The sequence below is a fragment of the Amycolatopsis sp. lyj-84 genome, assembly GCF_046549075.1.
In the GTDB taxonomy this organism is placed as follows: Bacteria; Actinomycetota; Actinomycetes; order Mycobacteriales; family Pseudonocardiaceae; genus Amycolatopsis.
In genome coordinates, this window is sequence record NZ_JAJPWO010000019.1 from 1 (window position 1) to 172,471 (window position 172,471).

The window sequence follows — 172,471 nt, forward strand, 5'->3', positions numbered from 1 at the left end:
CGAAAGCCACTTTCGGGACGCCTGATGCCGAAAGTGGCTTTCGCGACGTCCCGGGAGGCTGGCGTGGCCTTCACGGTGGCGTTGTGGCTGAACCCAAGGTGAGCGAAGGCGTGACTCGCGTGATCCGTCTCTGATCACACGGCCGGCACTTCACCCCACGACCGACGCCGAAAACGGCACGAGCACGCCACGTTTGCCCTTCTCCTCGAATAGAAAGACTTTTACCACTCACGACCTCCCCGCAAACCATCCAAATCGGACAAAGATGCGCCGAAGGCGTCCTCTGTGGACATTCGGCGAGCGTGTCAGGCCACGGGTGACGAGCCCACGTGCGTCGCTACGCGTGGCGTGACCCCGCGCGACGTCGGCCCACCTCTACACTCGCGCACTCTCCCGGCTCCGCGACAACAGCACGGCCGCGATCCCGGCCGGGAAGAACATGAGCACGCCGTAGATCCCGGCGGGCACGGCCATCGCCTTGTCCCCGAGCACCGAGATCGCCACGGCGATGGCGAGGGTGGCGTTGTGCACGCCGATCTCCATCGCGGACGCGATCGACTGCCCGCGGTCCACCCGGAACAGTCGCGGCACGTAGTACCCGATCGCGAGACTGAGCACGGAAAGCGCCAGCGCCACCGGCCCGAGCGTCCCGATGTTGTCGATCAGGGTCCGGAACTCCTGCGCGATCGCGGCCCCGATCACCAGCACGAGCACCACGGCGGAGCCGATCTTGACCGGTTTGCGCATCCGCTCGGCCCAGTCGGTGAACCGGCTCCGCACCGCCATCCCGATGACGACCGGGATCAGCACGATCGCGAACACCTGCACGAACTTCGCTGGCTGGAGCCCGACCGTGGCACCGCCGTCGAGGAACGCGGCCATCGACAGGCCGACCACCAGCGGCAGGGTGAACACGGCCAGCACGGAGTTGATCGCCGTGAGCGTGACGTTGAGGGCGACGTCGCCGCCGGCGAGGTGACTGAACAGGTTCGCCGAAGTCCCGCCGGGTGAGGCGACCAGCAGCATCATCCCGACGGCGAGCACGCCCCCGAGGCCGAACAGCAGGATGAGGCCGACGCAGATGGCGGGCAGCACGATCATCTGGCACACCAGCGCGATGACGGCGGCCTTCGGGTACTTCAGCACCCGCGTGAAGTCGCCGACGGTCAGGGTCAGCCCCAACCCGAACATGACCAGTGCCAGCGCTACCGGCAGGAGAACCGAGAACATCGCCGAACCCATCGAAGGGCCTCCGTCCGATATGCCGTTTTCAGATCGGCAATCGTGTCAACTGGCGAGAACCCGGTCAAGGCACCGAAACCCAGACGTGACCCCGCTTGACATTTCCGAGAGCAGTGCTCACTATGGTTACAAGCTCTAACGGACACGACAGGCAATCAGGGAGATCGAGATGAACACGCTGACCGAGGTGGTACTGCCGGGCAAGGTCGAGCCGGAAGGCCTGGAGCTGCGGGAACGCCCGCTCCCCGCACCCGGCCCCGGCCAGGTCGTGGTCGCGATGGAGGCGACCGGGGTCTCGTTCGCCGAACAGCAGATGCGCCGCGGCAAGTACTACGACCAGCCGCCGTTCCCCTTCGTCCCCGGGTACGACCTGGTCGGCACGGTGCTGACCACCGGCGCCGGGGTCGACGGCGCGCTCGCCGGCCGCCGGATCGCCGCGCTGACGAAGGTCGGGAGCTGGGCCAGCCACGTGGTCCTCGACGCCGCCGACGTCGTGCCCGTCCCGGACGGCCTCGGCGCGGAAGAGGCCGAGACCGCGGTGGTCAACGGCATCACCGCCTGGCAGATGCTGCACCGCAAGGCCAAGGTGCGTGCCGGGCAGACGATCCTCGTCCACGGCGCGAACGGCGGCGTCGGCTCGCTGCTGGTCCAGCTCGCCGCGAAGGCGGGGGTGCAGGTGATCGGCACGGCGTCGAAGCGGCACCACGAAGCGTTGCGGCGCCTGGGAGTCATGCCGATCGACTACCGGACCGAGGACATCTCCGCCCGCGTCCGCGAGCTCGCACCCGAGGGTGTCGACGCCGTTTTCGACCACGTCGGCGGCGCCAGCGTGCCCGCGTCGTGGAAGCTGCTCGCCCGCGGCGGCACGCTCGTCTCCTACGGCAGCGCCGCGACCCGCGACGACGAAGGCTCCAAGCAGTTGCCCGTCCTCAAGATCCTCGCCCGCGTGATGCTGTGGAACAGCTTGCCCAACGGCCGGAACGCGTACTTCTTCAACGTCTGGGCGGGACGGTCCTTCGCCAAGAACCGGTTCCGCGCCCGCCTTCGCGCCGACCTCACCCAGGTCTTCGCCGCGCTGAAGGACGGCGCGATCACGGCACAGGTCGCGGCACGGCTGCCGCTGAGCAGGGTCGCGGAAGCGATGCGGCTGGCCGAATCCGGGACGGTCGCGGGCAAGGTGGTGCTCACCCCGTAAGAGTTCGGTAACCGCGCCAACCCGGCATTCCGGACTCCGCACACGGTTGAATGGCGACATGAAACGCAAGCGGGTGCTCACCGTCGTGGCGGCCGGACTGGTGGTGGCGGTGGCCGCGGGGCTCTACTGGTTCCAGCCGTGGAAGCTCTGGGTGAACGAAACCGTGCAGGAAGCCCTGCCCGTCGCCCAGACCTCGGCTCCCCTCTCCGCAAGTGCCGCCCCCGCACCGGAAGAGCCCGCGATCGTGGCGACCGGCGAACTGATCAGCCACGAGCACGCGACCAGCGGCGGCGTCCGGATCCTGCGCGCCCCCGACGGATCCTTGGTGCTGCGCCTGGAGAATCTCGACACGAGCAACGGCCCCGATCTGCGGGTCCTGCTCACCGACGCGCCGGTCCTGCCGGGCAAGGACGGCTGGTTCGTGTTCGACGACGGCGCACACGTGAGTGCCGGGAAACTCAAGGGCAACAAGGGAAGCCAGAACTACACCCTGCCCGAGGGGACCGATCTGGCACGCTATTCGAGCGTGACGATCTGGTGCGACCGGTTCAACGTCTCGTTCGGGGCGGCCGAGCTGACCAAAACCGTTTAGGCGAGCCTGCCCACGGCGTATTCCATCTCCGCTCGGACGGCTCGCAGATCGATTCCGCCGGGATCGATGATGGCCGCCACCGCGATCCCCCGCAGTTGCCCGACCAGCGCCGCCGCGTACGCGTCGGGGTCACGGACACCCGAGATGGAGCCGTCCGCGATCCCGGCGGCGACGGTCTGGGCGATGGCGAACCGGTACCGGCGATCGGCCTCGGTCATCGCCGACCGCACCGCCGGATCGCCGACGGTCGCGTCCGTCCACAGCACCACGAACGCCCGGTTCAGCGGCGGCATGTCGGTGAGCAGTTCGAAGAAGATGTCCAGCAGCGCGCGCAGCATGTCCATCGGACCGGGCGTCAGCCCGCCGGTCCGGGTGGCGACGGCGGCGCTGAAGACGTCGGCGAACTTCTCCGCCGCGAACTCGACGAGCCGCTGCACCAACGTCTCCTTCGAGCCGAACAGCTGGTGGACGACGGCGCTGTGATAGCCGGTCCTGGCGCAGATCATCCCGATCTTGAGCCGGGCGAATCCGGTCTCGCCGATGATGCGGGCGGCGGTTTCGAGAATCCGTGTCCTTGCGATCTCCTGGTCGCGCTCGAGCTGATGACGCTCCTCCGCAGACGAGTCCACGACGGGATCCTCCCACGACTTCCGGTTCGCCACCTGTCGACGCGGCGTTACGATCGGGAGATGAAGATCGCCTTCGCGGCCGATGACCGGAACGCCACCACGGACGCCGTCCAGGCCTTCCTCGCCGAGGCCGGTCACGAGGTGATCCGCCCCGCGACGTCGGAACTCTGGCCGGAACTCGGCGCGGCGGTCGGCAAGGCCGTCGCCGACGGCGAGGCCGACTTCGGCGTCGTCATGTGCTGGACCGGGACGGGCACGGCCATCGCGGCCAACAAGGTCCCCGGGGTGCGCGCGGCACTGGCCTGGGACACCTGGATCGCCGCGGGCGCGCGCAGGTGGAACGACGCCAACGTCCTGGCACTGAGCCTCAAACGGCTCTCCCCCGACGTCGCCGTCGAAATCGCCGAGGTGTTCCTTTCCGGCATAGCGCCGGACGAGGACGAATCGGCGAATATCTCCCGGCTGGGCGAAATGGACGAACCTCGCCGTTAAGGCACCGAACCAGTGAACGAATAACGCTGTCGAACGTATTAGGCCGTTCGCGGGAAAATCACCACTCTGCGTAGTGACGCTTCCCATATTGGTCCAGACCACGTACCGTCTCCCGCAACAAAGCGTTCCGCATGGAGGTGGTCGATGAAGACGCATCCCCGCCTGCCCGGCTTCGGCCGCGGCAACGCGATGTCGCAGATTTCCCATTGACGAAATCTTCTCCAAGATCATTTCCTGCACCGGGTTTGTAAGGAGTGAAATGTCGAGAAAAAGATGGCATCTGATCGGCCTGTTCACGGCCGTCGCGGCGTTGGCGGTCGGTCTGGTGACCGTTCCGGCGAACGCGGCGGGCGGGGTCGGAGCCACGCTCACCAAGGGGTCTGACTGGGGCGCCGGCTGGGAAGGCAAGTACACGATCACCAACAAGTCCGGCGCCGGCCTGACCTCGTGGACGCTCGAGTTCGACCTCGCGGCCGGACACTCGATCGCTTCGCTGTGGGACGGCAGTTACACGGCCTCCGGCCAGCACGTGACGGTCAAGAACACCTGGAACGGCAACGTTCCCAACGGTGGTTCCGTCAGCTTCGGCTTCAACGTCAAGTACTCCGGTACTTACACCGCGCCCGCCAACTGCAAGATCAACGGCGGTTCCTGCGACCCGGGCGGCGGCACCCCGACGTCCAGCAACCCGCCGACGAGCACGACGACCACCGGGACGAGCACGTCGAATCCCCCGACGACCACCACCACGAGCAACCCGCCGACCACCACGACCACGAACCCGAACCCGGGCGCCAAGAAGAACCTCGGCTACTTCGTGCAGTGGGGCGTCTACGGACGTAACTACCACGTGAAGAACATTCACACTTCCGGGTCCGCGGCGAAGCTGACGCACATCAACTACGCGTTCGGCAACGTCACCAACGGTTCCTGCACGGCGAACGACGACACCTACGCCGACTACGACAAGTTCTACGACGCCGGGTCCAGTGTGGACGGTGTCGCGGACTCGTGGGACGCGGGCGCCATTCGCGGTAACTTCAACCAGCTGCGCAAGCTGAAGAAGATGTACCCGGGCCTGAAGGTGCTGTGGTCGTTCGGTGGCTGGACCTGGTCCGGCGGCTTCGGCCAGGCTTCGAAGAACCCGACCGCGTTCGCCGAGTCCTGCTACAAGCTGATCAAGGACCCGCGGTGGGCCGACGTCTTCGACGGCATCGACATCGACTGGGAGTACCCGAACGCCTGCGGTCTCACCTGTGACACCAGCGGCCCCGCCGCGATCAAGAACGTGGCACAGGCGCTGCGCACCAAGTTCGGTTCCTCGTTCCTGGTCACCGCCGCGATCACCGCGGACGCCAGCAGCGGCGGCAAGCTCGACGTCGCCGACTACGGTCCCGCGTCGGCGTACTTCGACTGGTACAACGTCATGACGTACGACTTCTTCGGCGCCTGGGCGGCGCAGGGCCCGACGGCCCCGCACTCGCCTCTGACGGCGTACCCGGGCATCCCACAGCAGGGCTTCAACTCCGACGAAGCCATCCAGAAGCTCAAGGCCAAGGGTGTCCCGGCGAACAAGCTGTTGCTGGGTATCGGTTTCTACGGCCGAGGCTGGACCGGCGTCACGCAGGACGCCCCGGGCGGCACCGCGACCGGCGCGGCACCGGGCACCTACGAGGCGGGCATCGAGGACTACAAGATCCTCAAGAACAGCTGCCCGTCGACCGGCACGATCGCGGGCACCGCGTACGCGAAGTGCGGCAACAACTGGTGGAGCTACGACACTCCCGCGACCATCAACGGAAAGATGGGCTGGACCAAGAACCAGGGTCTCGGCGGCGCGTTCTTCTGGGAGCTCAGTGGTGACACCGGAAACGGTGAACTCGTCACGGCCATGCGCAACGGCCTGAACTGAGAGGTTTGACAGTGGCTAAGCGGAATTGGATCCAGGCCGTCGGCCTGGCCGCCGCTGCCGCAACGGCCGGCGCGGTCCTCGTGATCGCGCCGGCCTCCGCGGCCGGCGGCGTCGGCGCCGCCTTCAGCAAGGGCTCCGATTGGGGCTCCGGCTGGGAAGGCAAGTACACGATCAGCAACAAGTCGGGATCGAGCCTTCCCACGTGGACGGTCGAATTCGACCTCCCCGCAGGACATTCGATCGCTTCGTTGTGGGACGGCAGCTACACGGCTTCCGGCCAGCACGTGACGGTGAAGAACACCTGGAACGGCAACCTCGGCAACGGGGGCAGCACCAGTTTCGGGTTCAACGTCAAGTACTCCGGCGGCTACGTCGCCCCGGCGAACTGCAAGATCAACGGTGGCTCGTGTGATCCGGGCGGCGGTACTCCGACCACGACGCCGACCACCCCCACCACACCGACCACCACCACGCCTACGACGACGACGTCGACCCCGCCCACGACCACCACGAGCAACCCGCCGCTGCCCGGCGGCCGTGGCGCGCCGTATCTGTACATGGGCTGGGGCAGCCCGCCGAACCCGCAGACGGTCATGAACGCGACCGGGATCAAGTGGTTCACGATGGCGTTCATCCTGTCGTCCGGCGGATGCAATCCCGCCTGGGACGGCAGCCGACCGCTGCAGGGCAGCGCCGACGCGAACGCGATCGCGCAGATCAAGGCCGCGGGCGGGCAGATCGTGCCGTCCTTCGGCGGGTGGAGCGGCAACAAGCTCGGCCCGAACTGCTCGACGCCGGAATTGCTCGCCGGTGCCTACCAGAAGGTGATCGACGCCTACGGTCTCAAGGCGATCGACATCGACATCGAGAACACCGACGAGTTCGAGAACGCGACTGTGCAGGACCGTGTCCTGAACGCGCTGAAGATCGTGAAGGCGAACAACCCCGGTATCCAGACCATTCTCACCTTCGGCACGACGACCACCGGCCCGAACTCCTGGGGCCAGCGGCTCATCGACCAGTCGAAGGCGCTGAACGCCGGGATCGACGTCTACACGATCATGCCGTTCGACTTCGGCGGCGGCGCGGACATGTACGGGAACACCATCAACGCCGCGAACGGCCTGCGGGACAAGCTGAAGTCGACGTTCGGGTGGAACGACGCCACGGCGTACGGCCACCTCGGCATCAGCGGGATGAACGGCCTTTCGGACCAGCGGGAACTGACGAGTCTCGACACCTGGACCCGTATCACCGACTGGTCCAAGACCAACAAGATCGCCAGGCTCGCGTTCTGGTCGACCAACCGTGACCGGGGCTGCCCCAATGGCGGGGTCGCCGAGAACTGCAGTGGCATCGCGCAGAACGACTGGGACTTCACGCGGATCACCGCGGGCTTCTGACGTCCCTTTCCCCTGAAACTGCGGGCCCGCACCGAAGCTGCACGGTGCGGGCCCGCTCCATGCCAGCTCCCGCTGCCCGCTCCGCCTGCCCGCCTCCCCCTGCACAAGTAGTCCTCTAGTTGCGCCGATCCTTCGGGCTGCGTGCCCACCCCCGGGTGCCATGAAAGGCCCGTTACTTGCAAATTTTGCAAGTAACGGGCCTTTCATAGCACCCCGCGAGGCACGAGCGGGCCGGTCGCACCCCCACCTACCTCAAGCGCGTGGCACGCCTGCCGGCGCAAGTCGTCCTCTGGTTGCGGTCCTTGCGCACGCAAGGACCGCGACCAGAGGACGAAACGCGGATCAGGGAAGGGCGTTCAGGAAGGGTTCGTGGGCGTTCTGGAATTCCCAGCCGTAGTACCGGTCCCAGTTGATCGACCACGTCATCAGCCCGCGCAGCGCGGGCGATGCACCGCCGCGCAACGTGTACGACCCGCAGCCGGAGTTCTTCACCAGGCAGTTCAGCGCCGAATGCACCGCCGCCGGAGCGGTGTGCCCGTTGCCCGCGCTCACCGCGGCCGGGAGGCCGAACGCGATCTGGTCCTCACGCAGCCCCGGGAACCGGAACCCGGTCGAGGACACCGTGAAGCCCGCCTTGATCATGTCGGTCATCGCGATGTGGAAGTCCGCGCCGCCCATGAAGTGGTACTGGTTGTCCAGCCCCATCACCGGTCCGGAGTTGTAGTCCTGGACGTGCAGCACGGTCAGCGCGTCCCGCATCGCGTGGATCACCGGCAGGTACGACCCCGTCCGGTTGTCCGCGCCGCCGAGCCCGCCGTAGTACTGGTAGCCGGTCTGCACGAAGAACGTCTCCGGCGCCATCGTGAGCACGAATCCCGCGCCGTACTTGGCTTTCAGCGTCTTCAGCGCCGAGATGAGGTTGACGATCACCGGCGTGGTCGGGTTGCGGAAGTCGTTGTCACCGGAGTTGAGGTACAGCGAGTGTCCCTCGAAGTCGATGTCGAGTCCGTTCAACCCGTAGCGGTCGATGATCGCGGAGACCGAACTGACGAAGGCGTCGCGCGCCGCGGTGGTGGTCAGCTGGACCTGGCCGTTCTGACCGCCGATGGAGATCAGCACCTTCTTGCCCTGCGCCTGCTTCGCCTTGATCGCGGCGATGAAGTCCGCGTCGCTTTCCACGGTCGGGCATTCCGCCACCGGGCACCGCGTGAAGCGGATGTCGCCCGACGTCACCGAAGTCGGCTCACCGAAGGCGAGGTTGACGATGTCCCAGGCCGCCGGGACGTCGGCCATCCGCGTGTAGCCGGAGCCGTTGGCGAAACTCGCGTGCAGGTAGCCGATCAGCGCGTGCTTCGGCAGGCCGGTGTCGACGCAGCCGCCGGTCGTGGCGCCCGCCTCCGCGCTCTTGGGCGATTCACCCGCGCTGTTGTACGCGGCCACCGAGTAGCTGTGCGAAGAACAGGCCGTCAGCCCCGAAACGGTGGCGGAGGTCCCGGTCACCGTCGCGACCACGGTCCCGCCTTCGTACACGCGGTACCCCGTCACCGTGCCGGCCGAGGCTCCCCACGAGAGCGCGATCGACGAGTTCGTCACCGTGCCCACGGCCGGATTCCCGGCTGCCGGAGGCGCTCCCGGGGTGCCGCCGCCAGGCCCGTCGAGGCTGATGTCGTCCGCGTAGAAGGTGCCCGACCCGTACCAGCCGTGGACGTACACCTCCGCCGTCGTCTGTGTCGCCGACGTCGTGAACGAAAGCGAAAGCTGCGTGTAGCCGGTCGCGGCGGTCCAGGTCGACGGCCCGCCCGTGACCCCTAGGTACACCGGGTTCCCGTTCACCCAGGCGGAAACCGCGTAGGTCGTGCTCGGCTTGACGGACACCGTCTGTGCGCATTTCCCGGTCGTCGAGCCCGGCGTGACCGAAACGGCGTAACCGCCCGAACGGACCGGCGTGCTCACGGCCGCGCCCGCCGCGCAGGACCAGCCGGACGTCGAGCCCGCCTCGAAGCCGGGATTGAGGAGCAGGTTGGCCGCGCTCGCGGTGCCGCCGCCGGTGATCAAACCGGCGAAGGTGAGCACCATAACGGCCAGAAAAGCCAGGGATCTGGAACGCCTCATCGCGATTCCTCCGGATCAAGGGCGGCTTGCCGCCGCGCTGGGCTAATTGTCTAGACCAATCTGGCGAAAGTCCATAGCCAGGGCCCACCAGGGTCTAAAGACCCGACTACTCCGGGCTGCTGTACCGGTGCGACCCGCGAACGCGCTCCGTAACGTCGGAAGAGTCAACCAGAGCTGGGGGCTTTCGGGAGGTGGGGACGATGGGAACGCACAGGTACACACCGAGAACGGCCCATCCGGCGTGATGACCGTGTCCGAGAGTGCGACAGTCGTGCGCCGCGCCTACCAGCCCCGGCCGGGCGAGCCGGACGGCGAAATGATCCGCGCGGCGATCAGTGGTGACCGGCGGGCCATCGGGAGCTTGCTGACGCTGCTCCGGCCGATCGTGTTCCGGTACTGCCTCGGCAGGCTGGGCGGTCCGACGCGCGGCATCTCCAACGCCGAGGATTGCGCACAGGAGGTCCTGATGGCCGTCCTTGTCGCGTTGCCGCGCTACAGCTACCAGAACAACAGCTTCCTGCCGTACGTCTTCGGGATCGCCTCGCACAAGGTCGCCGACGTCCGCCGGAACCTCGCCCGCGATCCCTCCGCACCGGTGGCGGATCCGGAGCCCGAACAGGACGGGCCATGGAACCCGACGTTCGAAGAGGTCGAGAAGGCCGAGCGCGGACGCCAGCTGTCACTGTTGTTCAAGGTGCTTTCGCCGAAGCAGCGGGATGTGCTGGTGCTCCGGGTGATCCTCGGATTCAGTGCCGAAGAGACCGCGAGCACGCTGGGCATGGCGAGCGCGGGCGCGGTGCGCGTCACGCAGCACCGGGCGCTCAACGAACTGCGGCGGGTGCTGCGCGAGGATCCCGGTTTCGCCGACGGGATCACGCTCTTCTAAGACCTGGTCTCGAAACTCGGCGTGTCGCTAGGTGAACCAACGGCCCGCCCCTGGCTCCGCACCGCCCGCCTGGTGGGCCCGGCCCGACGGACCGGAGGTCCGTCAGGGAGACTGGGGGCCAGTGCCCGCCCTCTCGACCTGGAGCCTTTTATGCCGCAAGGGACCGTCCGCTGGTTCGACGCCGAACGGGGTTTCGGCTTCCTCGCGCCCGAGGACGGCTCGCCGGACGTGTTCGTGCACGCCTCCGAGATCGTCGGGGACGGCGGCGCGAAAGTGCTCCGCGAGGGTCAGGTCGTCGTGTTCGAGGTCGGCGAGAACGACCACGGGCCCCAGGCGCTGCGCGTTCGCGTCACCGCCGATGCGGCCACCGGCAGCGCCGTGGGCCTGCTCGGCACCGTTAACTGGTACGAGCCGGGCAAGGGGTACGGCTTCGCGTCGCCGGACGGCGGCGGCGCCGACATCTTCGTGCACAGCTCCGCCATCGTGACCGGCGGCGTGGTCACCGAGGGGCAGCGGGTGGCCTTCCTGATCGTCGAAGGCGAGCGCGGCCCGCAGGCCGGGCACGTGATCCCGCTGGGAGCAGGGGCCGGCTCACCCGCTGCGGCTGGTATCGCCGACGGTGCCGACGGCACGGTGGCCTGGTACGACGAGGACAAGGGCTTCGGTTTCATCAATCCCGACTCCGGCGCCGGGGACGTCTTCGTTCACGCCCGGGCCCTGGCCGAGGGGCTGACGTGGCTCGCGGAGGGCGACCGCGTCGCCTACGAGGTGGCTAGTGGAGACAAGGGCCCGCAGGCCCGCGACGTGCACCTGGTCCGGGGCACCGAGCCCCAGACGGCGCCGCAGCGGTCGGCGCCGCAGCGGTCGGCACCTGCCGCGGCCTCAGGGCCGGCGGCGCGGGACGTGCCCGCAAGAGGCGGCGAGGGCGTCGTCGCGCGCTACGACGGCGAACGCGGCTTCGGCTTCATCACCCCGGACGCAGGCGGCGACGATCTCTTCGCCCACGTGTCCGTGATCATGGGGTCGGAGCCGCTGCAGAAGGGTGACCGGGTCCGGTACGCGGTGCGTCAGAGCGACCGGGGCCCGCAGGCCGACCGCATCGAACGCCTCTGAAGAGGCGGCCCCACCGATGGCTGATCACTTCTTTATGAGCCGGCGGACGTTGATCACGGTGCAGGGCCCGGACCCGCATCCGAGCTGCTCGGGTAGGTCTCGCCAGCGGCAGCCGGTGTCGAGCACGGACAAGATCCCCTCCAGCGCGGCACGGTCATCGATCCGGGACCGCGCGGCGCTGGTCGGGACGGGATCAGGGGTTCGATCAGCTCCCAGAGCCGGTCTTCGACCCGCCGCTGCACGCCCTTAAGTTTTGAGACCAGGTCTACGAGGACGGCTTGCGGCGTTGGGTGGCGTAGACGGCGGCGGCGGTGCGGCGTTCGAAGCCGAGCTTGTGCAGCAACGAGGACACGTAGTTCTTGACCGTCTTCTCCGCCAGGAACAGCTTTCCGGCGATCTGGCGGTTGGTCAGCCCGTCGGCGATGTGGTCGAGCACGCGCCGTTCCTGCGGGCTCAGCTGTTCGTACCGCGGGTCCGGATGATCGTCGGTCTCGCCGCGCAAGCGGTTCATCACCGACGCCGTCAGCGTGCTGTCGAGGAGCGATCCGCCCGCCGCGACCGTGCGGACGGCCTTGACGAGCGCACCGCCGGACACCTGCTTGAGCATGTACCCGGCCGCGCCCGCCATGATCGCGCCGAACAACGCGTCGTCGTCCGAGTACGACGTCAGCATCAGGCAGGCGGGCGGCGGTTCGACGGACGCCCGGATCTCGCGGCAGACACTGATCCCGCCGCCGTCCGGCAGCCGGACGTCGAGCACCGCGACCTGCGGTTTGACGACGGGGATCCGCACGAGTGCTTCGGCGGCCGTGGACGCCTCTCCCACCACGGTGAGATCGTCTTCCGCTTCGAAGACGGTCTTCAGCCCGGTGCGGACGAGTTCGTGATCGTCCAGCAGGAACACCGAAATCGTCATCCCACACTCCCCTGTCGGGCCGGCAGCCGCACCGACCAGTCGAGCCTCGTCCCGCCTTCCGTCCTCGCTTCGACGCTGAACGACCCGTTCCAGCGGGCCGCGCGTTCGGCGAGGTTCGCCACGCCACTGCGATGGCCGGGTTCGGCGGGCATGCCGACACCGTCGTCCACCACCGAAAGCTTCAGCCATCGCCCGTCACGGTCGACCGAGACGTCGACCGACACCGCCGTCGCCTCCGCGTGCCTGACCACATTGGACAGTGCCTCGCGCAGGGTCGCGATGAGATCCGAGCGGACCGTGTCCGGCACCGTCGAATCGAGTGGCCCGTCGAACCCGACCCGGGGTTCGGACGCACAGCCCGCGTCGAGCGCGACGCGCAGCAGTTCCGATCGGAGGCTGCCCTGCGCCTCCGCCGGTTCCTGCAACGAAAAGATGCTGTTGCGGATCTCGCGGATCGTGCGGTCGATCTCGTGCGCGAAAGTGCTCACGCGTTCGGCGACGGAGGGTTCGGCCGCGAGCCTGCCGAGCCCCTCCAGGCCGAGGCCGATCGCGAACAGCCGCTGGATCACCAGATCGTGCAGGTCGCGGGCGATCCGGTCACGGTCCTCGAAGACGGCGAGCCGCTGCCTGTCCTGTTGCGCACGGGCGAATTCGACCGCGAGCGCGGCGTGCGCGGCGAAGGTCTCGGCGAGCTGGACGTCGTAGGCGGAGAACGGTGTCTTGTCACGGAACTTCGCCACGAGCAGGACGCCGAGCTTCTCCTCGCCGACGATCAGCGGGACGGCGACCGTGGAATCGAGATCCTTGATCACCGCGGGCATCACGGCACCGCGTTCGCCCTGGTACTCGACCACCTTTTCGCCGTAGTCCCGGACCACGACGGGTTTGCCGGTGGTGAACGCCATCCCGGTCGCGGTGCCCTCCGTCGGCACGACGATCCCGGCGAGCCGGTCCGCGTCCGGCCCCGGCGGCTCGACGATCTCGAAGACCAGCTGCCCGTCGCCTCGCGGACGGGCCACCGCGCCCGCCGTGCCACCGGCGACGACGCGGGCGCGATCGGCGATCAGGTGCAGGGTCGCGGTCAGGTCCTGGTCGGTCAGGAGCGCGCCGGTGACGTGATAGGACGCCTCGAGCCAGCGTTCGCGCCGCTGCACCTGGTCGAACAGCGCGGCGTTCTCGATCACCACACCGGCCGCCGCGGTGAGCGCGACGAGCAGGTCCTCCTCGGCTTCGGTGAACTCTTCACCGTCCGGTTTGCGGGCGAGGTACAGCATCCCGAAGATGCGGCCGCGCATGCGGATGGGCATCACTCGGGACTCGTCTTCGGACGGCGGGGTCTCCCACGCATCACCGAAGCGGATGAATTCGTCCGAATCGAGCACGCTCAGCGCGCCGAACGGCGCACCGGTCAGCTCGCAGGCCGATTCGACCATGCGCCGCAGGACGTCGGGCAGGCTGAGATCCTGGGCGATCCCGGCCACCGCGTCCAGAATTCTCGGCGCCTTGGCGTCACCCGCCGCACTCACCCGCCGCACTGGCGTCACCGTCCCGGAGTAACTCCCCGGGCAGTGGGGTCAGGAATGACAAACGCGCCCGGATCGCTCACCTGGTGCGTCGATCACGGACAGTGCTTCGTTACTGCACACGCCGAGGATCCTTCGTCCGGTTACGGACTCCACCGGGATCCGGAGGTACCGGGAGTCCGTTCGCCCAGTCCAGCAGCCCAGCGGCAAGGTCGCGAGCTCGGCGGTCACGATCGGGTCACGCACCTCGGAGGCACGGCCGAGGACGGTGACGTACCAACCGGTCCCCAGGTCCGTGGCGAACCCGTCGACGGCGAACGCCACCACACTGTCGAGCACTCCGGCGAACAACGCGCTCTGTGACGGCGTCCGGATCACGATCGCACCGTGGTAGAGCGCGAACCGCGCGGGCTGGATCGCCGGCAGTGCCCGGGAGGTGAACACCACCCGGCCGAGCCCGGAACCCGCGAGCAGTGACAGGCACTGCTCGCGGTCGAGCGTCTCGAGACCCAAGGAGTCGTACATCGGCATCCTCGCGTTCTCAATCGTGTAATTCGTCGAGAACAACGGTCCCTCGCTTACCGACTCGCCGGTAGGGCCGATGGACCCGGCCCCTCGCGGGGGATGCCGGGCGTTACGCCTTGGGTGCCAGCAGGACCACGGGGATCTCGCGCTCGGTCTTGGTCTGGTACTGCGCGTAGTTCTTGTAGTCCGCCGTGATCTTCGGCCACAGACGGGCGCGCAGCTCGCTGTCGGCGACGCTCGCGACCATCGGCTGCGCGGTCTCACCCTTCAAGGTGACCTGGACGTCGGGGTTGTCGCGGAGGTTGAGGAACCACGCCGGGTGCTGGTCGTCGCCACCGCGGGAGGCGACGATGACGTACGCGTCGCCCTCGCGCAGCGGCGAGGTCAGCAGGACGGTGCGCGGCTGACCGGACTTGCGGCCGATGGTGGTCAGCTCCAGGACGGTCATCCCGGCGACCTGCCAGCCGGCGCGGCCGCCGCTGGCCTTCTGGATGACGCGATGGACGGCGTTCATGGTCTTCAAGGCGAAATCACTGGGCATGCGGAGAAGGCTACTCCGCTTTCATCGCGACTTCGATCCCGTCCAGGAGAACGGTCAGCGACAGCTCGAAGGCCTCCCTCGCCTCCTGCTCCAGATAGGACACCGTCTCGTCCTCCATGCGGAACGCGTGCTCGCCCTCCAGCCAGGTCAGCGTCGGAAAACGCTCGGCGAAATCCGGCGAGACCTCATTCAGGTGCGCAGACCGCTCGTACCACCACTCGTCGTCGGACTGGCCCGTCGCCTTCTCGGCCAGCCGCGACTCCGAAGCCGTCCTCGCCGGCTCGCGCACGCATGAGTACAACGCGCTGATCAGCCGTCGCAGCACCACCGGGGACAGCCCGGTGCGGCGCAGGATCTTCACGAGCGCCTCCAGTACTACGTACTCGTTCGGCCCCAGCACCGGCCGCGCCTGCGAGACCTGCAGGACCCAGGGGTGCCGCAGGTAGAAGCCCCAGAGGTCCTCGGCCCAGCGCGTGGCGTCGGCTCGCCAGCCTTCGCCGTCGTAGGAGACCGAAAGCTCGGCGAGCGCCTTGTCGTACATGAGATCGAGCAGTTCGCTCTTGCTCGGGACATAGGTGTAGAGCGCCATGGCCGTACGGCCGAGCTTGTCCCCGACGGCACGCATCGAAAGGCCGGTCATACCCTCGGCGTCCGCGATCGCGACGGCGGTCTCGACGATCAGCTCCACCGAAAGTCCCGGCTTGGGGCCGGGACGCTCGACGTCCGGCGACTCCGTCCGCCACAGCAGGGCCATCGACCGTCGAGGATCCCCCTGAGCCGCGTAGACGACCACTTGCCCACTCCTTACAGCATAAAGTAACCTCTGCTACCCTCACTTTACAGGCTAAAGAGTTCTAACCAGGGGAGAGCCATGCCTTCGGCCGCCGACAGCCACGACATGATCCAGGTGCGCGGAGCCAGAGAGAACAACCTCGCCGACGTCTCGGTCGACATCCCCAAACGCCGCCTCACCGTCTTCACCGGTGTTTCCGGCTCGGGGAAGTCGTCCTTGGTGTTCGGCACCATCGCCGCGGAATCGCAACGGCTGATCAACGAGACCTACACCGCGTTCATCCAGTCCTTCATGGCCCCGGTCGGACGGCCGGACGTGGACACGCTGCGGAACCTGAGCGCCGCGATCGTCGTCGACCAGGAGCGGATGGGGGCCAACTCCCGCTCCACGGTCGGCACCGCAACCGACGCGCACACGATGCTGCGGATCGTCTTCAGCAGGCTGGGCCGGCCGCACGTCGGGACGTCGGGCGCCTTCAGCTTCAACCTTCCCGAGGGGATGTGCCCCGACTGCGAGGGGCTGGGGAAGGTCTCCACCATCGACGTCGACCAGCTCGTCGACAAAGAGCTTTCACTCGACGAAGGGGCGATCACCGTCCCGAACTTCGCGCCGGGGTCCTGGTACTGGAAGGGACTGGCTGAGGCGGGGTTCGTCGATCCGGCGGTCAAGCTGAAGGACTACACGCCCCAGCAGTGGGAAGACTTCATGCACAAACCCGCCACCAAGATGAAGCTCGGCGGGATGAACACCACCTACGAAGGCCTGCTGGTGAAGGTCCAGCGGCTGTTCCTGGCGAAGGACAAGGAGGCGACGCAGCCGCACATCCGGGCTTTCGTGGATCGCGCGATCACCTTCCAGCGGTGCCCGGCGTGCGAAGGCGCCCGGCTCAACCAGGCGGCACTGTCGTCGAAGATCGACGGCCTGAACATCGCCGACTGCTCGTCGATGCAGATCAACGACCTGGCCGATTTCGTCCGCAAACTCGACGATCCGTCGGTCGGCCCGTTGATGGAGACCCTGCGCGGCACCCTCGACTCGCTCGTGGAGATCGGCCTCGGCTATCTGAGCCTCGACCGGGAATCCGGGACGCTGTCGGGCGGCGAGGCGCAGCGCGTGAAAATGGTGCGGCACCTGGGTTCGAGCCTCACCGACGTCACCTACGTCTTCGACGAGCCGACCGTCGGGCTGCACCCGCACGACATCCAGCGCATGAACGGCCTGCTGCTCCTGTTGAAGGACAAGGGGAACACGGTGCTCGTCGTCGAGCACAAACCGGAGACGATCGAGATCGCCGACCACGTCGTCGACCTCGGACCGGGCGCCGGGCCGAACGGCGGGCAGATCTGCTTCACCGGCGACGTCGCCGGACTCCGCGCGTCCGGCACGCTCACCGGACGGCACCTCGACCACCGGGCACGGCTGCGGGACGAGGTCCGCGTGCCCACCGGGCAGCTCGAGATCCGGAACGCGACGCGGCACAACCTGCGCGGTGTCGACGTCGACATCCCGCTGGGGGTGCTGACCGTGGTCACCGGGGTCGCCGGTTCGGGCAAGAGCTCGCTCATCCACGGCTCACTGTCCACAAGGGACGACGTGGTGGTGCTCGACCAGTCGGCCATCCGCGGCTCGCGGCGGAGCAACCCGGCGACCTACACCGGTCTGCTCGACCCGATCCGCACCGCGTTCGCCAAGGCCAACGGCGTCAAGGCGGCCCTGTTCAGCGCGAACTCCGAGGGCGCTTGCCCGAAGTGCAAGGGCATCGGGCTGATCTACACCGATCTGGCGATGATGGCCGGGGTCGCGACGGTCTGCGAAGAGTGCGAGGGCAAGCGGTTCACCGCCGAGGTGCTGACCTACAAGCTGCGGGGCAAGGACATCAGCGAGGTCCTCGCGATGCCGGTCGCCGAGGCGCGCGAGTTCTTCACCTCGGGGCAGGCGCGGACGATCCTGGACCGGCTCTCCGACGTCGGCCTGGGTTACCTCGGGCTCGGGCAGCCGCTCACCACGCTCTCCGGCGGGGAGCGTCAGCGGATCAAACTGGCCATCCGGATGGCGGAGAAGTCGGCGACCTACGTCCTCGACGAGCCGACCACCGGGCTGCACCTCGCCGACGTCGACCAGTTGCTGGGGCTGCTCGACCGGCTCGTCGACGACGGGAACACGGTGGTGGTCATCGAGCATCACCAGGCCGTGATGGCGCACGCCGACTGGATCGTCGACCTCGGACCGGGCGCGGGGGTGGACGGGGGCGAGGTCGTCTTCACCGGGACTCCTTCGGAGCTGGTCACCTCCGGTGACACGCTCACGGCACAGCACTTGCGCGCTTACGTGGGGCGCTAGCGCGCTATGAAAGTCCCCTTCATTGCAAATTTTGCAATGAAGGGGACTTTCATAGCATCCGGGACCCACAACGAACCGCTTCACGAAGGGCGACTGCACCGCTCACAGCCAGCACCCCCAGCGCGAGTCCCGAAGTCACCGTCTCGACAGGCGAAGCCGCCAGCGGCGAAACCCCGGCGACGGATTCGACCCCCACCACCGCGGTCAGCACGGCGTAAGCACCGATCGCCACCCACACCAGCCGCACGCGCCGCCGTTCCGTCCAGTCCGCGAACCGCAGCAGCCAGGCGAGCCCTGGCAGGATGAGGATCGCGTGCATCGCCACCGCGTGCAGCGGCTTCAGCGCGCCCGCGGTGGTGTACGCGGCCTGCGGGTTCCCGCCCCGCGCCTCGACGACGCCGCTCGCGATCATCGCGGCGCCCGCGCCGAGCGCGACCAGCAGCGCGACGAGTCCGGATCGCACCGCGAGCCGCATGCTCGGCGTGGTCTCCCCTTCGCCGCGCATCGCGGCCGCGGTGAACGAGACCGCCGTCAGGATGATGACGCCGCCGCCCGCCGCGAGCGTCGTCGACACCGCGTTGTCGAAACCGGTCTCGAAGTTGAAGTGCGACGGCACCCCGCGCCAGGCCTGCATGCTCACCAGCGCCGTCTCGACGACGCTCGCCCCGGTGAAGACGCCGAGCAGCACGTTCCGCACGCGCGGCCGTACCGCGACGTACGACGTCGCCCAGGCGACCGTGACCAGCGTCAGCCCGAACGCCCACCCGAACGTGACCGCCTTCCGCATCGACAGCGGCCCGGTCCACGAATCACCGGACGCGATCAGCACGACCGCGTGCACGACACCGCTGAGGAAAAGGAGCGCCCCGGTCACGTAAGCGACGCGCTCGATCCGCCGTAATTCCTTCATACGAAAGAGTGTCTTGCGGTCCGGCTCGCGAATCGTCGCCCGTGAAGCGACACCTCGCGTACGTCCACCGACGTAGCTGAGAGGCCCTCAGCGAGGACCGCGGTAGAGACCAATGGTCTGTTAGTCTGGCCGCATCATGCCCCGCATCCTTGTCCGCGTCGCCGCGCTGATCGCCGTTCTAGCCCTCCTGTTCGGAGTGCCGTGGTGGACGATCGTCGGATCCCCCGAACTGCCGGCCGCGCTCGAAGTCCTCGGAACGATCGTGTTCGCCGTCGCCGCACTGGCCGTGCCCGCGTGCATGATCCTCGGCCACGGCCCGTGGCAACGCGACGTCGCGGCGAAGGTCGGCGACCTCTCCCTCGGGCTGATCTGGCTGCTGTTCTCCTTGTCGGTACTCGGAAACGTGCTGCGACTCGTGCTGTCGGTGTCCGGAGTGGACAGTGCGGCGGGAATCGTGTCCGGCGTCGTCCTGCTGGCCTTCGCGGCACTGGCGGCGTACGGGATGGTCGAAGCCCGGCGCGTGCCGCGGCTCAAGGAGCTCGACGTCGTCCTCCCCAGGCTCGGCGCCGGGCTCGACGGTCTCCGCTTCGCGATCATCACCGACACCCACTTCGGCCCGCTGAACCGGACGAAGTGGTCGGAGAAGGTCGTCGAGGTGGTGAACGAACTCGACGCCGACGTCGTGGCCCACGCGGGCGACCTCGCCGACGGTTCCGTCGCCAAGCGCGCCCAGCAGGTCGCGCCGCTCGGCAAGGTGCGCGCGAAGCTCGGCAAGTTCTACATCACCGGCAACCACGAGTACTTCGGCGAGGCACAGGCCTGGCTCGACCACATGCGCGACCTCGGCTGGGAACCGCTGCACAACCGGCACCTGCCCGTCTCGCAGGGCGGGGACACGCTCGTCTTCGCCGGGATCGACGACCCGACCGGCGCCGCCTCGGGCCTCCCGGGCCACGGCCCCGACCTCCCCGCCGCGCTCGACGGCGTCGCCGCGAGCACCCCGGTCGTCCTGCTCGCGCACCAGCCGAAGCAGGTCAAGCAGGCCGCCGAGGCGGGGATCGATCTCCAGATCTCCGGGCACACCCACGGCGGCCAGATCTGGCCGTTCCACCTCCTGGTCCGGCTCGACCAGCCCGTCCTTGCCGGGCTTTCGCGCCACGGCGAGCGCACGCAGCTCTACACGAGCCGCGGCACCGGCTTCTGGGGACCGCCGTTGCGCGTCTTCGCGCCGAGCGAGATCACCCTCCTGACCTTGCGAAACAGCAAGTAGTCCTTTGGTCGCGACGCCTTCGGGCGACGCACGGGCATCACCGACAAATTTTTTTGTCTTGACAACTTGATAGTTCGGAGCGAGAGTTGTGCGCAACGCACCCCGCTCCGAAAGGCCGAGACGATGACCATCGCCGCCACCCGCACCCACCTCGCCGTTCCGGCCCGCGCCCTGCTCGCCTGCGGCGCGGTCTCGGGCCCGCTGTACTTCCTGACCTCGCTCGTCCAGGCCGCGGTCCGCGACGGCTTCGACCTGACGAAGCATCCGGCGAGCATGCTGAGCAACGGCGACGCCGGCTGGATCCAGGTGACGAACTTCCTGGTCACCGGCGTCCTGGTGATCGCCGGAGCGATCGGGCTCAGCCGGACGCTGGAACCCGGCAGAGGCAGCGTCTGGGGTCCACGACTGCTGGGCGTCTTCGGTGTCAGCCTGCTGTTCGCCGCGGTCTTCAAGGCCGACGCGGGCAATGGCTTCCCCGCCGGCACCGGCCCGGCCACCCTCAGCACCGCGGGCGTCCTGCACATGGCCGCGGGCTCGGTCGGCTTCCTCTCGCTGATCGTCGCGACCTTCGTGTTCGCGAGCCGTTTCTCCCGTGAGGGCCACCGAGGTTGGGCCGTCTACTCCCGTGCCACCGGCATCGCGTTCTTCGCCTCGTTCGCCGGGATCAGCTCCGGCAACGCGAACGCCGTCGTGATGCTCGCCTTCTGGGCCACCGTGATGCTGGCCTGGGGCTGGGTCACCGCCGTCACCATCCGCACCGCCCGCTAGACAACCGAGGAGAATCCCCCGTCATGAGCACCGTGACCTCGCAAGACGGCACCACCATCGCCTACACCCGCACCGGCTCCGGCCCGGCCGTCATCCTGGTCGACGGCGCGATGTGCCACCGCGAATTCGGTCCGGCCAAACCGCTGGCCGCCGAACTGGCCCCGCACTTCACCGTCTACACCTACGACCGCCGCGGTCGCGGCGAGAGCGGCGACACCGAGCCGTTCTCCGTCGCCCGCGAAGTCGAGGACATCGCGGCGCTGATCGAGGAAGCGGGCGGGAGCGCCCACGTCTACGGGATCTCGTCCGGAGCCGCGCTCGCCCTCGAAGCCGCGAAAACCGGGCTCCCGATCACGAAACTGGCGGTCTACGAATTCCCGCTGGTCGTCGACGACACGCGCCCGCCGGTCCCGGCCGACTACACCGAACGGCTGGAGACGGCCATCGCCACCGGACGGCCCGGCACCGCGATCAAGACCTTCATGCGCGAAGGTGTCCGCGTCCCGGCTCCGGTCGTGTTCATGATGCAGTTCATGCCCGCCTGGCCGAAGCTGAAGAAGGTCGCGCCGACCCTGCGCTACGACGCCGCGCTGTTCGACGGCCTGCACGACGGCACCCCGCTGCCCGAGGGCCGCTGGGCGAGCGTCTCCGTGCCGACGCTGGTCATGGACGGCGGCAAAAGCCCCGCGTGGATCCGCAACGGTGTCGCCGCGCTGGCGAAGGCGGTCCCCGGTGCCGAACACCGCACGATCGAGGGCCAGACGCATATGCTCAAGCCGAAGGCGGTGGCCCCGGTGCTGATCGGGTACTTCAACGGCTGACGGAGCGGTCATGAGGATCGAACTGGTCGAAGGCGACATCACCGAACAGCAGGTCGACGTCGTGGTGAACGCCGCGAACTCGTCCCTGCTCGGCGGAGGCGGGGTGGACGGCGCGATCCACCGCCGCGGCGGACCGGAGATCCTCGCCGAATGCCGGGCCCTGCGCGCGGGGCACTACGGCAAGGGACTGAAGACCGGAGAGGCGGTCGCCACCACGGCGGGCCGCCTTCCGGCGCGCTGGGTGGTGCACACCGTCGGACCGGTGTGGTCCGACTCCGAAGACCGCTCGCCGCTGCTGGCGGCCTGCCACCGCAACTCGCTGCACGTGGCCGCGGACCTCGGCGCGCACACTGTCGCGTTCCCCGCGATCTCGACCGGGATCTACCGGTGGCCGGTGGAATCCGCCGCGGAGATCGCCCTGGAGACCGTGCTGAGCACGCTCGCGGCCGGGACCGGTTCCGTCGAGGTGGTGCGGTTCGTGCTGTTCGGGAAGGCGAGCTACGACGTGTTCCGGGAGCAGGCGGACGCGCTGGGGGTGGCGGACTCGTGAATGATCGCGAACGCCGACTGAAACTCATGGCCGACTACGACTGCCAGCCACTCTGGGACGTTTCGGCCCCGGGAGACATCGACCCCGCGTCATTGCCGCTCGGCGGCGAAACCCGCGAGCGGATCGCGGCCTGGGCGGGGCGTTACGACGACACTCTCGACCGCGATGTCCCGCAGAGGTCGGGATTCCGCACCGAGGAGGCCGCGCGCCGGTGGCTCGAGGACGGCCGCCTGCTCGCGGAACGGATCCGGCGCGAACTCCCCGGCTCGTGGTCGCTCGCCTACTTCCACGAGCACGACAGGGCCGCTGATCTCATGTCGGGCCGCTGACGCTCCCCCTCCATGCTATGAAAGGCCCGTTACTTGCAAAATTTGCAAGTAACGGGCCTTTCATAGCGCGCGCCGCCTACACCCCCGCAGGCGAGGCACCCCGCGCGACCAGCTCCCGGGCCGCTCCGCTCCCGTCCGCCGGTACCGCCCAGATCCCCGACTCCAGCCCGTAAGCCACGGTCCGGTCGTCGAGCCACGCCGCCTGGTCGTCCACGCTCCGCGTCTCGGCCAGCAAGGTCTCCTGACCGGAGGCCAGATCGAGCACGGCCAGCCGCCACGGTGCCGCGAGATCGGCGGAAACCCGCTTCTTGAAGGCGATCCGCTTCCCGTCCGGCGAAAGCGACGGGCACTCGACGTTCTCCCGGATCATGTTCGCGCTGAACCGCTCGTAGTCCGCCTCGACGAGGTAGGTCTTCCCCTTCGTCCCCACGGTCGCGTAGAACTTCTTGCCGTCGGCGGCGAAGGTGATCCCCCAGTAGTTCACGTCGGACGAGTAGTACTGCTTGCCATCGAGGAACAACGCCATTTCCTCGACGCTCTTCAGCAACTGCCCGCTCGTCAGGTCGAGGATCCCCGCCCTGGTCGAAAACCCTGTCTCCGCATAGGAATCCCCGTTGACGAACAGCGTCCAGTAGGCGAGTTTGCCGTCCGGGGAGACCCGGCCGCGGCTGGGGGTGCCGGGCAGTTCGACCCGGCGGATCTCGTTGAGGTCCTTGTCCAGCACGATGACGTCGGTCATCGGCGGCAGCACGCCGGGTTGCGCGGCCAGGCAGAGTGCCGTCCCCGCCGAAGCGGCGAACCGGTCGCAGCTGAGTCCGGCCACCTTCCGCGGTTCGCCGGGCGAATCCGCCGGAACGGTGGCGAGGTGGCCGAAGTCGGGACCTTCGGCGGTGTTGCGGAACAACAGCTGCCCCTTGGCCTGCACCGAGACCGGCTGGCCCGAAACCACGGCCACGGCGTTGACGCCCGGGCCGCGGTCCCGCGAGTAGAGGCCGTAGCCGACGGCCGCCGTGATCAGGACGGCGACCGCCGCCACCACACCCAGGATCCGCGTCTTCATGCGTATGTCCTCAGTGGACGGAGTACGGCGGCCGCGACGACCACGACCACCAGTGCGCCGGCGGCGACCAGGACCGCGACGTGCAGGTCCCAAGCCGTCCACGCGAGTCCGAAAAGGACGGACGCGAACATCCTCGTCGTCGCCTGACCGGTCTGCACCAGCGCCAGTCCGCTCGCCCGCTGGTGCTCGGGGAGCAGCGGGCCGGCGGCGGCCATCAGGACACCGTCGGTGGCGGCGTAGAAGACACCGTGCAGCACGAGCGCCAGTACCGCCAGCACACCGCCGTCCACCGGACCGAGCAGCGCCAGCAGTGCGACGACCAGCGCGACGTGCCCGCCGAGGAACACCTTCCAGCGGCCGATCTTGTCCGAAAGCCTGCCGAGGGGGACGGCGAGCAGGAGATACACACCGGCGGTTCCCAGCGGCAGCAAGGGAAAGAAGACCGCGCCGAGATCCCATCGGCGCTGCAGTACGAGGTAGAGGAACGAATCGCTGAGGGTGACCAGGCCCAGCAACGCCGCCCAGACACAGATCCGGCGGAACGACGCCTGCCGGATCAGGCCCGCGGTCTCCCGCAAGGAGACCTTGTGCCGTTCGGCCCTCGGCTTGGGCTGGTGGTCCTTGACCAGCACCACCAGGATGATCACGCCGATCGCGGCGATGCAGAAACTCGTGAAGAACACCGAGTCGTAGCTGCCGAGGCTGAGCCACAGCACGGCCATCGCGACCAGCGGCCCGAGGAACGCGCCGAAGGTGTCCATCGCGCGGTGCACGCCGAACGCGCGGCCGAGGTGCTCGGGGTCGCTGCTCAACGTGATCAGCGCGTCCCGCGGCGCGGTCCGGACACCCTTGCCGGTGCGGTCGGCCGCGAGCACCGCCCCGATCGCGACGGTGGACGAACCCGCCAGCATCAGGCCGATCTTGCCCAGCGCGGAGAGCCCGTAGCCGAAACAGGCCACCGCCTTGAGCCGTTGCCACCGGTCCGCGAGATGCCCGCCGACGAGCCGGACGAGCGCGGTGACACCGGAATAGAGGCCGTCGAGCACGCCGAACTGCAGCGGGCTCAGGCCGAGACCGAGGACGAGATAGAGCGGGAGGACCGCGGTCACCATCTCCGACGAGATGTCGGTGACCAGGCTGACCAGGCCGAGCGCGACGACGTTCCCGGTGACGGCCCGCTTCATGCCGCTCTTCGGTACTTCCGCCGCGGTGTCCGCTCCCCTGGCGGTGGCGATGTACATGGGAGACCTCCTACGCCGGATCGGGTGCCGGGCCGCGACCCGGCACCCGATCGCGTGGATCAGTGGCAGGTGTAGGTGGGTGAGGAGTCGATGGTCTTGCCGTCGAGGCCGATCAACTGCGTCGAGAACGCGTTGTCCGACATGTTCAGCTTGAGCACGCCGTAGGTCGAGATCGCCTTCGCCGTCGCCGGATGCTCCGTCTTGACGGGGTACAGGGACGCCCCGCCGCCACCGCCGATGATCTGCACCGGCCCGTTCGGATCCTTGGCCCCGCCGGCGTTCTGCGGGAAGAACCGCTCGTAGTGGTGGTCGTGCCCGTTGAGCACCAGGTCGACCTTGCTCTTGACCATGGTCTCCCAGAGCGTGGCCATCTTCGGGTTGTCGCCGTGGTCACCCGAGGTGTAGCGCGGGTGGTGGTAGTACGCGGCGACGCAGGGCTTGGTGTTGCTCGCCAGGTCCTGCTTGATCCAGTTCAGCTGCTCGTCGCTGACGGCGTTCGCGGCCAGCCCGGGAGAGAACTCCGTGCTGTCGATGGCCACGAAGTGCCAGTTGCCCATTTCCCAGCTGTAGTAGGTCTTCCCGTTCGGCGTCGCGATCTTGCCGAAGTACTTCTTGTAGGCGCCCAGCGGGGTGTGGTCGTAGGTCTCGTGGTTGCCGGGGACCGGGTGCATGATGTTCTTGTACTTGCCCCAGGTCTTGTCGAAGTAGTTCGTGAAGTCCTCGATGTGGGCGTCGTCGTACTGGTTGTCGCCCATGGTGATCACCGCGGCCGGGTTCATCTGCCCGACCAGCGCGGCGGTCTTCGGGTGGACGCACGACGACGAAGACGCGGTGCACTGTTCGGCGATGTCGCCCGAAGCGGCCAGCACGAACGACGAACCGCCGCCCGCTTGCGTGGTCGCCTGGATCTGGCCACTGGCGGCCGAAGTGTTCCCGGCGGCGTCCTTCGCGCGGACGGTGTACGTGTACGCGGTCGCCGCCGTCAGCCCGCTGTCGGTGTAGGAAGCCGTCTCCGACGTTCCCACGACCTGGCCGTTGCGGAGCACTTCGTACGCGCTGACACCGACGTTGTCCGTCGACGCCGTCCACGTGAGGTCCACAGTGGACGAAGTGATCGCGCCCGCCTTGAGGTTCGTGGGCGCGGTCGGCGCCTGGGTGTCGCCGGTGGAGTCCGACGTCCCGTAAACCTGCATCTCCCACAGGGAGTAGCCGTAACTGGTGGCGCGCTTGGTCGCGACGAGGCGGAGGTACCGGCCGCGGGCGGCGAGACCGGTGAGGTCGTCGGTGCCGCCGTTGCCGTTGGTGACGGACTTGACGGAGGTCCACGCCGAGCCGTCGTTGGAGACTTCCAGCTTGTACGCGGTGGCGTATGCCGCTTCCCAGTTCAGCTTGACCCGGTTGACGGCGGAAGGACCGCCGAGGTCGACACGGATGAACTGCGGGTCCGCGCCTTCGGCGCTGGCCCAGCGGGTGTTGGTCTTCCCGTCGACGGCGAGCGGGCCGCCGTACTCAGCGGCCTCGACCGAGGAGACGATAACGGGTTTTCCTTGGGACAAAAGGACATCAGCGGCCTGTGCGCTTCCGCTGAGCAGCGTCGGCAACAGGATGGCGGCCGCGCCTAAGGGCAGTAGTCGGGTTCGGGCCTTCACATCGATCTCCCCGGGAATCCGTGGCGGCGGGTTGAGAGGGACGGGTGCGCGGCGTTGTTCTTTTGTTCACTGTTCGTTTGGTAAGTTTCCTAACGAATGCGTACGGTAATCCGTGCCACTCAGCGAGTCAAGACGTAGACTCGTCCCATGACCGGCGCCTTGATCTTCGACTTCGACGGAACGCTGGTCGACACCGAAGCGGCCGTCCTCGTGGCCTGGCAGGAGACCTTTCGCGAACGCGGCGGCGAGCTCCCCCTCGACGTCTGGCACACCGTGATCGGCACGCAGAACACCGCCATCGCGATGTTCGAGCTGCTGGCGAAGGACGACGAGAACCTGGACAGGATCGCGGTCCGCACCGGCGTGCGCGCCCGGGTCACCGAGCTGCTGGAATCCGTGGGCCCGCGCCCCGGTGTCCAGGAGTACCTCGACGACGCGAAAGAACAGGGCCTTCGGCTCGCCATCGCGTCGAGCTCGACCGGAGACTGGGTCTCCACGCATTTGAACCGGCTCGGCCTGACGGACGCTTTCGAGGCCGTCCTCACCGGCGACCTTCACGAGGCGAAGCCGAGCCCGGACCTCTACCTGGCCGCGCTCGCCGCGCTGGACCTGCCGCCGTCCGAGGCGATCGCGATCGAGGACTCGCCGCACGGCGTCACCGCGGCGAAGGCCGCCGGGCTGAGGTGTGTCGCGGTACCGAACCCGATCACCGCGGTACTGAACTTCGACCACGCCGATCTCGTCCTCGGATCGCTGGCCGACAAACCGCTCAGTGAGTTACTCAGCCGTTGAGCAACTCACCCAGCCGGGTGAGGAACGGGCGCTGGCCCTTGAGTAGCTTCTCCTCCGCTTCGGCGAGCCCGAACCAGGCGACCCTGTCGACCTCCGGGAACTCCTGCGTCTTGCCCGACCGCGGCGGCCACTCCATCTCGAAGGTGCCGGGAACGACCTGAGCCGGGTCGAGGTCACCCTCCACCGCCCAGACCGTCACGACCTTGCCGCCGGACTGCTTCACCTCACCGAGCGGGCGGTACTCCCCCTCCGGCGCCGGCAGCCCCAGTTCCTCCTGGAACTCGCGCCGCGCCGCGGCCTCCGGCGTCTCGTCCGCCTCGTACTCACCCTTGGGCACCGACCAGCCGCCCGCGTCCTTTTTCGCCCAGAACGGCCCGCCCATATGCCCGAGCAGCACCTCGGTCACCTCGCCCGACCTGCGGAAGAGCAGGATCCCGGCACTCGTCTTACCCGCCATGGCCTCCAGTATGACCTTGCTCCGATCGGGTGATGAGGCCGCGCGGGCGAAAAAGTTTCCGTCCGGATGTCGATTCGCGTCGAGTCCGTCCGACGCATGGGCAGAAGCAGCCCGACAGCCTCTCCCGGAAGGACCCGGAACCATGACGCAGACCATCACCCCCGCCAAGACCACCTCCACCGTCACCCCGCGCACCGCCAAGGCACAGGGCGCGATCCAGTCGGCCGTCCGGATCGTCGTCTCGTTCCTCTTCCTCTGCCACGGCCTGCAGGGATTCGGCTTCTTCGGTGGCGTCGACGGCGCGGGCGGCTCCGTGGAACTCGGCTCCTGGCCCGGCTGGTACGGCAGCGTGATCGAGGTCGTCGGCGCCGCGCTGGTGCTGGTTGGCCTGTTCACCCGGCCGGTCGCGGTACTCCTCTCCGGCGTCATGGCCTACGCCTACTTCACCGTCCACGCGCCGGAAGGCCTGCTGCCGCTGCAGAACATGGGCGAGCTGTCGACCCTTTACTGCTGGATCTTCCTGCTGATCGCGGTGGTCGGCCCGGGCACCTTCGCCCTCGACACGCTGCGCCGCCGTCGCTGATACCGGAATCGCGAGGCCCCTTTCCTGGAATCATTCCAGGAAAGGGGCCTTTATCGCGTTCCGGCCCATTGCGGCGTTGTTAAATTCGGACATACCATGGAATTACCCCCCGAAAGAAAGTTCCCTACAGATGGGGGTATCCGGCATCCTCTATCGCATCAATGGTTTAGACCACCTTGAGCCGGAAGGATGCGTCATGACCCAGACAGCCACCGCCACGACCACCGAGATCGGCCCGACCCCCGCCAAGTGGCAGGGCCTCGGCCTCTCCGTCGTCCGCGTAGTGGTCTCGTTCCTCTTCCTCTGCCACGGTCTGCAGAAGATGGGACTGTTCGACAAGCCCGCCGTCTCGTTCGGCACCTGGCCCGGCTGGTACGCCGGGGTGATCGAGCTGGTCGGCTCGCTGCTGATCCTGGTGGGCCTGTTCACCCGCCCGGTCGCGGTGCTGCTCTCGGGCACGATGGCCTACGCGTACTTCGTCGTCCACCAGCCCGACGCGCTGCTGCCGTTGCAGAACAAGGGTGAGATGGCCGCCCTGTACTCGTGGGTCTTCCTGCTGTTCGCGGTGGTCGGGCCGGGCACCTACGCGCTCGACACCTTGCGCCGCCGCCGCAAGTCCTGATCTCCCACCCTGTGCAAGGAAAGGCCCGTTACTTGCGAAATTTGCAAGTAACGGGCCTTTCATTGCGTCAGTGAGGCGTCAGCGGCCCTGTGGCAGCCCGGCGGCCAGGTCGGACAACGCGAGCACGTGCTCCATCAGCACGGTCAGCACCTGCTTCGTCGAATCGCGTTCCCGCGCGTCGCACAGCAGCAGCGGGACGTCCATGCTGACGTCGAGCGCCTGCCGGACCTCCTCGGTGCCGTAGCGGTACGCGTTGTCGAAGCAGTTGACGGCGACGACGAACGGCAGCCCGCGGCGCTCGAAGAAATCGACGGCCGCGAAGCAACTGTCGAGACGCCGGGTGTCGGCCAGCACGACGGCGCCGAGCGCGCCTTCGGCCAGCTCGTCCCACATGAACCAGAACCGGTCCTGCCCCGGCGTGCCGAACAGGTAAAGGATCAGCTCGGGGTTGATGGTGATCCGGCCGAAGTCGAGGGCGACCGTGGTGGTCGTCTTCTTTTCGACACCGGTGAGGTCGTCGACGCCCTCGGACGCCGCGGTGATGACCTCCTCGGTGCGCAGCGGGGGAACCTCGCTGACCGAACCGACCATCGTGGTCTTACCGACCCCGAACCCGCCGGCGATGAGGACCTTGACCGCGTTCGCGGTCAGGGATCGCCGGGGCTCAGAGTTTCCGGATGCCATCAAGAACCGCCTGGAGTACGTGTTTGTTGGGAGTGTCGGTGACCGGTGTCGCGGTACGGAACAGCACGAGGTTCTGTTCGATGAGGTCGCTCAGCAGCACCTTCACCACCGGCAACGGCAGATCGATGCGCGCCGCGACCTCCGCGACTGAGGTCGGTCTCTGGCACAGGTTGAGGATCCGCCCGTACTCCGGTTCGAAGCCGGCGACCTCGTGCGCCGTGCGCATGGCGACCACCAGGGTGATCAGGTCGAGGCCGAGCGTGTCCGAGCGGGTGCGCCCGCCCGTGACGGCGTACGACCGGACCAGCGGACCGGCCTCGTCCTCGAACCACGACTCGTGCCGCCCGCTCATGGCGAACTGGGAGTCGCGGCGCGGGGCGCCGAAGTGAGCACCGCGCCGACCCGTTTGACCATCATGTTCATCTCGTAGGCCACGAGACCCATGTCCGCGTCTTCCTTGGCCAGCAGCGCGAGGCACGCGCCGCGGCCCGCCGCGGTGACGAACAGGAAGGCGTGGTCCATCTCCACCATGGTCTGGCGGACGTTGCCGCCGCCGAAGTGCCGTCCCGTGCCCCTGGCGAGGCTCTGGAACGCCGACGCCACCGCGGACAGGTGCTCGCCGTCCTGCTCCGACAGGTTGCCGGATCGTCCGATGAGCAGACCGTCCGCCGAAAGGACTACCGCCCTGTCCGCACCGCTGACCCGCTTGACCAGGTCATCCAGCAACCAGTCGAGTTCACTGACTCCCGCGTTGGCCATCTAGTCACGATCTCCGTACATGTCGTGGTCGGTGTAGTCGTCGGTGGGCTCGGTGTCCCGGCCGCGGCGCGTCCCCTGCTGGAACGCGGCGAGGCGGTTCCTGGCCAGCTCGGGGGTGTCCTCGCGGACCTCCTCGCGCTGGGCGGCAGGCCGGTCCTCCATCAGCTGGGGGACCAGGTTCGTCTGACGGCGGCGCTGCGGCAGCGGTGGCCTGCCCGGCGCCTCGGGGCCGGGTCGCCGGGTCTGCGGCGGACGGCCGTCCTGCGGTCGGGTGTCGGCGGGCGGCCACGCCGGCGGCTGCACCGGCTGCGGCCGGGCCTCGGCACGCGCGGGCTCCGGGCGGATCGGCTCGGGGCGGGGCGTTTCGGGCCGGGGCACCCGCGGCTGGCGCGAGGGCAGCGGCGGCAACGAGGCGCCGGGCGAATCGGGACCGGGCTGGTGCATGACCGGGGCCTGAGGGGCCACCGGCATCGGCACGGGGAGCTCGGGCCGTTCCGCGGGGAACTCGGTGCGGTGCCGGGCACGACGGCCCGGGAGCAGCGGTGCGGCGTCCGGCACCTCGGTGCTCTCGGGGTCCACCTCGTCCTCCGGCTGATCAGACGGGACCGGCGCGAGCAGGTCGGTGCGGACGAGCACGATGGCCCTGGTGCCGCCGTACGCGGACTCGCGCAGGTGCACGGAGATCCCGTGCCGCGCGGCGAGCCGCGCGACCACGAACAGGCCCAGCCGTGGCTCGGCTGACAACGCCATGATGCCGAAGTCCGGCGGATCGGCCAACATCCCGTTCAGCTCGGCGGCCTGCTCGGGCTCGATGCCGAGGCCCTGGTCCTCGACCTCGATCACGACGCCCTTGCCGACCACGTTGCCCCGGAGCTCGACGCGCGACTGCGGCGGCGAGAACGAGGTCGCGTTGTCGATCAGCTCCGCGAGCAGGTGCACGAGGTCGCCGACGACCGGGCCCTGCACCGCGATCGCGGGCATCTTCGCCGTCTTCACCCTGGCGAAGTCCTCGGTCTCGGCCGAGGCGCCACGGGTCAGCTCGGCCAGCGTGACCGGCTTGCGCCACTGGCGGCCGGGCTGGCCGCCACCGAGGATGATCAGGTTCTCCGCGTTGCGGCGGGCGCGGGTGGAGAGGTGGTCCAGCTGGAAGAGCGTCTCCAGCTGCTCCGGGTCCTCCTGCTTGCGCTCGGCCTGGTCGAGCACCTTGAGCTGGCGGTGCACGATCACCTGGCTGCGGTGCGCGATGTTGAGGAACACCGTCTTGGTGCCTTCACGGGTCCTCGCCTCTTCGACGGCGGCCGCGATGGCGGTCTGCTGCGCCTTGTTGAAGGCCTCGGCGACCTGGCCGATCTCGTCGTCGCCGTGATCGAGGAAGTGCCCCTTGTCGTCGAGGTCGACGGGCTCGCCCGCCCGCACCCGGTCCACCAGTTCGGGCAGCCGGATCTCGGCGACGTCGAGGGTGTCCTCACGCAGCCGGGCCAGCCTGCCGATGAGCCGGTTGGACAACCGCAGGGCGACGACGAACACGCCGATCGCCACGAGCAGCGCGATGACCGCCGCGATGGCCGAGGTGATCAGCGTCCGGTCGGCGTCGTCGATGGCCTGCGTGGTGGCGGCACCACTCTGCTCGACGAAGCCGCGCATCATCGCGTCGCCGACGCCGCGGGCCGACTGCAGCCAGAGCTGCTCGGGAACCGGGAGCGTGGCCTTGCTGTTCTGCAGGAAGGTGTTCTCGACCGTGTTGACGGCCTTCCACGGGTCACTCGCGACGAGCTGGTCGAACTTCGCCTTGACGCCCGGGGACATCCGCGTCACGGAAGACTCGAGCAGCGACCGGTACGAACCGACCTGGGTGACGTACGCACGGTAGGTCTCGTCGGTGAAGCCGCCGCCCGCCACGGCCGCGGCGGCGAGGGAGTTCGACCGCTGCAACTGGTCGATCGCGGTGAACAGCGGCACCGCGGTGATCCGCTGATAAGCGTTCTCCGCGTTCGGCGCGTCCTGGGCGAAACCGGTGAGACCTTCGACGAACTGGTCGACGATCTGGTTGTAGTAGGTGAAGGCGTCGAGTAGCGGCAACTGACCGGAGTCGGCCGACTGCCGGATCTGCGGCATCTTCTGGAAGAGCCCGCTCACCGTGGCGATGTTGCGCTGCACGCTGTCGGGCGAGTTGCCGACCAAGGTCTGGAGATAGCTGACGACGCCTTGGGTGGCGGCGTCGGTCTTGGCGCGCTGCTCCACGAGCGCGGCGTGCTGCGAACGGTCGCCCGCGAGCTCGCGCAGCGTCAGCCGGCGCTCCTCCTGGATCTGACCGAAGAAGGGGACGGTGGGCGCTTCCGAGCCCCGGATCCGTTGCGCGTAGTCGCGACCGTTGACCGCGTCGAAGATCAAGTACCCGCCGATCGCGAGACCGACGAGCATCAGCGCGATGCTCGGAATGAGCGCGATCGTCAGAACGCGCGAACGAATCGAAGAGCCGCGGCCTCGTCGAAGGGAAATCTGCTTCACCGTGGTCCGTTTTCCTTCCGGCAGTTATTGGTGTCGGGTCGCCGGGGATCTCATACCCGCGGGATCCGATAGCCGGATCAACACAGCGTGGTCCGCTCCGCCCGCGAAGACGCTAGGAGACCCAAACGGGTGAGTCAAGCCCGGACGCGAAGGGTAGTCGCGTATCGCCGTGACCAGGTGACAAGAGGCCGTCGGACCTCGAAAGTCCACCACGTGGACAGGGGTGGCCCGCGAAGTGACTCACCAGTAGATCACCTGGCGGTTTACCGCAGGCAGCGGCTTGATCGACGCTCATCGGACTCGATCAAGTAACAGCCCGTCGTACTCGTGTCCGTACGAAAAAGTCCACGAAAACTACTCGCCGTGACCTCGCTCACGCTTTCGGACCGGGGCTCCACATACCGTTCGGTTTGCGAACGACTTCACCCCGCAGGAAGGCGGCCGTAAGACCGTTCGATCCGCGGAATCGAGAATTGACGGCGCTTATTACGGGCGAATCGGCGAAATGATCTTCGGCGGCGCGGCCGAGCTCCTCCTCGAGGAGTGTGTCGACCCTCCTGGACGCGTCGCGGAGCATCCGGACGCCCGCCCAGCACAAGGTCACCACCCCGGCGGCCAGAATCACGACGAGCGCCGTCTCGACCGGGTAACGCGAGCCGAATTCGTTGAGCAGGAAACCGGAAGCGACACCGAACACGGCGACGGCGGTATAGGTGATCGACACAATCCCCTCCTTCTCCAGGCGCCGTGGCCCGCGCCTCGCCGCTGAGACGAGCGACGCGGGTTTTCCTTACGCCACAGGGGAAGGATCTACGTCACACTCGCGGCGAGAGCGAATGTCGAGACTAACAGCGGATTCACCAAAGATCGCCTCGTCTCCCCCGAGGGGGCGAGGTGATCACCTTTTTGCCACCGATTTCCGAATGAACTTCACCATTTGCGCGGCCGTTACGAAGCCTTCCTATAAGGCGAATTCGCACGTCGGCAGCAGCAAGACAGAACGTTCTATATGCTGGAGGCATGGCAGCCACGACCACCCGCCGCTCCGTGGCCAGGGACCGCCTCTTGGAGACGGCGTCGAAGATCTTCTACACGCAGGGGATCCACTCCGTCCCCGTGGACGACGTCATCGTCGCGGCCGAGGTCAGCCGGGCGACCTTCTACCGGCACTTCCCCGGCAAGGAAGACCTGGTCCGCGCCTACCTCGAAGCCGAGCACGACCGGATCCGCGGGCTCGTCGCCGCCGCGACGGAGCAGAAGCCGGAGCCTTCGAAAATGCTCGAAATCCTCGTCCTCGGCATCGGCGAGGAGATCTGCGCGCCGGGCTTCCGCGGCTGCCCGTTCATCAACGCGGCCGCCGAGTACCCGGATCCGGAGCACCCCGTGCGGCGGGTCGTGCGCGAACACCGGACGTGGTTCCGCGACTCGATCGCGGAGATCGTCGGCGCGACGGGGCACCCCGACCCCGCGGCCGCCGCGCGGGAGCTGACCTTCCTGCGCGACGGGGCCATGGTCGGCGGCTATCTCGAAGACGCGGACGAGGTGCGCGAAAGCCTCGCGCACGCCGCCCGCGCCGTACTCAGCGCCGGAGTTCCCCAACTGGAGTCGTGAGTGACAAAGAGGGCTGGAGCGGACCGGTAGTCGCTTACCTACGCGTGGCCAGGGCGAGGGTGAGGTGCGGTAGTCGAGAAGTCGCTCCGGGTCTCGGAGCTTGATCAACGGAGGATCGGGGACACTCAACGTCCTCAATCTTAGTTCCCCCGGTGTAGTTCACCCAGTGTCGTGACGGCGCGGAGCACCTCGCCGTAGGTGGTGTAGAGCGGCGCCAGGCCGAACCTCAGCACGTTGGGCGGGCGGAAGTCCCCGATCACCCCGCGCTCGATCAAGGCCGCCATCGTCTTGGCCGCGTCGTCGTCGACGACCGAGATCTGGTGCCCGCGGTCGTGTCCGCGCGGGGTCGGGATCGTCGCGCCGTCGAGGAGTTCGTCCGCGCACCGGAAGAAGAAGTCACCGAGCGCGAGCCCCTTTCGGCGCAGCAGCCCGCGATCCACGCCGTCCCAGACGTCGAGGGCCGCGTCCAAGGCCAGCAGCGAAAGCATGTCGGGAGTACCCGCGCGGCCACGCGAGATCCCGGCGTGCGCCTCGTAGGCGCCGCGCATCCCGAACGGATCGCGATCACCGGCCCAGCCGGCCAGCGGCTGGTCGAACCGGTCCAGCCATTTCGTTGCCACGTAAAGGAAAGCGGGCGATCCCGGACCGCCGTTGAGGAATTTGTAGGTGCAGCCGACGGCGAGGTCCACTCCCGAGGCGTCCAGTTCCACCGGGAGCGCGCCGACGCTGTGGCAGAGGTCCCAGAGCGCGAGCGCCCCGGCCCGGTGCAGCGCGCCGGTCAGCGCGGCCATGTCGTGGACGCGTCCGGTGACGTAGTCGACGTGGTTGATCAGCGCGACGGCCGTCCGTTCGCTCACCTCGTCCGGCAGGTCCTCGGCGACGACCCGCCGCACCGTGCGCCCGGTCAGCCGGGCGGCCTCGTCCGCGAGGTAGCCGTCGGTCGGGAACGTGTCCGCGTCGACGAGGATCTCGTCGCGGCCCGGCCTGAGCCGGGTCGCGGCGACCAGCGCCTTGAACAGGTTCACACTGGTCGAGTCCGCCACGACGACCTGCCCCGGCGCGGCCCCCACGAGCGGCGCGATCCGTTCGCCGACCCGCTCCGGCGCCTCCCACCAGCCTTCCGACCAGGATCGGATGAGCCGTCCGCCCCATTCCTCGCGGATGACCGCGGCGACACGTCCGGCGACGTGCTTCGGCGGCGCGCCCAGCGAGTTGCCGTCGAAGTAGGCGACGCCCGCGTCGAGGTCGAATTCGTTTCGCTTGTGCGCCAAGGGATCAGCCGCGTCCAGTGCCGCGGCCTCGGCTACGAGGTCAGTCACGTGGTCATCGTCGGTGACGGGATTCCGGAAGTCCACGACTGACGCGATGAAAACGGAAAAGGTGGACATTTCGCGTAGCGCAACCGTGGCCGCGATTCTCTATCCACCACTGACCGGAGCCCTTACAGTGTGCCTGATCAGGCAGCATCGAGGAGGCCAGCGTTGACCAACCAGCCGACCGTCGCCGAGCAGATCGAAGGCCAGACCATCCCCGCCCTGCTTCACCGCAACGCCCAGGAGTTCGGTGAGCTGCCGGCGGTCACGTCCCTCGACATCGAGGGCAAGCCGACCCTGAACTGGCGTGAATTCCGCACCGCCATCGCGGAGGTGTCGCGCGGGCTCGCCGGGCTCGGTCTCGGCTCCCGCGACCGGATGCTGATCATGGCGCCGAGCAGTCCCGATCACCTGATCGCCGACCTCGCCGCGGCCCATCTCGGCGCGATCCCGTGCACCGCGTACGCGACGCTCAGCCCGGAGCAGATCGGGTACGTCGCCCGGCACAGCGCCGCCGGCGTCGTCGTACTCGCCGGTGCCGACGAACTCGGCCGCTGGTCCCAGATCCTCGACGACCTGCCCGCGCTGCGCCACATCGTCCTGCTCGACGCGTCCGTGGTCCCCGCGGACGACAAACGGTTCCTCTCGTTCGCGGAGCTGCGCGCGGCGGGCGCCGAGGCCCACGCGGCCGACCCGTCGGCGTTCGAGACCGCGTGGTCCGCGATCGGCCAGGACGACCCGCTGTCGATGATCTACACCTCCGGCACCACCGGCGAACCCAAGGGTGTCGTGCTGTCGCACCGGAACGCGATCTACGAGGCGATCGCGGTCCAGAAACTGCACGAGTCGCCGATGCACGCCACGAACATCGCGTACCTTCCGCTCGCGCACATCGCCGAACGCGAAATCTCGATCTACATGCCGATCGTGTGGGCCGGGCACGTGCACACCGTCGGCGACCCGACCACCGTCGTCGGCGCGCTGGGCCAGGTGCACCCGAAGAGCTTCTTCGGTGTCCCGCGGGTGTGGGAAAAGATGGTCGCGGGCCTGAAGAACCTGCTCGGTTCGCTGCCGGAGGACAAGCGGAACGGGCTGCTCGGCGCCAACGAACTGCTGCAACAGGGCTACAAACTGCGCAGTGACGGCAAAGAGGTCCCGCCGGAGCTTGCGGAGAAGATCGCGCAGACCGACGCGGCCGCGCTCGCGCCGGTGCGGGCGATGCTGGGCCTGGACCAGATCGAGGTCGCCACCAGCGGTGCCGCCGCGCTGCCGGTGGAGATCCTGTACTTCATCGCCGGGCTCGGCATCGAGATCCAGGAGGTCTGGGGACTGTCCGAGACCACCGGCGCGGTCACGTCGAACACGCCGTCCGCGTTCAAGGCGGGCTCGGTCGGGAAGCCGCTGGAAGGCGTCGAGGTGAAGGTCGCCGAGGACGGCGAACTGCTGGTCCGCGGCCCGATCGTGTTCCTCGGCTACCTGCAGGAGGACGGCTCGATCAAACCGGACATCGACGCCGACGGGTGGCTCGCCACCGGCGACATCGGGACCATCGACGAACGCGGCTTCGTCACGATCACCGACCGCAAGAAGGAACTGATCATCACCTCGAGCGGCAAGAACATCGCGCCGACGAAGGTCGAGGGCCTGCTCAAGGAGCACCCGCTGATCGGGCAGGCCGTCGCGATCGGCGAGAAGCGGCCGTACGTGACGGCGCTGATCGTCATCGACGACGAGATCGCGCCGGGCTGGGCGACCGCGAACGGCATCCAGCTCACCGAAGGCGAATCGCTGGCCGACAACGCGCAGGTGCGCGTGGAGATCGAGAAGGCCGTCGAGGCGGCGAACGCGCGGCTGGCGCGGATCGAGCAGATCAAGCGGTACCACGTGATCCCGAAGGCGTGGACGCCCGAAAGCGGCGAGGTGACCCCGACGCTGAAGCTGAAGCGGCGGATCATCAACGACCGGTACGCGCCGGCGATCGCGGATCTCTACGAGGCCTCCGCTCCGGCACCCGCCGCGGGTTCCTGACCCGGGGTACGCGCGCTGCCAGGAAAGGCCCGTTACTGGCAAAATTTGCCAGTAACGGGCCTTTCATTGCACGCGCGCCACGCCACACCCCCGGCACAAAGCGGTCGCCGTCAGGGTGCCGCCGCTGCTAACTTGCCGCCGTGGATCTCTTCTCCCGCTCGTGGGCGGCGCTCCTCGCCGCCGTCGCCGCAACCCCCGACGAAGACTTCACCAAGCCGTCCGGCTGCGCGGGCTGGCTGGTCCAGGACCTGGTGTGTCACCTGGTGATCGACGCCCAGGACGTCCTGATCACCCTCGCCACCCCCGCCGAAACGGCACCGACGCGCGACGCGGTCACCTACTGGGAGGTCACCGACCAGCCGCCCACCGGCGAAGACGACCTCGACGCGCTGATCGTGCGGCTCGCCGCCGCGTACCAGGAGCCCCGGCTCCTCAAGTTCCACCTGGACGACGTCGGTTCGGCCGCGGGCCGGGCCGCCGGCCTCGCCGACCCGGGGACGCGGGTCGCCACCCGCGACATCGTCCTGTCCGCGGGCGACTACCTGGCCGCGTACGTCCTGGAGTGGACGTTGCACCACCTCGACCTCGTCGCGCACCTGCCGCACCTCCCGGGCCCGGCCGCCGACAGTCTCGCGAAGACGCGGCAGATCCTGGAGCAGCGCACCGGGGAGAAGTTCCCGGCGTCGTTCTCCGACACGGACGCGCTGCTGGTCGGCACCGGACGCCGCGAGCCGACCGGCGCGGAGAAGGCCGAGCTAGGCGATCTCGCCGCGAAACTGCCGTTCGTCGTCGGCTAAGTGGTCGGTCAAGCGGTCCGGGTCGACTCCGTCCACTTGCGCAGCCGGGGCGGGACGCGCTTTTCGAGGCCGTAGTTCTCCAGGTGCGCGCTGAACACCTCGTCGAAGGCGCGCTGCACGGTCTCGGTGTCCCACACCGGCCGCTCGAGGATGGGCTGCTTCAGGTACGGCTGCCCCATGACGTGCAGTTGCGGCCCGTTGCAGCGGATCATCTGCCCGGTGATCCCGTGGGACCCGGCGCCGAGCAGGAACAGCACGACCGGCGCGATCCGCGACGGCGTCCGGTCCGGCGGGCAGGAGCGCAGTGACCGTTCGGACTTCCACACCATCCGGGTGTGCGCGAGCGGGCAGACCGCGTTCACCCGGATCCCGCTCTCCTCCAGGTCGAGCGCCCAGGAGTAGGTCAGCGAAGCGACGGCGCCCTTGCTGGCGGCGTACACGCCGAGCTTGCGCTGCCCGAGCGAGGCCCCGGACGAGATGTTGACGATCGAGCCCTGTTTTCCCCGCGCGACCATCGCCTTGATGGCGGCGAGGCCGGTGTACATGACGCCGAGGACGTTCACCTCGACCAGTTCGCGGGCCTGCTCGACGTCGTCCTCCCACGGCAACGCCTCGTAGTTCAGGCCCGCGTTGTTGACCAGCCCGTCGATCGCGCCGAACTCGGCCAGGCAGAGGTCGACGATCTCCTGTGCCTGCTTCGGATCCGCGACGCTGTGCCCGCTGGCGACCGCCTTGCCACCGAAGCGGCGGATGTTCTCCGCCGTCCGCTCGGCCAGCGCGACGTCGATGTCGTTGACCACGACGGCCCCACCCGCCCTGGCCACGTGCACCGCGAACGCCTCGCCGAGGCCCCGTCCCGCCCCGGTCACGACGACGGCTTTGTCGTCGAGCAAACCGTTCATCGCCTTCACCCCTTTGGCCCGGCCGGCCTCCACCTCCAGGCCGGTCTCTACTCAGTGTTGGCCCATTCGGCCCAACCTGAACTCAGGCGGCGGCGAACGGCGGGCGGGCTGCGCCGAGCGAGTGCGGGGCGACAGGCGCGCAGATACCCGCGGACGAGTCAGAGCGACGTCACTCACCGGTCAGACGGCGTAGCTCGATCGGCCTAACGGGCGAAGGATTCGCTGGTCTTCTGTTCGTCTCCCTGTAGCCGGAGGCATACTGAACGTTGTTCGGCGGGACATTAACTGTGACTCCCTCGTCGGCCACGTAACAGGCAGGCAAGAATGCGAGGGAGCTGAGTTCACCCGATCGGGGGGAGGTGGTCACGGAGTGAAGACGAACGCGGCGCCGCGGATGACCGCCGCCCTGGCGAACCGCGAGTTCCGCGCACTCTGGCTCGCCGAGGTGCAGTCCCTCATCGGGGACCAGCTGACCATCGTCGCGCTGGCCATCCTCGTCTACGACCGCACCGGCTCCGCGCTGCTCTCGGCGGTGGTCTACTCCCTGACCTTCCTGCCCGCGCTGGCCGGCGGCCTCGGCCTTTCCCAGCTGGCCGACCGCTACCCGAGGCGCACCGTCCTCGTCTACTCGTCCCTGCTCCAAGCGGTGCTGATCGGGATCATGGCGATCCCCGGCACCCCGCTCGCCCTGCTGTGCGGGCTGGTGGTGCTGGCCCGGCTCGCGAACGCGCCCGGCAACGCCGCGCAGAACGCGCTGACCCGCGAGGTGTTCACCGACGACGACCTCTACCTCAAGAGCCAGGACATCCGGGGCATCTCGACCAACACCGCCATGCTGCTCGGCCTGGCGGGCGGCGGTCTGCTGGTGTCACAGGTCGGGGCGAGCTGGGCACTGGGGCTGGACGCCGCGACGTTCCTGTTGAGCGCGGCCGTGGTCCGCTTCTCCGTCTCGCGGCGGGCGGCGGCCTCCGACGGCACCGGCAGCTGGTTCGGCGCGGTGAAGCAGGTGTTCGGCAATCGCCACCTGCGGGTGCTGGTCTGGTTCTCGTGGCTGGTCGGCCTGGCCGTCATCCCCGAAGGGCTCGCCGCGCCGCTGGCCGCCGAGATGGGCGTGGGGAAACAAGCCGTCGGCTGGTTGCTGGCCGCCGATCCGCTGGGCTTCGTCATCGGGGCGTTCTTGCTGTCCAAATTCGTCTCCGCGGAACAACGGCGGAAGCTGCTGGGTGTGCTGGCGGCACTGCCGATGGTCGCCCTGATCGCCTTCGCGCTCAAGCCGGGACTGGTTCCGGCCTTGCTCCTGCTCGCGGCGGCGGGCGCCGCGGGGGCGTACCTGATCACGGTGAGCGCCACGTTCATCACCTGGGTCCCGAACGAACTCAGGGGCGGTGCGGGCGGGGTGTACCGCACCGGGTTGCGGGTGGCTCAAGGAATAGGGGCGGGACTCGGCGGGCTCGCCGCCGATCGGCTCGGGGCGGCGACCTCGGCCATCGCACTGGCAGGCGTCGTCGGCCTGCTGCTGGCCGTCATGGTCGCGCTCAGTTGGGGGCACATCAACGGATCCAGCCCGGAACCGTTGCTGTCATGAGAAATCCACACTGGACGACCCCTGGGGCGGCACGGCCGCCCGGCGGGTTCGTACCCGGAAATCTCGACGGGACACTGCTTCGGCACCTGGGCCTTCGACAGACGGGCGAAAAGAAACGGCTCTCGATCAGAAGTCACGGCTCGACACGGTCACACACCTCCCGGCCACCTCGTTGCTGCGAACTAATACTCTGTCCGGGCTCAGAAGTCACGACTGGACACTATCGGTCACCCCTTCCACGACGCGTCTCGAAAAACATTCAGCTGTCAAGATCAGAAATCACGGGACACGATTGCCACCTCCGGTCGGTGTTCGCGGGCACCCTCGCCGGTGTCGAACAACTGATGCGATGGGATGATACCGGCCGTGGAATACGAACGGTGTATCAGTCGGTACCGGTGAGATTACTCAGCCGTGCCATCCGCGCGGAAAAGAGGTAGCAATTGCCAGCCGAGACCGGCGACCGCCGCCAGCACGGCGACGGCACCGGCGACCTTGACGATCAGGCGGGGACGGCCGCCACGGCGAGCGGTGCACCGGTGACCGAACGCGGGCAGGCAAGCCCGGAAGGTGACCAGGCCGAACCGCCGCCGCGCCATCCCTATGATCCCAGGGCGTGGGCGCTGTGGCAGCGGCCGAAGCGGTTCATCGCGTTCCTTTTCGCCATGGAGGCGATCGGAATGGCGATCATGGTCGTCGCCACGATGAATTCCACGAATCCGGGAAGAACGGACTGGGTTCGTTTCGCAATTCTTGCCATCGGCGCCACGGCGCATATTCAGCTCACCCAGCGACAGGAAGAAAGGCGTCGTGATCGAAGCCGCACCGTTCTCATCGATCTCACCGCCGTATGGACATTTCCGGCCGCGGTCATCCTGCCGCTTTCGCTGACCCTTTCCATCATCGCGCTCGTCCGGATCCAGCATTGGTTCATCGCCCGGCGGCCCGCGCACAACTTCGTGTTCTCGTCGGTCACCCACGGCGTTTCGGTGACCCTGGCGTCACTCACCTTCGCCGCGTTCGGCCCGCATGAATGGGGACGGATTTCCGGCTGGGACACCCTGGGCGAATTCGGCGTCCTGATCGTCACCGGGATGGTCTTCGAGGCGGTGCAGATCGCCTACATCGGCGGCATCCTCGCGATCGGCTCGTCGAAGCGGCCGTCGCTCTCGACCGTGCTCGGCAACGCGGCGGACAACCTGCTGGAGGCCATCACGATCGGCCTCGGCGCGGTCACCGCGGTGCTGCTGTTGATCATGCCACCGATGGTGATCGTGATGGCCGTGGTGACGGTGGTGTTCAATCGCCTCGCCGAGATCGACCAACTGCAAAACGACGCGCGGACGGACCCGAAAACCGGTGTTCTCAACATGCGCGGATGGTCGGAGTCGGCCGATCGGGCGCTCGCAAGGACCGCCCGATCGGACGACAACCTTGCGCTTCTGATGATTGATCTCGACCACTTCAAGTGGATTAACGACACATATGGACATCCCGCGGGCGACGACGTCCTCCGCGATGTGGCGCAGAAATTGGACGAGGTCACCCGGCCCGCCGACGTCATCGGCCGGTTCGGCGGCGAGGAATTCCTCGTGCTTCTTCCGGATATCGACGAAACGGCCGCGAAACTCGCCGCCGAGCGAGTGCGCAGCGCTATCGCCGAACTGCATATAGTGACCACCGACAAACGGGGCAGCCGCGTCACCATCGCAGGCCGTACTACCTCGATCGGGGCGGCACTGTTCCCTCGTCACGGTGATTCGCTGGAGGAACTCCTGCACGCCGCCGACGCCGCCGTCTACGTGGCCAAGGAGAACGGCCGGAACCAGGTGCGGTTCGCCCAGGATCTGGACCGGCCCGCTCCTCCGTCGCCCACCGCCGAGACCTGACGCAAGCGCCTCCAGAGGGCCAGGACACGGCCAAAACGCGCCACACCATCAGGGCACCCGGTGGGTGATCCCGGGGGTTATCCGGATGTCGGCCCCGATCGGCGGATGGCACCCTTGACGCCATGCCAGCGACAGCCGACGCCGACCGGAAGCCCGTCAGGATCCGGCGGCCGTGGTCGACTTCGGGTTGGCTGCTGCTGGTCACCGTGCTGGTCTTCGGGTTCGGCCTGATCGCGTCGCGGCCGGCCTCGCCGCCGGATCAGGGACCACCGACGGGTGACCTCCTCGCCGCCCAGAACGCGGTCGACGCGCTGGTGCGGCCGGGCCGGGTCGAGAACGTCATCGCCGAACTGCCCGCGGACTTCACCGCGGTCAGCGGGATCACCCCCGGCGTGATGACGGCACGCGACGGCACCGTGCGCGCCGTCCACACCGACGGCGGCTGCTCCGCGCCCTGGGGTGACGACAACACCAAGTGGGATTACGCCGTCCCCTGCAAAGCCCACGACCTGGGCTACGACATCCTCCGCTACGCCGAACGCAAGGGGCACCCGCTCGGCCAGGACGCCAGATCCACGCTCGACGACCGGCTCTCCGCCGACATGCACCACGCCTGCGCCCTCAACCCGATGGACTCGCGCGGCACCTGCGAGGTCGTCGCCTCCCTCTACACCGCCGGTCTCGTGCTCAACTCCTGGCACCAGCGCTGGGGGCCGCCGGTCGGTGACCCGCTCGGCCCGATGATCGTCGGGGTGCTGGTGGTCGGCGCGCTGCTGGTGTTCCGCCTCCGCGGCTGGGTCCGCACCCGCCGGACCGCCGTCACCCTGCCCCGCGAGCCGCGTCCGGTGCTCCCGGTCGGCCGATGGGCCCTGCTCGGGGTCGCCGGGGTCGTGCTGATGCTGCTCGGCGAATCCGCCGTCGCGCTCGCGCACTGGGCAGGCGCGCCGGAGCGGTCGCTGTGGCCGTTCACCTGGCTCGCGCAGCTCTGCCCGCTGATCTTCTTCGCGGTGGGCCGGATCAACGAGGCGGGCTGGAGATCGATCCGCGCGACCGGCGGCCGCTATCCGCAGTACCTCGCCGATCGCGCCAGCCCGCTCCTGCGCCCCGCGCTGATCTTCGCCGTCGTCGCGCTGGTCGTGCCGCTCGCCCTGGAGGTGCTGGGGATCCCGACGGGCACGAACGCCACCGTCATGCGGATCGCGCTGCACCCGCTGTGGCTGCTCGGCGTCTTCCTGCTGACCGTCGTCCTCGCGCCGGCGCTGCTGGCGCTGTATCGCCGGACGCGCACCGTCTCCGTCGCCGGCCTGCTGGCCTTGACCTTGGCGAGCGAGGCCGCGGCGCAGTGGTCCGGCTCGGCGATCCCGCGCTACGCGGAGACGTTGTTCCTCGCCCTGTTCGTCCAGCAGCTGGCGTTCGCCCACGCCGACGGAGTCCGCCCGCCGCGTGCCGCGCTCCTGGCGACGGCGGTCACCGGCGCCGCCGGGCTGGGGCTCGCGGTCACCGTCCTCGGCGAAGGGCCGATGCTGCTCGGCGGCCCCGGCGCCCCGGCCGCGTTGTCGGGCCCGCCGTGGGGTGTCCTCCTGCTCGGGCTGGTCCAGCTCGGGCTCCTCGGACTGCTCGCGCGACCGCTGGCCCGGCTCGGCCAGAGTCCCGTGGTCGCCGCCACCGCCCGCCTCGTCCTCCGCGCCCCGATGAGCCTCTACCTCGGCTTCCTGTCCGCGATGCTGCTGCTCGTGGCGGTCGTTTACCTGCCAGGCCCGGTCGTGGACGGCCTCAGCTGGCTCGCCAGGCCGAGGGTCCTGCTCGCGCTCGCCCTGCTGGCCGTCCCCGCCGCGCTCGTCTTCTGGTGGTTCGAACGTCATTCGGGCCCGCAGCAGCGGGCCGTCGACGAACCGGGCCTGCGCGCCGCGGTGTTCTGCCGCGCCGCGGCGACGGTCGGGATGGCGTACGCGATGCTCGGCGTGTTCGGTTTCGCGCTGACCCGCTTCGGCGGCGCGTCGGCCGACGCCGACCTCCTCGGGTTGCGGCTCGGGCCGGTCCAGAGCCTGGTCAACCTGTTACTCGGGGTGTACCTGCTGCACACCGTCCGGAACGGCACCAGCCGGATGACCGGGACCTGGCTGGTCTGTGCGGTCGCGTGCGCTCCGCCGCTGATGGGGGCCCTCGACGGCAAACAGGTGAGCGCCGCGTCCGTCGCGCTGCCGGTCGCGACGATCGTCGTCGCGATGTTCGCTGCGGCAGCCACGCTGGTCCCGACGAGAGCCGCACAGCGCTGACCTGGCCTTCTCCGTACCATTGAGGGCAAACCGGTGGTGCGTGCCACATCTTCGGGGGGATGTGTAATCCTGCGACAACCCGCAACAGGCACCATGCGTCCCTTGAGAAGACCGTAGAACCGGTACCGGAGAGAAGGAGCAGACCGCGTGGAGTACCCGCCTCGGAATGGGCATGGGGATCGACGTCCCGCCCGGCCTAGGCAGGACGCGCCCGGACGCGTTCCTTCCCGCCCGGCCCCGCCCCGTGGAGCCCGCCCGGCACCCGCCCGCCAGGCCGCGGCGCCGCCGCCCCGGCGCCCGGAACCGCGTCGCGCCCCGCGGCGGCCGTTCCGCGGGCCCAAGATCGCACTGGGCCTCGTGTCCCTCCTGGTGATGGGCCTGACCGGCTACGCGTGGGCCGCGATGGACGGCCTGACCTTCGCGAACGTCGGCATCGGCGCCGACAAGGGCGACAAGCCCGCCGACGGCGCCCGCGACATCCTGCTCGTCGGCCTCGACAGCCGCACGGACGCGCAGGGCAACCCGCTGTCCAAGGAGGTCCTCGCCCAGCTGCGCGCCGGGCAGGCCGACGGCGAGCTGAACACCGACTCGCTGATCTTCGTGCACATCCCGAACGACGGCTCGAAGGCCGTCGCGATCTCGCTGCCGCGCGACTCCTACGTCGACATTCCCGGCGGTTTCGGCAAGCACAAGATCAACTCGGCGTATGCCCGCGCGATGCTCGACGAGCGCAAGAAGCAGCAGGAGAACGGCGTCTCCGACCCGAAGGAACTCGACCAGAAGGCCAACGAGGCCGGGGCGAAGACCCTGATCAAGACGGTCGAGCAGCTGACCGGCTCGACCATCGACAACTACGCCGCCATCAACCTGCTGGGCTTCAGCGAGATCACCCAGGCCATCGGCGGGGTGGACGTCTGCCTCAACGACGACGTCAACGACCAGTTCTCCGGCGCGAAGTTCACCAAGGGCCCGCACACCATCTCCGGTGTCGAGGCGCTCGGTTTCGTCCGGCAGCGCCACGGGCTGCCGCGCGGCGACCTCGACCGGGTCGTCCGGCAGCAGGTGTTCATGGCCGGGATGGCGCGCAAGGTGCTCTCGGCGGGCACGCTCGCGAACCCCGGCAAACTGAACGACCTGATCACGGCCATCAAGAAGTCCGTCGTGCTCAACCAGAACTGGGACGTCTTCGGCTTCGCCCAGCAGATGAAGAGCCTCACCGGCGGCCAGCTCGAGTTCCGGACGATCCCGATCGTCAACATCGAGTACAAGACCCCGAACGACGGCGTCGCCATCCAGGTCGACCCGAAACAGGTGAAGGACTTCGTCCAGGGGCTCGCGGGCCCGCAGCCCGGCGAGCAGGCACCGGCGCCCACCGAGTCGGCCAACAAGGCGACCACGGTCGACGTCCGCAACTCCACGAACCGGGACGGCCTCGCCTCGACGGTGCTGAAGCAGCTCGTCGACAAGGGCTTCACCGCGGGCGACACGGCCACCGCCAGCGCGCGCAAGAAGACGGTGATCTGGGTCGCCAAGGGCGAGAAGGCGGCGGGCCAGGCCGTCGCCGCCGAACTCGGGGGCGACCCGACCGTCCAAGAGGACAAGAGCGTCGAGGCCGGGCACGTGATGGTCTTCCTCGGCTCGGACTTCAAGCAGGCGAGCGGCGCACAGGGCTCCGGTTCCTCGCAGAACGCCGCCGGTTCGTCGGCCGCGGCCCCGCCGCCCGAGCAGTCCGACGAGAAGCCGATCACCGCCGAAGGCGTGCCCTGCGTCAACTGACGCCCTCGCCGCGCGGGCATTATTCACCCATTCGGCCCAGCAGGCCAAAATTGGCATGAAAAGCACCCTCGAAACCGCGTAAGAGCGGACCACCTGCCGACTTTCATTCACGTGAGTGCGCTCGTCCCGGGTTTTGTCACATGGGGTGAGCGATGGGAGCAGGGTTGGCAAGGCAGGGGTCGGGGAGTGCTGATCGACGCTGAGAGCTATCAGCGGATACTCGGAGACGAGCTCCGCAAGCTCCGCCGTAAACGTGGCTGGACACGCAAGGAACTGAACCAGCATCTGCAGAGCGAGATCTCGCTCCAGACGCTGGCCACCTACGAGCTGGGCACCCGGCATTGTTCCGTGGTGCGGCTGGTCGAACTGTGCGTCGCGATGGACGAGCTGCCACAGGATCTGCTGGCCAAGGTGCATCGCCGGGTGTTCGTGGACGAACCGGGCCGGGTCCGGATCGATCTGCGCCTGGTGATCAAGGACGACCAGGAAGAACTGCTCCCCCTGCGACGGTGGGCGGACGATCGGCTCAAGCGGTCGGCCGACAGCGGATCCGCCGAAGTCCATCTCGACTTCGCGGCGCTGGAACGGATGGCCGAACTCTGCCGTATCCCCACCGTCGATCTCATCGGAAGGCTTCGCCGGCTCAACCCCTCATGAGCGCGGCGTTCCCCGGTCCGTGAAGGCCTTGCCCCCCATCTGGGCTTTCACGGACCCTCCCTCTTTCCCTCCTCAGCCGTGGAGGTCGTAGTCCTCGCGGCGCACCTTGCGGGTGTCCAGCCAGTACCGCCAGGTGAAGCCGGGCCAGATCGTCCGGTTGACACCCTTCGCGTCCAGGTACCAGCTCTTGCAGCCGCCCTGCGTCCAGATCCCCTTGGCGAGTTTGCGCTGGATCTCTCCGTTGAACCGCTCCTGCGCCTCCGGCCGCGGGTCGAGCGCCTTGCCCCGCCCGAGCCGCAGCGCCTGCGCGACGTAGGAGATCTGCGCTTCGATCATGAACACCACGGAGTTGTGCCCCAGCCCGGTGTTCGGGCCGAGCAGGAAGAACAGGTTCGGGAAGCCGGACACGGTGATGCCCTGGTACGTCCGCATCCCCTCGGCCGACCACTCCTTGCCGAGATTGCGCCCGTCGCGGCCGATGATCTCCAGATCGTCGAAGGCGTCCGTGACGTGGAATCCGGTGCCGTAGATGATCGCGTCGACCTCGTGCTCGACGCCGGCGCCGTCGACGACGCTGTGCTCGCGGACCTCCTTCACGCCTTCGGTGACGACGTCGACGTTCTCCCGCGCGAGCGCCGGGTAGTAGTCGTTGGAGACCAGGACCCGCTTGCAGCCCATGGTGTAGTCCGGCGTCAGCTTCCGGCGCAGTTCCGGATCCTTGACGCCCTTGAAGATGTTGCGCTTCGCGATGCGCTGGCCGATCTTCATCACCCACGGCTGCCCGTTGAAGCCGATCGCACGGGCTTCGAGGCCCCAGTAGAGGACGTTGCGGAAGGCCCGCTGCAGCAACGGCACCGAGGCGAACGCCTTCTGCAGCGCTTCCGGCATTTCACGGTCGGGCTTCGGCATGATCCACGGCGGGGTGCGCTGGAAGAGCGTCAGTTCGGCGACGTCCTCCGCGATCCGCGGCACGAACTGGATCGCGCTCGCGCCGGTGCCGACGACGGCGACCCGCTTGCCCTCGAGGTCGTAGTCGTGTTCCCACTGCGCGGAGTGGAACGCGCGGCCCTTGAAACGCTCGATGCCGGGCAGCTCCGGGATCTGTGGCAGGTGCAGCGCGCCGACCCCGGCGACCAGCGCGGGCGCGACGAACTCTTCGCCGGACTTCGACGCGACGTGCCAGCGGTTCTCGTCGGCGTCCCAGCGGGCGCCGGTCATCTCCTGGCCGAAGCGGATGAAGCGGTGGAGGTCGTACTTCGCGGCGACGTCGCGCATGTAGCGCCAGATCTCCGGCTGCGGCGAGTACGCCCGGGACCAGCCGGGGTTCTGCTCGAACGAGAACGAGTACATGTGCGAAGGGATGTCGCAGGCGCAGCCGGGGTAGGTGTTGTCCCGCCACGTGCCGCCCACGTCGTCGGCCTTCTCCAGGATGACGAAGTCCTCGCGGCCCTCTTTCCGCAGCTGGATGGCCATGCCGAGACCGGAGAAGCCGGTCCCGACGATGACGACACCGGTCTCGGTGCGGTTGCCCATGACCCGACCTCTCGCTCACATTACCTGTTACCGGGAGTTCACCTTACTTGAAGTAGGTTACCTTCGGTAGAGTGTTGTGGTGACGACGGCGAAGCGCAAACGCATGCCACGAGCAGAGCGCGAACGGCAGATGATCGAGATCGCCGAGCAAGTCTTCGCCGAACGCGGCTACAGCGCGGCGTCGATGGACGACATCGCGGAGCGCGTCGGGGTCTCCAAGCCGATGCTCTACGAGTACTTCAACTCGAAAGAGGGACTGCTGCTGGCCTGCATCCAGCAGTCGCGGGCGGCGCTGCGCGAGGTCACCGAACGGTCGATCGCCGGCGCGACATCCGCCGAGGACGCGCTGAGGCGCGGACTGCTCGCCTTCTTCGTCTTCATCCGGGAACGACGGCAGGCCTGGTCACTGCTCCGCCACGAGATGGCGCTGATCGGCACCGGCGCCGCCGACGAAATCGAGCAGACCCGGCGCCAGCAGACCGACCTGATCGCCGCGCTGATGAGCGGCTACTTCGACTCGGGTGACGACCTGCGCGCCGAGGCGTCCGCGGAGTTCGTCGTCGGCGCGTGCGAACGGCTCGCGATCTGGTGCGAGCGACACGAGGACGTCAGCCCCGAAATGGCCACCGGATACGCGATGGACGTGCTCTGGTCGGGCCTGTCCGCGAGGGCCCGCTGAAGCGACCGTGAAGATGCGCGTGCATTAGGCCATTCGGTCGTCACTCAGAGCACATTGCCGCCAGTGTCTTGTGACACAGAGTTGTCCTACTGTATCGATGACACTGTAGAAACTCTGATGGACCTTCGCGACCTCCGTCAGGAGGGGGCGCCACCACCCGAAAGTGGCGTCATGACGGTGACGTGGCGAGGTCCACAGAGTGACGCATGCTCGCGAGGAGAGGGGTGAGGCGGATGACCGAACCGATCACCGCGTCGTACGTCCAAGAGGACGACGACTGGAAGGTCACGGTCAGCGGCTCCGGCAAGGAACTGACCGGTCGCGCACCGGGCATCATCGCGGCGCGGGACCGGGCGGACCAGCTGGTCGAGAAACTGTCCCCGCCGGAGCGGTCGACGGTGGTGCACCTGCTCAACGGCAGTGCGCTCGACTTCACCGCCGCCTACATGACGGCGAGGCTGACGCTCCCGGAGATCGAACCGCTCGAGGTTCCTCCCCCGGCGAACGGCAAGGCCAAGGAGAAGATCGAGGCCAAGCCCCCGGTGCCCCAGGGCAAGGAACTCCCGAAGGTCGTCGACGAGGCGAAACCCGCGGAGAAGCCCGAGCCCGCCAAGACACCCGCCAAGGCGGCCCAGACCTCCTGAGAGCTACTTCAGGAGCTTGCGGATCAGCAGGACGCCGATCAGCACCGCCCCGCCGATGAGCGGGTACTTCACCTTGGGCTCGTCCAGCTTCGCGCGCAGACCGGTCTTCGCGGAATCCACGAGCTTCGCGGGGTTCGCCTTCGTGCCCAGCTGGTCGAGCGTGGCGACCAGCGCGTTCCTGGCCTGCTCGATCTCACGCTCGATGGTCTCGGGATCGCGAGCCACGTGTCCTCCTCGCCGCGACGTACTTGCTGGAAGCCCACGTTAGAGGACGCCGCCCTCCGAGGTGGCATCGGCCACGCCGAGAAACGCCGAACGTGTCGCACGCTACGATTTCAGGGCGGTACTGGGGCCCGTAGCCCAATTGGCAGAGGCACACGGTTTAGGTCCGTGCCAGTGAGAGTTCGAGTCTCTCCGGGCCCACCCCCAGGTCTTCGGCCTGCAGTAGTCCCTTCCCTCCGGATACACCCCGGGGTGGCTGTACAGCAGAAATACAGCAGGACACGAACGAGCCCCCGGCAGCGATCGGCTCCGCCGGGGGCCTCTTCGTAGATCACCGCGTCCACGCCACGTCCTTTGACGGTCGGGCTCGCCGGGTCGTTCATGTTCACTTCGACGCGAGTCGAACGAGTACGCCGACTCCCGACTCCCGACTCCCGCGCGAGCGGGACGGCGCCCGCGCCGACCTCCGGGAAGCCGGTCCGAATCTGCGGATACCGCCGAACCCCGGGCGGCTTTCTCCCGACGGAGAGCCGGCGATTCGGCACCGCCGAATGAATTCGTAAGGCCACTCCGGACTAAAGCGATCTTGTGTGCGCCCCATTGGGGGAACTCGTCGCGCGCTCTCGGACGATTCGGTTGAGTCGGACGCCGATCTGCGTATACTCGGCCTCAAGCGCCGGTAGAGCCACAACGGGGGCAGCCTGCGGCGCCATGGGGTTTTTGGGGAGTACCACAACATTCCGGGGGGAATACGTGTACCCGCTCGACGCTTGACGCGTCGGCGATCGATCCATTGTGGACGTAGGGCGCCGCTTCGGCCGCACCTCTCCGCATGAGTTCATCGTGCCCGCCAAAGGCACGCGCGGAATTCTATTCAGCTCGCTTTTCGCTGCCCGTCAGCGCTTTTCTAGGAGAGCCATGCCCAGAATTCGCCTTACCTATTGGTGGAACGGCCACGCTCCCGGCGACGTGGTCGACGTCGACGATCAGGTCGCGGTCACGCTGGTCGGCCGGATCGCGGTGCACGCCGAGGAAACCGACGGCGAACCCGCGGCCGAGCGTCCTGAGAAGAGCAAGGCGTGACCGGACCGATCGTCTTCCCCGACGTCGAGCGGCTGGTCGTCGACTCGATCAAGAACCGCACGGAACTCGCCGGGATCGTCGTGGACAACAAGCCACCGCCCGGATTCAACGGCACCCAGAAGGTCGTGCTGGTCTCGCGCGCCGGTGGCGCGTGGATCGACGACCAGTATCTCGACCAGCCGTTGATCGACCTGGAGTGCTACGGCCCCGACAAGACGGCCGCGCACGGGGTGTCGCTGCTCGCGAGGGCAGCTGTCCTCACGTTGCGCGAAATCGGCTACGGCGGCGCGCGGGTGGTCGACGTCGCCGAGATGGACGGGCCGCGCTGGCTGCCCGATTACCACCACGCGGCGGCCAGCCGCTACCTGGCCACGATGCGGCTGCTCGTCCGGCCGGCATGACCTTTCCCGATTCCCAAACCAAGGAGTAGCGCAGATGGCTGGTTCCAACGCCAAGGAAATCCGGGTCGCCGGCAGCGGCCGCATCCTCGTCGCCCCGCTGGGTACCGCGGCACCCGCGGACACCGCCGCGGCGTGGGGCGCCGACTGGAAGGACCTCGGTTACACCACGACCGACGGTGTCAAGGTGGCCAAGAAGGACAAGATCGACCCGATCGACACGTGGCAGAGCGTCAGCCCGGCCCGGTTCGTCTACTCCGACCGCGACCTCACCTTCAAGTTCCAGATGCTGCAGCTCAACGAGGACACGATGCCGTTCTTCTTCGGCGGCGGCGCGGTCGCGCAGGTCGGGACTTCCGGTGTCTACAAGTACGAAATGGCCGCCGAGCCGAAGTTCGACGAGCGCATGCTCGGCGTGGAGTTCACCGACGGCGGCGACGTGAAGTACCGCCTCGTCGTCGCGCGTGGACAGGTCACCGAGACCGAAGAGATGGCGCTGGTGCGCACCGCTCCGCTGAAGCTCGGCGTCACGTACACGGCGCTGGCCGTCGACGAGAAGGCCCCGCTGGTCACCTTCCTGATGAAGGACCCGGCGTACGCCGCCGTCTGACGACCCCATCGGGGGCGCGGACCCGCCCGGCCGCGCCCCCGCCCTGTACCGAAAGGACACCGCCATGACCCGTTTCAGCATCAACGCCGCCCGAGCCCAGCGCCTCGAAGCGGACGGCGCGGACTGGGAGTTCGAACTGGACGACGAGGTCTTCCGGCTGCCCCGCGAGTTCCCGCGGGCCATGGCCAAGCAGCTGAGCCAGATCGACGACAACGACATCGACGGCCTGCTCGAAGTGCTGCTCGGTGAGGAGCAGTACCAACGCTTCAACACGCACACGGTGACCGTGCAGGACGTCGCCGCGCTGCTGGAGGCCTACGGCAAGGAGACGGGTCTGCCGCTGGGGGAAGGCTGAGCCTCGGCACGCTCGTCGAAGAGCATGCCGAGGCCCTCGAGGCCGACCTGCTGCGGTACTACCACGTGGATTTGCTCGACTGGTACCGGGAGAAACTGTCGTCCCGGCGGTTGAAGGTGCTCATCGAGCACCTGCCGCGGGATTCGTCGTTCGCGAAATCGTTGCACGGCGAGGAAGCGGAGTGGCACCTGAGCGACCACCTGCTGGCCGCGGTGGTGGATCACCTGGCGGTGTCGAACTGGATGTTCGCCACGGTCAACCGGGACGAGGACGCCGAGGAAATCCCTTACCCGCAAGCCATTCCACGTCCGGGCCCCGATGCGGCCGACGAGGAAGCACCGAAGGCGGAACCCGAAAACACGGACGCGAGCGAGATCCTCGCTTTCTTTCGCAGCACTGGTTAGGAGACGGACGTGACCATGCCGCCCATCGGGGGCTACCACCCGACCGGCCCCGGCCCTGGCCCGATGACGCCTGAGCAGAGCGAGGCGCTGGTCAAGCAGGCCGTCGCGGCGTTCAAGGTCGCGTTCCCCGACCCTGCCGTGCTCCACAAGGGCGAGATCACGGCCATCAAGAACGAGGTCAACGCTCTCAACCTCGCGGTCAACGGCATCAAGGGCGAGTTCAACATCGTCAGTGCCCAGTCCGACCTGGTGAGATTGGAGACCAAGCCACTCTTCGATCTCCAGGAATACGTCGCGAGCAAGAAAGGCGAGCGGCCCGACCAGATCAAGGCAGAGGCCGCTGCCGCTCAGAAGAAAGCCGATGACGCCCATCAGCTCGCCCAGAACTCCCTCCGCAGAGCCAACCAGATCGATTCCGCACTTCAGCGAGTCGTCATCAATCAGGTCAGACCGCTCGACCAGCGCGTGGGGACCGTCACCCGGGACACCGCCGCCGCGACCAGGCTCGCCCGTAGTGCCGATCAGAGCGCCGGGAACGCCCTACGAAGGGCCAACCAGGTCGACGCCGGAGTACAGCAGGGCATCGCCGCGCGGCTCAATCCGATCTCACAGAGCATCTCGACGTTGCGGGGCCAGGTCGCCCAGCTCGGACGGCGCACGGCGGCCCTCGGGCAGGACGTGACGGCGGCTCTGCGAGGAGTCCGGCGAGTCGGCTCTGATCAGAACCAGCTCATCCGGCGCATCACCAAGCTGGAAAACCAGAAGAGCGGCCAGGGCAAGGGTCCAGCGGGCGTCGACACGAAGAAGCTGCGCGAAGAGGCCGACCGAACCCGCAAGGCCGCGAGTGCCCTCGAGTCCGCCGTCCGCGGCACGAGCGCGCCCATGAGGAAGTTCGCGGCGGAGAGCAAACAAGTCACGCAGTCGCTCCGCTGATCTTCACCACCCGCTGACCATCACCACGCAGACGAAGGAAGCCAGCCAGCATGAGAAATGCCTTGGTACAGGCCACGGGCGCGGTCGGCCGGTTCCGCGCGGCGCTGGCGCAGGCCAGTGGGTCGGGCGGCCAGTTCCGGACGGCCACGAGTCAAAGCACCACCCAGGTCCGCCAGCTCAAGACCGCGGCCGATCAGGCGGCCAGGTCCGTGCAGCAGGCCGGGCGGCAGGCGGCGTCCGGCGGCGGGTTCTTCTCCCGGTTCAGCCAGGGGCTGCGCACCGCGACCACCGCCCAAAGAGGACTCAACACGGCGATGAAGGCCAACGTCCTCGGCTTCCTGCTCAGTCTGTTGCTGCCGCTGATCTCCAAGATCGTCGACATGGCCATGCAGTCGCAACGCGTGCGACAAGTCGTGTCCGCGGCCTTCCGGATCATCGGGCAGGTCGTCGGCGCGGTGATGGACTTCGTCCGCAAGATCATCAGCGCGGTCTGGCCGTGGATCGAGACCTATGTCCGGACGTACATCACCATCGTCATGACGGTGATCCGGACCGTCATGAACGTCATCCAGACGGTCATCTCCACCGTGTGGAACGTGATCTCCACGATCTTCCGCACGGCCATGAACGTGATCAGCACGGTCGTTTCCGGTGCCTGGAACGGCATCAAGAACGTGATCATGCCGGTCATCACCTGGATCGGCGAGGCCATCCCGGCCGTGTGGAACCGGGTGACCGGCGCGTTGCGCGCGGCGTGGGACGGGCTCGCGGGCTTCGCGCGCGCCGCGTTCGAAGCGGTGCTCGGCGCGGTCAAGGCCCCGATCAACGCGATCATCGGCCTGGTCAACATGGCGATCCGCGGCCTCAACAGCATCAGCGTCACCATCCCGGACTGGGTGCCGTTCGTCGGAGGGAAGACGTTCGGTCTCAACCTTCCGCAGATCCCGCAGCTGGCCGCGGGCGGTATCGCCACGCCGGTGCCGGGCGGGCGGCTGGTGAATGTCGCCGAGGCGGGGCACGCCGAGGCGATCATCCCGCTGTCGAAGCTGCCGCAACTGCTCGACCTGACGAACAAACGCCGCGACGAGAAGCCGGTCACGGTGAACATCCATCCGAGGGCACGGCAGTCCGAGTACGAGATCGGCCGGATCGCCGCGCGCGAGCTGGCCTGGGCGGGGAAGAGATGACCGCGATGGGGGCTCCGGGATCCGTTCTGCAGCAACCGGTTTTCTCGGTCGACGGCTGGGCGGGCAACACCGTCGACGCCGAGGGCGTGGAGTGGTGGGTGACCAAGGAGGAAGGCTGGGCCTCCTCCCCCGCCGTCCGGCTCACGTTGACCGACCGGCCGGAGCGGGACGGCGCGTTCGACGCGCCGTCCTACCGCTCGCCCCGGGTGATCACGTTGGAGGGCACCGCGGTCGCGCCGGACCGGATCAGCAAGGAGCGCGCGAAAGACCGGTTGGCCGCCGTGCTCAACGACGGCTCACGGCTGTCCCCGCTCGTGGTGACCGAGCCGCACGCGGTGCGCCGGGCGATGGTGCGGCTGTCCAGCGAGTCGAAGATCCTGGACAAGAAGGCGGGCGTGTTCGAGTTCTCGGTGCAGGTCACCGCGCCGGACCCGCTGCGCTACTCCGCCGAGCTGCGTGTCGCGACCTGTCCGCTGCCCAGTTCCGCGGGCGGGTTGACGTTCCCGCTGACCTTCCCGCTGGACTTCGGGACCGGCGCCACCGGCGGCAGGCTGTCGCTGGAGAACAACGGCACGGTGGCGGCCTGGCCGACGTGGAAGATCAGCGGCCCGTGCGCCGACCCGGTGATCGTCAACACCCAGACCGGCGAGGAGCTGGCCTTCCAGATCCAGCTGGCCGCGGGTGAAGTGCTCGTCGTGGACACCGACGCGCGAACCGTGCTGCTGCAAGGCCTCGCGTCGCGGCGCTCGGTGATGCTGCCCCATTCACGCTGGTTCCCGCTCGTCCGCGGCGGGATCGACGTCGCGTTCCGGGCCGCCGCCTACAACCCGGCCACGCGGCTGACCGCGGAATGGCGTGACGCATGGAGCTGACCATTTCGAGACTAGGAGCCCGCTGATGCCCGAGCGCGATTCCGCCTGGTTGTCCGGTGGCGTCGTCGACGCCGAGGACGCCCGGCTCGCCACCGGTTCCCTTGTGGCCGCCGGGAATTCCCCGGCGCAGAGCCGGACCGGGCTGCGGCCTGCGGCGAACGCGGGCCGGGTCGCCCCGACCAGCCCGCCGTCCGGCAAGGTTCAGGTCAACCCGTTCCAGGCGGTCATCCAGGGCACCCGTTCGCCCAGCGCGGGCTCGTACCTGGTGACCCTCGACCAGGCCAAGACCATCGACGTGCTCGGCGCCGTGCCCGCCCACGCGACCTACGCCCGCTACGACCTGATCGTGGTGCGCCAGACCGACGTCCAGTACGGCGACACCGCGTCGGCGATGACGGTGAGCCTGGTCGCGGGGACACCCGCGCAAACGCCGGTGGAGCCCGTGGTCGCCGGTGACGTCATCGTGCTGGCCCGGATCACGGTGCCCGCCAACGCGACCACGATCGGCTTGACGCAGCTCCAGGACAGGCGTGTGTTCACCAGTGCCGTCGGCGGTGTCGTGCCGGTCAACGGCGAAGTGCACCGGCCGGCCGTGCCGTACGCCGGTCAGCTGGTGTACCGCCAGGACATCCGGGTGCTCGAGGCCTATGAAGGCACGGTGTGGAAGCCCGCGGTGACCAACTCGATGGCCATCTACGGGCCCAACGACCCGGGCTGGCCACTGGGCGGGGTCACCGTCGGCGGCGAACGCCGGGTGTTCAACCGGCTGACCGTGCCCGCCGTGTACTTCACCCGCAGGCTGTTGATCACCGCGATCGCCTTCTACGACACGTCCGGGGCGGCCGACCGGTACGACATCACCCTTCAGGCCAACGGCACCACGGTCGGCCTGACCGTGGTCAGCACCCAGATCGGCTCCGGGATGGCCACGGGTTCGGTGACCGCGATCGCCAATCAGCCCGCCGACACGGTGGTCACCGTCGAGCTGGGCATCCAGCGGTTCGACGGCGACGGGGTGGCCAATGTCGGGTGGGGCCACCCCTACGACTCCATCAACGTTCTCGCGATCCCTAGCTAGGAGACGAAACCATGCCAGAACGCGACTCCGGCTGGGTCGGTGGCGCCGTCGTCGACGCCGAGGACGCCCGGCTAGCCACCGCGGCCCTCGCCGCGCCCGGCAAGACCCCGGCCCAGTCCCGCACCGGCCTGCGGCCCGCACCCGGTGACCCCGGTTTGATCCGCGCGACCGCCACGCCGTCGGGAAACGTGACCGTGCAACCGTTCCAGGCCGTCATCCAGGGCACACGGCACGCCGCCGCGGGCGCCTACCTGGCGACCTTGGACGAGCAGAAGACGCTCGATGTGCTGAAGGTGCCCGCGCACGGCTCGTACAGCAGGCACGATCTCGTCGTCGCCCGGCAGACCGACGCGCAGTACGGCGACTCGACTTCGAAGTTCACCGTCGAGGTCGTCCCCGGCACCCCCGCGTCGCAGCCCGCCGACCCGGTGGTGACCGGCGACGTACTCAGGCTCGCCCGGATCACGGTGCGCGCCGCCACTTCGGCCGTGACCGGGGGCGACATCACCGACCTGCGCCCGTACACCTGCGCGGTGGGCGGGATCCTGCCTGTGCGCAACGCGAGCGAGCGTCCTGTCGACGCCTACCCCGGCCTGTACGTGCATCGTGCCGACACCGGCAGGCTCGAGTTCTGGAGCGGCAGCGGCGGCGGGTGGAAGTCGCTGGTGGTGGACGACGACACGGGCTGGCAGGCCGTGCCCGTGGCCGCCAACTGGACGGCGGGAAGACCGAATGACGACGAGGAAGCCACGGTGGTGCACATCCGCAGGATCGGCCCCATGGTCTACGTGCGGGGCGCGGTCACCCGCCAGAACATCCCGGCGGGCCACGGCACGGTGATCCTGACGATGCCACAGGCCTACTGGCCGCAGTACGGGCACCACTGGGCCGGGAACACTTGGGGTGGCCAGGCCATCGGCTCGCATCAATTCCTCGACCTCGGCATCCAGCGAAACGGCGCACTGGCCATGTGGACCGACAGCGACGTCTCCGTGCCCGTCAAGGAGACCATCCTGCTGAACACGTCCTATCTGCTGGGCTGACCGGACGATGGCGAACCAGAACACCGCCCGCTATCGGTACATCGTGGCCGATCTGCGGACCGGGCAGGTGCACGCGGAACTGCCGCTGCGCGACGTCTCGTTCAGCTCGGTGCTCAACGACGCGGGCGAATTCCAGGGCCAGCTCGTGCTCGGCGATCCGCGCATCGCCGTACGCGAGCCCGAGTTCCTGACGAGGCCCGCGCACACGGCGCTGTACGTCGAACGCGACGGCGTGCTCGTGTGGGGCGGGATCGTCTGGACGAGCAAGTACTCGTCGGCGGGCCGCGCGATCGAGATCGGCGCGGCCGGATTCCTGTCCTACTTCGACCACCGCAGGGTACTGCCGAAGGACTTCGACCCGGCGACCGGCAATCTCGCGAGTATCGCGGTCACGTACACGAACGTCGACCAGACCGAGATCGCCCGCAACCTGGTCGCGACCGCGCAGGGACATCCGCGCGGCGACATCCGGGTCCAGTCCGATCCGTCGGTGACGTCCGGGATCCCGCGGACGATCGGCTATCCGGGGCGTGAGCTCAAATCCGTCGGCGACGCGCTGCGCGAACTGTCCAGTTTGGAGAACGGGCCGGATTTCGCATTCGACGTCGGCTACGGCGAGGGCGGCCACGCGGTCCGCAGGTTGCGGGTCGGCACACCGGAACTGGGCCAGCGGGGCACGCCGCATGTGTGGGAGTTCGGCGGCAACCTCATCGAGTACGCGTGGCCACGCGACGGGTCTTCGATGGCGACCCGGGTGTTCGCCCTCGGCGACGAGAACGAAGAAGGCCAGCAGGTCGGCATCGCGCAGGACGGCTCGCCCGCCCGGCTGTTGCTGGAGACCGAGGTGTCGCTCGTGAACCTGAGCGACCCGGAGCTGCTTCGTTCGCAGGCTCGTTCGGCGCTGGCCGCCGCGGTCGATCCGGTGGTGCTGCCCGAACTGGTCGTCCGGGGCGACCTGGATCCGGTGCTCGGCTCGTACTCCGTCGGCGACCAGGCGCTCATCGTGGTGCGCGACGACTTCTTCCCGCTCGGAACCCAGTTCCGGGTCCGGATCGTCGCGCTCGAAGTGACACCCGGCGACGACGCGGGTGAGGAAAAAGTGCAGCTCACCGTGTCACCGATCAGCGGAGGACCGTCATGACCCGCGTGAACCAGCCCGACTCGCTGCTCACCGAGCTGCGCGACATCAAGCGGCGGCTTCGGGCGCTGGAGACCAGGAGTGCCGCGCTCGCCCCGGCGCCCGCCGCCTCTGCGGCCGAGGCCGCTGTCGTGGCGGAACCCGGGGAGCCACGCGCCGACGACGCCGACTAGCTCGTGAGTGGTAAGGACGGTTATTGAGGGGTAAGTCAAATGTGGCATGACCGAGCCTCTGCGGCGAAGGACTCCTTCGCTGGCTTCAAGGTTAAGAGGTGGCTTTCGTGGCGTGGTTCTGGACCGGCCTGCGGGCGCCAGTCGCTCCCGAATGTCCACAAGGGACACTTCCTGGCGACTGAGTGTCCGATTGATGATTATATGTGCGGTTTTCGAGGGGGTCGTGAGTGGCAAAGAGGGTTAGAACCCTCTTTGCCACTCACGACCCCCACCCCGAACCACGCAAAGCGCCTAAACCAGACATCGATATCTTGGAACCTGTCCCTTAAGGACAGTCGAGGGAGCGTCAGGTCATCCTCGCGACCCTGCTCCCGCCCGTCGACCCTGCTGCGCGACCTTTGGCTTACGCGTTTGGTCCTCTAGTTGCGGTAGTTGGCTTCACGAACTACCGCAACTAGAGGACTAAACATGGGGGCTACCAGGAGAGTTCCCGGCACCGTTGCGCGCACTGGGGCACTTCTATCTGCAGCGTCGCGTGCTCGATCGAGTAGCGGTCGGCCAGGAGGTTCTGGGCCTCGGTCAGGACCGCGGCCTGCTCGACGGTCGGCGCGATGGTGAGGTGCGCCGAAGCGACCTCCATCCCCGAAGTCAGCGTCCAGACGTGCAGGTCGTGGACGTCCTCGACGCCCTTCAGCCCACCGAGTTCGGCCTGGATCCCGGCGACGTCGACCCCCTTCGGCGCGTGCTGGAACAGGATCCGCAGCGCGCGGCGGGCGAGGGCGTAGGTGCGGGGCAGGACGAACAGGCCGATCGCGACACCGATGATCGGGTCGGCGTAGCGCCAGCCGGTCAGCAGCGTGATCGCGCCGCTCAGCAGCACCCCGACGGAGCCGATGAGGTCGGCGAGGACTTCGAGGTACGCGCCCCGGACGTTGATGCTCTCCTCTGCGCCCTTGCGCAGGATCAAGAACGAGACGATGTTCGCGACCAGGCCCGCGGCCGCGGCCAGCAGCACCGGCAGGCCGGGGACGACGGGCGGGTCGCTGATCCGGCCGAAGGCCTCGACCAGGACGTAGCCCGCGACGCCGAACAACAGGATGGCGTTGCCCAGCGCCGCGAGCACTTCGGCCCGGTAGAAACCGAACGTGCGGGTGAGCGTCGGGCCACTGCGCCGGGCGAGCATGATCGCCGCCAGCGCCATGCCGACCCCGAGGACGTCGGTGAACATGTGCGCGGCGTCGGAGATCAGCGCGAGCGAGCCCGTGGCGAACCCGACGATGAACTCCATGACCATGAAGCCGGCGCCGATGACCAGGGCGATCGTCAGGCTCTTGAGGTAGCGGCCTGACGCGCTCGACGGCGATGCCGTCCCATGCCCGTGCCCGTGACCCATTGCTCCGCCTCTCGTGAAGTCGACAGGCCGAATATATTGTCACATGCGCATATGTGCAATACAGGTGAGCCTAAGTTCACCATGTCTTAAGCCACACAAGGAAGCCATCCCCCAGGAGGGCCTTCCCGAAACTTGAAACCGACACGGACCGCTACCGAAGCGACCGGAAGAACCCCCGTAACTGGCCGACGAAGGCCTCGGGCTGCTCGAACGCGGCGAAGTGGCCGCCCTTGGGCAGCACCTCGTACCAGCGAAGATCGGTGTAGCGCAGCTCCGCCCAGCGCCGCGAGGGACGGATGATCTCGCGCGGGAAGATCGAGATACCCGAAGGAACCTCAATCGCCGAGAGGTCCCGCTCCTTGCTCTCCCAGTAGATCCGCGCCGACGAAGCGGCCGTCCCGGTGAACCAGTAGACGGAGATCGCGTCGAGCATCTGCCGCCAGGACAGCGCGGTCTCCGGCGAACCGTCGTTGTCGGTCCACTCCCGGAACTTCTCGGCGATCCAGGCCGCCTGCGCCACCGGCGAGTCGGTGAGCCCGTAGCCGACCGTCTGCGGGCGCGTGGCCTGCTGCTGCGAGTACGCGGACTCGACCTTCTGGAACCGGATCAGGTCACCGATCGCGGCCTTCTCCTCGGCCGTCGGTTCACCCAGCCTTGCCTCGTCGTACGGGACGCCCGCCATGTTGACGTGGACGCCGATCAACCGCTCCGGCGCGACCTTGGCGAGCATGTTCGTGACCCCGGCACCCCAGTCGCCGCCCTGCGCGGCATAGCGCTCGTAGCCGAGCTCGCCCATCAGCTCGTCCCACGCCCGCGCGATGCGCTCGACGTTCCAGCCCGTCCCGGACGGCTTGTCACTCCAGCCGAACCCGGGCAGCGACGGCGCCACGACGTGGAACGCGTCCGCGGGGTCGCCCCCGTGCGCGGCGGGGTCGGTCAGCGGGCCGAGCACGTCCAGGAACTCGACCACCGAGCCCGGCCAGCCGTGCGTGAGAACGAGCGGCGTCGCGTCCGGCTCCGGCGACCGGACGTGCAGGAAGTGGATACCGAGACCGTCCACGTCGGTTTTGAAACCCGGGAAGGCGTTGACGCGGCCGGCCAGGCCGAAGTCGTAGTCCTCCGCCCAGTAGCGGCACAGCTCCCGCGCGAACTCCAGCGGGACACCCTGGCTCCAGTCGTCCACAGTGGCCGGCTCGGGCCAGCGCGTGGCGCGCAGCCTGGTCCGCAGATCGGCGATGGCGGATTCGGGGATCCCCACCTCGAACGGTTCGATCACGACAGCCTCCCAGTTCGTTGGTGACACCAACGCTACGCTGTCCCGATGAGCACCGCCCCCGTCCGGCTCCGCACCAAGGCCAGCTGGCTGGTCAACCAGGCCGCCACCGTGGCCCACCGGCTCGCCCTGGACGAGTTCGCCCGCAGCGGCGCCCGCCGGTACCACTACGGGATCCTCGCGGCCATCGACGAGAACGGCCCGTCGAGCCAGGCCACCCTGAGCCGCGCCACCGGAATCGACCGCAGCGACGTCGTCGCCGTCATCAACGAACTCGCCGGCGCGGACTACGTCGAACGCTCCCCCGACCCGGCCGACGGCAGGCGCAACCTGATCACCCTCACCGGCGCGGGCACGAGGCGGCTCGACCACCTGGAAGAGCTGGTCAGAGAGACTCAGGACGCCTTCCTCGCACCACTGGAACCCGCCGAACGGGAGCAGCTGACCCGGCTCCTGGCCCGTGTCGTGGACCACCACCACGGTTAACGACCACCGCGCGCGAGGCCCCCGGACCGGATGCGCTAAGCTTTCGGAGTCGCCCAGGCGGCAACGCCCTCGTAGCTCAGGGGATAGAGCACTGCCCTCCGGAGGCAGGTGTCGCAGGTTCGAATCCTGCCGAGGGCACACAGTCGGTTCACCGGTCGCCCGGTACAAACCGGATCGGACACTCACCAAGCGTGCTGTGAAAGGCCCGTTACTTGCAAATTCTGCAAGTAACGGGCCTTTCACAGCATCGGTGGCCTCACCAGAGAATGGGCGCATAAACGAACTTCCGGTTCGTCCGCGCAATACGAAAGCTTCACGCTCAGTGTCCCGAATGACTCTCAGGAATACTGAGCGTCCCGAATCAGCCCCCAGCCTGCGATCTCCTGTGTACGGCCCATCTTCGACCCAGGCTGCCCGCAAGGCGCACTCCCGTCAAGCGACCCCCTTGGACAGCGTCGTCACCACCGCACAAAGGCCGACATGCCAGGTAAACCGGCAGCGGCCCGGTTGCGACTCACGGCCCTTGACAAGTTCACACACCGGCTCGAATGATGGAAAAGGTTTGACATGATCCAAGTTCTCTGGGGGCTAGAAGATGTTGAACTGGCACAAGGAAAAACAGGCAGACAGTCCACAGATCCCCGTGGCCAGGCGGGAAAGTGACTGGACAGCGGCCTCGGATCCAGCGCTCGGCGACGTCGTCGAAGTGCCGCTGGACGCGTTGTCGGCGGAAAGCTCACCACGGGCGGCGGGAGTGGATCTCGCCTACGCACGAATACTCGCGGAGACGGACAACCCGCTCCCCCCGATTCTCGTGCACCGTCCCACGATGCGGGTGATCGACGGAACGCATCGGTTGCAGGCGGCCAAGATCAAGAACGCCACCGCGATCACCGTGCAGTTCTTCGACGGGGACGAGCAAGCCGCCTTCATCCTCGCCGTGAAGTCGAACATCGCACACGGATTGCCGCTTTCCCTCGCCGATCGCAAGACCGCCGCGAGCCGGATTCTCGGACTGCGCCCCCAGTGGTCCGACCGCGCCATCGCGGCGGTCACGGGCCTGTCCCACAAGACGGTCGGCCGGTTACGCCGTTCGACTGGGGAAGTTCCCCAGTCGAACGCCCACGTCGGCCGGGACGGACGCGTCCGCGCGCTGGATCCGACGCAGGGCCGCCGTCGCGCGCACGAGCTGCTCGCGAGCAACCCGTCCGCCTCCATCCGGGAAATCGCGCGCAGCGCGGGGGTTTCCCTCGCGACGGCGCACGACGTGCGGCATCGGCACCGCCACACCGAAACGTCCTCCCCCGCGACGCCGCGGGAAGTGGGCCCGGCACGGCCCCCGGCGAGACCACGCTCCGCCGACCCCCACCCCCAGACCACCGCCGATCAAGCGGCGGTGGAGCGGCTCCGGTCGGATCCCACCATTCGCTACACCGAGGCCGGGCGCACCCTGGTGCGCTTGCTGGACGGCCATCTCAACGACCGGGACGAGTGGGATCAGGTCGCCAGGAACATACCCGAACACCGGCTCGAATTGATCTCCGAGCTCGCCAAGACCCGCGCCGAAGACTGGCGCCAATTCGCGGCGCTGATTCAGAAACGCCAGCGCTGAAATAGCTTCATACAGTATTCGGAAAACTCCTGGACGGAGCGACGTCGAGACGTCGCCCACCAGGAGTTTTTCTTGTCATATGGCACTTTTCGGCCATCCGCGCGAAAGTCGGCGACACCGCACGGTGTTGCAAACCGTGGCCTATTCGGGACACAATAGTGTCAACCCGCCCGCATGCACGGACGCCACGCTGGGGTGACTTTCGCTGCCGTGAATCACGGGGCAAGGGATCAACTTAAACCACCGGTTTACTTTTCGCCGTACTCACCCGCGGCAGAACCGGAATTCCGAACTCGTCTACCCGCGCCCATCGGCGCGGATCAGCATAAGGGGACACATGAGCGCAGAAGAGGCACGGTCGGAACTACGTCAGCAGATCTTTTCCCTGCTGTCCGAGGTCGCGGGCGGTGTTCTGGAAAACCAGACCATCGAGGCGGACACCGAGTTTCCCGAGACGGGTATGAGCTCCATCGAATACCTGGCGCTCATCGAGAAGATCGAGACGAAGCTCGACGTGTTCATCGACCTCGAAGAGAACGAGGATCTGACCACCGTGGACAAGTTCTGCGACTACCTGCTGGAGCAGGTGCCCGCCGGCTGAGAAACGACCGTCGCCCGCCGATCACGATCGCCCCGGACAAAGAATCAAGAGGTTTTCGGATCATGAATTCCAAGGCGTTCGGCTGCTTCCTGCCGCCCTTTCACGACCCTTCGGTCAGCCCGCACGCGTCGCTGCACCGTGACATCGAACTGAGCGTATTGGCCGACGACCTGGGTTTCGACGAGATCTGGCTCGGCGAGCACCACTCCAGCGGCTGGAGCACGCTCAGCTCGCCGGAAATGCTGATGGCGGCACTGGCCAGGGAAACCCGCCGCATCCGCTTCGCCACCGGCGTGATCCCGCTGCCCTATCACCACCCCCTGCACGTCGCGGAACGGATCGCGCTGCTCGACCACCTCACCGCGGGCCGGGCGATCCTGGGCGTCGGGACCGGGACCTACGTGCACGACATGGAAATGATCGGGGTGGACCCGGCCACGGTCCGCGATCATTTCCGGGCGGCGCTGGAGACGGTTCAGGCGCTCCTGAACGGCGAGACGGTCAACACCACGACACCGTGGTTCACCGTCAAGAAGGCCGTCCTGCAGCTCCAGCCGTTGCGGGGCCCCGGAGCCATCGAGACCGTCGTCGCGTCTTCGCTGAGCCCCGCCGGCATCGAGCTCCTGACGGACACCGCCACGACCCCGACCGTCCACGTGGCACCGCCGTGGGGCTCCATCCGGCCGGGCATGGATCCGGATCCGGTCGGCGCGCTGATCGAGCGGATCGACTCCTACCGGAACAAGTCCGCGGGCGGGACCCGGATCCGGTGCAACGTCTTCGTGCACATCGCCGACTCCCCCGCCGAGGGCGTCGAGGAACTCCTGGAAGGGTTTTCCGCGCTGCGGCGCGGTCTGTACCGGAACACCCTCGGCATGCCGATCCCGGATTCCCCGGTGGCCCATCGCAAGACGCTGCAGAACCTCGTCGACACGGGCGGGTTCATCGTCGGCGACACCGCGACCTGCGTCAGCCGGATCCGCGATCTGCTGGACCGCGTCGGCGACCCGGTCTCGTTGAACTTCTTCGTTCCCCGGTGGGTCTCGCACAAGGCGACTCTCGAGCAGCTGACGGGTCTCGCGCACGAGGTCGTGCCCGCGCTGGCGGGCGGATACGCCGGGACCACGGAGTCCATCAGGCTCACCTCGGAAGAGGCTGGCCGCCAGCTGAAGTCCCGGACCGAGCTGGTCGGCAACGGAGGCGACAAATGAGCACCACGAAGGTGAGTCTGGACTTCGGTTCGGACGAATTCCTCGCCGATCCGTGGCAGATCTACAAGGAACTCCGGCGGTCGGAACCCGTTCACTGGTCGTCGGCCTTCAACGCCTTCCTGATCACCCGGTTCGACGACGTCCAGGAATTGCTGTCGGACCGCCAGGTCGGCAGCGGGTTCCCGATGCGCAGCAGCCGCCGGTTGTTCGGCCGGACACTGCTGGACACCGACGGGCCGCGTCACCGCGATCTGCGCAAGCTGTTCATGCCGCTGTTCGCCGGTGGATCGGTGAAACGGCTGCGCACCGAGATCCTCGTTCCCGCGGTGGACCAGGTCCTCGACTCGATCGAGGCCGAAATGGGCTCCCGGGACGAGATCGACGTCGAGTTCATGGAGCGGGTCGCGGTCGGGGTGCCCTACGCGATGGTCACCCGGCTGTTCGGCCTGCCGCCGGAGGACGCGGCCTGGCTGCGCCCCCGGGTCCTTCCGCTGGCGGGCGCGATCGAGTTCCCGGCGACCTCGCTGGACTCGGCGCTCACGGCCAAGGCGGAGCTGATCGAGTACCTGAAGGACAAGATCGCCGCTCGCGAGGACGGCGCCCGGATGCCGTTCCTCGACCTGGTCTTCCCGCCGGGTGAACCGGTCGACGAGTCCATGCTGGGCACGGCGACGCTGTTCCTGCTGGCCGGGACCGAGACGAGCGTCGCCACCATCGGCAAGATCATGTACGCCGTCCTGGCGCACGACGTCGAGCTTTCGGCGCTGGCGGATCAGGAATACCGGACCCAGGTGGTGCGCGAGACGCTGCGGTGGGAGCCGCCGAGTCACACCATCCTCCGGTACGCGACCACCGACCTGACGCTGCACGGGGTGGACATTCCGCGCCGGTCCGCGCTCCTGCTCTCACTGGGCAGCGCCAGCCGCGACGAGAACACCTTCGAGGATCCCGACACCTGGCGCCCGGAACGCACCGACCAACGGCTGCTGGCGTTCTCGGCCGGTCCGCACACGTGCCTGGGCATCCAGCTGGCCCTGGCGGAGTTCGACACGCTGTTCGAGCGGTTGTCGCTCCGGTTCGGCGGCGTCCGGCTCGGCGGCTCGCTCGACGGCATCCGGAAGGGTTTCTGGCGGCTCCGCGAGCGGGGTCACATCTTCCGGCGGCCCGACCACCTCCACGTCCGGTTGGAGCGCCTGAACGCGGGGAGCAGCAAGGCCGATGCCTGAGGCGCGCCCCGTTCCCTACGAGCTGACGGCCGGGCTCGCGGCCGGATCCGCCGCAGACGACCGCGCGGCACTGGTGGTGGCCGCGTTCGCGGTCACCCTGTGCCGGTGGACGGCCGCGAGCGAGGCCGCGATCTCGGTCGCCGGGAAGGTGATCCGGCTCCGGATCGACGACGACGCGCTCGTCGGTGACTTCCTGCGCTCGGTCCGGACGGCCGGAGACGGCGGAGACGGCTCCGCGGACCTCGAAATCGTGTCCGCGGACGCCGACCTGCGTTCCGGGGAGATCCGCTTCGTCACCGAGGTGCCGGACGCCGCGCACGGCTTCGCGGCCGACGTCGCCACCGCGGTGACCGAGCTGGCCTCGCTCGACGGCCGTCTTCAGGACGTGCGCTGCATCGCGCCGGAACGCCGCCGGATCCTCGACGCGCTGGCCGGCGCCGACAGCCCGCCGTCCGGTATCGAATCCCTGTTCCTGGAACAGGTCCGGCTCCGGCCACGGGAGATCGCGGTCCGGGACGCGAACGTCGAGCTGACCTACGAACAGCTCGCGCTCGCCGCCGGGCGGTACGCCGAGGTCCTGGAGGACGCGGGGGTCCGGGCCGGTGACACGGTGCTCATCGCGGCCCGGCGGTCGGCGGGCGAGATCGTGGCGTTGCTCGCGATCATCCGTCTCGGCGCCGCGTACGCGGGATTCGACGACGACGCGCCGGACGCCCGGTTGGCGAGGATCGTCGGCAAGCTGGCACCCGCGGTCGCGGTGGTCGACACCGCCACCGCGGATCATCCCGTCCTGCGCGGGCTCGTCCGCGTCGATTCCTGGGTTCCCGGGCAGCATCCGGATCCAGGGTCACCGAGCCGGGCACCCGGCTCCGAGGACCCGGGCCGCACGGCGTACATCGCGTTCACGTCCGGTTCCACCGGCGAACCGAAGGGCGTCGTCGTCCCGCATCGCGCGGTCGCGCGGCTCGCGCGGACACCGGAACTCCGAACGCGCCCCGGCGACCGTGTGCTGCGCATGGCGCCGCTGGCCTTCGACGCGTCGACGTACGAGATCTGGGTGACCTTGCTCAACGGCGCGACGCTGGAGGTCTTCCCCGGGAGGCTTCCGGCGGTCCGGAAGCTCGAAAAGTTCTTCATCGAACGGGAAGTCTCGGTCGCCTGGCTGACCGCCAGCCTGTTCCGGCTGGTGGTCAAGTCCCGGCCGCAGGCACTCGCCGGGCTCCGCTGGCTCTTGAGCGGCGGCGAGGTCGTCCCGCACGACGCCGTGACACAGCTGCTCGAGTCCTATCCCGGGCTGGTGATCACGAACGGCTACGGCCCCACCGAGAACACCACGTTCACGACCACGCACACCGTGCGGTCCGGCGCGGAGGTCACCGGGCCGCTTCCCATCGGCAGGCCGATCGCCGGCACCAAGGTCTTCGTCCTCGACCGGAACGCCCGTCTCGTCCCGCCCGGCGGGATCGGCGAACTGTACGCGGCCGGAGCGGGAATGGCCGACGGCTATCTCGGCGACGAGACCGAAACGGGAAAGCGGTTCGGCCACTTCTCGCCGGACGCCGGCGATCGCCTGTACCGCACGGGGGATCTGGTCCGGCTCGATCCGGACGGCAACGTGCTCTTCCTCGGCCGCGCGGACAAGCAGATCAAACTCGACGGGCATCGCATCGAAACCGAGGAGATCGGCACCGTCCTCGCCGGTCACCCCGGGATCCGCGACGCCGTGATCGTCGTCTCGCGGCAACCGAACCAAAGTCTCCAGCTCGTGGCGGCCATCGTCGTGCACCCCGGTGCCGAGGCGGATCCGCGATCGTTGCGCGAGTTCCTGTCGCGTCAGCTGCCGAGCTACGCGTTACCCGCCCGCTGGGTCCAGGTCGACGAGATTCCCTTGACCCGCAACGGGAAAGTCGACGAAAAAGTGCTGATCGAAGCCGCGGCCCCGCCGGTACCCGCGAGCGTCGGATGAAGGAGAAGTCGATGAGGTTGTCGCTCGGGCAGGAGCGTCTGTGGCTGGTGCAGCAGCTCGATCGGACCAGCGCCGCGTACAACATCCCGATCGTCCTGCGGTTCCACGACGGCGTCGATTTCGAGGCACTCGAACGGGCGCTCGGCGCGCTCGTCGAACGGCATCCGGTGCTCCGCTGGAAGTTCGTCGTGGACGGATCGGGGACGCCCGTCGCGGTCTCCGTACCGGACTTCCGCATCCCGGTGACGCGGCGGACCGCCGGTTCCGGTGAGAACGCCTGGCAGCAGCACACCGCCGAACTGGTCAGCGAACCGTTCGATCTCGCGGCGGCGCCGCCCGTGCGCGCGATGGTCGTCGAGTGCGCCGACGGATCGGCCGTGCTGTGCGTGGTGAACCACCACATGATCACCGACGGCCGGTCCATCCAGATCGTGACCGAGGATCTCGTCACGCTCTACCGTTCGGAGACCCCCGCGCCGCTCGACGTGACCTACGAAGAGTTCGTCGCGGCGCAGCGTTCCGGCCGCGACAACGAATCCGCGGCGGAACACCTCGGCTACTGGTGCCGGGAACTCGCCGGATTCGAACCGCTGCGACTGCCGACGGACCGCCCGCGAACGGGCAATCCCGGCTTCGCGGGCGACCACGTCGATTTCGAACTGCCCGCCGAGCTCACGAAGACCTTCAGCGCCTTCGCCCTGCGGAACCGGTGCGCGCTCTCCAGCGCCGTGGCCGCGGTGTTCCAAGCCCTGCTGTCCCTCCATTCAGGACAGCAGGACGTCACGATCGGAACGGTGCTGGCCGGCCGCGACGACCGCCGGTTCGCCGACGTCCTCGGCTTCTTCGTGAACACCGTGGTGCTCCGTGCCCACATCACCCCGTCGATGTCGTTCCGTGAACTGCTCAAGGTGACGCGCACCAAGATGGTCGAGGCGTACGCCCATCAGCAGGCGCCGTTCGACCAGGTCGTCGCGGAGGTCCGGCCCGAACGCGACGCGGGCCGCAACGCGATCTTCGACGTCGTGGTCGTGCACAACGGGGAGCTCCCCACGCCCGGCGAGGGCGAGATCTCCCCCGTGCCGTGGGCGGGCGTGGCGACCCGGTTCGACCTGGAACTGGTCACCCACGTGCAGGACGGCAAGCTGCACGGCTCACTGGTGTTCCGCACCAGTCTTTTCGACCGCTCCACCGCCACGCGGATCGTCGGCAGGCTCGTCCGGCTCGTCGAACACGCGATGCGGAATCCCGACGAGCCGATCTTCGAGGCCCTGCAGGGGCAGCTCGACTACTGGCGGGACGAACTCGCCGACGTGCCCGAGGCGCTGGAACTGCCGACGGATCGCACGCGGCCGCCGGTGGCGTCCTACCGCAGTGACTCGGTCTCCTTCGACGTGGATTCCATTGTCGCCGAACAGCTTCGCGAGCTGAGCGGCCGCCACGACGCCACCCTGTTCATGACGCTGCTGGCGACCTTCAAGGTCGTGCTGTCCCGCTACGCACGCACCAATGACGTGACGGTCGGCGTGCCCGCGTCCGGCGAGACCGGCCTCGGGTACGACGCCAAGACGCTGGTGCTGCGCACCGATCTTTCCGGCGACCCCACGTTCCCGGAGCTGCTCGGGCGCGTCCGGGAGACCACGCTCGGCGCCTACGCGAACCCGGACATTCCCTTCGAACGCCTCGTCGAGGAGCTGGCACCCCGGCGGGACTTCAGCCGCAACCCCCTCACGCAGGTCGCGCTCCGGCTGGTGGACGTGCCGTTGCCGGAGGTCGCGCCCGCCGGCACGGAAGCGGATCCGTTCGACCTCGAACTCCAGGTGTCGGACCGGAACGGTGTGCTGGAGGCGCGGGTCGACTACAACTCCCGCCTGTTCGACCGGGTCACGATCGAGCGGTTCATCGGGCACTTCCGGCGGCTGCTCGCGTCCGTCGGGGAAGGGCGGGAGCGGCCGCTGTCCGCCCTGCCGATGATGGACGACGCCGAACTCCGGCGGCTGGCGGAAGACTGGAACGACACCGCCACGGCGTTGCCGGATCCGGCGACGGTGCCCGCGGTGTTCTCCGCACAGGTCCGCCGTCGTCCTGACGCGACAGCCCTCGTCTGCGGCGAAGACTCGCTGACCTACGCCGAACTCGACGTCCGGTCCAACCGGCTCGCGCACCGGTTGTGCGCCTTGGGCGCCGGGCCGGGAACCCTCGTCGGGGTGTGCCTGCCGCGTTCCATCGGGCAGATCAGCGCGTTGCTCGCGGTGCTCAAAATTGGTGCCGCGTACCTGCCGATCGATCCGGAGTACCCCGAGGAACGCCGGCGGCTCCTGCTCACCGACGGTGGGGCCGAACTGGTGATCACCACCGATCTGACCGGTGATCCCACCCTGGAGGACGAATCACCGGCCGCGGTCGAGTCCGGTGTGGAGCCCCGGGATCTGGCGTACGTCATCTACACCTCCGGCTCGACAGGACGTCCCAAGGGCGTCGAAATCGAGCACCGGGCGATCATCCGGCTCGTCACCGGGCTCCCGGAAGGCATCCTCGGCCAGGACGAAGTGGTGCTGCACGCGTCGGCGATCTCGTTCGACGCGGCGACCTTCGAGATCTGGGGCGCCCTCCTCAGCGGCGCCACCTGCGTGATCGCAGGCGAGCGGGTGCTCACCGCCCGGCCGCTCGCCGAAGCGATCACCCGGCACCGGATCAGCACGGCCTGGCTGACCTCGTCGTTGTTCAACCACATCGTCGACGAGGACACCTCGGCGCTGACCGGGCTCCGGCAGCTGCTCGTCGGCGGCGAAGCGCTGTCCGTCACCCATGTCCGCCGCGCCGTCGCCGCACTGCCGGGCACGCGGTTCTTCAACGGCTACGGGCCCACCGAATGCACCACGTTCACCACGTGTCACCCGATCCCGGCCCCGGTTCCCGCCGACCTCACCGGCATCCCCATCGGCCGCCCGCTCGGCAACACCCGCGTGTACGTCCTCGACGAGCAGGGCAGGCTCGTTCCGACGGGGGTGCCGGGGGAACTCCACGTGGCGGGACCCGGCGTCGCACGAGGCTATCGAGGACAACCGGAACTCACCGACGAGCAGTTCCTCCCCAACGGCCACGACACCACCAGCGAGCGGCTGTACCGGACCGGGGACATCGTCCGCCACAACGCCGACGGCGACATCGAGTACCTCGGGCGCGTCGACGACCAGGTCAAGATCCGCGGCTTCCGTATCGAGCCACGAGAGATCGAAGCGGCCCTTCTGTCCAATGAGGACATCTCACAGGCCGCCGTCGTCGCGCGCGAAGACACGTCCGGGCAGATGAGGCTCGTCGCGTATCTCAAGGTCTCGGGCGTTCTCGACGACAACGCACTGCGCACCCGGCTGCGCACTGTGCTGCCGGAGTACATGGTGCCCGCGGCGTTCGTGTCCATGCCCGAGCTCCCGTTGACCCTCAACGGAAAGCTCGACGCGAAGGCACTCCCGGAACCCGACGACGGCCCTCGATCGGCCACGCCGTTCGCCCCGCCACGGAACCCGACCGAGGAGACCCTGGCGGCGATCTGGGCCCAGGTCCTCGATCGCGAAGCCGTCGGCAGGGACGAAAGCTTCTTCGACGTCGGCGGGCACTCCCTGAAGGCCGCGCAACTCGCCGTCAAGATCGGGGAGACGCTCCAGATCGACCTGCCGCTGCGGACGTTGTTCGAGCGGCCCACGATCGCGAAACTGGCCGAAGGGATCACCGGCGAGGGGCTGACGACCGGCGCCCGCTCGTTCGATCCGCTGCCGATCCTGCGCGGCATCCTCCCCGACCCGCTGCCGCCCCGCGCGCCCGGCGAGGTTTCGGACATCCTGCTGACCGGGGCCACCGGCTTCGTCGGGGCCTACCTGGTCCGCGAGTTGCTGAAACGGGACGGCGTGCGCGTCCACTGCCTCGTCCGGGCCGCGGACGAGAACGCGGGAAGGCGACGGCTGCGCGAAAATCTCGACCGCTACGGCCTGTCGCACGAGGTCGACCACGAACGGATCAAAGTCGTCCCCGGTGATCTCGCGGCGCCCGGGCTCGGGCTCACCGACGCGACCTTCGAGCGGCTCGCGGGCGAAATCGACCTGATCTGCCACAACGGCGCCTGGGTCGACGCGCTCTCCAGCTACGAACAGCTCGAAGGAGCCAACGTCGGCGGCACCCGCGAGCTGATCCGGCTGGCGGCCACCACGCGGCTCAAGCAGGTGCAGTTCGTGTCGACCATTTCCGCCGGCGCCGAAACCGGTGCCCGCAGCGGGTACGCGGAGACCAAGTCGCACGCCGAACAGCTGATCTCCGCCGCGTACGAACGCGGGATCCCGGCGGCGACCTACCGGCTGCCCCGGATCGTCGGGGATTCGCGGACCGGGCAGGGAAACTCCCGGGACATCATGCTGCGGGTGCTGCGGGTCATCCTCGAACTCGGCGCCGCGCCGGACACCGAGCTGGAGGAACCCTGGATCGCGGTGGACGAGACGGCCGGGCAGCTCGCCCGGCTCGGCGCGGAGCGATCACGGGACGGCAGCCGATTCGTGCTCGACAGCCGCCGTCCGATGCGTCTCACGCACCTGCTGGATCTCTTGCGCGGCGACGGCACGGCGATCGACACCCTGCCGTTGTCCGATTGGCTCGCCAAGCTCGAGGCGCATTCCTCGGAGGAGCACGCCATTCTGAGGCTGATCTTCGAGTCCTCTTTTGACTCCACAAAGGACAGTCGCCCGAACGACGAATTCACCCCGATCGTCGTACCGAACCCCGACGACGGCGCGCTGCTTCGTTACGTCGACAAGATGCTCGTCCGGCCCCGTCACACCGTCGACCACGAAGGGCTGTTGCAAAAATGACCCGTGAACACCAGATGGCCCTGTACCGGTCCATGAAACTGATCCGAGAGTTCGAAGAACGCTGCCTGGCGATGGCGATCGACGGCGAGATCGACGGCGGTATCCACCCGTACATCGGGCAGGAAGCCGTCGCCGTGGGCGTCTGTTCGAACCTGACGGACGAGGACTACATCACCAGCACCCACCGGGGACACGGGCACGTGCTGGCGAAGGGCGCGGACCCCCGCCGCCTGCTCGCCGAGCTCCTCGGCACTCTCGAAGGCTTCAACAAGGGCCGCGGTGGATCGATGCACGCCGCGGACATGAAGCTGGGCATCCTGGGCGCCAACGGAATCGTCGGCGCCGGCGGAGCGATCGCCTCCGGCGCGGCGTGGGCGGCCAAGGCACGCGGGAACTCGCAGGTCGTCGTCAGCTTCTTCGGCGATGGCGCGATGAGCCAGGGTGTCCTGCTGGAAGCGTTCAACCTCGCCTCGATCTGGTCTCTGCCGGTGTTGTTCGTCTGCGAGAACAACATGTACGCGACGAGCCTGAAACTCGAATCGGGGCTCGCGGGCAACGCGGCCCGCCGCGCCGAAGGATTCGGGATGGTCGCGCGCACCGTCGACGGCATGGACGTCGAGGCGGTGGCTACCGCGACCGAGGAACTGATCGAGCACTGCCGCACCGGTCAAGGGCCCGCTTTCCTGGAATGCGCGACCTACCGGTTCTTCGGACATCACTCCGTACTCGAACTGCTGGGTGTCGAGTTCCGCGATCGCGACGAAGTGGCCCAGTGGCGCGAGCGGGATCCGATTCCCTTACTGGGCGGGAAACTGGGCGACGACGTCGTCGCCGAAATCGACGAAGCCATCAAGATCCAGATCGACGACGCGGTCGAGTTCGCGAAGAACGCGCCGTCGCCCGACCCGAAGGACGCGCTGATGTACCTGTACGCGGGATCCACCGCCGTCCGGCCGGGGGTGATCCTGTGAGCGAGCTGCCCTCACCGGAGAACTTCGGTTACATGCACGCGATGAATCTCGCCCTGCACGCCGAAATGGCGGCGGACGAGGACGTCTTCCTGCTCGGGGAAGACGTGGGCGTCGGCGCGAGCGGGGTCACTTCGGGGCTGCTGCCCAGGTTCGGCCCGGAACGAGTGCTGGACACCCCGTTGTCGGAACAGGCTTTCACCAGCTTCGGGACCGGCGCGGCGATGCTCGGGAAGAAGCCGGTGATCGAGTTCCAGATCTCCTCGCTGATCTACCTGGTCTTCGAGCAGATCGTGAACCAGGCGCACAAGTTCTCGCTGATGACCGGCGGGCAGGTGCAGATCCCGGTCACCTATCTCGTGTCGGGATCGGGTTCGAGGTTCGGCTGGGCGGGCCAGCATTCGGACAACCCGTACAGCCTGCTCGCGCACGCGGGGATCAAGACGGTGGTCCCCGGACTGCCGTCGGACGCCTACGGGCTGCTGCGGTCGGCGATCCAGGACCCCGACCCGGTGGCGGTGTTCGCTCCTTCTCCGCTGCTGGGGGCGACGGATCCGGCCTACGGGGGCGAAGACGAGATCGTGCCGCTGGGCGAGGCGAACGTCGTCCGCGAGGGCGGCGACCTGACGATCGTCGCGGTGGGACAGCACGTCGGCACGGCGATCGAGGTCGCCGAGAGCCTCAGCCACCGGGTGGACATCGAGATCGTCGACCCGCGGACGGTGTACCCCTTCGACTGGGACTGCCTGCGCAAATCGGTCAACAAGACCGGGCGCCTCGTCGTGATCGACGATTCGAACCGGATGTGCGGACTGGGCGCGGAGATCGTCGCGACGGCGGCCGAAGAATTCGACCTGGTGGCGCCGCCGAGGCGGGTCTGCAGGCCGGACGGCACGGTCATCCCGTACGCCCTCGCGCTCGACAAGGCCTTGATACCGGGTGCCGAACAGCTGACGGACGCCGTCAACGCGACGTTGAAGTAAGGAACCCATGGAAACCGACGAGACCTTGGACCGCTACCGGCGGACACAAGACGCCTTCGAGGCCGTGCTCGCCGCCGTGTCACCGGAGCGATGGAACTCGGCGTCGGCGTGCGAACACTGGACGGTCCGTGACGTGGTGGGCCACGTCATCTGGGGCCTGGAAGTCCTGCGCCACCACCTGGCGGGCGAGGAGTACGCGCCCCACAACGGCCCGGCGGGCTCCGAGAAACCTGGCGAACTGGCGGGGGAAGACCCGCTGGCCGGGTGGCGCGAGACCCGCGAGGCAACGGCCGCCCTCCTCACCGGCGACGTCCTCACCCGGCCCGCCCCGGCGTGGTACGTGGCCAACCGTCCCGGCGTGACGGTCACGGACTACCTGGCGTTGCTGACCTTCGACACCCTGGTCCACACCTGGGACGTCGGCTCGGCGCTCGGCGTCAAGGTGACCATGGAGGCCGACATCGTCGCACCGTCGTTCTCCCTCGCCCGGTTGATCATCAGCCGCACGCCGGACACCTTCGGCCCCAAGGTGAAACCGGCGCCGGGTGCCGACCAGCAGACCCGGTTCCTGGCCTTCCTCGGTCGATCGGCCTGAGGGGACCTTCGGTACAGGTGGTCGTGAGTGGCGTTTCGGGTTAGAACCCGAAACGCCACTCACGACCAACCCGACCAGGCACGCCCCTTTACTCTTCCCCCTCAATACCTGACGTCGACTCGCCCGACCGCGTCGGAGCCGCCGGTCAATTCGGCGGACGCCTCCCGCCAAGCGGAATCGCCGGGGTAGAGCTCACTGCGAAGGTAAGCCCACGTGAGCCTTTGCACCGCGGCCACCCGTTCCGGATTCTCGTCGGTCGTCTCGGCGACGTCGTAGCCGGAGATCCCGCCGAGCCCGTGTTCCGCGCCGAACACGGTGAGCAAGGTCTTGCGCCCCGGCGAAAGGAAGTACGGATCGGCGTGCCATTCCGGACCGCGCACCGTCAGATGGGCGGACGCGTCCTTGTCACCGGCGACCACGAGCGCGGGCGTCGTCATCGCGGAGAAGTCCGTACTCAGGAAGAAGGAGTAGTTCTCCGCCACGAACCCGGTGACGGCGTCGCCACCGCGTCCGGGCGCGGCGAGCAGAGCTCCGGCGGAGACACGGGGATCGGCCAGGTTCACCTCCGTTCCGTCGCGAGGCTCGGTGTATCGCGCGCCGAGCAGCAGGCTCGCGGTGTGGCCGCCCATCGAGTGCCCGGCCACGGCGATCTTGCCCCGGTCCAGGCGTCCGCGAAGGTGCGGCACGGCCGCCTCGATCTCGTCGAGCCGGTCGAGGATGCGGATCATGTCCTCGACGCGCGACCGGTAGTACAGCGGCGCTTCGGGGTCTCCGGAGTCCAGGTTCAGCGTCCTGGAGCTGAGATGAGTGGGCTGCAGGACCGCGAACCCGCGTGCCGCCCAGAAATTCACGAGCGGGGCATAGCCGTTCAGTGACGACAGATGGTTCGAAGGCCCCTGGCCGTGCGACAACAGGATGATCGGCAGTTCGCCTCCTGTCACCGGCACGGAGACCTTGACCTGCAGATCCACGGCGCGATCCGGCGTGGGCAGCACCACCGGGCTGACCGACAGGACGGATGCGGTGGTCGAAAAGCTCATGACTGGTCCTTAACCGAAGACTAAGCGGAACGATGTTCCACAAACATACGGAGCACCGTTCCGCTTTGTCAAACGCCCCTCGCCCGGCCCGCGAGAAGGTGTGCGAGCGAGGCCGCCTCCGTCCTCAGCCCGGCCCAGTCGTCCTGGACGAGACCCAGGTAGCCCGCTCGCGCGAGCTCCAGCAACTCGCGATCCACGCCGTCGAGCGTCGGCGCGACAGCGGCCGCCGCGGCGTCTTTGGTCACGACCTCACCAGTTTCCAGGGTCACGAGGACCCGGGCGAGGGTGAGCAGGACGTTGCGTTCGTCGCCGTCGATCTCCTCGATCAGGCCGGGGACGACGACACGGACCGACTGTCGCAGCTCGTCGCCCGCAACGGGTTCGAGCACTTCGGCGAGTGCCGGACCTCGCAGGACCCGATGTGCCGCATGAGCGGTGGCAACGAGGATCACGACGTCGGGATCCTCGGCGGGCTCGGGAAGGCGACCGGCCACGAAGTCTTCGCGAAGCCACTCGCCGTACTGGAAATCGCGACGAAACCGGTCGCCCGCCACCAGAACGGTCAGCTCGATCGGACGGCGATCCGCGACTTCGGGAAAGCGTGTGGCGTGACCACGCCAGCCCGAGACACCCAACAGCAGCGAGACCAGACTCGCCCGTTCCGGACCGGTGAGCGACCTGCGAGTGACCAGCAGCAGATCGACGTCGCTGTCCGGCCGGAGTCCGCCGGCCACGGCGGAACCGTAGAGATAGGACCCGATGACGTCGCCGGGATTCTCGCGGTCGAGGTGATCCAGAAGAGGCTCGATGGACATGCCCCGACGATCACACAGGTCAGGCCCCGGGACGCAGGTATTTCCGCGCCCACTCGTCGAAGCCGGTGAGCGGAAGCCCCAGTTCCTTCGCGTATTCCGGGCGCCCCGGCTGCCCGACGACGTTCAGCCACTCGTGCGAAGCGCCCATCGACGGCATTCCGGCGGCGAGCGCCTGCTCCACCGTCATGTCCGGCGCGGACAGTCGCGTACCGGAAGTCCGGGAGAGGATCTCGGCGATTTCCCGCATCGACAGGAAGTCGCTCGCCAGCTCCAGTTCGACGCCGTCGAAACGCTCCGGCTCGGCGATCGCCGCCGCGGCCGCGGTGCCGATGTCGTCCACCGCAGCCAGCGAGAGGCGGGTCTCCGGCTTGATGACACTCACCAGACCACCGTCGATGCCTCGCGGGAACAGGAACTTCATGGACGGCAGGAAGTTCTCCATGAAGAACCCCGGTTTGAGCAAGGTCCACCGCGCGAAGCCCGCCGTCCGGACCCGGTCCTGGATCGCGGCCTTGGCACCGAGCGTGGGCTCCATCGACGCCCAGTGCCCCTCGGCCCAGCCGGCAGCTTCGATGTGCTGCCCCGCACCGGAAACGGACGCATGCACGAACTGCGGCACTCCGGCGGCTTTCGCGGCCTCGACGAGGTTGGCTCCCTGGGTCACTTCCCCGGCGAAGTCGAAGCCTTCCGCATTCATGCCGGGCATCTGCACGGAGAACACGGCGCGAGCGCCCTTGGCGGCCCGGACCAGGGAATCGATGTCGTGGAGATCGCCGACAACGAGCTCGGCGCCGAGCGCTTCGATGGATCCGGCCCTGGCCGGGTCGCGCACCAGGGCACGAACGGGGACGCCCGCCGCGAGCAAGGCACGGGCGGTCGCGCCACCCTGCCTGCCGGTGGCGCCGGTGACCAGAACGGGTTCTGCGGACATGGTCGCTCCTTCGCGAACGTAAGTGGCGGGGTCCGCCACTTATCGTCCGCTACGATATGGCGGGCCCCGCCACTTACGCAACCAACGAGGTGAAGGCATGTCCGACGGACAGCGCGCCGACGCGCGGCGCAACTACGCGCGCATCCTCGCGGTCGCCGAGGAGGAGGTCGCCGCGCACGGCGCCGGGGCCTCACTGGAACAGATCGCCCGCACCGCGAACGTCGGTTCGGCGACGGTCCGCCGCCACTTCCCCACTCGCCGCGCCCTGCTGGAGGCGGTGTCCGCGCACCGGATCGAGGCACTGTGCGCCCGCGCCGCCGAACTGACCGGCAAGGGCGACAGCAGGGCCTCGCTCATGGAGTGGCTCGACGAGGTCGTCGCCTACTGCGTCTCCGCCCGGGGGTTGGCGGCCGCGCTCGCCTATGACGGCCCGGTGCACGAAAATTCCTGCTCGTCGGCGCTGGAAAACGCGGGCGAACCGCTTCTGCGCCGGGCCGCAGGAGACGGCGTGGTGGCACCGGAGGTCACCGTCGGAGACCTGATCGCCGTCATCGTCGGCATCGTCCTGGCCACCGAGCACCATCCCGATCCGGCCGCGCGGGCGGACCGGCTGTTCCGGCTGACGGTGGCGGGGTTGAGCCCGCGGAACTGAACGGGGCCGGAGTGGTCGCCCACCCCGGCCCCGTCCCGCGTCCGTGGGTTACCGCGTGCCGCGACGGCCCGACGAGACCACCGCGGGCACCGGCCCGCCGTTGATCACGAACTGCGAACCAGGCTCGCGGACGACGTCGCCCGTCGCCGAATTCGTGATCGTCACGTTCGTCAGCGTCGCGCTGCCGCGGGCGCCGCTCATCGCGAGGATGCCGGCCCCGTTGTTCGACTTGTCGATCTTGACGCCTGTGACAGCCGCCGTCACGACACCGCCGCCGGTCTTGAACTGGACACCGTCGTAGGTCGAGTCGTGGATCTCGGTGTCCCGCAGGACCACGCCGGGAATGTCCTTGCCCTGCGCGAAGAACGTGATCGCCCCGAACTCCTGCTGCTCGCCCCAGAACACCCCGCCGCAGCGGTACAGGGCGTTGTTCGCGATGAGGGTCTGCCCGGAGAACGGCAGCGGATCGTGATCCGTCGCCAGCATGATGCCCGGATAGTTCATCGTGTCGAGGACGATGTTGTTCTCGATCTTGTTGCCGTAGCCGCCGTAGACCGCGATCCCGTTGGCACGCCACGGAAGCTGGATCGTGTTGTTGGCGAACACGTTGTCGTGCGCGATGTCCTGCGACGTGTCCTTCACGTACTGGTTCGCCCACACCGCCAGCGAGTCGTCACCGGTGGTGCGGAACGACGAGTTGAACACCTTCGAGTTCCGGGTGCCGTTGGTGAAGTTGATCCCGTCGGCGTAGGTGTTCCGGACGCGCATGCCGCTGAACTCCAGGCCGTCGCCCGGACCCCAGAGTGACGGCAGGTTGCTGTAGTCCCGGCCGACCCACACCCCGACGTTCGCGTGCTCGATCCAGACGTTCGAGATCTTCGTGCCGGTGCCGAACCGGCCGTTGAGACCGACTCCACCCTCGGCGTTGCCGTCCCCGCCGCGGATCCGGCCGGAACCGAAGATGGCGATGTCGGAGATCTGGGTGTTCTTGTCGATGTCGAAGCCGAAGTTGCCTTCGTGCGGGTGGTTGATGCCGCCCGCGTTCTGCGGCTCGATCAGCGAGTACAGCTGCGAATGCCACATCCCGGCGCCGCGGATCGTCACGTTGGAGATGCCGATCTGGTTGTACTGGCCGCCGCCGTTGGGCACGTTCGGGTCGTCGGTCAGGATCTTCTTCTCCTGCCTCCACTGCCCCGCCGGGATCCAGACGCAGCCGATCACGCCGTTCTGGTCGTCGGTGACCGCGCGCTGGATCGCCGCCGAGTCGTCGTTCCCGTCGTTCGGCACCGCGCCGTACTCCGTGATCGACGTGCAGTTCCCCGGCTTCTCCGACGCGGGCGCGACCTGCTCGAGGTCGATGAGGTCGACGATGTAGAACGCCGCGTTGTCCCCGCTGTCGCGCTGCAGCTTGAACTTCGTGCCCGGCGGGTACGACTGCGACAGCAGCGCGTGCGACTCGTCGAACAACCGTCGAGCGTTGGCCTGCGGGGTGTTCGTCAGGCCCTCGGGATCGTCGGTGCTGCCGTAGAGCCAGCTGTGCTTCGACGACAGGGTCAGCTTCTGCGCGAAGGTACCGTTGACGTACAGGCTGATCGTCGCGTCCTGTCCGCCGCCGCCCGGGGCGTCGGGGATGGAGTTGCGCACGACGATCGAGTTCGCCTGGTTCGCCGACGTGAACTCCACGTACTGGCCCTGGTTCGCCAGCCGCACGGACTTGCGGCCGGAGGACTCGGTCGCGAAGTTCGTGTGCCCGAACGTCCGCAACGCGTCGGCCTCCAGCAATTGTCCTTGGTACTGACCGGATTCCGCCTCGTACTCGGTGTACGGCACCGCCGCGCCGCGGCCCACCACGATCGGCCGCGACAGCCCGTTGTTGGACTCGTTGGTCTCCGTGACCGTGCCGGTCGCGTCGGCGGTCGCGGTGAGGGTCGCCCCGCCGTTGGCCGCGGTCCACGTCCCCGAGATCGCGACGTTCGCGGTGGCGCCCGCCGCGATCACGCCGGTGGCGCCGGTCAGCGTGGTACCGCCGACGACCAGCCGGGTCACCGAGGCGCCCGCGTCACTCGTGCCGCGGTTGTGCACCGCGACGGTGAACGACACGGCCGCGCCGGCCGCCGGGTTGGGCGGGTTCGACGTGATGCCGGTGACCTCCAGGTCCGGCCCCGGCGACTGCCCGATCACCAGCGGCGTCGGGAGGTGTGGGTGTTGTTGGTTTCGTTCTGCTCGGGCACCGTCCCCGCGGGATCGACCGTGGCGGCCACGGTGTACGTGCCCTGCGGCCGTGTTCCCGCGTTCACGGTCACCGTGGTGGACGCTCCGGCGGCGAGCGCCCCGACAGTCGCGTTACCGACGACGGTGCCGCCGAGGCTGACGTCGACGCTGGTCGCGGCCGCGTTCGCGGTACCCGCGTTCTTCACCGTCGCCGAGACGGCGAGCTGGCTGGTCTCCGTCGGGTTCGACGGCGTCCAGGTCGCGCCGGTGACGACGAGATCCGGGTTCGGCGCCGGGGTGCCGATCACCTGGAACTCCGCGGCCTGACCACCGGGAGCACCGGAGTTGGCGAAGAACTGCAGGCGCACGTCCGACGCGCGGCCGCTGACCGGAATGGTCACGGTGTTCTGGTTGGCCGCCGGATCGAAGCGATGATCCGCCCGCGCCGACAGCGACGTGAACGCCGTGGCCCCTTGCTCACGGCCGAGGATCTCGAAGTTCTGCGTCCGCGCGCCCCAGATCGCGTCCGGGTTCAGCTTCACCACGACCGAGTCGACGTCCGCGTCGGTCCCGAGTTTCACCGTCAGGGAATTCGGGTGGCCGGCGGCGGATTCCCAGTAGGTGGCGGTGTTGTTGTCGTTGGCGTTGGCGGCGACGAACGAGTGTGCCACCGAAGTGGCCTCGATCGGCTTGCCCGCCGCCAGGTTCGCGCCCGCGCTCGTCCCGGAGCGCACGACGTGGTTGCTGTCGCCGGACTCGTTGCCCGCGGCGTCCTTGGCCCGCACGAAGTACTCGGCCCGCGTCCCTGCGGGCCGGGCCTCGGTGAACGTGGTGCCGGTGATCGCGGTGACCGGTGTGCCGTCGCGGTAGACGGTGTAGCCGGTGACCCCGACGTTGTCGGCCGAGGCCGACCAGGTCAGCCGGACCTGGCCGGAGGCGGGTTCGGTCAGCGCGAGGTTCGCTGGCGCGCTCGGTGCCTGGGTGTCACCGGTGTCCGGCCCGTACAGCTCGAACTCCGAAAGCTGCGCGGCGGGCCAGCGCGTGTTGGCCGTGACCTGCAACCGCACGTAGCGGGCCGACGTCGTCAGCGGGATGGTGACCGTGTTCGCGCCGGGGGTGAACACGTAGCCGGTGGGCGCGGCGAGGTCGGTGAACGCCGTGCCGTCGGCGCTTCCGCGCACGGTCAGCGTCTGGGTGCGGGCCTCCCAGCCCGACGGCAGTTTCAGTGCGATCCGCGAGAGGGTTTTGGCCGCCCCGAGGTCGGCCTGAATCCACTGCGGGAACGCGTTGTTGGCCGATTCCCAGTAGCTGTCCTGGTTTCCGTCGACGGCGTTCGCGACGGGATAGCCGGGCAGCGCGCTGCTCGCCGACACCGTCCGGGTCAACGGCACCTCGGCGAGCGCGGCCGGTCCGGGTGGGGCGGCGGGGTCCGGGGGTGGCCCGCTCGCGGCGGAAGCGAGGGAGAGTCCGGCGACGGAAAGCCCCGTGACCAGGCAACCGGCGATGAGCCGGGACAGGCGCATACGTGTCATGGCGTCTTCTCTTCTTTGAGACAGCGGGGAGGGAGCCAGAGCGTTACGAGCATGCAACAACCCGGGGACAAAATGCAAGAAGTTGACACGTTTCAGAAATTTTGCGACTGCTTGCGTAGGCGGAGACGCCAGGCGCACCTCTCGGCCATACTGTGGTCGATCACCGGGCGAGATCGTGCCCCAGTCAGCTCATACCTGTGCACTGAATTTTCTTGGTTTCCTTTGACACAAGGGAACTCAGAACCTCGTATTCCATAAATCGGGAGTACGGGCGTACACTCAAACGCAGGCAAGCCGCGTGGAGGTCGATTCCTGATGGACGTGACAAAAACCCTGAGGTCCGCACTCACCGGGACGACAGTCGAGTCGAGGTCCGCGGTCCGGGAGCTGCGACGGGAGACCGAAGACCTGGTGGCCCGCCGGGCGGGCAGGACGGCGAACCGGCTGACGGAACTGGGCGAGCGGCTCGCCGATCTGGTCCTGGTCTCCGGGAGCAGGCTCGCGGGTCTCGCCGATCGGCACAGCGCGCCCATGGGCGACGGCGTGCGCCGGGAAGCAGGCCGGATCGGCGATTCGGTGGAGCGATTGTCCGTCACGCTGTCGGAACGGGCGATCCTCATCGCCGAAGAGCTGCTCGACCCCGCGCCGCCGAGGAAGCGCCGCTTTTAGCCTCCTGGTCGCGGCTCCCCTCGGGAGTGTCATGAAAGGGGCTTTCCTGACGAATCTCGTCAGGAAAGCCCCTTTCATGACGTCCGGGGCCGTCGGCCCGTGACCCATCGGTGCCATCGGCACTCTCGTGCCGACAGACCGGGATCGACGCCGCCCACCGCGGCCTTCTCCCGTCTTTAGTCGCTATCAACGGTCGTATCCGCCTGCCTAGCATGGGAAAACCGGCATCGGATCCGGCCGGGTGACCCCTGGCGATCCCGCCACGGCCGGCAATGGGCGCCCTGTCGATTTCCCCATTCCTTTCTGTAGTTCCCTGTAGTGGAAGGCACCCATGCGCATCCGAGTTCTCCTCACCGCACTGCTGTGCGCGGCCGGGCTCACAACGGTCACGCCCGCCGCCGGCGCGGCCCCCATCATCGATGGCGGCTACGCCCAGTCCGGCCCTTGGGCGGCCATGATCGAGCAGAACGGCGAGCAGTGGTGCTCCGGTTCGATCATCAGCGCCCGCTGGGTACTCACCGCCCAGCACTGCATCGACGAACCCGGTGCCGAGTACTCGGTCCGTGTGGGCGACGTCGATCACCGGGCCGGGACCTATGCCGTCGTGACCGCCATCCACACGCCCTCCAGTGGTGCCGACATCGCCCTGCTCAAGCTCGACCGCTCGGTCAGCACGACGTACTCGTCCCTCGGCACTTCCGTCGCCACCGGTGACACCGAGTACGTTTATGGTTGGGGCTACAACGAAGACGGCGATCTTCAGCGCTACCTCAAGGTCGCTCAGATGAAGGTGACCAGTGTCGGGAATGGACTGATCAAGGCCCGCCGGGGCAACGGGCTGACCAACGGCGGCGACTCGGGCGGACCGGTCTTCGTCGGCGGCAAGCAGGTCGGCGTGCACATCGCGGGCAACAAGGTGGACAGCTCGACGCACACCAGCATCGCGTCGAACCGCACCTGGATCCGCGACACGTCGGGCGTCTAGCTCGGGTGAACCGGTCCGGGAGCGGTGGCGCCACCGCTCCCGGACCGCTGAGAGGCAGGTGCAGAGTGGCATCGGTGACTCCCCCGGACGGGTTCGGCGCGCAGCTGACCAGGCTGGGCCTCGGCGAGCCCGCCGCCCGGATCTACCGCCGGATGCTCGAAAGCGCGCCGGTGACCGCCGAGGAACTGTCCTGGCGGGACGGCGACGCGGAGACCGTCCATCTGGCACTGAAAGAACTGGCCGACGCCGGCCTCGCGGTATCGTCCGGAGTGGACGGGACCGAGTTCCTCCCCGCCAACCCCGGTGAAGCACTGGCCGCGCTGACCACGCGACGGCAGGCAGAGCTGCACGACGCGCGGCTCGCGGTCCAGACCGCGTACCGGGCCTTCCGGCGGGCGCATACGGGGATGCCGCACGCACAGGACCTGCTCGAAGTGGTCACCGGCGACGCCATCGTTCCCCGCTTGCAGCACCTCGCGACCATGGTGCGGCAGCAGGTGCGCCGTCTCGATTCCCCGCCCTATTTCACCGGCGGCCGCCGGAATCTCCTCGAAGAAGACCAGCTGCGGCGCGGGATCTCCTACCGTTGTGTCTACAGTGGAGCGTCCTTGGGCGACCCCGGCTATCTCACCGGGAACATCCTTCCGTGCCTGCGAGCCGGTGAGCAGGCACGGCTGTTGCCCGAACTCCCGGTGAAACTCACGCTGTTCGACGACCGGGCGGCCACCATCGCGCTGACCATCCGCGAGGCCGACCGCAACCAGTCGATCGTCATCGTGCGGCCCTGTAGTCTTTTCTCCGCGTTGGAGGGGCTGTTCGAAACCTCCTGGGCCGCGGCGCTCCCCCTCGATCAGAGCGGCGAGGCGACCGAGCAGCCGATCCGGCCGATCGAACGGGAGCTGCTGATCCTGCTCGCCGCAGGGCGCAAGGACGACGAGATCGCCGCCGAACTCGGCGTCAGCAGGCGCACGCTGTTCCGCTATCTCGAAACCCTGATGGACCGCGCCGGTGTCTCCAGCCGGTTCCAACTGGGGGTCTTCGCCGCCCACAACCGCTGGCTCTGATCCCCGCGTTCAGTCCTCTAGTTGCGGTAGTTCGTGTCGCCAACCACCGCAACAAGAGGACTAGACGCGGGTCGCCCTCACCCGGATGGGGTCACCCGGGTACACCGCTCCCGCTGCGGCGAGCGCCGGGAAAGCGGAAGGTGATCTTGAAAGGAGGGCGGCATCATGGGGAACCACCGACAGCACAACGGCACGGCGTCGCTCCGGATCGCCGCCGCGGGCCTGCGGGTTTTCGCGGTCGTCGTCGCGGTCGCGGCCTGCGCCTGGCTGGCGCTCTGGCTCGCGTTCAGCCTCTGAGCCCGGCCGTTCCCGGCTGAGGTGCAGGCCCCGGTTCGGGCAGCGGCTCGGGGACCCCGGGGTCCGGGAGCGGTTCGGGCTTGCCCGGGTCCGGCACCGGCTCGGGAATACCGGGATCGGGCACTCCAGGGTCCGGCGGCATCGGGTTCGGCGGCGCCGGCGGCGCGGTCATTCGAGCACTCGTCATCGCAGTACCTCCTGATCACGCGGCTACCCGTTCCGCCGGCGGCCGAAACGATCCGCTACGCCGTATGGGTGGCGATCCAGTCCGCGATGACGTCCGCGCGGGAGGTCGTCTCGATCCCGGCGTGCGGGCAGTTCGGTCCGGTGGCTTCCATCGAGACCAAAGAACCGCTCTTGCCTCCCGGGACGAAGTACGGGGCGCCGGAGTCGTACGTGCAGGCACTGGTCGTGATCGCCGGGGCCGCGCCGCGGACGCCCACCGTCGTCGGGGCGACCGTCGCCACCTGAACGGTTCCTTGCTGCATGCGCGTCGCCGGAGCGGGGTTGGTGGCGGTCAGGCTCCCCCAGCCCGCCAGCGTCAACTGCTGGCCGACCTTCGGGAGCACGCGGTTCACCGTCAGCGGGACCACCGTGCTCACCGGGGTGTCCAGTTTGACGAGGGCGACGTCGTTCTCCTTCGCCTGCAGCACCTCGGTCGCCTTGCGGGCCACGCCTGATTCGGTCGCTTCGTCGACCAGGCCCAACGTCACCGTCGTCGGATACGGCACCTTGCCCGAGACACGTTTGCGGTTCGCGTCGTGAAAGCAGTGCCCGGTGGTGATGATCCAGCCGGGCGCGATCAGCGCGCCCGTGCAGTAGCTGCTGTAGGTCGAACCGTCCGGGCGGGGGATCTTCGTCATCGCGATCTTCGCGACGAACCCGAATTGTCCTGGTGGGACGTCCGTGCCGTGGGCGACGTCCGGCGCGGCGAGCGCGGCCGGAGCGGTGGTGATGGTCAGGACAGCAGCGGCCAGCAGGGCGCGCAGACGCAATTTCTTACCCTTCGTCGGTGAGGTTCCGAGGCTAGGACCCACTGCCCGACAAGGGGAATTCCCCGACCAGGTGTCACCCGATGGCACGCCGTCCGGTGACGGGTTCGCCGCGGCGGGCGAGCCAGTGCCGGTAGGTGTGGCTGCTGTCGGTGTCGGAGAGGTAGGCGGCCTCGGCCGCGGCGATCAAGACGTCGCTGGTCCCGCCGAAGGCTCCCGCGGTGTTCCAGGCGATCAGGTACCGCATCCACAGCGGATCCCCCGCGAGCGAGCGGATCGCGATCCCGGGGGTGGCGGGGAAGGTGACCTGGCACGGGGAAATCGCCCGGCCCGCCGCGATCAACCGCTGCAGCGGCCGGAGTTCCGTGCTCCGGTGCGCGACCTGCGGCCGGAATCCCACCAGTGCACAGGCTTCCTCGAAGCATTCCGGCCAGCCCGCGCCGTCGGACGGCCCGAGCACCCAGCGTTCCCCGGCGAGGTCCGCGAGATCGATCTCGGCGCCGCGGGCGGCCGGATGGTCCGCGGCGATCGCCACGAACACCGGTTGCGCGGCGAGCGGCCGCAGCGCCACCCCCGGTGCCGCGGGCAGGGTGTGACCGGGGTAGTCGGCGACGACCGCGGCATCGAGCTGCCCGCCGGCCACGAGATCCAGCAGCCTCAAGGGCGAGAACTCGGTGGTCACCGAAACCGCTTGCGCCCGGCCGGGATCACCGAGCCGGTCCGCCAGCTCGACGACCATCGAACCGCCGATCCCACCCAGCGCGACAGGACGTTCCTCCCCGTCCACTAGCCAGCGCGCCGCGTCCTGGTGCATCGTGTCCGCCGCGGCGAGGACGGCCCGCGCGCGCCCGAGGACGCATTCGCCGAACGCCGTGGGGAAGACGCCGTCCCGGCTGCGGACGAACAACGTTCCGCCGAACGCGCGCTCGATCCGTTGCAGGGCGGCGGTCAGCGCGGGCTGACTGCTCCCGATGCCGATCGCCGCGCGCGTGATGCTGCCGGCGTCCGCGACGGCGCACACCACCCGCAGATGACGTAACTCGACATCCATCACGCGGACCTTATGGCCACTTGGGATGTGCCGGAAGCCGTCGAAAGTCGGGATCGTTTTCCTACTCCCCTCCCTCCCCGCAAGGAGTACGCATGCGACGCGCATGTCTCATGTTCGCGCTGACCACCACCCTCGTCACCGGCCTCGTTCCCGCGACGGCGTCGGCGGCTCCCCGATTCACGACTTCGATGGAGGCCTTCGAACCCGGTGGAACCATCACCAGGGTCGACGTCAGCCGGCCGGCTTCGGACAGAACCGCCGCGCCGCAGCGCATCGCGAACGCCGCGGCGGTGACGCCGATCGAAACCAACGGCCCCAGCGAGACCACCTTCGACCTGGTCTTCGTCGGTGACGGCTACACCTCGACGCAGCTGGGCACGTACTCGCAGCACGTCCGCTCCAGCATTTCGGCGCTGTTCGCCATCGAGCCGTACAAGAGCTACCGCAAACAGTTCAACCTCTGGCAGGTCGACGTCGTGTCCGCCCAGTCCGGGGTCACCAACGACCCGACCCAAGGAGTGCGGAAGAACACCGCGCTGGGCTCCTACTTCTGGTGCGGCGGCATCGAACGGCTGTTGTGCGTCAACGAAACCAAGGCGAACCAGTACGCCGCGGCCGCGCCGGACGTCGATCAGGTCATCATGCTGGCGAACACCACCAAATACGGTGGCGCGGGCGGCGGCGTCGCGACTTCCTCGGGCGGCAACCTCCAGGCCAGCCAGATCGTCGCCCACGAACTCGGGCACTCCATCGGCGGGCTGGCCGACGAATACGACTACGGCACCTGCGAAACCCGCGAACCCCGGGAGCCCAACGCGTCCGCGCTGACCGCGACGCAGATGCGGGACCGCCGCGCCAAGTGGCACACCTGGCTCGGCAAGCCCTCCCCCGACGGCGGCACGGTCGGCGCTTTCGAAGGCTCCCGATACTGCAAGACCGGAATGTACCGACCCAGCGTGAACTCACTCATGCGCACGCTCGGGCAGCCCTTCAACCCGCCGAGCACCGAAGCGATGATCGCCGGCTTCCACCGTGAAGCCGCCGAGCTGACGCACCACCACTAGGGCGAGCCGGCGGCGAGCCCCGCCGCCATGTCCCGCATGAAGCGGCGGAGATACCGCTCGAAGAACCACGCGCTCCCCGGCGTGCGCGATACGTTCCGTGCCAACGGATCCGTGTCCGCCGCCGGGGGCTTCGAGGTCAGCCGAGCAACTGCTTCACCCGGGGAACGACCTGCTCGCCGTAAAGGCGGATCGAGTCCATCCGGTGCTCGTGCGGAAGCGCGCCCGCCCCGTACTTGAGCTGGAATCGCGACAGCCCGAGGGTCCGCACGGCCCAGGCGATCTTCTGCGCGACGGTCTCCACGGATCCGACGAACAACGCGCCGTGCGGTCCGGCCATCGCGTCGTAGTCGGCACGGGACATCGGGCCCCAGCCCCGTTCGGCGCCGATCTTGGCGTAGGCGGCCTGGTGATGCGGGAAGTGCTGCGCCACCGCGAGTTCGTCGGTCTCGGCGACGTGGCCCGGGCTGTGCATGGAGATCGGCAGTTCCTGGTGGCCCGCCTCCTTCAAGGCGCGCCGGTACAGGTCGGCCAGCGGCGTGAACCGCTCGGGCGAGCCGCCGATCACCGCCATCACCAGCGGCAGGCCGTACGCGGCCGCGCGGACCACCGACTGCGGCGTGCCACCGACTCCGACCCAGGCGGGCAGACTGCCCGATTCGGTGACCGGGAAGGCCTGCGCGCCCTCCAGCGCGGGACGGACCGTCCCGGTCCAGTCGACCGGCTTCTCGCCTTGCAGATGGGTGAACAGGTCGAGCTTCTCGGCGAACAGCGCTTCGTAGTCTTCCAGCGAATAACCGAACAGGGGGAACGACTCGGTGAAGGAGCCCCGGCCGAGCGTGACCTCGGCGCGTCCCCGGGAAACGGCGTCCAGCGTGGCGAACCGCTCGTACACCCGCACCGGGTCGTCCGAGCTGAGCACCGTGACCGCGGTGCCGAGCCGGATCCGTTCGGTCCGGCCCGCGATCGCGGCCAGCACGACGTCCGGCGAGGACACCGCCATCTCCGCGCGGTGGTGTTCGCCGACGCCGAAGTAGTCCACCCCCACCTGGTCGGCGAGCACGCCCTCGGCCACGACCTGGCGGATGGCCTCGGCCTGGCTCACCGGCTGGCCGTCCGGGCCGTTCTCGACGTCTCCGAAGGTGTCCAGGCCGAAGGACGGCGCCTGCCGGGTGCCCAGGATCTCGTAACCCATTGTCCAACTCCTCAAAGTAGTTGAACGCTCAAACGTCGGTCTCGCCGATCGTATTCCGGGCGGTCGCCGGGGTCAGCCGCCGGCGATGTCGCGCGCCAGCTCCCGGGCCTCGGGCAGGGTGAACTTCCCGGAGATCTGCGTTTCCCCGCCGGTGATGGCGGACTGGATCGTCGGCGCGGTCAGAACGCGGCTCTTGAGCACCATCGCGACCTGTTTGCCGACGTTCGCGGCGGTCCAATCGGCCCACGTCTTCGCGCCCGCGGTGGTGAAGCTGAGCTCGATGATCGAGCCCGCCGATCGGGGATCGACTTGCGCGTTCGTCCGGCTGAGGTCGGCTCCGGTGAGGAACGCCGGACCGAGCAGGTACTTCGTGCCCTGAACGCGGTCGCAGCTGACCAGGGGAAGCGCCGGATCGTCGCGGCCGTCCAAGGGGTCCGGCCCCTTCGCACAGTCCAGCGCCGCCGCGGCGGCCTGCTGCTCGGCGGGATCCGTGCTCTGCCGGTTGGTCGCCGAGCCGGTCGCCGGGCCCGGCGGGAGCTCGGCCACGACCGGCCGGAACCGCAACCGGGATCCGTCTTTGATCACGAATCCGTCACCATTGGGCTCGGGACGGCCGGAAACGTCGGCCTGACACCCGGTGAGACCGAGCAGGACAAGGGCAGCCGCAACGCAAAGGGTTCGCACGGACGACATTCTGTCGCGTTCAGCGTCCTCGCGTGGGGGAAATCAGCTTCGTCGCCGGACAGTCCGCTCGAGAATCCCGAGGGTGGCCTTGAGCGCGGACTCGGGGACGACGGGGAAGGTGAGGCGCTCCTTCCACTCCTCGTCGACTTCCGACCAGTCGTAGTACGACGTCACGAGAGTGCCGCCCTCGACGGGCTCCAGCCGGTAGCCGTAGATGTGGCGGGCGTGCGGGCGGATCCGGCCTTCCACTGTCCAAGCGATCTCCTCGTCCGGGTCGAGCTTGGTGATGACGACCTCGACGTCGTACTTGCCGAGCGGCACGTCCCCGAGCGCTTCCCGGTCCATGTGGACCCGGAACCGGTCGCCCGCCTTCTCGACGCGCTCCCCTTCCGCGTCGAGAAGCATTCCCGAGGCGTCGATGTCCACGTGGCCCTTCGGGTCGCTCAGGACCGCGAAGATCGCGTCCGCGGATGCGGGGATCAGCCGGGAAACCTCGACGCGCTCGGCACCCGGCGTTTCCGCCGTGGCGATCAGGACCGCGCGGCCGAGAACGTGCGAGGCCATCGTGAAGCCGAGGAAGGCGGGCGTGGCGTCGGCCGGGACGCCGAGCGTTTCGACATCGAGGGCGTGCACCACGACGAAGTAGCGGTGCACGCCGTGCCCGGCAGGCGGAGCGGCGCCGAGGAAGCGGGCGACACGGGCGTCGTTGAGCACCTGGAAGGCACCTTCGGGCAGCCCCGATCCGCTGTCGTCGCCGGCGCCTTCGGGCAACTCGGTGACGGTGGCGGGGATGTCGGCGACCGCCCAGTGCCAGAAACCGGAGCCGGTGGGAGCGTCGGGGTCGTAGACGGTGACGGCGTAACTCTTGGTGCCCAGCGGGGCACCGCTCCAGCTCAGCTGCGGTGAAACGTCTTTCCCGGCCCACTGATCGGGCGACCAGGAAGCACCGTCGGCGACAGAGGTACTGGTGACGACGAAGGAAGCCGCCTCGGGCAGGCGGGCGAAGGGGTCGTTGACGGTGGTCATGAATCGACCATAACACAGATAATCGATTATCTACCGGTTCGTCTATACTTCGGCGATGCCCCCAGCTTCGCCGTCGCCGGACAAGCAGATGCTCTCCGAGCAGATGTACACCCGCCTGCGGGACGCGATCATGCGCGGCGACCACGCCCCCGGCGCCGCGCTGAAACCGCAGGACCTCGCCAAGGAACAGGGCGTGAGCCTCGCCGTCGTCCGTGAGGCCCTCGTGCGCGTGGTCGGCGACGGCCTCGCCGACAGGCTGCCCAACCGGGGCTTCGCCGTCCCGGCCTTCTCCGATCGCCGCTGGCAGGAGATCACCGAGGCCCGCCGGACCATCGAACCGCTCGTGCTGCGCCTCTCCATCGAACGGGGCGACCTCGATTGGGAGGCCCGCGTCCGGGCCGCTCATCACCGGTTGAGCCGTACGCCGCCGTTCGTGCCGGAAGAGGGCGAGTACATCAGCGGGGCGTGGTCCGAAGCGCACCGCGTCTTTCACCGCACGCTGCTGGAGGGCTGCGGAAACCCCGTCCTGCTGGAGACCTTCGACCGGATGTGGACCGCGAGCGAACTGGCTCGCCGCTGGGCGGCGCACCGCGCGCCCGGCCGGGACCATCACGCCGAACACCGCCTGCTGGAGGAACTGACGCTGGCCCGCGACGCCGACGCGGCGGAAGACGCGTTGACCCGGCATCTCACGCAGACCGCGGCCGCGCTGGCCGACGGGACGTAGCGAACCGCTCGTGTGCGCTAAGGACAGTTGGAGCCAAAGGGTTTAGGTACCTGCTGCTTGTGACTGGAGCCGGGCGCAGGTCCGTGAAGGCCTCCTTGCCTACCCTGAAGGTAGTGAAGGAGGCCTTCACGGACTACGTGATCGCCTTCTGCAGCCTCGGGCGGCGGCGCCAGCCCAGCCCCACCACGCGCGCCAGCTGTCGGAAAATCACCCATATCGCTCTACCCAGGTAATCACATCGGGTGTTTGCTGTCTCACAGAACGTCGTCAACCGACGCTTTGGGGGCAAGCCGATGTCCTTCCGTTGGGTAATCCGACTCATTCCGGTGACGCTGCTCGCGACCGCGGTGGCGGTCGCCGTCCCCGCACCGGCGACAGCGGCGGCCGACTCCCCGCCTCTCGCGAAGGTGTGGCCGACACCCCAGCAGACGACGCCGCGGCCAGGACAGGTGACCATCCCGCGCACCGTCGTCGAGGTCGTCGGCCGGGACACCGATCCGTCCGCGCTCGCCGTCGTGGATCAGGTGCTCCGCGCCGCGGGTGCGAGCACCATCGTCAAGCTCACCGACGGCGACCGGGCCGCCGTCGACCGGGAGCGCGGCAACGGCGGGCTCGTCGTCTTCGTCGGTGGCCCCACCGAAAGCCGGGCGACCGCCCTCGCGCTCGCCGCGCTCCGCGTCCAGGGGCCGGACGGCCTGCCTCGCGGGGGTTACGTCCTCGCCGCCGACCGTGGCGTGATCGCGCTGTCCGGTGTGGACACTTCGGGCACGTTCTACGCCGCGCAGTCGTTCCGGCAGCTTTTCGCGTCCGGCAAGAGCCGCGCCTTCAGCATGCGCGACTGGCCCGCGGCGCCGCTGCGCGGGGTGATCGAAGGCTTCTACGGGGCACCGTGGTCACACGCCGACAGGCTGGCGCAACTGGACTTCTACGGCCGCACCAAGCAGAACATCTACGTCTACTCCCCCAAGGACGACCCGTTCCTGCGAGCCCGCTGGCGCGACCAGTACCCGCCCGAGCAGCTCGCGGTGCTCTCGCAGCTGGTGGCCCGCGCCACCGCGAACCACGTCGAATTCACCTATGCCCTCTCCCCCGGTCTTTCGGTGTGCTACTCCTCGGACACCGACGAGGCCGCGCTGGTCACGAAGTTCCAATCCCTGTGGGACATCGGGGTGCGGTCGTTCGCGATCCCGCTCGACGACATCTCCTACACCCGCTGGAACTGCGACGCCGACGCCGCGAAGTTCGGCACCGGCGGCGCGGCGGCGGGTGCCGCGCAGTCGTTCCTGCTCAATCGGGTGCAGCAGGACTTCATCGCCACCCATCCCGATGTCGAGCGGTTGCAGACCGTCCCGACCGAGTACTACGACCTCGCCGACTCGCCGTACAAGACCGCGCTGCGCACCCAGCTCGACAAGGCGGTGATCGTCGAATGGACCGGCGTCGGCGTGATCGCCGGGCAGATCACCGAGAAGCAGGCCCGGGAGGCGAAAGAGGTCTTCGGACACGACATCCTCATCTGGGACAACTACCCGGTCAACGACTACATCACCGAACGGCTGCTGCTCGGCCCGTACATCGGCCGCGAGCCCGGGGTCGCGAAGTTCCTCTCGGGGATCACCGCGAATCCGATGGTGCAGGCCGAGGCGTCCAAGATCGCCGAATTCACCTCGGGTGACTTCCTGTGGAACCCGGAGGCGTACGACCCCGACAAGTCGTGGCTCGCCGCCATCGCCGATCTCGCCGGTCCGTCCGCGCCGGCGTTGAAGGTGTTCGCGGAGAACAACTATTCGAGTCTGCTCGTCCGGCTCGGCACCGGGAAGCCGGACCTCGATTCCCCGGTACTGCGCCCGTTGCTCGCCGCGTTCTGGGCCGCGCTGGAGAAGAAGGATCCTTGGGACGCCGCCGCGAAACTGGATCGCTATCTCACCGCGATGGCCGCCGATCCCGACGACCTGCGCCGCGGCATGGCGTCGAATCCGAAGTTCCTCGCCGAAGTCGGACCGTGGCTCGACCAGGTCGGTCTCTACGGTCAAGCAGGCGGGCACGCGGTGAAAATGCTGCTGGCACAGTACGACGGTGACGGCGCGAAGGCGTGGGCGGAACGCCGGGAGCTCGTCGCCGCGCTCGAGAAGGCGCAGGACATCCGCGTCCAAACCGCCCGGGGGCCGCGCAACCCGAGCACCTGCACGGACGTCTGCGTGCCGTTCCTCAACAGCGCGCTCGCCACGGCCGACCGCTGGTTCGGCCTGCCGGGAATCCGGCCGCAGCCGACGACGTCACTGGGGACCTACACCGACAACGTGCCCGCCCGGATGGTCGACGGCGACCCCGAGACCTACTACTGGAGCGACTGGGCTCCCCGCGTCGGCGACACCATCGGCGTCGACCTCGGCACCGCGCAACGGGTGTCCCATGTCGACATCACGATGGGCAAACCGACCAGCCCGGACGACTTCGTCCACAACGGTGTCCTCGAATACTCCGCCGACGGCAAGCAGTGGACGGCGGTGAAGACGGTCACCGAGCCCGTGCTCTCGGCGGACCTACCCGAGGGCGCGCAGGCTCGGTTCGTGCGCGTGCGGATAGCCGGCACGCAGCCCTTCTGGGTCGTTGTCCGTGAGTTCACGGTGTCCACACCGGACAGTCCGAAGTACACCGTGACCGGGACCCCGGTGGGATCGAACCTCGCCGCCGCCGCGGACAACAACGCGGATTCGGTGTACACGGCGGCATCGGCGCCGGTATCCGGTGACGCGCTCGTCGTCGCGGCCGCCACGCCTGTGCCGGTGGGCGAGGTCGTCATCCTGGCCGCGGAAGCCGGGGCGGGTGCCGACGTCCAGGTCGCGGACGCGGCGGGTGGCTGGCGGACGATCGGCAGAATGACGGGCGGCTACACGGAACTGCCCGCTCAGGACGTCGTGACCGATCGAGTCCGGCTCCTCTGGACGCCGGGAGGCGCGCCGCCGAAACTCGCCGAGGTGGTCATCCGCGGCTCAGTTCCCGCACCGACGTCGTGACCGCGTCCAGCACGTCCGGGATCGGCGCGACCCCGAGACCGGGCCCCGCCGGGACTGGCAGGTTCCCGTCCCGCAGGACGAACGGTTCGGTGATGTCGGTTTCGTAGTACCGGTCCGAGGCGGAGACGTCGCCGGGAAGGGTGAAGTTCGGCAGCGCGGCGAGCGCGAGGTTGCCCGCCCGGCCCAGCCCGGTTTCGAGCATTCCGCCGCACCACACCGGGACACCGGCCGCGGCGCAGACGTCGTGGATGCGGCGTGCCTCGAGGTAGCCGCCGACGCGGCCGGGTTTCACGTTGACGATCCGGCAGGCACCCAGCGCGATGGCGTCGGCGGCGGACCGGGCCGACACCACGGATTCGTCGAGGCAGATCGGGGTGCGGAGGCCCCGTGCGAGGGCCGCGTGGCCGAGCAGGTCCTCCTCGTCGAGCGGTTGCTCGATCAACAGCAGCTCGAAGTCGTCGAGGCGGGCGAGGTGGCGGACGTCGGCGCGGGTGTAGGCGGCGTTCGCGTCGACCTGCAGAAGCAACTCGTCACCGAACCGCTCGCGGACCGCCCGCACCGGTGCGACGTCCCAGCCGGGTTCGATCTTGAGTTTGATCCGCCGGTACCCCTGCGCCAGGTAACCCGCGACGGCGTCGGTCAGTTCCGGCACCGAGTCCATGATCCCCACCGAAACGCCGCTCGGGACACTGGTGGCGGTGGCGCCCAGACCGGCCGCGAAAGACAGGCCATGGCCGCGGAGTTCGGCGTCCAGGACCGCCATCTCCAGCGCGGCCTTCGCCATCCGATGGCCTTTGACCCCGGCGAGGAGCGGCGCGACGGTCTGCGCGGTCACGTTTCCGGCGGCCAGCAAGGGCGGCACCAGATGTCGCATAAGGACGTCTTCGGCCCCCTCGACGTACTCCGAGGAGTAGCTGGCGTCGGCTCCGGCGACGCATTCTCCCCAGCCGTCGCCGTCCGGTGTGGTCACCTGCACCAGAAGCGCGACACGTTCGTACTCGATGCCCAGGGAAGTGCGGAACGGACTGACCAGCGGCAGGGCGATGCGCCGGAGTGCGACGCGTTCGATCCTCATCGTCCCTCGCTTCGGTTGAGAACGTAGCCGCACGCGCCCCGGTCGAAGCCGGTCAGCCGGGCACCGTCCGCCAGCAGCGCGCCCAGGGTGTCGCGGACCGCCAGCCGCCAGTCCCGCGCGATCGACGGCTTCCGGGTGCGGAGAAGCTCGATGTCCGGCGGGATGGCGATCAGGACCGTTCCCCCTCTCGTCGACCGGGGAACCGGCCGATCGTCCTCGATGTCCAGCAATACCCGCGGAACCGGTCCGCCGGAATCAGGCAGGGCGTCCTCGTCGCAAGCGGCTCTGGCCCGTTCCTCGCGCAGGTCCCAGCGCAGCATGAGGCGGTCCGACTCGTCGTCGTTGTTCAGCCCGTCGGACAGCGGTCCGTAGTAGTCGGGCAGGTACTCCTCCGCCGTGCCACCGAGTTTGCGCAGGTTGAAGTGTGCGTTGCGGGCGACGAGCGGATCGAAGGTCCAGCTGATCCGGTCGGCGCCGTTCTCGAGGACGTGCGCCCGCTGATCCAGTTTGAGGGCGAAGCCGATGTCGCGGCCGCGGGCCTCGGAGTGGACGCCCGCGATGTGGCTGTGCATCCCGGGCCGCCCGGGCGGGCCCCACAAGCCGATACAGGCGCCGAGAAGCCGATCTTCGTCGAACGCGCCCGCCACGTAACTCCCGGCGTCGGCCATCGCCTTGACGACGTCCGCGGCGATCGGCGGATGGTCCGGACCGGTCCGCCACACCTCGCAGAGGAACCGTTCGCAAGCGAAAGCGCTCGCCATCGATTCCAAGGCCACTATCCGGACACCGGACTTCTCGGCGGCCTTCGCCGCGCTCGTCCGCGCGCTGAGATCCACAAGTTTGCATCTTCGACCAACGAATGGGTGACCTTACAGGCATCGCGATCATCGTTCAGGTCGAGTTCGGACAAGCGTTGTCTCCTGTCCGCGTAACGGATTCCTAAGATCACTTGGTTGAGTGACATGACCCTCGGATGGGGCAGTCACCGCCGTCACGCTCCGCTCAGACCCGGGGTCCCGTTGACGGACGCGGCCGCCAAGGCACTGACCGAAGTGGCCCGTCGGCTGGACCGGGACCTCACCCTGTCTTCCACGACCTTCGGCCGCACGGGCGTCGCCGTCCACGCCTACAACGTCTCCGACGGCTCCGCCGGACCCGTCGCGCACGCGTGGATCGGCTCCCCCGGCCTCCTGTCCGTCGAGCTGCGCTGCCCGCCGGGCGACCTCTGGGAGCGCGCCGCTCCAGCCGTCGCGGAGATGCACGCCGAACTGCTGGGCACGATGCTGACCGATCCGGCGGTGGATCTCAGCCAAGCGGACGGGCTCTCCGCGGCCACGAAAGCGGCGGTGCTCGGCCGGCTCGCCGGGACCGAGGTCGACCATGGTCCTTATCTCAGTGTCCCGGAGCGGATCCGCTCGGTCGCCCGGGCCACGCCGGACACCGTGGCGGTGTACGCCGCCGATGGAACGCTGACCTACGAACGATTCCTCAGTCACGCCGACGCGCTGGCCGCCCGGATCCGTTCGGTGACAAGGGAAACCGGGGCTTTGATCCCCGTGCTCGTCGCGGACGGCCTGGCGCTGCCGGTGTCCTGGGCGGCGGCGATGATCGCCGGGATCGGGTACGTGCCCGTCGACCCCCACTGGCCCGCGGACCGGATCGCGCAGGTCCTCGACCTGCTCGACGCTCCCGTGGTGCTGTGCGCCGACGTGGCGGCGGTACCCGCAGCCCACCGCGATCGAGCGATCCCCGTCGATCTCGCCGAAGCCGAAGGGGTCGCTGACCTGCCCGGCCCAGGACCGGACGACGTCGTCTACGGCGTGTACACCTCCGGCACCACCGGGACACCCCTGTGCGCGGTGAACCTGCACCGGGGCCTGACGAACCGGCTGGCGTTCATGGACCGCTGGTTCGGCCCGCCCGCCGTCCGCGAAGTGGTCCTGCAGAACACCCGGCACACGTTCGATTCCGCGTTCTGGCAGCTCTTCTGGCCGCTGACCACCGGCGGCGCGACGGTGGTGCCCGCCGCCGGTGACCACCACGACCTGCAGCACACGATCGACCTCATCGAAGCCCACGAAGTGACCGTCACGGACTTCGTGCCCGCGGTTCTGAGCGCGCTGCTGACCCTGCTGCGACAACGGCCGTCCACCGTCGGCAGGCTGCGTTCGCTGCGCCACCTCGTGGTCGGTGGCGAACAGATCAACCCACTCGACGTCCACCGCCTGCGGGAACTCCTGCCGGGGCTGCGGATCAGCAACGCCTACGGCCCGTCCGAAGCCTCCATCGGCATGATCTTCCACGAGGTCGACGCCTGCGACGGAGATGTCGTGCCGTTGGGGCGGCCGATCGACAACTGCGTCGCGATCGTCGTCGACGTCGACGGGCGGCCGCTGCCTCCCGGCGCCACCGGCGAGATCGTCATCGGCGGCGCGTGCGTCGGCATCGGCTACCACGGCGAACCCGGCCGCACCGCCGAACGCTTCTTCAGTTCCCCGACGTCCGGCCGCATGTACCGCACCGGCGACCTCGGACACGTCGACGCCGCGGGCAGGTTCCACTTCGGTGGGCGCATCGACCACCAGCTCAAGATCGACGGAATGCGGGTCGAGCCCGGCGAGATCGAGACGGCCGCTTTGGCCTGCGACGGAGTGCTGCAAGCGGCGGCGCTCGTCGTGGACCGTGAACTCGTGCTCGTGACCACCGGGACGGCGAGCTCCCGGGCGGTCCTCTCCCACCTGCGGGGCAAGCTGCCCCGAGGCAGCCTGCCGCGGCGCGGAGTGGTCGTCGACGAGATGCCCTTGACCGCGGCGGGCAAGATCGATCGTCGCCGCCTGGCGAACTTGGCGGAGCGGCCCGCGGATCCGGCTTCCGACACCGGCGCCGATCCCGTGCTCGCCGTCCTGCGCACCGTGTTGCGGTACCCCGGTTTCACCGCCGATGACGACTTCTTCGCCGCCGGAGGCAACTCGCTGCAGGCCGTCGCGGCTGTGGTCGAGCTGAGCGACCGGTTCGGAGTGGACGTCGGGGTGCGCGATCTCGCCGGCCATCCCACGGCGGCCGGTCTGCGTGACCTGATCGCCCGGCGCGACCGTGTTCCAGCCTCGTCGGATCTGGTCGCCGCCGACCTAGCCAGCCTCAGCACGGCGCGGACACCGTTGCGCGACAAGCGGGACCGGCCGCCGCGCACGGTCCTGCTGACCGGCGCGACGGGGTTCGTGGGTGCCCGGCTGCTGCACGAACTGCTCGCGAGCACCGATCTGACGGTGCGCTGCCTGATCCGCGGCCGCGACGATTCCCACGCACGGCAACGTCTTCTGACTGCGCTCGCCGCACAACAGCTGGAGCACGACGGCCACGCCACGCGGATCGCCGTCGTCGCCGGTGACCTCGCCAGACCCGGTTTCGGGCTGACGGCTCCCCGGTGGCGATCCCTCGCCGAAGAGTGCGACCTGGTCGTCCACGCCGGTGCCCTGGTCAACCTGCTCTACGACTACCGCATGCACCGCGAGCCGAACGTGCTCGGCACGGCGGAGGTGATCCGCTTCGCCCGCGCCGCGGGCGGCATCCCGCTGCACTACGTCTCGACGCTCGGCGTGCTGTACGACCACGCCCTGCGCACCGGCCGTCCGGTACCCGAAGACGTCGACATCACCGCCGTGACCCCGCCGTCGAGCGGGTACAGCCTGTCCAAATGGGCGGGTGAGCGGCTCGTCGACGCCGCCGTCGACCTTCCGGTGACGGTGCTGCGCCTCGGCGAGGTCATGCCCGCGACGGACGTCGCCGTCCCCAATCCGGCGGCGCTGACCCACCTGCTGCTCACCGCCTTCGAGCGGCTCGGAACGGTGCCCGCGGCGGCGATCCGGTCGGACTACAGCCCGGTCGACACGGTGGCGCGGATCGTCGTCGAGGCCGTCCAGGACCCGACGGTGCTGGGGCGCGCCTTGCACGTCTATCGCGAGGGCAGCGTGCGGTTCGACGAGCTGCCCGTGGGCGCGGATCGGGTGTCCTGCCTGCGCTTTCTCGCCGGTCTGCGATCCGCGGCGGCGACCGGTGACGTCGAGCTGGGTCTGCTGCTGGCGATCGTCGAACACCGCGCCGACGGGCGTGCCACCGAGGAGGACGCCGTCCGCGAGGTGCTCGAGAACCTGTTGCAGGACAACCCGGCACTGTTCACCACTTCCGCCACCCGGCCGAAGGAACCCGCCAGTGCTTGAGAGGAATGAGACGCGGATGCGGCAGCGCACCATGGGACGGCTCGGCTGGAAGGTCGGCGAAGTCGGCTACGGCATGTGGGGAATCGGCGGTGGTCCCGGCGGGTTCACCGGCTGGAACTACGACATCGCGCCGGACGCCCTCGACCTCGCCGTCGAACTGGGCTGCACCTTCTTCGACACCGCCTGGGTCTACGGGCGCGGCAAGTCCGAGAGCCTGCTCGGCGAACTGCGCCGCCGCCGTCCCGGCGCCGAGATGCGGCTGGCCACCAAGGTCCCGCCGCTGAATCGCGAATGGCCGCCGCGCCCGCAGGACACCCTCGAAGACGTCTTCCCCGTCGATCACGTCCTCGACTACACCCGTCGCAGCCTGGACAACCTCGGTGTCGACAAGATCGATCTCCTGCAGTTCCACGTCTGGGAAGACCGCTGGGCCGCCGAACCCGGCTGGCAGCGGGTCGTCACGCGGCTCAAGGACGAGGGCCTGATCGACGGTTTCGGCATCAGCGTCAACCGGTGGGAGCCGTCGAACTGTTTCGCCGCCCTCGACACCGGCCTGGTCGACGCGATCCAGGTCATCTACAACATCTTCGACCAGGCCCCCGAGGACGAACTCTTCCCCCGCGCGCTCGAAGAGGACATCGCGATCATCGCGCGGGTGCCGTTCGACGAAGGATCGCTGACCGGGAACCTGAACGCCAGCACCGCTTTCCCGCCCGAAGACTGGCGGGCCGTCTACTTCGGACCGGAGAACCTGCCGCCCACGATCGACCGGGTCGACGCGCTCCGGGAGCTGGTCCCCGACGGCATGACCATGCCGGAACTGGCGCTGCGGTTCATCCTGCACCACCCCGCCGTCTCCGCGGTGATCCCGGGGATGCGCCGTCCCGGGCACGTGCGGTCGAACCTGGCGGTCTCCGGAGCCGCGCCGCTGCCGCCGGAGCTGATCGACGCACTGCGCGCCCATCGCTGGGACCGGAAACCCACGCACTGGTCGATGTGAATACCGAGGAGAACCGGTGACCCGAACCCACGAGCCGCCACTGTCCACAGTGGAAGGCGACGTCTGGTCGTCCGTGGCGGCGCAGGCCGTCCGGACGCCGCATGCCGTGGCGCTCGCCGACACCGACGGCGAGCTGGACTACGAAACCCTTGTCGGCATGGCCGCCGGGACGGCGGACAGGCTGGCCGAAGCCGGGGTGCGGCCGGGCGACCTGGTCGGGATCCGGCTGCCGCGCGGCAGGGACGCGATCGTGGCGATCCTCGCGGTGCTGCGGGCCGGAGCGGGCTATGTTCCGCTGGACCCGGCCTATCCCGAAGCCCGGCTGGCCATGATGGTCGAGGAGACCCGGCCCAGCGCGCTGATCACGGCCGACGGGGTGTTCCCTCTCGAGGGCGGCGTACCGCGGCAGGATCCCGCGTACGTCATCTTCACCTCGGGTTCGACGGGCCGTCCGAAGGGCGTTCTGATCGGCCGCCGGTCGCTGCGTGACTTCACCGGCGCTTTCGCGGACAGGTTCGCCTTCGCCGCGGGTGACCGGATCCTGCAGTTCGCGTCGCTGAGCTTCGACACCAGCGTCGAGGAGATCTTCTGCCCGCTGATCCGCGGGGCCACCCTCGTCCTGCGCGACGACGACATGATCAGCAGGCCGGACCTGTTCTTCGAGCGCTGCGACGCGCTCGGCATCACGGTGCTGGACCTGCCGACGGCGTATTGGCACGAGCTGGTCGCCGCGCTCGACCGCGGCGAGACCTCCGTTCCGGCGGGCGTGCGCTGCGTGATCATCGGCGGGGAGACGGCGCGACCCGACGCGGTGCGCCGGTGGCAGGCCGCGGTCGGCGGCGCGACCCGGCTGTTCAACAGCTACGGGCCGACCGAGACCACGGTGGGCGCCACGGCGACGGACGTGACCGAATGGTCGGGCGATGTGGTCCCGATCGGCGTCCCGCACCCCGGCGTGACCTGCCGGATCGGTGACGACGGCGAGCTGCTGATCGGCGGCATCGGCGTGGCCGGGGGCTATCTGAACCGGCCGGAGCTGACCGCCGAACGTTTCGTGACGACACCCGGCCACGGCCGCGAGTACCGCACGGGCGACCGGGTCCGCTGGTCCGATGACGGACAGCTGGAGTTCCTCGGACGGCTCGACGACCAGGTCAAGATCCGGGGCCACCGGGTGGAACCGGCCGAGGTGGAGGCGGCCCTCCGGCAGCTCGACGGCATCACCGACGCCGTCGTCCTCGTCGACGACAAGACCGGCCGGGCCCGGCTGATCGGCCACCTGGTCACCGGCACGACCGACCTCGCGGCCGTCCGGAACGCGCTCGGCGACGTCCTGCCCGCCCATCTCATCCCGGCCGTCCTGCTCCGGCATCCCCGGTTTCCGCTGACACCGCAAGGAAAGATCGACAAGACCGCGCTGGCGGCGGAGGTTCCGTCCGAACACGGCCACGACAGCGCGCTCACCGCGGACGAAAGATCCGCGGCCACGCTGTTCGAAGAGATCCTCGGCGGCGCCGTCACCGGCACGGCCGACGATTTCCTTTCCCTCGGCGGTGATTCGCTGGACGCTGTCCGGCTCATCGCCGCCCTGCGCGTGCGGCACGGCGCTGAGCTGACCCTCACCCGGTGGTACGCGGATCCGACCGTCGCCGCGCTGGCCGAAGTCATCGCCGGAGCGACAGGGGCGACCGAAACCACCGTCGCCGGACTGGCCGAGGGGGTCCCGCACCCGCTGAGCCCGATGCAACGCGACTACTGGATCGCCGAACAGCTGTGCGCCGAACTTCCCGTCTACACCTTGGGAATCCGGTACCGCTGGGCCGAAGCGGTCGACGTCGCCGCGCTGACCGCCGCCCTCGCCGAACTGTCGCGGCGGCATCCGCTGCTGAGAGCGCGTTTCCCCGACGACGGCACCGAACCGAGCATGGTCATCGAGCCCGCGGCCACGATTCCGCTGACCCTCGGCGAGCCGGATCGCGACGGCATCGACTACCGGCACGGCCCGGTCGCGCACGCGTTCCTCGACGAGGACGAACTCGTCCTGATCGTGCACCACCTCGCCTTCGACGGCTGGTCCGCGGGCGTGCTCGGCCAGGAACTCGCCGCGCTGTATTCGGGCGCCGATCCGGCACCGGCCGTCCCCGTGCCCGATCTCGCCGCGCGTGCCGCCCGGGCGAAGGCCGACCGGCCGCTCGTCTCGTACTGGCGGGACCGGTTCGACGGCGCCGATCTCGACCTCGAACTCCCCGCCGACCGGCCTCGTCCGGTGGCCCGCACCTACGCCGCCGAGCGGGTCACCCGGCGGATCGACCCCGCTCTGCTGGACCGGCTGCGGTCGTACGCCGGTGAACAGCGGGCGAGTCTGTTCATGGTGGTCCTGGCCGGTCTGCAAACCGTTCTGCGGCGGTACACCGGCCACACCGACGTCACCGTGCTGTCCCCGGTGGCGGGGCGGTCGGCGGGCGAACTGGCGTCGCTGATCGGCCCGGCGTTGAACGTCCTGCCGCTGCGCGGCGACGTGACGGGTGAGCCGTCTTTCGCCGAGCTCGTCGCGCGAGTGCGGGACGCCGTCCTGGGCGACCTGGACCACCAAGAGCTGGCATTACCCGATCTGGTGACCGCGCTGGCCGGAGCCAAGCGGTTGAGTCCGGTGATGCTGACGGTGCACAACACCCCGGCGCCCGGTGATCCGCTCCTGCGCTACGCGGGCGAGTTGCCGCCGTCCGCCGCGATGGTCGATCTGGCGATCGGGCTCGATTTCCCCGCCGATGGCGCGGTCCTGAACGCCGACTACGCCACCGAACTCTTCGAGGGCGCGCGAATCGAGGCGATCCTCGACCACCTGCTGACCCTGCTGGACGCGGCGACCTCCGGCACGAGCACGCCGATCACCCGGCTCCCGATGCTCACCGACGTCGAGCGCGGTCGCATCGTGGACGACTGGAACGACATCGTCGCTCCGATACCGGACGCGATCGCCGTGCACCAGCTGTTCGAGCGGCACGCCCTCACGACACCCGACGCGCCCGCGCTCACCGTCGGCCGCGACACCGTCAGCTATGCCGAGCTCAACCACCGGGCCAACCGGCTGGCCAGGCGACTGCGCGACGAGGGTGTGCGGCCCGGCCATCGGGTGGCGATCACCCTGGACCGCGGCACCGCGCTCTTCACCGCGATGTGGGCGGTACTCAAGGCGGGCGGCGCGTACGTACCGCTGGATCCGGCCTATCCCGCCGATCGCCTCGAGTACATGCTGACCGACAGCGGACCGACGGTCGTCATCGACACGGATTACCTCTCCGGTGAGCTCCCCGCCGACGGTACCGATCTGCCGCCGGTCACCACCGCGGACGATCCGGCGTACGTCATCTACACCTCGGGATCCACCGGCAGGCCCAAGGGAGTCGTGGTCACGCACGGAAACCTGGTGCACGCGGCGGGGATGTGGCAGCAGGCCTACCGGCTCCGTCCTGAATGGACATACCTGCAAGCGGCCAGTTTCTCCTTCGACATGTTCGTGGGCGAGACCCTGCGTGCGCACCTCAGCGGCGGCCGTCTGGTCATCGCACCCCGCGAAACACTGCTCGATCCCGCCGATCTCCTCGCGCTGATGAAGACCGAGCGGGTGAACTGCACCGAACTCGTGCCCGCGGTACTGCGGGCGCTGCTCGACCACACCGAACGCGGCGGGCAGGATCTCGGGTTCGTCGACCTGCTGATCGGTGGCGGCGAGAAGTGGCACGTCAAGGAATTCCGGCTCGCGAGGCAGCTCGTCGGGCCGGGCAACCGCGTCGTCAACTCCTACGGCGTCACCGAAGTCACCGTCGACAACGTCTGCTTCGAAGGCTCTGTCGACCATCTCGCCGACGACGCGCCACTGCCCATCGGACGCCCTTTCCCGAACAACCGGGTCTACGTCCTGGACGCCCACCGCCAGCCGGTGCCCGCGGGCGTCGTCGGCGAGCTGTACCTCGGCGGTCTCGGCGTCGTCCCCGGCTATCACGAACGGCCCGGGCTGACCGCGGACCGGTTCGTGCCGGACCCGTTCGCGCCCGGCGCCAGGATGTACCGCACCGGTGACTCGGCCCGGTTCCACCTCGACGGTACGGTCGATTTCCTCGGCAGGCTCGACGATCAGGTCAAGGTCAACGGCCACCGGATCGAACTCGGCGAGGTCGAAGCCGCCCTGGGCGCGCTGCCCGGGGTCGTGGCGTGCGCCGCCGCTCCTCATGGCTCGCAGCTCGTCGGCTACGTCGTGACCCGCGACGGGTCCGACGCCGACGAAGCCGTCTACCGCGAGACGCTCGCGGCGGGCCTGCCCCCGCAGATGGTCCCCGCCCGCATCCTGACCCTGCCCGCTCTTCCGCTGTCCCCCAACGGGAAACTCGACCGGCGCGCGCTGCCCGCGCCGTCCGGTGGCGGACCGCGATCCACCGGGACGGTGGCGAGGACCGACACCGAGAAGCGGATCGCCGCGGCGTGGTCGGACGTCCTCGGGGTCACCGATCCCGGCATCGACGACAGCTTTTTCGCCCTCGGCGGGGATTCCTTCGCCGCGCTCGAGGTCGTCCGGCGGATCGAGCCCTCCCCCAGCCTGGTCGAGCTGTATCAGCACGCCACCATCCGGCGGCTGGCCGCACATCTCGACGCGCGTTCGGGAGCAGAGCCCACCGAACGACGGCTGCTGCACCGGCTGACCCTGACCGGCGCCGACCCGGCCCGCGGTGGGCACACGGTCGTGGCGGTGCCCTACTCCGGCGGCAGCGCGGTCGCCTACCAGCCGCTCGCCGACGCTCTCCCGGCGGGCTGGGCACTCCACGCGGCGGAACTCCCCGGCCACGACCGCTCCAGATCCGATGAGGAGCTGGAGCCGATCGACGTCGTTTCCGGCCGCATCGTGGAGGAACTGCGGTCGATCGACGGTCCGATCCTCCTTTATGGACACTGTCTCGGGGTCGCCCTCACCGTGGAGGTGGCACGACGTGCCGAAGCCGCCGGCCTGCCCGTGGCCGGAGTCGCCCTCGGCGCGGGATTCCCCACCGCGCGGCTGCCGGGGCGGTTCTTCGACTGGATCTACCGGCACGTCCCGGTGGACCGCTTCACCTCGGACCGCGAATACCTCGCGTATCTCCGTGCTCGCGGCGGCTTCACCGATCTCGACGACGACGGGCAGAAGGCCTTCGTGCTCCGCAACGTGCGCCACGACGCGCGCGACGCGGAGGAGTACTTCACCGCCGCGTATCGAGGGAGCTTCGAGCCGCTGAAGGCGCCGGTGCTCACCGTCGTCGGCGCGCGCGACCGGGTCACCGAGCACTACCAGGAACGTCGTCAGGAATGGCGGCATTTCACCGAAGGCGACGTCGGCCTCGCCGTCCTGCCGCACGCGGGACACTTCTTTCTCAAGAGCCACGCGGAACCGCTCGCCGAAGCGCTGGTCGAGTTCGTCTCCGAACGGCCCGCCGCCGAGGAACCCGCCCCGGTCGTGAGCGCGGAGCCCGACCTGCGCAAGTTCGCGGTGGTCGCCTTCGGCCAGCTCCTGTCGATGGTCGGCAGCGGGCTGAGCACCCTGGTGCTGAGCATCTGGGTGTTCCAGCAGACCGGCTCGATCACGTCGTTCGCCCTGGTCAGCGCGATCGGCCTGCTACCCGGCATCGTGGCCGGACCGCTCGCCGGCGCCGTCGCCGACCGGTGGGACCGGCGCAAGGTCATGCTGGTGAGCGACAGTATGGCAGGGCTGTCGATGGCGGCACTGGCCTTCCTGATGCTGTCGGACGGCCTGCATCTCTGGCACGTCTATCTGGCCGTGACGGTGACTTCGGTGGCCGGCGCGTTCCAGCGGCCCGCCTATCTCGCGGCCGTCGCCCAGCTGGTCCCGAAGCGCTATCTCGGTCACGCCGGCGGAATCGGGCAACTCGGTGTCGGCGTCGGGCTGGTGTTCTCCCCCATGCTCGGGGCCGCGCTGATCGGCCCGATCGGGATCAGCGGCGTGCTGCTCGTCGACATGGGCACCTTCGCCGCCGGTGCGCTCACCCTGCTGTTCGTCCGCTTCCCGAACCTCTTGTTCCGGCGGCGCGAGGAGAACTTCCGCACCGAGATCCGGACCGGCTGGCAGTTCATCACCCGCCGTCCCGGCCTGCGCGCCGCCCTCCGGTTCTTCGTCATCGACCACGTCTTCTACACCCTGGGTTTCGCCGTGATCACGCCGATGCTGCTGGTGGAGCAACCTGCCTCGGTGCTGGGCATGGCGCTGGGCGCGGGCGGCGTCGGCGCGCTCACCGGTAGCGTCGTGATGGGTCTCTGGGGCGGGACCACCCGGCGCAGCCACGGAATGCTCATCGCGATGGGCGTCGGCAGCGTCGCGATGATCCTCGTCGGCCTCACCACTTCGCCCGCGCTGATCATCGCCGGCATGTTCCTCGTCGGCTTCGGCGAATCCCTCGCCGACGGCCACTGGATCGCGATCATCCAGGGCAAGGTCAACCTCGAACTCCAGGGCCGGGTCCTCTCCCTGTTCATCACCTTGATGATGCTGACCATGCCGCTGGGCTATCTCGTCGTCGGGCCGCTGGCCGAACGGTTCGTCCAACCGCTACTGGATTCCCCGGGCCGGGGCCTCGCCCTGCTGATCGTCCTCAGTGGACTGCTGCAGCTGGCGTGGGCCGTCCGCGGCTGGCTCAACCCCCGGCTCCGGCTGATCGAAGACGAGCTGCCCGACGCCGTCCCGCCCGCGAACATCGGCACGCGCGACGACCTGCAGCGCGAGGCCGACGAACTGCTCGCTGCCCACAATCGGTGAAGGGGAACGGTCCCGTGCTGTCTCGGACTTCCATTCTCGTCCCCGCGGACGACCTGCTGCCGGGAATCCGCGTGTTCCTCGCGGACGAGACCCACTACCCCTCCGGCAGCCACAAGGAACCCGCCGCCCACGCGATCGTGGCCCGGGCGATCGCCGAAGGCCACGATCGGGTCGTCGTGGGCTCCTGCGGCAGCTATGGACGGGCGATGGCGACAGCCTGCGCCGCGGCGAACCTGCGCTGCACCGTCGTCCTGCCCGCCGACTGGGGCGACGGTGGCGCCTTCGCCGCCGCGACCGGGGCCGACGTCCACTTCGTCCCCGGCGGCTACGAAGACGCTGTCGAGGAGTCACACCTCCTGGCTCGCGCGAAAGGCGCGATGGACGGCAACGTCGACGGACCGTACAAGGACGTGATCCTCGAAGGACACGGTCACGTCGTCGACGCCCTGCACCGGGAGCTCGGCCCCGCCCCGGCGTCCCTGTGGATCCCGGTCGGCAACGGCACGACGCTCGTCGCCGCTTATCGGCGACTGCGCGCGCTCCGCTGGCCGGTGGCCCTTCACGGCGTCGGCTCCCCCGGCAACAACCCGATCGTGACCAGCTGGCCGGGGCCGTACCGGGTGCTGCCACGCGACGCCGTCGTCACGACCGAGCACAACGAGCCCCTGGTGAACTGGCACGCCCTGCACGGCCCCGACGCGCTGACCGCGATCGACGGCTCCGGCGGCGCGGCGCACGCCGTTGACGACGACGAACTCCTTGCCGCGCAAGCTCTTTTGGCGCGGTATGGGGTGCGGCCCACGGCGGCTGGTTCGGCTGCGGTGGCCGGGTTGATGGCTCAGGCGCGGAGGGGTTCGGTCAGGGGGAATCAGATCGTTCTGTTGAGTGGCCGGTAGTGCCTTGAGGCAGGTGGGTCGGGTTGGTCGTGAGTGGCGATTCGGGTGTTGAACGTCCCAAATCCTTCACGCTCACCATGTCGCCGCTGACATTTCCCGTTCGCCCTGGTCAGGCGTAGGTAACCGAATACCGATTCGGTTCTAACCCGAAACGCCACTCAAGACCGAACTCAGCCGCCACTCACCAATCGCCCAAGCAGCGCCCCGGCATCCTCCGCAAGAGCATCACTCGCACCTTCCTCCCCCGCGAGCTGATGCAACAACGCCTGCTGAAAAACCCCATCGAAAGCCGCATAAGCAACCTGCCGCGTGACAACCGCGGACCCACCGGCAAGCTCGGCGCACCGCTCCACGACCCGCCAGATCATCGCCTGCCGCTGAGTGTCGATCTCGAGCACATCAGCGCGGAAAGCGGCCTCGAACAAGCTCTGGTTCCTCAGGTCGTACCAAAGCCGGTGCATCGAGGCGTCGGCCCGCAACGTCCCGGCCATCGCGGCGCCGAAGCCCCGCTTGAGTTCGTCGGCCGACTGCGCCGCGGCCACGGCCTCGTCGTAGCGGGTCACGCACACTTCTTCGAATTTGCGGACCGCGTAGGTCAGCAGTTCCACCTTGTCGGTGAAGTAGTAGTGCAGCACCCCGTGCGAGAAGTTCGACTTCTGCGCGATCTCCCGCAGGCTCGTCCTGGCGTACCCCAGCTCGGACAGCGCCTGCAGCGTGGATTCCGCCAGTTCCGCCCGCCGCTGGGCGAACTTGTCCACGCTCCGGCGTGCGATCCGCTCGCTCGTCTCGGTCACCACGAGTTCCTGTCCGGTCCGGGAGCCCGCGCCTGCCGCGGGGCCCACAGTCTAGCCTCGCGGAATTCTTGACGACTGTCCAAGAAAATCTTGACGACTGTCCAAAACTGGCTCAGGATGTGACCCACACCGCAACCGCGGACCGTCTCAAGGAGGAGAAGTCCATGGGTTCGTACGACCTTTCGGGCCGGAAGGCCCTGGTCACGGGCGGAGCGCAGGGCCTGGGAGCCGGGATGGCCGAAGCACTCGCCCTGGCAGGCGCCTCGGTGGTCATCGGCGATGTCCAGGAGGAGCTCGGGCGCGCCACCGCCGACCAGATCAAGCAGAAAGGCGCCGCGGCGGGCTTCGTCCGGCTGGACGTCACCGACGAACAGAGCTGGGAACAGGCGATCGCCTCGGTCATCGACGAGCTCGGTGGGCTGGACATCGTGGTGAACAACGCCGGTGTCGAGATCACCGGGCTCGTCGCCGAGCTGGACCCCGCCGACCTGCGCAAGATGCTCGACGTCAACGTGCTGGGCACCGCCCTCGGCGTGAAATACGCCTTCCGCGCGATGCGACCCGGCGGCCCCGCGGGTGCCGGTGGCGCCGTCGTGAACATCTCCTCGGTCGCCGCGACCATCGCCTTCCCCGGTATCGCGGGCTATTCGGCGACGAAGTCGGCGGTCGACCGCCTCACCAGGGTGGCCGCGATGGAGGCCGGGAAGCTCGGCTACGGCGTCCGCGTCAACTGCGTCTACCCCGGTCTCGTCCCCACCCAGATGGGGAGCCAGCTCGCGCAGGACGTCGTCGAGGTCGGCCTGTTCCCCAGCGTCGAAGACGCCATCGGCGCGGTCGTCGCGCAGACCCCGGCCGGACGGCTCGGCGAGGTCTCGGACATGGCCGACGCCGTCGTGTTCCTCGCCTCCGACGCGGCTCGCTTCATCACCGGGGCCGGACTCCCGGTCGACGGCGGCATGGGCATGTGACCCCGGACGAATCGAAAGGAATCACCATGAGCAGCCCCAAACCCGTCGTGGTCTACGGCGCCTCCGGCTACACCGGACGGCTGATCTGCGAGTACCTGCGCGAGTACAACGTCCCGTTCATCGCCGCCGGCCGGGACAAGGCCCGCCTCCAGGAAGCGATCGACGGCGTTCCCGGCCTCGACACGGTCGACCACGAGATCGTCGAGGTCTCGCACGACGTCGAAGCGCTCACCGAACTGTTCCGCGACGCCAAGGTCGTGTGCAACACCGTCGGCCCGTTCAGCGAGTACGGCCACGAGGTCGTCGAAGCCTGCCTGCGTACCGGAACGCACTACCTCGACACCACCGGCGAACAGGACTGGCTGATCTCCTCGGAGGAACGCTACGGCGCGCAGATGGCGGAAAAGGGCCTTCTACTCTCTCCCGGCATCGCGCAGATGTACACCACCGGCGAGATCGCGGCGAACCTCTGCCTGGAGACCCCCGGACTGGACACTTTGGACATCCTGGTGTTCTGGAAGGGTTATCCCACGGTCGCTTCGACGAAGACCATCCTGGTCAACGCCGCGCTGTCGGCCGCGTACTACCTCGAACAGAACGAGTACCTGCCCTGGCCCGCGGACGGCGGCCTGCAGGACGTCACCGTGCCCGGCCATCACGAAACCGGGTTGGCCCTGCCCTGGGGCGGCACGTCGCATCCGGTCTGGTTCAAGAACGACGCGCGCGTGGCCAACGTCAAGGCCGTCGGCGGCGTCTTCGACCGCGCCCTGATGCAGGGCGTGCCGCAGATCGTCGCGGCCGTGCTGGAACAGGTGAAAGACCTGCCGCTGGACGAAAAACTCCGTGTACTGGCGGAGCAGGCGGCCGCGGTCCGCGACGAGATGCCGCCCCGGGAGAACCAGCGGCTCAACACCTCGTTGGATTCGGTGCACGCGTCCGGGCCACTGGGCCGCGCGCACTGCGTCATCCACGGCACCTGCAACTACAAGCAGACCGGGCTGATGCAGGCGTACGGCGCGTATTCGTTGCTTCAGCAGCCGCCGAAGCGGGTCGGGTTCGCCTCCGGATGCCAGGCTTTCGGCCACCGCGAACTGCTCGGTGTGCTGCGCGCCTTCGGGCTGGTGTCGAATCCGGTCATGACCGTTCACAGCTGACCGGAAGGACGAGCGCGTGCGATTGACCGACTACCTCGACAAGGGCGCTTCACTCGATCCGGCGGCGCCCTGCCTCACCATGGGCGACGACTCCTTGAGCTACGGCGACGTGCGGGAACTGTCGTGGCGGGTGGGGCGGGCGCTGGCCCGGTCCGGCATCGGGCCCGGCGACAAGGTGGCGATCCTGTCCGGGAACGATCCCCTGTCGTTCGGCTGCGTCTTCGGGATCAGCCGGGCCGGTGCCGTGTGGTGCCCGGTCAACCCGCGCAACGAGGCGGCCGAGAACCGGGAACTGCTCGACCTGTTCGACTGCGCCTGCCTCCTGGTGCAGGAGTCCTTCGCACCGCTCGTCTCCCGGATGCTTCCCGACCTGCCGAAGCTGACCACCGTGGTCTGTCTCGACGGCTCGATGCCCGGCGCCGTCCCGTTTTCCGAGTGGCTCGACGGCGCCGGCACCGAACCGTGGGAGGAGACACCGCCGGACGACCTGGTCATGCTCGTCGGCACCGGCGGCACCACGGGCCGCCCCAAAGCGGTGATGCTCAGCGGGACCAACGTCGAGACGATGTCGGCGCTCACGCTGATGAGCTACCCGTTCACCGGGCGGCCGCGTTACCTGGCGCTCGCGCCGCTCACCCACGCGGCGGGCGTGCTCTGCTTCCCGGTCATGACGCTCGGCGGGGAGATCGTGGTCATGCCGTCGCCCGACCTCGGCGAGTTCGCCGCCCTGGTGGAACGCCGCCGGATCACGCACACCTTCCTGCCACCGACGTTGATCTACCTCCTGCTCGACAATCCGGCGCTGGACCGCGCCGATCTTTCGTCGCTGCAATGCCTTTGGTACGGCGCCGCACCGATGTCGGCCACCAAACTCGCCGAAGCGATCACCCGGATCGGCCCCGTCTTCGGGCAGCTGTTCGGGCAGAGTGAAGCCCCCATGATGATCTCCACCCTCGCCCCGGCCGACCACGTCCGCGCCGACGGATCGCTCGCCACGGAACGGTTCACCTCCGCCGGACGGCCGACACCGCTGACCCGGGTCGCGATCATGTCCGGGAAGGGCGAGATCCTGCCGCCGGGCGAACGCGGCGAGATCGTCGTCCGCGGTTCGCTGGTGATGCCCGGCTACTACAAGAATCCGGACGCGACAGCGGAAGCGAGCGCGTACGGCTGGCATCACACCGGCGATATCGGGTACCTCGACGAGGATCACTACCTCTACATCGTCGACCGCGCCAAGGACATGATCATCACCGGCGGCTTCAACGTCTATTCGGCCGAGGTCGAACAGGCGCTCATGGCCCACGAGGCGGTGCAGGACTGCGCTGTGATCGGCCTGCCGCACGAGAAATGGGGCGAGCAGATCACCGCCGTGGTCCAGCTCCATTCGGGCAGGACAGCGCCGGCCGACGAGCTCCGCGCCGCGGTCAAGGAACGGCTGGGCAGCGTCAAGACGCCGAAAGAGGTCCTGATCTGGCCGGATCTCCCCCGGTCCAAAATCGGCAAGGTGCTCAAGACCGAGATCCGGAAAGCCTTGCTGGACAACGACTAACGCCGCGCGAGTTCTTCGGCGGTCGGCAAGGGCCACTCGTAGCGTTCCTTGGCGATGCGGAGGTGCACCCACGTTTCCGCCGTCACCACGTCGGGCCTGCCGCTGATCTCCTCGAGCGTCCGGTCGAGGTCTCGCGCGGACTGCGCGGCGATGGTGGCGACGACGTCGAACCGGCCGATGGTCCTGGCGAGGAACTCGGTGTCGTCGCGCGCGGCGAGCGCCGCCGTCACGGCGTCCCCTGCGCCCCGCACGTTCAGGCCGATCCCGCAGACCAGGCCGGCGTCCGGGCGAGCACGGCTGAGCACCGGCGCGATCCGGATGACGTCGTGTTCGACGAGGTACCGCACGCGGGTGCGGGTGGCCGACGCCGACAGCCCGACGTGTTCGGCCATGCGCGCGAAACTCTCCCGCCCGTCGGCCTGCAACCGCAGCATGATCGCGAGATCGCGGTCGTCCAGCCGCAGCCAGGGCGGCAGCGGGCGGCCCGGCATGAACAGGCCTTTGACCACGTCCACATAGACGAGGGTGTTGACCTGCTCCACCTCCGGCAGTCCCCGGATGTCCGCCACCGTGCGGTAGAGCTCCGGGGAGTCGGGCAGGCGCAGCTCGGCGACGGTCTGGTACTCCCCGCTCACCGCGGAAACGAACGCCGCGGCCGGGAGCGCAGCGATGGCGTCCGTCGTCGCCTGGGACCGGCCGGAGGTGCGGATCGCGAGGTGCGCGTACGCGGTCAGGCCGAGGAACTCGGGATGGACCGCCGCGACCACGTTGAGCGAACCGTCGGCCTTCAGCTGCTCCAGGCGGGCCGAAACGGCCGAGCGTGACGCGCCGAGGCGTTTGGCCAGATCGGCCACGCTCATCCGGCCGTCCGCGCGCAAAGCCGCGACCAAGGCGTCGTCCACGGCAGTTTCTCCTCCGCTGAGTTTCCGTCGACGAACGGAAACATATCACTCGCCTCAAGTCATCCTGGGCAGCGTGAATAAAGGGTTCTGACCTTTGGCGATGACATATCGATCGTGAGCACGGTCCGTGTGCGAGTGATCTGATTGCGTTGAGCCGCTCTCCTCGCTTACCTTCGCCCCACTTCACCGCCGAATCCCAGGAGTCCGCCGCGATGCGCCAGTTGCCCCCAGATCGTTCAGTCCTCGACGCGACCGCGACGATCCTGCATCCCGAAGCGCTGGTGACCGTCGACGACGCCACCGAAGGCGCCGCCGCGGTGCTCGTGTTCGGCGAGGAGATCGCCGCGGTCGGCTCGGTGGACGAATGTCGCGCCCGCGCGGCCGGGCTCGGTCATCCCTCGCCGGAGGTGCGGCGGCTGCCGGGCACGCTCCTGCCCGGGTTCGTCGATCCGCACGCGCATCCCCTGATGTACGGGCAGATGATGACGTGGGTGGACTGCGGTCCCGGGCGGGCTTCGACCATCCCCGGCATCGTCGCGCTGCTGCGCGAGGCGGCCGAGAGCGCTCCGGCGGGCAGGCCTGTCCGAGGTTATGGCTACGAACACCGCAATCTCGCCGAGAAACGCCATCCCCGCAAGGAAGAGCTCGACGCCGTCGCCGAAGACCGCGAGGTCTACCTCATGAACGCCAGCGGACACGGCGGCGTGGTGAACAGCTACACGTTGCGGAGCAACGGCATCACCCGCGACACCCCGGACCCCGACGGCGGGGTGTTCTTCCGGGACGCGCGCGGCGAGCTCACCGGGGAACTCTCGGACGCGGCGTGCAACATCCTCACCGGCGTCTCCGGGGTGAAGGTCGGCCACCACGGACCGAACTTCCACCTTGAGGACGAGCCGGACGAGCACGAACGGCAACTCGCCGCCGCGCAGGAGAAGTTCCTCGCCGCGGGGGTGACCGCGATCGGCGACGCCCAGGTCACCCGCCGCGAGTTCGACATGTACCTGCGGCTCGACGAAGCCGGACGGCTCAAGACGCGAGTGCACATGTACCTGCTGTCGCACCTGCTCGACCAGAGCCTCGAAATGGGCCTGCACGGCGCCTTCGGCACTCCCCGCCTTTCCTTCGCGGGGATCAAGTTCTACGCCGACGGCACGCTCGGCGGGTGGACCGCGTACTTCCCGGACGGCTACGTCGGGGATCCGTGCCGCACCGGGCAGCTCTACCACGATCCTGCGGACTACGCGGCGCTGATCGACAAGGCGCACGAGGCCGGGCTCCAGACCGCGACCCACGCCCAGTCCCCCGACGCGATCGGCATGGTGCTCGACGCCATCGAGGAAGCGCAGCGGCGGAATCCCCGGCCCGACGCCCGGCACCGCATCGAACATTGCGGGCTGCCGTCCCCGGCGCAGATCGAGCGGATGGCCGCGCTCGGCGTCCACCCGGTCAACCAGCCGCAGCACTACTACAACTGGGGCGAAGGCGTCACCGACGCCGTCGGCACCCCCGGGGAGCGGTTCAACCCCCTCGGCGAGTTCCAGGCGGCGGGCGTGCCGGTCACGCTCAGCTCGGACGCCCCGGTCGCGGAACCGAATCCGCTCGAAGCCATCCAGACCGCGGTGACCAGGATGACCCGGCGCGGCCACCGGCTGGGCGGCGACGACCTGCTGATCGACGTCCGGTCGGCCGTCGCCGCGCATACGATCGCCGGCGCCCGGGTGCTCGGCCGCGAGCGCGACCTGGGCTCCATCACGCCCGGTAAACGCGCCGATTTCGTGCTGCTGAGCGAGAATCCCCTGACCAGCGAGCCGAGCCGGATCGCCGGAATCCGCGTGCTGGAAACCTGGATCGACGGCGAGGTGGCCCGATGACCGTCCGAACCGACACCCGGTCACTCCGGCGGGCCCGCAGGGCCGGGCTCGCCGCCTTCGTCGGTACCACCATCGAGTGGTACGACTTTTACGTCTACGCCACGGCCGCCAGCCTGGTCTTCGGCACCGTGTTCTTCCCCGAAACCGGCGACAGGCTGACAGGGGTCGCGGCGGCCTTCGCGACGTACGCGGTCGGGTTCTTCGCCCGGCCGCTCGGCGGCATCGTGTTCGGGCACATCGGTGACCGGGTCGGCCGCAAGACGGCGCTCGTGGTGACCCTCACGATGATGGGCGCGGCGACGTTCCTGGTCGGCTGCCTGCCCGGGTACGCCCAGATCGGCACCTGGGCGCCCATCCTGCTCGTCGTGCTCAGGTTCGTCCAAGGGCTCGCCGTCGGCGGCGAATGGGGCGGCGCCGTGCTCATGGCCGTCGAGCACGCGCCGCCGGGCAAGAAGACCTTCTACGGCGCCTTCGCGCAGGCGGGGAACCCCGCGGGCGCGTTGCTGGCCACCGGCCTGTTCAGTCTGCTGAGCACCGGTGGCACCGAATGGCTGAGCACGGTGGGCTGGCGAATCCCCTTCTTCGCGTCCGTGCTGCTCATCGGTGTCGGTCTCATCGTGCGCCTGAAGGTCGAAGAGTCACCGGTCTTCGAGGAAAGCACCGAGGAAACCGGCGTCCCGCTCCTGTACGCGGTCCGGACGAACTGGAAGCCGATCCTGCTCGGCATCTGCGTGCTGCCCGTCGCCGTCGGGGGCTACTACCTCGTCACCACCTTCGCGACGGCGTACGCGACCGATCCCGCGGTCGGTGTCTCCGAATCGCTCGTGCTCAACGCTCTCACCATCGCCGCCTTCGTGGAACTGGTCGTGAGTTTCGGCGCGGCCTGGCTCGGCGACCGGTTCGGCCGGGTGCGGGTGGTCGTCATCGGCCTCGTCGGCGTCGCCTTGCTCGCGGCTCCGCAGTTCTTGGTGCTCTCGACGAAGAACGCGGTGCTGATCATCGCGGCGTTCGTGGCGATGCGCCTGGCGATGACAGCGACCTACAGCCCGATCGCGGCCATCCTGTCGCAGATGTTCCGCCCGCGGGCCCGGTACACCAGCATCTCGTTGTCCTACCAGCTGGCGGGTGCGCTCTTCGGCGGTCTCTCGCCGCTGGTGTCGACGCTGCTGTTCCAGGCGACCGGCAGTGTCTGGCCCGCGATCGGCCTGCTGATCGGCATGTGCGTGCTCAGCATCGCTTGTGTGCTGGCCGCTCCCCAGCACGCCGACGACGTCTAGCGGATGCGAAGGCGCCGCATGAGCTTCAGCCCGGAAAGCATCCCTTCGACGTACTTCTCGTAGGTCTGGCCGCCACGGGGACCCATGACCTGTTTCTTGAGCACCGCCAGGTTCTTGACGTCGGTGTACTTGAGCAGGCCCTGGTCCCCGTGGCGGGCGCCGACGCCCGAACTCTTGACGCCGCCCGACGGTGTTCCCTTGGCGGCGTAGGCGGTGGCCAGGATGTCGTTGATGTTGACGTTGCCGGATTCGATCCGCGACGCCACCACGCGAGCGGCGCCGACGTCACGGCCCCAGACCGAGGCGTTGAGACCGTACTCGGTGTCGTTGGCGAGCGCGACGGCCTCGTCGACGGTGCGGTACTTGTGCAGTGCGACAACGGGTCCGAAGGTTTCGGTGACGCCGCAGAGCATGTCCTTCGTGACGCCCTCGAGGATCGTCGGTTCGAAGAACGCCGGGCCGAGGTCGGGCCGCGGCTTCCCTCCACAAAGGACGGTCGCTCCCTTGGCCACGGCGTCGTCGACGTGCGACTTGACCCGGCCCAGGTGGTCCGGGGAGACGAGCGAGCCCATGTCGGGGCCGAAGTCGTAGGCGGCGCGGACGTCGAGTGCCTCGGTCTTGGCCACATACGCGTTCTTGAACTCGTCGTAGCGGGACTCCGGCAGGTAGATCCGCTCGATGTGCATGCAGATCTGCCCGGTGTTGCCGAACGCCCCGAAGATCGCGCCCTGCACGGCCTCGTCCAGCGCGGCGTCTTCGAGCACGATCATCGGGTTCTTGCCGCCGAGTTCGAGGCAGCAGCCGATGAGGTTCCGGCCCGCCCGTTCGCCGATCACCCGGCCGGTCGCCGTGGAACCGGTGAACATCACGTAGTTCGCCTGATCGATGAGCGTGGGGCCGACGTCCGGGCCCTCACCGCACACTACCTGGAACAGGCCCTTCGGCAGCCCGGCCTTCTCCAGCAGCTCGACACCGTAGAGCGGGGAAAGCGCCGTCTTGTTGTCGGGTTTCAACACGACCGCGTTGCCGGCCATCAACGCCGGGATGGCGTCGGAGATGCCGGTGGCGAACGGGAAGTTCCACGGCGCGATGATGCCGACCACGCCCTTGGGCTGCCGGATCTCGGTCGACGTCGTCAGGAACGGGACCGGGCCGCCGCGTTTGGTCGGCGCCAGGAGTTTGGCGGCCCGTGTGAGGTAATGGCTCATCACCATCGCCGGGTCGCAGGTCTCCTCGATCGCCATCCGGCGGTTTTTGCCGCTCTCGGCCTGGATGAGGTCGGTGACGATCGGCGCGTTGTCGACGAAGAGCGTGTGCGCCCGCTTGAACACCTCCAGCCGCCGCTTGAGCGGGGTGGCGGCCCACTTCTCCTGCGCGGCGCGTGCGGTGGCGAACGCCTGCTCGATGTCGGCGGGCGACGACTGGGGCAGCTCGACGAGCACCTCGCCGGTGTAGACCTCGGTGAGCTTCCAGGTCGCGCCGGACGAGCCCGGCACCCGGGCGACGAGCCGCCGCAGGAACGCGTCGGTCACCGACGCCGGACGGGTGAGCGCGAGCGGTGTGACGGTCATGGCCCTCTTTCCGTCAGTTGTCCGAGTGGCTGTTGGTGAACCCGCGGCCGCGATCGACGTCGGCAGAGCGCTCGCTGGTAATGCACGTTCCGGTAGGCGAACAGGGCGCCCTGCCACCGCGATAGCGGGGCCTTCGGCCGGGCGGGTTCACGCGTAGGGTCAATTTTCCTGACATGTCTCAGCTCCGCCGTCGGGCTCCGAGAGGATGAGCTGTGCGCCCATCTCGCCGATCATGATCGCGGGCGCGTTGGTGTTGCCTCCGGTGATCGACGGCATGATCGAGGCGTCGCAGACCCGCAGGCCTTCGACACCGCGGACCTTGAGGTCGGGACCGACGACAGCGAGTTCGTCGACGCCCATCCGGCAGGTCCCGACACCGTGGTACACCGAGGTCGCGCGATTCAGGATCGCGTCGCGCAACTCCTGGCCCCGCAACCCCTTGCCCGGGTGGAGCTCTTCCTTGATCGAGCCGTTGAACGCCCCCGAGGCGAAGATCTCGCGGACCATCTCCGAGCCCTCGCCGAGCACTTCGAGGTCGGCGGGGTCGGACAGGTACTGGAAGTCGATGAGCGGCGCCGCCGTGGGATCGGCCGAGGCGAGGCGCAGGGTTCCGCGGCTCCTCGGGTAGATCAGCGTGGTCAGCACGGTGAGCGCCGGGCGCTTGTCGACGTCGTGCCGGATCGGCGCGTCCTGGTTGGGCGTCACGTACGCCCACGGCAGGAGATGCAGCTGGAGGTCGGGGACCTCGGTGGCCTGGGACGTCTTGAGGAAGGCGACAGCCTCGAAGACCGAGTTCGCCAGGAAGGTCGTGCCTGGCCGCATCAGTTCCTTGACGAGGCCGCTCGCGAAGTACGGGGGCGTGCCCTTGTTCCTGCTCGACGACGCGCGGAAGGTCAGCGCGTGGAACATGTGGTCGTGCAGGTTGTCGCCGACCGGCAGATCCGCGAGCACGTCGATGCCGTGCTCCTTCAGGTGCTCGGCGTGGCCGATCCCGGACAGCATCAGCAGCTGCGCGGAGCCGACGAAGCCCGCAGACAGGATGACCTCCTTGCCGGCGCGCAGGGTGCGGCGGCCCCCGTCCGCGTCGACGACCTCGACGCCGACCGCACGGCCGTTCTCGATGAGCACCTTCTTCGCCAGCACCCCGGACTGGACCTGCAGTGTCGCGGGCGCGAGGTGGTGGATGTAGCCGCGCGAGGCGCTGTAGCGCAGGCCGTCGGCGGCGTTCTGCTGCATCCTGCTGACGCCCTCTTGCGACTCGGCGTTGTAGTCGTCGAGGATCTCGCAGCCGATCGCACCGGCGGTCGCCTCGAGGAACTGGAGCGTGCCCTCCTGCGGGATCTTGTTGCGGGTGACCCGGATCGGCCCGCCCGCGCCCCGGAACTCGCTCTCGCCGTCCTCGAAGTCCTCCATCCGCTTGTAGGCGGCGTTGACGCTGTCGGCGTCCCAGCCCTTGTTGCCCTCGGCCGCCCAGGAGTCGAAGTTGGCGCGGTTGCCGCGGACGTAGACCATCCCGTTGATGGAGCTGGAACCGCCGACCACCTTGCCGCGCGGCACCGGCATCCGGCGATCGAGAACATGTTTCTGTGGCACCGAGTAGTAGCCCCAGTCGAAGGGCTTCTTGAGCTGGGGCACCGCGTGCATCGGGCCGACCAGTCCCGGCTTCTTGACGAGCAGCTTCTCGTCGCTCTTGCCCGCCTCGAGCACGATCACGCTGGCACCGGACTCCGCCAGCCTGCCCGCGATCGCGGCCCCCGAGCTACCCGATCCGACGACCACGTAGTCGGCTTCGTCGCCGCGCGGCGCCTTGTTCGCCATTTCCGCTCCTCGGTCCGCCCGCCGTCCAGAACTATAACCTGTTCTAGTTCCGTCACCGTATAGCGAGACCGGCCGGTTCCGCAACGCCCAGGGCGGCCCCTCCGCGCGGAGAGGCCGCCCCGGCCGTCAGCGCAGCGGTTCGAGAGCCTTCGCCAGCGGCTCCAGAACGGCGGGGGTGTGCGGCGGCGGCAGGTAGATGATCGCCAGGTCGAGCCCGGCCTCGCCGAGGGCTTCGGCTTCCGCGGCGACCTTGGCGTAGTCACCGTCCGCACCGAGCCGGACGTGCGAGGACAAGGTGATCTCGCCCGGGTCCCGGCCGATGTCCGCGCAGTGACGGTGCAGCACCTCGCGCTTGTGCGCGAACTCCTCCGGTGTGCCGCCGACGAAATTCCAGTGCTGGGCGTACTTCGCGGCCGTGCGCAGGGTCCGCTTCTCGCCGCTACCACCGATGCAGATGGGCGGATGCGGCTTCTGCACGCCCTTCGGTTCGCAGCGGGCGTCGGTCAGCTGGTAGTGCTCACCCTGGAACGTGGTGGTCTCCTGGGTCAGCAGCCCGACGAGGACCTCGCATCCTTCCTCGAACCGGTCGCTCCGCGCTTTGATCGTACCGAGCTCCATGCCGTACGCGCCGGATTCCTCTTCGTTCCAGCCCGCGCCGATCCCGATCTCCAGGCGGCCGCCGGAAACGATGTCGAGCGTCGCGGCCATGTTCGCGAGCAGCGCGGGGTGGCGGTAATGGATCCCGCTGACCAGCGTGCCCAGCCGGAGCCGTTTCGTGGCCTGTGCGAGCGCGGTGAGGGTCACCCACCCTTCCAGGCACGGACCGGTCGAATCCGAAAAAATGGGATAGAAGTGATCGAAGGTCCAGCCGGATTCGAAGAGTTCGATCTCGTCCGCGGCCTGCCAAACGGCGAGCATGTCGGACCAAACGGTGTCCTGGGGTGAGGTTTTGATGGCGAATCGCATGATCTTGATCGTAAACCTGGAGTTCATCCAGGAGCGCCCGCTTTCTTCGCGGCCCGCACCAGGCCGCCGCCGATGATCAAGCGCTGGATCTCGCTGGTTCCTTCGTAAAGCCGCATAAGCCGGACATCGCGGTAAATACGCTCGACCGGGACCTCGCGCATATAGCCGCTGCCGCCGTGCACCTGCACCGCGAGATCCGAGGCCTTGCCCGCCATCTCGGTGCAGAACAGCTTCGCCGCCGACGGCGCGATCCGACGATCCTCACCGGTCACGTAGAGCCGGGCGGCCTCACGAGCGAGCGCACGTCCGGCGAGGACGCCGGTCTGCTGATCGGCGAGCATCGCCTGCACCAGCTGGAAATCCCCGATCGGCGTGCCGCCCTGGGTCGCCGTAGCCGCGTAGGAAACCGACTCGTCGAGCGCCCGCTGCGCGGCCCCGACCGCCAGACCCGCCATGTGGATCCGACCGCGCGCCAGCGACGTCATCGCCGCCTTGTAGCCGACGTCGCCATCCCCGCCGACCAGCGCCTCCGGACCCACCCGGACCTGCGAGAACGTGACGTCCGCGGTCCGCGAACCCTCCTGCCCCATCTTCGCGTCCTTCGCGCCGACCTGGATCCCCGGCGCGTCGGCGGGTACGAGGAACACCGCGATCCCCGTCCCGGATTCGGACGCGGGCCGGACGCGGGCGAACACCACGAACAACCCGGCCTCGGTGGCGTTGGTGATGAACTGCTTGCCGCCGTCGAGGATCCAGCCGTCGCCGTCCGGCTTCGCGCTGGTCCGCAGTCCGGCCGGGTTGGACCCGGCACCCGGCTCGGTGAGCGCGAAGGACGCCACGACGTCACCGGACGCGATGCCGGGCAGCCACCTGGCCTGCTGCTCCTCGGTGCCGAAACCGACCAGGACCTGCCCTGCGATGCCGTTGTTCGTGCCGAACATCGACCGCAGCGCCAGGGACGTGTACCCCAGCGCCATCGCCACCTCGACGTCCTGGACCAGGTCGAGCCCGAGGCCGCCCCACTCCTGCGGGATCGCGTAGCCGAACAGCCCCATCTCCGCAGCCTGCGCCCGCAGGTCGGCCGGGATCGCGTCCATGTTCATGATCTCGAGCTCACGAGGCATCACGCGGGTGCGCACGAAGTCGTTGATCTGGCCGAGGACGTCCGCGAAGACGTCGTCAGGGACGTCGGGATTGCCGGTGTACATGCCCCTCACTATCGATCACCGGCGTGGATCGGTCCACTCCCTCGGGTGGACCTGGCCGGGAGATCTATCGGAGAACTTGATCATCGCCCTACCGTCGTCTCATGCGCACCCGTACCGCTTTTCTCGCCGTCGCCAGTGCCGTCGCCCTGTGTTTTTCGATTCCGGCGGTTGCGTCCGCGGCCGAAGGGGAATTCACCTACCGTTACTACGACGCGGACGAAGAGATCCAGATCGGCATCCTGGTCGATCCGCCCAGCGGCGAATGCATCGAAATCCCCGAAATAGCCGACTGGGACGTCGACGCGTTCCGTCCGCGCAACGACACCGATTCACGGGCAGCGGTGTTCCTGGACGACGACTGCAAGAGCGACTCCTACTTTTCGCTCCGCCCCCACGGTGGCCGTGGTTCCGACAGGCTTCTCCTGCGCTCGGTGATCTTCAGCTAGCCGAGTACTCGCTCGCCTATCCGGAGCCGGACCGGATCGCCCTGACCTCACAACCCGCGACCGAGACCTCCTTGCTGGCACAGGGTTACGCGCGGGCCGCAAACCGAGCTGGACGAGGGTGTCGGCTACCGGCGGATCCAGCCGCGGTCGCTTATCTCGCCCGATTCGCGCGGCACTCCCTTCCCCCGTATCCGCGGATCCTGCCGTTCTAGGTCCCGGCGAGGATCGTCAGCCGGTAGGCGGACAGGACACGGTTAACCGGGAAGAAGTAGGTGGAGCCGCCGGAAGAACAGTTGCCGCTGCCGCCGATCAGCACCCCCTGCGCCTGCGTCCCGCTGACGAACGGCCCGCCGTTGTCGCCGGGCTCGGCGCAGACGGAGGTGCGGGTCAAACCGGTCAAAGTACCTTCGGGGAAGGTGATCGACACGTTCTTCGCCAGGATGGTCCCGCACCGCCAGCCGGTGGTCGACCCGTACTTGCACACCGAGGCGCCGACCGGCGCCTCGACCGCGCCGCCGATCGTCACCCGGCTGTCGACGGGCGGGATCGACGCGACCAGCCGCCAGTCGGTCGTATTGGTCACGCGGATGACGATCGCGCCGGTCGGCGGGATCTGGGCCGCCGCGACCACCCCGACCACGCGACCCGCGCTGCGGATGGTGTCACCAGGCCTGCCGCAAGCGGAACTCGCGATCAGGTAGCCGACGTTGCCCGAGACCGCGGCGAACCCGGCGGTACACCGGGACGAAGCGCCGGATTGCAGCACGCTCCCGCCACCAAGAGGTGCGGGAGCGGCCGCTTGCGCCGTGGGCGACAAAGCGAGGCAGAAGACCAGAACCAGGCCGAGCAGTCTCATGTGACCCTCCGATGGCCAGGGGATGCCCTGATCCTAATCAGGCCCGGCACCCCTGCCCATCGGCCGAATCGCGCATTCTCAGCGCCAGCCGAGCTCCGGCGCCACGTGCGTGAGGATGCTCTCGAGCACGTGCGCGTTGTACTCGACCCCGAGCTGATTCGGGATGGTCAGCAGCAGGGTGTCCGCGGCCTGGATCGCCTCGTCGGCCTTGAGTTCGCGCACCAGCTCGTCCGGCTCGGCGGCATAGGAACGCCCGAAGATCGCCCTGGTCGTCTCGTCGATCATGCCGACCTGGTCACGCGATTCGCGGTCGCGGCCGAAGTAGGCACGGTCGCGGTCGTTGGTCAGCGCGAAAATGCTGCGGCTGACCGACACCCGCGGCTCGTGCGCGTGACCGGCTTCCTTCCAGGCCTCGCGGTAGGCCTCGATCTGCTTGCGCTGCTGGACGTGCAGCGGCTCACCCGTCTCGTCGTCCTTGAGCGTGGAGCTCTGCAGGTTCATGCCCAGCTTCGCGGCCCACACACCGGTCGCGTTGGAGCTGGAACCCCACCAGATGCGCTCACGCAACCCCTCGGAGTACGGCTCGAGCCGAAGCAGCCCGGGCGGATTCGCGAACATCGGGCGCGGGGTCGGCTGCGCGAAGCCCTCCCCGTCAAGCAGCTTCAGGAAGACCTCGGTGCGCTGCCGGGCCATGTCCGCGGCCGTCTCCCCCTCCGCCGGCCCGTACCCGAAGTACCGCCAGCCGTCGATCACCTGCTCCGGGGATCCCCGGCTGACACCGAGCTGGAGCCTGCCGCCGGAAATGAGGTCGGCGGCGCCCGCCTCCTCGGCCATGTACATCGGGTTCTCGTACCGCATGTCGATCACGCCGGTACCGATCTCGATCTTCGAGGTCCGGGCACCGATCGCCGAAAGCAACGGGAACGGACTCCCGGCCTGCCGCGCGAAGTGATGTACGCGGAAGTACGCGCCGTCCACACCGAGCTCCTCGGCGGCGACGGCCAGGTCGATCGACTGATGCAGGAAGTCGGCGGCGGACCGGGTCTCGGAGTGCGCGCTCGCCGACCAGTGGCCGAACGAGAGGAAACCAATCTTCTTCACGGACGTGTAAGCGCTGGGTGACCGGGTTTGATTCCCTCGGTATCGACGGCTCACTCCCGTCGACCGTCACTCCAGGTTACCTTCTACTCACATCTCGCACTTATGGCTGCTGACCTGCGGACTCACACGCGATGACCACCCAGGACGGAGTCGAGAATCTGTCGGACGGTAACCGATCATGGTCTCAAGGTGCGTCTCCGTGACGATACGGACCCCCCTGATTCGGGCCTCTCCGGTGACGTATAGTCTCTTCTCATCAGCAAGTCCGAGTGGCGGAATGGCAGACGCGCTAGCTTGAGGTGCTAGTGTCCTTAACGGACGTGGGGGTTCAAGTCCCCCCTCGGACACACGCAGTATCTACACCGGGGCTGGTCATCGCGTAGATGGCCAGCTCTTTTGGTTCGTAGCGTAACTCCAGGTTCAACCGCTGGTAGAGCCGGGCCAGCCCAGCTGGCTTCGCATCGGCGAGCATCGCTCCGACATCACCGAGCGAATCGATCATCGCGTAGACCTCACCGTCTGTGACTCTCCGACTCGCAGGCGCGCCATCCAGCTCGGCCTTCGCTGCAACTCGCTCCGCGTGTGCCTGGTTCATGGCATCGACGACGGCCGTGGGATCCACCCCTGCCCCGATAGCTTCCTGAAACCGGCGAAGTCGCGCCTCCGCGTCCGCCAGTCGGCGCCGAGCTGCCTCATGCGCACCTCCAGTGTTCCCGCTCGCAGAGTCGAGTAGCGCCGCAACGGTTTGGTCGACGTTGTCGGGCGCGAACAGCCGCCCGATCCAGCCGTTGAGCGCTTCGACCACCGTGCTTTCACGTAGGTTCACGGTCTTTGGGTGGTCGGCAAGCATCGCCGAGCCTGGAGCCATCGTCCGCGCCGTGCAGCGGTAGTACGCACCCTTCCGAATGGTCGCGCCTTGCATCTTCCGGTGGCAAACTCCGCAACGGATCAGTCCTCGCAGAAGGTAGGTCCGCGCTGTGTTGCGAGCACCTCGCTCCGCCTTCCTCGCGGTCGCTAGGCCGCCGCTCGCCTTCGAGCGTCGGAGCAACTGAGCTTGCGTGAACGTCTCGACAGACACGATCTTCGGATGAGCCTGACTCCTCGACCGCACTACGCGGTCCGGAGAGGCCCGCCGGAACCGGACCACATGGCCGGCTGCTACGTCGTCGGGATCCAGCAACATCTCGTGCTTGGCCCAGCGACCGAAGATCGCATAGCCGGTGTACCGCGGATTCTCCAGAATCGCTCGAACCGTGCTTGCCTGCCAGCCGTCCGCCAACCGATGCTGATTCTGGTCCGGCCGTTTCGCCGACGGGCACGGGATTCCTTCGAGATTCAGCATGTTCGCGATCGCGCGATCGCCGCTCCCGTCGAGATACTCGGCAAAGATGCGACGAACCACCTCGGCGCCAGGCTCGTCGAGCGCGAGCAGACGCAGCCGGAACCCCTCGGCCGCTTTCCGCGGGTTCGGATGTGGTCCACCATCCACGACCACGTACCCGTACGGTGCACGGCCTCCCTGGTGACGCCCCTCGTTAACGACCTGTGCGTCCATCGCCGCCCGGACGCGCGCCTGAACGTGCTGCCGCTCCGACTCGCTCATGCCGCCGAGCACGCTCATCAGCATCTTGTGCGACGGATTTCGGGGATCGAACTTCCCTCCCAGCTCTGGCACCCATAAGTCCACGCCGTACGCGGCGAACCGCGGAGCGATGAGCGAGAACTGGTTGCCGAACCAGCACCGGGTGCCCTCGCCGACGACCAGGGCGTTCCATGTCCGGTGCGGGTTCTTCAGCTCGGCGAGCAGACGCGACGCTTCGGTCCTCCTCTCCCACGGCACTGACCGCGACTGACCCACGTCGAAGTACTCGGCCACGATCCGACCGCCCAGCGGCTCGACGAACTTGCGCGCGTTGCCGATCTGCCAGCCTCGCGAGGTCTCCGGGTCCTGGTTGTCTTCAGTCGAGCAGCGACCATAGACCGCCAGAGCCCCGATCCCGTCGTCCACGGGCTCGGCAACCTCCAGGCCAAGGATCTCGTCCAATTTCGACCATGGGTCGCTGATTTCAGCGGTCATCGGTCGCCTCCCTCCCTGGTCCATCGAGGACCGGCACCTCAGTCAGGTCGATGAGAACCGCCAGCAAGGCGCGCGCTGCCGCAGGCGTCAGCTCAGGCAATCCTGCAGGTAGGATAACCCGACAAGGCTGGTTGTTCTGGGTCGCGCTCATCGCAGTGCCCCTGCGGCGGCGTATCCCTCGCCATGGCCGGCACGCTCGACAGCCCGGCGGATATCAGCGGTCAGATAGCCCCGAACTTGCCGAGTCTCACCGTCTTCGCTGGTCACACGGTCTCGCGTCGGCCGACATCCTGCTTCGGTCATCTGCTGCGAGAACGTCCTGCGTTCGATGCCGAGCGCCTCCACCAACTCGGCCGTGGGGACGAACTGCCGCCCCTCAGGTCCGAGGTCGACTCCCAGATACTCGACGAGCTCAGAGAGCGGTTCTGGCAACTCAGGCATCGATGGGCTCGTTGCAACCCCCGCGCCCAGAGCGTGTGCAACGGCAGCGTGATCGAGCGTTGGCATGCTGTCCTGACCGGCCGCATGCCCTGTCAGCGTTCCAGCCGCCTCCCGCAGAGCGCGCCCCTGCTGACAGATGGTCTGCCAGTCCTCGTTCGGCATGTAGTAGGTGCGGACCGTCATCGCCAACGCATCCGCGCCAGCCGCCGTGTCGCCGTCCGGCCGAAGGATGCCAACGCCCTTGTGCGATGGCAGAAGGCGAGACGAGTCGAACCCGCGGGTGTTCATCTGCTCGCCGAGCACGATGTTGGAGTCACGCCAGTCCATCACCCGAAGGGCGAACCGTGATCCGAGCACCGCCCGGAGCCCGGATGGGATGGTCTTGGAGTCGGGGCGTTGAGTGGCGAGTACGAGCACGATCCCGGCCGCCGGTCCCTTCTTGGCCAGCCACGTCAACAACTCGCCGATGTACTCGCCTGCCGCAAGCCTCTTTCCTTGTACCTCAACAGGAGTGCGATCTTCGAGCGGCACCTGAACCTCGTCGATGAAGATCGCCGTTATCGGCATGTTCAGCGCCTTGTCCTGTGACATCTCCGGCGTCACCTTCGATTCCGGGCACACCAAGTCGTCCAGATCCCGCATACGCCGGAACCTGCCCTGGACTTCGGCAACCAGTTCGGCCAGCCAGTCAATGAGGGCATGGACGTGTTCAGGCTCGTCACCAGCCATGAAGCGGTGCGCAACTTGCCCGGCGGCGACCCAATCTTTCCCAGCCTTGAAGTCCGCTACGTAGAGCCGCACCCAAGCGTCCAGGACAAGTCCGCTAGCAGCGAGCCGGGCAGCGAACGTCTTACCCTGCCTGGGAATAGCGCCGATCAGAAGCGACGTCCACACGAGCGGCAGATCGATCCGCCGATCTCGTGCGTCACGTCCGAACGGGACAGGCCGCCAAGCATCCCACCGTGTAACGCCGAGCAGCGGCGTCTGAAGAGGCGGACGAACGTACGGGTCCTCATCAGCGACCCACATCGAGATCCGGCCGGCATGCCCGCCGTTTCCACGCACGCGCTCCACGATGAGCTGGACTTCGTCGACTGCCAGGGCGGAAGCCAACGCATCCCGGTTCTTCACGACATCTGCGGCCTTCCGCGTCGCCGGCAAGTCCACGGTGACCGCCCAACCGTCACCCACGCGCGTTGCTCGTTCCACCAAGCGAAGTGTCTCGTCCTTTCCTATCAGCTTCGCGTCGCGGAACGCATCCACAAGAACCTGCGGGTCCATCGTCCAAGTCAGCGTGCGCGGACCAGCAAGCGCGGGCTTCCGTCCTGGACTGCCATCCTTGCGGCGCCCCAGAATTGCCAGCGCCAGCGATGCGGCAGCCCCGCCGATCCACAGTGGATCGTGTCCGTACAGAAGATCTACCACGGCGACCGCCAACGCCACTATGGCAACGACGGCGCCAGTGACCTTCCAGCGGAACAGCATCAGTTCACGAATTTCCGTGAACTTGTCGGCAAGCTTCTCCGAGTCCTCGGCAGCCGTCCGATAGTCGCTTACCTTGACCCAACCTCGCCACGCTCGCGTACCGGCTACGGCTCCGCGGACCACCGCACCCGCGTACCGAAGCGGCGACTTGACTATCCAGACCACGGCGTCCTTCGCAGCCTGGACGGCTTGCGGCCTGCTCTTCATCCACAGTGGCACTCGCGGTGAGTGCTTCCACCAGCGCGCAAGCCGCCGACGGACGGTCCGAACACGCGGTTGGGGTAGCGAGTCGTCGATCAACTCGCCGTCCAGGATCGGCCCGATGTGCTCGAAGTCGCCCGAGGCCATTCGGGCCAGAGACACACCGCTATCAACCTCTGAACTCGCTTCAGCTGCCATGGCGCACCCCCTCGGCCACCTCGGCCGAAAGCTCGGCTGCGAGCCGGGAGGACAACCCGCGCGAACAACCGGTGACCTCTCGCACCCAGGCAGGCGTCACTCTGACGTCGGGCTTCCATGCCTGCCGCGCGTCGGAGAGGTAGTCGGCGAACAGCCGACGAGCGGGGCGTTCACGATCAGCCGTCGCCAGTTCATGAACGTCCGCGGGTTTCGCGGTGTTCACGAGAGCAACCTGCACGGCGTCCGTGAGCTTGTCGCGTAGGTCGGTGACAGCTTCGGCTGCGACGAATACGACCATCGGCGGCACGGAATGCAAGACCACTCCAGCCGGTGATCCGGCTGCCCACGAGGACCAGGTGTTCATGACGTACGTGGCCGCCAGCGTGAGCCACTTCGCCACACGGACCCACCGCCCGGTGCGAACCTGGTACCGGGCAGTGACCTGCTCAGCTCGAAGGATGGCGAGCAACACCAGGCACACAGTGGGGTCCAGCAGCCAGGCCGTCAGCCAGGGCAACGAGCCGAATTCTGATCCGGCGGCAGCGAACCACTGGACGTTGGCCGCGGTGAAAGCCAGTCCGAGGATGATTCCGGCCCAGCACAGCCGATCGACCTGAGCACGAACTCGCTCTATTCGAAGGGCAACGACGTCCGGATGAGTTCGCCAGCGGCGGACATCGGCAGCCTCTGCGGCTTCGGCGGCGAGTCGCTGAGCACGGCTCACCGATGGTGTGCAGGACGCGGCCTTCTGCTTCGTGTCGATCATCGCCCACCGCCTCGACGTGAGGTATCGAGTGACGTGACGGTCAGAGCACGCGTTAGGACGTATGCCGCAATCAGGTCCGGCACTCCGAGTACCACGAGCAACAGAGTCGGGTTGCCAGGATGGGTGATCACGAGCCACTGCACGCCCACGAACGCCGCGCCTGTGAACAGCACTTTTCCAGCGAGCGAGACGACTCGTGCGCCCGCTCGTGCCGTTTCGGCGGCGCGGCGCGCTTTGCGTGCGCCGACACGCCACACCATGAACAGGGCGAACAGAACACCAAGTCCGGCGAGAACCTGTGTCGATGAGAGGGTGAGCGTCATCGCGCCTCGCCTCCTCGGCGACACTGCCAAGCCGTGTGGAGGATGCGCCGGTCGGTATCCGGCATCGCACCCCACACGCCGAGAGCATCTGGTCCGGTAGTGCGGAGATCGAGTTCAAGACACTCGTCGATCACCGGACAGCCGGCACACAGTCGCTTGGCCAGCTCCCTGTCAGGTGGATCGTCCCCGGTCAATTCCGGTAGGTCCGCGCGCTCGAAGGCCCAGAAGCACAGGCCGTCCCTTTCGACGACCTCCTTCAAGACCGAGTCAGGCACAGGGGCGAACCGGTCTAGTTGGGCGGCGATCTCCGTGTAGTCGGGTTCGCTCATCGCGCACCCCCACCGAGAGCTCGCCGCAGCTCTGAAGCCGGGATGACGAGTCGCGAACGGCGCCGCTCGGCCCGCAGTTCGCCGATCCGGATGGCGCGATGGATCGAGTTGAGGTCGACGCCGAGAATCCAGGCGGCGTCAGCCGGTGAGTAGAACGCTGGACCGCCAGCGTCAGGCATTTTCTTCTGCATTGGGGTAGTCCTTAAAGTCGAAAAGCTGATTTGAGCCTTAAAAGTGCGCTGATTTAGTCGCATAAAGGCGCGAGAATGGTCCGAACGCGCGACGCGGTGTGGATCTCAGCGTCGTTGATTCCGTCAAGCGCTAATGTCGGCGCTGAGGCGGACCACGAAGGAAGAGGAATAGGTGTCGGAAGACTGGGCGGCGGTCGCGAAGACCATCAACGAGCGCGTACACGAGCTCGGATGGAAGCAACGCGAACTGGCTGAGCGCTCGCAGGTCTCCCAGGCGATCGTCCGCGAAATCCAGAACCACACCGTGGAGCGCAAGCGAAGCGACCGGACGCTCGAAGCGCTTGCGGTCGCGCTCGGTTTGCACCCGCAGCATCTGCTCGCTGTCCTGCATGGCCGCATCCCGCCGACTCTCGGCCAGCCTCGCGAAGACATGGAAGACGCCGTGTCGGCGCGGCTCGCTGTCATCGAACAGCGGCTGTCGCAGATCACCGAGCACCTCGCCGATCTCACCGAGCTGCTCCGCCACGATGGGACTTCCCGCGGCTAGCGCGAAATCCTGTTTGCGATCGGCCGACTCGGTCGACCGCCGGTGTTCCTTGTCGTTTCTCATGTCACCAAGAAACGGCATTTTTCCGGGCCGCGGGAGCTGGCAGCGGTTTACATGCCCCGTGTTATTCCCTGTTATCTCCGCAGTTCAAGGCCAGTGCCGGAGGTGCGCGTCATGAACTCGGCAAGCCCCTTGAAAGCCTCCCGGAATGCGCTTGACTGGAGTCAGGAGAAACTCGCACGAGCAATCAACGCGCGTGCAGCGGCACACGGATTGCCCGAACGCTCGGTCCCCAGCCGGAAGACGGATATCTCCCGGTGGGAGAACGGCCATGTGGTGCCCGAACCGCCGATGCGCGCCGTCCTGCGCGAGATCTACGGCCGAACCGACGACGATCTCGGGTTCCCCACGGGCGAGTTCGCCGGCCCCTCAGGCGACGAGCTGGCCGAACGGCTGGTTATCGCCCGCCGAGTGGACGAGCAGACCATCGAACTGTTCCGCGACGAGGTCATCAGCGTTCGCCATGCCGACCGTCGGTTCGGATCAGCCGCGAGGCTCGAACGGCTCCGCGGACAGATCACCGAGATTGAGGGCCTGCTCAGGCACACCATCCTGCGTCGCGACAGGGCTCCGCTGGCCGGCGTGCTCGTCGAGGCATCCACGCTGGCGGGGTGGAACTCCCTCGACATCGGCTCACTTGCTCAGGCATGGACGCACTACGAACGCGCGAAATACGCGGCAATGGAGTCCGGCTCGACCGGATTGCTTGCCCACGCGACAGCTGAGCAGGCATTCGTCCTCATCGACACGGGCAACGTCGATGACGCACTCGCCCTGTTCGAGGAGGCGCGTTCGATCGGCGAGCGCGCCCCGGAACTGCTGCGTGCCTGGCTCGCGGCCGCGGAGGGCGAAGGCCACGCGATCGCTGGTCACCGGGACGAAGCTCTCCGAGCGTTCGACGAGGCCGACACACTCCTACCGAACGAAGTCGTCCACCCGGAGCTTCCGTTCGTCTTCCTCGGCGGCAGCCATCTCGACCGATGGCGCGGCAACGCGTTGGTGCACCTCGGCGCGCCCGAAGCGATCGAGCATCTTGAACGCGTGGTCGATGATGCCCGGTCGACGTCCTTCGTTCGCGCCGGCGCCGCCGTGTATGTGGATCTCGCCCTCGCCTACAGCGCATCAGGCGACCGAGAGGCCGCCCGGACCTATGCGCAGCAGGCCAGGCGGATCATCTCCCAGGTCGGCTCCGTGCGGCTACGGCTTCGGCTGGAACGACTGGTGTTGCCAGGCGACTCAGACCCGGCGTGAGTTGAGGTAGTAGAGCAGGGACACCAGCGTGCCCGATCCGAGCAGCTCCTGACGCTGCGTAAGCTCGTTGACCCGCGACAGCGGCACCCACTCCACCCTGCCGACTTCTTCCGTGTCGGTGGGCTCGCCGATGTGTTCAGCCTCGCGCCACAGGTACACATCGACCGGCGCCGTGACCTGGCCTGGCAGCGGCTCGAAGCTCACCAGATGTTCCGGCTCACCGACCGGCTGCCAGCCGGACTCTTCGGCCGCCTCCCGCGCGGCCGTCCCGGCGGAGTCGTCGCCGTCGTCGACCATACCGCCCAACAGCTCATAGCCCCATTGCTCGGTAGCGAACCGGTAGCGCCACAGCATCAGCGCCTCGTCCCGGTCGTTCACGATCAACGCGATAGCTATCCGCGCGAGGTGCACGACGTGGTAGTCCCAGCGCTCGCCATTCGGCGCCTCGACGTCCGTCAGCCCGACCTTGACCCATCGGTTGTCGTAGACCAGGCGCTCACCGAACGTCTTCCACGACCCATGCTCGTCTGCCACGCCGCGAGCCTACGGGCTGGCAGTTGCCCGCAGTACCACCTCCCGCTCAGTCTTCGCGCCCCGAAGCGATGAGCTGGGCAATTCGACGTTGCTGCCGCACAGACCCGATTTCGACAGCAAGGGTACGAGCACGAGCTGCGTGCGCTCGGCCTTCTTCGTGCTCGCCCATCGTGACGAATGCCGTCGCGAGGTCCACTCGCAACGCTGCCTCCGCGCGCGTGAACGTCGGATCGAGACGGCTGAGCGCTGTCGAAAGCACACCTACCGCCTCCGGCTCGCCGATCCGGGCGAGCGCGTGCCCACGCCACCTCGCGAGATGAACAGGATCAAGAACCACGTAGGGACCGTCCACTGCGGACACGTCGGTCGGCAGAAGCGCTGCGGCACGATCGAAGGCCAGCAGACTCGCCGAACGCTGCCCGTCTGCCGCAAGGGCCTCACCGTGCGCGGCGGCGAGCCACGCTCGCAGGAGGCGACCGGCGAGATGTCGGGCCTGACGCTCGGCAGCGCACAACAGGCCGACCGCTGATCCAGTCTCTCCGACGTCGATCAGCACGAAGGCCTGTTCAGCGAGACAGTGAACTTCGAATGCCTCGTCGCCAGACTCGCGAGCAGCCGCCTTGGCTTGCTCGTAGAACTGCCAGGAGTCGTGAACGGAACCCATATCGAGCCTCTGCCAGCCGGCGAGCGTGCCGAACTCGGCGAGCAGAGCGGCAAGTCGGCCACGAACGTCCGAAGTGAGGCTGTGGGACCGCAAACGCGCGATTTGCCGGATTTTTGTAGCCACCTCTTCGTGAGCTGTTGAAGCACCCAACTCCCGATCAAGGCGCCGGACCGAGGACAACTGGCTGTGAAGCAGGGTCAACACGTCCGCGTTCACCCGGCGAGCAGCGCTAAGTCGCTGCCGGAGTTCCGCATCCGGGTCTTCCGAAGAACTGCGGACGGCATCAGGTGCCGACAGCAGCTCGCCGATCCCAAGACTGAGCATCCGTTCGAGCAGGCGCACGGTAGCTGGGCGCGGGCGTCCGACCGGTGATCCGTCCGGCTTGCGTCCCGAGATCAAGCGCTGCAGGTGCCGGACGCTGAGCGTGCCAGGCTCACCGAACCTGCGCGCGAACCGCTCGGCATCCTCGACGAACTCCGCGAGCGTCTGATTCCGCTCCCGGAGCTTCATTTCCAGCACTGTCCGCGGCAGGTCGTCACTGCCGCCGCCAGTCGTCATCTCGCCCTCCCGGCGTTCATGCTCCCCCGCGAGATGTCCTCGCTATGTCGCCCGCACGTCCTGTCGCCTAAATGAGCGCATAAGGCAGGCTGATTTCAGATACTACAGCTCGTTGTGGCTGGTCAGCCTGTAGGTAGCGGAGGACTCATGCGCGACGTACAACAGCCGGATGCGGCCGCCGGGATATACGTCACCTGGCACAGGAGCGAGGTCGATGGCCTCGATCACGCTGTAACCGACGAAGAGTTCGCGCGCAGCCGAGATGACGACCTCGGCCGATACGAGGGACTCTGCGGTCACATCGTGCTGCCCTTCTCGATGCTCGTTCCGCCTGGGCGACCTTGTGGCCGCTGCAAGGCGTACCTGTCAGCCCGTTCGACGCTATCCACCGTCGAACGGCGTCTCCGCCCGCCTCAGCACCGCAAGCCGTCGCGCTTGCGCCGACTCTTCCGACGTTCTCTTGGGGCCAGCGCTCGGAGGCCGTGTGCGCGGCATTTGCCGAGCACTGCTCGAACCCGCGGGCTTCCGGCTTCGAGCGCTGCTCTCCGCACTACCGAGCTACCCCGCGGCGAGTCATGACATCGCCAGCCGACGCCTCGCTCCCCGTCTTCCAGCGTGAGCTCGACCCGCTTCTACTCCTGCCGATCCGGCTGTTCGTCCTGTGTCTTCTTGCTGACGTCAGGTGGCACCAAGAGGGCGCTCTGACGACGCGCCTTCGCGTCAGCTCACGAGTCCTCGCCTCTCATACCGACCGACTGCTCGCCGCCGGGTACGTAGCTCGACACAAACAGCATCGAAGCCTGCTACGTCTCACCGAACTCGGCTTCGAACGGCTCACCGGTCACGTGACCGCGTTCCAGCGAGTCGCTAGCCGAGCCGTAGACCTCGTCGCTGCCCAGCGCGCTGGCCCAGCCCACCGGCGTGACACCTGATCGCCGCCTCCAAAGCTCGACTCCCGCAGGCGGTTCGTGACGGTGTGACGGGTTCGAAGCCAGCCGACTCAGCCGTCACACGAAGCGTTCCCACAGTTCAGGGACACTTTCACGTGTCACAACGCCTTCGACGGTATGTGTCTTGCGAGACGGCCGATCTGTCCCCAAGTCCAGCCCGGCATTCGCCACAACACCCTGAGCAGGAACTGGTGAAATCGAAGAAGACGCCCCAGTTGTCTACCGCGAAGCAGAGGGAGCTTGGTGCAGAGCTGCGCCGGATCCGTATGCGCGCCGGTTACCTCGCAACTGACATGAGTCGCATGCTGGGCTGGCCCGCCTCCACTATCTCGCGCCTGGAAAGTGGCCTCCGCAGCTACCAAGCCGGCGACATCGCCATCTACCTCGCCCGAGCGAAGGCAACTCCTCACGAACTCGACAAGCTGGTAGCCCTTGACCGCCTCCCCGACGACGGCTACCAGGTCAGAAGCCACCCCGCGGGCTTCTCCGACGACCTTCCACTCATCTCCGTGCTCAACGCAGGCAGCCAGTCCATCACGACCTATGACCCCGTCGAAATCCCGCGGCAACTCCAGATCGAGCCATACATTCGCCAGACCCTAGCGAGATGCGGACACAAGGACGGTCCCGTTCTTGACGCAGCAGTGCACACACGGCTCGCCAGCCAAGCAGCTTCCCGCCGGATACCTGGCCCCTTCACCTTCTACTTGCACGAAAACACGCTGCTCGTACACCCTGGAGAACTTGTCGTCAAACACGAGCAGGTGCTGCACCTGCTGATCATGTCGTCCCTACCTCATCACCACATCCACCTCGTGCCCGATCACTTTACTTTGACCGGCCTTCATGCAGGCTTCGCCTTGTATCGACACGACCAGCACCGTCCGCTCATTCATCACCAACAGCCCACAACCAGCCTGTTCCTCGAAAACGATGATGACGTCGCATTCTACGAATGTCAGCTTGAACGCATCGCCCACAAGGCCCTGACTCGCCAACAAACCCGCGACTGGTTCGTGAGCCACCTGGCCGAAATGGAACTCGATCACCAGTCGATCATCCCAAAGGTAGCCAGCAGGTCACACGGCCAACTGCCCCAAAACCTCATCTCAGAACACAGCAAGTACATTGGTCACTACAAGAAGTAAGACGCCATTCAATCTCTGATTACACAACAGGTCGCCCACGGGAAATGAGGGCGCACAAGGAAAATCGATTCGAAATAGCTTCCACTTGCCTTTGCGACTTATATTGAAGCTCGACTTAGCCCAAAAGTCTCAAAGTGTGCTTAGCTAGCTTGCGCACCGAAGTTCACCAAAAGGGACATTTCAACCTGTTGCCCGTTACAAAATGGAGTCGATTGTTGCAACTGTCATTTCTACAGTTGCAACACTGTCCAATGCGTCCTGATCACTGAGTGGTGTAACTTGCCCTGGAGCCAGTGGGTCCGAGTCGCATTGATGAACAATTCTGTTTCGCCGCCTCACTACGAGACTCAACGCAGTCGAGGCGTTACTCGGCCCTCCAGGAAAAGCAGTCGACCAAATCTTTCCCACGCCTACCATGCTAAATGCTTTCGCGACATCGTCAGGCTTTTGAAAGGTTTCCAGCGCGAGCCGTTGAGAAATATGTCGCCTTGCTGCAATTTCACGATCCGCAGGCAATGCAGCCGAGACAATTTCCTGGACAGCGGAGAAATTCAATCCGACCTTGGCGTCCTTTGTCGTTGCCTGCATTCTTCCCATAAGCAAATCTACGGCGCGATCAAGAACTACGCCATGAACATAGGAATCAAGTGCGGCAACCGCCTGAACCAGACTACTGCGATACAGGTCAGAAGCATCGACCAAGCCTTGGGTCATCCCCTTAATGCTTTGACCAAGACCCACGAGATCCCTTGCACGTGTTATTTCGCGTTGAAACTCCTGTAATCTTCGCGCGGCCATTACTGCCTCGTGAGCTTCTCGATTTTGACGGCAATATCGTCAAATATCCTTCGATAAGATTCGATGTTTTCTTTTTGTGTCGCCCACACGAAGCCTCGCTTTCCAATATCCTCTTGTGTGAGCATAAATACCGGCTTTCTTGATTGTTGTGAATTTGCAATCAAGGTGTTGAAATCAGGAATACTCGCAAGGCGTAGAGTTTCTTCGAGTCCAGCATCGGCGTATGCAGAATTTTCCAGAAGTAAGTCTGCCTTGGAGAAGGCTGGAATTAGCCTTCCGCCAATTGCTCCATCTAACTCCTCGAAATACCTGCGGAAAGCCTCAGTGGGCTCACCCCCCTTAAGTCGATATCGCTGAACTATGGTGCCGAGGAACTTCAATTTCGGCTCCGGAAAGGGGTAGTCAGCGTCAGCAAGGGCATCCAGCTGGGCCGCGTTTCTTGCCCAGCTTGCCCAGCGAGGAAGAACTCGCGTCAGCGACTCAAGAGCCATGACGGAAAATATGTCCGGGCTAACCGGAACCGCAAAGTAGTCTGCAGTAGTAACCAGGTTTTGATTAATAGATCCAAGACCTGGACTTAGATCCACGAGAACATAATCTGCATCGTAAGCTTCAGAGGTAAGATCGAAAAGATGCCTAAAGCTCCCGGGAAGATTCTTTAAAGCTTGCACTGATTCAGATAATTGTTGTGCAATTCCCAAAGAGACTTCGTCTTCCGCAAGTCCAACATGGCCTGGAATTAGCCATAAATTTTCACGGCCTTCAACGGGGACACAGTCAACTGCAACAAGAGGCTTCGGTCTTGAAGCGAATGCAGGTTCTAGTGCGTCTTTAAGGTTTCGAGTAGGGTTGTCTCGATAGAAATTTTCGAGCGCCCCGTCTTCCCTGACATCTATCACCATGCCGGTAAGATTACATTGCGGGTCCGCGTCCACCAAGACCACTTTATGTCCACGTTCAGCAAGCATCCAGCCGACGTTAAAGCAGGTGGTTGTCTTACTGACGCCACCCTTATTGTTGAAGAAGGCAATCACTGTGCTCATGGGTCCGATGATACAGAACAGCGGTGTACTTTTCTCAGCGACGCGCTGACGCACAACAAGTAATGCATGCATAGTTGGCTTCGCCGGTCAGTGACGTTCGCCGACACGGCCCTAGTCGCACCCAGCCGGATACCATGGACTGCTTGACTAAATCCTGAGCAGATATTCGCATGGCGAGACGTAGGCGTTGGTGAAGCGACAAGCTCCAGACTGTCCCCTAGGGCCATGCGAAGACAATCGGCACCATCATAGCCGCCTCTCTCGGGTGGCTGCCCGACTAAGACGTGCGATCGCCGCCGGATCGTCCGGCCCTGCACCCCAGATGTCGTACTTAGTGTCAACTACCTTGTAAGATTGGCATGGAACATCGTTTTTCTTTTCGCGACTCACGTAATCGGCTGCCTCCTCGTTGAGAACATCGATTCCGACCATGTACATAGAGTATGTATCCAGTTCTCGAACGACGGCGTCAGCGTTCTCTTCGATACTTCGACGAAATGGGTCAAATACGAGGCCTCGGTGCTCGCATGGATCTTCATCTGTGTAGTAAGACTGACCACAGATATCGCAGTCGTCAGTATCGTAGTCTCCGTCACCTAATACTCGTAGATCGAACACGACCTCATATGCGTCGGGGGAATCCACCACAGGCTGAAATGTCATCCGGAGAAGGCAGAGGTCTGAATACTGGACGAAATGAAGACCAACGAGGTCATTCCGCAGCCATCGTCGCATTCTGCCCTCAAGGGCAGGTAGAATGTCGATCTCCTCGGATTCCGCTTCCGGATTAACAGGATAACGCGCTGCAACCTCTAGAACCAAACGCACTGCGTCGCGCATCTTGACACGGAAGAATTCACGCCTGGGATTAACGCGCTCATCGGACAGTGCAGCATGGATTTCCCGCTCAGCGGCGACCGCATCGGAGACTACGACGTCGCAGAGAACCTCAAAAGGTTGCGGAACCCCCGTCGCTCGCGACAATTCTCGGGCACGCGCCACCGCGTCCTGTTTCGTCCGGCCAATCTTCAGTGCACCGGGATAAGCTTGGTTGAACAGGACGTAAATGACGCCTCGCCGCGACTTCGTGGAAACTGCAGCCATTTCCTCCCCTTAACCGACCGGCCTGGCCCAAAGAATGTATCGTCCTTGTCTGAAGCAGCGCCGCTAACCCCCTGCCGACCCCACATCGCCAGGGCCTCGTTGGGCCCGAAGCAGGCGCGGAGCGCGCGGCAAGCGGACGTACGTTCCGATAGGCGGCGTCCAAGTGGCAGCATCGATGCTGATCAGGTCTTACGGAGGTCCGTTCAAGGTAAACGCGTTCGTTCGATGCCAGGCGAAGTAGGTTTCTGAGCTGGCGCTGTGGGCTGAGCACTGTCGATCTTGCAGGTGCAAGAGTCGAGTTCGAAGGAGTCCTTCGGGCAGGTCATCAGCCGGTCGTGTTTGCACGAAGCCTTGCTGGTCGACGGTTATCCAGCCAGATTCATACAGCGTGTCGCAGCCGAAGGAGCAGGCGAGCATCGCGATGTGGGTCAAGTCGCGGCGTTCTTGATCTGTACAGACGGCACGCTTCTTGATGTGCGCAGCGATGAGAAAGTCGATCGGGTATCGATCTCCGCAGAGCGCGCACTCGGCGAAAGCTGCGCCTCCGGCCAGGAGCTTTCGCAGCTTCTTCTGCTCTGTCCGGACTTTGACGCTGGTGACCGCGTCGAGTTCGCCGAAGTGAAGATCGCCCGTGACCTCGTCGCCGGTCGGCTCGCGCAGGATCACTTCCGCGGGCGGGCCGCCGAACCGTGCTCCGGGAAGCGTCGCCAACACCGCGCCCACAAACGCACTCCGGTGTCCCAGCTCGTCAACCGTCACCCGCACGGACCGGTGCTCAGCGAGTTTGTCCAAGCCCCTCTGCACCTCGCTGATCTCGACAAGCCTTCCGCCAGGAGAGCGTTCGGTCTGAACGCGCGCTACGTTCCCGTGCACTTCGAGCACGGTGTTCGGACTGCCTGTCGCGGTCAGGATCTCCACCCCGGTCAGAGCGTCGAGCAGCTCTTTCGCAGTCGGCAGCTCCCTGGAAGAAGCCAACTGGTCAACCGGCTCGGTACGCGGGTCGACGAGGTCTACGGCGAGCCGTGTCGCGTCTTCAAGGTTGTACCCCGGAACTTCGAGGCGAAGCCGGATGCGTTTGCGGTTGTTGCCTTCCTTTCGCGCACCGGGCGGCAACCCGACACGACCCTGCGCACTGGTGATCTCAAGCCTCAACTGCTCGACATCGGTCACCCCGGTAAGCTTCAACGGCCCCCTGACCAGGGTCCGCTCGTCCTCGGACAATCCCGAAACCCGCGCAGAAGCAACCAACGCAGACAGCAGAACTGCGTCCCGCTCACGCAGGCGCTCCAGCAGCAACCTCAACACGGGAACGTACTGGTCGTTACGTGGACGATCCGCTCCAGCAGTCCTCCCGCCGGCACTCTCCAGCACAAGACTCAAACGGCCCTCATCGACCTCAACGCCAAAGTCCGCGTTCAGTTCCACACCATGAGCATCACGAAGTCGCACGTAACCAGCCTCGCACGAACCACCGACACTTTCCCTGCCAGACCACTGGCGTGCGCTGCCGTCCTGCCTGGTGAAGCCCCTCTAATGACGTCCAGGCCGACAAGCAGCTCCCACGCCCTGAGCCTCATCTAGGCAGGTGGAGACGTGTGGATAGTGAGCAACTCGCCCCTCGGACACACGCGTTATTCACACGCAAAGAGGTCGTCGCGTAGACGGCCTCTTTTCCACGGCAAAGCAACGAGAGCTAGGCGCCGAGCTGCGGCGAATCCGCATGCGCGCCGGCTACCTGGCAACCGACATGAGCCGCATGCTCGGCTGGCCCGCCTCCACCATCTCGCGCCTCGAGAGCGGTCTCCGCAACTACCAAGCCGGCGATATCGCCATCTACCTCGCCCGCGCGAAAGCCAGCCCACAGGAACTCGACGACTTGGTAGCCCTAGACCGCCTCCCCGACGACGGCTACCAGGTCAGGAGCCACCCGATAGGCTTCCCCGACTGCCTTCCACTCATCAAGGTGCTCGACAGGGGCAGCCAGACCATCGCGGCCTACGACCCAGTAGACATCCCGCGGCAACTCCAGATCGAGTCGTACATTCGCGAGACCCTCACCAAAAACGGTATCGAGGATGGACACGCGCTCAATGTCGGAGTGCGCACGCGACTCGCCAGCCAGTCAACGTCCCCCCACGTGCCAGGTCCCTTTACATTCTATCTGCGCAAAACCGCGTTACTCGGGAGCACAGCACATCCTGCAGTCCTCCATGAGCAGATCCTGCATCTCCTAATCACGTCGTCGCTGCCTCGTCACCGCATCCACCTCATGCCCGATGATTTCGCCCTGACTAGCCTCCATGCAGGCTTCGTCCTCTATCGACACAATCAACATCTTCCGCTCGTTCACCACCAAGAGCCCACGACAAGCCTGTTTCTTGAGAACGTGCATGACGTCGCCTTCTACGAGCATCAGCTTGAACGCGTCAGTAACAAGGCCCTCACTGTCCACCAGACCCGCGATTGGCTTGTCGAGCACAAGACCAAGCTCGAGTCCGACCTTGATCACCGGGCCAGCGATCCCAGTGATGGTCAACGAGCGTCCGCCTAGCTAAGCCGAGAGCAATCTTAAGAAGACAGCAGGCAACTCGACAGTTGGAAGCAGTCGGCCGACTACACGATTCGGGTGTCGATGTCTTCAGCATGACGTGTTACTAGTCAGCAGATTGCGGATAGTCCGTTTGTCAGCCACACTGAACACCGTGCACCTAGCTGACTTCAGTTTGATCTCTCGGTCCTGCCGCGAAGATGGATTCGGATTCGAAGAATTTCGACGGCACCCCAAAGTTGTCGGGCTCCACTGGCCCGCCGACGTGCTCAAGCAATGGCTGTATGACCATGCGGATAAAGAAGAGTTTCTTCTCGACTATTCCGATGTTGATATATCTCAGATCATCTGGGGCGTCGAATCCATTTCCACGGAAGTGCTCATCCGGACGCCTACCGGAAACTCCGAACGCGACTGTATCGACGCATTCGCGGCCAACCCTGAACATTGGATCAAGGTTCGCAGTCACGGGATTCACATGGGTGTCGCTCTATGCTGGGATACGCACGGCACTTGGAAGCGATGGCCAGTACTTATCGATCGTTCACTAATTAGTCCATCAACTTCGGGACTGCAGGTCGTGGAAGGAAGAACAAGGATCGGAATTCTTAAAGGACGCAGTCGCAAAGGTGACCTAGTCTCCGAGTACCACCTGACATGGGTCGGCCGACCTCTCAATCTCTAACAACATCCACGCGGAAACCAGCTCACGCTGTTCTGAAGCCTCCAGCTGCTGCACTTCACGACGAGGAGGACGCAGGGCCGTGAGACCGCCGGCAGCTAAACGTGAAGCCGAGGAAGGCGCAACCTCCGGGGAAGACTGTCGGCTACCTCTGCTAGAACGGTGTCCATGTACATCCATGGGGGGACGATCGGGGATGCTGCGGGCCTGTTCGAAGGGGCGCCGGGCGAGTTCTTGGCTGGCTGCGCCCGGCGGTTTCGGGAGTTGCATGGGAATACTGCGGGCGACGCGGAGCAGAGGAGCTGGCCGCCGTTGCTGGACGCGTTGATGGGCGCGGGGCTTGGCGAGCTCTGGATCGGGCTCGAGTACTCGCTCCAGGGCAACGGCAAGCGCGTCGACGCTCTCGTGCTCGGGGCTGGGCAGGACGGGTCGCTGCGGGCGGTCGTGGTAGAGCTCAAACAGTGGAGCGAGTGCCACCCCATCGACTCCGAGCCGGACAGGGTCTTGGCCCATGGCGCTGTGACCACTCATCCGTGCGTGCAGGCCGCTGGATATGTCCGGTATCTGCGGACGTGGCTGCGACGGGCGGACCTCAACCTGGTCGTCGGCGCCGTCACCGTGCTGCACAACGCCGCCTCGTCCGTGGCACGCGCTTTACGCAGGTCAGACACGTGGGCCGGCGAAATCCCGGTTCTCGGCCGTGACGATTTGGAGGATCACACCGCAGTACTGGACGCCTTCGGCGGCGCCGGGCTCACTGCCCCGAGTGATGAGCAGGTCAAGGACTTCTTGGCCACGAGGCACAGTCCCCCGATGTCGGTGTTCGACGAGTTCGAGCGCACCCTCAACGGGGATCCGTCGATGACCCTGCTTGATGAGCAGCAGGATGCCCTGCTGGAACTGCAGTCACGCCTGCGGAAAGCGCTGGACCGGCCGGACCGGCACGTCCTCATCGTGACCGGCGGTCCGGGAACCGGTAAGACGGTTATCGCGACGCGGCTGGTCGCGACGATTCCTCGTCTCGCCAAGCGTCACGGTACAACCTGCACGACCCGCTATCTGACTCCCTCGGGAACATTGCGCTGGCAGCTGAGCCGGGCTGCTGGCCCCGGTGCCGATGGCCTGGTCCGTAACACCCGCGACTACCTCAAGGCGATTCCCCGGGAACGTCACGTCCCGATCATCGACGAAGCACAGCGGATCAAGGATCTCGCCGACGTCGTACCCAAGCTGCTGAACGCCACACGCCTGTCTGTCATCTTCCTGGACGAGAGGCAGATCATCCACCCGGAGGAGGGCATCACCGCCGACGCGCTCGAGAAGCTGATCCGCGACCACGGGGCCGACACCACGCGGATCGACCTGGTCCATCAGTTCCGATGCGGTGGATCGCAACGCTACCTGCACTGGATCGACGACCTTCTCTCCCAAGGCCCCACTCCACAGCCGTGGACGGCGGACGACTACGACTTCGCCACCTCGGCGAATCCCGACGACCTGGAAGCTTGGGTGAACGCCCACAACGACCTCGGTACGACTGCCCGTATCTCCGCCGGCTTCTGCTGGCCCTGGGCCGACCGCCCGGCCAAGTCCCCGCTAAACCGCGAGGTCGAACTCAAGTGGGAGGACCCGCTGACCGACGAGATACGCAACCGGTACCTGCCGTGGAACTCCAGGTACGTGATGCGTGATGCGGAGGAGAACATCATCGTTCCGCACAGTCAGGCGTGGGCCACCGATCCCGGCGGGCATGAGCAGGTCGGTTGCATCTACACCACACAGGGCCTTGAGTACCCCTACAGCGCGGTCATCATGGGACCGGACCTCGTCCGCCGTAACGATCAGTGGGAAGCCCGTCCGGAGTGCAGTGAAGACCCCGTGATGAGTGACGTCAGCCCCGACCGGTACCTGCGGCTGGCGTTCAACATCTACCGCGTACTGCTTACCCGCGGCAGCCGGGGCTGTCGGCTCTACTCCACCGATCCGGACACCCAGGCCTACCTCGAGCAGCTGATTCCGACGAAAGTGTCGGCACCTCATCCTAAGCTTCGATCATGGCCTACACCGACGTGACGAGAGAAGCCGTCCTGAAGACGCTCGCCGAGTACGACAGCGACCCTGACGCGTTCTTCGCCACCTACGGCTTCGATGCGGCCAGGCAGTACGAGCTCGTCCACGACGGCAAGCGGTACCCGTCGAAAGCCATCGCCGGAGTAGCACACCAGTACATCGACGGCCGAGCCCTGCGACCGGGCGACTTCACCGGCGGACGAGCCACCGTCAAGCGTCACCTCGAACGTCTCGGGTTCACCGTCGAAACGACACGCCCTGTCCTCATGGTCTATGTCGGGCAGGACAGCCTCAAGAACCTCCAGCACGGCCTCGACACCTGCACCTGGGGCTTCCGTGAGCTCCCTGACGACCTCATCGGCGCCACCTTCGACTTCGTCGTCTTCGCCGAAGGCGCCTCACCACGAGTCACCGACGAGCAATGGTTCAGCAAATCGGCGAACCTGCACATCTGCCAGGCCACCAGTGGCTTCTACCCCACCGAAGCCAAGCACTGGCCCGACGAACTCGATCAAGACCAGCTGATCTACCCCCACCACTTCGGCATCATCCCCCTCGGCACCGCCACTGAGGTCCCGCTCGGCCCCGGCGGGCCACTCCCCGCCGAAGCCAGCAGGCAACTCAAGGTCTCCGGCACACACCGCGGTTTCGGCAAGCTCGCCCACTTCGATCCGACGCACCTCTTCACTGCGGCGCACCTCACCGACGCGGTCACCCTGCCCGACGATCCGAAGCGGCACCCCACCATCAAACTGGCCCGGACTCCCGGCGCCCGCACCCCACAGCCTGGGACCAAGAGCCGGCGCACAACGACGAGTTCGGGCCTCGGCCGACTTCAGGACCCCAAGAAACGCAGGGCCGTCGAGCAGCACGCCGTCGCGACCGCGACCGCGCACTACGAGAAACTCGGCTGGCACGTCACCGAACTCGGCAAACCCTACGACCTCGAATGCCGGCGAAAAGGCGAAGAACTCCACGTCGAGGTCAAAGGCACCACCGGCGCCGCAGCCGCCGTCGAACTCACCATCAACGAAGTCGACCACGCCCGCGGCCCCGACATCACAGACCTCTTCGTCGTCAGCGAAATCATCGTCAACGACAACTACGACACCAGCGGCGGACAAACGCACATCTTCGAAAACTGGACACCCGACGACGACGCTCTCCAACCCACCCGATTCCGCTACGAGTTACCCAGGTTTCCCGGCAACTGAGCCACCGCATGAGCTCTTCAAAGCAGGCTGCAGCACTCACTGCTGAAGCACAGCAAAAAACACCCGACTCCACGCTCTCGCTCTACAAGAAAGGCGTTGCGCCTGCGCCGCTCCTTGCCCGCGCTGGGCGACGGCACTTTCGCATGGCGCGAGCCGGCCGTTCTGCCGGCTCATTGCCGCATCCTGCTGTCCAGCAGCCCATGCGACGGCCGCTAACTCCCACCAGACACCGCGCAATAGCTAGACGTTTCCAGCATCCGTCCGAGCAGCATCCGCAGATGCGTGCGGCGTTTCGTCAAACGGGCACGGTGTCACCGGTCAGGAACACCAATCCACCCTTGCGGCAAACTCAAAACTACCTAAGCACCCGATTGCCCTCTTCGAGCGGCGAAGCGACTGAGCCTGGGTGAACTCCTCTGCCGGGACGATCTTCGGCCGCGCAAGCTGCCAACGCCAGCGCTGAGCGCGACCGGTGTTGAGGCGTTCCTCGCGATCACGATCGACGGCGGCCGCGGGAACTTCGCAGGGCTTCATCAAGGGCAGTCTCACTGCCGCTTCGCCTCGTCGACCACCGCAGTTCGTCGCACGGCCAGATGATCCGCTGGTGTGAGTCGCCGGTCGGCGCGACGGGTGCGAACTTTGTGGCTGTGGATTCACTGCCCGTGTTCGCCGGTGGTTGTCCTGAGTCGTTCCGCGGTATCAAGCGACTTGGCTCGTACTCGGTCCGTCTGGTCTCGGTACCAGTCCCACCAAGGGCCTCCGGCCGCTCGCGCGGTCACGACGAGCTCAGCTTCTGACTCGTCATCGGCTGTCACCACCTCGTAGCCGATCGAGGACAGGATCGTGGCCATCGCGTTCTGCATCGCGGTGTCGATTGTCGACTTCCACTGCCCGGCGGGATTGTCTTGACCGGTGCGGCCCTCGCTCCACGCCTCCAGGGACGCGGACGTCAGTATCGAATGGCTGACCCAGCTGATGAACACACCACGATGTCCGAGGTTGTCGGCGAAGACGTGCGCGCCGACCGGACCGAGGGGATGGCCGCCGTGCAAGTAGTCGGGAACCAGGGGGATCCCGGCGACGGCCAGGTCGGAGCTGACGAGATTGGCCAACAGGTACAGTCTGGTGAGTGGATCTTCGGGTTCGTGGTGGTCTGGCATGTCTGCACGTGCTCCTGGTTCCGGTTGTGAGCGGTGAGTGTCACGTGTGCGCCAGCCGTGGCGGCGCGCTAGGCCATGTCGGCCAGCAGCAGCGCCAGGCTTCCCAGCGGCAGCGGTGACCCGTCCCGCCGGGTGATCGACTCAGCCAGCCGCCGGATCTCCGCCGCTCGGCCCACCTCGAGCCCCCGCCCCGTATGGGCGGCCGCGTCGAGACGAGCGAGCCGGACCGCACGGCGAAGCCGGGCGATCTGCGCGCGGTCACCGGTGCGTGCCACCAACGCCACCGCTTCGTAAACGTCAGGATCGAGCAGCAACGCGGTGTCCGCCGTGACACCTGGGTCGTTCTCCTGCCGCTCCCCGCGCTCCCACAACGCGCCGAGGGCCTTCTGCCGGCGCCGCACCGCTTCGCGCCGTCGTTCCAAAGGAGTCACCTGCGCCCGCCGGCCGTCTCCGCGCGCCACTGTGGCACGGCCACCAGGTGACGGCGCGGACGGACGGCGTTCCGCGTCGCCATAGACGAACCGCATGCGTTCGGCCCACGCCTGAAACGTGGTCCCGGCCACCGGAGGATCCGGTAACCGTTCCGGGAACACAGTGCTGTCGCGGGTGCCGTCCTGCCCGGCGGGGTCGGCCGGGATCCAGCGGTGCAACCGCCGGGCGAGATAGACCTGCACGGGCCCGACCGTCGGCGTGTCACGATCGACGAACCATGGTGGCTGGCGAGTGCCATCCGGCCCGGTATCCAGCATCCGCACGATCGCGTCATTGCACCAGCCCGCCCGGTACAGCGGAGTGAGCAGCGTGCCTAGCGTCCGTGCCTGATCCCGCGGCCAGCGGGCATGGCTGATCAACGTCATGACGGCGGCCGTGACCTGCCGCTCGTTGCCGGGAATGACCTTGGCCGGCCACGACCGGATCTGCCTCGCCCAGCCGGGCACCCCGCCACCCGCGCTCTCGCGCAGCGCCGCCTGCAACTCCGCGACGATGATGCCCGGGACCGGGCTGGGTTCGGCGGACGGCAAGCTCATCGATCCAGGACTGCGCTTCCTGCGAGGTACGGGCAACAACCCCATTATCGTGACATCGCCACACCCGGAGCCGCGGTATTTCCTTCGACGTGTCGCCCAGCGCCCAGGCACCGTTCACGAGGACTCAAGCCGTGGTACGACAGGTCCGAAATCAGAATCGGCGACGCACTGCCGATGACACTCGCCTCGGAATCGCCCTGAGTACCTTCGGCGTGGTCATCCTCTCCCGCGCGTTTCTCAAGTTGCAGTGGGAAAGTAAGAAGTCTTGACCTACAACCCGTCGCTCGTCGCGCGCGACACCGCGAAGACCAGCGTTCGGGAAATCGCCGAAGAGATCAAGCCTCCGACGACGGGTCGGCCAACGACCATCCTCGACCGGAGCCTGCAAGGGGGCGTCATTTCGGCGGTACACCCGTCGGCGCCCAATCCTCCCGGATCCCTCGAATGGTGCTGCTCAGCGCGACGCTACCCCGGCATCATGGAAGGCGCCCATCGCAACGTGACGTGGAAGCGACATTCGAATCGGGGGACCATGGCCGGCGCGCCACACGAGCCGTTCGACTTCACGAGGCTCACCGGCGCCTTTGGCAACGGACTGTCCGAGCGTGACGACCGACTCGAATTGCCTGTGCAACGCGGAACGGCCCCACAGCAACTTCCCATGGCTCCTCCCTGGTGCGTCGGCCGTGAGGAGGAGTCGAGCAAGCTGACAGCCGTCCTTCTCCCCGACGAAGACCGCACAGGGCCACCCGTCGTCCTCGTCGAGGGCGCAGCCGGTGTAGGCAAGACGACACTGGCATTGCGCTGGGCACATCGGCACGCCGGATTCTTTCCCGATGGTCAGCTCTACGCCGACCTGCGCGGCTTCGATGCCCGCGCGACACCAGCCAGCCCTGAAACGATCCTTCGCGGCTTTCTGCTCGCCATGCGGACCGACCCGAACGCCATCCCGTCGAACGCGGACGCAGCCGCCGGGCTTTATCGTAGTGCAGTCGCTTCAAGACGGATGTTGATCTTCCTCGACAACGCGTGGGACGCCGCTCAGGTATTGCTCCTGCTACCCGGCGTGGACTCGTGCGCGGTCATCGTGACCACCCGCCGTCACCTGCCGAGCCTGACTATGCGGGGTGCGACCACCATGCGTCTCACCACGCTGTCTCCGCACTACGCGCGACACTTTCTGAGCAAGCAGCTCACCGCGGAGGTACTCGACGCCGACTTCCAGGCGACGGCCGCGGTGATCCGGCGGTGCGGCGGCCTGCCGTTGGCGCTGTCACTCGTGGCTTCGCGGGTCGTCGACCACCCGGGTTTCCCGATGTCGGTTCTCGCCGATGAACTCCGAGAGGAGTCCACGATGCTGAATGCCTTCAACGCGGGCGATGACGCGTCGGACCTCCGAGCAGTGTTGTCGTGGTCTGCGGCCATCCTGAGCGGCGAAACAGCTCGCGCGTTCAGGATGCTCGGCATCGCTCCGCTTTCGGAGTTCACAGCCGTCACCGTCGCCTGTTTGCTGGACTCCACTCAGGTGAAAGCGGAGGAGATCCTTCGCTCCCTCGAAACCGCGAACCTGGTCCAGCGATACAAGCCGAAGCGCTTTCGTGTGCACGATCTGGTACGCGCATATGCGTCCGAACTCCTGGAAGCCGAGGAAACGGCCCGGAGCCGGGAAGAAGCACTCCGCCGCGTGGTCGACTTCTACGCCGCGGCCGCGCGAGCCGCCGATCTCCTCCTCTACCCTCATCGCCGCGCTGTTCCACCACCGCAGACACCCCACGTCGCCCTGGGTTCCCTCCTGGCGGACGAACTGGCGGCGCTCGCCTGGTTCGACGAAGAGCACCAGACGCTGCTCGCGGTGCAGAAGACCGCGTTGGACGAGCTATGGCACGAAGCGGCCTGGCACATGAGCCACGGGCTGGACACCTACCAGTATCGTCGCGGCTTCTCCCAGGAGAATGTGGCTAGCTCGCAGATCGGGCTCGCCGCGGCCGAGGCGACGGGTTCGCGGCGGCTGCTGGCCTCGGCCATGCGGCAACTCGGTCGAGCTCACACTCGGGCCGGCGACCTCCGAAGTGCCGAGTTTCACCTCCGCCAGGCGCTCGACCTCGAGACGAGCGTGGGCTTCGACACTGGGCAGGCGCACGCGCATCATGATCTGCAGCGGGTCTACTCGCTGCTCGGGCAGCATGACGCCGCGCTCGAGCACGCTACGGCGGCACTCGCCCTGTACCGCCGCGTAGGAAGCGCAGTGGGCGAAGCGCACTCGCTGAACGCGCAAGGCCGGCAATACGCGGAACTGCGGAACTTCACCGCCGCCGAAGAGTGCTGTCGGAAGGCACTCGCCTTGCACACCGAAAACGACAACGCGAGTGGCCGGATCGCCACTCTGGACTCTCTCGGATACATCGCCCAGCGGACCGGGCGACCGGAAGAAGCCGCCACCTGCTACTCGGATGCCCTCGTGCTCGCGGGCACGTTCCACAACCACTTCGCCGAAGCCGGGCTCAACGAAAGCCTCGGCTGTGTCCTGGCGGAACTGGGAGCGAACACGGCCTCCGCCCGGGCCCTGCACGCGGCCCACGACCTCTACGCGGCGCAGAATCGACAGCAGGACGCCGATCGGGTCCGTACCAAGCTGACCCCGGACCGCTCCACGACCGACCTCTGATTCCTCCATTCCGACGTCACTACGACAGGCCGGCTGCCGCCCCCCCGACCGTCTTCAGGATGTGGCGCCACTCCGCTCGGGCAGTCCGTCGAGGCCGGACGCGATCGTCGATCCGGCGGCACCGCTCGGCGACGGCGTACAGGCGGACGCGGGGGTCTCGGCAGAGCTTCTCCAGATATCGGACGTCCGTCGGAGTCAGCCTCGCTGCCCGGGGTTCGAGCGTCACGAGCATCCACCTGCTCAGGTCGGCGAACCGAGCCATCGATGCGCGGTCGAATATCTTCAAGGCCGCTTCGGCGAGCCTGGCGGCCTTGAACGGCTCGGTGTGCCTGTGGATTTCGGCGGACACGAGGTGGGCACGCCCGACCAGAGTGGAGAACGCGGCCGAATCCCCCGGTTGGTCTGTCAGGGTGCGCACAACGCGTTCGACCAGTTCGCCCGCACGTTGAGCGTCACCCCGAGCGGCAGCGATCTCCGCTCGCAAAAGGCACAGTTCCCGGTGGATCGGCAGGCCCGCCTCACTCATGTGCCGAGCCGCCTTTTCCGCGAGCCGGTCTGCCGCCCACAGTGATCTCGCTTCGCCGAGTAGCTGATAGCGGCACCAGCGAACGTGAGCCTGAACGTGTTCGCACGCTCCGAGGCGGCCGGTGCGATCACCGAGCCGGCGGAGGAGCTTGATCGCTTTCCTGGCACCGTCTTCGGCGGCCCGGAGGTGGTCGGCACGCGACCGGCCGGTCGAGCCTTCGGCGAGTTCTCGGCGGATGTGCCCCAAGGAGGCGTAGCCGAGCGCCGAGGTCAACTGGTCACCCTCTGCCTCTGCGATGTCCACCGCTTCGGTCACGATCCTGGCCGCCAGCCCGAACTCCCGCCGCCGCCGTAGCAACCATGCCAGACCCACTATGAGCGCTCTTGCCTTCTCGCCAGAGGCCGGTGAACCGGCGGGCGCCAGGTTCAGCGCCACGAGGCAGCGATCGGTGATCTCCTGCACCAGCCGATCGCTGTCCGAGCCGCGGATGACGTCCTCGACCGCGGAAAACGTCCCGGCGAACTGACCTGCGTCGAGTGGCGTCCCGACCAGGTGGCGCAGCCACTCACGGACGAGATCCGGACCGGAGGCGACCGTGTACCCCGCCCGTTCCACGTCGCTGACGATGCCGAGCGGCTCCTGCGGTGGTGCGGGCGGGCTCGACGCGCCGCCTTCGATCCGGCGGATCCGCCGGACGATCTCCTCGATGCCATCGTCGGGCCGCTCTCCCAGCCGGCTGATGGGAATGCCTGCCAGGAGGGGAGGTGCCGACTCCGCCGCGAATCCCCGGTCCGCGACGGGGATGATCGGGCAGTGCGTCGACCGGCCGTGGTCGTAGTACTTCTGGATGATGAGCGAGCTTTCGAACCTGACCCCCCGGTGTACCGAGGACTCCGTGATCCGGCCGAAGTGCTCGACGAAGTCCTCGGACAGGACGCAGATGACCAGGTTTTCAGCGATCGCCTGTGCCATCCAGGCCGCTTGCGACATCACGTTCTGTTCCTTGAGATCACGGTCCCAGCGCACGATGACGCCTCGTTCGCGCAAAGCAGGCACAAGCGCGTCGGCCACCGCTCTTCCTCGCGCGTCATGTGCGTATGCGACGAACACGGGCACGACTCACACTCCTCGAATCGGCATTGAATCGACAAAGCGCAGACGGGATGCCCATCGACATCAGCCGCCGTTCGGCCAGCGGATGACCATCTTCCGGACGTCCAGCGGTGCGGTCAGGAAACCGTTGGACAGCATGAGTTCCGCTACTTTCTGGATTTCGGACGGGTCGACCGTCTCCGGGTACGTCGCGATGCGGACGTCGTCCACGTACGCAGGGTCGACCTCCAAGTATTTGGTCAACACCAAGTCCCGGATGTCGGGCTTCTGCACGTCCCGCGTGCCGCGCGCCAAGGCGCTCTGGAAAGCCTGGAGAACTTTGGTCTGCCCCTCCACCTGCCCGGACGTGACGAACCAACCGGACAAAGGCAGCAAGGCGCGGCGCCCCAGTGTCACGTCGAGCACCGGAACCGCCCCGGCCTGCTCCGCCCGGGTGACATAGGGCTCGGCCATGACGGCACCGTCGACGTCACCGCGCTTCAGAGCAGCGAGCATGTCGTCCATGGGCAGCGACACCCAGGTAATCGAACCAGGTGTGACGTTGGCGTCGCGGAGGGCCAACGCCATGCCGATGTCGGAGATCGACCCTGTGGCCGTCACCGCGATGCGCTTGCCCCGCACGTCGCTGGGGTGCGTCAACGGCCCGTCGCCGAGGCCCATCAGCATGAGATGGCTGTTGCGCGCCGTGTAGGCCGCCGCGAGGATCTTCAGATCGGCTATCCCCGCGGCCTCCGCTGTCAAGGCGCCCGGGTAGCTGCTGAAAGCGATGTCGATCTTCTTTTCGGCCAATTCCCTTATCGCGTCGGGGCCACCTCGGAACTTTTTGATCTCGACGTCGATGTGCTCGCTCCGGAAGTAGCCTTGGTCGAGCGCCCGGTAAAAGGGAGCCGTGTCAACGACGTTCAACAGGCCCACGCGTAATTTCGTGGCCTGGCCCACGCCCGTTTGAGGACCGACCTGGCCTGGTTGGCGCAGTACGCCGTAGCACACGCCCACGACGAGCAAGATCGCCGCGGCGGCGCCTGCGATGACCAGGTTTCGGCGCTTCCGGCTCGCAGCGGCGGGGATCGGAACGGACGCGGGCGCCACGTCTGCCAGGCCGTCACGAGGCCCTCTGGCTTCGACAACGGAAGCGAAGGACGAGTCTCGACTCTGCGTTCCCTCGAAGATTCTTTCCAGGAATTCGCGTTGCCGGGCCGGGTCGTTGCGGGCGTACGACGCCTGAAACATCGCCTCTCGGAGCTCGGCCAGCCGCCCTTCGAGATCACCGATGTATCCAGTGCCCGTCGTCTTGGATCGCCACCATGAGATTCTCACTTCGCACTCCCCTTCCGCACTTCACTTGGTGATAAACTCATGTTTGACCGGGCGGACGATCCACCAGCATTCGACGGAGTTCCGCGAGTGCCCGGTCGACGCGCCGTCGCACGACGCCTCGGCCGACCCGGAGAATCCGCGCCGCCTGGACCACGGATTGCTCGTCGAAAAAGACCAGTCCAAGCGCCTCCCGGAGGTCGGGCTCAAGTTGCCCGACCGCGGCGAGGAGGTCGAGATACCCGTCTTGGTCTCCCGTGATCCAGGCACCGAGTCTGGTCGCGAGACCCACGATGTCCTCCGTGTAAACCGGTCGCTTTTTCTTGACCGCGTCCTTCACCACGTTTGCCGCGATGGCGATCGCCATCGCTTCTATTTCCCGGACAGCAGGGCGCGGGCCGCGCAACCGCACCCAAAGACGCTCGATCACGGCATCGGCCATCTCTTCGCAGTCGAGCCATCCCGCACGAAACCTGACAAAGCGAAGGACCTTGGCCCGCAAGACCGGATAGATATTTTCGAACTCTATTTCGAGAGGACTTCTGCCCGCCCCAACGCGTCGATTTTCGACCACGCTCGAATAGCCTTTCACCGTCGACCGGCTTTGCCCTGCCAAAGACCACCGGCAATTACACATCACTGCTGCCTGCCGACAGTTTTCTGTCGACCCAGGAATCAGCTAGGGGCAAATATTGGACAATTTCAAGCCAGATCCGGTGATCTCCCGCCTTGCGCGCCCGATCCGGGATAGCCACATACCCGGAAGACGATCCATCGACGATCAGCTGCACGGACGAGCGCGTGGTTCACTCGAACGGATTAAGGTTCCGAGCTTTCCGCTTGCCGACACAAAAGCGCCGGTTCAGCCCCGACGCCCGGCTTGAGCACCTTATCCGCCACAAGGATGGGTAGCTGCCATGCCCGGCGCTCGTCATGCCGTTCGATCGAGCGTCGCAGAACAGCCGCTATTGTCATGGGCAGCGCGCCCGGCTTCCGAGCCCGCATCAGCAGGCGCGATGTTCTGGCGCCCAGACCGAAGATCCGCATCACGCTCTCCGCCGAGATCGAATGTTGGCACTCCCCTCGAGAGCACCACGGATTCGGTCCGTGAGTCCGCCAGCGTGAGTGCCTGGTCAGATGACTCTCTCCTGCGCCTGACGGGCCGACGAGCTGGACACGATCGACCTCCTGGAGCCATTCCTCGAAGATCAACCGGGGCAATCGCCGTCTTTCCCCTCGCAAAGAGGCAAGGACACCAATTCGTGCAGGCTGGCGCTGGCGCGATACTCATGTCGACTGCTCGTTCGCCCTCCTCACCACCATATGACAAGGCCAAGAACGCGAACGAAGTACAGCCACCGGTCGCGGCTCCAAGGGGACAGGCCTGGATTCTGCAGGAATTCACCAGATCGGTGTATCCGACACCTCGGAGCCTTCCCCGAGCCGGGGAAAGGCGCAGACGACGCACTCGAACTGCGTGTAGATTTACGCCCGATCGGGGGTGTGGCAAACGAGTGCATGACATCCCTCATAGGCGTACATGCACCCACGAGCCTGCCGGGGCCTGCCGTCGTGCCGACCGGCGTACGCCTTGAGCTTGGCGTGACACACGTGGACGTCCGTGATGGCCAAGAAGTTGGATCTCCGATCCAACGTGGGGCCTCTCGCCCCAGAACAGTTCGACCGCCACGGTTGAGTCTTATCACGGAGCCGGCGCCGATAGAGTTCGCGTCACCAGCAGCCCCAAACGTGCTGAACGACGATCACTCGGTCCTGGACCGGTATCGTATGCCCGGCCAAACGCCCTCTTTGCCTGGAAGACCGGCTTGCCAGGTGCCCCTGTCGAGCCATGCACGAAGACGGACTCCAGCACCGAGTTCTCGCGGCAGACACCTCGACGGACTCGGTCACCCATACCTCCACGCATCCCATGCCATGGCCAGTCGCAACGTCGGCGTGGTGAGTAGTCGCGCCGAGCGCCAGCCCCGTTACACGCCGGATCGCCTTCTGCGAACGCGCTGTCATGCTCCCGATCTCGGTCTCCACCGCCGAGAGGCGGGATCGGCCGTTATCGTGAAAAAGGTGAAGCGGCAGGGCTACATGCAGACGTGTGCGGCACCGAACGTGCGGATAGCACAACGTTGCTTCTTCTGCTTGCTCACTTTGCCCGCCGCGCCACGATGTCCTCCTGCTGCCTCCGACCATCACGGCCATACCGCTCAACTGGACGAGTTCCCGACGTCCCAGGCTCCGGCTCCCTTGACCGGGGCACTCTGGCCGTGCCAGCCTCAAATGACATGGCCACACACGGGGGAGAACCCGGCGCATGTCGAAATTAACCGAATCAGGTGACAAGCAGCTTGACCAATTTGCCTCCCCGTCCTGGGCCGGGGAGGCGGTGCTAATCTTCGGCGCCATGCCGCTCCCTTACCGCGTGGCCGTCGCGACGGCCGCCTGTTCCCACACTGATGACCATGACACCCCGTTGTTGTTGCGCAAGCTGACCGATGCCGGTTTTCGCGCGGAAGCGGCTTTCTGGCACACCCCACAGTCGTGGGCGGAATTCGACCTGGTCCTCATTCGCTCGCCATGGGACTACGCCATCAGGGTCGCGGAGTTCCGAAACTGGACACAGACCGTGTCCAGAGAAACCATGCTGGCCAACTCGGCCGAAATCGTGCTCTGGAACATGGACAAGCACTACCTGCGCGAGCTAGCCGCAGCCGGTCTCCCTGTCGTGGACACAAGTTACCTCGCCCTTGGGCAGCCTCTGCCGCAATTCGACCACGACATCGTCGTGAAACCCGCGATTTCCGCCGGCGCACTGAACACCGGACGGTACCGGGCCGGCGATCCACGAGCCGTGGAGCACGTGCGCATGCTCCAGGAACAAGGCCAAACTGCAATGGTGCAACCCTACCTGGACACCATCGACACAGCAGGGGAACACGCACTGGTCTTCCTGGACGGCGAGTTCAGCCACGCCATGGCCAAGGGTGCGGTGCTCACTGCGGCCAACGGTATCGACAACAGCCGTTTCCCCCACCCGAACCTGCAGCCCTACGAACCGACCTCGGGCGAGATCCGGCTCGCCACCGAGGCGCTTGCCGCCATACCCGACCGGCTGGGCACCCCGCTCTACGCCCGGATCGACGTGGTGACGGCAGGCGACGACTCGACGCTGATGGAACTGGAACTCATCGAACCCAACCTGTTTCTGCCTTCCTCCCCCAGCGCACTCGACCGTTTTGTGAAAGCGATCGAGCACCACATCAGAGCACGCCAGTCCACCTCGACCTGAGCCGGAGTGTCCGCCGATGTCGGAACTGGGCACGGACGTCGCATCCGATCCCCATCAGCCCTCGATCACCTGCGAACTCGATCCCGGTATCGAACTTCGTCAGCGGGGATATGCAGTCGTGCCCAGTACCAGGATTCGGCTCTCACCCGAGTTGCGGGACGGTTTTCCCCGATTCGCCGCAAGTTGGGATTGCTTGCAGCCAGACCGCTACTTGCTCACCGACGAGATTCATGCGGCCTACCGACTTCGGCGATACGGCCATTACCTGGTCCCGCCGTCCGGTACGGACATCCGTGCACTCGGCAACCGTGACTACTATCAGCAGAAGTCGACGAACCCGCTGTTCGGCGGCGTTCGACGCCAGTTCGCCGGCCTCACGCGGGAGACGCAAAAAGATCCGTTCCTGCTCGCGCTCCTGCGCCATGCAACTACACAGATCGCGATAGCCTCCAACACAACGGCGCGGTCCTGGCTGGTCGACGTGCACCAGATCCGAATCCTTGGCACGGCCGACCAGCCAGGCGCACCAGCACCGGAGGGGCCGCACCAGGACGGGCTCGAGTTCATCTCCGTGCACCTCATCGCCCGCCACAATGCTGCGGGCGGGCGCACCTCGCTGCACCGCGGCGCGGAACAACTAGCCAACGCACAGTTGACCCAGCCGCTGGATTCCGTCTACGTCAACGACGCGGCACTGTTGCACTACACCGAACCGATCACTCCTGCCGCCGGGGGCACTGCTGTGCGCGATGCCCTGCTGCTGGGCTTCCGCACCGCGCCATGACCACCACACGATACCGGGACTACCCACGATGAACTCCGATCTCCGCGTACTGTTCCGCACCAACCTCAGCAGCATCGACGCCCGCCAGATCTTCGTCGACCGGGACGCCGAGAGCGCCGCCTTCGAACGCGCCTTCGCCGCGCACGGGGCGTCCGTCTCGACCGGTCGCTGCGATCCGGTGGACGTGCTGGAACCCCGACGCAACGTCATCGCCTTCTACGGTATGGGCGGGGTCGGCAAAACCACTCTGTCCCACCATTTGCAGGCTTGGGTATCCGATCGGAAGCGGCCCGATTCCTCTACCTGGCCGGACTTCCCGCACGACACTGGCCTGATCCACACCGCTCGGCTCGACCTGACCCGCGAGTCCGGCGTGGACCTCGAAACGATCATGCTCCTGCTGCGCACCGCGCTGATCGGCGCGCAGGGGCGCACAGTCGCGTTCGACCTCGCACTCTCCCGGTACTGGAGCCAGGTCCACCCGCACGAGAACTTCGCCGAATACCTCACCAACAGAGGTGCTCTGATGCGCGGGGAGAACACTGCGAAACTGCCGGAGGCCTTGCAGCGCTCGCTTGAGGAGGTGGCCAAGACGCTCGACCTGCAGGTGCCGGGTGTCTCGCTGGTCACGATGACAGGCAAGGCACTGGTCAAGGCGTTGCGCGGCCGCGCGGACCGCAAACGCGTGCTGACGGCCTGCACCCGGCTGGTCGAGCTGCTTGAGGCGGACCCGGATCTGGAGGCCCTCAGCTACTACCCGTACCTGCTGGCCTGGGACTGCTACCAACGCCAACTCGAGTCCCCGGCGAGCCCTGCCCGGCTGGTCGTCTTCGTCGACACCTTTGAGGAGGCGAACCGGGAGTTCGAGCGCTACCTGCAACGCCTGGTCTGGTTGATGCCGAACGTTTTCTTCGTCATCACCGGGCGCAACCGGTTGACATGGGCCGATGACGGCGTGGCCGGGGTGTTCGACTGGGCCGGTCCGGTAAGTTGGCCGGGCCTGGCCGCCGGGAGCGAGGATGACCCACGGCAACACCTGGTCGGTGCGCTGTCCCCGCACGATTCCGATCGTTTCCTGCGCGACCGGTTGCGCAGGGACAACAGCCCGCTCATCGCCGAGGACATCAGGGAGCGCATCGTCGCCAACGCGCACGGCCTGCCGCTCTATCTCGATCTGTCCGTCATGCGCTACCTGCAGCTCTACGAAGACCGGCAACCAGTCGGCCCGGGGGAATTCGATGTGGAGTTTCCTGGCCTGATCGCCAGGGTGTTCCGCGATCTCGGACAAGAGGAGCGATCGGCGCTACGCGCGGCCAGCCTGCTCGATGCCTTCGACGTTGGCCTGCTGACCGAGACCGCCGGCCTGCTCGGCGAATCCGGCTCGCTGCGCCTGATCGACCGGCCGCTCGTGCAGTTCACCGAGTGGGAACCGTGGCCGTACTACCTGGATGAGCTGATCCGCAGCCACATCGCGGCCGCAGACCGCGGGCTGGACGATTCGTGGAGCGCGCACGACTGGCAACGCGCCGCGAACCGCGCTCTGCATCACCTGGGCGAGGCGGCTGAGCGATACACAGCGCACAACCACCGTGCTGCCCTCATCTCTTGTCTGAACCAGGGGTTGCGCCTCGCGCACGAATTCGACCTGCAACCGGGCTGGCTGGTGGAGGCGGCCTACCGGTTCGTGGCCGACCACGTGTGGGAACCGAACCTTGCGCCGAGGATCGACGGACTCGACACCGGGCAACCACCGGAAACCCCGGCGGCGACCCTGGCCTACGCGCTGGTCACCATCTGTCGGCGACAGCAGGAGCATCGCGAACACACCTCGCGGGAGCTCATTCGCTGCCTGGAATCCGGTCAGCTGCCAGAAGGAGCGGAGGAACTCCTCCGCTACTACCACTCCGAATGCATGCGCGACCTGGGCCGGCAGACCGAGTCCGAGGCCGGGATGCGGGCGCTGGTCGAGGCGAACGGCCGGATGGCCGACACAGCCGCCCGCGGGCTGAGTCACGTTCTGCGCCGAAGGGGCCGGTTCCGCGAGCTGGCGCGGCTGCTCACCACCCGGGAGCGGACGGCAACCTGGGCCCGCGTGCGGGGCGATCTACAGTGGACACAAGCCGGGTTCGACGAGGCCGAGGCGGCGTATGCGGTGGCCCGCGGTCTCGCGCTGGATGCCGGAATGCAGGGCGAGGCGGCCCTGTCGGAGGCCTGCCGCGCATTCACGCTCGGGTTCACGAAGCCTGCCGCGGCACGAGCCGCGGCGGACTCCGCTCGTGACCTGTTGCGCGAAATCAACCTGACTTGGGCCGAGCTCCAAGTGCGCAACGCGGAACTGCTGGCCGCGGCGGGCACCGGTCAGTCAGCTCGCTGCGACGAGGTGGTCGCCGCTGCCGACCGGCACGGCCTCACCTCGATCGGCGCCTACGCCGAACTGGCCCGCGCCCTCGACGGCGCCCTGCGCGGCGACGCTAACCAGGTGGCTCGTGCCCGCGCCGGCGTGCTGCGCTATGTGCACGGTGCCGAGTTCGCCTACCTGCTGTCCATCATCGACTTCTGGCAAGGCACACCCGGTGACCCGGCACCGGCCGAAGTGGACTGGTTGGCCGGCGCCGCCGAGGCAGCACGCGCCTGGCAAGCAGTGCTGGCACGGTAATGGCCACCTACAGCCCGCTGACGCCGGACACACTCGCCCAGCTCTACGAACGCTTCGAACTGCCCGGTGCCACCGCCGAACCACTCGCGGGCGGCGCGGCGAACACCAGTTACCTGGTCACCGTCGGCGAACGGCGGTATGTGCTGACCGTGCTGGACAATCACGACCCAGTCTCAGCCACCCGGCTGGCCCGACTGCTGCGCCACCTCATCGACCACGGACTGCCCACGAGCGAACCACTACCCGACCGCTCGGGGCAGCCGGTGACGACGGTGGCGAATCGGCTGTTCCTGCTCAAGAACTACGTACCCGGTACCTGCCGAACCGAGTTGCCCTCTCCAGCCCTGCTTGCGGCGGGCGCATTGTTAGCCCGGCTGCGCGAGGTGCCGCCACCGGAGTTCGACCTCCCGGTCGGCCGTCGGCTACCCGCTGATGCGCTCGAAGTGGCCGAACATTTCGGCGACCACGATTTCGCCGACTGGGTACACACCCACGCGGCGCTGGGCACGCTGCCCGCGCCGGACCGGTCGCGGTCCAGTCTGGTACACGGCGACATGGCCGGCGACAACCTCGTGCTTGGCGAAGACGGACAAGTTGCGGTGCTGGACTGGGAAACCGCAGCCCTGGACCTCCCGGTGGTGGACCTGGGCATGACGCTCTACGCCCTGTGCCGTACCGAGGGCCGGTTCGACCTCGCCCGCGCCCGGCATCTGCTGGCCGGTTATGCGGAGGTTCGGACGTTATCCGATCAAGAGTGGGACCTGCTGCTCCCGGCCACCACGCACGCCGCCGTACTGATCGGCTACCACCGCTACCTCCGCCACCACCTCCGCTACCCCGACGCGACCAAGCAACATCTGTACCTGGAAGTACCGCCGTATCTGGCGGACATTCGAACTCGTTGGCCGGAACTAGAAAGGAGGAATCGGCCGTAGCCGGAGCCGCTCACCGGGTTCAGCGCCCAACGCCTCGGCAAACACCAGAAACAGGTCCGCCTGCACGGTCATCTGGCCGACTTTGTGAGCCTTGGTGTCCCGCGCGTATGCCACCCCCTGATCGTGGGCCATTCATCGAAACTCCTCGTGACTTCCGCGAGCGACGTGCCCCGCACTCGGACACCGAGCCGGGTGACCAGCGCGAAGAAATTGCCGAACTCAAAGAGGGACGTGAGCCCGATGATCAATGCCAGCCAGCCTCTCTTCATCGCCGCCAGAACACGTGGAGCCTCGGCAGAGCCAAGAGCTCTCGATCCTGCCGACACAACAGCACGCGACGACGATAAGCAGCGTTCTTGCGCCCGCGACGAGAGCTCGACCAAGTTGTCGTGTACTTGTCGCACCTAGAGCCCCATGACTCGCCGCCGTCGTTCTTTCCTCAAGGCTGTAGCGTGGTCCGCTTTGAAGATGTCTACTCCAGCTTGCCCGACAGCTGCCACGGACGGCTCGACAGAGCGAGCCAGGTGGTCGAACTGCTCCAAGAGTGCCGCCAGGTGATCCGACTCCTCTCCATAATGGACACCCCACTGCGCCTGACACGCAATGATGTCAGCCGACACACCTCGGGGTACCAACAACCTGGCCAGGTCTGAAATCGACGGCTCGGGGCCAGCTAGCCCGTCCTTGCAATTCAGAGCTTCCTCTGGAGTCATGAGCTCGCTATCCAATGCGCTCTCCAACCAGCCGACGTCGTTCCCCGGCAGTCTCCGGAGTAACAACCAGCGAACAGACGAGTCACCGAACTCCTGAAGCAGCTTCGTCTTCATCTGAGCAGGTAGCGCGTGCAACGAGTCGACCAGCGTATGCCGAGCCCAGCTCTCGACTCCTTGCGTCAAGAGCCGCAACTGACGATCAACCAGCCGGTACAGCGTCTCTGGCCGCTTCATCGCCAACAGCTCAGCGAGCTCGTGCAGTACATCTTCCCTAATCGGCTCAAGCGCGTTGAGGTCGATCCCCTCGATCGCGGCGAGCCAGCTGTTCTCAATACTCCCACTCAGCCACTCACTACCAGGCAGGTTCGTCTCGAACATCGCCAACGCCGCGGCTCCACGCACGTTCACATCTGATGATGCGAGAATGGCGTTTCGACGCCCTTCTTGCAGGATGTCGTCAAACAAGATCGTCTGCAGGATCCCGTAGTCCGAGGCCTCAAGGGCATCTATCGCGCACGACACCAGGTCTGCCGATGCCTCGGCGCAGGTGAGGATGGCGTTGATAACAGGCCATCGGGCCATCGGGCTGAACAGGCATCGCTGGAGCGTCATCGTCGAGAGGACGCCGCCTTGTACAGCGCACTCGAGCAATGCTGCGGCGTCAGGAAACAACCCATGGTTCAGGGCGCCATCGATCCAGTCCGACAGCCGCCCTATCTCGATATGAGGCGCGAGCGCGCAAAAGGCCATTCGCACTCGGTGCGGCCATCGGGGACCAGCGAGCTCGCACTGCTCTTGCAGCCAGCTCAGCCTTGCGAGCACGATCTGCGGCGGCTCGACACTCCAGGTCGCGACAAGTCGACCAATCTCCTCCCGCCTCCTCTCCAACGCCCCCCGTCGACGTCCGGTTCCAGCCACGTCGGCGAGAAAGAGGTCACGCAACTCGTCAGGCGGGAGTGACACCTCGATGCCGTTCAACCGTGCAATGTCGCTAAGCGCTGCCTGCAGGCCTGGTGCGTCAGCGGTCATCGGGATCAGATCCTCAAGGAAAAGTCGGCTGAGCTGCGCTGCCCTTGAGATGGACTCTGCGGCATGTGGCCGGCCGAACGGTTCGTCGACGCCGCGCCCGATCCGCAACCACGCCGCCAGCACGTCTACGACTCCTCTCCTGGCCTGCGCGGGCGCATGCCGAAGACGTTCGACTATCGACAGCCAAACCTCGTCGTAGACCGATTGCATCTCATCAGGAGCAAGGACGGTCTCGATCAAGACGAGCTCTCGTCCGGTGGCGGGGCTCAAATGGCTGCCGTCTCGCTTGAAACTCAGCAACTCTCTGCATACGGCCGTGTAGGCCACCCACGCCGCCGGGCTAGTCGTTCGGGCGTCGATCCACCTCTTTGCCTCGGCCGCAATGAGGCGCCTCGCTGTTTCGCTTGGCTTCAGTCCAGGGTGGAATTTCTGCACAAGGTCCTGCACCGCTCGGAGTGGATGTCCTGGATGCCGGCCGCTTGGCCGGTCATCGATCTGCACCGCGTCCAGGAGCAGAATCGCGGCTTGAGCGTTGGAGTAACGCCGGACCAGGTGAGCCGCCAGCCCGACGAGAGGCTCCAGTCGACTCAGGTCGGCTCCGGTGTTCGTGGAGAGAGTCTTGAACTCGCCCTCGATCCACCCGAAAACGGCCTGGCAAGCTGACGCGCTGATGTCGGCGTACTCCCGCACCAGCTCGCGCCGCACTGCGGCAGATACCTGGTCAGACTCCAGAACCGACTGCAGGAACTGTCTCGCCACTGGCTCCGCTTCAGACACACCGAGTTGGGCGGCTTTGATGGCGCTGCCTGCGAGTTGAGCCTCCCTTCCTGGCCATTCCTCGCGGAGCAGCTCCAGAGTCACGATCGGAACGTCCGAACGGAACGCGTGTTCGGCGACAAGCACGTCTGCCAGCATCGGTGGCCTGACGGTGTAAGTGCGTGACGCTCCGCTTCCTGTCGATCCGCGCGCTACATCTACCAGGCCACTCCGCGCCGCGCCGAGCAGCGTCAAACGCACCCTTGAAGTGGAAATGTCGAGTGACCTCGCCAACTTCACCACTTGATCATCCGTAACGAACCGAAGTGCTGCGAGGGCAGTGAGCACGCCGATCGCTTCCGCCGAGATCCCTGCCCGGCGCAAGTACCGCGCGGCTTGACCGAGAATCACCTTTCCGTCGAAGATCGACTGCCACGTGCCAGTTTTGAGCAACATGTCCGCCAGAGCGACAGCCCATCCCGGGCGTCCCTCCGCCTGGTCCAGAATTTGTGAGCGACCGAGGCTGTTCCGGACACCCATGGCCTGGATGATCTCGTCGACCGCCGGCCGTTCGAGTCCATCAACATCAATCTGTCCAGCCCCCTGCAGGCGATCTCGTACAGCGTCCTCCTCGTCTGGCCAGCAAATCGCTACGATCCGGTAGGCCGCCAAATCGCTTTCGCTACGCCTCAACGTGGTGAGCCGACGCAGCAGATCGAGGTACTGTCCTGCATCATCAACGGCCAGATACTCCGGCTGAAGCCACCTGATGTCCTTCGCCAGCGAGCTCGGGTCTACGTCGTGATCGACGAACAGTACTCCGTCCATCGCCGAGACCAATCTCGACTTTCCGATGCCGGGTCGCCCGGTCACGATCACATCACCCTCGGATACCATGAGGTTGAGCTGATCGAGTTCTTGATCTCGTCCAGTCAAGGGAAGATGAACCCACGGAGACTCGGCAATCTCGGCTGGCAGCCTGGACAACGTGATCGGGTGGCTCGACAGGCCAAGGAGCCGTTCCCGCCAACCCCCGTCAATGCGGAGCCTATTGGCAAAGAACTCCCTGCCGAAGTGGGCCTCCACCTCCACGTTCCACTCTGCGGCCTTGGCCTCCAACTTGATCTGTTGGAGCTGCCCGAGATCAAGTCGGTTGGCCAGCACGACTCGTTCCACCCGGACGCCGTGCTCGTCCATGCTCTTCAAGCTACGGGTGAGATTCGCCTGAACTCCTTTGAGGGTCCGTGACGAAGTGATGATCACACGAACCGGCACAGTTCCTTTCGGCATGTGGATATCGGCGTCCCGACCCCAGTCTGAGCCTCCAGGAACGGAGGTCAGCCCGTCATACACCGTGCCGAGAAAGCTGACAGCGCAAAGTTCGAACTCACGCGTGTCAAGGTCCCTCGTACTGAGCGCCTCAATGATGCGGTCGAGATCGTGCACTGCGAAACCTCCTTGGTCTGTCAGCCCTAAGAGTCAAACACAGCCAAGCCCTCGACAGGCAACCCGCAGCTGTGTAGAGCGGTGTCCTTTGAGTTCCCGCCTACCTGGAGAAGCTTCCATGTCGGCCGCGATCACGATCGTCCGAGTTTCAATTCCATTCTACCTCAGGACGATGGTCTCCCCTTCCAGTTGGCCGCGATAGGACCAGTCGCCACCTGAAGACATTTCACGTAGCTCTCACCCCTGCCCCCGAGGGCTGCGACAGCAGGCCGATACACGAGACTGACGTCTCACCCCTTGACAGCGAACCCGGTGCGCGCAGCCACTTATCGCCGCCATAGCCTGTGAACGACTATCACCCGCACCGGCCGCACTGTTGTTCAATTCATTCGAATCCGACAGCGCGGAACTGATGAGAGCAGACACGAACCTTACTCGCAAGCTACCCATACACATGAGAAGCGCGTAAATCTATGGTCTCCAGAGGGGAGCGCCAACATAGATACGATGCTTCGAGGGCTTACGGAGGAGCTACGGATGATTCGGTGCGAGCGCGGCGACCTTTGACTGCGGTCCTGCGGCGCCGTCGATCCATCTGTGCTGTAAACCACCTGATGGCGTCTGTCGCTGCAGCGCCGATTCGGACATCCTTCGCAGTGTTCTTTCGCTGGGGCCGGGACAGAAAGGGTGACGATGTCGGATCTACCACCGCGATTGAATCCTGTGACCACGGCACTCCTGCGCGAGGCATACCACAAGATCGTGGCGCTGGGCGCGGACAGATTCGCGGTATATAACCAAGTCTGCCGCACCCTGTCCAAGATCGCGCACGTCGACTCGTTCTACATCGGCATGTTGCACGGCCAGAAGGTGCGCTACGTCTACGGCACCGAGGATCAGAAGTTCGACGACCCGGTGCTGCACGCCTACGGGCCGAACGGACCTGTCGCGTGGCTGTTGCGGCATCGCCAGACCTACCGGTTCCGCTACGACAACGGCGCGGTACTGAAAGCGGGCACCTCGTTCGGCGACGTCACCCGCGAGTCGGCCGACGTGGTCACCGTCCCGATGTTCCGGCCGGAACCCGACGCGCCGGACTCCGTCATCGGGATGGTGTCTCTGCACAGCTACACCCCGGAGGTCTACGACGACCAGGCGGTGCGCGCAGTCGAGTGGCTCACCGGGGTGCTGGCGCGGGTCGTCGTCCGGCAGGAGGAAGACCGGCTTCTCCTTGAACACCTCGCCTCACCCGATGCGGGAGAGCACGAGGCGCTGACTTCGCACCGTGTCATCGAGTACCTATCCGGCCAGCTCAGCGGGATCCCTACCACGGCGCTCGACGTGATCGAGGCACCCGATCCGACGCTCGATACAGCGATGCAAGCGTTGCGAGAGGTCATGCAGCGCTGCGAGCGCGTTCAGTACGAACTGATCGACATGACTTCCCGCACCGATCCCGGGCCCGCCACCCGGTTCACCGCCCTCACCCAGGCCGAGGCCACGGTGGCGCTGCTGATCGCTCGCGGCATGGGCAACCAAAACATGGCCACAGAACTCGGAGTGAGCGTTAACACCGTTAAGACACACGTACGGAACATCCTGCGCAAATACGGTCTGACGGACCGCGACCAAGTCGCTGCAGACGTGCGGCGGCACCTGCAGTGACTCATCCCTTGGGGTAGGCCCCGACTACCAGCGCATCATCTCGCGGGCGATATCGGCTTCCCGCGTGGCCGTTGAGCATGGTCCTCGACCGTTTGACCGTTCTCAGACAGAAGGACGTTCCCATGCCCTGCACCCCAACCAACTCCATGTCACCTGCGTCTCATCCGCCACGATTGTCGGCGCGACTCGCGGTCCTTCTCAGCGCGATCGCCGCACTGTTCGTACTCATCACCGGCGCGGCCGCCGCTGGCTCCAACCACCACCAGACCGACCCCCTGAGCACCGGCTGCGCCTCGAACGCGTCCACTATCCGCACCGGTTCGGTCGGCGGGATCAACTACGAGATCCGCTACTCCGCGGCCTGCGGCACCAACTGGGTCCGCGTGCCCGCCCTCAGCGGCACCGTGTACATGCTGATCAGATCAGACTGGGGCGGAAACGCCGTCGGCGGCTACCAGACCGGCAGCGGCGGATCCCATTGGACACCGCAGGTCTACGCACCCGGCAGCACCTGCATCACCTACTGGGTCCAGCGCATCGGCAACGGTGACCCAGCCACCGGAAACATCCGGATCTGCTGAACAACGCCTCAAGTACACAACCGAGGGGACGGCGCCGACGATCCGCGCCGTCCCCTCGGCACGAAAGCCAGGGCTCGGAAGAAGCACACACACCTCGGGGTCTATCCCGTGATCGGTGTTTCCGGCGTTGTTGATCAGTAGGTTTCGGCTCCCGGACAGCGGTCACCGAACGTGATGGCGAAGGCGTTGATCACGGGCTTCCAGCGCATCATCCATCGGGCGCGGCCTGCCCCGGTCGGGTCCAGGCTGCGGGTCACAAGGTACAGGCACTTCATCGCGGCCTGCTCGGTCGGGAAATGTCCCCGTGCGCGAATCGCCCGCCGGTAGCGGGCGTTCAATGATTCGATCGCGTTGGTGGAGCAGATCATGCGCCTGATCTCGATGTCGTAGTCGAGGAACGGCACGAACTCGTTCCAGGCGTTGCGCCAGAGCCGGATCATCGCACGGTATTTCGCACCCCATTTCTCCTCTAATTCGTCGAGTGCGGCCATCGCGGCGTCGGGATCGGGGGCCGTGTAGATGGGTTTGATGTCTCGTTTCACCGCGTCCCAATCTCGACGAGAAGCGAGCCGGAAGGTATTGCGGATCAAATGCACGATGCACGTTTGGACGATGGTCTGCGGCCACACATTTTTCACGACTTCGGGCAGACCTTTGAGGCCGTCACAGACGAGGAAGAACACGTCCCGGACGCCGCGGTTCTTCAGATCGATCAGCACGCTCATCCAGAACTTCGCACCCTCGCCGCCGGTGCCCATCCACAGCCCGAACACGTCCTTACAGCCGTCCACGGTGACGCCAATAGCGGCGTAGACAGGCCTGTTGGCGACCTGCCCGTCGCGGACCTTGACATGGATCGCGTCGATGAACACGGCCACGTATACCGCATCCAGTGGCCGGCTGGCCCAGTCCTGCATCTCGGCGATGACCTTGTCGGTGATCCGTGAGATCGTTTCCTTGCTGACCGAGGTTCCGTAGATCTCGGCAAAATGTGCCGAAATGTCCCCGGTCGTCATTCCCTTCGCATACAACGACAACACGATCTCATCCACCTCGGTAAGCCGGCGTTGCCGCTTCTTCACGATCCGCGGCTCGAACGTGCTCTCCCGATCACGTGGCACGTTGATGTCGACCTCTCCTGCGGCATCCGAAACCACCGTTTTCGGCCGAGTGCCGTTCCGGACATTCGTCGACTCGCGGTCCGGCTCGGCCTGGTTCTTCTCATGCCCGAGGTGCTCGGCCATCTCCTCATTCAGCGCGGTTTCCAGCACATTCTTGGTGAACAGCTTCAGCAGGCCGTCCGGACCGGTCAGCGCCAACCCGCGGGCTTTCGCCTCGGCCACCATCGCCGCCGCGGCGGCCTGCTCCGGCGACAGATCCCGCGCCGGCCCGAACTCGCTCTTGCGTGGACTCACAACCTCAGATGTCATCACTCACAGTGCCCATCTCGCCGGACCTCAGCCCGGCGTGTCGGGCCGGAAACACCGATCTTGGAACAGTCCCCCCGTTACCTTTTTCGTGGCTCCTGGTTGAGGGGCTCGTGGTCGCCAGGCCCGGCATGACTTAGTCCCCCAGTCGTACCCATGATCCGGGGGGTGGTGTCACCGGGTTTGGTGGCATCGAGGGA

At 67.3% G+C, this 172,471-nt stretch carries 144 protein-coding genes, 3 tRNA genes and 3 pseudogenes; 84 read left to right on the forward strand and 66 right to left on the reverse strand.

The features are described 5' to 3' along the window. Positions 1-375: 375 nt before the first annotated feature. On the reverse strand, positions 376-1,242 hold the full coding sequence (locus ACLJRM_RS38915) for a bile acid:sodium symporter family protein (RefSeq protein WP_101610113.1): 867 nt from the start codon (positions 1,240-1,242) through the stop codon (positions 376-378). Positions 1,243-1,411: 169 nt separating this feature from the next. Here ACLJRM_RS38915 and ACLJRM_RS38920 point away from each other — a divergent pair, with 169 nt between their 5' ends. Together ACLJRM_RS38920 and ACLJRM_RS38925 are read left to right on the forward strand one after the other, a co-directional pair. Then, a complete protein-coding gene (locus tag ACLJRM_RS38920) occupies positions 1,412-2,437 on the forward strand; it encodes a medium chain dehydrogenase/reductase family protein (protein WP_101610114.1) in 1,026 nt (341 codons plus the stop codon). 58 nt (positions 2,438-2,495) lie between these two features. Continuing rightward, complete coding sequence (locus tag ACLJRM_RS38925; protein ID WP_101610115.1) at positions 2,496-3,029, forward strand: DM13 domain-containing protein; 534 nt, start codon at positions 2,496-2,498, stop codon at positions 3,027-3,029. Here the strand turns inward: ACLJRM_RS38925 and ACLJRM_RS38930 are convergent. Then, positions 3,026-3,658, reverse strand: coding sequence for a TetR/AcrR family transcriptional regulator (locus tag ACLJRM_RS38930; RefSeq protein ID WP_410665905.1), 633 nt, complete (start codon positions 3,656-3,658; stop codon positions 3,026-3,028). The two genes, ACLJRM_RS38925 and ACLJRM_RS38930, sit on opposite strands and share 4 nt — an antisense overlap. 60 nt (positions 3,659-3,718) lie before the next feature. Here ACLJRM_RS38930 and ACLJRM_RS38935 point away from each other — a divergent pair, with 60 nt between their 5' ends. From ACLJRM_RS38935 to ACLJRM_RS38945, 3 genes are all read left to right on the forward strand, one after another. Continuing rightward, on the forward strand, positions 3,719-4,150 hold the full coding sequence (locus ACLJRM_RS38935; RefSeq protein ID WP_410665906.1) for an RpiB/LacA/LacB family sugar-phosphate isomerase: 432 nt from the start codon (positions 3,719-3,721) through the stop codon (positions 4,148-4,150). Between the two features lie 259 nt (positions 4,151-4,409). Then, positions 4,410-6,062, forward strand: coding sequence for a glycosyl hydrolase family 18 protein (locus ACLJRM_RS38940; protein WP_410665907.1), 1,653 nt, complete (start codon positions 4,410-4,412; stop codon positions 6,060-6,062). A gap of 11 nt (positions 6,063-6,073) precedes the next feature. After that, positions 6,074-7,465 carry a cellulose binding domain-containing protein gene (locus ACLJRM_RS38945; protein WP_168214388.1) on the forward strand — a complete coding sequence of 464 codons (1,392 nt, stop codon included), beginning with the start codon at positions 6,074-6,076 and terminating at the stop codon, positions 7,463-7,465. Positions 7,466-7,807: 342 nt separating this feature from the next. Here ACLJRM_RS38945 and ACLJRM_RS38950 read toward each other — a convergent pair whose 3' ends face one another. Then, positions 7,808-9,577 (reverse strand): chitinase, encoded by a 1,770-nt coding sequence (locus tag ACLJRM_RS38950; RefSeq protein ID WP_101610118.1) that lies wholly within the window; start codon positions 9,575-9,577, stop codon positions 7,808-7,810. Positions 9,578-9,821: 244 nt separating this feature from the next. Here ACLJRM_RS38950 and ACLJRM_RS38955 point away from each other — a divergent pair, with 244 nt between their 5' ends. The 3 genes and pseudogenes from ACLJRM_RS38955 (at position 9,822) to ACLJRM_RS38965 (ending at position 11,576) form a co-directional block, all read left to right on the forward strand. Continuing rightward, positions 9,822-10,463, forward strand: a complete 642-nt coding sequence (locus ACLJRM_RS38955) for a sigma-70 family RNA polymerase sigma factor (RefSeq protein ID WP_101610119.1) — start codon at positions 9,822-9,824, stop codon at positions 10,461-10,463. Between the two features lie 150 nt (positions 10,464-10,613). Next, positions 10,614-10,811: pseudogene (locus ACLJRM_RS38960) on the forward strand (cold-shock protein); the annotation flags it as partial. A gap of 30 nt (positions 10,812-10,841) precedes the next feature. Next, the gene (locus ACLJRM_RS38965; RefSeq protein WP_410665988.1) at positions 10,842-11,576 is read left to right on the forward strand and encodes a cold-shock protein; all 735 of its coding nucleotides are present in this window, start codon (positions 10,842-10,844) and stop codon (positions 11,574-11,576) included. 66 nt (positions 11,577-11,642) lie between these two features. Here ACLJRM_RS38965 and ACLJRM_RS38970 read toward each other — a convergent pair. The 6 genes and pseudogenes from ACLJRM_RS38970 to ACLJRM_RS38995 all read right to left on the reverse strand — a co-directional run. Further along, positions 11,643-11,818 (reverse strand): annotated as a pseudogene (locus ACLJRM_RS38970) (transposase); the annotation flags it as partial. A 23-nt stretch (positions 11,819-11,841) separates the two neighbouring features. Beyond that, positions 11,842-12,492 (reverse strand): response regulator, encoded by a 651-nt coding sequence (locus tag ACLJRM_RS38975; RefSeq protein WP_410665908.1) that lies wholly within the window; start codon positions 12,490-12,492, stop codon positions 11,842-11,844. After that, entirely contained in the window at positions 12,489-14,036 is a 1,548-nt protein-coding gene (locus tag ACLJRM_RS38980; protein ID WP_410665909.1) for a GAF domain-containing protein, read from the reverse strand. Before ACLJRM_RS38980 ends, ACLJRM_RS38975 begins: the two co-directional genes overlap by 4 nt. A 30-nt stretch (positions 14,037-14,066) precedes the next feature. Then, positions 14,067-14,540 (reverse strand): pyridoxamine 5'-phosphate oxidase family protein, encoded by a 474-nt coding sequence (locus tag ACLJRM_RS38985; protein WP_410665910.1) that lies wholly within the window; start codon positions 14,538-14,540, stop codon positions 14,067-14,069. A gap of 109 nt (positions 14,541-14,649) precedes the next feature. Continuing rightward, entirely contained in the window at positions 14,650-15,081 is a 432-nt protein-coding gene (locus tag ACLJRM_RS38990; RefSeq protein WP_101610125.1) for a nitroreductase family deazaflavin-dependent oxidoreductase, read from the reverse strand. Positions 15,082-15,091: 10 nt separating this feature from the next. Further along, positions 15,092-15,874 (reverse strand): TetR/AcrR family transcriptional regulator C-terminal domain-containing protein, encoded by a 783-nt coding sequence (locus ACLJRM_RS38995; protein ID WP_410665911.1) that lies wholly within the window; start codon positions 15,872-15,874, stop codon positions 15,092-15,094. Positions 15,875-15,952: 78 nt separating this feature from the next. Here ACLJRM_RS38995 and ACLJRM_RS39000 point away from each other — a divergent pair, with 78 nt between their 5' ends. Then, positions 15,953-18,214 (forward strand): ATP-binding cassette domain-containing protein, encoded by a 2,262-nt coding sequence (locus tag ACLJRM_RS39000; RefSeq protein ID WP_410665912.1) that lies wholly within the window; start codon positions 15,953-15,955, stop codon positions 18,212-18,214. A 49-nt stretch (positions 18,215-18,263) separates the two neighbouring features. Here the strand turns inward: ACLJRM_RS39000 and ACLJRM_RS39005 are convergent, their stop codons facing one another. Beyond that, positions 18,264-19,124 (reverse strand): hypothetical protein, encoded by an 861-nt coding sequence (locus tag ACLJRM_RS39005; protein ID WP_410665913.1) that lies wholly within the window; start codon positions 19,122-19,124, stop codon positions 18,264-18,266. Positions 19,125-19,260: 136 nt separating this feature from the next. Here ACLJRM_RS39005 and ACLJRM_RS39010 point away from each other — a divergent pair, with 136 nt between their 5' ends. From ACLJRM_RS39010 to ACLJRM_RS39030, 5 genes are all read left to right on the forward strand, one after another. Then, positions 19,261-20,394: a metallophosphoesterase gene (locus ACLJRM_RS39010; RefSeq protein WP_410665914.1), complete on the forward strand. Its 1,134-nt coding sequence runs from the start codon at positions 19,261-19,263 to the stop codon at positions 20,392-20,394. 123 nt (positions 20,395-20,517) lie between these two features. Next, complete coding sequence (locus ACLJRM_RS39015; protein ID WP_410665915.1) at positions 20,518-21,162, forward strand: DUF998 domain-containing protein; 645 nt, start codon at positions 20,518-20,520, stop codon at positions 21,160-21,162. Positions 21,163-21,185: 23 nt separating this feature from the next. Continuing rightward, complete coding sequence (locus ACLJRM_RS39020) at positions 21,186-21,983, forward strand: alpha/beta fold hydrolase (RefSeq protein ID WP_410665916.1); 798 nt, start codon at positions 21,186-21,188, stop codon at positions 21,981-21,983. Between the two features lie 10 nt (positions 21,984-21,993). Next, positions 21,994-22,533 (forward strand): O-acetyl-ADP-ribose deacetylase, encoded by a 540-nt coding sequence (locus ACLJRM_RS39025; RefSeq protein ID WP_101610132.1) that lies wholly within the window; start codon positions 21,994-21,996, stop codon positions 22,531-22,533. A gap of 26 nt (positions 22,534-22,559) precedes the next feature. Next, the gene (locus tag ACLJRM_RS39030) at positions 22,560-22,862 is read left to right on the forward strand and encodes a hypothetical protein (RefSeq protein WP_102906585.1); all 303 of its coding nucleotides are present in this window, start codon (positions 22,560-22,562) and stop codon (positions 22,860-22,862) included. 76 nt (positions 22,863-22,938) lie between these two features. Here ACLJRM_RS39030 and ACLJRM_RS39035 read toward each other — a convergent pair whose 3' ends face one another. Genes ACLJRM_RS39035 through ACLJRM_RS39045 form a run of 3 tightly spaced genes read right to left on the reverse strand, consistent with a single transcriptional unit; the run spans position 22,939 to position 26,812 of the window. Continuing rightward, positions 22,939-23,922, reverse strand: a complete 984-nt coding sequence (locus ACLJRM_RS39035; RefSeq protein ID WP_410665917.1) for a TolB family protein — start codon at positions 23,920-23,922, stop codon at positions 22,939-22,941. Beyond that, entirely contained in the window at positions 23,919-25,163 is a 1,245-nt protein-coding gene (locus ACLJRM_RS39040) for an MFS transporter (RefSeq protein ID WP_101610135.1), read from the reverse strand. The genes ACLJRM_RS39035 and ACLJRM_RS39040 overlap by 4 nt, the downstream gene beginning before the upstream one ends. Positions 25,164-25,222: 59 nt before the next feature. Continuing rightward, a complete protein-coding gene (locus tag ACLJRM_RS39045) occupies positions 25,223-26,812 on the reverse strand; it encodes a discoidin domain-containing protein (protein ID WP_168214389.1) in 1,590 nt (529 codons plus the stop codon). Between the two features lie 147 nt (positions 26,813-26,959). Here ACLJRM_RS39045 and ACLJRM_RS39050 point away from each other — a divergent pair, with 147 nt between their 5' ends. Continuing rightward, positions 26,960-27,604 carry an HAD-IA family hydrolase gene (locus tag ACLJRM_RS39050; RefSeq protein ID WP_410665918.1) on the forward strand — a complete coding sequence of 215 codons (645 nt, stop codon included), beginning with the start codon at positions 26,960-26,962 and terminating at the stop codon, positions 27,602-27,604. Here the strand turns inward: ACLJRM_RS39050 and ACLJRM_RS39055 are convergent. After that, positions 27,594-28,061: an NUDIX domain-containing protein gene (locus ACLJRM_RS39055; RefSeq protein WP_410603279.1), complete on the reverse strand. Its 468-nt coding sequence runs from the start codon at positions 28,059-28,061 to the stop codon at positions 27,594-27,596. The genes ACLJRM_RS39050 and ACLJRM_RS39055 overlap by 11 nt on opposite strands. Before the next feature lie 142 nt (positions 28,062-28,203). Between ACLJRM_RS39055 and ACLJRM_RS39060 the strand changes: the two genes are divergently transcribed. Further along, positions 28,204-28,644: a DoxX family protein gene (locus ACLJRM_RS39060; protein WP_101610138.1), complete on the forward strand. Its 441-nt coding sequence runs from the start codon at positions 28,204-28,206 to the stop codon at positions 28,642-28,644. 196 nt (positions 28,645-28,840) lie between these two features. Next, complete coding sequence (locus tag ACLJRM_RS39065; RefSeq protein WP_101610139.1) at positions 28,841-29,266, forward strand: DoxX family protein; 426 nt, start codon at positions 28,841-28,843, stop codon at positions 29,264-29,266. Positions 29,267-29,344: 78 nt separating this feature from the next. Here ACLJRM_RS39065 and ACLJRM_RS39070 read toward each other — a convergent pair whose 3' ends face one another. From ACLJRM_RS39070 to ACLJRM_RS39090, 5 genes are all read right to left on the reverse strand, one after another. Then, a complete protein-coding gene (locus ACLJRM_RS39070) occupies positions 29,345-29,950 on the reverse strand; it encodes a GTP-binding protein (protein ID WP_101610140.1) in 606 nt (201 codons plus the stop codon). Then, the gene (locus tag ACLJRM_RS39075) at positions 29,931-30,302 is read right to left on the reverse strand and encodes a DUF742 domain-containing protein (protein ID WP_101610141.1); all 372 of its coding nucleotides are present in this window, start codon (positions 30,300-30,302) and stop codon (positions 29,931-29,933) included. Before ACLJRM_RS39075 ends, ACLJRM_RS39070 begins: the two co-directional genes overlap by 20 nt. Continuing rightward, complete coding sequence (locus tag ACLJRM_RS39080) at positions 30,299-30,709, reverse strand: roadblock/LC7 domain-containing protein (protein ID WP_101610142.1); 411 nt, start codon at positions 30,707-30,709, stop codon at positions 30,299-30,301. Before ACLJRM_RS39080 ends, ACLJRM_RS39075 begins: the two co-directional genes overlap by 4 nt. After that, entirely contained in the window at positions 30,710-33,217 is a 2,508-nt protein-coding gene (locus ACLJRM_RS39085; protein ID WP_101610143.1) for a nitrate- and nitrite sensing domain-containing protein, read from the reverse strand. Between the two features lie 373 nt (positions 33,218-33,590). After that, on the reverse strand, positions 33,591-33,941 hold the full coding sequence (locus ACLJRM_RS39090) for a hypothetical protein (protein WP_101610144.1): 351 nt from the start codon (positions 33,939-33,941) through the stop codon (positions 33,591-33,593). A 296-nt stretch (positions 33,942-34,237) separates the two neighbouring features. Between ACLJRM_RS39090 and ACLJRM_RS39095 the strand changes: the two genes are divergently transcribed. Then, a complete protein-coding gene (locus ACLJRM_RS39095) occupies positions 34,238-34,828 on the forward strand; it encodes a TetR/AcrR family transcriptional regulator (protein WP_410665919.1) in 591 nt (196 codons plus the stop codon). Positions 34,829-34,968: 140 nt separating this feature from the next. Here ACLJRM_RS39095 and ACLJRM_RS39100 read toward each other — a convergent pair whose 3' ends face one another. Next, positions 34,969-36,147: a kynureninase gene (locus ACLJRM_RS39100; RefSeq protein WP_101613462.1), complete on the reverse strand. Its 1,179-nt coding sequence runs from the start codon at positions 36,145-36,147 to the stop codon at positions 34,969-34,971. Positions 36,148-36,309: 162 nt separating this feature from the next. Here ACLJRM_RS39100 and ACLJRM_RS39105 point away from each other — a divergent pair, with 162 nt between their 5' ends. Both ACLJRM_RS39105 and ACLJRM_RS39110 read left to right on the forward strand, forming a co-directional pair. Next, positions 36,310-38,169 (forward strand): AMP-dependent synthetase/ligase, encoded by a 1,860-nt coding sequence (locus ACLJRM_RS39105; RefSeq protein WP_410665920.1) that lies wholly within the window; start codon positions 36,310-36,312, stop codon positions 38,167-38,169. A gap of 140 nt (positions 38,170-38,309) precedes the next feature. Beyond that, positions 38,310-38,966, forward strand: a complete 657-nt coding sequence (locus tag ACLJRM_RS39110) for a maleylpyruvate isomerase N-terminal domain-containing protein (protein WP_101610147.1) — start codon at positions 38,310-38,312, stop codon at positions 38,964-38,966. An 8-nt stretch (positions 38,967-38,974) separates the two neighbouring features. Here the strand turns inward: ACLJRM_RS39110 and ACLJRM_RS39115 are convergent, their stop codons facing one another. Next, positions 38,975-39,868 carry an SDR family NAD(P)-dependent oxidoreductase gene (locus ACLJRM_RS39115; protein ID WP_101613463.1) on the reverse strand — a complete coding sequence of 298 codons (894 nt, stop codon included), beginning with the start codon at positions 39,866-39,868 and terminating at the stop codon, positions 38,975-38,977. A gap of 370 nt (positions 39,869-40,238) precedes the next feature. On the opposite strand from ACLJRM_RS39115, the gene ACLJRM_RS39120 reads away from it, so the two are divergent. The 5 genes from ACLJRM_RS39120 (at position 40,239) to ACLJRM_RS39140 (ending at position 48,051) form a co-directional block, all read left to right on the forward strand. Next, positions 40,239-41,453, forward strand: a complete 1,215-nt coding sequence (locus tag ACLJRM_RS39120) for an MFS transporter (RefSeq protein ID WP_101610148.1) — start codon at positions 40,239-40,241, stop codon at positions 41,451-41,453. A gap of 443 nt (positions 41,454-41,896) precedes the next feature. Continuing rightward, positions 41,897-43,342: a GGDEF domain-containing protein gene (locus ACLJRM_RS39125; RefSeq protein WP_101610150.1), complete on the forward strand. Its 1,446-nt coding sequence runs from the start codon at positions 41,897-41,899 to the stop codon at positions 43,340-43,342. 122 nt (positions 43,343-43,464) lie between these two features. Next, on the forward strand, positions 43,465-45,618 hold the full coding sequence (locus tag ACLJRM_RS39130) for a phospholipase A2 (RefSeq protein ID WP_101610151.1): 2,154 nt from the start codon (positions 43,465-43,467) through the stop codon (positions 45,616-45,618). 372 nt (positions 45,619-45,990) lie between these two features. Beyond that, positions 45,991-47,394 (forward strand): LCP family protein, encoded by a 1,404-nt coding sequence (locus ACLJRM_RS39135; RefSeq protein WP_168214595.1) that lies wholly within the window; start codon positions 45,991-45,993, stop codon positions 47,392-47,394. A 186-nt stretch (positions 47,395-47,580) separates the two neighbouring features. Then, on the forward strand, positions 47,581-48,051 hold the full coding sequence (locus ACLJRM_RS39140; protein ID WP_101610153.1) for a helix-turn-helix domain-containing protein: 471 nt from the start codon (positions 47,581-47,583) through the stop codon (positions 48,049-48,051). A 72-nt stretch (positions 48,052-48,123) separates the two neighbouring features. Here the strand turns inward: ACLJRM_RS39140 and ACLJRM_RS39145 are convergent, their stop codons facing one another. Further along, positions 48,124-49,584 carry a flavin-containing monooxygenase gene (locus ACLJRM_RS39145; RefSeq protein ID WP_410665921.1) on the reverse strand — a complete coding sequence of 487 codons (1,461 nt, stop codon included), beginning with the start codon at positions 49,582-49,584 and terminating at the stop codon, positions 48,124-48,126. Positions 49,585-49,687: 103 nt separating this feature from the next. Here ACLJRM_RS39145 and ACLJRM_RS39150 point away from each other — a divergent pair, with 103 nt between their 5' ends. Both ACLJRM_RS39150 and ACLJRM_RS39155 read left to right on the forward strand, forming a co-directional pair. Continuing rightward, the gene (locus tag ACLJRM_RS39150; protein ID WP_168214596.1) at positions 49,688-50,263 is read left to right on the forward strand and encodes a TetR/AcrR family transcriptional regulator; all 576 of its coding nucleotides are present in this window, start codon (positions 49,688-49,690) and stop codon (positions 50,261-50,263) included. Positions 50,264-50,496: 233 nt separating this feature from the next. Beyond that, complete coding sequence (locus tag ACLJRM_RS39155) at positions 50,497-50,907, forward strand: hypothetical protein (protein ID WP_174720456.1); 411 nt, start codon at positions 50,497-50,499, stop codon at positions 50,905-50,907. A gap of 3 nt (positions 50,908-50,910) precedes the next feature. Here the strand turns inward: ACLJRM_RS39155 and ACLJRM_RS39160 are convergent, their stop codons facing one another. Then, positions 50,911-51,132 (reverse strand): DUF3618 domain-containing protein, encoded by a 222-nt coding sequence (locus ACLJRM_RS39160; RefSeq protein ID WP_005165704.1) that lies wholly within the window; start codon positions 51,130-51,132, stop codon positions 50,911-50,913. Positions 51,133-51,256: 124 nt separating this feature from the next. Here ACLJRM_RS39160 and ACLJRM_RS39165 point away from each other — a divergent pair. The 13 genes from ACLJRM_RS39165 to ACLJRM_RS39225 all read left to right on the forward strand — a co-directional run bounded on the left by ACLJRM_RS39165 (position 51,257) and on the right by ACLJRM_RS39225 (position 60,403). Continuing rightward, positions 51,257-51,330, forward strand: a tRNA-Leu gene (locus ACLJRM_RS39165). Between the two features lie 717 nt (positions 51,331-52,047). After that, positions 52,048-52,212, forward strand: a complete 165-nt coding sequence (locus tag ACLJRM_RS39170) for a hypothetical protein (RefSeq protein WP_410665922.1) — start codon at positions 52,048-52,050, stop codon at positions 52,210-52,212. Then, positions 52,209-52,613, forward strand: a complete 405-nt coding sequence (locus ACLJRM_RS39175; protein WP_101610156.1) for a hypothetical protein — start codon at positions 52,209-52,211, stop codon at positions 52,611-52,613. Before ACLJRM_RS39170 ends, ACLJRM_RS39175 begins: the two co-directional genes overlap by 4 nt. A gap of 34 nt (positions 52,614-52,647) precedes the next feature. Beyond that, the gene (locus ACLJRM_RS39180; RefSeq protein ID WP_101610157.1) at positions 52,648-53,220 is read left to right on the forward strand and encodes a phage tail protein; all 573 of its coding nucleotides are present in this window, start codon (positions 52,648-52,650) and stop codon (positions 53,218-53,220) included. A 64-nt stretch (positions 53,221-53,284) separates the two neighbouring features. Beyond that, positions 53,285-53,575, forward strand: a complete 291-nt coding sequence (locus tag ACLJRM_RS39185) for a hypothetical protein (RefSeq protein WP_410665923.1) — start codon at positions 53,285-53,287, stop codon at positions 53,573-53,575. A 116-nt stretch (positions 53,576-53,691) separates the two neighbouring features. After that, a complete protein-coding gene (locus ACLJRM_RS39190; protein WP_233223031.1) occupies positions 53,692-53,979 on the forward strand; it encodes a DUF5361 domain-containing protein in 288 nt (95 codons plus the stop codon). A gap of 9 nt (positions 53,980-53,988) precedes the next feature. Beyond that, a complete protein-coding gene (locus tag ACLJRM_RS39195) occupies positions 53,989-54,912 on the forward strand; it encodes a hypothetical protein (RefSeq protein WP_410665924.1) in 924 nt (307 codons plus the stop codon). Positions 54,913-54,962: 50 nt separating this feature from the next. Next, positions 54,963-56,099, forward strand: a complete 1,137-nt coding sequence (locus ACLJRM_RS39200) for a hypothetical protein (protein ID WP_410665925.1) — start codon at positions 54,963-54,965, stop codon at positions 56,097-56,099. 5 nt (positions 56,100-56,104) lie between these two features. Further along, on the forward strand, positions 56,105-56,971 hold the full coding sequence (locus ACLJRM_RS39205) for a phage distal tail protein (RefSeq protein WP_410665926.1): 867 nt from the start codon (positions 56,105-56,107) through the stop codon (positions 56,969-56,971). Positions 56,972-56,996: 25 nt separating this feature from the next. Continuing rightward, positions 56,997-58,049: a hypothetical protein gene (locus ACLJRM_RS39210; RefSeq protein WP_410665927.1), complete on the forward strand. Its 1,053-nt coding sequence runs from the start codon at positions 56,997-56,999 to the stop codon at positions 58,047-58,049. Between the two features lie 11 nt (positions 58,050-58,060). Continuing rightward, positions 58,061-59,092: a hypothetical protein gene (locus tag ACLJRM_RS39215; protein WP_101610164.1), complete on the forward strand. Its 1,032-nt coding sequence runs from the start codon at positions 58,061-58,063 to the stop codon at positions 59,090-59,092. Between the two features lie 7 nt (positions 59,093-59,099). Further along, complete coding sequence (locus ACLJRM_RS39220; protein WP_101610165.1) at positions 59,100-60,233, forward strand: hypothetical protein; 1,134 nt, start codon at positions 59,100-59,102, stop codon at positions 60,231-60,233. Then, the gene (locus ACLJRM_RS39225) at positions 60,230-60,403 is read left to right on the forward strand and encodes a hypothetical protein (RefSeq protein ID WP_168214391.1); all 174 of its coding nucleotides are present in this window, start codon (positions 60,230-60,232) and stop codon (positions 60,401-60,403) included. The genes ACLJRM_RS39220 and ACLJRM_RS39225 overlap by 4 nt, the downstream gene beginning before the upstream one ends. A 475-nt stretch (positions 60,404-60,878) precedes the next feature. Here ACLJRM_RS39225 and ACLJRM_RS39230 read toward each other — a convergent pair whose 3' ends face one another. Together ACLJRM_RS39230 and ACLJRM_RS39235 are read right to left on the reverse strand one after the other, a co-directional pair. Further along, complete coding sequence (locus tag ACLJRM_RS39230) at positions 60,879-61,796, reverse strand: cation diffusion facilitator family transporter (protein WP_101610274.1); 918 nt, start codon at positions 61,794-61,796, stop codon at positions 60,879-60,881. A gap of 151 nt (positions 61,797-61,947) precedes the next feature. Continuing rightward, a complete protein-coding gene (locus tag ACLJRM_RS39235) occupies positions 61,948-63,072 on the reverse strand; it encodes an epoxide hydrolase family protein (protein WP_410665928.1) in 1,125 nt (374 codons plus the stop codon). A gap of 45 nt (positions 63,073-63,117) precedes the next feature. Here ACLJRM_RS39235 and ACLJRM_RS39240 point away from each other — a divergent pair, with 45 nt between their 5' ends. From ACLJRM_RS39240 to ACLJRM_RS39290, 11 genes are all read left to right on the forward strand, one after another. Continuing rightward, complete coding sequence (locus tag ACLJRM_RS39240) at positions 63,118-63,555, forward strand: MarR family winged helix-turn-helix transcriptional regulator (RefSeq protein ID WP_410665929.1); 438 nt, start codon at positions 63,118-63,120, stop codon at positions 63,553-63,555. Positions 63,556-63,620: 65 nt separating this feature from the next. After that, positions 63,621-63,693, forward strand: a tRNA-Arg gene (locus ACLJRM_RS39245). Positions 63,694-64,198: 505 nt separating this feature from the next. Continuing rightward, on the forward strand, positions 64,199-65,167 hold the full coding sequence (locus ACLJRM_RS39250; protein ID WP_410665930.1) for a ParB/RepB/Spo0J family partition protein: 969 nt from the start codon (positions 64,199-64,201) through the stop codon (positions 65,165-65,167). 337 nt (positions 65,168-65,504) lie between these two features. Further along, complete coding sequence (locus ACLJRM_RS39255; protein ID WP_101610278.1) at positions 65,505-65,768, forward strand: acyl carrier protein; 264 nt, start codon at positions 65,505-65,507, stop codon at positions 65,766-65,768. A gap of 62 nt (positions 65,769-65,830) precedes the next feature. Continuing rightward, on the forward strand, positions 65,831-66,979 hold the full coding sequence (locus tag ACLJRM_RS39260; RefSeq protein ID WP_101610279.1) for an LLM class flavin-dependent oxidoreductase: 1,149 nt from the start codon (positions 65,831-65,833) through the stop codon (positions 66,977-66,979). Next, entirely contained in the window at positions 66,976-68,205 is a 1,230-nt protein-coding gene (locus ACLJRM_RS39265; protein WP_101610280.1) for a cytochrome P450, read from the forward strand. Before ACLJRM_RS39260 ends, ACLJRM_RS39265 begins: the two co-directional genes overlap by 4 nt. Next, positions 68,198-70,171, forward strand: coding sequence for an amino acid adenylation domain-containing protein (locus tag ACLJRM_RS39270; RefSeq protein WP_410665931.1), 1,974 nt, complete (start codon positions 68,198-68,200; stop codon positions 70,169-70,171). The genes ACLJRM_RS39265 and ACLJRM_RS39270 overlap by 8 nt, the downstream gene beginning before the upstream one ends. An 11-nt stretch (positions 70,172-70,182) precedes the next feature. Beyond that, positions 70,183-75,024, forward strand: a complete 4,842-nt coding sequence (locus ACLJRM_RS39275) for an amino acid adenylation domain-containing protein (RefSeq protein ID WP_410665932.1) — start codon at positions 70,183-70,185, stop codon at positions 75,022-75,024. 32 nt (positions 75,025-75,056) lie between these two features. Beyond that, a complete protein-coding gene (locus tag ACLJRM_RS39280) occupies positions 75,057-75,995 on the forward strand; it encodes a thiamine pyrophosphate-dependent dehydrogenase E1 component subunit alpha (RefSeq protein ID WP_410665933.1) in 939 nt (312 codons plus the stop codon). Next, the gene (locus tag ACLJRM_RS39285) at positions 75,992-76,975 is read left to right on the forward strand and encodes an alpha-ketoacid dehydrogenase subunit beta (RefSeq protein WP_199192901.1); all 984 of its coding nucleotides are present in this window, start codon (positions 75,992-75,994) and stop codon (positions 76,973-76,975) included. Before ACLJRM_RS39280 ends, ACLJRM_RS39285 begins: the two co-directional genes overlap by 4 nt. 7 nt (positions 76,976-76,982) lie before the next feature. After that, a complete protein-coding gene (locus tag ACLJRM_RS39290) occupies positions 76,983-77,570 on the forward strand; it encodes a TIGR03086 family metal-binding protein (protein WP_410665934.1) in 588 nt (195 codons plus the stop codon). A 101-nt stretch (positions 77,571-77,671) separates the two neighbouring features. Here the strand turns inward: ACLJRM_RS39290 and ACLJRM_RS39295 are convergent, their stop codons facing one another. From ACLJRM_RS39295 to ACLJRM_RS39305, 3 genes are all read right to left on the reverse strand, one after another. Next, positions 77,672-78,610 (reverse strand): alpha/beta hydrolase family protein, encoded by a 939-nt coding sequence (locus ACLJRM_RS39295; protein WP_410665935.1) that lies wholly within the window; start codon positions 78,608-78,610, stop codon positions 77,672-77,674. Between the two features lie 68 nt (positions 78,611-78,678). Beyond that, positions 78,679-79,425, reverse strand: a complete 747-nt coding sequence (locus ACLJRM_RS39300) for an aminoglycoside adenylyltransferase domain-containing protein (RefSeq protein ID WP_410665936.1) — start codon at positions 79,423-79,425, stop codon at positions 78,679-78,681. 19 nt (positions 79,426-79,444) lie between these two features. Then, positions 79,445-80,356 carry an NmrA family NAD(P)-binding protein gene (locus ACLJRM_RS39305; RefSeq protein ID WP_410665937.1) on the reverse strand — a complete coding sequence of 304 codons (912 nt, stop codon included), beginning with the start codon at positions 80,354-80,356 and terminating at the stop codon, positions 79,445-79,447. 97 nt (positions 80,357-80,453) lie between these two features. Here ACLJRM_RS39305 and ACLJRM_RS39310 point away from each other — a divergent pair, with 97 nt between their 5' ends. Then, complete coding sequence (locus ACLJRM_RS39310; protein WP_101608434.1) at positions 80,454-81,008, forward strand: TetR/AcrR family transcriptional regulator; 555 nt, start codon at positions 80,454-80,456, stop codon at positions 81,006-81,008. Positions 81,009-81,056: 48 nt separating this feature from the next. Here the strand turns inward: ACLJRM_RS39310 and ACLJRM_RS39315 are convergent, their stop codons facing one another. Both ACLJRM_RS39315 and ACLJRM_RS39320 read right to left on the reverse strand, forming a co-directional pair. After that, on the reverse strand, positions 81,057-83,189 hold the full coding sequence (locus tag ACLJRM_RS39315; RefSeq protein WP_410665938.1) for a CARDB domain-containing protein: 2,133 nt from the start codon (positions 83,187-83,189) through the stop codon (positions 81,057-81,059). Then, positions 83,186-84,751: a discoidin domain-containing protein gene (locus ACLJRM_RS39320; protein WP_410665939.1), complete on the reverse strand. Its 1,566-nt coding sequence runs from the start codon at positions 84,749-84,751 to the stop codon at positions 83,186-83,188. The genes ACLJRM_RS39315 and ACLJRM_RS39320 overlap by 4 nt, the downstream gene beginning before the upstream one ends. A 315-nt stretch (positions 84,752-85,066) precedes the next feature. On the opposite strand from ACLJRM_RS39320, the gene ACLJRM_RS39325 reads away from it, so the two are divergent. From ACLJRM_RS39325 to ACLJRM_RS39340, 4 genes are all read left to right on the forward strand, one after another. Continuing rightward, entirely contained in the window at positions 85,067-85,420 is a 354-nt protein-coding gene (locus ACLJRM_RS39325) for a hypothetical protein (RefSeq protein ID WP_101608436.1), read from the forward strand. Between the two features lie 331 nt (positions 85,421-85,751). Continuing rightward, positions 85,752-86,405 carry a S1 family peptidase gene (locus ACLJRM_RS39330; RefSeq protein ID WP_101608437.1) on the forward strand — a complete coding sequence of 218 codons (654 nt, stop codon included), beginning with the start codon at positions 85,752-85,754 and terminating at the stop codon, positions 86,403-86,405. Between the two features lie 74 nt (positions 86,406-86,479). Then, complete coding sequence (locus ACLJRM_RS39335; RefSeq protein ID WP_233223137.1) at positions 86,480-87,469, forward strand: helix-turn-helix transcriptional regulator; 990 nt, start codon at positions 86,480-86,482, stop codon at positions 87,467-87,469. 165 nt (positions 87,470-87,634) lie between these two features. After that, entirely contained in the window at positions 87,635-87,766 is a 132-nt protein-coding gene (locus tag ACLJRM_RS39340; RefSeq protein WP_255414881.1) for a hypothetical protein, read from the forward strand. Here ACLJRM_RS39340 and ACLJRM_RS39345 read toward each other — a convergent pair. The 3 genes from ACLJRM_RS39345 to ACLJRM_RS39355 all read right to left on the reverse strand — a co-directional run bounded on the left by ACLJRM_RS39345 (position 87,756) and on the right by ACLJRM_RS39355 (position 89,809). Continuing rightward, complete coding sequence (locus ACLJRM_RS39345; protein WP_410665940.1) at positions 87,756-87,953, reverse strand: hypothetical protein; 198 nt, start codon at positions 87,951-87,953, stop codon at positions 87,756-87,758. The genes ACLJRM_RS39340 and ACLJRM_RS39345 overlap by 11 nt on opposite strands. Positions 87,954-88,008: 55 nt before the next feature. Then, a complete protein-coding gene (locus ACLJRM_RS39350) occupies positions 88,009-88,761 on the reverse strand; it encodes a S1 family peptidase (RefSeq protein ID WP_101608439.1) in 753 nt (250 codons plus the stop codon). Positions 88,762-88,834: 73 nt separating this feature from the next. Further along, a complete protein-coding gene (locus ACLJRM_RS39355; RefSeq protein WP_101608440.1) occupies positions 88,835-89,809 on the reverse strand; it encodes a LysR family transcriptional regulator in 975 nt (324 codons plus the stop codon). Positions 89,810-89,901: 92 nt separating this feature from the next. Between ACLJRM_RS39355 and ACLJRM_RS39360 the strand changes: the two genes are divergently transcribed. Then, the gene (locus ACLJRM_RS39360; RefSeq protein WP_410665941.1) at positions 89,902-90,873 is read left to right on the forward strand and encodes a M64 family metallopeptidase; all 972 of its coding nucleotides are present in this window, start codon (positions 89,902-89,904) and stop codon (positions 90,871-90,873) included. Between the two features lie 136 nt (positions 90,874-91,009). Here ACLJRM_RS39360 and ACLJRM_RS39365 read toward each other — a convergent pair whose 3' ends face one another. The 3 genes from ACLJRM_RS39365 to ACLJRM_RS39375 form a co-directional block, all read right to left on the reverse strand. Then, positions 91,010-92,065, reverse strand: coding sequence for an LLM class flavin-dependent oxidoreductase (locus ACLJRM_RS39365; RefSeq protein ID WP_410665942.1), 1,056 nt, complete (start codon positions 92,063-92,065; stop codon positions 91,010-91,012). Between the two features lie 72 nt (positions 92,066-92,137). Next, a complete protein-coding gene (locus ACLJRM_RS39370) occupies positions 92,138-92,650 on the reverse strand; it encodes a SecDF P1 head subdomain-containing protein (RefSeq protein WP_410665943.1) in 513 nt (170 codons plus the stop codon). Between the two features lie 141 nt (positions 92,651-92,791). Beyond that, complete coding sequence (locus ACLJRM_RS39375) at positions 92,792-93,775, reverse strand: YbhB/YbcL family Raf kinase inhibitor-like protein (protein WP_410665944.1); 984 nt, start codon at positions 93,773-93,775, stop codon at positions 92,792-92,794. Positions 93,776-93,863: 88 nt separating this feature from the next. Here ACLJRM_RS39375 and ACLJRM_RS39380 point away from each other — a divergent pair, with 88 nt between their 5' ends. Together ACLJRM_RS39380 and ACLJRM_RS39385 are read left to right on the forward strand one after the other, a co-directional pair. Continuing rightward, positions 93,864-94,502, forward strand: coding sequence for a GntR family transcriptional regulator (locus tag ACLJRM_RS39380; protein ID WP_410665989.1), 639 nt, complete (start codon positions 93,864-93,866; stop codon positions 94,500-94,502). Between the two features lie 326 nt (positions 94,503-94,828). After that, positions 94,829-97,519 carry a beta-N-acetylglucosaminidase domain-containing protein gene (locus ACLJRM_RS39385; protein WP_410665945.1) on the forward strand — a complete coding sequence of 897 codons (2,691 nt, stop codon included), beginning with the start codon at positions 94,829-94,831 and terminating at the stop codon, positions 97,517-97,519. Here ACLJRM_RS39385 and menC read toward each other — a convergent pair. Both menC and ACLJRM_RS39395 read right to left on the reverse strand, forming a co-directional pair. After that, positions 97,485-98,594 carry an o-succinylbenzoate synthase gene (gene menC / locus ACLJRM_RS39390; protein ID WP_410665946.1) on the reverse strand — a complete coding sequence of 370 codons (1,110 nt, stop codon included), beginning with the start codon at positions 98,592-98,594 and terminating at the stop codon, positions 97,485-97,487. The genes ACLJRM_RS39385 and menC overlap by 35 nt on opposite strands. Continuing rightward, positions 98,591-99,430, reverse strand: a complete 840-nt coding sequence (locus ACLJRM_RS39395) for a hypothetical protein (protein WP_410665947.1) — start codon at positions 99,428-99,430, stop codon at positions 98,591-98,593. Before ACLJRM_RS39395 ends, menC begins: the two co-directional genes overlap by 4 nt. A 126-nt stretch (positions 99,431-99,556) precedes the next feature. On the opposite strand from ACLJRM_RS39395, the gene ACLJRM_RS39400 reads away from it, so the two are divergent. From ACLJRM_RS39400 to ACLJRM_RS39415, 4 genes are read left to right on the forward strand one after another with little or no spacing between them, the layout of a single operon-like run. Next, positions 99,557-102,811 carry a non-ribosomal peptide synthetase gene (locus tag ACLJRM_RS39400; RefSeq protein WP_410665990.1) on the forward strand — a complete coding sequence of 1,085 codons (3,255 nt, stop codon included), beginning with the start codon at positions 99,557-99,559 and terminating at the stop codon, positions 102,809-102,811. Then, entirely contained in the window at positions 102,804-103,811 is a 1,008-nt protein-coding gene (locus ACLJRM_RS39405; RefSeq protein WP_410665948.1) for an aldo/keto reductase, read from the forward strand. The genes ACLJRM_RS39400 and ACLJRM_RS39405 overlap by 8 nt, the downstream gene beginning before the upstream one ends. A 16-nt stretch (positions 103,812-103,827) precedes the next feature. After that, positions 103,828-110,607 carry an amino acid adenylation domain-containing protein gene (locus tag ACLJRM_RS39410; RefSeq protein WP_410665949.1) on the forward strand — a complete coding sequence of 2,260 codons (6,780 nt, stop codon included), beginning with the start codon at positions 103,828-103,830 and terminating at the stop codon, positions 110,605-110,607. 14 nt (positions 110,608-110,621) lie between these two features. After that, on the forward strand, positions 110,622-111,503 hold the full coding sequence (locus tag ACLJRM_RS39415) for a pyridoxal-phosphate dependent enzyme (RefSeq protein WP_101608450.1): 882 nt from the start codon (positions 110,622-110,624) through the stop codon (positions 111,501-111,503). Between the two features lie 170 nt (positions 111,504-111,673). Here the strand turns inward: ACLJRM_RS39415 and ACLJRM_RS39420 are convergent, their stop codons facing one another. Then, positions 111,674-112,297, reverse strand: coding sequence for a TetR/AcrR family transcriptional regulator (locus ACLJRM_RS39420; RefSeq protein ID WP_410665950.1), 624 nt, complete (start codon positions 112,295-112,297; stop codon positions 111,674-111,676). A 164-nt stretch (positions 112,298-112,461) separates the two neighbouring features. Here ACLJRM_RS39420 and ACLJRM_RS39425 point away from each other — a divergent pair, with 164 nt between their 5' ends. The 3 genes from ACLJRM_RS39425 to ACLJRM_RS39435 are packed head-to-tail and all read left to right on the forward strand — an operon-like array spanning position 112,462 to position 115,971. Further along, entirely contained in the window at positions 112,462-113,265 is an 804-nt protein-coding gene (locus tag ACLJRM_RS39425) for an SDR family NAD(P)-dependent oxidoreductase (RefSeq protein ID WP_410665951.1), read from the forward strand. 26 nt (positions 113,266-113,291) lie between these two features. Then, positions 113,292-114,419 (forward strand): DUF5938 domain-containing protein, encoded by a 1,128-nt coding sequence (locus ACLJRM_RS39430; protein WP_410665952.1) that lies wholly within the window; start codon positions 113,292-113,294, stop codon positions 114,417-114,419. A 16-nt stretch (positions 114,420-114,435) separates the two neighbouring features. Next, positions 114,436-115,971 (forward strand): AMP-binding protein, encoded by a 1,536-nt coding sequence (locus ACLJRM_RS39435; RefSeq protein ID WP_410665953.1) that lies wholly within the window; start codon positions 114,436-114,438, stop codon positions 115,969-115,971. On the opposite strand, the gene ACLJRM_RS39440 is transcribed toward ACLJRM_RS39435, so the two are convergent. Then, a complete protein-coding gene (locus ACLJRM_RS39440) occupies positions 115,968-116,873 on the reverse strand; it encodes an Lrp/AsnC family transcriptional regulator (RefSeq protein WP_101608452.1) in 906 nt (301 codons plus the stop codon). The two genes, ACLJRM_RS39435 and ACLJRM_RS39440, sit on opposite strands and share 4 nt — an antisense overlap. A gap of 212 nt (positions 116,874-117,085) precedes the next feature. Between ACLJRM_RS39440 and ACLJRM_RS39445 the strand changes: the two genes are divergently transcribed. Both ACLJRM_RS39445 and ACLJRM_RS39450 read left to right on the forward strand, forming a co-directional pair. After that, positions 117,086-118,747 (forward strand): amidohydrolase, encoded by a 1,662-nt coding sequence (locus ACLJRM_RS39445; RefSeq protein ID WP_410665954.1) that lies wholly within the window; start codon positions 117,086-117,088, stop codon positions 118,745-118,747. Continuing rightward, positions 118,744-120,024, forward strand: coding sequence for an MFS transporter (locus ACLJRM_RS39450; RefSeq protein WP_410598463.1), 1,281 nt, complete (start codon positions 118,744-118,746; stop codon positions 120,022-120,024). The genes ACLJRM_RS39445 and ACLJRM_RS39450 overlap by 4 nt, the downstream gene beginning before the upstream one ends. Here ACLJRM_RS39450 and ACLJRM_RS39455 read toward each other — a convergent pair. From ACLJRM_RS39455 to ACLJRM_RS39470, 4 genes are all read right to left on the reverse strand, one after another. Beyond that, positions 120,021-121,595, reverse strand: coding sequence for a succinic semialdehyde dehydrogenase (locus tag ACLJRM_RS39455; RefSeq protein WP_410665955.1), 1,575 nt, complete (start codon positions 121,593-121,595; stop codon positions 120,021-120,023). The genes ACLJRM_RS39450 and ACLJRM_RS39455 overlap by 4 nt on opposite strands. A 159-nt stretch (positions 121,596-121,754) precedes the next feature. Beyond that, positions 121,755-123,413 carry a GMC family oxidoreductase gene (locus tag ACLJRM_RS39460; protein WP_410665956.1) on the reverse strand — a complete coding sequence of 553 codons (1,659 nt, stop codon included), beginning with the start codon at positions 123,411-123,413 and terminating at the stop codon, positions 121,755-121,757. Positions 123,414-123,539: 126 nt separating this feature from the next. After that, positions 123,540-124,379 (reverse strand): LLM class F420-dependent oxidoreductase, encoded by an 840-nt coding sequence (locus ACLJRM_RS39465; RefSeq protein ID WP_410598460.1) that lies wholly within the window; start codon positions 124,377-124,379, stop codon positions 123,540-123,542. A gap of 23 nt (positions 124,380-124,402) precedes the next feature. Next, positions 124,403-125,587, reverse strand: coding sequence for an acyl-CoA dehydrogenase family protein (locus ACLJRM_RS39470; RefSeq protein WP_410665957.1), 1,185 nt, complete (start codon positions 125,585-125,587; stop codon positions 124,403-124,405). A 101-nt stretch (positions 125,588-125,688) separates the two neighbouring features. Here ACLJRM_RS39470 and ACLJRM_RS39475 point away from each other — a divergent pair, with 101 nt between their 5' ends. Further along, entirely contained in the window at positions 125,689-126,033 is a 345-nt protein-coding gene (locus ACLJRM_RS39475; RefSeq protein ID WP_410598458.1) for a hypothetical protein, read from the forward strand. A gap of 208 nt (positions 126,034-126,241) precedes the next feature. Here the strand turns inward: ACLJRM_RS39475 and ACLJRM_RS39480 are convergent, their stop codons facing one another. After that, on the reverse strand, positions 126,242-126,889 hold the full coding sequence (locus ACLJRM_RS39480) for a S1 family peptidase (RefSeq protein ID WP_410665958.1): 648 nt from the start codon (positions 126,887-126,889) through the stop codon (positions 126,242-126,244). A gap of 78 nt (positions 126,890-126,967) precedes the next feature. Then, positions 126,968-127,990, reverse strand: a complete 1,023-nt coding sequence (locus tag ACLJRM_RS39485; protein ID WP_410665959.1) for an LLM class flavin-dependent oxidoreductase — start codon at positions 127,988-127,990, stop codon at positions 126,968-126,970. A gap of 263 nt (positions 127,991-128,253) precedes the next feature. Here ACLJRM_RS39485 and ACLJRM_RS39490 point away from each other — a divergent pair. Next, a tRNA-Leu gene (locus ACLJRM_RS39490) sits at positions 128,254-128,337 on the forward strand. Here ACLJRM_RS39490 and ACLJRM_RS39495 read toward each other — a convergent pair. The 6 genes from ACLJRM_RS39495 to ACLJRM_RS39520 form a co-directional block, all read right to left on the reverse strand. Continuing rightward, a complete protein-coding gene (locus ACLJRM_RS39495) occupies positions 128,319-130,067 on the reverse strand; it encodes a recombinase family protein (RefSeq protein ID WP_410665960.1) in 1,749 nt (582 codons plus the stop codon). The two genes, ACLJRM_RS39490 and ACLJRM_RS39495, sit on opposite strands and share 19 nt — an antisense overlap. Positions 130,068-130,214: 147 nt before the next feature. Continuing rightward, positions 130,215-132,341 (reverse strand): cell division protein FtsK, encoded by a 2,127-nt coding sequence (locus ACLJRM_RS39500; RefSeq protein ID WP_410665991.1) that lies wholly within the window; start codon positions 132,339-132,341, stop codon positions 130,215-130,217. Positions 132,342-132,381: 40 nt separating this feature from the next. Then, complete coding sequence (locus ACLJRM_RS39505) at positions 132,382-133,158, reverse strand: hypothetical protein (protein WP_410665961.1); 777 nt, start codon at positions 133,156-133,158, stop codon at positions 132,382-132,384. Continuing rightward, positions 133,155-133,481, reverse strand: a complete 327-nt coding sequence (locus ACLJRM_RS39510; RefSeq protein ID WP_410665962.1) for a hypothetical protein — start codon at positions 133,479-133,481, stop codon at positions 133,155-133,157. The genes ACLJRM_RS39505 and ACLJRM_RS39510 overlap by 4 nt, the downstream gene beginning before the upstream one ends. Further along, positions 133,478-133,810, reverse strand: coding sequence for a WhiB family transcriptional regulator (locus tag ACLJRM_RS39515; protein WP_410665963.1), 333 nt, complete (start codon positions 133,808-133,810; stop codon positions 133,478-133,480). The genes ACLJRM_RS39510 and ACLJRM_RS39515 overlap by 4 nt, the downstream gene beginning before the upstream one ends. Continuing rightward, positions 133,807-133,989: a helix-turn-helix domain-containing protein gene (locus tag ACLJRM_RS39520; protein WP_228688366.1), complete on the reverse strand. Its 183-nt coding sequence runs from the start codon at positions 133,987-133,989 to the stop codon at positions 133,807-133,809. The genes ACLJRM_RS39515 and ACLJRM_RS39520 overlap by 4 nt, the downstream gene beginning before the upstream one ends. 184 nt (positions 133,990-134,173) lie before the next feature. Here ACLJRM_RS39520 and ACLJRM_RS39525 point away from each other — a divergent pair, with 184 nt between their 5' ends. Further along, entirely contained in the window at positions 134,174-134,548 is a 375-nt protein-coding gene (locus ACLJRM_RS39525; RefSeq protein ID WP_410665964.1) for a helix-turn-helix domain-containing protein, read from the forward strand. Between the two features lie 174 nt (positions 134,549-134,722). Beyond that, a complete protein-coding gene (locus ACLJRM_RS39530) occupies positions 134,723-135,859 on the forward strand; it encodes a tetratricopeptide repeat protein (RefSeq protein WP_410665965.1) in 1,137 nt (378 codons plus the stop codon). Here the strand turns inward: ACLJRM_RS39530 and ACLJRM_RS39535 are convergent. From ACLJRM_RS39535 to ACLJRM_RS39545, 3 genes are all read right to left on the reverse strand, one after another. Beyond that, complete coding sequence (locus ACLJRM_RS39535; protein ID WP_410665966.1) at positions 135,845-136,393, reverse strand: NUDIX hydrolase; 549 nt, start codon at positions 136,391-136,393, stop codon at positions 135,845-135,847. The two genes, ACLJRM_RS39530 and ACLJRM_RS39535, sit on opposite strands and share 15 nt — an antisense overlap. Before the next feature lie 46 nt (positions 136,394-136,439). Then, the gene (locus ACLJRM_RS39540) at positions 136,440-137,615 is read right to left on the reverse strand and encodes a hypothetical protein (protein ID WP_410665967.1); all 1,176 of its coding nucleotides are present in this window, start codon (positions 137,613-137,615) and stop codon (positions 136,440-136,442) included. Positions 137,616-137,717: 102 nt separating this feature from the next. Continuing rightward, complete coding sequence (locus tag ACLJRM_RS39545) at positions 137,718-137,915, reverse strand: hypothetical protein (protein WP_410665968.1); 198 nt, start codon at positions 137,913-137,915, stop codon at positions 137,718-137,720. A gap of 275 nt (positions 137,916-138,190) precedes the next feature. Between ACLJRM_RS39545 and ACLJRM_RS39550 the strand changes: the two are divergent. Beyond that, positions 138,191-138,418, forward strand: a pseudogene (locus tag ACLJRM_RS39550) (MarR family transcriptional regulator); the annotation flags it as partial. A gap of 338 nt (positions 138,419-138,756) precedes the next feature. After that, complete coding sequence (locus ACLJRM_RS39555) at positions 138,757-139,713, forward strand: helix-turn-helix domain-containing protein (RefSeq protein ID WP_410665969.1); 957 nt, start codon at positions 138,757-138,759, stop codon at positions 139,711-139,713. Between the two features lie 195 nt (positions 139,714-139,908). On the opposite strand, the gene ACLJRM_RS39560 is transcribed toward ACLJRM_RS39555, so the two are convergent. The 4 genes from ACLJRM_RS39560 to ACLJRM_RS39575 all read right to left on the reverse strand — a co-directional run bounded on the left by ACLJRM_RS39560 (position 139,909) and on the right by ACLJRM_RS39575 (position 144,083). Next, a complete protein-coding gene (locus tag ACLJRM_RS39560) occupies positions 139,909-140,427 on the reverse strand; it encodes a hypothetical protein (RefSeq protein WP_410665970.1) in 519 nt (172 codons plus the stop codon). Positions 140,428-140,510: 83 nt separating this feature from the next. Beyond that, positions 140,511-141,554 carry a ParA family protein gene (locus tag ACLJRM_RS39565; RefSeq protein ID WP_410665971.1) on the reverse strand — a complete coding sequence of 348 codons (1,044 nt, stop codon included), beginning with the start codon at positions 141,552-141,554 and terminating at the stop codon, positions 140,511-140,513. 246 nt (positions 141,555-141,800) lie between these two features. Then, positions 141,801-142,658, reverse strand: coding sequence for a GIY-YIG nuclease family protein (locus ACLJRM_RS39570; protein ID WP_410665972.1), 858 nt, complete (start codon positions 142,656-142,658; stop codon positions 141,801-141,803). 189 nt (positions 142,659-142,847) lie between these two features. Continuing rightward, positions 142,848-144,083, reverse strand: a complete 1,236-nt coding sequence (locus ACLJRM_RS39575) for a hypothetical protein (protein WP_410665973.1) — start codon at positions 144,081-144,083, stop codon at positions 142,848-142,850. Positions 144,084-144,291: 208 nt separating this feature from the next. Here ACLJRM_RS39575 and ACLJRM_RS39580 point away from each other — a divergent pair, with 208 nt between their 5' ends. From ACLJRM_RS39580 to ACLJRM_RS39590, 3 genes are all read left to right on the forward strand, one after another. Further along, on the forward strand, positions 144,292-145,209 hold the full coding sequence (locus ACLJRM_RS39580) for a helix-turn-helix domain-containing protein (protein ID WP_410665992.1): 918 nt from the start codon (positions 144,292-144,294) through the stop codon (positions 145,207-145,209). Positions 145,210-146,056: 847 nt separating this feature from the next. Beyond that, positions 146,057-147,961 (forward strand): DNA/RNA helicase domain-containing protein, encoded by a 1,905-nt coding sequence (locus ACLJRM_RS39585; protein WP_410665993.1) that lies wholly within the window; start codon positions 146,057-146,059, stop codon positions 147,959-147,961. Then, positions 147,943-149,172, forward strand: a complete 1,230-nt coding sequence (locus ACLJRM_RS39590; protein ID WP_410665974.1) for a protein NO VEIN domain-containing protein — start codon at positions 147,943-147,945, stop codon at positions 149,170-149,172. The genes ACLJRM_RS39585 and ACLJRM_RS39590 overlap by 19 nt, the downstream gene beginning before the upstream one ends. A 653-nt stretch (positions 149,173-149,825) precedes the next feature. Here the strand turns inward: ACLJRM_RS39590 and ACLJRM_RS39595 are convergent. Together ACLJRM_RS39595 and ACLJRM_RS39600 are read right to left on the reverse strand one after the other, a co-directional pair. Then, on the reverse strand, positions 149,826-150,332 hold the full coding sequence (locus ACLJRM_RS39595) for a hypothetical protein (protein WP_410665975.1): 507 nt from the start codon (positions 150,330-150,332) through the stop codon (positions 149,826-149,828). A 68-nt stretch (positions 150,333-150,400) separates the two neighbouring features. Further along, entirely contained in the window at positions 150,401-151,360 is a 960-nt protein-coding gene (locus tag ACLJRM_RS39600) for a hypothetical protein (protein WP_410665976.1), read from the reverse strand. Between the two features lie 265 nt (positions 151,361-151,625). Between ACLJRM_RS39600 and ACLJRM_RS39605 the strand changes: the two genes are divergently transcribed. Then, positions 151,626-154,025, forward strand: coding sequence for a tetratricopeptide repeat protein (locus ACLJRM_RS39605; protein ID WP_410665977.1), 2,400 nt, complete (start codon positions 151,626-151,628; stop codon positions 154,023-154,025). A gap of 19 nt (positions 154,026-154,044) precedes the next feature. Here the strand turns inward: ACLJRM_RS39605 and ACLJRM_RS39610 are convergent, their stop codons facing one another. The 3 genes from ACLJRM_RS39610 to ACLJRM_RS39620 all read right to left on the reverse strand — a co-directional run bounded on the left by ACLJRM_RS39610 (position 154,045) and on the right by ACLJRM_RS39620 (position 157,570). Next, positions 154,045-155,622, reverse strand: a complete 1,578-nt coding sequence (locus ACLJRM_RS39610; RefSeq protein WP_410665978.1) for a hypothetical protein — start codon at positions 155,620-155,622, stop codon at positions 154,045-154,047. 105 nt (positions 155,623-155,727) lie between these two features. Continuing rightward, positions 155,728-156,981: an ABC transporter substrate-binding protein gene (locus ACLJRM_RS39615; protein ID WP_410665979.1), complete on the reverse strand. Its 1,254-nt coding sequence runs from the start codon at positions 156,979-156,981 to the stop codon at positions 155,728-155,730. A gap of 37 nt (positions 156,982-157,018) precedes the next feature. Further along, positions 157,019-157,570, reverse strand: coding sequence for a sigma factor-like helix-turn-helix DNA-binding protein (locus ACLJRM_RS39620; RefSeq protein WP_410665980.1), 552 nt, complete (start codon positions 157,568-157,570; stop codon positions 157,019-157,021). Positions 157,571-159,304: 1,734 nt separating this feature from the next. Between ACLJRM_RS39620 and ACLJRM_RS39625 the strand changes: the two genes are divergently transcribed. Genes ACLJRM_RS39625 through ACLJRM_RS39640 form a run of 4 tightly spaced genes read left to right on the forward strand, consistent with a single transcriptional unit; the run spans position 159,305 to position 164,654 of the window. Next, complete coding sequence (locus ACLJRM_RS39625; protein ID WP_410665981.1) at positions 159,305-160,279, forward strand: RimK family alpha-L-glutamate ligase; 975 nt, start codon at positions 159,305-159,307, stop codon at positions 160,277-160,279. 16 nt (positions 160,280-160,295) lie between these two features. Further along, positions 160,296-161,063: a 2OG-Fe dioxygenase family protein gene (locus tag ACLJRM_RS39630; RefSeq protein ID WP_410665982.1), complete on the forward strand. Its 768-nt coding sequence runs from the start codon at positions 160,296-160,298 to the stop codon at positions 161,061-161,063. A gap of 28 nt (positions 161,064-161,091) precedes the next feature. After that, the gene (locus tag ACLJRM_RS39635; protein ID WP_410665983.1) at positions 161,092-163,719 is read left to right on the forward strand and encodes a hypothetical protein; all 2,628 of its coding nucleotides are present in this window, start codon (positions 161,092-161,094) and stop codon (positions 163,717-163,719) included. Next, complete coding sequence (locus ACLJRM_RS39640; protein WP_410665984.1) at positions 163,719-164,654, forward strand: phosphotransferase; 936 nt, start codon at positions 163,719-163,721, stop codon at positions 164,652-164,654. Before ACLJRM_RS39635 ends, ACLJRM_RS39640 begins: the two co-directional genes overlap by 1 nt. A gap of 404 nt (positions 164,655-165,058) precedes the next feature. Here the strand turns inward: ACLJRM_RS39640 and ACLJRM_RS39645 are convergent, their stop codons facing one another. Then, positions 165,059-168,598 carry a hypothetical protein gene (locus ACLJRM_RS39645; RefSeq protein WP_410665985.1) on the reverse strand — a complete coding sequence of 1,180 codons (3,540 nt, stop codon included), beginning with the start codon at positions 168,596-168,598 and terminating at the stop codon, positions 165,059-165,061. Positions 168,599-169,360: 762 nt separating this feature from the next. Between ACLJRM_RS39645 and ACLJRM_RS39650 the strand changes: the two genes are divergently transcribed. Together ACLJRM_RS39650 and ACLJRM_RS39655 are read left to right on the forward strand one after the other, a co-directional pair. Further along, the gene (locus ACLJRM_RS39650; RefSeq protein ID WP_410665986.1) at positions 169,361-170,263 is read left to right on the forward strand and encodes a LuxR C-terminal-related transcriptional regulator; all 903 of its coding nucleotides are present in this window, start codon (positions 169,361-169,363) and stop codon (positions 170,261-170,263) included. Between the two features lie 173 nt (positions 170,264-170,436). Continuing rightward, on the forward strand, positions 170,437-170,844 hold the full coding sequence (locus tag ACLJRM_RS39655) for a DUF2690 domain-containing protein (protein WP_410665987.1): 408 nt from the start codon (positions 170,437-170,439) through the stop codon (positions 170,842-170,844). Between the two features lie 134 nt (positions 170,845-170,978). Here the strand turns inward: ACLJRM_RS39655 and ACLJRM_RS39660 are convergent, their stop codons facing one another. Further along, on the reverse strand, positions 170,979-172,259 hold the full coding sequence (locus ACLJRM_RS39660; RefSeq protein WP_410665994.1) for an IS256 family transposase: 1,281 nt from the start codon (positions 172,257-172,259) through the stop codon (positions 170,979-170,981). Between the last annotated feature and the right edge of the window lie 212 nt (positions 172,260-172,471).

Coding starts and splice junctions, on each gene's coding strand:
- ACLJRM_RS38915 (WP_101610113.1), bottom strand. CDS start 1,242: ATGGGTTCGGCGATGTTCTCGGTTCTCCTGCCGGTAGCGCTGGCACTG.
- ACLJRM_RS38920 (WP_101610114.1), top strand. CDS start 1,412: ATGAACACGCTGACCGAGGTGGTACTGCCGGGCAAGGTCGAGCCGGAA.
- ACLJRM_RS38925 (WP_101610115.1), top strand. CDS start 2,496: ATGAAACGCAAGCGGGTGCTCACCGTCGTGGCGGCCGGACTGGTGGTG.
- ACLJRM_RS38935 (WP_410665906.1), top strand. CDS start 3,719: ATGAAGATCGCCTTCGCGGCCGATGACCGGAACGCCACCACGGACGCC.
- ACLJRM_RS38940 (WP_410665907.1), top strand. CDS start 4,410: ATGTCGAGAAAAAGATGGCATCTGATCGGCCTGTTCACGGCCGTCGCG.
- ACLJRM_RS38950 (WP_101610118.1), bottom strand. CDS start 9,577: ATGAGGCGTTCCAGATCCCTGGCTTTTCTGGCCGTTATGGTGCTCACC.
- ACLJRM_RS38955 (WP_101610119.1), top strand. CDS start 9,822: ATGACCGTGTCCGAGAGTGCGACAGTCGTGCGCCGCGCCTACCAGCCC.
- ACLJRM_RS38975 (WP_410665908.1), bottom strand. CDS start 12,492: ATGACGATTTCGGTGTTCCTGCTGGACGATCACGAACTCGTCCGCACC.
- ACLJRM_RS38985 (WP_410665910.1), bottom strand. CDS start 14,540: ATGTACGACTCCTTGGGTCTCGAGACGCTCGACCGCGAGCAGTGCCTG.
- ACLJRM_RS38990 (WP_101610125.1), bottom strand. CDS start 15,081: ATGCCCAGTGATTTCGCCTTGAAGACCATGAACGCCGTCCATCGCGTC.
- ACLJRM_RS39000 (WP_410665912.1), top strand. CDS start 15,953: ATGCCTTCGGCCGCCGACAGCCACGACATGATCCAGGTGCGCGGAGCC.
- ACLJRM_RS39005 (WP_410665913.1), bottom strand. CDS start 19,124: ATGAAGGAATTACGGCGGATCGAGCGCGTCGCTTACGTGACCGGGGCG.
- ACLJRM_RS39010 (WP_410665914.1), top strand. CDS start 19,261: ATGCCCCGCATCCTTGTCCGCGTCGCCGCGCTGATCGCCGTTCTAGCC.
- ACLJRM_RS39015 (WP_410665915.1), top strand. CDS start 20,518: ATGACCATCGCCGCCACCCGCACCCACCTCGCCGTTCCGGCCCGCGCC.
- ACLJRM_RS39020 (WP_410665916.1), top strand. CDS start 21,186: ATGAGCACCGTGACCTCGCAAGACGGCACCACCATCGCCTACACCCGC.
- ACLJRM_RS39025 (WP_101610132.1), top strand. CDS start 21,994: ATGAGGATCGAACTGGTCGAAGGCGACATCACCGAACAGCAGGTCGAC.
- ACLJRM_RS39030 (WP_102906585.1), top strand. CDS start 22,560: ATGGCCGACTACGACTGCCAGCCACTCTGGGACGTTTCGGCCCCGGGA.
- ACLJRM_RS39035 (WP_410665917.1), bottom strand. CDS start 23,922: ATGAAGACGCGGATCCTGGGTGTGGTGGCGGCGGTCGCCGTCCTGATC.
- ACLJRM_RS39040 (WP_101610135.1), bottom strand. CDS start 25,163: ATGTACATCGCCACCGCCAGGGGAGCGGACACCGCGGCGGAAGTACCG.
- ACLJRM_RS39050 (WP_410665918.1), top strand. CDS start 26,960: ATGACCGGCGCCTTGATCTTCGACTTCGACGGAACGCTGGTCGACACC.
- ACLJRM_RS39055 (WP_410603279.1), bottom strand. CDS start 28,061: ATGGCGGGTAAGACGAGTGCCGGGATCCTGCTCTTCCGCAGGTCGGGC.
- ACLJRM_RS39060 (WP_101610138.1), top strand. CDS start 28,204: ATGACGCAGACCATCACCCCCGCCAAGACCACCTCCACCGTCACCCCG.
- ACLJRM_RS39065 (WP_101610139.1), top strand. CDS start 28,841: ATGACCCAGACAGCCACCGCCACGACCACCGAGATCGGCCCGACCCCC.
- ACLJRM_RS39070 (WP_101610140.1), bottom strand. CDS start 29,950: ATGGCATCCGGAAACTCTGAGCCCCGGCGATCCCTGACCGCGAACGCG.
- ACLJRM_RS39075 (WP_101610141.1), bottom strand. CDS start 30,302: ATGAGCGGGCGGCACGAGTCGTGGTTCGAGGACGAGGCCGGTCCGCTG.
- ACLJRM_RS39080 (WP_101610142.1), bottom strand. CDS start 30,709: ATGGCCAACGCGGGAGTCAGTGAACTCGACTGGTTGCTGGATGACCTG.
- ACLJRM_RS39095 (WP_410665919.1), top strand. CDS start 34,238: ATGGCAGCCACGACCACCCGCCGCTCCGTGGCCAGGGACCGCCTCTTG.
- ACLJRM_RS39115 (WP_101613463.1), bottom strand. CDS start 39,868: ATGAACGGTTTGCTCGACGACAAAGCCGTCGTCGTGACCGGGGCGGGA.
- ACLJRM_RS39130 (WP_101610151.1), top strand. CDS start 43,465: ATGCCAGCGACAGCCGACGCCGACCGGAAGCCCGTCAGGATCCGGCGG.
- ACLJRM_RS39135 (WP_168214595.1), top strand. CDS start 45,991: ATGGGCCTGACCGGCTACGCGTGGGCCGCGATGGACGGCCTGACCTTC.
- ACLJRM_RS39145 (WP_410665921.1), bottom strand. CDS start 49,584: ATGGGCAACCGCACCGAGACCGGTGTCGTCATCGTCGGGACCGGCTTC.
- ACLJRM_RS39150 (WP_168214596.1), top strand. CDS start 49,688: ATGCCACGAGCAGAGCGCGAACGGCAGATGATCGAGATCGCCGAGCAA.
- ACLJRM_RS39155 (WP_174720456.1), top strand. CDS start 50,497: ATGACCGAACCGATCACCGCGTCGTACGTCCAAGAGGACGACGACTGG.
- ACLJRM_RS39170 (WP_410665922.1), top strand. CDS start 52,048: ATGCCCAGAATTCGCCTTACCTATTGGTGGAACGGCCACGCTCCCGGC.
- ACLJRM_RS39180 (WP_101610157.1), top strand. CDS start 52,648: ATGGCTGGTTCCAACGCCAAGGAAATCCGGGTCGCCGGCAGCGGCCGC.
- ACLJRM_RS39185 (WP_410665923.1), top strand. CDS start 53,285: ATGACCCGTTTCAGCATCAACGCCGCCCGAGCCCAGCGCCTCGAAGCG.
- ACLJRM_RS39200 (WP_410665925.1), top strand. CDS start 54,963: ATGAGAAATGCCTTGGTACAGGCCACGGGCGCGGTCGGCCGGTTCCGC.
- ACLJRM_RS39205 (WP_410665926.1), top strand. CDS start 56,105: ATGGGGGCTCCGGGATCCGTTCTGCAGCAACCGGTTTTCTCGGTCGAC.
- ACLJRM_RS39210 (WP_410665927.1), top strand. CDS start 56,997: ATGCCCGAGCGCGATTCCGCCTGGTTGTCCGGTGGCGTCGTCGACGCC.
- ACLJRM_RS39215 (WP_101610164.1), top strand. CDS start 58,061: ATGCCAGAACGCGACTCCGGCTGGGTCGGTGGCGCCGTCGTCGACGCC.
- ACLJRM_RS39220 (WP_101610165.1), top strand. CDS start 59,100: ATGGCGAACCAGAACACCGCCCGCTATCGGTACATCGTGGCCGATCTG.
- ACLJRM_RS39225 (WP_168214391.1), top strand. CDS start 60,230: ATGACCCGCGTGAACCAGCCCGACTCGCTGCTCACCGAGCTGCGCGAC.
- ACLJRM_RS39230 (WP_101610274.1), bottom strand. CDS start 61,796: ATGGGTCACGGGCACGGGCATGGGACGGCATCGCCGTCGAGCGCGTCA.
- ACLJRM_RS39240 (WP_410665929.1), top strand. CDS start 63,118: ATGAGCACCGCCCCCGTCCGGCTCCGCACCAAGGCCAGCTGGCTGGTC.
- ACLJRM_RS39255 (WP_101610278.1), top strand. CDS start 65,505: ATGAGCGCAGAAGAGGCACGGTCGGAACTACGTCAGCAGATCTTTTCC.
- ACLJRM_RS39260 (WP_101610279.1), top strand. CDS start 65,831: ATGAATTCCAAGGCGTTCGGCTGCTTCCTGCCGCCCTTTCACGACCCT.
- ACLJRM_RS39265 (WP_101610280.1), top strand. CDS start 66,976: ATGAGCACCACGAAGGTGAGTCTGGACTTCGGTTCGGACGAATTCCTC.
- ACLJRM_RS39270 (WP_410665931.1), top strand. CDS start 68,198: ATGCCTGAGGCGCGCCCCGTTCCCTACGAGCTGACGGCCGGGCTCGCG.
- ACLJRM_RS39275 (WP_410665932.1), top strand. CDS start 70,183: ATGAGGTTGTCGCTCGGGCAGGAGCGTCTGTGGCTGGTGCAGCAGCTC.
- ACLJRM_RS39280 (WP_410665933.1), top strand. CDS start 75,057: ATGAAACTGATCCGAGAGTTCGAAGAACGCTGCCTGGCGATGGCGATC.
- ACLJRM_RS39290 (WP_410665934.1), top strand. CDS start 76,983: ATGGAAACCGACGAGACCTTGGACCGCTACCGGCGGACACAAGACGCC.
- ACLJRM_RS39295 (WP_410665935.1), bottom strand. CDS start 78,610: ATGAGCTTTTCGACCACCGCATCCGTCCTGTCGGTCAGCCCGGTGGTG.
- ACLJRM_RS39300 (WP_410665936.1), bottom strand. CDS start 79,425: ATGTCCATCGAGCCTCTTCTGGATCACCTCGACCGCGAGAATCCCGGC.
- ACLJRM_RS39305 (WP_410665937.1), bottom strand. CDS start 80,356: ATGTCCGCAGAACCCGTTCTGGTCACCGGCGCCACCGGCAGGCAGGGT.
- ACLJRM_RS39310 (WP_101608434.1), top strand. CDS start 80,454: ATGTCCGACGGACAGCGCGCCGACGCGCGGCGCAACTACGCGCGCATC.
- ACLJRM_RS39320 (WP_410665939.1), bottom strand. CDS start 84,751: ATGACACGTATGCGCCTGTCCCGGCTCATCGCCGGTTGCCTGGTCACG.
- ACLJRM_RS39325 (WP_101608436.1), top strand. CDS start 85,067: ATGGACGTGACAAAAACCCTGAGGTCCGCACTCACCGGGACGACAGTC.
- ACLJRM_RS39330 (WP_101608437.1), top strand. CDS start 85,752: ATGCGCATCCGAGTTCTCCTCACCGCACTGCTGTGCGCGGCCGGGCTC.
- ACLJRM_RS39340 (WP_255414881.1), top strand. CDS start 87,635: ATGGGGAACCACCGACAGCACAACGGCACGGCGTCGCTCCGGATCGCC.
- ACLJRM_RS39345 (WP_410665940.1), bottom strand. CDS start 87,953: ATGACGAGTGCTCGAATGACCGCGCCGCCGGCGCCGCCGAACCCGATG.
- ACLJRM_RS39355 (WP_101608440.1), bottom strand. CDS start 89,809: ATGGATGTCGAGTTACGTCATCTGCGGGTGGTGTGCGCCGTCGCGGAC.
- ACLJRM_RS39360 (WP_410665941.1), top strand. CDS start 89,902: ATGCGACGCGCATGTCTCATGTTCGCGCTGACCACCACCCTCGTCACC.
- ACLJRM_RS39365 (WP_410665942.1), bottom strand. CDS start 92,065: ATGGGTTACGAGATCCTGGGCACCCGGCAGGCGCCGTCCTTCGGCCTG.
- ACLJRM_RS39375 (WP_410665944.1), bottom strand. CDS start 93,775: ATGACCACCGTCAACGACCCCTTCGCCCGCCTGCCCGAGGCGGCTTCC.
- ACLJRM_RS39380 (WP_410665989.1), top strand. CDS start 93,864: ATGCTCTCCGAGCAGATGTACACCCGCCTGCGGGACGCGATCATGCGC.
- menC (WP_410665946.1), bottom strand. CDS start 98,594: ATGAGGATCGAACGCGTCGCACTCCGGCGCATCGCCCTGCCGCTGGTC.
- ACLJRM_RS39400 (WP_410665990.1), top strand. CDS start 99,557: ATGACCCTCGGATGGGGCAGTCACCGCCGTCACGCTCCGCTCAGACCC.
- ACLJRM_RS39425 (WP_410665951.1), top strand. CDS start 112,462: ATGGGTTCGTACGACCTTTCGGGCCGGAAGGCCCTGGTCACGGGCGGA.
- ACLJRM_RS39430 (WP_410665952.1), top strand. CDS start 113,292: ATGAGCAGCCCCAAACCCGTCGTGGTCTACGGCGCCTCCGGCTACACC.
- ACLJRM_RS39445 (WP_410665954.1), top strand. CDS start 117,086: ATGCGCCAGTTGCCCCCAGATCGTTCAGTCCTCGACGCGACCGCGACG.
- ACLJRM_RS39450 (WP_410598463.1), top strand. CDS start 118,744: ATGACCGTCCGAACCGACACCCGGTCACTCCGGCGGGCCCGCAGGGCC.
- ACLJRM_RS39455 (WP_410665955.1), bottom strand. CDS start 121,595: ATGACCGTCACACCGCTCGCGCTCACCCGTCCGGCGTCGGTGACCGAC.
- ACLJRM_RS39460 (WP_410665956.1), bottom strand. CDS start 123,413: ATGGCGAACAAGGCGCCGCGCGGCGACGAAGCCGACTACGTGGTCGTC.
- ACLJRM_RS39465 (WP_410598460.1), bottom strand. CDS start 124,379: ATGCGATTCGCCATCAAAACCTCACCCCAGGACACCGTTTGGTCCGAC.
- ACLJRM_RS39470 (WP_410665957.1), bottom strand. CDS start 125,587: ATGTACACCGGCAATCCCGACGTCCCTGACGACGTCTTCGCGGACGTC.
- ACLJRM_RS39475 (WP_410598458.1), top strand. CDS start 125,689: ATGCGCACCCGTACCGCTTTTCTCGCCGTCGCCAGTGCCGTCGCCCTG.
- ACLJRM_RS39480 (WP_410665958.1), bottom strand. CDS start 126,889: ATGAGACTGCTCGGCCTGGTTCTGGTCTTCTGCCTCGCTTTGTCGCCC.
- ACLJRM_RS39495 (WP_410665960.1), bottom strand. CDS start 130,067: ATGACCGCTGAAATCAGCGACCCATGGTCGAAATTGGACGAGATCCTT.
- ACLJRM_RS39500 (WP_410665991.1), bottom strand. CDS start 132,341: ATGGCCTCGGGCGACTTCGAGCACATCGGGCCGATCCTGGACGGCGAG.
- ACLJRM_RS39505 (WP_410665961.1), bottom strand. CDS start 133,158: ATGATCGACACGAAGCAGAAGGCCGCGTCCTGCACACCATCGGTGAGC.
- ACLJRM_RS39510 (WP_410665962.1), bottom strand. CDS start 133,481: ATGACGCTCACCCTCTCATCGACACAGGTTCTCGCCGGACTTGGTGTT.
- ACLJRM_RS39515 (WP_410665963.1), bottom strand. CDS start 133,810: ATGAGCGAACCCGACTACACGGAGATCGCCGCCCAACTAGACCGGTTC.
- ACLJRM_RS39520 (WP_228688366.1), bottom strand. CDS start 133,989: ATGCCTGACGCTGGCGGTCCAGCGTTCTACTCACCGGCTGACGCCGCC.
- ACLJRM_RS39530 (WP_410665965.1), top strand. CDS start 134,723: ATGAACTCGGCAAGCCCCTTGAAAGCCTCCCGGAATGCGCTTGACTGG.
- ACLJRM_RS39540 (WP_410665967.1), bottom strand. CDS start 137,615: ATGACGACTGGCGGCGGCAGTGACGACCTGCCGCGGACAGTGCTGGAA.
- ACLJRM_RS39560 (WP_410665970.1), bottom strand. CDS start 140,427: ATGACCCAAGGCTTGGTCGATGCTTCTGACCTGTATCGCAGTAGTCTG.
- ACLJRM_RS39565 (WP_410665971.1), bottom strand. CDS start 141,554: ATGAGCACAGTGATTGCCTTCTTCAACAATAAGGGTGGCGTCAGTAAG.
- ACLJRM_RS39570 (WP_410665972.1), bottom strand. CDS start 142,658: ATGGCTGCAGTTTCCACGAAGTCGCGGCGAGGCGTCATTTACGTCCTG.
- ACLJRM_RS39585 (WP_410665993.1), top strand. CDS start 146,057: ATGTACATCCATGGGGGGACGATCGGGGATGCTGCGGGCCTGTTCGAA.
- ACLJRM_RS39590 (WP_410665974.1), top strand. CDS start 147,943: ATGGCCTACACCGACGTGACGAGAGAAGCCGTCCTGAAGACGCTCGCC.
- ACLJRM_RS39595 (WP_410665975.1), bottom strand. CDS start 150,332: ATGCCAGACCACCACGAACCCGAAGATCCACTCACCAGACTGTACCTG.
- ACLJRM_RS39600 (WP_410665976.1), bottom strand. CDS start 151,360: ATGAGCTTGCCGTCCGCCGAACCCAGCCCGGTCCCGGGCATCATCGTC.
- ACLJRM_RS39625 (WP_410665981.1), top strand. CDS start 159,305: ATGTCGAAATTAACCGAATCAGGTGACAAGCAGCTTGACCAATTTGCC.
- ACLJRM_RS39630 (WP_410665982.1), top strand. CDS start 160,296: ATGTCGGAACTGGGCACGGACGTCGCATCCGATCCCCATCAGCCCTCG.
- ACLJRM_RS39635 (WP_410665983.1), top strand. CDS start 161,092: ATGAACTCCGATCTCCGCGTACTGTTCCGCACCAACCTCAGCAGCATC.
- ACLJRM_RS39640 (WP_410665984.1), top strand. CDS start 163,719: ATGGCCACCTACAGCCCGCTGACGCCGGACACACTCGCCCAGCTCTAC.